The sequence below is a fragment of the Actinocorallia aurea genome (assembly GCF_054783995.1).
Map to the genome: position 1 here is coordinate 959,072 of NZ_BAAGPQ010000002.1, position 225,948 is coordinate 1,185,019.

Below are 225,948 nucleotides of genomic sequence, written 5' to 3' on the forward strand. Positions count from 1 at the left end.
GGGCTGCTGCTCCAGGACGTGGCCGACGCGCCGAGCCCGAACGGCGCGTTCTGGTCGATCGCGATCGAGGCCCAGCTGTACGCGGTCTTCCCGCTGCTGCTCCTGCTGGTGCGCCGCTGGGGGGTCGCCGCGATGCTCGGGTCGGCCGCCGCGGTCGTCGGCGCGGTCGGGCTGCTCGCGCCCCGCTCCGACCAGGTGGCCCGGCTGATGCACCTCGGCCCGCAGTTCGCCGTCCTGTTCGCGGTGGGCGCGGCCGCTGCCGTGGTCCTCGCCGCACCGCCTTCGGGCAGGACGGCGAGGGCGCTGCCGTGGCTGGCCGCCCTCGCGGTGCTGCCGGTGTGCGCGGTGATCGCGGCGCGCGGCACCCCGTGGACCGTCGCGCACTTCTTCTGGGTCGACGTGGCGCTGGCGCCGGCGGCGGGCCTGCTGCTCGCCGCGCTCGCCGCCGGACGGCCCGGACCGCTGGTCCGCCTCCTGGACTCCCGTCCGCTGCGGTCCCTCGGCTCCTACTCCTACAGCCTCTACCTGGTGCACGCCCCGATCGTCGTGGCCGTCGGCGCGATGCTGGTGAACCCGCGCCTCCCCGAGGGGATCGGCAGGTTCACCGTGGTCCTGCTCGTGGCCGTCCCGCTGAGCCTCGCCGCGGCATGGCTCTTCGCGTCGGTCTTCGAAGGCCCGTTCGTCCGCCACCGGAGCCTGCCGGAACTGCGGGCCGCGGCGGCGCTCCGGCTCCGCGCGGCGACGCGGCCAGGGACGTCAGCGCACCGCGCGGACGAGCCTGCGCCGGAGGCGGGCGACGGCCCCGCGCTGTCGGCCTAGGAACAGCCCGGCGACGGCCCTGCGCGCCTTGCGGGCAGCCGCGGGCGGCAGATCCGCCTCGGGCAGGCGGCGCAGCAGCTCCCGGCACTCCAAGGTGGTGGCGAAGTACGCCTGCCATGCGGGCACCCCCAGCCGCCGGGCGACCTGCCGGGTGCCCTCAGGCCGCCAGTTCCGGTGGCCGAGGACCTCCGGCACGTGCGCCCACGGGCCGGCGAGGGCGAGGCGGGCGGCGAACACCTCGTCCTCCCGGAGCAGGTTGCGGCGCGGCAGGCGCAGCAGCACGTCCCGCCGGATCAGCCCGTAGAGCGGGTCGATGAGCAGATGGCTCTCGCCCAGCAGGTGGAGCCACGCGGTGAACCGGGTGAGGGCGTCGTCCGAGCGGAGGTCGGTACCGGTGTAGGCCGCGGTGGCCGTGGCGCCGTCCGTCGTGTAGCTGATCGCGGTCGTCACCAGCACCAGCCGCGGATCCGCGGCGAACTCGGCGGCGGCCCGGGAGACGCCGGCGGGCTCCAGCCTGTCGTCGTCGCTGATCCAGCGCAGGTACTCGCCCCGGGCCAGCGCGGGCGCGGAGCCGAAGTTGCCGAGGATCCCCAGGTTCTCCGGGTGGCGGTGGTAGCGGACCCGGGCGTCGGCGGCGGCGAGCTCCCGGCAGTAGTCCTCGGTGCCGTCGGTCGAGGCGTTGTCGAGGACGAGGAGCTCAAGGTCCGCGTGGTCCTGGGCGAGGACCGAGGTCACGGCCTCCTCCATGCGGCCGATCCCGTTGCGGGTCGGCAGCGCCACGGTGACCAGCGTCATCTCTTCAACTCCTTCAGCAGGGGGCGGACCAGCACGGCGTACAGGGCGGTGCCCGCGCCGCCCGCGGCGACGAGTTCCACCAGGGGCGGGGCGTCCAGCAACCGGTCGGCCCCGGCGATGGCCAGGCCCGCGGCGACCGCCGCGAGCACCGGCCGGGCCAGCGGGCGGGCCAGCGCCGCCACCCGCACCCCGGCCCGCGACAGCGCCCACCCCGCCAGCGGCAGCGTCACGCCGAGCGCGACGACCGCCTGGGCGGCCGCGGCGGGGCCGAGACCCCTGCCCGCCGCCAGGAACAGCGCGGGCACGAGCGCGACGCACCATCCGGCGTTCAGCAGGATCGTCCAGCGGGTGGCGCCGAGCGCGGTCAGGATGTCGAAGGCCAGCGGCAGCAGCAGCCGCACCAGCATCACCACGGCGAGGAAGCGCAGCGCCTCCCCCGCGGGCTCCCACCGCTGCCCGTAGAGCACGGTCACGACCTGCGGCGCCAGCAGCCCCAGCACCAGCGTGACGGGCAGCGTCACCGCCGTCACCGTCACCAGCGCGGTGCGCACGCCGGCGGCGACGGCCGCCTCGCCCTCCTCGGCGAGGCGCGAGAAGCTCGGCAGCGCCACCCACCGGACCGCGGTGCCGATCAGGCCGGGCACCCACGACGACACGTTGAACGCGATGAGGTAGAAGCCGAGCGCCGCCGCGCCGAGCGCGTTGCCGATGACCATCTTGTCGACATTGAGGATCAGGCCTTCCAGGCCGAGGCTGAGCGCCAGCGGCAGCCCGAACACCGCGAGGTGGCGGACGGCGGCCCTGTCGAGCCGCACCGAGAAGGGCATGCGCCCGAACCACAGCACGAACGCCCCGGCGACGGCCGAGCCCGCGAGCTGGCCCCACGCGAAGCTGTAGGCCCCCGCGCCGAGCAGCGCGAGCCCGATGGTGAGCGCCGAGGTGACCACGAAGCCGGCGAGGTTGGCGATGATCAGCCGGTCCTGCCGGAAGTCGCGCAGCAGCCGCGCCGCCCGCACCGCGGTGATCCCGTCGACGAGGACCGTGGCGGTGAGGATCCGGACCACCCCGGTCGCGCTCGCGTCACCGGACGTCGCGGCGTACCAGGGCGCGGCGGCGAAGAAGACCAGGTAGACGCCGGTGCTGCTGAGGAAGGCCAGCACGGTCGCGGTCGGCGCGAGATCGGCCAGCCTCCCCCGCCACTGCACGATCGCCGCGACGATCCCCGCGTCGTTGACGTGCATGAGGAACTGGCTCGCCGCGAACGCGATGGCGAACTCGCCGTAGTCCTCGGGCAGCAGGATCCGGGCGAGGACGAGACCGACGACGAAGGTGCCCGCCCGGGTGGCCAGGTTGCCGAGCAGGCCCCAGCGCAGGCCGCGGGCCGCACCCGCCCCCACGTCGACGGACGCGCCCGGCGCCTCCTCGGCGGCGCGCTCGTCCTCAGCCTGCGTCATCGACCCGTTCGAGCCAGATCTCCCGCCAGAACGGGACATAGGCGCGGGGGCAGTTCGCGCCGTAGGCGCCCTCGCAGGTCAGGCCCTCCAGGATCACGGCGGGCGTCTTCATCTCCATCATCTGGCCCGTGCGCTCGTCGAGGCAGCGGGCGACGCGGGACCGGACGCGGGCCGTCCTGCCGCAGAAGCGCGCCATCTCCTCGTCGAAGCCCAGGCCGCGGTTGAGCTTGCCCGCGTTCAGCGTCGCGTTGATCTCCTCGATCGGCCTGACGCGGACCAGTTCCCCCGGCTTGAGGTCGAGGACCAGGGCGGGGGTGGTGCGGCCCGCCGTGCCCTCGACCCAGCCCCACTCCAGGCCGCCGCGGATGCGCAGGCGGCGCGGCAGGCGGCGGCTGAGCTTCTGGAAGCGGTTGAACAGGCCGAAGAACAGGCCGCGCAGCACGTCGAGGACGCCCGCGTTGCCCGTCCGGACATCCTGGACGTACTGATCGAGGTCCTTCAGCTTGACGATCCCGGGAGCCGCGCGCAGGATCTCGGTGGCCTGGCAGCGGTAGCGGACGCCGTCGGGCGTCTCCCGGAAGGTGCCGGAGATCTCCACGATCGGCAGGGCCGCCGGGGCGGCGGGCGCGGCGGAGGGCGCGGGCTCCCCGGCCGGGCGGAGCCACGCCGAGCGCCAGAACAGGGTGCAGGCGGTCTCGCAGCCGCCGTGCGCGGACCCGTCGCAGCGGGCCCCGGCGAGGATGTAGGCGTCGTCCAGGCGGCGCAGCCCCGCCTGCTCGATCACGTCGCAGATCTTGTGGGCGACCTTCTGCACGGTCATCCGCCTGCCGCAGAACGCCAGCATCTCCGGCATGAACGGCATGTTGTCGAGTTCGCCGTCCGCGTCGAGCGTGGCCATGATCTCGGCGGCGGTCAGGACCTCCACCTCGTCCCCGACCCTGAAGGCGGCGTTCGTCATCGGTCCCCCTTGATCAGGCCGGCCGTCTCAAGGCGGGCCGCCGCGTCCGCCACCGCCTCGAAGGGCAGACCGGACCGCGCGGCGACGGCGAGCAGGTCGTGGTCTCCGTCGGACAGGTTCAGCACCCACAGCATGGCCATCTGCGCCTGCTCGGCGTCGCTGCGTCCGCCCAATGACCCGTACAGGCCACGGCGCCCCAGTTGCGGCTCCCCGTACGGGCTGAGGTTGACGTACCTGCGGTTGGCCTCCAGGGCCGACAGCACCCGGGTCAGGGCGGCCAGCGTGCCGGCCATGGCCTCGGCCGTGACGAAGCCCGGGTCGTCGCCGGAGGTGTGGTACTCGGGATAGCCCGCGTACGGGGTGCGGGTGAGGCTGCCGACGGGCAGGTCGAAGCCGGGCGAGCAGTACTGGCGCTCGTCGTAGCCGTAGGGCGAGAAGTCCAGCAGCGTCGCGTCGGTGAGCAGCGCGAACGCCCGGTCGATCTCGGTGTCGCCGCGGCGGCTGCGCTTGTAGTGCAGGCCGCCGGGGTCGCCCGCGCACGCGAGGGTGAGGCCGTGCCTGATCCGGCCGACCGCCTCGGGACTGCGGGCGAGCCAGGTGATCGCGCCGATCGTGCCGGGCGCGAACACGAACCGGTAGGTGAAGCGCGGCCTGCGCGGGGCCCGCGCGAGGGTCCGGGCGAACGCCACGGCGACGGCGATCCCGGCGAGGTTGTCGTTGGCCAGGGACGGATGGCAGGTGTGGCAGGAGACCAGCACCTCCTCGTCCGTCTCACCCGGGACGACGTGCTCGGCGTAGGAGAGATGGCCGTCCGCGAGCGTCGAGTCGACGCAGACCTCGTACCGGCCCTCGGGCAGCGCGTCCAGGGCTTCCTGGGCGAGGCAGAAGCCCCACGTCTCCTTGTAGTACGACGTCCGGTACGGCACGAGGTCCGGCCGGTCGGGCAGCGTGTGCAGGTGCTCCCGCAGGTCGGCGAGCGGCATCACCGCGCGCACCGGGACGCTGTACCCGACGACGTGGAGGTTGAGGTCCGCGAAGTCGACGACCTTGCGGCCGGACGGGTCCCTGACCCAGGCCTCGCGGATGTTCCACTCGCGCGGCACCGTCCAGTCCAGGACCGGTGTGCCGGTGGGGACCTCGTGGCGGTCCAGCGCCAGATGCTCCCCGATCACGTCGAGGGTGGCGCGGACGCCGTCGCCGGTGATGCTCCGGCAGATCGGATACAGGCGGCGCAGGAGGTCGTGCATGTCCTGCGGGGTCACGGGCGGAAGTCCTCGCCGAGGGTGCCGTCGGCGCGCCGGTCGGCGAGGCGGGCCAGGCGGGTGAAGCGGCGGTCGAACGCCTCCTTGGTCAGGCCGTGATCGCGGTAGGCGGCGGCGAGCTCGGCCGCGCCGTCGGGGACGCTCCAGGCGCAGTCGAAGCCGGGCAGCGCGGCCCGGACGCGGGAGAAGTCGACCCGGTAGGAGCGCGGGTCGCCTCCGGTCTCCCCCGTGACGAGCAGCTCCGAGCCGGGGACCGCCTCGGCGACGTGCGCGGCGATCTCCGCGACGCGCAGGTTGTTGCGTTCGGTGCCGACGTTGAGCGCGCGGGCGTGGATGTTCTCGCGCGGCGCCTCCAGCGCGGCGAGGAAGGCGCGGGCGATGTCGGCGGCGTGGACGAGCGGCCGCCACGGGGTGCCGTCGGACATCACCCGGACGACCCCGGTGAGCAGGGCGTGCCCCACGAGGTTGTTGACGACGATGTCGGCCCGCAGCCGGGGCGAGAACCCGAACGCCGTGGCGTTGCGGAGCGCGACGGGGCTGAAGCCGTCGTCGGCGAGGGCGAAGATGTCCTCCTCGACGCGCACCTTCGACTCCGCGTAGGGGGTGACGGGGCGCAGCGGCGCGTCCTCGTCGACCAGGTCGTCGCCGCCGGCGCCGTAGACCGAGCAGGTCGAGGCGTACAGGAACCGGCTCGCCCCCGCGTCGCGGGCCAGGCGGGCGAGGCGGCTTGCGGCGCGGTGGTTGATGTCGTAGGTGATGTCGGGCTTGAGCGAGCCGAGCGGGTCGTTCGACAGGGCCGCCAGGTGGATGACCGCGTCGATTCCGTCGAGGTGCGCGGGCTGGACGTCGCGCACGTCGACGGCGAAGCCCTCCGGGTCGGGGGCCGCCGGGCCCAGGACGCAGTCGGCGTACAGCCCGGAGTCGAGACCGACGACGGTGTGGCCCGCGGCGGCGAGGGCGGGGGCCATCACCGTGCCGAGATAGCCCTGGTGTCCGGTGAGCAGCACGCGCAAGAAGAACTCCTTCGGTGGGTCTCGATCAGAGGGTGAGCGTCGCCTTCGCGGCGTGGAACGCCTCGGCGTAACGCGAGTTGCACTGGACGCCGCGGATCCTGGCGAGTCCGCGGAAGGTCTCGTCGTCGAACCAGGTCCGGCCGGTCTGCGAGGGGTAGCACCGGTGCAGCAGGTCGATCTTCTCCGCGACGGTCTCGGCCGTGAGCGGCACGAACAGGCCAGGCTGCGCCAGGTCGGACTCCCATTTCACGATCTCGTAGCCGAGGCTCTGGTGGCTGCGGAAGGCCGTCGGCACGAGGGCGGCCAGGCCCCGGTGGTCCTGGTGCGCGTCGTGCGGGGAGGGGCCGATGACCAGATCGGGCTCGGTGCGCCGGCGGACCTCCTCCAGCGCCTCCTTGGCCCGCTCCCAGTGCGCGGGCAGCCGCCCGTCGGGCAGGTCGAGCACTGTTACGTCGAGTTCGGCGCCGGGGCAGAACGCGGCGAGCGCCTTGCGCTCCTCGTCCTCACGCGCGGTCCCGCCGCCGGACAGGACCAGCGCGCTCACCCGTACCCCGGGAGTCGCCCGGCACAGCTCCAGCAGCGTGCCGCCCGCCCCGATCGGAAGGTCGTCGCAGTGCGCCGCCACCAGCAGCACCCACGACGCGCTCAGCCGAATCACCGGCCCCCCGCACTCAACTCCACGCGCCCCACTCCCTCACTCCTGCCGACTCCCCACTGTCCGCCCACCTCGGGCACCACCTCGCACAGGCCGCCCCGTAGGGCCCACCTCGCACGGGTCACTTCTCGTACTCGGTGGCGAGGTCTTCGGGCATGGGGGCGAGGTCGGTGGCGCGGACGAAGTCGCGCAGGGTGGTGCCGGTGCAGGCGGCGTCCACGTTGGGCGCGCCGCGGTGGGCGCGGACGTCGTCGATGTGGACGGTGCGGAAGTCGATGCTGAAGCGGGTGCGGCCCGAGGTGTTGGGCACCGTGGAGTGGAGCTGGGCACCGGAGAACATCAGGACCCCTCCCGGATCGGGCACGATCCGGATCTGCGGGTCGAGGTCGACGGGCTCCTCCGGCTTCGGCTGCTCGCGGGTGTCGGAGCGGACGTGCGCGGCAGCGGTCCTGCGGCTCGTCCGGTTCCATTCGGCGTAGTCGTAGCGCGCGCTTCCGTTGCGCACCGCGCGGTCGAAGTAGCCGGGGTGGAAGGCCATCACGTTGGCCGGGCTCACCGCGTACACCGGGATCCACCAGTTGAGCTGGCAGAACGGCGCCGAGTACCAGCAGTCGCGGTGCGGATGGAACGCGTAGGAGATCCCGGAGGTGAGGTACTCGCCCGACGTGGACGTGCGCAGGCGCGGCACGTCGAAATAGGTCTTCTCCGGATCGGCGCCCAGCTCGGAAATGATCTTCGGTAGCAGCTCCTTGCAGCGGGGGTGGTGGATGAAGGCGGGCTTGAGCTTCGCGAGCAGGCCGGCGAAGTCCTCCACCTCCATCTCGAACTGTGCGAGTTCCGGGTCCCGTTCGCCGAATGCCTCGGCGACCAATTCCCGGGCGAATGCGGCGAGTTCGGCCGACGCAGGAGTCGGCCCATAAGTGAACAGTTCGCCGCCGTAGAGCAGACTTCTGCGCTCCTCATCACCGATGCCCGAATCGGTGAAAATCGCGGTCATCCCGCCTCCCCGGATATACCCGCACATACCCCGCTACGAGTTATACGCCGGGGGCGCGGAAATGAGTAGCCACGATGCGGTCACGACCACGCGCGGAAAGTCACCGAGAAGTCCCCGGCCGACCATACGGCCGGATCTTCAGGGGTAGAAGCGCCGGTCGGTTGGCCGGTCCTGGCCTCCGTCCACGCAGACGTTCGCCCCGTTGAAGCCCGAGCCGCGCGGCGAGAGCACGAAGCACGCGGCGTCGGCCACCTCGGCGAGGTTCACCAGCCGGCCCGATGGCAGATGGGACCTGGTGAACTCGGCGAACTCCGCCGGGCGCTCGTCGCGCAGCCAGCCCCACCGGCCGCCGTCGAACTCGACCGAGCCCGGGCTCAGCGCGTTCACCCGGATCCGCCGGGTGGCCAGCTCCTCCGACAGCGAGCGGGCGAGCTGGATCTCCGCGGCCTTGGCGATCGAGTAGGAGGTCCGGCTGCCCGGCTTCCAGCCGCTGATCGAGGCGATGACGAGCACGGAGGCCGCGGGGCTGGCCTCCAGGTGGGGCAGCGCCGCCCGCACCGCCTGGGCGGCGTGGCCCGCGTTCAGCGCGAAGGTCGCGGTGAACTCCTCGGCTGTGGAGGACGCCAGATCCCCGCCGACCGAGCCGCCCGCGTTGGCCACCACGAGGTCGAGCCCGCCGAAGGCCGCGGCGGCGGCCTCCACCGCCTCGGCGAGCCGGTCCGGATCCGCGACGTCCGCCGCGGTTCCGTGCGCCTCGGGGCCGAGTTCGGCAACGGCGTTGGCCAGCCGCTCGGGATCGCGGCCGCACACCGAGACCCGCGCCCCCTCCCGTGTCAGAGCGCGGGCGATCGCCAGCCCGATCCCGCGCGTCCCGCCCGTCACGAAGGCCCGCAGGCCCGCAAGTCCAAGATCCATGCAGCCCAGGCTAGGAGCCGCAGCCCCGCCCCACATCCCTCGCGTGAGGGAGGCTCACCTGCCCTGGCTCCCTCACGTGAGGGACCGGTTCATCTCTCCCAGAGCGCCCAGGGACGCTCTCCGCGCGAGTAGGCCTCGTCAAGCGCCATGCGCTCCTTCACCGTGTCGGTCGGCTTCCAGTAGCCGCGGTAGGGGTAGGCCAGGAGCCTCCCCGACTTGGCGAGCCCCGCGCAGCCGTCCGCGACCAGGTCGCCGCCCTCGGGGATGTGGTCGAAGACCTCCTGCCGGAGCACGAAGTAGCCGCCGTTGACCCACAGCGGCATCTCCGAGACCGGGGTGATCCCGCCGACCCGCCGGTCCTCGCCCAGTTCGATGCAGTGGAACGTCTCGGCGGGCGGCACCACCATCATCGACGCGCCCGCGTCGCTGGCCGCGAAGTTCTCGATCAGCTCCGGGAGCGGGGCGTCGGTGAGCACGTCGGCGTAGTTGGCGAGGAACATCTCGTCGCCGTCGAGGTGTTCGCGCACGCGCCGCAGCCGCTCCCCGATGGGCGACTCCAGGCCGGTCTGGATGAAGGAGATCGACCAGTCGCTGATGTCGGTGGACATCAGCTCGACCTTCCCGCCGCGCAGGACGAAGTCGTTGGAGGTCGTCTCCTGGTAGTTGAGGAAGAAGTCCTTCAGGTGGTGCGCGCCGAAGCCCAGGCAGAGGATGAACTCGGTGTGCCCGAAGTGCGCGTAGTAGCGCATGACGTGCCAGATGAGCGGGCGGGGGCCCACGAGCTGCATCGGCTTGGGCGCGTCGCCGGGCGTGCCGGTGCGCATGCGGGTGCCGAACCCGCCGCAGAACAGGACGACCTTCACACGATCTCCAAGGAGGGTATGGGGAACACGAGACGCCCGCCCCACTCCCGGACGTACGCGAGCTGCTCCGTCAGCTCCTCGCGCAGGTTCCACGGCAGGACCAGGACGTAGTCGGGCCGGTCGGCCGCGATCCGCTCGGGCGCCAGCACCGGGATGCGGGTGCCCGGCGTGTAGCGGCCGTGCTTGTAGGGGTTGCGGTCGACGGTGTAGGCCAGCAGGTCGGGGCGGACGCCGCAGTGGTTGAGCAGGGTGTTGCCCTTGCCGGGCGCCCCGTACCCGACGACGGTCTTGCCCTCGTCGGCGGCTTGGACGAGGAAGCGCAGCAGGTCGCGCCGCACCCGGGCGACCCGCTCGGCGAACGCCGTGTAGCCGCTGAGCTCGTGCAGCCCCGCGGCCTTCTCCCGTGCCAGCGCCTCGGCGACGCGCGGTCCGGGCTCGCCCTCGGGCCGCGCCCACAGCCGCAGCGACCCGCCGTGCGTGGGCAGCAGTTCGACGTCGACGAGGACGAGGCCTCCCGAGGCCAGCGCCCGCTGCGCGGAGGCGACGGTGTAGTACTGGAAGTGCTCGTGGTAGATCGTGTCGAATTGGTTGAGCTCGATGAGCGTGAGCAGGTGCTGCACCTCGATCGAGACCCATCCGTCGTCGGCGACGAGGGCGCGCAGCCCCTTGGTGAAGCCGATGACGTCCGGGATGTGCGCGTACACGTTGTTGGCCACGACGAGCCCGGCGGGCCCGTGCTCGGCGCGGACGGAAAGGCCGGTCTCCTCGCTGAGGAACTCCGTCACCGTCGGCACACCCCTGTCGCGCGCGGCCTGGCCGACGTTGGCCGACGGCTCCACGCCCAGGCACCGCACGCCCCGTCCGACGACGTGCTGGAGCAGGTAGCCGTCGTTGCTGGCCACCTCCACCACGAACTCCGCGCCCGTGCGTTCCAGCGCCGCGTCCACGAACCTCCGCGCGTGCTCCACCCACGAGGTGGAGAAGGACGAGAAGTAGGCGTACTCGGTGAACGTGTCCTCGGGGGTGATGAGCGGCGGGATCTGGGCGAGCAGGCATTGCGCGCACAGGCGCAGGTGCAGGGGGTAGGTCGGTTCGGGTGCGTCGAGCGCCTCGCGGGTGAGGAACAGCTCGCAGGGCGGCGTGGCGCCGAGGTCGACCACGCTCTCCAACCGGGATGATCCGCACAGGCGGCAGTTCACGTCTCGTACTCCAGGGCCGGTTTCACGGATGCCGGATCGTCCGCGCGCGGTGCGTCGCCGCGGCGGGAGGAGGGGAATTCCAAGAAGTCAAGGATTGGCCGAAAATGGCCATATGCAGAAATAGACAAGATCATCGCTAAAACCGCGACCACCCCCGGTTCGCCCCCTGTGAAGCGACTATAGGAGTTATACGCTGGCCGCCGGAAAATAAATAGTCTTCGTGGCATTCGCACGCAGGGGGGCGGATTGAAGGCGCTTGTACTCGCCGGGGGCTCGGGGTCGCGGCTGCGTCCCATCACCCATACCTCGGCCAAGCAGCTCGTGCCCGTCGCCAACAAACCCGTCCTCTTCTACGGGCTCGAGGCGATCGCCGCGGCGGGCATCACCGAGGCCGGGATCATCGTCGGGGAGACCGAGGCGGAGATCAGGGAGGCCGTCGGCGACGGCTCCGCGTTCGGACTCGACGTCACCTACCTGCGGCAGGAGGCGCCGCTCGGGCTCGCGCACGGCGTCCTGATCGCCCGCGGCTACCTCGGCGACGAAGACTTCGCCATGTACCTCGGCGACAACTTCGTCGTCGGCGGGATCGAGGGCCCGATCGAGCGGTTCCGGCGGGAGCGCCCGGCCGCCCAGGTGATGCTCACCAAGGTCGCCGACCCGTCCGCGTTCGGGGTGGCCGAACTTGACGCCGCGGGCCGGCTCGTCCGCCTGGAGGAGAAGCCCGCCGTGCCGCGCAGCGACCTCGCGCTCGTCGGCGTGTACCTGTTCAGCCCGGCCGTCCACGACGTGGTCGCGGCGCTCAGGCCGTCGGCGCGCGGCGAGCTGGAGATCACCGACGCCCTCCAGGGCCTCATCGACGCGGGCCTGCCGGTCGGGTCGGAGATCATCTCCGGCTACTGGAAGGACACCGGGAACGTCACGGATATGCTGGAGGTGAACCGGCTGGTGCTGGAGTCGCTGCGGCCTCAGGTCGAGGGGGCGGTCCAGGACAGCGAGCTCATCGGCCGCGTCGCCGTCGGGCCCGGCGCCCGCGTCACCGGCTCCCGGATCGTCGGCCCCGCCGTGATCGGCGCGGGCACGCTCGTCGAGAACTCCTATGTCGGCCCCTTCACCTCGATCGACCGCGACTGCGTGCTGGCCGACTGCGAGATCGAGTACTCCATCGTGCTGCGCGGCGCGTCGGTGCGCGGGGTGCGGCGGGTCGAGGCCTCGCTGATCGGCCGGCACGCCGAGGTGACGCCCGCGCCGCGCGTGCCGAGCGCGCACCGCCTCGTCCTGGGCGACCACAGCCGCGTCCAGATCAGCTCCTGACACCAGCGACCACTCGGAAGGGGCCGGATGGCACGGCTACTCGTCACCGGAGGGGCCGGGTTCATCGGCTCGCACTATGTCCGCGCGCACGCGGCTGAGCACGACATCACGGTCCTCGACCGGCTCACCTACGCGGGCAATCTCGCCAACCTCGCCGACGTCGCCTCCCTGATCCGGTTCGTGCACGGCGACGTCTGCGACGCCCGGCTCCTCGCCGACCTCGTGCCGGGGCACGACGCGGTGCTGAACTTCGCCGCGGAATCGCACGTGGACCGCTCGATCACCGATGGGTCCGCGTTCGTCCACACCAACGTGCTGGGCGTCCAGGCGCTCATGCGGGCCTGCCTCGACGCGGGCGTGCCGCGCGTCGTGCAGGTGTCCACCGACGAGGTCTACGGCTCCATCGCCGAAGGCTCCTGGGACGAGGACGCGCCCCTGTCCCCCCGCTCCCCTTACTCGGCCTCCAAGGCGGGCGGCGACATGATGGCGCTCGCCTACCACCGCACCCACGGCCTGCCCGTCATCGTGACGCGCTGCGGCAACAACTACGGCCCGTACCAGTACCCGGAGAAGGTGATCCCGCTCTTCGTCACCCGCCTCCTCGACGGCCTCGACGTGCCGCTCTACGGGGACGGCGGCAACGTCCGCGACTGGATCCACGTGGCCGATCACTGCCGGGGCATAGACGTCGCCCTGGCCGAGGGCACGCCCGGCGAGGTCTACCACATCGCGGGAACCGCGGAGCTGACGAACAAGGAGCTGACCGCGCGGCTGCTGGAGGCGCTCGGCCTCGGCTGGGACCGGGTCGCGCCCGTCGCCGACCGGCCGGGCCACGACCGCAGGTACTCCCTGTCCGACGCCCGGCTCCGCGCCCTCGGCTACGCCCCGCGCGTCCCGTTCGCCGAGGGTTTGGCCGAGACGATCGCCTGGTACCGGGCGAACCGCGCCTGGTGGGAGCCGCTCAAAGCCTGATCAGCGCGCGTACCAGCGCTCGCACTCGGCGTACTCCGGGAGCAGGCCGCGCTCGCGCGCCTCGGCGAGCGTCGGCGCGGCGGCGTCCCTCGGCGACAGCAGCGGCGCCGCCTCCGGCCAGTCGATTCCCAGCGCGGGGTCGAGCGGGTGCACGCCGTGCTCGTTGACGGGGTCGTAGGGCGCCGAACACAGGTAGACGACCGTGGAGGTGTCGGTGAGCGACAGGAAGGCGTGTCCGAGCCCTTCGGCGAGGAACACGGCCTGCCGGCCCTCCCCGTCCAGCCGCACCGTCCGGGACTGCCCGAACGTGGGCGACCCGACCCGCAGATCCACCGCGACGTCGAGCACCGCCCCGCTCACGCACGTCACGTACTTGGCCTGGCCGGGCGGCACCGAGGCGAAGTGCACCCCGCGCAGGATCCCCTTGGCCGACACCGAGCAGTTCGCCTGCGCGAGCGCGAGCCGGTGCCCCGTCGGCGCGAGGACGTCCTCCCGGAACCATTCGAGGAAGATCCCGCGATCGTCCCCGTGAATCTTGGGCGTGTACAGATAAGCCCCCGCGAGCCCCAGTTCCTCCACCGCGCCAGCGTCGCACGCGCCCCCTCGGCCCACGAACCCCGGACCACTTCCGGCCGAAAACCGAACGGGCGCCCCACCGGGATCGATCCCGGTGGGGCGCCCGCCTTAGGTTCGCGCTAGAGGATCATGCCTGCGGCGACGGTGCCGTTGGTGGCCTCGTCGATGAGGATGAAGCCGCCGGTCATGCGGTTGCGGTTGTACTCGTCGACGAAGAGGGGCTGGGTCACGCGGAGGGTGATCCGGCCGATCTCGTTGAGACCGAGTTCGGTCGCCGTCTCGTCGCGGTGCAGGGTGTTGACGTCCAGCTGGTAGTGGAGGTCCTTCACCATGGCGCGCGCGGTGCGGGTGGTGTGCTTGAGGACGAGCTTGCTGCGCGGCGTCAGGGAGCGCGCCTCGCTCATCCAGCAGACCATCGCGTCGATGTCCTGGGCGACCTTCGGCTTGTTGTTCGGCCGGCAGATCATGTCGCCGCGCGAGATGTCGATCTCGTCGGCGAGCCGGATCGTCACCGACATCGGCGAGTAGGCCTCTTCGACGGGACCGTTCGGGCCCTCGATGTGGGTGATCGTGCTGGTCAGGCCCGACGGGAGGTGCATGACCTCGTCGCCCGGCTTGAGCACGCCGCCCGCGACCTGGCCCGCGTAGCCGCGGTAGTCGTGCAGCGCCGGGTCGGTCGACTTGTACGGCCGGATGACGTACTGGACCGGGAAGCGCACGTCGACCAGGTTGCGGTCGGAGGCGATGTGCACGTGCTCCAGGTGGTGCAGCAGGCTGGAGCCGTCGTACCAGGGGGTGTTCACCGACCGCTCGACGACGTTGTCGCCGTTCAGCGCCGAGATCGGGATGAAGGTGAGGTCGCCGATCTGGAGCTTGGAGGCGAACTCGGTGAACTCGTCCTTGATCTTCTCGAAGACGTCCTTCGAGTAGTCCACGAGGTCCATCTTGTTCACCGCGACGACGAGGTGCGGCACCCGCAGCAGCGTCGTGAGGAACGCGTGCCGACGGGACTGCTCCAGGATGCCCTTGCGCGCGTCCACCAGGATGATCGCGAGGTCGGCGGTCGAGGCGCCGGTGACCATGTTCCGGGTGTACTGGGTGTGCCCGGGGGTGTCGGCGATGATGAACTTGCGGCGGGGCGTCGCGAAGTAGCGGTAGGCCACGTCGATGGTGATGCCCTGCTCGCGCTCGGCGCGCAGGCCGTCGGTGAGCAGCGCGAGGTTGGTGTACTCCTCGCCGCGGTCGGCGCTGGTCTTCTCGACGGCCTCCAACTGGTCCTCGAAGATCGACTTCGAGTCGTAGAGGAGACGGCCGATGAGGGTCGACTTGCCGTCGTCGACGGAGCCCGCGGTGGCGAAGCGGAGGATGTCCATCCGCGGCTGGGTGGGAGCGGCGGACATTAGAAGTAGCCTTCCTTCTTGCGGTCTTCCATCGCGGCCTCGGACGCCCGGTCGTCGGCGCGGGTCTGGCCGCGCTCGGTGACGCGGGTCGCGGCGATCTCCTCGATGACCTCGTCCAGGCCGACGGCCGCGGACTTCACCGCGCCGGTGCAGGAGATGTCACCGACGGTCCGGTAGCGCACCATCGCCTCGAACGCGGGCTCGTCCTCGCCGCGGTTGGCCGGGGGAAGGTCGGCCAGCAGCATGCCGTCGCGCTCGAACACCGTGCGGGTGTGCGCGAAGTAGATGGACGGGAGCTCGATCTCCTCGCGCCGGATGTAGTCCCAGATGTCCAGCTCGGTCCAGTTGGACAGCGGGAAGACCCGGACGTGCTCACCACGGTGGATCTTGGTGTTGTACAGGTTCCACAGCTCGGGCCGCTGGTTCTTCGGGTCCCACTGGCCGAACTCGTCGCGGAAGGACACGACGCGCTCCTTGGCGCGGGCCTTCTCCTCGTCGCGGCGGGCGCCGCCGAACGCTGCGGTGAACTCGTGCTCCTCGATCGCCGTCAGCAGCGGCACCGTCTGGAGCTGGTTGCGGGAGGCACGCCGGCCCTTCTGCTCGACGACCAGGCCCTTGTCGATGGCGTCCTGGACGGAGGCGACGATCAGGCGGAGCCCCAGCTCCTCGACGCGCTTGTCCCGGTACTCGATGACCTCGTCGAAGTTGTGGCCGGTGTCCACGTGCATGACGGGGAACGGGATGGGGGCGGGCGCGAACGCCTTCTCGGCGAGCCTCAGCATGACGATGCTGTCCTTACCACCCGAGAACAGCAGCACCGGACGCTCGAACTCCGCAGCCACCTCCCGGATGATGTGGATCGACTCGGCTTCGAGGACGTCCAGCTGGGACATCAGGTATTGCATGTCAGCGAACTCCAGCCAAGGTCAAATCGGAGAGGGCGGGGTGGCACACAAGGATATCCGGCAAGTATGGGTCCTCTGCGTTGTACCGCAGCTCAGCGCCGTCGATCCTGCTGGCGTGGGCGCCCGCGGCGAGCGCGACGGCGGCCGGGGCCGCGTTGTCCCACTCGTACTGGCCGCCCGCGTGCACGTAGACGTCGGCGTCGCCGAGGAGCACCGCGGCGATCTTCGCGCCGGCCGAGCCCATCGGGACGAGCTCCGTGGCATATCCGTCGGCGTGCAGGTGCTCGCGCAGCTGCTCGACGACCGCGGGCGGGCGGGTGCGGCTCACCACGATGCGGACGGGGGCTGTCCTGGCCAGGATGCCGGCCGGAGCGGCGGCGAAGCGGGCCGTCAGATCGGCCAGGAGCGGCGAGCCGGGGCGGGTGCTGAGGGTGCGGCCCTGCGCGGGCAGCGCGACGGCGCCGGCCGCCAGGGCGCCCTTCTCGTAGAGCGCCACGTGGACGGCCCAGTCGTCGCGCCCTTCCTCGCTGAACTCGCGGGTGCCGTCGAGGGGGTCCACGATCCAGACGCGCTCGGCGGCGAGCCGCGCGTGGTCGTCCTTGCCCTCTTCGCTCAGCACGGCGTCGGCGGGGCGGATCGCCGCCAGCTCGGCCATGAGGAACTCGTGCGAGCCGAGGTCGCCGGCCTTCTTCAGGGCCGGCCCGTCGGCGAATCCGTGCTCGGCACGGAGCGCGAGCAGCACCTCGCCGGCACGCGTCGCGAGATCTTCGGCAACGTCGTGGTCATCAACCGTCATCGGTCCAGGGTATCCCGCCAAAATTGATCTTGTTTCGGGAATCCGGAACCTGGGCATGAGAATTGGATGGGTAAAAGCGCTTCGTCCGGCTTGGCCGGTGCTGCCCGTTACGGCGCGTGAAAGGTGTTCTGCGCTGTCGCGAGCCCCGAGGTGAGGACTGCCTCGGCGGCGTCCGCGGCTCTGTCCAGGAAGTAAGGGAGCTCTCGCCTCTCGGCGACGGCGAAGTCCTTCAGGACGAACGCCGCCGCGTCCATCCGGCCCGGAGGGCGGCCCACCCCGAACCGCAGGCGCAGGTACTCCTTCGAGCCCAGCGAGCGGGTGATCGACCGGAGCCCGTTGTGGCCATTGTCACCCCCGCCCTGCTTCAGCCGGACCGCGCCGAAATCGATGTCGAGTTCGTCGTGCACGACCAGCAGGCGCTCGTCGGGGATCTTGTAGAAGTCGCGCAGCGCCTTGACCGGGCCGCCCGACTCGTTCATGTACGAACGGGGCTTGGCCAGCACCGCGCGCACCCCCGCGAGACGGCCCTCGACCACGTCGCACCGCGACTTGTGCGCCTTGAACCTCCCACCCGTCCGCTCGGCGAGCAGATCGACTACCATGGCGCCCGCGTTGTGCCGGGTGGCCTCGTACTTCGGCCCCGGATTCCCGAGCCCGACCACCAGCCACGTCTCCTCAGCCACCGCGCTCACCCTTCTGCGAAACCACACCCGGCCATTGTGTCCTCTTCGAGACCTCCCGGGGCCCCGCGCGTCCGGTCGGCGGGCGCCGCCAGAGCCGAAGGCCCCGGGACGCACAGGGCGTTCCGGGGCCTTCGGGAAGCTCCTCTTCGAGGGGCTCGGCGCGATTACTCCGCGGCCGGGGCCTCTTCGGCGGCCTCTTCGGTGACGGCCTCTTCGGTCGCCTCGCCCTCGACCTCGACCTCCTGGACGCCGGTGATCTGGAGGACCAGGGCCTCCTCGTCGCCGGCGACGGTCGCGCCGCGGGGCAGGGTGAGGTCCTTGACCAGCACCGAGGTGCCCTCGGCCAGCGCCGACAGGTCGACGGTGATCTCGGTCGGGATGTGGGTGGCCTCGGCCTCGATCGAGATGACGGTGAGCTCCTGCGCCAGCTGGCCGCCCGGGACGACGTCACCGGTGAGGGTGACGGGGACGTCCACGGTGACCTTCTCGCCGCGCTTGACCAGCAGCAGGTCGACGTGCTCCAGGAAGCCCTTCAGCGGGTCGCGCTGCACGTCCTTCGGCAGGGCGAGCTCCTCGCCGCCGGACAGACCCGAGACGCGCAGGAGCACGTTCGGCGTCTTCAGGGCGAGCATGAGCTCGTGGCCCGGAAGGGTGATGTGCTGCGGGTCGGTGCCATGCCCGTAGAGAACGGCCGGCACCTTCCCGGCGCGACGGGTGCGCCGGGCGGCACCCTTACCGAACTCGGAGCGCGGCTCGGCGGCGATGCGTACCTCGGACACGGCGAAACTCCTTGAAGGAAACTCGTAAGAACTGAACGCTTGTAAGACCTCGGCCCTCCGTAGGGCGTCTCGGCGCATCTCCGGCACAGGCGACCCGGTCTATTCGGGCATGCCGCGCAGCATGAGGCGCACACGGTCCATAAAGAATAGCCGATCGCGGGACCTTAGCGGACCCGGGGTGGGGACTGTGCCGACCCGCCGCCTGACCGTCGGGCGCCGCGGCGCCCGACGGTCAGGTCGAGATCACGCTTCGCCGTCGAAGAGGGAGGTGACGGAGCCGTCGTGGAAGACCTCGTTGATGGCACTGGCCAGCAGGGGCGCGATCGACAGGATGGTGAGCTTGTCGAACTGCTTGTCGGCCGGGATCGGGAGGGTGTTGGTGAGCACCACTTCGGAGATCCGGGAGTTCTTCAGGCGGTCCACGGCAGGGCCGGACAGCACACCGTGGGTGGCGGTCACGACGACGCGGGCGGCGCCCTGCTCGAACAGCGCCTCGGCGGCCTTCACGATGGTGCCGCCGGTGTCGATCATGTCGTCGACGATGACGCAGGTGCGGCCCTCGACCTGGCCGACGACCTCGAAGACCTTGACCTCGTTGGCGACCAGCGGGTCGCGGCGCTTGTGGATGATCGCCAGCGGGCAGCCGAGGCGGTCGGTCCAGCGCTCGGCGACGCGGACGCGGCCCGCGTCGGGCGCGACGACCGTCACCTGCGAGGTGTCGAGGGTGTTCGCGACGTGGTCGGCCAGCAGTTCAAGGGCGAACAGGTGGTCGACGGGGCCGTCGAAGAAGCCCTGGATCTGCGCGGTGTGCAGGTCGACGGTGATGAGCCGGTCGGCGCCCGCGGTCTTGAACAGGTCGGCCATGAGGCGCGCGGAGATCGGTTCGCGGCCGCGGTGCTTCTTGTCCTGCCGGGCGTAGCCGAAGAACGGCGCGACCACGGTGATGCGCCGGGCGCTCGCGCGCTTCAGGGCGTCCACCATGATCAGCTGTTCCATGATCCACTGGTTGATCGGAGCCGTGTGGCTCTGGATCACGAACGCGTCGCTGCCCCGGACCGACTCCAGGAACCGTACGAACGTCTCGCCGTTGGCGAAGTCGTAGGCAGCCGTCGGCACCAGCTCGCAGTCGAGGTTCTCGGCGACCTCCTTGGCGAGCTCCGGGTAAGCCCGGCCCGAGAAGAGCATCAGCTTCCTCACGGACTGTGTTTTGATCCCGCTCACTTGTCGTCCCCCTCCTGGGTGTTGTTCTCACGCGCCCGTTTCGCCGCTTCCGCGGCGGGAGTCCCGGCGCGCTTGCGCTCGACCCAGCCCTCAACGTTGCGCTGCTGCCCGCGGGCCACGGCCATGGCCCCGGGCGGCACATCCTTGATGATCACCGATCCGGCCGCTGTGTAGCTGCCGTCCCCGATGGTGACGGGGGCGACGAGCATGTTGTCGCTGCCGACGCGGGCGTGGTCGCCCACGACGGTGCGGTGCTTGGCGACGCCGTCGTAGTTCACGAAGACGCAGCCGGCCCCGATGTTCGAGCCGGTGCCGATGGTCCCGTCCCCGACGTAAGCCAGGTGCGGCACCTTCGACCCCTCCCCGATCTCGGAGTTCTTGATCTCCACGAACGTCCCGGCCTTGGCCTTGTGGGCCAGGCGGGTGCCCGGGCGGAGATAGGTGAACGGTCCCACCGACGCCCCGGGGCCGATCTCGGCCCCTTCGGCCACGGTGCGGAAGACCCGCGCGTCCTCGCCGACGACGGTGTCGGTCAGCGTGGTGTCCGGGCCGACCTCGGCTCCGGCGCGGACCACGGTACCCCCGTGCAGCTGGACGTTCGGAAGGAGGGTGACGTCCTGCTCGATCCGGACCTGCACGTCCACCCAGGCGGTCTGCGGGTCGACGACCGTGACGCCCTCGCGCATGAGGCGCTCCAGGATCCGGTCGTTGAGCTGCCGGCGGGCCGCCGCGAGCTGGACCCGGTCGTTGACGCCCTGTGTCTCGATCCAATCGGCGACCTTCGAGGCGCCGACCCGGTGGCCGTCGCCGCGCAGGATGCCGAGCGTGTCGGTGAGGTACTCCTCGCCGCCCGCGTTGTCGGTGGTGAGGCGCTTCAGCGCGCCGTCCAGCAGCGCGGCGTCGAACGCGTACATGCCGACGTTGATCTCGGCGATCGCCCGCTCGGCCTCGGAGGCGTCCTTGTGCTCGACGATGCCGGTGACCGAGCCGTCCGCGCCGCGGACGATGCGGCCGTATCCGGTGGGGTCGGGCACGTCGGTGGTCATGACGGTGACGGCGTTGCCGTCCCGCTCGTGCGCGGCGACCAGGCCCTGGAGGGTCTCGCCGGTGATCAGCGGGTGGTCGCCGTTGGTGACCACCACGGTGCCCGCGAGCGGCCCCGAGGCCTCCAGAGCGGTGCGGACCGCGTGGCCGGTCCCGCCCTGCGTCTCCTGGACGACCGGTACGGCGTCGGGCGCGATCGCGGCGAGATGGGCCACCACCTGCTCGCGGCGGTGTCCGACGACGACGACCAGCCGCTCGGGAAGCAGGGTCTGGGAGGCGGCCAGGACATGCCCGAGCATGCTCCTGCCGCCGAGTTCGTGGAGGACCTTCGAGGTCCGGGACTTCATCCGGGTGCCCTCGCCCGCGGCGAGGACGATGACTGCGGCCGGGCTCACAGAGTGGCTCCTGGGCTTCGCGGACGGGACTGTGCGGTGTCTCATGGCGGACGTGTGCGGGCGGGACGACGCTCGACGTGACCGCTCCCGGACCTTGGGAGGCGGTGGAGAAGCTTCGCCAGGGCGTAACCCACCTGACATGAACAAAGAGTACCGCCCGACCGGAGGACCACCCGCACCGGCGGCCCCACAAGAGCACACAGAACCGGCTCCGGCGCCAGGACTCGAACCTGAACAGAGGGCACCAAAAACCCTAGTGCTGCCGATTACACCACGCCGGATCGCCGCGCAGACGCGGCTGAGGCACACGATACCGGTCCGAGGTGCGACCCTCGCACTCCCTTTCCCGGGCCGAGCGGCCGGGCCGCCCCGCCCCGGCGATCACCTGCGGCGCGATCGCGGGCGGAGGCGCGGTTCCGGCTCCAGGTCGGACAGGCCGTTCCAGGCGAGGTTCACCAGATGGGCGGCGACCTCCTCGCGGCGGGGTCTGCGCACCTCCAGCCACCACTGGCCCGTCATGGCCACCATCCCGACGAGCATCTGGGCGTACATCGGGGCCAGGCGGCCGTCCCTGCCGTGCTTCTCGAACTCGTCGGCGAGGAGGTACTCGACGTGGGTGGCGATGTCGCTGATCAGGCTGGCGAAGGTGCCCGTCCCGGAAGCGGCGTGGGAGTCCCGGACCAGGATGCGGAACCCGTCCGTGCTCTCCTCGATGTACTCCAGCAGCGCCAGGGCCGCCCCTTCGAGCTTGCCCCGGTAGTGGATACCGTCGGACATGCCCTGGGTGACCATGCCGAGCAGGCTGGTCATCTCCCGGTCCACGACGACGGCGTACAACCCCTCTTTGCCGCCGAAATGCTCGTACACGACGGGTTTCGACACGCCGGCCTTCGCCGCGATCTCCTCCACGGCGGTCCCGTCGAAGCCGCGCTCGGCGAACAGGGCGCGCCCGATCTCGATCAGCTGCTCCCGCCGCTCCTTGCCCGTCATCCTCTTGCGCCGCTCCGCCATCACGCCATCGTATGGTCGCGTGCGCCCTCGGCCGCGGGCCGGTCCGGAGCCGAGCCGGTGCGGGACCGGGCGGCTAGGAGGGGCCGGGGACCGGGTGTCTGCGGCGGGCCCTCTCCAGGGCCTTCTCGGCGCGGGCGCGGTCCTTCTCCTGGCGGCGTTCGGCCTTCTCGCGCTCCTTGGCCCTGCGGCGGGGGTCGAGGGTCGGCTTCGGCTCCAGGTGCGACAGGCCGTTCCAGGCGAGGTTCACCACGTGCGCGGCGACGTCCTCACGGCGCGGCCGACGGCTGTCCAGCCACCACTGGCCGGTGAGCGCGATCATCCCGACGAGCATCTGGGCGTACATCGGCGCCGACTTCTCGTCCAGCCCGTGGAGATCGAACTCGCGCGCCAGCAGGTACTCGACCTCGCCCGCGATCTCCGACAGCAGGCTGGCGTAGCCGCCCACCCCTGAGGCGGCGTGGGAGTCCCGGACCAGGATGCGGAACCCGTCCGTGCTCTCCTCGATGTACTCCAGCAGCGCCAGGGCGGCCAGCTCCAGCTTGCGCCGGTAGCCGGCCTCCGTGGTGAGCGCCGCGGTCACGAGGGACTGGAGGCGCTCCATCTCCCGGTCGACGACGACGGCGTACAGCCCTTCCTTGCCGCCGAAATGCTCGTAGACGACGGGCTTGGACACGCCGGCCTTCGCCGCGATCTCCTCGACCGACGTCCCGTCGAAGCCGCGGGCGGCGAACAGCTCCCGGCCGACGCCGAGGAGCTGCTCCCGCCGTTCGCTTCCGGACATGCGCCGTCTTCGGGAGTCGCTCATGGACTAGACCTTAGGCTCGCTTGGCGTCCAGCCGCTCGGGACTCGGCCAACGGACGTCCCGGGCGAGGCCCAGCTTCTCGAAGATCCAGATGGTCCGCGCGCTGATGTCGAACTGGCCCTTGCCGACGCCGTGGCGGGCTGCGGTGGGGTCGGCGTGGTGCAGGTTGTGCCAGGACTCGCCCAGCGACGGGATCGCCAGCCACCACACGTTCCGGGACTGGTCGCGGGACGCGAAGGGGGTGTCGCCGAAGGTGTGGCAGATGGAGTTGATCGACCAGGTGACGTGCTGGACCAGGCAGACCCGGACGAAACCGGCCCAGAAGAGGGCGGTGAAGAACCCTGCCCACGACCAGGTGACGAGGCCGCCGATCGCGCCGGGCACCAGGAAGGTCGCGGTGACGAGCAGCCCGTAGTTGTTGTGGATCCACAGGAGGTCGCGGTCGGCCTTGAGGTCCTTGGCGTACTTGTCGACGTTGGTGGCCTTGGCGGCGTACAGCCAGCCGTAGTGCGACCAGACGAGACCCTTGAAGAGGGCCGCGGCGCTGTCGCCGTACTTCCACGGCGAGTGCGGGTCGCCCTCCTTGTCGGAGAACTTGTGGTGCCTGCGGTGGTCGGCGACCCAGTTCAGCACCGGCCCCTCGATCGCCAGCCCTCCGGCGATCGCGAGGGCGATGCGCATCGGGCGGCCCACCTTGAAGGAGCCGTGCGTGAAGTAGCGGTGGTAGCCGACGGTGATCCCGCCCGCGGACAGGAAATAGAAGACCGCGGTGATCGCGACGTCCGTCCAGCCGAGGAAACTGCCCCAGGCGAGCGGCACGGCGGCCAGCAGGGCCAGGAACGGCACGCCGGTGAAGATCGCGACGAGGATCTTGTGCTTGAGACCGTTGCGGCTGTCTGACAGGTCGCTCAGCGGTGCGGCGCCGGCGATGGGAGTAGCGGTCACGTGCTCGTCTCTCGTCCGGGATGGGCGGGCGGTTGCTACGCCACCGTAACCTACGGTCTCGTAAGGCCGGAAGTCTCCGGATTGCAAAATAACGAAGACGCCAGGTGAACCCGCATTCACCGATCCCTGTGAACCCTGGTCAATCCCGAAGTCGAAACCGCCGTCGAATTTCTCTCCCCACCCCATGATCAGCACCCGGGTCCCCAAAATGACACCCAGACTCAAATAACACCCACCCCCACCGAAGCCCACCCCGGACCCACCCAGAAAGCGAGAGAGCCGGCGAGCCGCGGGAGGTTGTCCGCGCGGCTGCCGGCCGGGTCCCGGCTCTTGGTTCGGAGCCGGGGTGGGTGGCGGCGAGGTGAGCCGCCTCATCGGGTAGGTGCCGCCCGCTCTGGGAGTCGGCAGCACCGCAGGGGAACGTTTAGCCGCTTTCCTCCCACTGCGGGCGGCACCTCGTCTTCGGTTGTCAGGCCTTGCGCGCCACCGCGAAGATCCGCCGGAACGGGAAGACCGTTCCGTGGCCGGTGGGCGGGTAGGCCTCCCGCAGCCTCGCCGCGTAGGCGGCGAGGAAGTCTTCCGGGTCGTCGAGCGCGGCGAGGACGGGCCGCAGCGCGGTGCCCTTCATCCAGTCGACGACGGGGTCGGTGCCGTGCAGCACCTGGAGGTAGGTGGTCTCCCAGACGTCGGTTTCGCAGCCGAGTCCGGCGAGGGCCGCCAGGTAGCCCTCGGGTTCGAGGACTTCCTGCCATTCCTGCGGGGCGCCGTGTTCGGCGGCGAGTTCCCGCAGGATCGTGTGGCTGGGCGCGCCGGCGTTTCCGGGCACCTGGAAGGCGAGGACGCCGCCGGGTGCCAGGTGGTCCAGCAGGCGGCCGAGCAGTGCGACGTGTCCCGGCACCCATTGCAAGGCCGCGTTGGACACAATGACGTCGACAGGAAGGTCGGGCGCCCACTCCGCGAGGTCGGCCTGCGCGAAGGTGAGGCCGGGGACCTGCCGGCGCCGTGCCGCCTCGATCATCTCGGGCGAGGAGTCGACGCCTTCGACGCGGGCGGCGGGCCAGCGGTCGGCGAGAGTCGCCGTGAGGGCGCCGTCGCCGCAGCCCAGGTCGGCCACCCGGTGCGGGTCCTTCACCCGCACCCTGGCGGCCAGCTCGAAGAACGCCCTGCTCCGCTCCGCGGAGAACAGGCCGTACTGCGCCGGATCCCAGGCTTGTCTTGACATCGAGATACATAATGGCAACACATTTGTCTCGACGTCAAGACGCTCGCGGCCCCGACTCGGCACATCTCCCGGCCGCCCCGCCCGGTCGCCCAGGAACCGTGGCACTCTCGGCGGTCGGTCAGCCGATCGGCCGGAGCGGTGGTCGGCGCGTTGCCGGAAGGGCCGACCAGCTGTAGCCGATGTGCAAGGGGTCCATGAGCCTGAACATCAGTTTCTCGGTGACCTTCGCCTTGCGCGCTCCGTTGTCGAAGCCGCGGCCCTTGCAGCTCTGGAAAGTCGCGAAGACCGTGCCGATCCTCTGGCCCGCCTTGTTGCGGAAGACCAGCGCCAGATCGGGGACCACAGGCCGGCCGCCGGAGCACTGGGACGCGGGCACGTCCTTGTTCGGGCCGCGCCGCGCCTTGTTGAGCGCCGCGGCCAACCGCCGCGCCTTGGCCCCGCGCACCCGGAAGGACGCGTTGATGGCCAGCCCGTGCTTCTTGAGTTCCGCGCGGTAGTCGGGGTCGTCGTACACCCCGCCAGCGAAATAGCAGACCGCGACCGACGCCGGAGACACCGGAACGAGCTTCGCGCCCTTCACCCCTCCGGCCTTGAGCTTCTTACTCCGTGTCGCGCACCCGTTCACGTCCGTCTTCACCAGCCGGAGCCCGTCCAGGACGTGCCGGGTGCGGGTCTCGTTGAGAGTGCGCACCACGAGGACCAGCCCGAGCGACGGGATCGAGATCCGCCCCGCGTACCTGCCGTCGGGCAGCCGCTTCTCCAGCCGCTCCGCGGCCACCCCCGACACCTTCGTCGTGACCGGGTCGCCCTTGAGGGGCTCGACCTGGTCCATCCACTCGACCTCCTCCTGGTACCCGAGCAGCGCGACCTCCTTGCGCGCGCTCTCCTGGGTGAGGCAGAGGTTCACGGCACCGGGCGCGCGGACGAGCGTGGGCTTCTCGCTCATCCCGCACCCGTAGTCGTTCACCGACCATCCGCCGGGCACCGCGACCTCGGCACCCGCCGTTCCCTCGAACCGCCACCCGGTGGGCTTCGCCTCCGCGGCCCCGGCCATCCCCACCAGCAGCGCCAGCGCCGCCCCGGCCGCCCACAAGGCGCGCCCCGCTCTCCGCGATCTCATCCGACATCCCTCCACCACCGCACACCTGACGCCCAGGACCCTAGACCACAAGATCCCTCAGCAAACGATCATCTCCGACATTGCCGAACAGGCCTTACCCATACGTCGAAACCGCCTGCCGAGAGCCGTTCCTTAACGCCCCCCGAATACCGCGGGCCATCACCAACCGACGCCGGGCAGGAATGGCCGACGCCGCTCGCGATTCCCCGAATTCACCATGCCGTCACCGTAGTGCTCCTGCGGCGACGCCTTCGGAACGCCTGTGGACAACCTCGAAATCGCCGTTCCGACCGAGGGCCTCGGCCGCAATCGTCGGCCTGGGAGTTGCAGGCATGACGTAGAGGATATCTCCGAACAATAGTGACCAGACGGCGCAGCACCCCCGACACGACGCGCAATCCACGGGCTCTTGACTTTTTTCCGACATGGCTGACAGACGGGGTTTCTTACCGGGAAGATGAACCCCGCGCCCGGCTCGGCGGAAAGCCCGCACCGGCCCCGCGGCGCGGATGGCAGGCGGTCCACCGAACAGGAGGAGGCATGAGCGATCCATGGACGACGAGCGGGTGATCCCCTTCGGGCTGGCCGTCGGCCTGATGGAGGAGGCCATGCGGGAGGCGATGACCGCGGCGGGCTACCTCAAGGGCTCCGCGGAGTCGATCACGCGCGACGCCTCGTCCCGCCTTGAACGCCTTCTCGAGGAGCTCGACGGCATCGAGTGACCCGGGCCGATCCGCGCGGAAGGCGATCAACCCAGGACCGACCGGTGTCTTGATGTCGAGATACAGGTAGGGTTCACTCATGGAGGACGAGGTCGACCGGCTGGTGTCCGCATGGCGGACGGAACGCCCCGAACTGGACGTCCAGCCTTTGCACGTGCTGAGCAGGGTCTCGCGGCTCTCCCGGCACCTGGACCGCGCCCGCAGAGCCGTCTTCTCCGCCCACGAGATGGAGTCGTGGGAGTTCGACGTCCTCACCGCGCTGCGCCGCGCCGGACCCCCGTACCAGCTCAATCCCGGCCAGCTCCTGCGCGCCACCCTCGTCACCTCCGGCACGATGACGAACCGGATCGACCGCCTCACCGCCGCGGGCCTGGTCGAGCGGCACCCGGACCCGGCCGACAAGCGCGGCGTGCAGGTCCGGCTCACCGACGTCGGCAGGGCCAGGGTCGACGCCGCCTTCTCCGATCTGATCGACCGGGAACGCGAACTCCTCGCCGCCCTCAGCGACACCGAGCAGGAGCGGCTCGCCGCCCTCCTGCGCACCCTCCTCGTCCCGTTCGACCTGTAGCCGTCGACGCGGAGGGGCGGGCGGGCGTCAGCCTTCGGCCAGTTCCAGCCAGGCCATTTCGACCTCGTCCTTCTCGCTGAGGACGGCCTTCAACTTCGCGTCGAGGTCGAGAAGGCGCTCGTGGTCGGTGGCCGCGTCGGCCATCTGGCCGTGCAGTTCCGCTTCGCGTTTGGTGAGCTTGTCGAGCTGACGCTCAAGGCGGTCGAGTTCCTTCTGCGTCTTCCAGTCCAGTTTCGCCTGCTGGACCGGCTTGGCGGGCGCCGCCTGCGCGGGCGCGGCCGAAGGCGCGGCGGACCGCACCGCGGACACGGTGCCGGCCTCCACCTTGTCCAGGTACTCCTCGACGCCGCCGGTGAGCATCCGCACGGTGCCGTCGCCCAGCAGCGCGTACACGGTGTCGGTGACGCGCTCCAGGAAGTACCTGTCGTGGCTGACGACGACGAGGGTGCCGGGCCAGCCGTCGAGGATGTCCTCGACCTCGGTGAGCGTCTCGATGTCGAGGTCGTTGGTGGGCTCGTCGAGGAGCATGACGTTGGGCTCGGCCATGAGCAGCCGCAGGATCTGGAGCCTGCGCCGCTCGCCTCCGGAGAGGTCTCCGACGGGCTTCCACTGGGCGTCGGCCTTGAAACCGAGCCTTTCGAGGAGCTGGCCCGCCGTCCACTCGCGCTTGCCCACGGTGATCCGCCGGGCGATCTCCTCGACGGACTCCAGCACGCGCCGCTGGGGGTCGAGTTCGGCGAGCTCCTGCGACAGGTGCGCCAAGGCGACCGTCTTACCGCGGACGACCCTTCCGGTGTCCGGCTGGACGGTGCCCGAGAGCAGCCGCAGCATGGTCGTCTTGCCGCTGCCGTTCACGCCGACGAGCCCGATCCGGTCGCCGGGGCCGAGCCGCCAGGTGATGTGCTGGAAGACCGGGTTCCCGGCCAGCTCCACGGACACGTCCTCGACGTCGTAGACGGTCTTGCCGAGGCGTGCGGTGGCGAACTTGGTGAGCTCGACCTTGTCGCGCAGCGGGGGCACGTCGGCGATGAGCGCCTGCGCGGCGTCGACCCGGAACTTGGGCTTGGACGTGCGGGCCTGCGGGCCGCGCCGCAGCCAGGCCAGTTCCTTGCGCATGAGGTTCTGCCGCTTGGCCTCGGCCGAGTCGGCGATCCGCATCCGCTCGGCCTTCGCCAGGACGTAAGCGGAATATCCGCCTTCGTAACGCTCGACGCGACCGTCGACGACCTCCCACGTCCGGTCGGTGACCTCGTCGAGGAACCACCGGTCGTGGGTGACGACCGCGAGGGCCTCGCGCCGCCCCTTGAGGTGGCGGGCCAGCCAGGTGATCGCCTCGATGTCGAGGTGGTTGGTGGGCTCGTCCAGCATGATCACATCGGATTCCGGGACGAGCAGGGCGGCGAGGGACACCCGCCGCTTCTCGCCGCCGGACATGCCCGCCAGCGGCGTCTCCAGGTCGAGCCCGGTGAGCAGCCCGGACAGGATGTCGCGGACCGCGGCGTCGCCGGCCCACTCGTGCTCGGGCCGGTCGCCCAGCACGACCGACCTGATCGTCTCGTCCGGGCCGAACTCGTCGCGCTGGACGAGCAGGGCCAGGCGCAGCCCGCCGGTGTGGGTGACGCGCCCGGAGTCGGCCTCGGTGCGGCGCGCCATGATGTTCATGAGCGTCGACTTGCCATAGCCGTTGCGGCCGACGATCCCGATCCGCCAGCCCGACTCGATGCCCAGCGACACCCCGTCCAGCAGCGGCTTGGGCCCGTAGGCCTTGCTGACGTTCTCCAGATTGATCAGGTTCACTCGACCGTCGTCCCCCGGCGCGCCGCGCGGGCGCGCCTCATGCTCGTCTCCAGACCCGCCCAGGGTAGGCGGATCCCCGCCTTGCGCGGGAATCGGTCATCTTCCTCAGGCCCACCGGTTCCTCAGGCCCGCCGGGCGCCGCGGGGATCACAGCACCGTGGCCCCCGGCACCGGGCCGGAGGCGGCCACCGCCGCGCGGGCGACGCCCGCGCCGCGCAGGGCCGCCGCGATGTCGGCGGCGTGCTCGGCGTCGGAGGCCAGGAAGGCGCAGGTGGGGCCGGAGCCCGACACCAGGGCGCCGAGCGCGCCGAAGCCGCGGCCCGCCGCGATGGTGCGCTGGAGCGCGGGCATGAGGCTCAGGGCGGCGGGCTGGAGGTCGTTGGTGAGGGCCGCGCCCAGCGCCTTGGCGTCGCCGTCGGCGAGCGCGGCGACCAGCGCGGGCGACTCGTGCGGCCAGACCGCGTGCTCCTCGTAGGCGGCGCGCAGCCTGTCGCACTCGGCGTAGACGGCAGGGGTGGACAGGCCGCCGTCGGCGAGCGCGAAGACCCAGTGGTACTCGCCGATCGTGGTCAGCGGGGTGAGGACCTCGCCCCGGCCGACGCCCACGGCGGTGCCGCCCAGGAGCGCGAAAGGCACGTCGCTGCCCAGCTTGCCGCCCAGCTCCATCAGGGTCTTCAGCGGAAGGCCCGGGTTCCACAGCTCGGCGCAGCCCAGCAGGGCCGCCGCCGCGTCGGCGCTGCCGCCCGCCATGCCGCCCGCGACCGGGATCTCCTTGCGGATGTGGATCGAGGCCTGCGCGTCGATGCCCAGGTGCGCGGCCAGCAGCGCCGCGGCGCGGGCCGCGAGGTTGTCCGGCCCGGCCGGCACCCCCTCGATCGACGCGCCCTCGACGGTGACCGCCGCCGGCCCCTCGGTCACCGTGACCTCGTCGAAGAGCGACACGGCGTGGAAGACGTTCACCAGGTCGTGGTAGCCGTCGTCCCGCAGCGGGCCGACGCCGAGCTGGAGGTTGACTTTCGCGGGGACCCGGACGGTGACGGACATAACGGCCTCGGTTCAGACGGTGGAACGGGGACTGTCGATCATGCTGCGCGAAGCGTACGGCCCGCCGCGTCACACCATCCGGTGCTCGGCGATCCGGGCGAAAGCCGCGACGTCCAGCATCTCGCCGCGCGCCATCGGGTCGACGTTCGCCGCGCGCAGGGCCGCCTCGGCCATCGCGGGCGAGCCCGCCCAGGAGCCGAGCGCGGCCCGCAGGGTCTTGCGGCGCTGGGCGAAGGCCGCGTCGACCACCGCGAAGACCTCCTCGCGGGAGGCCACGGTCGCGGGCGGCTCGCGGCGGGTGAAGGCGACGAGCGCGGAGTCGACGTTGGGCGCGGGCCAGAAGACGTTCCGGCCGACGGACCCGGCCCGCCTGGCCTGGGCGTACCAGGCCATCTTGACCGAAGGCACCCCGTAGATCTTGCTGCCGGGCGCTGCCGCGAGCCGGTCGCCGACCTCGGCCTGGACCATGACGAGGCCCCTGCGCAGCGACGGCAGCAGCTCCAGCAGGTGCAGGACCACGGGCACGGCGACGTTGTAAGGCAGGTTCGCCACCAGCGCGGTGGGCGGCGGGCCGGGCAGCTCGGTGATCCGCATCGCGTCGCCATGGACGACCTCGAAGCGCTCCTCCAGCTTCGGCGCCCTGGCCCGGACGGTCTCCGGCAGCGCCCGCGCCAGCACGGGGTCGAGTTCGACGGCGGTCACCCGGGCGACCTCCGGCAGCAGCGCCAGGGTCAGCGAGCCGAGGCCCGGCCCGACCTCGATGACGACGTCCTCGGGGCCCGCCTCGGCGGCCCGGACGATCCGGCGTACGGTGCCGGGGTCGATCACGAAGTTCTGGCCGAGCTGCTTGGTGGGCCGCACGTCCAGCGCCGCGGCGATCTCCCGGACGTCGGCCGCGCCCAGCAGCGCCGCGCCTTCGGGCGTTCCTTCTGGCGTGCCCTCAGGCGTGTCGTTCTCCCCCACATCCCGATTCTCCCATGCAACAGCCGGGCCCCCGGTCGCGTCCGGATTCTCGACAGCACAGAGAGGAGACAGCCGTGGATCACCCCCCGTCCGGCGGCGTCCCGCGCGATCCCGTGGACTTCGAGCACTGGGTGTCCTCCCGGGCGCCCGCGCTGCTCAGGTACGGCTACGTCCTCACCGGGAGCCCGCACGACGCCGCCGACCTCGTCCAGGAGGCGCTGGTGCGGCTCAGGACGTCCTGGGCCCGCGTGGTCCGCAAGGACGACCCCGAGGGCTACGTCCGCACCACGATGGCCCGCCTGCACATCTCGATATGGCGGCGCACCCGCCGCGAGACGCTCACCGCGACCGTCCCCGACGGGGCCCACCACGACCCCGCCTTGCCCGACGACGCCCTCTGGCAGGCCCTGACGGCCCTCCCGAAGCGCCAGCGGGCGGTGATCGCCCTCCGGTACTACGAGGCCCTCTCCGACGAGGAGATCGCCACCCGGCTGGGCATCTCGCGCGGCACCGTCCGCAGCCAGGCGAGCCGCGCACTGGACAAACTGCGTGAAACCTACAAGCCGCACCTGCAAGGGAGCCCCCGATGACCGACCCGCTGGAGCAGGCCCTCACCAGGACCCTCGCCACCAAGGCCGGCGACGCTCCCCAGCCCGTTCCCGGACTCGCCGACCGTGCCGCCCGCAGGTCCCGCAAACGCCGCCGCACCCGCCTAGGCGCCGCCGCCGCGGTCGCCGTCCTCCTCGCGGGGGGCGTCGGCTGGGGGGTGCTCAACCCGAACCGCGTGGACGAGATCCGGCCTGCCGTACAGCCCTCCGACGGCGCGAGCGCCGAACCCGTCCCGGTCGAGAGGCTCTGGCCGAAAGCGGTCCACCGGGTCAAGGCGGTCCCGCCCGAGGGCGTCGAGGACGGCTGGGACCTCATCAGCGTCATCGACATGGACCGCCTGCTCATCTCCTGGTCGGGCCCCGGCGAGCCGACCCGGTACGCCGCCTACACGCCGGAGACCGGCAAGGTCGGGACGCTGCCTCCCCTGTCTTGGGGACCCGCCCTTCCCGAGATCTCCCGCGGCCATGTGCTGTGGCACCGATTCGTGATGTCGGGGTCCTCCGAGCTGACGATCGCCTCTCTTCCGGACGGCTCCGGATCCGACCCCTCCCGCAGGATCACGATCCTCAACTCGGACGGGAGCGGCGCCAGCGGCCACCGGGCCGGCTTCACCGAGGACGGGAAACGCCTGTACTGGGAGACCTCCGAGGGCGTCTTCACCCGGGCCTGGTCGCCGGACAGCCCCGTGAAGACGCCGGGTGAGCCGGAGAAGGCGGCCCCCGCAGGGAACCGGATCGTCGAGTGGCCCTGGGTCGCCCGTTTGAACGACCCGTCCTCCCCGGCCGTCTTCGCGACCATCCGCAACGTCGAGACCGGCGAGACCCGCACGGCGGTGCTCCCCGAAGGCGGCGGCACCGGCTGGATCTGCGGCGTCGTGTGGTGCCTGGGCAAGGACGAGATCCGCAAGCGCGACGGCTCGGTGACGGTCCCGAATCCGGCCTACCTGGCGCCTGGCCCTCCCAAGGACGCCGTGGGCGCGACCACCCCCGCCACCATCACGTCGCCGACCCCGACCTCGGCGTCGGACACGCCCGGCGGCCCCACGTTCAACCGGTACTCCGGGGAGTCCGCGGAGCCCGTGCTCGACCGGTTCCTGTTCCAGGGCACCTCGACCTCGCAGGTCCTCGTCAAGGACCTGGTGTCGGGCCGCACCGGCTCCTTCGCGGCCACCACCGCGGACGTCCTGCACGGCAGGGAGGACGGCCGCTTCAGCCGCTACGTCGTCGAGCGCACCGACGACGGTTATCTGTTCGTCGACTTCGCCGCCATCGAGTGACGATCGATCCGGGCCGCTCCCGAGGAGAGCGGCCCGGGGGTCAGTTCTTGGCGAAGAGCTGGTCGCCGCAGGTGGTGGTCCAGCCGTTCTGGCGCTCGTAGAGCATCTGGGCGCGCATGGTCTGCTCTTCGGCGGAGGCGTGGACGGGGAGACCGGTGCCGCCTACGGACTCCCAGGCCTCGCGGGAGAACTGGTAGAGCCCGTACAGCCCGCTGGTGGTGATCAGCTCGGGGTCGTTGTTCGACTCGCACCGGGCGACGGCGCCCCAGTTGAGGTCGGCGACGGGGAGGTTCAGCAGGTTGAGCTCGGTCGCCTCCTTGGGCAGCAGCTTGGGGAGGTTCAGCAGGGCGAGCGGGCCGCCTCCGCCGGTGTCGACCTTCGCGGGCGTCTCGGGCCGGGGGGCGTCGGCGACGCGCGGGGACGCGGCGGCCGGCCCTCCCGCGGCCTGTCCGCCGGGCAGGCCCATCGGGGGCAGCACGGGGGCGTCTTCGAACCTGGGGGCCGCGGGGGCGCCTCCGCCGGTTCCCGAGGGGGAGTACGGGGAGCGCACGTCCTTCTGCGAGGGCAGCTCCGCGCGGTCCCCTGCGAGGGCGATCGGGGCCGCCTGCGGAGGCTCGGAGAACAGGTTCCAGCCCCCGGCGGCGACACCCACCAGGAGAGCGGTTGCTAGGAGTGGCATGACGAAGGACGGAGGTCTTCCGGCCGCATGCCGAGCACTACGGGTCACAAGACCCGCAGCCTATAGGTGCGAACACGCAGAGTCACATCACGACGACGCAACGTCCGGATGTGCGGCGTGTCAACCGGTACGGGGGCGACTCGGGGGATGAACGCCCCCGCACCGGCGACTCACAGGTAAAGACGTTCCCCAATGGCCCGGGGTTTACTCTTCAGAAGCCGTAGAGTCGCGTTCCCGTGGCCGCGATGGCCGAGCACAGCTCTTCCACTGGCACATTCTTGACTTCTGCCATCAACTCGACCGTATGGGGGACCAGGTGGGAGGCGTTCGGCTTGCCGCGGTGCGGGACAGGCGTCATGAACGGAGCGTCCGTCTCGACCAGGATCAGCTCAAGCGGGGCGACGGCGAGGGCGTCCCGCAGCGGCTGGGCGTTCTTGAACGTGACATTCCCGGCGAAGCTCATGACATAGCCCTTGTCCGAGCAGACCCGGGCCATCTCCGCGTCGCCGGAGAAGCAGTGGAAGACCACCTTGTCCGGCGCGCCTTCCTCGTCGAGGACCTTCAGGACGTCCTCGTGGGCGTCCCGGTCGTGGATCATCAGGGCCTTCCCGGAGGCCTTGGCGATCGCGATGTGCGCCCGGAACGAGCGCTGCTGCTCGGCGGGGGTGGCGTTGTCCCGGTAGTAGTCGAGACCCGTCTCCCCCACCGCGACGACCTTCGGCTCCTGCGCCAGCTCGCCGATGCGGGCCAGCACGTCGTCGGTGAGGCCCTTGGTGTCGTTGGGATGGATCGCCACCCCCGCGTACACGTCCGGGTGCTCAGCGGCGGCCTTGGCGGCCCACTCCGACGACGGCAGGTCGCAGCCGATCGTCACGATCCGTGACACCCCGACGGCCTGCGCCCGCTCGACGGCCTCGGCCACGGACATGTCCAGCATGTCCAGATGGCAGTGGTCGTCGAACACCGCGACGGGCAGCCGGGGAGTCGGCGGGACCGGCTTCTTCTCACTCGCCAAGGCGGGCCAGCTCCTCGGCCACCACACTCTGGTCGAGCTTGGGGAACAGCGGGACGGGCCGCTGCAGCGGGGTGCCGGCCGCGAGCGGGCGGTGCTCCCAGCGGGCCTGCGCGACGGAGTAGTCGCCGGTGATCACCGGGTAGGTGCGGGTGCCGCCGTCAGCGAGCTCCTCGGAGACCTCGCGGACCTCGGGCATGCCCGACCACACGCCCTCGCCGCCCAGCATCTCGAAGACCTTCTGGGAGCTGTTCGGCAGGAACGGGGTGAGCAGGGTCTTGGCGTCGCTGACCACCTGGAGGGCGACGTACAGGATGGTGCCCTTGCGGACCGGGTCGTCCTTGATCTTCCAGGGCTCCTGGTCGGCCAGGTACTTGTTGGCCTCGCGGACCACGTCGAACGCGGCGGTGATGGCGTTCTTGAAGCGGGAGCGGCCCAGCTCGGCGCCGACCTTGGCGAAGGCGTCCCGGGCGCTCCGCAGCACCGCCTCGTCGGCCTCGGTGAGGTCCTTGGGCTCGGGGACGGCGCCGTACTCCTTGGCCGCCATCGACACCGACCGGTTCACCAGGTTGCCCCACTGGGCCACCAGCTCGCCGTTGTTGCGGTCGACGAACTGCTGCCAGGTGAAGTCGGTGTCCTGGTTCTCCGGGCCGGCGACCGCGATGTAGTAGCGCAGGGCGTCGACGTCGTAGCGCTCCAGGAAGTCGCTCACGTAGATCACGACCTGGCGGGAGGAGGAGAACTTCTTGCCCTCCATCGTCAGGTACTCGCTGGAGACGACCTCCGAGGGCAGGTTCAGCTTGCCGAGGGAGCCCGGCTCGCCGCCCTTGTCGCCCTCGCCGCTGTAGCCGAGCAGCATCGCGGGCCAGATCTCGGAGTGGAAGACGATGTTGTCCTTGCCCATGAAGTAGTAGGCGAGGGCCTCGGGGTTCTGCCACCACTCGCGCCAGCGCTCGGGGTCGCCGAGTCGCCGGGCCCACTCCACCGAGGCGCTGAAGTAGCCGATCACCGCGTCGAACCAGACGTACAGGCGCTTGGTGGGCTGGTCGCGCCAGCCGTCGAGCGGGATCGGCACGCCCCAGTCGAGGTCGCGGGAGATCGCGCGCGGCTTGAGGTCTTCGAGCAGATTGAGGGAGAAGCGCAGCACGTTGGGGCGCCACTGGCCCTCCTTGCCGCGCAGCCAGCGGCCGAGGACCTCGGTGAAGGCCGGGAGGTCGAGCATGAAGTGCTCGGTCTCGACGAACTCGGGGGTCTCGCCGTTGATCCGGCTGACCGGGTTGATCAGGTCGATCGGGTCGAGCTGGTTGCCGCAGTTGTCGCACTGGTCGCCGCGGGCGCCGTCGTAGCCGCAGATCGGGCAGGTGCCCTCGATGTAGCGGTCGGGCAGGGTGCGGCCGGTGGACGGGCTGATGGCGCCCTGGGTGGTCTCGGTGAAGATGTAGCCGTTGTCGTGCAGGCCCTTGAAGATCTCCTGGACCACGGCGTAGTGGTTCTCGGTGGAGGTCCTGGTGAACAGGTCGTAGGCGATGCCGAGGCCCTGCAGGTCGCCGACGATGACCTTGTTGTACCGGTCGGCCAGCTCGCGGGCGGTGACGCCCTCCTTGTCGGCCTGGACCTGGATCGGGGTCCCGTGCTCGTCCGTGCCGGACACCATGAGCACGTGGTTCCCGATCATCCGCTGGTAGCGGCTGAACATGTCGCACGGCAGCGCGAACCCGGAGACGTGCCCAATGTGGCGCGGCCCGTTGGCGTAGGGCCAAGCCGGCGCGGTGAGGATGTGACGGGACATGCCCCAAGCCTACGGTCCCCGGCCCCAGGCACCGAATCGGTCGTCCACGGCCCGGAGCACTTCACGGCATGGGCGAGTGGCGAAGCCTCATGTCACGCCGGGGCGTGGGCGGCCATGACGGGGGCGTCGTCCTCGGGGAGGGCGGGGGAATGGTCGGGGCGGTGGCGGGAGCGGTACCAGGTGTGCAGTTCGCGCAGGGCGATGGCGGCGGCGACGGAGGCGAAGGGGACGGCCGGGAGGACGTAGCGGTAGTCGAAGAGGACCGTCGCGGGCGGGATCACCAGGAGGGCCATCGCGAAGCCGAACGGGAGCAGGGCCGGGCCGCCGAAGGTCCGCCAGCGGGCGGCGACGCCGCCGAGGGCGGCGAGCAGGAGGACGCCGAGCACGGTCCCCGGCAGGTAGACGCCCTTCTGGTAGGCCCGCATGATCCCGGCGAAGGGCTCCACCACGCGGGTGGCCTCGGCCTGGGCGTCGTACCGGGACATCTGGGCGTCCCGTCCGGGCCAGTACTCCTGCGGCTCCTCGGGGAAGATGTAGTAGCCGTAGGTCTTGGGGTCCGGGTAGACGGGGCGGTCCCACCGGAACGTGCGGCCGAAGTCCTCCAGCACGGTCGCGAGGTAGTCGCCGGGCTGGGCGAGGATCGCCTCCTTGGCGAAGGTGCGGGCCAGTTCGCTCTTGTAAGGGTCGAAGATGCCTCCGGGGTACCGGAAGATCTGGCTCTCCTCCCACACGTAGAAGTGCGAGGCCCTGCGCTGCTCGGGAGGCGTGCTGTCGCACAGCGGGTAGGCGTCCACCGGGAGGCGGTCGCCGAACTCGTCGCAGTCGGCGAAGGTCATCGTGCGGCTGTAGAGGAAGACCCCGTCGGTGCCGCTCAGGGCGAACGGGCCGTTCGCCGAGGCGTACCACGTCATGTAGGCGGCGATGGGGACGACCGCCGTCACCGCCCCGGCGACCACCGTCCGCCAGCCCGCCCGGCGGATCACCAGGAAGACCAGCACGATGATGAGCAGCGGCAGCCCGATGGTCCGGGTGATGGCGGCCATGCTGAGCAGCAGGCACGCCGCCGCGACCCTGCGCGCCGAAGGCCGGGCGTCCCACAGGACGAGCGCGGCGGCCCCGGACACCAGCAGCAGGAAGTAGGTGTCCGAGAGCAGCAGGTGCTCGAGTTCGATCTGGTTGCCGTCGAAGAGCACGGGCGCGACGACGAGGGTCGCGGCCCATCCGGGCAGCGCCTTGCCGAACCGGAACAGGTGCGGCCGCCGCACCAGCCCGTACAGGATGACGGCCGAGGCGAGCCCCATGAGGTGCTGCACGACCACGACCACCGCGAAGCTGTGCAGCGGCCGGAGCAGGAAGAGCAGGAACGGGTACCCGAAGGTGCGCACCACGTCGGGGCGCGGGTTCAGCGCGATCTCGACGTACGGGTAGGAGTCGGGGAACCAGATGGCCCAGCGGTAGCCGAGCACCGTCACGAGTCGGAGCAGGACCGCGACGGCGAGGGCGCCGAGCAGGACCCGGTGCCGCCCGGCGAACGCGCGCAGCGCGGCCCGGGACGGCAGCGCCGGACGGGCCCGCAGCGCGGAAAGCGGCGAGCGCGGATTCAACGCGGCACCCTCCTTCACCGTCTCCGGCCCCGGCGCCGTGGCCTGGCCTCCCCGCCTGTGACGCTCGCGATCCCGCATCGGTTCACCGGTCCCGCTATCGCACCGGTGCCGACTGCTCGGCGTCCAGGGTAGGGCTTCCGACGGTGTCGGCGAGGGTGAGCTCCTCATGGGCGTGCTCGGCGGTGCCCGGGTGGCTGGAGCGGCGGATGCCGAGGATCGACAGGAACGCGGTGCCGAGGATGAGCTGGCAGCTCATCATCAGGGCCGTCGCCGAAGGCACGACCATGCGCAGCGTCTCGCGCGCGTTCAGCTCGCCGAACTGGGCGCCGTGCCAGTGCACGACCGAGAAGCCGACGCCGACGAGTCCGGCGAGCGCCAGGATTCCGCCGCTCACCAGGCCCTTCTCGAAGCTCCACTTCTCCAGCAGCCACGCGGCCCGCTTGTCCGGGCGCAGGAAGCCCTCGGTGACGCCGTAGGCCTTCGTCAGCAGCGAGAACAGGACGCCCTGGAACCCGATGACGACCGCGGCCGACGCGCCGACGAGCGTGTCGACGTCGAACACGACGCCGCGGATGTCGATCGGGGTGACCGACAGCGCGACCCCCGCGACGAGGCCGAGCGCCATGAGCAGGACGCCGGGGATGAGGAACAGCCAGCGCGGGCTGTACAGGAGGAGGAAGCGCAGGTGCCGCCAGCCGTCGCGCCAGGTGTTGAGGTGCGGCGGACGCGACCTGCCGTCCTTGGCGAGGGCGGTGGGCACCTCGGTGATCTTCGCCTCGCTCATCGTCATCTTGACGACGAGCTCCGAGGCGAACTCCATGCCGGAGGACTGCAGACCGAGGGCGAGCGCGGTGTCGCGGCGGAAGCCGCGCAGGCCGCAGTGGAAGTCACCGATCTTCGAGCCGAAGAACAGCCGCCCGACGAACGACAGGACGGGGTTGCCGAGGTAGCGGTGCAGCGGGGGCATCGCGCCGGGAGCGATCCCGCCCTCGAACCTGTTGCCCATCACCAGGTCGGCGCCGTCGCGCAGTTCGGTGACGAACGGCATGAGGTCGGTGAAGTCGTAGGAGTCGTCGGCGTCGCCCATGATGACGAAGGTGCCCTTGGCGGCGCGGATGCCGCCCATGAGAGCGTTGCCGTAGCCCTTGAGCGCGACCGGCACGACCCGCGCCCCCGCGCCCTCGGCGAGTGCCTGCGACCCGTCGGTCGAGCCGTTGTCGGCGACGATGACCTCGCCGTCGATCCCGTGCGCCTCAAGGAAGGCGACGGCCTTGCGGACACATGTCTCCACGGTCTCGGCCTCGTTGAGGCACGGCATGACCACGGACAACTCCATGTCGGCTCCTGATGTAGAAGGCGGCCAGGTCAGTTATGGTGCCGGTTGTCCGGTCTCTGAGCGGTGCACTTCACTGAAGCGAAACCTCCGGCTCCCGCCGGCCGCCCCCGTGACCGAAGTAGCCAACAATACGGGTGTCGGAGCCCGCTGTCAGAGGGGTGCCAGTGGCTGACGGGTATGGCCTGGTCAAGCGGTATGCCCTCCGGCACCGATGGTTCCTCGCGGTGCTCGCGCTCGGCGCTGCGGCCCGCGCGCTCGCCCAGGCGGGGTACCGGCCGGGGCTGTGGTTCAACGACTCCTTCGACTACCTGCAGATCGCGCTGGGCCCTTATCCGCACCCGATCCGGCCCGCGGGCTACGGCGTCTTCCTGTGGCTGCTCCAGCCGCTCGGCAGCGTCGGCGCGGTGGTCGCGGCGCAGCATCTGCTCGGGCTCGCGTCGGGCGCGCTGGTGTACGCGCTGCTGCGCCGGCGCGGCCTGCCGGGGTGGGGCGCGGCGCTGGCCGCGGCGGCGGTGCTGCTCGACGGCGACCTCATCGAACTGGAGACGCTGCTCCTGTCGGACACGCTGTTCCTGTTCCTGCTGCTGGCGGGGCTGGCGCTCGCGCTGTGGCCCCGCCCGTCGCCGCGCCGGCTCGTGCTCGCCGCGCTGCTGCTCGCCGCGGCGACGCTCACGCGGACGATCGGCCTGCCCGTCCTGGTGCTCGTGCTCGGCTGGCTCGCCCTGCGGTGGCTGCGCGCCGGGCGTGACGGGCGGGGCCTGCGCGCGCTCGCGGCCGCCGCCATGACGGGGGTCCTGCCGCTCGGCCTGTACGCCGTCTGGTTCCACACCGAGAACGGCAGGTACGCCATCACGGCGACCGACGGCGTGTTCCTGTGGGGACGCGCCGCGGCGTTCGCCGAGTGCACCGGGATCTCCCCGGAGCTGCGCTACCTGTGCCCGGCCGGCGACCCCGCCGACCGCAAGGCGTCCTCCTCGCAGGTGTGGGCGCCGGAGTCGCCGATCGGGTGGCGGTACGGCGAGGCGTTCGACGCCCGCGTCAACGCCGACGCGCAGCGCTTCGCCCTCCAGACGATCGCGGCGCAGCCGTGGGACTACGTCCGGACGGTCTCCTACGACCTGTTCGTCCGGACCTTCGCCTGGGACCACGGGGACCATCCGACGCCCGTCACCGCGCGCAAGTACGACTTCCCCGAGCGGACCGACCCGCTGCCGCAGTGGCCGGTGCTCGGCGGCGGGACGCCCCGGGACGTCGTCGCCGCCTACGACCCGGACGCGGCGCGCGCCCCCGAGGTGGTCGAGCCGTGGGCGGGGTTCGCGCGGACCTACCAGCACGTGATGAGCGTCCGGGGGCCGCTGCTCGCCCTGATCCTCCTGGCTCCGCTGGCGGTGGCGGCGCGCCGGAGGCGTCCGCCGGGGCCCGTGTGGGCGGTCGCGGCGCTGCTGCTCGCCTTCCCGCCGCTGACCGTCGACTTCGACCACCGCTACGTCGTCACCGCCACGCCGCTCGCCGCGCTCGCCGCGGGGTGGGCGCTCATCCGGACGCGCCGGACCGCCTCACCGCCCGACGCCGCGCCCGTTCACTTGGCGGCGAGCACCGCGTTGTAGACGACCTTCTTGGGCACGCCGTTCTCCTTCGCGATGTCCGCGATCGCGTCCTTGCGCGGCACGCCCGCGGCCTCCCGCACGAAGACCGCCTCGGCGAGCTCCACGGGATCGGTGAGCGCCGCCCGCGGGGGCGCGCCCGCCACGACGACCGTGATCTCGCCCTTGACGCCGTCGGCCGCCCACGCGGCGAGTTCGCCGAGCCCGCCCCGGCGGGTCTCCTCGTAGGTCTTGGTGAGCTCCCGGCAGACCGCGGCGCGGCGGTCCGCGCCGAACGCCTCGGTGAGCGCGCCGAGGGCGGCGGCCAGCCGGTGCGGTGCCTCGAAGAACACCATCGTGCGCGGCTCGTCGGCCAGCTCCGCGAGCCGGCCGGCCCGCTCCCCGGGCTTGCGCGGCAGGAACCCCTCGAAGCAGAACCTGTCGGTGGGCAGCCCGGACAGCACGAGCGCGGTCGTCACCGCCGACGGGCCGGGCAGCACCGTCACCGGGACCTCCGCCGCGACGGCCTCCACGACCAGCCTGTAGCCCGGATCGGACACCCCCGGCATGCCCGCGTCGGTGACGACGAGGACGTCGGAGCCGTCGAGGAGGTCGGTGAGCAGCTCGGTGGCGCGGGCCTTCTCGTTCTGGTCGTAGTAGGACACGATCCGCCCGGTCAGCGTCACCCCGAGGTCGGCGGCGAGCCTGCGGAGGCGGCGGGTGTCCTCGGCGGCGATGATCCGGACCGTGCCGAGCGCGTCGCGGAACCGGGGCGAGGCGTCGTCGGCCCGGCCGATCGGCGCCGCGGCCAGAATGAGAGTGCCCGCCATGTGCCGTCCTCCGTGTTCCGCCGGACCCCCGTGTTCCGCCGCAGGTCGGCGCCCTCGTGAAACCGTGCTCCCGATCCTAGTGCCGGGCGCGGCGGGCCCTACCGGCGGCGGGCGGCGGCAGGGCGCCGGGAGAAGCGTTGGAACCCCGCGCGCGGGGACCCCTACGATGGCGCAATGGCTGTCACCCAGATCCGACCGGTGGACAAGGGGCCGACGCTGCGCGAGAGGCTCGCGCCCGGGATACCCGGGAACCCTGTCCTGGGGTGGCTGCTCCCGCTGGTGGTCACGGCCTTCGCCGGGTTCCTGCGGTTCAACCGGCTGGGCGTACCGCACGAGGTCGTCTTCGACGAGACGTACTACGCCAAGGACGGCTGGTCCCTCTGGCAGTTCGGCTACGAGCACTCGATCATCGACAAACCCGACGAACTCGCCGACAAGCTGTTCCTCGGCGGCAAGCCCCAGCAGATGCTCACCGACGGCGGCGCGTTCATCGCGCACCCGCCGCTCGGCAAGTGGATGATCGGCGCGGGCGAGGCGATCTTCGGCGTCGACCCGTTCGGCTGGCGCTCCATGGCGGCCCTCATCGGCACGCTGTCCGTGCTCGTCCTGTGCCGGGTCGCCCGGCGGATGACCGGCAGCACCCTGCTGGGCTGCGCCGCGGGCTTCCTGCTCGCCCTCGACGGCCTTCACCTGGTGACGAGCCGGGCCGCGCTCCTCGACATCTTCCTCTCCTTCTGGGTGCTCGCCGGGTTCGCCTGCCTCGTCGCCGACCGCGACCACGCGCGCCGCCGCCTGGCCGACCGGGTGGACCGCGACTTCGACGCCTCCTACTCGTCCGGGCCGTTCCTGTGGCACCCGTGGCGGTACGCGGCGGGGATCTGCTTCGGCCTCGCCGCGGGCGTCAAGTGGTCGGCGGCGCCGTTCCTCGCGGCGTTCATCGTGCTGGCCTTCATCTGGGACATGACCGCGCGCCGCGCCGTCCAGATCCGCCACCCCTACGCGGGCGCGGCGACCCGCGACGGCGTCGCGACGGTCCTCGGCCTGATGGTCCTGCCCGTGGTGACGTATCTGTCGACCTGGCTGGGGTGGCTGCTCACCTCGGGCGGCTGGGGGCGGGGCGAGCCCGCGGCGAGCGTCTGGCTGCGCCCGTTCGAGGGGCTCCCGGACCTCTTCCGGTACCACAAGGAGATCCTCGACTTCCACGCCAACCTGTCGGCGTCGCACCCGTACCAGTCGTGGCCGTGGGACTGGCCGATCCTGCGCAAGCCGGTGGCCTTCTTCTACAGCGAGGCGTCCCCCGGCTGCGGCGCGGACAAGTGCTCGCGGGAGATCCTCGGCATCGGCACCCCGGCCATCTGGTGGATCGGCATCGCCGCGCTCGCCGTCATGGCGGTGCTGTGGCTGACGCGCCGGGACTGGCGGGCCGGGGCGATCCTCCTCGGGTACGCGGCCGGATGGCTGACGTGGTTCCCGTCGGCGTTCGGCCACCGAACGATGTTCCTGTTCTACGCGCTGCCCGGCCTGCCCTTCCTCATCCTCGCGATCGTCGTGACGCTGGGGCTGATCATGGGACCGGCGGACGGGCCCCGGCGGCGGCGGGTCGTCGGCGCGGCCATCACCGGCGCGTACCTGCTGCTGGTGCTGGTCAATTTCTGGTTCCTGTATCCGGTGCTCACCGCCCAGAACATCCCGTACGAGGCCTGGCATATGCGGATCTGGCTCGACAGCTGGGTCTGACCCGGCGGGTCCGGATCGACGGGCCTGCCTCGACAGGTCGCCATCTCCGCCTTTGCCGGAGTTTGCGGGCGGAGCACCCGGCGTTGACCCCGTGTCGCCTATGAATTGAGAGGTGACGCTCGCAACGGCCTTCCGCCTGGTGGTCACCGCCGTGGTGGCCTACATCGTCGCCGACTTCCTGCGCACGGGCCCGCCGCCGCTGCTCGCACCGCTGACCGCGCTGCTCATCGTCCAGGTGACGCTCTACCAGACGCTGACCAGCTCCATCCAGCGGATCATCAGCGTCACCTGTGGGGTGCTCCTCGCCGTCACCATCGCCTCGACGCTCGGGTTCCACTGGTGGACGCTCGGGCTGGTGATCGCGCTGGCCCTGCTCGTCGGCCGGATGTTCAACCTGGGCGACCACATCCTCGAAGTGCCGATCAGCGCGATGCTCATCCTCCAGCTCGGCACCGAGAGCGCGGCGCTCGGCCGGGTCGTGGAGACGCTCATCGGCGCGGGCGTCGGGCTGCTCAGCACGCTGGTGACGGCGCCCGTCAAGGTCAAGCCCGCCGAGGACGCGCTGCGGGGCCTGGCCATGAACCTGGGCCAGTTCCTCGAAGACCTCGCCGATGACCTGCACCTGGAGCCCGACCACGCGCACACCACCCGCTGGCAGGGCCAGGCGGCGCGGCTCGCCGAGGAGGCCCGCTCGGTGGCGGCGCGCCTCGGCGAGGCCGACGACAGCACCCGGCTGAACCCGCGCGCCTACCGGATCGGCGGCCCCTCGGCCGCGCTGCGCACCGCCATGAGCACCCTGGAGACCGCGTCGATCAGGTCCCGCGGCCTGGCCCGCTGCATGGCCGACCGCACCTACCTCGCCCTGCGCGACGACGGCGGCCTCGGCTCCGACATGTGGGCCGCCGACGTCCGCGAAGTGCTGGGCCTGACCCTGCGGACGCTGTCCCGGGCCATCCCGCTGTACGCGGCGACGGCGACGGCCTCCTCCCCGGATTCGGGCCGCCGCCTCGGGCAGACCACGCACGAGCTGCTCGTCGAGGCCCGCAGCCAGCGCGAGCGGCTCGGCCGCCTCCTGCGCGACGACCCCGGGCACTGGCCCCTGCACGGCGAGCTCCTGGTCCACATCGACCGGCTCCTGGACAGCATGGCGCCCGCGGGACTGGGGTTCCGGCCGGTGCTGCACTGAGCCCTCCCGCCCACCGAAACAGCCCCTGACCTGTGCCGGAACCGGGCGTATCGTGGAAGGGAGACGTGAAGGGAGGCGAGCCATGTTCCTTCAGATCATCGAACTCGAGACATCGAGGATGCCGGAGATCGAGTCCCTGGACGAGGAGTGGGCCGCCAAGACCGAGGGAAAGCGGACCGCCATCCGCGGCACCACCGCCCGTGACGTGAGCCGCGCCGACCACTACTTCGCCCTCATCGAGTTCCCCGACCAGATCGCCGCGAAGGACAACTCGGCGCTGCCGGAGACCGACGAGTTCGCCAAGAAGGTCGAGCGGCTGGTCCGCGGTCCCGTCACCTTCCGCGATCTGGAAGTGATCGGGACGACCGAGTACATGAAGTCCGGCCGGACCATGGTCGACTGCCGGATGTGGCCGAGCGAGGCGGCGTGCACGCTGACGATCGCCGGCAAGCCCGACGAGGTGATGGAGGCCGCCGTGGCGCACGCGGTCCAGGTCCACGGCGAGGTCGACGGTCCTGAGCTGCGCGAAGGCATCCGGGAGGCGATGCGGGACGAGCCTTTCGGCCGTTGAGCGGGGTGCGCGCCGGCCCGTCCGGTGACCGGTACCGGACGGGCCGACGTGCGTCCGGGTGCGCATCTCGGTCGCGTCTCACTCAGTGAACTGTGTATCGCCGATGTTTCCCGAAGAGCACACTGCGATACGTGAGAATGGCTCAACTCCCCCGCGCCGCCTCCCCCGCCGCGGCGGCGCTCTGCGTCGTCCCGCTGCTGTGCGTCCCCGCGGGCGCCGCCCCGTCGGCGGCCCCGCAGAGGTTCCAGAAGGCCGACAGCGGCGCCAGGATCGTCGCTGAGAAGCGGGTCGGGGGGCGGGCCCGCGACCTGACCGTCAGCACCCCGAACCTCGACACCCGGGTGAAGGTGCGGGTCCTGCTGCCGAAGGGCTGGCGCAAGGACTCCGGACGTACTTGGCCCGTCCTGTACGCCTACCACGGAGGCCGCGACAACTACCTGTCGTGGACGCGGGAGACGAAGATCGAGCAGTGGGCGGCGAAGTACGGCGTCATCGTGGTGATGCCCGAGGCCGCCAACAGCAGCTACACCGACTGGTTCAACCGCGGCGAGTGGGGCAATCCGCGCTGGGAGACCTTCCACACCGCGGACGTGGTCCAGCTCGTCGAGCGCAACTACCGGGCCGGCAAGCGCCGGGCGGCGATCGGGGTGTCGGCCGGCGGCATGGGCGCGCTCAACTACGCGGCGCGGCACCGGGGGCTGTTCGCGTTCGTGGCCTCCCTCAGCGGGCCGCTCTGGCTGACCGGGCCGGGCGTCCAGGCGTCCACGGCGGTCACCGCGGCGATCAACGGCCAGGACGCCTGGGACATCTACGGCGACCCGGTGCAGGACAAGGCGAACTGGGAGCGGCACGACCCGTACCACCTAGCGCCGAAGCTGCGCGGCACCGGGATCTTCTTCTCCGCCGGCACCACGGGCAAGCCCGGCCCCGGCGACCCGGCGGCAGGACCGCTGGACGTGGGCCTGACGGGCGAACTCGCGGTCGGCGCGACCAACAAGGCCTTCCGCAAGAGGCTGAAGGAGCTCAAGATCCCGTTCACCGCCGACCTCTACGGCGACGGCCGCCACAACTGGCCCGCCTGGCGGCGGGTGGGCAAGGACCTGTGGCCCCGGCTCATGAAGTCGATCGGGGCCCGCAAGGCCGGCTGACGTCAGCCCAGGATGCCCACATACCCGAGCACGAAGACCGCGCAGGGGATCAGGAACAGCTTGCCGACGCGCAGCATCCCCTTGCCGATGTCCTTCGGCTCGCGGGCGTGGGCCAGGCCGTGGTGGTACAGCCAGATGAAGACCGGCGCGCACGGCGCCCAGAACCAGACCATCCACTGCGGGAACACGTAGCCGACCGCGGCGAGCCCTGTGGTGACGACCCAGAACCCGGTCCAGCACACGAAGCCGAGGAGGTAGGTCCGGCGGGCTCCGATCTTGACGGCCATCGTGGTGTAGCCGCTGGCCCGGTCGCTGTCGATGTCGGGGATCATCGTCGGCGTGTAGAGCGCGATCTCGACGAGCAGGACGACACCCGCCACGATCCACGGGAAGCCCTCGAAGGACTTCACGGTGGCCCAGCCGCCCATGACGGTGAAGATGCCGAGCGGGATGCAGTTGGAGACCACGTCGAGGCCGGGCCGGTTCTTCCACTTCAGCGGCGGCACGCTGTAGATCCAGCCGCACGCGAGGAACCCGAACGTCGCCAGGGCCATCTCCGGGCGGACCGCCAAAGACAAGGCCAGCGCCAGGGCCGCCGACGCGTAGGCAGCGACCTTAGCGCCGCGCTCGGTGATCCGGCCCGCGGTGAGCGGGGTGTTCTTGCGCGGGTTGAGCAGGTCGCCCGGCAGGTCGTAGGCGTCGTTGATGGCCAGGACCGCGAGCCACACCAGCGGCCCCCACACGACGAGGCCGATGAGGCCGGTCGCCGGCCCGATCAGCTTCTCGCCCGCCAGCAGGTAGCCGAGATAGTAGGGGACGAGAGAGACGAGGAAGAGCCCGGGACGGGAGATCTCCCACAGGTCCAGGACGAGCTGCCGGGTACGGCCCAGCAACGGGCCTGCGGTGGTCACCAACGGTTACCTCGCGGAGTGCGGGAGTAATGGGGGGAATTGCTCCGATAGTGCTGGTCGAGACTACGGCAGACGGACCGCGCCGGGATTGTCGTGACGGAAGGAAAAAGCCCGACTGATTACGCACCGAGGTAAGTGTCCGACAATACGGAAGACCGACCGGCGACTTGGCGATGCCCGGAATATCGGGTGCGTGCCACCATGGCCCCATGACGAAGACACCGCCTCCCTTCGATCCCGAACTCGGCACCGCGCTCGAAGCCCTCGCGTCCGTCGTCTCCCCCACCATCACGCCCGACGACATCCCCGGACTCCGCTCGGCGCGCACCATGACCGTCCCGGGCCTCGACCTCACGCTCCGCGGCGCCATCACCGTCGAGGAGATCACCGCGCCGGGCCCGCGGGGCGAGATCCCGCTGATCGTCGGCAGGCCCGCGGACGCCGAGGGCCCGCTGCCCGCGGTGTACTACATGCACGGCGGCGGCATGATCGCCGGGGACGCCCGGGGCGGTCTCCTCGACCCCCTGAGGTGGGCCCGCGACCTCGGGCTCGTCGTCGTCTCCGTCGACTACCGGCTCGCCCCCGAAGACCCCCATCCCGCTCCCGTCGAGGACTGCTACGCGGGGCTGGCCTGGGCCGTCGAGAACGCCGCGAAGCTCGGGCTCGACCCGGCACGCGTCCTCGTCGCCGGGACCAGCGCGGGCGGCGGCCTCGCCGCGGCGGTCGCGCTGATGGCGCGCGACCGGGGCGGCCCCGCGCTGATCGGGCAGCTCCTCATGTGCCCGATGCTCGACGACCGCAACACCTCGGCGTCCGGCGCGCAGATGGACGGCATCGGCGTCTGGGACCGCACCTCCAACGAGACGGGCTGGCGCGCCCTGCTCGGCGAGGCCAAGGGCGGCCCCGACGTGTCGCCCTACGCCGCGCCCGCCCGCGCGACCGACCTCTCCGGCCTGCCACCCGCGTTCATCGACGTCGGCTCGGCCGAGACCTTCCGCGACGAGGACGTCGCCTACGCGGCGGCGATCTGGGCGGCGGGCGGCACCGCGGAACTGCACGTGTGGCCCGGCGGCTTCCACGGCTTCGACCTGCTCGTGCCCAAGGCCGCGCTGTCGGTCGAGGCCCGCGCCGCACGCGTCGCCTGGCTGCGCCGTCTCCTGTCCTGAGAACCGAGCCCTGAGAACCGAGCCCTGAGACCCGAGCCCTGGGGCCGGAGCGCGGGAAGCCGCAACGGGTGAGGACGTCCCTCCGTGTCGGACGCCCTCACCCGTGTTCGGGGGCCGCTCCAGGCGGCACGGCTCAGGCCGTGCGCCTCGCGGTCGCGGCCTTGTCGCAGGGGCCGAGGAACTCCAGCGCGCCGCCCGGCCGGTAGCGGGCGAGGTCTCCGGTGCGGTGCCAGCGGACGCCCTCGTGCACCGTGAAGGCCGCGGCGGTGCGCGCCGCGTCCCCCGCGTAGCCCTCGGCGACGCCGACGCCGCCGATCCACAGCTCTCCGGCCGCACCGTCGGGCACGTCCCGACCCATCGCGTCGACGACCCGGCAGGCGACACCGCGCAGCGGCACGCCGTACGGCACCGCCTGCGGGCCGCCGGGATACTCGCTGACGGTCGAGTACCGGGCCGTCTCGGTCGTGCCGCCGAGGCGCAGGAGACGGCAGTGCGGAAGCCGCGCGGCGGCTGCGGCGAGCAGCCGCGGCGAGGCGCCCGCGCCGGTCAGCAGCGCGGTGCGCAGCAGGTGCAGCGGCCGGTCCTGGGTGAGCAGCCCTTCCAGCACGGACGGCGCGCCGCCCAGCACCGTCACCGCCCAGCGCTCGGCGAGTTCGGCGTGACGCGCCGCCGAAGCCGACTCCTCGGGCAGCACGACGTATCCGCCGACGGTCCACGCCGCGAACAGGTCGAAGACCGACAGGTCCGACTCCAGCGGGGCGGCGCCGAACGTCACGTCGGTGTCGTCCATGGCGCAGCGCTCGACCAGGGCGTCGACGGTGTGGGCGGCGGCGCGGTGGGAGACCTCGACGGCCTTGGACGTGTCGCCGCGGCCCGCGGTGAGTACCACGTACGCCGCGTGCGCGGGCGGCACCTCCGCGGCGCGCAGCGGCACGGCGCGGCCGGCCAGGACGGGTGAGCCGGGACGGATCGCGAGGACCACGCCGAGCGCGGCCCGCAGGGCCTTGCGGCGTTGAGCCGGCAGGTGCGCGCCGAGCGGCACGTAGGCCGCGCCCAAGGCGAGCACGCCGAGGACCGCGACGGCCTGCTCGGGGCCCTTGGGCAGCTCGACCGAGACCCGGTCGCCGGGCCGCACCCCGCGGTCGGCGAGCGCGGCGGCGGTGCTCAGCGCGCGCACGGCGAGTTCGCCGTAGGTGAGGACGCCGGAGCCGCCCCAGCGCACCGCGGCGGCGTAGGGCACCCGCCGGGCGCGGCGGAAGAAGACGTCGTGGAGGGTCCGCGCGGGAAAGGCCGGAAGCGCGTTGAGCGCGCGGCGCACCCGCAGCTCGTCCGCCGACGCGGCGCGGCCCTCGCTGGCCAGCGCGCGGACGGCGCGCGACGGCACGGCGCGCGGTTCCCCAGGCGATGAGTCACTCAGCACACAGACCCCTTAATTAGGTAAGCCTAACCTAATCTAGCGAGCGTCGCCGGGTCAACGACCCAGGAACAGGTGCACCTCCGGCAATTTGCCCGGGACTCACTGCGGTGTCGCGCCAAGAACCCAGATTTCGTCGGTCCTAAACCGAAAGAATCCCTTGCCTTTCTCGGCCTTATTCGGTATAGAGCACTCGCGTGTCACGCGCCGTCGCTTCCGGACCGCTGCTTAGGGTGCAGGAAAAGCCACAAGATCACGATGCTTGTGGCGGGGGGAGGAAGCAGATATGCAGCTCAGCCGATGGTGGCGCGGTCTCGGGGTGACCACCGGTGCGGTGGCCCTCACGCTGACGGTGGCTCCGGGTGCGGTCCAAGCGGCCAAGGCCCCGGGCGACCTGGTCGGCATCTGCCACCGCAGCGATGACCCCGGACAGCCGTACACCTTCGTCCGCGTCGCGAACGACTCCGTCGAGTACGCCAGTCACCTGCTGCACAGGCGGCAGCCGCTGGACGGCGGGGAGCGCGACTACATCGAGGGCCTGGAGACCGGCCGCACGATCCTGCGGGCCGAGGACTGCCCCGGCGGCGACGCCGTGGACCTCGCCAACAGGCGCGACGACGACCGGAACGGCGACTGGGACCGGGATCGGGACCACGACCGGGACCACGACCGCGGGCACCACAAGCACTGGTGGAAGAAGTTCCCCGGCCTGCCCAGCCCCTGGGAGGAGGACTACTACGTCCACTACCACGGCAAGAGCAAGAAGCCCTGCCGCAAGCACCACCGCGTCTACAGGACGAGGTACATGAAGCTGAGGTACATGAAGGCGAGGCAGATGCAGATGAAGAAGCGGGTCAAGATGCGCTTCCACGAGAAGGGCACCCTCTGATCGCCTGCCGCGCCTGATCTTCCGGCGCTTCGAAGCTCCCAGGCCGGGTCCGTCCAAGACGGGCCCGGCTTTTCGTTTTCCCCAAGATCAGTCAAATCCCCCCGATCGGGTTTTGGTTACCGATCGTACAGGAATACCGACTTTGAGTGACGGGTCGCGTGATCAAACCCACACGCGACAGAGGGGGAAACGGAAGATGAAGATCAACCGTATCGTGCAGGGCTTCGCGGTCTCCGCGGGTGCCGCCGCCATCGGCCTGTCCACGCTGACGGGCGTCGCTTCGGCGGCCCCGGCCGCGCCGGTCAGCAGTGTCACCAGCGTGTCCGAGGCCGCGGCCATCGCGACCGGCGACTACGGCTGGCGTCCGAAGCGCCACCACTGGCGGCACCACAACCGCCACGGTTTCCGGCACTGCTGGGGCGAGTGGAAGCCGCGGCACGACCACCACCGCTGGTGGAACGACGACGACCGGTGGGACAACAACCGGTGGGACGACGACCGCTGGGACCGCGACCGTCGCGACCGCGACCGCAACCGCGGCTTCAAGTGGTTCTACACCTGCAAGTGGAAGCGCTAGTCAGAGCCTGTGACCCGGTGAAGACCGGGTCCTGACTCCGGCACCACGGGCCCGCGGCACCACGCCGCGGGCCCGTGGTCGTGTCCAGGCGTTCTCCTGGGCTGTCTCATTATTCAATATGATTTGTCTTGTTTTGTGAGACAACGGATATCGTGCGGGGCATGCGAACCCCCAACAGGTGGGCCATGCTCAGCCTGGGCATGGCGGCCAACGGCGCGGCCTGCGTCTTCATGTACGGACTCCCCTTCCTGCTCCCCGCCTTCCAGCGCGAGCACGGCCTCTCCCTGTCCCAGGCCGGCTTCCTCGTCGGCGCGCCCAGCCTCGGCATGCTGGCCACCCTCGTCCTGTGGGGCTGGATCGCCGACCGGTTCGGCGAACGCCTGGCCATGACGTCGGGCCTCCTGCTGACCGGCGCGCTGCTGCTCGGCGCGGCCTTCGCGCGGGACCCGCTGCTGCTGGGCACGTGCGCCGTGCTCGCGGGCGCCGCGGGCGCGTCCGTCAACGCCTCCAGCGGACGGGTCGTGCTGGGCTGGTTCCCCAAGGAGCAGCGCGGCGTCGCGATGGGCCTGCGGCAGACCGCGCTGCCCCTCGGCGTGGCCCTCGCGGGACCGCTGACCGGGGTGTTCCCGACCATCCGCGAAGCCCTGCTCGCCATGGCCGTGCTGTGCCTGGCCACCGGCCTGCTGGTCGGCCTGCTCGTGGTCGACCCACCACGCCCCGGCGCCGCCGCGCCGGGCGTCCGGACCTCCTCGCCCTACCGCCTGGCGGCGCTGTGGCGGGTGCACGGCGCGAGCATGCTGCTGGTCGTGCCCCAGTTCGCCACCTCGGCGTTCGCGCTGGCCTACCTCATCACCGAGCGCGGCTGGCACCCGGCCGCCGCGGGCTCGCTGGTGTCCGGCGCGCAGATCCTCGGCGCCCTCGGCAGGCTGGCCTGCGGACGGTGGTCGGACCTGGCCGGGAGCAGACTGCGGCCGATGCGGCGGCTCGCCATCGGCAACGCCGCGGTCATGCTGTTGCTGGCCGCCGGGATCGCCACCCCCGCCGGCACCCCGCTCATCATCCTGGCCACCGCCGTGGCGATGAGCGGCAACGGGCTCGCCTTCACCGCGGTGTCGGAACTGGCCGGCATGTCCTGGGCGGGCCGGGTGATGGGCGTGCAGAACACCGGCCAGAACCTGGTCTCGGCACTGACCCCCGGGATCGTCGGCGCGCTGGTCGCCGCGACCTCCTACGGCGTCGCCTTCACCGTCGCGGGCCTGTTCGCGCTGGCGGCGGCCCTCGCGACTCCCCCCGAAGCCGCCGCGGAACCCGCCGCCGCACCGGCGTAGGAGAGCGGACCTCGTCTAGGCCTGCGGGTCGAGCACGACCTTGATCGCGCCGTCCTCCTTCTTCTGGAACATGTCGTAGGCCAGCGCCGCCTGGGACAGCGGGAAGCGGTGCGTCGCGAGGTCGCGGACCCGGAGCGGGTCGGACTCGTCGAGGCAGAGCGGCATGAGGTCGGGGATCCAGCGCTTCACGTTCGCCTGGCCCATCCGCAGCGTCACGCCCTTGTCGAACATGCGCAGCATCGGCATCGGGTCGGCCATCCCGCCGTAGACGCCCGACACCGACACCGTCCCGCCGCGCTGCACCAACTCGACGGCCTGGTGCAGGGCGGCGAGCCGGTCGAGCCCGGCCCGGGTCATGACGGCGGCGGCGAGCCGGTCGGGCATGTGCGCGGTGACGGTCTGCGCCATCGACCCGAAGAACGAGCCGTGCGCCTCCATGCCCACCGCGTCGATGACGGAGTCGGGACCGCGCCCGTCGGTGATGTCGCGGACCGCCCCGACCACGTCGAGAGCACCGTCGATCACCTCCGCGCCGTGCCTGCGGGCCTCCTCCAGCCGGTCCTCGACGAGGTCGATCCCGATCACCCGGTAGCCGCGGTGCATCGCGATCCGCGCGCACATCTGGCCGATCGGGCCGAGCCCGATGACGGCGACGCTGCCCCCGTCGGGGACCTCTGCGTACTCGACGGCCTGCCAGGCCGTCGGCAGGACGTCGGACAGGAACAGGAACCGCTCGTCCGGCCCCTCGTGCGGCACCTTGATCGGCCCGAACTGGGCCTGCGGCACCCTCAGGTACTCCGCCTGCCCGCCGGGAACCTGGCCGTACAGCTTCGTGTAGCCGAACAGCGCGGCCCCCGACCCGTACTCGCGGACCTGCGTGGTCTCGCACTGCGCGAACAGCTGCCGGTCGCACATGAAACACGACCCGCACGCGATGTTGAACGGGATCACCACCCGGTCCCCCGGCTTCAGATGCCGGATGTCGGCCCCGACCTCCTCCACGATCCCCATCGCCTCGTGCCCGAGCACGTCCCCCTCGTCCATGAAGGGCCCGAACAACTCGTAGAGATGCAGATCAGACCCGCAGATCGCCGTGGACGTCACCTTGACGACGATGTCATTAGGTTCCTTGACCGCAGGATCGGCCACCTCACCCACCCTGACATCCCGCCGCCCCTGCCAAGTAACAGCCTTCACTAAAACCACCCCGAACCACCTCATACCCTCCCCCACACCCGACTACTCAGACCGCGCGTCGAGCCCCGCTCCCGAGCCGCCGACCCGACGAACAGCGCCATACCCTTCGATCACTGGTTTCTGGGGGCGAATCGGGACGCCGCTGCGTCTCACTCCTCAAGACAGTGCCCTTGGGCCGCCCACCCGGCCCGGCCCCGCGCCTGTAGACCGGCCGACCGGTCGGGCCCACACGGCCCGGCGATCCTCGCGACCCGTAAGGCAGGTGGCCCATTGCCCCACTCCCCCGGCACACGGCTGCACCGCACGATGTTCGCCGTGGACGCCGTCTCCTTCAGCCGCCACCGCGACCCCGACGTCCACCGCGAACTGCGGGAGGCGATGTACTCGATCGTCGAGACGGCGTGCGAGGAGACCGGCCTGCCCTGGCCGCGATGCCACGTCGAGGACCGGGGCGACGGGATCTTCGTCATCGCACCCGAGGACACCGACGTCGAGACCGTCCTCGACGACCTCGCGGAGATCCTCCGGAGGAGGCTGGCGTTCTACAACCATGTGCTGGCCGACCCGTTCCGGCTCAGGCTGCGCATGGCGGTCAACGACGGATACGTCCACCTGGACGGGCGCGGCGTGATCGGCGGGCCCGTCATCCACCTGTTCCGCCTGCTGGACGCCCCGTCCTTCAAACGGGAGATCGGCGACCGTCCCGGTGAGCTGTCCCTGATCGTCGCCGCCCACCTCTACGAGGATGTGGTGCAGTACGCCAAGCGCCTGGACCCCGCCTCGTTCCGCCCCGTCACGGTCTCCCTGAAGGAGACCTTCTGCACCGCCTGGATCCGCCTCGCCAGACCCGCCGGCGCCGCCCCCGACTTCGCCGAACCGACCGCGGAGGACATCGCCAAGGACCTCCTGCTCCTCCTCGGCAGAAGCATCGCGGAGGGCGCGCTCCGGAAGACCCCGGAGCCTGACGGCCTGCGATCGACGCTGACCGCGGCCATCGACCACCTGCTCGGACTCGGCTAGGCGGCTTGGGCGGAGAAGGGACGGAGCAGCGGACGGGACGCGGCGACGAAGACCCTGGGCACGGCGCGCAGGAGGTCGTCGAAACCGCTTCCGAGGTCGGTGTGGGAGCGGAACCTGCGGTACGGCTCCGAGACCCCGCTCTCCATGCGATCCACCACATCGGCGGGCGAGGGCAGCACGCTCCCGCCGAGATGGACCACGTTCGCGAGCCGGGTCAGCTCACCCTGCCGCCCGGACAGGAAAAACCCGTGCCGAACGCCGCTCTCCTCGTCCCACACGAGGGCGTAGAGCTGCGACGACACCTTGTCGCGGAAGACGATCGTGTAGTCCCGCGGTCCGCAAGGGTCCACATGGGCCCGCTCCACCACGTAGCCACGGCGCTGCAATTCCAAGATCACGAGGATGGCATGGGGCGCGGAAAGGTTGACCCAGCCGTCCGGGTGCTCTACCAGAAGAGGATGCACGGAATATCCCTTTCGACAGACTTCACGACAATTATTGCCACGAAAAAGGACTTCTGTACACCCCAGACACTGGCACTCACCGGCATCGGCGGAAGTTCACCGGTGTTTTGCCGGGAGGACCAGGGAAGCGCCCGGTCACTATTGTTACAGAAAGTACTGACGGACCATTTCAGCCCGGGTGAGTAGTCACCGGAACATCAGGAACGTCTTCCGGCACTCAGGCAGCATGCTCCTCCACTCGGACGAGATCGGCTTCGGCGGACGAGTCGTAGTACACGAGGCCGCGCTTCGGCCTCGATTCTCCGGTGCTGCGGGCACGCGCCCTTCCGCGGAAGGAGGTAGTGGCCCAGAAGGCGCCTCCCAGGCGGGCCAGGAGGAACAAGAACGCGACGAGACCGAGGAAGGCGACGAGGTAGGTGGCGGTGAGCATCACCGCTCCTTTCGGTTCGACCAGGGGTGTGAACTGCGGTGGAACTTGAACCGATCGCCCTGTGCAGAGGTCGTTCCCGTTACCGGATCTTCCGCACCTGACCATGATTCAAGTGGTACCTTGGGCGTTCTGGTCCAGTCGTCCGAGTGGTACCAACAACTAGATAACCCGGACCTCGCCTCGTCAAACCGCAAAACGGAACAATTCCTTATGTGGCAGATGAGATGACGGGTACATCCCCGCTTGGCCGACCCGTTCGCTGGATACATACTTTTCAGAGGTAGAGGTAAGGAGGCCCCCCTTGGCCGTTCCGCGCTATCGGGAGATCGCGGAGAAGCTCGCGCAGCGCATCACCGACGGCGAATTCCCCGAGGGCACCCAGCTTCCGACCGAGACTCAGCTGATGGACGAGTACGAGGGGGCCTCGCGCAACACCATCCGCGAGGCGATGAAGATCCTCGTCAGCCGCGGCCTCGTCGCGACGTCCCGGGGACGGGGCACGTTCGTCCTCAAGGAGGTGGTGCCGCTCGCGATCACGATCGCCTCGGTCCACGTCGTCGAGGACTCGGCCAAGGGCGGTGGAGAGGGCCAGCAGTACTCGTTCGAGGCGAACCTCCAGGACCGCAGGTCGTACCAGACGCCGCCGCGGGTCGAGATCGTGCGGGCCGACCCGAAGATCGCCAAGGCGCTCGGCCTTCCGGTGGGCGGCCGCGTCGTCGTGCGCCACCAGGAGCGCCGCCTCGACGACTACCGGCCCTGGTCGCTCCAGACGTCCTTCTACCCGATGAGGTTCGCCGACGGGGCCGACCGCCTCCTCGACGCCGAGGACATCGAAGAGGGCGTCATCGCCTACCTGAACGAGACCCTCGGCGTCGTCCAGTCCTCCTACCGCGACCGCATCACCGCGCGGGTGCCGGACAACAACGAGATGAACTTCTTCAACCTGCGCGAGACGGGCAGCGTGGTGATCGTCCACGACCGCTTCGCCTACGACCAGGACAAGAACCCGATCCGCGTGACGAACACCGTCTATCCCGCGGACCGCAACCAGCTGTTCCTCGACGTGGGAGACGTTCCGGGCCAACCCCAGGATCTCCTTCCGGAGGCCGACGAGGGCTCGTCCTGACCGGAAGGACCCCCCTTTTTTGCGGATCGAACCGCCCCCGAGGCGGTCCGTGGTCCAGTTCACCCCGGCCGCGCGGAACCGTTCCGCGCGGCTCAGGCATGTGCGACGGAGCCATGACCCACGACGAATTGATCATCCGTTCTGCGACGGAGCAGGACATCCCGGCCATCATCGAGCTCATCGACCGCAGGGCGGCGTGGCTGCGCACGATGGGCACCGACCAGTGGGCGCGGCCCTGGCCGGATGAGGAGGGCAGGGCGCTCCGCATCCGGGACGGCCTGAAGCTGGGCAAGACCTTCGTCGTCACCGGAGACGGGGCGGCGCTCGTGGCGACGGTGTCGATCACCCGGTGCCGCAACGGACTCCTGTGGAAGGACGATCCCGCTGACGCGGTGTACCTGCACCGCCTCGTGGTCGACCGGTCCATCGCCGGACGGAAGCTCGGCAGCCACCTCATCCACTGGGCCGGCGCCGCCTACCTGGGCGCCGGGCGGATCCGCATCGACGTCTGGAGCGACAACCCCGGGCTGCACGCCTACTACCGGGACATCCACTTCGACTTCGTGGACACCGACGAGACCGGCGCCCCCGTCCCCGCGCTCACCAAGGAGGAGTGGCCTTCAGGCGTGCTGCTGGAGAGGTCCGTGGAGCCTTATCTGTCCTGGCCCGACTCCGAGCACTTCACCCCGGTCGGCGACGACCTCGTCGCGGAGCACGCCCGGGACTGGCGGAAGCACTAGCCGGCCGCCCCGGGGCCCGAGGACCCCGGGGCGCACCCCGGGTAATCGGGTCCTCACAATGATCTGTTCATAGGTGCACGGGGACTTTGTCTGTTATTGGTATGCGAGGTTTGACCACCGCTTGGTCAGGCAACAAGAACATTCAGATGTAGGTACAACTTGACATCACGAATGTTCGGGGCGGTTGACCCCTCCGGCGGGGACCTTCCGGAGGTGCAGTGAAGGGCCGATGCCGTATGAGCGCCGACGGAGTCCAAGGAGTCGCAGCCGTCCCGCCGCACCCCCTGATCCCGGAGCCGGAGAGCGACTACCTCCAGCTGGCGGCGCTCTCCTGCACCTCGCCCGGCATCCGGGCCGGCGACGACCAGACGACCCGCGGCGTCCGCGCCCGGCTCCGAACCATCCTCGCCGCGGCGTTCGCGGACAGCGGCCTCCCCTTCGACGTCCACGACCGGGCCTTCCTACGCGACCGCGGCGACGTCCTGCTCTTCCTGCTCCCCACCGGGGTGCCCAGCCCCGTCGTGTACGACGTGTTCGCCACGGGGGTGCGCAGCCGCGTCCGCGCCTTCAACCACCGGGGCGGCGCACGCTTCGCGAGCGAGGACGCCCAGATGGAGGTGCGGGTGGCCCAGCACTTCGGCCGCGTCCACTTCGACGGCCTCGGCGTCTTCGGCCAGAGCATCGACGTCCTGCTCGCACTGCTCACCGTGGGCGCCCCCGGCGAGTACATGCACCTGCTGTCGGACCGGTACTACCAGGATCTGCGCAGCGCGACCCTCGTCGATCCCGACGACCATGAGGAGATCACCGCGATAGGCCCGGACATGGCGCCGCACCACGCCTGGCTGCGCGTCCCCGAGCCCCGCCCCTCCGTCGGCGCCGCCCGCACCGCCCTCCACACCGCCTGAACCGGCCTCCCAAGGAGGAAGCCATGCACGAGGACGAACCCCGACCCCGCCTCCCCTGGACCGACGTCGACGTCATCGGGCTCCTCCCCGACGGCTGGGCGACCCAGATGACCGGCCTCGCCACCCGCTCCGCGGACATCCGCCGCTACCCCCTCACCCCGCACCTCACCCGGGAGAGTCCGTCCTTCGAAGGAGGCGTCCACCGCGGCAGGGTGCGGGCCGACGCCGTGGAGCGGGACCTGCCCTGGCTGCTGGAGCTGTACCGCGGGGCCTTCCGCGGCCTCGCCGAGGAGATCGCGGGCGAACCCGTCCAGGCCGCGCGGGACCCGCGCTACCGCGTGGTGCTCAACGTCATGTCCTCACCGGACATGCGCTTCGAGTGCCACGTCGACTCCAACCCGCTGACCGGCCTGCTGTTCTGCACCGCCCACCCGCCGGGCACCGGAGGCGAGTTCGCGATCGCCCACGACGCCGACGCCCGCGGACCCGCCGGAATCGACCGGAACTGCACCGCCCTGAACCCCAGGGCAGGCCGCCTCGTCTTCTTCGACGGCCGCCGCAACCCCCACTACGCCCGCGCTCTCCACGCCCCCGGCCTCCGCGTCACCGCGGTCATGAACTACTACACGGCCTCCGCCCCCGAGGAGACGACCCGGCCCCCGGGCCTCAACACCCACCTGTTCGGCCACGAGTGACAGAACCGCCGTGCCGAAGGACGCACACGCACTGCTCGGGAACACGGGAGCGGTCCCGCAGGAGCGTGCCAGGACCCGTGGGCGCCGCAGCGGCTTGAACCGAGCGGTTGCTTGTGTGAGGGTCGCGGGATGGATCTGACGGATCTCGATCTGTTCGCGAGTGGGTTTCCGCACGGGGTGTTCGATGAGCTGCGGGGCGGGCCCGTCGTGTGGCATGAGGCCACGGGGCACACGCCGGACGGGGAGGGGTTCTGGGTCGTCTCCCGGTACGCCGACGTGCTGGCCGCCGCGAGCGGGCCAAAGGTGTTCTCGTCCGAGGGGGGTGGGGGGCGGGGCGGGGGCGGGACGTTGATCGAGGATCTGCCGGCGGGGTTCGCGGCGGGGGTGCTGCTCAACATGATGGACGGGTCCCGGCACGCGCGGTTCCGGCGGCTGCTCACGCCGGGTCTCTCCGCGCGGGCCTTGCGGGTGCTCAGGGAGGACCTCCTGGCGCGGGCGGACAGCGTCGTCGAGGCGGCCGTGGAGAAGGGCGCGTGCGATCTCGTCGTGGACGTCGCCGCGGAGCTTCCGCTACAGGCCGTCGCCCACCTTCTCGGCGTCCCGCAGGAGGACCGCCACCGGCTCCTCGCCTGGGCGAACGCGACCCTCGACCACACCGACCGCGACCTCGGCGAGTCCACCGAGCGCACCCGCGCCGCGGCCGCGGAGATGTCCGCCTACAGCACGGAACTCCTCGCCCGCAAACGCGCCGAACCGGGCGACGACCTGCTGTCCGCGGCCGTCCACGGCAGCGTCGACGGCGCGCCCCTGACGGAACTGGAGCAGCAGATGCTGTTCCACCTGCTCATCGCGGCGGGCAGCGAGACCACCCGCAACACCTTCGCCCTCGGCGTCCAGGCCCTCATCGACCACCCGTCCGCCTGGCACGCCCTCAAGGCCGACCCCTCCCTCCTGCCCTCCGCCATCGAGGAGATCCTCCGCTGGACCTCCACGACCCCCTACAACCGCCGTACCGCGACCCGCGAGACCACGCTGGGCGGCGCCGCGATCTCCCCCGGAGACAAGGTGACCCTCTGGTGGGCGTCAGCCAACCGCGACCCTTCCGTCTTCCCCGATCCGCACACCTTCGACATCACCCGCACCCCCAACCCCCACCTCGCCTTCGGCCGCGGCCCCCACTTCTGCCTGGGCGCCCCCCTGGCCCGCCTGGAACTCCACGCCCTCCTCACCTCCCTCCTCACCCGCACCTCCACCCTCACCCCCACCGCCCCACCCACCTACACCCGCAGCAACAAACACACCGGCCTCCGCCACCTCCCCCTCCACCTCACCCGCTGACCGAACCCGTCGGCGACCCGGCGGCGGCGGACGAGCCGGTCCTACGGGCGGGGGGTGACAGGGCGCGCGGTCGGTGGGGGTGGGCCGATGTCTTCGATGGGGATGTCGGACGCGGTGTCGGCGGTGAGGGCCGCGTACCGGATGCGGTCGAGCCGGAACCAGCGGAGGCCGTCGCGGAGGCGGCAGTGGGCGACGAGATACCAGCGTCCCTCAGCGCAGGCGAGCAGCTGCGGGTCTACCCTGCGCGAGGTCAGGTTCTCGTTCGTGTCGCGGTAGCCCAACGCGAGGACACGGCGCTGCTGGAGGGCCTGCTCGACGGGGCCGAGCACCGCCGACGCGTCGAGTCGATCGGCGTCGTCGACCCAGATGCGGCCCGCGAGGCGCTCGGTCTGGAGGCGGGTGCGCTCATCCATGACCGCCAGCAGCTTCGTCAATGCCGCCCTGCCGTGACGTGCGAACGGCTGACCCCGGCAGACGACCAGCGCGGCGGCGAGGGCCGAGGCTTCGGCGGCGGTGATGTTGACCGGCGGCAGGGTGGCCGAGGCGTCGACGACGTACCCCCCGGAGGGGCCGGGCCTGGCCCACACGGGGAAGCCGCCATGTTGCAGGGTGGAGATGTCCCGTTTGATCGTGCGGACGCTGACCTCGAACTCGTTCGCCAACCAGGCCGCGGTTCGCCCGGCCGACCCCACACGACGCAGTTCCTCACGTATGGCGTAGAGGCGGTCTGTGCGATTCATGCGTTGAATGGTGACATAGGGGTGTCATCCTGCCGGTGTTCGATGGACTCCATGAGCGAGAAGAACGTGTCCCCACTGATCCTCGTGCCCGGTCTGTGGCTGGGCGGCTGGGCGTGGGATGAGGTGTCCGATCACTTGTCCGGGGACGGCGTTCCGGCGCAGGCGGTCACGTTGCCGGGGTTGGACTCGCCCGCGACGCCGCGCGCCGGCATTCGCCTGGCCGATCACATCGCGGCGGTCGTCACGGCGATCCGCGCCGCCGGGGAACCCGTGGTGCTGGTCGCGCACAGTGGCGCGGGAATGCTCGCGACGGCCGCGCTGGACGAGGTTCCGGGAATGGTGCGGCGGGTCGTGTACGTGGACAGCGGCCCCGTCTCGGACGGGGCCGTCGCCCGGCCGGAACTCGACCCGGAGACCTTGGAGGTGCCGCTCCCCCCGACGGCGCAGTTGGCAGCCGCCGGAGTGAGCCTCGACGGGTTGGGCGAGGAGGCGTTGCGGCGTTTCCAGGACCGGGCGATCCCGCACCCCGCCGGACCGCTCCGTGAGCCGGTCCGGTTGTCCGACCCCGCACGCCATCAGGTGCCTGCGACCCTCGTGTGCTGCTCGTTCCCCAGCACTACCGTGCGCGAAATGGTGGGGTCGGAGGTCGGCATGTTCGCCCCGCTGGCGGACTTGGCCGACGTCCATTACCTCGACCTGCCGACCGGACATTGGCCCATGTGGTCCCGGCCCGCCGCACTGGCCGACCTCCTGGCGGAGGCCGCTCACGGATGAAGTGATCACCGCAGCTCAGAAGCGGAACCGACATCGCCAGACCTCAACGGCCTCTGAAGTTACCCAGCCCCTCTGAAAACGACGGAAACTATCGATGATCATTTTCCGGGTGGGTCGCGGGTTGGGGCGAGTCCGGATGCGGCTGCCCCTCCTGGGCAGTTGCGCGGACTGCGGGCGCGGCGACAGTGTGCGGTCGGTGGGATGGGCTGGCCCTGGCTGTTGGGAACAGCTGCTGCTCTGATCCCAGGGCCATCCCACGGGGGCCTGGAGGACAGGCAGTCGTGTGATCACCGGGTACCAGCGTCCATCCTGGCAGGGATCCCGTTCGCGTGAGGTGAGTCGCGGTGCTCAGTCGGATGACCGAAGCCCGTCCGGTCTGCCGGAACGCAGGCTGGGCGGCAGGGCTGCGGCGAGCGGTCCCGGAGCCGAGGCGAGGGAGCGGGCGATGGGTGGACCGGGTGGACGGGCGAAGGTGCTCGTGGTGGGAGGGGGGTTCGCGGGGGTGGCTTGCGCGTGGCGGCTGGAGCGGTTGCTGCGGCCGGACGAGGCCGAGTTGTCGGTCATCGCGCCGCACGACTATGACTTGTACCTGCCGCTGTTGCCGCAGGTGGCGGCGGGGGTGCTGACGCCGCAGTCGGTTGCGGTGTCGCTGCGGCGGATCCTGCGCCGGACCCGGATCGTGCCGGGCACCGCCACCGGGGTGGACACGAGTGCGCGGACGGTCGCCGTCCGGCTGATCACCGGGGAGGCAACGACGGAGCCTTATGACGTGGTGGTGCTGGCGGCCGGGAGTGTCACGCGGGCGTTCGCGATCCCCGGTGTGTCCGCGCAGGCGCACGGCATGAAGACGCTGGCCGAGGCGGTGGCGTTGCGCGACCACGTCCTGGCCCAGCTCGACCTGGCCGCCGCCACCGGCGACCCGGCGGAGCGCGACGCCCGTCTCCGCTTCGTCGTGGTCGGCGGCGGATACGCGGGCACCGAGACGGCCGCCCACCTCCAGCGTCTGACGTCCGCGGCCGCCCGCCGCTACCCGGGCCTGGCCGACGAGCTCGTCGAGTGGCATCTGGTTGACCTGGCGCCCAGGCTCATGCCCGAGCTGGGCGAGCGCCTGGGCCATCGGGCGCAGGAGCTGCTGCGGCGCCGCGGCGTGCTGATCTCGCTCGGCACGAGCGTGACGGCCGCTGACGCGGAGTCCGTCACGCTCACCGACGGGCGGCGGCTGCCGACCCGCACGCTCATCTGGACGGCCGGAGTCGCGCCCAGCTCGCTGGTCGGCACGCTGGGGGCCGGTCCGGGTCGGCTCGCCGTCGCCGCGGACCTGACCGTGCCCGGCCTCCCCGGCGTCCTGGCGTGTGGTGACGCGGCTGCGGTGCCCGACCTCGCGACGGGCGGCGACGCCGTCTGCCCGCCCACCGCCCAGCACGCCCACCGCCAGGGCCGGGCGGCCGCCGTCAACGTTACCGCTCTGCTGCGCGGCCGGCCCCTGCGCCCCTACCGGCACCGCGACCTCGGCCTGGTCGTGGATCTGGGCGGTCCGCAGGCCGTCGCGCGGCCGCTCGGCATCCCGCTGAACGGGCCCGTCGCGCAGCTCGTCACCCGCGGCTACCATCTGCTGGCCCTGCCCACAGCCGCGGCCAGGGCCCGGGTCGCGGCGAACTGGGCGCTGCACGCCGTCGCGGGCGACGACTTCGTCCGTACCGGCCTGCTGGACGGCCGCCCCACCACGCTGCACGCCCTCGAACCCGATGATGGCCACCTGCCGTTGGAGAAGACCGCCTGACCGTGGCTGGCCGGTGCTCTCGCCAGCGGCGCGCATCATCGGAGAGCGCGCAGCGGCGGTACAGGAAGCGGAAACGGTCAGACGGCTGCGCCGAGCTGGACAAACGAGACTGCCGTACAGCTGCTGGCGCTCAGGTTGCCTCATCGGTTGGTTCGGAGGCTGGGGCGGGTGTCGGGATCACCGCGTCGGGCTGGGGGTCGTCGCGGTGGTGTTCTTGGGCGAGGAAGTCGCCGAGCCCGTCGCCGCTGGCCTTGCACGGTTTGCGGCGCTCGACCTGCCGGCGGGCCATCTCCAGCGGGACGGTCACCGGGTCGATCAGCTCGACGCCCAGCTCCGCAGCCTGTGCGACGAACCGGTCCTCGATGGTGGCCCGTGCCGCACGCAGCTCCTCGGCCGAGCGATGGAGCGTCTCAGCGGCCGCCGGATACTTGTCGGCCAGACGCTCCACCGCGGCGATGTCGGTGTCGACGGCGCGTTGCCGTTCCCCGATCGATTCCAGCAGCGATACCCACGGGATCAGCACGGTGATCCCCCAGTCGGCGGCGCCGTGGCACAGGATCGTCCACAGCGGCCGGTCGAACGGGGCGGCGATGACGGCGTTGGCGTCCAGGAGCACGAGCACTCCGGCATTGTCCTGCCACGTGATCCTGCACGTCCCGGATTCCGCCCCAGCATCGAAAGGGCCGCCCGCAGCCGGATACCGATGCCCACCGGCAGGGCCGGGAACCGGCGCGGCCGCCGTAGGCCGGTCCCTGTGCGGGTGCATTCGAGCGGCAGCGGAATCCGCGGGGCACGCTGCTGACGGCTGGTCAGGCGCTAGGTGCTCGAGGGCCGCCCCGAGCACCTGGCGAGTGGCGGCTATCGGGTGGAGAAGCCGCCGTTGAGGAAGACGGTCTGGCCGTTCAGCCAGGCTCCGTCGGTGAGCAGGAACCGCACCCACGGGACGATGTCCTGGACCCTGGTGAGGCGGCCGTAGGGCGTCTGGTTGCTGGAGTACTCCTCCTCGCCGGGTGCGGCGGCGTCCCAGAAGAACGAGGTCTCCATCGGGCCGGGCGCCAGGTTGTTGACCGATACGTTCCGGCCCGCCAGTTCCTTGGACAGGGCGCGGGTGAAGTGCTCCACCGGGGCCTTGCTGCCGGCGTAGACGGAGTACCGGCCGGTGTAGGCGGCCAGCAGGGACGACACGAAGTTGACGATCCGGCCGCCCTCGTCGATCCGCTTGGCCGTCTCGGCCATGACGAAGAACGCGGCCTTGGCGTTGACGGCGAAGTGGGCGTCGTATTCGGCCTCGGTCACCTCGGTCATCGGGGCGCCCTTGGCCAGGCCGGCGGTGTTGACGGTGGCGTAGATCCCGCCGAACCGGTCTACCACGGTGTCGAGCACGCGGCGGATCTCCGGCACGGACGTCAGGTCGGCCTCGATCGCGAACGCGCCCCCGCCGGCCGCCACGCACGCGGCCACGGTCTCCTCCGCGAGATCCTTGTCGGACCGGCTGTGGAAGTGGACGGCGACGTTCGCCCCGGCGGCGGCCAGCTCACGGGAGACCGCCCCGCCGAGGTTCTTCGCTCCGCCCGTGACCAGCACGGTCTTTCCGGTCAGCGCATTGTCGGGCATGGTCGTGTCCTTTCCTGGTGTTCCTGGACACCGCCATCGTTGCCCGACCTGACAGGCCCGAGCATCGGTCACGTGACTGGGCCGTGATTCCGGGTCACAGCGCTGCCGCACACCCCACAAACCACTCCTGACCAGCCTAAGAACCGGCCCTTGCCTGCCGTTGACCCAAAGCGTCCCGCCGCCGGAAGGCGGGGATGGCCGGCGCAGCCCGGCTCGGCGGAGCAGGCGACGGTCCGCCTCGACCACGCGCGCGGGCGCCACCGCCTTCGGCCCGCGGGAACCGAGCCGGGGAAGGTTCGCCACCCCATCCGATGCCGACCGAGGGCGGGGATGGCGCGAGCCATGGCCGCGCCGAGCCCTTTTGGTGGAGGATCCGCCAGATTCCGCGCCGGAGCACGTGCACGTTCGCGGTCTCCGGACAGCCCGGCGCTGCGCAACCCATGGACGAAGGGCGTTCTCGCCCTCTCACAAGGCGGCCGGCCGCGAAGATCCCTGCGCCGACCCGCCGGCGGCCGCCCGGCTGGGGTCACCGGGACCTGGCATAGCTGAGTCATTTGACCCATGTGTCGGGGCGCGTGCGAGAGCCAGGATCGACCTATCCGGAATCGGACGATCGCTGCTGGTCACCGCCTTGGTGCGGGTGGCGTGCGGGTGATCCGGTTCGCAGAGTGCGGCCACGTTGCGTGGCCTGAAGGGAGTCTGTCGTGACTGTGGCAACGGTCAGTTTCACCTCGCGTGGCCTGTTGGTGGGCGGGAAGGAGATCCCGGCGGCCTCGGGGCGGGTCGCGGACACCGTGAATCCCGTTTCGGGGCAGGTCGTGGTGCGGGTTCCGGCGGCGGGCCCGGAGGATGTGACGGTGGCGGTGAACGCCGCGCAGGAGGCGTTCGCGGGCTGGGCGGCGACGGCGCCGTCCACGCGGCGGGCGCTGCTGGAGCGGGCCGCGACCGTGATGGAGCGGAGGGCGCCGGAGTTCGCGGAGATCATGCGGGCCGAGACCGGCGGCACCGTCACGTGGGCGGGGTTCAACATCAAGATGTCAGCGGATCTGATCCGGCAGGCGGCGAGCATGGCGACCCGGCCGGCCGGGTCGGTGCTGGCCAGCGACGTGCCGGGTGAATGGTCGCTGGCGGTACGGGAGCCCGCCGGCGTCGTCGCGGCGTTCGTCCCGTGGAACGGGCCGCTGATCCTGTGCACCCGCGCGATCGCCGTCGCCCTGGCCACCGGCAACCCGGTCGTCATCCGTCCGAGCGAGGCCGCGCCGATCACCTCCGGCTACTTCCTGGCCGACGTGCTCGCAGAGGCCGGCCTGCCCGACGGGGTCGTGAACGTGGTCACCAACGACCGTGCGGACGCGCCCGCGGTGGTGGAGGCGCTGATCGCCGACCCGCGGGTCCGGCGGGTGAACTTCACGGGGTCGACGGCGGTCGGCCGGATCGTGGGCAGGCTGGCGGGCGATCACCTCAAGCCCGCGATCCTGGAACTGGGCGGCAAGAACCCGATCGTCGTGCTGGACGACGCCGACTTCGGCTACGCGGCGGCCGGGATCACGTTCGCGAAGTTCCTGAACTCCGGGCAGATCTGCCTGTCGGTCGACCGCGTCATCGTCCAGGACGGCATCGCTGACGCGTTCGTCGACGCGTTCGTCGCCAAGGCCAGGACGCTGCGGCACGGCGACCCGGCCGATGAGGGCACCCTGGTCGGCCCGATGATCAGCGAGCGGGCCGCGCAGCGGGTCGCCGACCTCGTCGCCGACGCCGTCGCCAAGGGCGCCCGTGTCCTGCTGGGCGGCGGGCCCGCCCAGGGTGCCTACTACCCGGCGACGATCCTGGACCGTGTCGTTCCCGGGATGCGGATCTACCGGGAGGAGGTGTTCGGGCCGGTCGCCACGATCTACCGGGTCGCCACCGACGACGAGGCGGTCACCCTGGCCAACGACACCGAGTACGGCCTGTCCAGCGCCGTCTACACCGAGAACGGCGGCCGTGGCCTGGCCGTGGCGCGGCGGCTGCGGCACGGGAACGTGCACGTCAACGACCACTCGGTCGCCGACGAGCCGCAGGCCCCGGTGGGCGGGGTCAAGGACAGCGGGTTCGGGCACTTCGGCAGCGACTGGGGTGTGGAGTTCTTCACCGAGACCCGCTGGATCACCCTCGCCGACCATCACGCCACTTACCCGATCTGACCCTGTTTCCCGACCGCGTGCGACGGCCCGGCTCCGGCCGGCCGTCGCACGCCCGGACCTCAAGGCCGCGCTATGCCGGACGTCCTCTCCGAACTGTTCACCCTGCACCCGGCTCCTCCGCGCTACCGCAGCGCGGCGATCGCCGGAGTGTGCACCGCCGTCCCGGTCCTCCTCGGAACCGCCTTCCACCAGGCAGGTCTGGGGCTGGTCGCCTCGACCGGTGCGCTCGCCGCCCTGTACGGGGGGCACGGCACCGCCCGGCAGGACGCGACGGCCGTCGCCGGCGCCGGCACGGCCTTGGCCGCCGGGATGGCGGCCGGAAGTTCCATGGCCGGGCAGACCTGGCCGGCCGTTGCCGGCACCGCCCTGTTCACCTGCCTGGTGACCGCGGTCTTCGCGCTGGTGCACGCCCGCCCGCCGGGGATCGTGATGCCGGTGCTGGTGTGCTCGGTCGGCACCGGCCTGCCCGCCGGAGACACGGTGCCGCGCACCGCCGCCGTCGCGGTCGTCGCCGGCTGCGCCGCGGTGCTGACCGGGGCGGCGGCGTGGTCGCGGGATCACCGAAGCCCGCCCGTCGCCGCGTCCGTGCGGGTTCGGGACGCGTGGGGTGAGCTTGTGGAGTTCGCGCGATCGCCGGTCCCGTTGACGGCGGTGCGGGCCGCGACCGCGGTGGGCCTGGCGGGGTCGGTGTCGCTGCTGTGCCAGATCGGCCGCCCGTACTGGGCGATGGCCGCCGCGGGCGCGATCCTGGGGCGCGGCAGCCACGCCGCGGGAGCGAACGCCCGCGCGCTGTCGCGCGGCGCGGGAACCGCGGCCGGGTGCCTGCTCGCCGGAGGGCTGGCCGCGCTGCACCCGCACGGGGTGGTGCTGGCGGTGCTGCTGGCCGCGCTCACCTGGGTGACCGAGCTGATCGTCATCCGGAACTACGCGCTGGCGATGGTGTTCGTCACCCCGCTGGCGGTGCTGCTCGCCACCGCAGCGGCCGCCCCGCAGGCCTCGGTCACCGAGGTGACGGCCGACCGGCTGGCGGAGACCGTCCTGGGCTGCCTGGGCGCCGTCGCGGTCGGGCAGCTCGTCACCCGCCACTGGGCCGTGGCGCAGCGGCGGCACGCTATCGCGGCCGTGCTGCGGCGGACCGCGGAACTGCTGGAACGCGCGGACGGGAACCTGTGGCGGCTCCGCTACGCCCGCACCCGCCTGGCGCTGGTCACCGAGCGCACCGCAGGCGAACGGCGGAGCATCCGCGCCGCCGCCGCCGGACTGGACCCCGTGGCGGCCGCCGCGCACCAGCTCGCCGAGCAGGCCATGACCGGTGCCCTCACCGACCGTGAAGCGGCACCGGACATGCTGCGGACACTGGCGGGGTTTCTGGACGCCGACCGTGCCCGCAGCGAGGATCAGCCTCTCGCGCGGCTGCCCGAGCCGTTGTCCGACCTGGGCAGGGCGGTGCAGGTGTGGCTCACCGCCACCACCGCGCCCGCGGCCCTCTCCGACCCGGCGCCGTGACCGATGCCCGGGGCAGCACACGTCCTCACAGCGCCGTACATGACCCGATTCGATGATGTTCAGGAGTTCTCATGACCAGCACCGTTCTTCCCGCTCCCGTCCAACGCGCCGTTGACGCGGCCAACGCCGGCGACACCGATGCCTTCCTGGCCTGCTTCACCCCCGAGGGGGCCGTCGACGACTGGGGGCGCGTCTTCCGAGGCGGCCAGGCCATCCGCCGGTGGAGCGACGGAGAGTTCATCGGCGTGTCCGTCAGCCTCACCGTGACCGGTGCCCGCATCTCCGGCGACACCACCACCATCACCGCCCAAGTCGGCGGAGACGGCTTCAACGGCCCCTCCTACTTCGCGTTCACCCTCGACGGCCAGCACATCACCCTGATGCGCATCACCGGCTGAGACCCGCCAGGCGCCTCACGGTGGGGCCCGTGAGGCGCCCCAGGCTACTGTTCGTCGTGGCCGAGGGCGTCGCGTAGCGCGGCCCGCTTGGTGATTCCGAGCTTGGGGAACACCCGGTACAGGTGGCCGCTGACGGTGCGTGGCGACAGGTACAGCTGCTCGCCGATCTCCTTGTTGGTCAGCCCGGCCGCCGCCATCCGCGCGATCTGGAGTTCCTGCGCGGTGAGGGACGCCACCGCCCGCGTCGGGCCGTCGCCATGCACGGCCTGGCCCGCCGCCCGCAGCTCCCGCTCGGCCCGCTGCGCCCACGGCCGGGCACCGAGTTCGTCGAACGCGGTCAGTGCCTGCTGCAAGTGGGTGCGTGAGGCGGTCGTGGCGCGGGCACGGCGCAGGCGCTCCCCGTACACGAGCCGGATCCGGGCGGCGTCGAACGGCCACTCATGCACGGTGGGCAGCCCGAGCGCCCGCTCGAACAGCTCAGGCGCCCCCTCATCGTCGGCGATCATCGCCTGCGCCGCGGCGGCCAGGATCGCCAGGCGGGGTGAGAGCTCTGCGATCCCGGCGGCGCGGATCGCCTCGACATGCAGGGCGGCCTGCTCGTGGCGGCCGGTGCGGACGGCTGCGTCCACGAGGTCCATGGCGACCCACATGCTGTGCGGCAGGTGGGAGACGAACACGCCGGCCGGGCTGATCGCCGACGCCTGCTGGTAGGCGGTCTCCCAGTCGCTCTCCCCCAGCGCGTTCAGGACCAGGGCGTGCCGGGCGAACACCTGGGCGAGGCCGACCCCGCGCGGCCCGCCCCAGCTGATCATCTGGTCGGCGACGGTCCGGCACCGAGCCGCCTCCCCCTGGACGGCGGCCAGCAGCGCTTGGTGGTAGTGCATGTAGTAGGCGAAGAACGAGCCGCCGAGCCTCTCGCACACTTCCAGTCCCTCGGCGGCGAGGTCGCCTGCCTCTTTCCAGGCGCCGCGGTGGAAGTCCTCGACGCACAGGTCCATGAGCGCCACCAGGTGCCGGCGGCTGGCGCCGTCGGAGCGGCCCTGCTGTACCGTCCGCCACAGCGGCTCACGTACCCAGGCGAGCCGGTCCAGATAGAACGCGCACGCCGCGAGGTTCTCCACGTTGTTGGGATCAGTCGATTCATGGACGGTAGCGAGCGCCGCGTCCAGGTCGGGGAGCGCTGCCGCTCCCCTGGCGACGGGATCGATGAACAGGGCTCGCGCCAGCAGCAGATCCTCGGGTGCGTCGTCGCCCAGGTCGTCGACGCCGTGGTCGAACGGCGGCCACAGGTCGGGCCTACCGCCGGCGAAGCAGACCACGCCCAGGGCCCACAGCGCGTTCACCCGTGCGGTGGTGTCCTGCTCGCCCAGGCGCGCGCTGCTGTCCAGTGCGTTGACCAGCAGCTGGTGGGCGGTGTCGATGGGCGTGCCGGCATCCAGCATCACCAGCGCGGCGGCGGCCGCATAGTGCAGGGAGGACGGTGGCGCCGGACTGGATTGGCGTATCCCGTCCAGCAGGGCGACGGCGTTCTGCGTCTGACCCAAGTACTCCGCGCCGACCCACGCCGCCTCTGACAGCCGCCGGTCCCGCTCGGCGGGTGAGGTGCTGAGGTCGGCGGCCCGGCAGAGCATCTCGACGGCTTCCTGGGCGTCTCCTCGCCCCAGGACGCGGTGGGCCGCGGCCCTCAGCAGCCCGGCCACCTCCTCATCGGGGCCCACGCTCGCCTGCCCCAGATGCCAGGCCCTGCGTTCAAGGTCATCGGCCAGGGCCCAGGCGAGCGCCCGGTGGGCGTGGCGGAGGTCGTCGGTGGTGGCCACTTCGACGGCGGCCGCGCGGATGAGGGGGTGGCGGAAGACGAGCCGTCCGGAGAGGCTGGTGACCGTGACGAGTTCGTCCTGCTCGGCCGGTGCGAGGTCCTCGACGCCGCCGGCCGCGGCCGCGAGGAGGACAGACAGGTTTCCGGTGCCCTCCAGGGCCGCGATCAGCAGCAGGCTGCGTGTGCGGGGCGGCAGGCGGTGGATCCGGTCGGTGAACAGGCTTTGGAGGCGGCGGCCCAGCGGGAGCGGGTGAGGGAGCGGCTGCCGGGCGGCGCGTTGGGCGTCGGTGAGTGCTCGCGGCAGCTCCAGCAGGGCCAGCGGGTTGCCTTCGGCGGTGCCCAGGATGCGGTGCTCGACGCTCGCTTCCAGGTCGGGGAAGCGGTGGCGGAGGAGCAGGGCGGAGTCCTTCTCGCTGAGCGGGTCGAGGACCAGCTCGGGCAGTGAGGCGCGGTCGAAGAACGTTTCGGTGCCGGTCCGGTAGGTGGCCAGGAGGGCGGCCTGGCTCCCGCGCAGGCGGCGTGCGGCGAAGCCCAGGACGGCCGCGCTGGCCCGGTCGATCCACTGCAGGTCGTCGATGATCAGCAGCAGGGGGCGGGCCTTTGCGCGGTGGCGCAGCAGGAGCGTCACGGCGGTGGACAGGGTGAGGCGATCGGGCGGTGGGCCGGCCGCGAGCCCCAACGCCACCCGCAGCGCGTCGCCCTGCGGGGCGTCGAGGGTGTCCAGGTCGTCCAGCAGCGGAAACAGGGCCTGGTTGAGGCCGGTGAAGCTGACCTGGGCTTCGAACTGCGAGCCGACCGCCCACAGCACGGTCGTGCCCGAGGCGGCCGCGGCGGCCGCCACCTGCTCGGCCAGGGCGGTCTTGCCGACGCCGGACTCGCCCGCCAGGACCATCGCCCCGCCCTGCACGCGCGCCCGCGCGACGAAGTCATCCAGGATCTCGCGTTCATAGCGCCGTCCGAACAGATCGGCCGGGTGCGCCTCTTCCTGGATCACGTGCCTATTGTCTCCTATGTGACCTGCGGAAACGCAGCGGGCCGTGTCCTGCTCTCCCCGGGTGGGAGGGCGGGGCACGGCCGGGCCGCAGGCGGGCCGCCCTGCCCGCCTGCTGCTTCTACTGGGCGGGCGTGACGGTCAGCAGGTCGGCGAGACCGACGCGGGTGAGGAACTCGCGGCGGATCCGGTCGGCGACCTTCGAGACCTCCTCGGACCCGTCGTTGGCCGGGTCGATGTGGACGCGATAGGGGCGCTGGCCGACCGGCAGGGCGACGATGCGGGCGATCTCCTCGGAGACCAGGGAGGCGCGGGCGTCCGGCGGGGCCAGCTCGGCGAGCTTCTTGGACACCTGCTCCATGAGGCCCGGGTACCTGGTCTCATAGGCGGCGGAGACCGCGGTGTCCTGGGGCTTGCCGGAGTGGGCGAAGTGGTTGGTGCCGCTGGTGAACGAGCCGGGCACGACGATGGTCGTCTCGATCCCCCAGCGGGCGAGTTCGTCGGCGTAGGTGACGGCCAGGGAGTCCATGCCGGCCTTGGCCGCGAAGTAGGGGCCGAGGTAGGGCGGGGTGCCGCCCTTGACGCTGGTGCTCGACACCCACACCACCAGGCCCTTGCCCGCGGCCCGCAGGTGCGGCAGGACCGACCGGTTGACCCGCTGGGTCGACAGCACGTTCACGTTGTACAGCTCGGCGAGCTGCTCGGGGGTGAACGCCTCGGTGGGGCCGGTGACCATGTGGCCGGCGTTGTGGACCAGCACGTCGATCCGGCCGTGCTCGCCGATGATCTGGGCGACGGCGGCGTCCACGGACTCCTGGCTGTTGACGTCGAGTTCGATCGCCCGCAGGTCCGCGCCGTGCTCGGCGCTGTAGTCGGCGACGGCCTGCACCTGCGGTGCGTTACGGCCGGTCGTCTCCCGCATGCTCGCGTAGACGGTGTCGCCCGCGTCGGCCAGGGCGCGGGCGGTGAGGGCGCCGAAGCCGCTGGACGCACCGGTGATCAGAATGATCTTGCTCATGGCAGTGCTCTTTCCTGTGCAGTGAGGATCGTGAAGCGAGGTACGGGCCGGGGTCAGGCAAGGCCGCCGTTGGCGAAGATGATCTGGCCGTTGACCCAGCGGGCCGGCCCGGCCAGGTAGGCGACCACTTCGGCGATGTCGACGGGCATGCCGAGCCGCTCCAGCGGCGCGAGCCTGGCGAGCTTGTCGATGTCGTCCTGGTCCTTGCCGTTGAGGAACAGCGGGGTCGCGGTCGGGCCGGGGGCGACGGCGTTGACGGTGATGTCCCTGCCGTGCAGCTCCCGGGCGAGGATGAGGGTCATGCCCTCCACGGCGGCCTTGCTGGCGACGTAGGCGCTGTAGGCCGGGAACTGGGTGCGGGTGACGGAGGTGGAGAAGTTGATGAGGGCGCCGCCGGCGCGCAGGCGCCGGGCGGCGAGCTGGGAGACGACGAAGGTGCCGCGGATGTTGGTGCGGTGCATCCGGTCCAGGTCGGCCAGATCCAGGTCGACGATCGGCGACAAGAGCATGATCCCGGCGGTGTTGACGACGACGTCGATCCCGCCGAACTCCCGCTCGACGGCGTCGAACGCAGCCGCCATCTCCAGCTCGTCGGCGACGTCGGCGCCGACCACGATCGCTTTGGCGCCCAGGGCGGTGACCTCGTCGACCACCTCCTGCGCTTTGGCCTTGTTGCCGGCGTAGTGCACGGCGAGGCTGTAGCCGTCGGCGGCCAGGCGCGCGCACACCGCGCGGCCGATGCCGCCGGAACCGCCGGTGACCAGGGCGACGCGTCCACGGGTTTCAGTCATGAGAGGTGTCCTTACTGACAGTGAGCACAGGCGCGTGCTCGTGATCATTGGTGGAAGAAGCGGAAGAAGAGCGTGAGGTGCCGGTCAGCGTTCGCTGTCGAGCGTGGCCATCAGCGGGGCGGCGTACCGTTCCCCGGACACCGAGCCGGCGGGGATCGCCGCTTCGATCTCGGCGAGTGTGTCGGCGGTGAGTTTCAGGTCGGCGGCGCCGAGTGCCTCGGCCAGGCGCGCCCGGTGGCGGGCGCCGACCAGCGGCACGATGTCCTCGCCCTGGGCGGCGACCCAGGCGATGGCGACCTGCGCCGTGGTGGCGCCGAGCCGGGCGGCGATGCGGCCCAGCTCGTCCACCAGGCGGAGGTTGGCGTGCAGATGCGCCTCCTGGAAGCGGGGACTGTGCGCGCGGAAGTCGCCGCCGCTCAACTCCCGTTCGGGCGTCCAGTGGCCGCTGAGCAGGCCGCGCGACAGCACCCCATAGGCGGTCAGGCCGATCCCCAGCTCCCGCAGGGTCGGGATGATCTCGCGTTCCAGGCCGCGGGACATCAGCGAGTACTCGATCTGCACGTCGCAGACCGGCGCGACTGCGGCCGCGCGGCGGATCGTGGCCGGGCCGGCCTCCGACAGGCCGATGTGCCGGATCCACCCGGCCTGCCGCATCTCCTCCAGCGCCCCGACGGTCTCCTCCACCGGGATCTGCGGGTTCAGGCGGGCGGGCCGGTAGATGTCGATGTAGTCGGTGCCCAGCCGCCGCAGCGAGTACGCCAGCCGGTCCTTCACCGCAGCCGGGGACACGTCGTACGGCACGGGCTGGAACGCTCCAGCCGGGGTGCGGCGCGACCCGAACTTGACGCTCAGCACCACATCCTCACGGCGCCGCTCCCGCAAAGCCCGGCCGATGAGCATCTCGTTGGCGCCCGACCCGTAGAAGTCGGCGGTGTCGATCAGGGTGATGCCGACGTCCAGCGCGGCCCGGAGCGTGGCGAGGCTCTCCTCCTGGTCGGCCGGCCCGTACAGATCGGACATGCCCATGGCGCCCAGGCCCAGGGCGGAGACCACAGGGCCCTCGGTCCCCAGGGTGTGCTGCGCGATGCTCATGGCGGCCTCCATCGGCGATAGACGGTTGGTGGTTGCGACGGCCCGGCGGGCGTCTCAGCCGCGCTGCCGGGACGCTGCGGGAATCGTGGTTCCGCCTGTCGGCGGATGAGCCGCCACCGTCTCCCCGGCGTGGGATCCGGTGACTGTTATCCCCTGGCGTCCCGGTAGCGGCCCCTGTACTTGGCTGCGCCGGTTCCTCAAGCTTCGCGATCCGGGATGGCCTGGGACAATGGAGGCCACACCAAGCACGGACGTGGGGAGATCCCCACACCGGTCCGGGGAGATCCACAGGATCGGCAGGTCAACCACGCCGCCCGCCGATAGAGGGCGTGTTTCGTGGGGCTGGCCCCATGGCGGGCCGGTCGATGGTGCCGGGATGCTGGGACGCATGACCGTGAATGTCGTGATCGTCGACGACGACGCCAGATTCCGCCAGTTGGCCACAGCCCTGCTGGCCCGCCACGGATGCGTCGCCGTCGCCGCCATGCCCGACGCAGAGTCCGGGCTGGCCGCGGCACGGCAGCTGAACCCGCACGGCATGCTCCTGGACGTCAACCTGCCTGACCAGGACGGCCTGGCAGTCGCCCAGGCGCTGCGTGAGGCCGGTCAGGGCGTACGCGTCGTCCTGACCTCGACGGAACCGATGCCGTGGTCGCAGGAGGAACTCGCGCAGGCGGGAGTGCGAGCCTTCGTCCCCAAGGAAAAGCTTCTCTCAGCCGACCTGTTCACCCTGTTCACCGGCTGAAAGCGGCACCGCCAGCAGGAGCCCGGGATCACGCCCGCTCGTCCAGGCCGTCCTCGTGGCGGCCGGGTGAAGCTGTGCCGTAGAGCCGATGCGGTTACTGGTCGAGATAGCGCAGGACGGCCAGGACGCGCCGGTGCTGGCCGCCCTCGGCCTGCTGCAAGCCCAGCTTGGTGAAGATGCCGGTGACGTGCCGCTCGACCGCCGGGACGGTGACGAACAGGTGGGCGGCGATGCCGCTGTTGGAATGCCCCTGCGCCATCAGGGCCAGGACCTCCCTTTCTTTGGGGGTCAGGGTCTCCAGCGGGTCGCTGTGGCGGCGGCGCTGCACGAGAGTGGCGATGACGTCGGGGTCGAGGGCCGAGCCGCCTGCGGCGACGCGGTGGACCGCGTCGATGAGCACGTCGGCGCTGGCGACTTTCTCCTTCAGTAGGTAGCCGACCCCTCCCGGGTCGTCCTGGACGAGGTCGAGGGCGTAGCCGGCCTCCAGGAACTGCGACAGCACGATCACGCCGGTTCCCGGCCACTGCCTGCGGATGCGCAGCGCGGCCCGCATCCCGTCGTCGGTGAGGTCAGGAGGCATCTGGATGTCGGTGATCACCACGTCGGGGTGGTGGGCCTCGACGGCGCGGATCAGTTCCTCGGCGTTCCCGACGCTGTCGACGACCTCGATCCCGTGGCGTCCCAGCAGCGCGGAGATGCCCTCTCGGATGATCGGATGGTCATCGCCGAGGACGACCCGCAGCGGTGCGTTCATCAGCAGTGATCCTAGTCGAAGTCGTATGCCGTTGCCCTCCGGGCCTGCCCGTGACCAGCCCTGATGCGTTCGGGACCGGGTGGGCCGTGCGCCGGTCAAGTCTCTCCGACGACCGCCTCTAGCGCAGTCGGGCGGACCCCAGGCCGCGTTGTGGGGGAAACCCCACAACGCGAGGTGCCTACGACCCCATATGGGTCAAACGACTCATGCTCGACGACTTCGCCGGGTGCCACAGTCTGCGAAAGAGCGCTGTTCCGCAACGGAGCGGCACCGTCCCGGACCGTGACGGCCGGGCGGGGGGATCAAGGCCAAAGGGGAGGGCACGATCATGAAACAGGCCGACGAGGTACTCGCCGATATTCTCAACAGCGTCCCCCAGCCCATCTGGGTCGTCGGCCCGGCCGGGGAGATCCTCTACACCAACCCCGCAGCCCTGACCACCCTCGGCTACGACGAATGCGCCGACCTGCGCGGCCGGTCCAGCCATGAGACCCTGCATCCCTACCGGCCCGACGGATCGCCGTACCCGCCGTCCGAATGCCCCATGCTGAAGCCCGCCCTGACCGGCGCGGCGGTCCGCGGCGACAGCGAATTCTTCCTGCGCCGGGACGGATCGTTCATCTCCGCCTACTGGTGGTCCTCGCCCATCGACCTGCCCATAGGCCGCGGGGCGATCTACTCGTTCGTCGACATGACCGAACGCCTGGCTCACGAGCAGGCGGCGCGGGAACGTGAACTGGCCCGCGTGCGGGCCGCGGAATTCCAGGCGACCCGGCGGCGGCTGGTGGAGAGCGCCGACGCGATCCACCGGCAGACCGCACGCGACCTGCACGACGGCGCCCAGCAGCGCCTGGTCAACCTGATGATCTGCCTGCAGCTCGCCCGCACCGAGCTCAACGACGCTCCCGCGGCGACCCTGGACCTGCTCAGCCAGGCCCTCCACGAAGCGCAGGGAGCCATCGACGATCTACGGAGCCTGGCCGCCGGAATCCACCCCACGGTCCTGACCACGCGCGGCCTCGCCGCCGCAGTCCGCGCCCTGGCCGCACGCTGCGCCATCCCCACCGAGGTCCGCGCCCGGTCCGTCGGCCGATTGCCGTCCGCGCTGGAATCGAACGCCTACTTCCTGGTCGCCGAGGCGCTGACCAACGCGACCAAGCACTCCCACGCCACCCGCATCACCATCACGATCGACCTCACCGACGCGCTGGAGGTCCGCGTCTGCGACGACGGCATCGGCGGCATCCCCGACAGCCACCCCGGCTCCGGCCTCATCGGCCTCCACGACCGCGTCAGAGCCTTCAACGGCAGGCTCCTCATCCACTCACCCCCCGGCCAGGGAACCACGATCTTCGCCTGGATCCCCGTGCCGGACGAGTCCGCCCGGTGATCGGTGACGCCGCACGAACGCTGCTCTCCGCCCGATGCCGCGCGACGCCAGGCAGGCATGGTGGACCCATGGCGGGGACCGGGGCGCTCCACCTGATGATCCAGGGACAGAGTTCTAGGGTTGGGCCTGGTTGAGCGCGTTGGACTGCAGACGGGTCGCGAGCTTGACCTGGCTGGTGTCCAGGGTGCGGAGCACGAACAGGCCGGCGAGGATGATGACGCTGGGACCCGAGAGCGACATCGGCAGCCAGGCATGTCCCTGGAGGCCGACCACCACGGCGGCGGTGACCATGCCGGAGACGATCAAGAACCCTGCGGCGAGGCCGGAGACGAACAGGGTGTGGGTCCGTTTGGCGAGCATGCTGGTGATCAGGTCAGCGAGTTGTGGGGGTGTGTCGGGCCTGACGTCGCCGAGAACGGGCGGGGGCGTGTTCACAACGTGGTACCGCGGAGGATCTTGATGGCGACTCTCCTGTTGAGGAGATGATCGTGAGCGGACCACGCCTCCCCCATGCCGCCCCTGCCGATTCGGCCCTCCAGCCGGTACCCGATGCTGCGGGTGAGCCGTGATGTCCGGTCATTGGACGGTCATTTCACCGATGCCTACCGGGTAGCACGATCTTTAGGTTGAAGAAGCGGCCGATGCCTCCAGGGGGTGGCGCGGTCGCCGTATCGCCACCAACCAGCGGTGGCGCCGCTTACCAGACCAAGGGGGATCACGGCATGTCGCACCATCTGGACACACCTCTGGCCGCGAAGACCGGCCAGCTGTTCATCGACGACCTGTACGTCTTCGACGGCGGGAACTCCACCGTCTTCGTGATGGACGTGAATTCCGATGTCAACGGCCTGCATTCGGAGCCGGGCTTCCACAACGAGGCACGGTATGAGTTCAAGGTCCATTTCGATGGGGCCGACCGGGAGGAGTTGGTCTACCGGGTGTCGTTCACCCAGGCCGACCAGGACGGGCAGCAGGGCGTCGAGCTGCACGTGCTGTCGGGGGAGCGGGCGGGCGACGACGAGGAGCCGGGAGAGCTGGTGCTCACCGGCCAGACGGGCCAGGCGGCGCAGGCGAACGGCGTCCGGCTGTGGGCGGGGAAGATCGGCGATCCGTTCTACATCGACCTGTCGCTGCTGTCACGGGTGAACGCCGCCGTCGCCGCCGGTACCGCACCCGATCTTTCCGGGTGGGATCCGGGCGCCGCGTCCAACAGCTTCGCCGGCACATCGGTCCGCACGATCGTGCTGGAGGTCCCGCATTCCCACCCCCGGCTGCGGCCCGGCGCCCGGATCGGCGTGTGGTGCGCGACGAAGCTCGCCACGGACGCGGGAGGCTGGCGGCAGATCAACCGGGCCGGCTTCCCGATGATGTGGCCGATCTTCTGGCCCACCGACGTCGAGTTCACCAACCCGGCCAACACCCGCCACCCCTCCCAGGACGTGGCCGCCGACGCTGGTCACCTCTCAGGTCAGGTCACCGCGGTCGTCGCGGCCGCGGGCACGGTGGGAGACCCCGACGGGTACGGGCGCACGGTCGCGGGGCTGCTGCTGCCCGACGTGCTCCCCTACGTGGTGGGGACGCCCGCGACGTTCGGTCCCGCGGTTCGCAACGGCCGCCCGCTGGCCGACAACGCGCCTGAGGCGATGCTGTCCCTGGTCACCGGGATGGCGGTCCCGTCCGGCCTGACCCCGGCGGTGGCCGCCCCCCAGCGCAGCAACGAGTTCCCCTACATCGTGCCCGCCTAGCATCGCCGCAGTTCCGCAACCGCAGATCGTGTGCGGCGGCCCGGCAGCACGCCCGGGCCGTCGCAGCACAGGAAGATGTGTGATGTCCGCGATCATCGAGCACCGTGGCCACGCCCGCCCGGAAGGCTCCGGGTCATCCCGGACCGGCCACGACGAGCCGCCGGACGGCCGCTCCGGCAGGCGAGAGATCGGCGCGGCCGCCGGGCTGCTGGCGCGGGAGACCGAACTGGCCGCGATCCGGTCCTTGCTCACCGGGCAGGGCGGGCCGTGGCTGGTGTTCGCTGGAGCGCCTGGGCTGGGCAAGTCCGCGCTCCTGGACGCCGCTGAGGTCCAAGCGCTTCGGCGCGGCCTGCCGGTGCTGCGGGCGAGTGGCGTGCAGTTCGAGGCCGGTATCGGGTACGCCGCCCTGCACGGGTTGCTCGCCCAGCATCTGGAGCGGTTCACCGACCTGGCGCCGCACCTGGAGGTGACCTTGTCGACGGCGCTCGGGCTGCGTGAGGAGCCTGCACCGGTCAACCTGGCACTCGTTCAGGCGGTCCTGCGGCTGCTGGAGATGATCGGCGGCTCCCGCGGGCCCGCCGTCATCATCCTCGATGACCTGCAGTGGGTCGACGAAGCGAGCGCGACCGTCCTCAGCGCGGTGATCCGGCGCACGGCACCCTCCACCGCGGTCGTCGTGGCCGCTTACCGGGCGGGAGACGCGGGCTTCTTCTCGATTCCGGCAGAAGCCGAGCGTCACCTCGCCCCCTTGAACCAGCGCGACAGCATCGAGTTCGCACGCCTGCACCGGCCCGACGTGCACGCCGCCGAGCGAACCGGGCTGGCCGCCCAGGCGGAGGGGAACCCGCTGGCGCTGTCGGTGCTGCCGCCGCCCCGCGTGGACGGGCGCCCGCCGGCGCGGTCGGCGACGTTGACGATGCGGATCACCGAGGTGTTCAACGAGCACGTCGCCCGGCTTCCCGAACGCACCCGCGACGCTCTGCTGCTGGTCGCCCTGGACGGGTCCGGTGACCTGTCCGCCGTCTCCGGCTGCGGCGGGTTCGCCGGCCTGGAGGCCGCCGAGTCAGCCGGCGTCGTCCAGGTCGACCTGACCGCGCGGCGGGTGAGCTTCCGGCACCCTTTGGTGAAGGTCGCCGTGGTGGACCGCTCCACGGCCCGGCAGCGCCAGCAGGCCCACGCCGTCCTCGCCGAGCAGCACCGCACCGACCCCATCCGGTACGCCTGGCATCTGTCGGAATCGCGCACCGGCCCCGACGAGACGATCGCCTCCGCCCTGGAGCAGGCGGCCCACCTGAGCCTGAGGCGCGGTGACGCGGGCCTGAGCGTCCGGCTCCTTACCCGGGCCGCAGCACTCAGCCCTCACCCCGGCGGCAGAGCGCGCAGGCTCGGCACCGCCGCCGTGACCAACGCCGAAGTCCTCGGAGCCATCGACAGCGCCTCCCAGCTGACTATCGACGCGCGCATGATCCACCCTGAACCAAGCGGGTTCCTGGCCGCCGCCGTAGCTCGGGCGTATGTGATGCTGAACGTCGACGGCTCCATCCTCACCGCCCAGCGTCTGCTCACCGACGCCATCGAGCAGTGCCGCGACTTCTCCGACACCAACCACGACCTGGCCGAAGCGCTCGCCGCGCTCGCCGTCGTCTGCTGGAACACCGGCAGCCCGCAAGGATGGGACCTGCTGCAGGAGTTCCTCGGCCGCATCACCCCCCGACCGCCGATGATGCTGAAGATCGCTGCCACGTTCCTGCGCGATCCCGCACGGCACGCCCCGGACTGCCTGCCCCACCTGGAGAGCCTGACCGCCGACCTCACCGACGTCCGAGACCCGCTGGTGATCATGCGGGCGGCCAAAGCCTGCGTCTACGCCGACCGCGTCGCCCGCTGCCGGCCGGCACTGCAGCACATGGCCGAGGCGGGCCGTAGCGGCGGTGCCGCGGCCGCGGCGATCCACGCTCTCACCTCGCTGTGCGTCGACCGGTGGATGTCCGGTGACTGGGACCAGGTGGAGGCCATCAGCGCCGAGGTCGGCGAGTTCTGCCGCAGCCGCGGCAACCACCGCTACTCCCAGCCCGTCTCCCAGTACCTGGAAGTACTCGTCAGGCAGGCACGCGGCCGCCTCACGCCCGACGAGGAGGCCGAGCTGGCCGCCGCGGCCGCCCTCAGCGCAGCACAGGGTTTCGGCATCGCCCGCCACTTCTGCCAGCACTCCCTGGCCCTGGGCGCGCTGGGCCGAGCGGACTTCACCACCGCCTACCAAGCCCTGACCGCCGTCATCGACCCCGGCGTCATCTCCGCCGACGTCGCCCACGAGACCTGGCTGGTCCTCGACCTTGTCGAGGCCGCGCAGCGCAGCGGCCACACCCGCCAAGCCGCGGCACACGCCCGCGCCGCCCGCAGCCGGGGCATCGCCGCGATCTCCCCACGCCTGGCCTTGCACACACACGCGGCATCCGCGCTGACCGCCGATGCCGCAGACGCCGGGCACCTCTTCGAAACCGCACTGGCTGTGCCCGGCGCGGACGAGTTCCCCTTCGACTACGCCCGCGTCCAACTGCTGTACGGCACGTTCCTGCGGCGAGAGCGGAAAATGACCCATGTCCGCGCGCTCCTGGACGCCGCGCTGTCGACCTTCCAGCGGCTCGGTGCCGGCCCGTGGGCCGAGCGGGCCGAAGCCGAGCTGCGCGCTGGTTTCCCGACCCGCAGCGCCAGAAGTTGGCCGACACTACCCGAGCTGACCCATCAGGAACGGCAGATCGCCGAGCTCGCGGCCTCCGGACTTACCAACAAGCAGATCGGCGTACAGCTGTTCCTGTCCCACCGCACCGTCGGACACCACCTCTACAACATCTTTCCCAAGCTCGGCATCACCTCACGGGCGGCTCTGCGGGACGCGCTGAAATCCTTGCCGGAGGTATCCGCCCCGAAGCCGCCAGACGACGAGCCGAAAGGCCGATGAGCTCTCCGCCACGGCGGGAGCACCTCCGATGCGGTCGCTGGGCGATCATCCAACTCGTGCGCGGCTAGCCCTGTCGGCCTACTCGTCTGCGAGGTCGATGGTGCGGAGCTGGCCGCGGGAGGTGATGCCGAGCTTGGGGAAGATGTTGTAGAGGTGGTGGCTGACGGTGCGGTGGGACAGGAACAGGTGGCCGCCGATCTCGCGGTTGGTCATGCCCTGGGCGGCGAGGCGGGCGATCTGGAGTTCCTGCGGGGTGAGGCTATCGAGCGCGTCGGGGGCGGCGTGGGTGACGGCTTCGCCGGCTGCGCGCAGTTCGGCTCGTGCGTCTTTGGCGATGGCTTTGATGCCGAGGCCGTCGAGGCCTTCCACGGCGGCCCGTAGTGGACGGCGGGCGTCGGTGAGGCGGCGCTGCCGGCGCAGCCACTGGCCGTAGGCCAGCAGCAGCCGAGCCCGGTGGGCCGGCCAGGACACCAGTCGGGTCTGCAGGGCCTGCTGGTAGAGCGGCTCGGCGTCGGTATCGGGGACGGTGAAGGGGCGCGCGTAGGCGGCCATCGCGATCAGGAAGGGCGCTTTGGTGGTGTCCGCGAGGGCTTCCAGGTCGGCCAGGTGGCGGGCGGCGTCCTGGCTGCGGCCGGACCGGGCGGCCGCCTCGATCAGGTCTGCGATCGCCCAGTATCCGACGAACGGGTGGTAGGCGAGGTCGGAGGGGTCCAGAACCCGTGCGAACTCGTCGAACGCGTCGCCGTACTGGTTACTGACCATCGCGTAGCGGCCGCGGGCGAACTGGGAGTACCCGAGCACCGACGGGGCGCCGCCGGACATCAGGCCGGCCTCGGTCTCGCGGATCAGGCGGGTCGCGGTCTCATAGTCCTCCTCCTCGCTGGCCAGCGCTGCCTTGGCCAGGTCGGCGACCAGCGCCCACAACGGCCGTCCGGTGTCCCGCGACAGGCGGCTCGACTCATCGGCCGCGGCCATCGCCAGCCGGTGCTTGCCCAGGTGCAGCGCCGACCATGCCTGGGAGCCCAGCGCCTCGCCGAGCAGGCCCAGACGGCCCTGACGGCGTAGCCCGTCAATGGCGGCCGACAGCAGCGGCCAGGCAAGATCGAATGCCCAGATCGCCGTCAGCGAGGCGCCCAGAGCATGTTGCTCCACCGGATCGTCGACGGTCCCCGGCGGCATCCGGGTCACCTCGTCGATCACCCACGCCGCTTCACTGACAGGGTCCGCGCACGCCGCGATCGACAGCACCATGGCATCGACGTCACCGCGGGCGAGCCGCCGTGCGGTGTTGACGATGAGGTCGCGGGTCTCCTGGGTCGGGTTGCCATACCAGCAGCTGATCGCCACCTGCCACAGTGCCCGCAGCGCCAAGGAGGCACCGTCGCGGTCGACACCGGCCAGCCGGTCCGCGACGTCGGCGAACGCCCGGACCCGGTCGGGGCTGAACAGGCTCTCCTCGCTGAACGCCTCCATCCACAGCGTCAGCCGCAGCCGCTGCCCCTCCTGCAGTGTCACCGAACTCGCCTCGGCGAGCTGCCGGCGCGCTGCGGCGATGTCACCAAGCTCAAAGTTGATCTCCGCAGAGCGCAGCAGAAGGCGGCCCCGATGGGTGTCCGGGTCCGAGAGCGCCGCCGCGCGTTGGAGGGCCTGGACCGCGGCGCGTGGCGCCCCCCGGTCCAGGGCTTTGGCCGCTGCCGCTTCGAGGTCGAGTGCCACCTCGTCGTCGGGCGCCGGGCTGGCCGCCGCCCGGTGCCATGCCCGGCGCTCCTGGTACCGGTCCAAGGCCGCCGCCAGGGCCGCGTGTGCGGCCAGCCGCCGGGACACCGGCGCCGCCTGGTAGATGGCCGAACGGATCAGCGGGTGCTGGAAGCGCACTTCGTGTTCGATCAGATCGACCAGGTCCGCGCTCATCGCCGGTTCCAGCGCGCCGACCGACAGGTCGGCGTCCTCCAGCACCTGGGTCGCTTTCAGGATCTCCGCGAGGTCACCACGGTCGTTGGCAGCCGCGACCAGCAGGATCGCCTGAGCAGGCTTCGGCAGTTCCAGGACGCGTGACAGAAACGCCCTCTCCAGCCGGCGGGTCGTGGGCAACCACGGCATCAGCATGCCGCCGCCACCACCGCCGCGTAGGGCCGAGGGGAGCTCCACCAAGGCCAGCGGGTTCCCGTCGGCTTCGGCCAGGACACGGTCACGCAGAGACCGGTCCAGCGCGGGCGCGTGCCTGCCGACCAGTGCTCTGGCTGCTTCGCCGTCCAGCCGTGCCACCTGCATTTCCGCCAGTCCCGCATCGTTCAGGACGGTGTCATGGCCTTCCCGCACCGCCAGCAGCATGACCGCCCGCTCCGCGTCCAGCCGCCGGGCCATGAACGCCAGCGCCTCACTGCTGGGGGCGTCGACCCACTGCGCATCGTCGATCACCATCAGGACCGGACCGTCCTCGGCCACTGCGCTGACCAGCTCCAGCGACGCCATCCCCACGGAGAACAACCCGGGCGCGGACCCCTCACCGATCCCGAACGCCGCCAGCAACTCCTGCTGCTGGCGCGCCGTCAGCGCCCCCGATCGATCCAGGACCGGCCGCAGCAGCTGATGCAGCCCCGCAAAAGGCAGCGACGCCTCCGACTGGACACCGACCGCCGACAACACCCGGCACCCCGCCCGCACCGCAGACTCCCTGGAGGCTTCCAGCAGCGCCGTCTTCCCGATCCCGGCCTCACCCCGCACCAGCAGAGCACCGCCCTCCCCACCTGCGGCACGGGAGATCAGGCCCGACAGCACCCCGAGCTCCCCATCGCGCCCGTAGAGCATGCCTTCTCCCGCCTGTCTGCCATGCCATTTGAGTGCCATCCACCGTGACCATCCGCACACCGCAGCCGCACACCCGCCGTGACAGCCGCCGCCCTGAAACACAGCCCTGGGAGCTCCGTTTCAGGGCGGCATCACGGCCAGACGACCAGCACTTCAGCGGATACATTTCTTACCTGAAGTCAGGGCACAGTTTACAGCCTTGGATCACGTCGACTGAGGCCAGGCGCCATGACCGGCACGGAACGCGCCTCAGCCCGACGGCTCGCCGCCCTCATTCCAGCGGGCGTGTGCCTGAGTCGGCCATCAGCGATGAGACCTTTGGCATGGGAGCCCTCGTCGGGGACCACGACATGAAGTTTCGCGCGTTCACGCATCGAGAAGCCGATACCGATCAGCACCAGACCGACGAGAGCACCCAGCAGACCCTGCCCCAGCCCCCCACCGGACCGCCGAAGATCTGCACCCAAACGAGCATCACCCTGGCGCCTGAGTACGGCGCCAAGCACTGGCAGCCCCTCCCGTACGGAGGTCCGGAATGGCAGCGCGTCTACTTCCGCCTCCGGAACACGGCCGACCCCGTCGGCGCGCTCGACGCCGCACAACCAAGCCGCTGGGCACCTGGACTCCCCAAGGTCACCTTCACCCCGCGTAACCCTGTCTCCGGGCAGCAGAACACCCCCTTGAGCTCCGAGTTCGGCTTCGCCGCGCCGTCCGGGCGATCGCCGAAGCACTGACCCAAAGCCGCGCAGTCTCGCAAGCGACTCCGCATGCCTTTCCGAAGCCCCCGAACACGAAAAAAGCCCCAGAGTCAGAAGCTCTGAGGCCTTTCGTCACTGCTGGGTGCCGACTTTCGTCAACACCCCCAGGTGGAGATGAGGGGATTCGAACCCCTGACCCCTTCGATGCGAAGGGTGTTTAGTTATCCACAGAGGGTGTCTAGGAAATCTCCGATCGGGGTAAAGTCGCAGGTGAGAGCCGGTTTTCCGTCCGGCCAATGTCAGTCAGTCACAAGATCTACCAGCCGGTCCTGACAACACGACGACAACATGATCTTCCCCTCGGAGGTTCCCATGGCATGGGTGATAGAGCGCGTCATCAGCACCGGAGCTACCCGGTACACCGGTATGTACAGAGACCTCAGAGGCCGACGAAGATCCGCCGGTACATACCCGACCGAAGAGAAGGCGCGGACTGCGGCTCTGGTCGCTGAGAGCAAGCTCGCCGAGCGCCGCCTGCCCGACACGGCCAAGGCCCGCCGACCGTTCCAGCACTACGTCGACGAGATCTGGTTCCCCAACCACATCGTCGAACTCAGCACCCGCCAGAACTACCGCTACGAGATCGACCGCCACATCATGCCGTGGTTCGGCAGGATGAAAATGCTCGCGATCCTCCCCATCGACGTCCGCGAATGGGTCACCCACCTGAAGAACGAGGGCGTCAAGCCTCCGACGATCCGCCACTGCATGACCATCCTCAGCGCCATCTTCACCACCGCACTCAACGACCAGGTCATCGTCCTGCACCCCTGTAAGGGAGTCCGCACCCCGCCCGTCCCCAAAAAGGGCTACACGATCATCACCCCCGAGCAGTTCGACGTCCTCCACGACAAGCTCCCCGACGCACGATCCAAGCTCCTCGTAGAGACCGCTATCGAAACCGGCCTCCGCTGGGGCGAACTCACCGAACTCCGCCCCCGAGACTTCGACCCCATCACCCGAGCCCTCCACATCAGCAGAGTCGTCGTCGAACTCGTCGCGAAACGCGACGCCGAAGGCCGCCGCTTCGTCGTCAAGCCCTACCCCAAAGACAAGGAACACCGCCGAGTCACCCTCAGCCGCCCCATGGCCAAGAAGCTCGCGGACTACATCCAGTCCCACGGCCTCAAGGACAACGAACTCCTCTTCCCTCTCCTCGACGAGGAGCGCACAACCAAGAAGGAACCCCGCGTCCTACCCGACAAGTTCCTCCTCGGCAGAACCCCCACCAACGCCAAGGGCCGCAGCTACTGGCACGGAACCACCAGCGCCTACAACGCCGCCCCCTGCCGCTGCGACCACTGCAAAACCGCCTACGCCATCTACCGAGCCACCCGCCGCTCCCAAGGCAAAGACTCCCCGCGAACCCCGAGAACCGTGAACACCGACGGCCACATCCCCCGCAGATGGTTCGGCGAAAAGATCTGGCACCCCTCCCTCAAATCCGCCAAGCTCACCATCAAAGTCCGCATGCACGACATGCGCCACGCCCATGCCTCCTGGCTCCTAGCCGGCGGCGCCGACCTCGCCGTCGTTAAGGACCGCCTAGGCCACGCCAACATCTCCACCACCTCGAAATACCTTCACAGCCTCCCCGATGACGACGACTCCGCCACCGACGCCTTCACCAAGATCCGCAACCGCTCCCGCCCCTGACCACCACAATAGAATCTCTCCCAGCCCACCGGCACCACCAAAGAGCAACAACCAGGGACCCATGACAGGAATTAGCGAAGCATCTCGGCCGAAAATGACCGAAACTCACAAAGTAATGAGAAACCGCAGTCTCGGCCGATAATCCCGCAGGTCAGCTCCTGTGCTCCCCGCGCACGCGGGGATGGTCCTCCCGCAGGCCCCACCACCACTCGGCGCGGGCGGTGCTCCCCGCGCACGCGGGGATGGTCCCACGCCTCCCTCGACGCGGCCTTTCCCGGCGAGGTGCTCCCCGCGCACGCGGGGATGGTCCCTCGATCTCGACACCGATCGCATGCATCCGCTCGTGCTCCCCGCGCACGCGGGGATGGTCCCGTCACCGACTTCCGCCGATGGGCGAGGTCCCCGTACTCCCCGCGCGCGCGGGGATGGTTTGACCGGACAACGGGGCTTATCTCGGGCGGGGAAGCGGTATGGCCGACCTCTGCGGTTGAGGTCTCTGGCTTCGCCGTCAACGGCGCACGAGCGCATCAAGGTCTTGCAGGGTTGAGAAGATGTCGGGTTAGGGCTACTGCCGCCGACATTTGAATCCGAGCTTCCAGCTGTGCGGGAACAGCAGGCTCAACTCGGGCGGAGTTCGCACAGTCTGTGGATCAGGGCGCCGTGGCCGAGGGAGAGGGCGTGGGCGTGGTTGAGGGGGAGCCAGAGGCATTCGAGACGGGTGGGAGGCTGGAGGCCGTCGTGGAGTTCGGCGCTGGGCCAGCGGGGTGGGTGGGGGCCGGGGGCTCGGAGGTGGAAGAAGTGGCGGTGTTGGATCTCGGAGCGTAGAGGGGTGATGTCGTAGGTGGTTTCGCCGAGGGAGGCGGCGAGCGAGAGGTTGACGAGGGAGGTTTCCTCCTGGGCTTCTCGGAGGGCTGCGGCTGCGGGGTCTTCGCCTGGGCGGATGGTGCCGCCGGGGACTTCCAGGCCGACCTCCTCGTAGGAGTAGTCGATGTGGCGGATCACGAGGAGTTCGCCGGCGTCGTTGGTGATGTAGGCGAGGGCCTTGGCGACGGTGGGCTTGTGGGGCATGTGGTGGGCTGGGTCCTTGGACGGTGGTCGGCTCGGGGTAAATGACGGGCGGTCGTAGGGGTGTGGGGCTACGCTCGGGGACATGTCAGAGTCCGCCGTTCGTACGCGTATCGCGCCCTCGCCGACCGGGATGTTCCATGTGGGGAACGCCCGCTCCGCCCTGTTCAACTGGGTCGCGGCGCAACAGGCGGGCGGCGTGATGGTACTGCGGATCGAGGACACGGACGCGGAGCGCAACACGCAGGCGGGGATCGACTCGATCCTCGACGCGATGGCCTGGCTGGGGATGGGGCCGGACGAGTACGAGGGTCCGTACTTCCAGTCGGCGAACGTCGCCGAGCACCGTGAAGCGATCTCCCGGCTGCTCGCGGACGGGCGCGCCTACCGGTGCCAGTGCACGCGAGACGATGTGATCGCGCGCACCGGCGATTCCAACAAGGGCTACGACGGCTTCTGCCGTGACAGGGGCCTGGCCGAAGGCGCCGTGCGATTCCGGACCCCCGACGAGGGCATGACCACGGTCGTCGATCTCGTGCGCGGGAAGCCGGCGTTCGAGAACGCCCTCCTGGAGGACTTTGTCGTCGCGCGCAGCGATGGGTCGCCGACCTTCCTGCTGGCCAACGTGGTCGATGACGTGCTGATGCGAATCACTCATGTGGTCCGGGCTGAGGAGCACCTTCCGAACACGCCCAAGCAGCAGCTGCTGTGGGAGGCGTTGGGGCATGAGCCGCCGGTCTGGGCGCATGCGCCCGTCCTGGTGAACGAGCGGCGGCAGAAGCTGTCCAAGCGGCGGGACCGGGTGGCGCTGGAGGACTTCCGTGCCGAGGGTTACCTGCCGGAAGCGATGCGGAACTACCTGATGCTGCTCGGGTGGGGGCTCGGCGAGAACAGGGAGATCGTTCCCTGGGATGAGATCGTCTCCGCGTTCCGGCTGGAGGACGTCAACCCGTCGCCGGCCTTCTTCGACGTGAAGAAGCTACGCGCCTTCAACGGCGACTACATCCGGGCGATGAGCGCGGAGGAGTTCGCTCGGGCGTGCGAGCCGTATGTCAGTGGCGACAACGTCCCATGGCGCGCTGAGGACTTCGTTCCCGCTGCCTTCCGTGTTCTCGCCGAACTGGCGCAGACGCGGGTCGCCGTGCTCGGTGAGATCGTGGAGATGGTCGACTTCGCCTTCCTCGACGAGCCTGTCTTCGACGAGGCGTCTTGGGCGAAGGCGATGAAGGACGGAAGCGCCGACGTCCTCACCGCGACGATCGCGGCCTACGAGACGGCTTCGTGGCAAGCGTCCGACCTGAAGGATCTTCTCGAAGCGGTCGGTGCCGAGCGCGGGCTGAAGCTCGGCAAGGCGCAGGCTCCGATTCGTGTCGCGGTGACGGGCCGGACGGTCGGGCTGCCGCTGTTCGAGTCGCTGGAGGTGCTCGGCAGGGAGCGGACGCTCGCCCGGATGAAGTCCGCGCTGGGAAGGCTCTGACCTCACGGCATTCGCGGCTTGGGCAGGCTCAGCCCGAAGGGCGGCGTGACCGTTCCGAAGGCCGTGCCGAAGCGCTCGTCCGCCATGCGGAAGACCGACGGGGCGAGGAGCCCGATCGGGACGCCTTCGGGCAGGTGGCGGACTTTCAGGGAGGCTCGGAGCTGCCAGCCGCGGATCCAGGGGCGTAGGACCACGGAACCCTGGGGATCGGCATCCGCGGGCACGCAGCGGATGCCGTCCCAGGTGATGTCCTGGTCGAAAGGGGCACATCCCGCGTCCGTCGAGGAGCCGAACACGTCGACCGTCTCCGACGCCAGCGCTTCGATCGCGAGGCCGGTGAGGTCGGGAAGCGGGACTTCCCGGCGGGCGAGCACGGTGGCGGCGTGCAGCAGGACCCGCAGCCGGGCGGGCGCTGACTCGAACGCGGAGGTGAGCCTCGTGGTCAGCTCCGTCGGGCGATAGCCGTCGGCGGTCAGGACGCCGTCCGAGGCGAATGGCCCGCGATACCCGAACCGGTCGCGGAGGAACAGGCCGATCCGTCGTGCGATCCCTTCGAGCCAAGGCGGGCGCAGTGCGCTTGAGAGCGGAACCGCGCCGGCCCAGAGGAAGGTCCCGGTCGACGGTCTGGGCAGCGAGAGCAGTTCCAGCGGCGGGAAGACGCTCACCTCGCTCGCCGTGACCATGCCGTGGATACGGCAGGGAAGCCCTTCGAGGAGCGGCATCAGCCTGACGCGCAGGTCGGCATCGGTCGCGGGGATGCCTTGGGGCGGGGTCGGGCCGCGCCACCACCAGATGCCTTCGGCACCCGACCGGGGCCCATGACCGCGTCTCTGGCAGCTCGCGACGATTCCCCCGCCTTCGTCAACGGCTGCGGCGAGGGACGCGAGATCCGGGCCGAGGTCGGAGGTGACCGAGACCGCCCGGGTGATACCCGCGAGATCCCACAGCGGGTCCACGAGCATCTTGTCCTCGACCAAAGCCCATGCGGGAAGGCGCGGGCCCAGTCGCGGACGGCTCCCGGTGAGCGGCGGATTCAGCGGGTCGGGCACGATCAGGACCGCGCGGCCGGACGGGTCGAAGTCGTCCAGCGGGGACGGCCCCAGGGTGAGCCGGGCGATCGTCTCGTGGTGCAGGGCGATGTGGGAGGTCGGCCCGCTGACGCGGCGGTGCGCCTGGGTCTCCTTCTCCAGGGAGATCACCAGTCGTTCCGACCCGGCGTCGGTCAGCAGCTCCTCCCAGTGGGAGGCGTCGACGTCCCGTGCGGACAGGACGATCACCGGTCGGCCCTCGGACACTTCGGCGAGGCCGTCGGCGATGGAGCGGCGCAGTTCGTTCACGGGTACTCCTCGTGCCGGAAGATCAGGTTGGACGGGGTCCGATGAATGAGCGAGTAGGCGGGTCCGAGAGCTCGCCTGATCACCGGGGTCGAACGCCCCGGGACCTTGTCGTCGTACTCGATGAGGACGATCCCCGGCTTGTGGCGCTCCGCGTCGAAGGATCGCCAGACGTCCAGCTCGGTGCCCTCGACGTCGACGCTCAACAGGTCGATGCCGACGATTTCCGCATCATCGAGCAGCGCGGTGAGGGTCCGGGCCTCGACCGCGACCGGCCGATGGTCAGGGCTCGACGCCTCAAGCCCCGAGAGCGATGCCCGAGGCCCGTACATCCAGAACGTCCGACGCCCGGGCCGGGCGGACACGGCACAGTGGACGACGCGGCAGTTCCTCGAACCGAGGGGCTGGCGGTTGCGGGGATCGGCGTCGACGCAGAGGCCGCGCCATCCGAGGTTCTCCCAGTAGAGGGTGTTGCTTCCGCGACGCCCGTCGCCCGCCCCCACATCGACGAAGGTGCCCGTCATGGGGAGCACACCGTGTTCGGCGAGCCACCGGTCCTCTCCCCACTGGGAGTGGAACGGCTCGGGCTGGGTGTAGGGGATCATCGCGCGAATCCGAGGATGAGCAGGCGGCGCGGTCTGCCGGAGGTGTTGGGGCCGCTGGCGTGGACCAGCCGGGCGTCCCATGCCAGGACGTCGCCCGCCTTCGCGGTGAGAGCGACTCCTTCGTGATCTGGGGCGGCGGCGTCGGGGATCACGGGGCCGTGGTCGACGGTCGTCTCCTCGGGAGCTTCGTGGAGGTGAGAACCGGGCCAGACACGCACCGGCCCGGAAGCTTCGGCGCAGTCATCGAGACAAACGGCGAGCGTGACGATGTCCCCGGTCAGCCCGCGCCGTCGGTAGTACGCGGCGTCGGTGTGCTTGTGGACCTCCTCCCCGAGCGTTCGAGCGGGAGCGGTGCCGGGGACCCGCTGCTTGAAGGAGATCTTGTCGTCGATCAGCGTGACGGGGCCGCCGAGCAGCACGGAGGCCACACGCCCCATCAGGTCCGCGGCCTCCCGGACGGCCGGTGAAAGAGCGACCACGGACTTGATCTTCAGCACGTAAGCCTTCCCCGACGCGAGCCGCCAGGCGGTGACCCGCTCGTCCGACAGGAGAAGGCCGTCGAGGATCCTCTGTGCCTCAGCGCACAACGCCCGCAGGTCCGCGGCGCCGACCTGGGCCGGAAGGACGAGGAATCCCGAGCTCTGGAATTCGGCGAGGTCCTGGGCCTTCATCGGATCGCCACCGGGACGACGAACTGGGCGGTCGGCTTCGTCCAACCGCGCGGCACGAGGCGCGAGGACATCTCGTAGCTCGTCTGCGACCAAGAGGTGAAGAAACGGTCGAGAACCCGCTCGCGCTCGGGTGCCAGCCTGGGACCCGAGGAGAAGAAGCTGAACCGTCCACCGGGCCTGAGTGCCTGGACGGCCACGTGCTCGACGAAGGACGCGAAGTCCGCGTCGGCGTGGCCGTCGGGCGGCCACGTGTCGTACATGATGGCGTCGTACGCCGAAGGCGCGCACTCGGTGAGCTGCCAGGGGCGTCGAAGCACCGCCACCCGGGCGGCGACCCCTTGGAGGGCCCGCTGCCATGTCATGGCGGCGACCTCGGGGTGAGGCTCGATCGCGGTGTAGGAGGCCGGGCGGTGCTTGGCCATCTGCTCGGCGAAGATCCCGAGGCCCAGGCCCACCTCAAGGACGTCGGCGTCCCGCACCCCCGACAGCAGCGCGTCGGCGTGCAGGCCCATGAGGTCGGCCTCGGCGAAGAACATCACGTAGGTGCCGCCGAGAAGCATGCCTTCGTCGTCGACGCGGACGTCGAGGCTGCGCAGATGCTTGATGTGGGCGTGGTGCGTCTCGGTGTAGATGTCCGTCATCCGTCCCCCCTCCGGTGCCGAGCGATCGGGTCGGTGGCCAGGAAGCGCTCGGTGAACGAGCGCGAGTCGGCCACCGTCTGGCGGACGATCTCCTCCGCGACGCCCCGGTCCCCGTCGTCGGTGAGGGAGACGAGGACGAAGGCCGGATCGTCGAGCGGTTCGCCGTTGCGCGCGGCGACGGTCACCTCGGCGGGTCGGCCGGTCTTCTCCCGGATCGCCTGCGCCGCAGTGGCGGCGAGGGCGCCGAAGATCTTGCCTCCGTGATGCACGGGGTTCTTCCCGGCGGGTGCGTCGCCGCTGGACGCCCGCAAGGGTTCGATCACGCCGTAGCCGCGGTTGCCCCGGCCGACCGCCCCGCAGTCGCCCTTTCCGAGCGAGGTGCCGAACGGGGCGAGGTAGCCGCGGCCCGGGATGTCCTTGGTGTTGACCCTGAGAGTCACATCCCAGGAAGGCCGCAGACGATCGGCGAGCTCACCGGCCACGTCGCGGATCAGATCGGAGTACTGCCGCCACGAGGTGACGGATTCGGGATGGACGGGAATCGCTGCGGTCGCCTCGAAGCCGGAGCCGTCGCGGACGACCATCACCTTCACGTCGGTCCCGATCTGCGGCGGAGCGAAGGCGCGGATCTCCTCCTCGATCTGGATGGCGAGCCGGCCGGCGAGCCCGGGCCCCGAGGTGCCGGTGCACAGGACCGTGTCGTTGGAGACCGATTCGGCAGCGAGGACCCGGCGCAGCGCGCTGGGCGTGCTCGGCGCGTAGAACTGCCCGTCGTGGTCCACGGCGACGCCGGAGGTGTTGTAGGTCCGGGTCACCAGGTGCGGCCAGATCTCGGGGCTGCCGAGAGCGTCGTCCATGACGCGGCGGACGACCTGGGCGAAGATCTCGTCGACCGGAATGGCGAGGTTGCCGATGCGAGCGGTCAGCTTCCCGACCAGGTGGCATTCGACCGGCTTGGCGACGCGGAAGGATCCGAAGGCGACTTCGGAGGCGGCTCCGATGAGCGTCACCTTGTCGACCCAGTGGTTGGGGATCGCGCCGAACGCGTTGAGGCACCAGGCGGAGTACTCCCGCGAGAAGGTGTCGGCGATCAGGTCGGCGAGGGTGTCCGGGTGTCCGATGCCCTTGCGCTCGGCGCAGTCGAAGCGGAGCTGATCGGGGTCGGCCAGGCCGGTACGCATGAGGATCTTCATGGCTGCCCCTCCCCGGGCTCGACCGCGTAGGCGAGGCACTGGGAGAGCACGAGAACGCGCTTCGCCGGGCACGGCTCGGGAACGTCGTGCGCCCTGAACGTCCCGTCGTAGAGGTTGCCGTACTTGGCCGGCACGGACGCGCAGCGCCTGACCTCGCCCGTCACCGTCACCTTGAACGACGAGACACCCGCGGTGCAGAGCGAGCCGGTGAAGGTGCGACCGTCCAAGTACGGCTTGTTGAACAGGTACTGCCCGGAGTGCTCCAGGATCCGCTCGCGCTCCTCCTCGGTGTAGGCGTCGGGGTATCGGCGCCCTTCGAATACGCCCTTGAAGACCTTCGCCCTGATCTCCTCGACCCCGAGGTCGCGGAGCCTGCTGAGGTCCTGGTCGAGCCGCCCGAGCAGCGGCGGGTACAGCACGTACAACGCGTCGACGTCGAACCCGGCGTCGCGGAGCAGGCCGAGATGACGGGCGAAGTCGGCGAGCCCAAGGCCCAGCCGCTCGCGCTCCGCGATGTGCAGGGCCGCGACGATCTTGACGGTCTTGCCCGGGTCGACCCTGCGGGCGAACTCGGCGACGTCCGCGGAGGCGAGGTTGGTGTTGATGCTGATGTGGTGCCTGCGGGTCAGCCCCTCGCACAGGTCGACGAAGCCGGGGAAGAGGAACGGCTCGCCGCCCGACATGTGCACCAGGCACGTCCTGCCGGTCTCGTCGAACCTCGTGACCACCAACTCGGGCGACGGCTCCGACAGGTGCCGGCGATTGAGGACGTGTTTGATCTGCGGATGGCAGTACTCGCAGTCGAAATTGCACCGGTTCGTCAGGTGCCAGTCGAACTCCCACTCCCACGGGGCGGGCTCGGACGTCATCGCGGATCTCCGCGTGAGTGTCTTTCCGGTGTGCTCCATGCGGCCAGGAAAGCGAAACGGCGAACTCGGCGGCAGCGCACACCAACCGTGCATCTGTGCAAAGAGGTGTGCATTCGGCTCTGGGCCTTATCTTCCACCGGCCGGAGAATTACGCTTCCCAACCATGGAGCGGAAGCCGAACGTTCGGTTGGCAGAGCTCATCGCCGAGGCCGGCGTCTCACATCTGGGCCTGGCGAGCCGCATCACCGAGGTGGCCGACGAGTGGAACGAACGGGTCCGTCCAGCCCACACTCAGGTGGCCCGGTGGATCGCCGGACAGCAGCCGCGCGGCGCCACCCCTGCGTTGATCGCAGAGGCGCTGAGCCGCAAGTTGCGCCGCCGCGTCACCCTGGCCGACATCGGCATGGCGGGCACCACCTTCTCACCTGAGGTAGGGCTGGCCTTCTCCGAGGACGTCGGCGATCTCGTCTTCGGCCTCGCCGATCTCTGGACAGCCGACGTCCGCCGCCGCGCGTTCCTCGCAGGCAAGGTCACGGCCGAGGCGGTGTCCCATCCGGTCTTCCAGTGGCTGCTCGCGGCACCCGCACCTCAGCCGACACGCTCGGGCAGGCGCCGGGTCGGTTTGGGAGACGTCGAGGCGATCAAAGCCACGACGGCGATGTTCGCCAACCTCGACAACCGGTTCGGCGGGGCGCACGCCCGCACCGCCGCCGCACGCTACCTCGTCGACCAGGCGGCGCCGCTGCTCAACGGGACCTACTCAGGCGAGATCGGCGTCGCCCTGTTCAGCGCCGTCGCCGAGTTCACCATGACCGTCGGCTGGATGGCCTACGACGCGGGCGAACACGGACTCGCCCGCCGCTATCTCCTGCAAGCACTGAACCTGTCCCACCACGCAGGGAACCGCCTCCTGGGCGCGAGCATCCTCTCCGCGATGTCCCACCAGGCCAACTACCTCGGAGAGCACCGGGAAGCACTCACCCTCGCCCGCGCAGCCTCACAGGCCGTCCAAGGGCATGACGCCCCGCTGCTCCAAGCTCAGTTCTCGGCCATGCAGGCAAGGGCCGCGGCCAAGATCCCCACCGAGCGAAGCGCCTGCCTCGCCGCGCTCGCCGAGGCCGAGCGCGCCTTCGAGCGCCACCGCTCAGGAGAGGAGCCGCACTGGATCTCCTACTTCGACGCGTGCGAGCTCGCCGACGAGTTCGCCCACTGCTTCCGCGACCTCGAACTCCCCACGGAGGCCCACCGCTACATCAGGCAGTGCCTGGATGCCGAGAGCGACGACTACGCGAGAAGCCGCACCTTCTCCCGCATCGTCCTGGCCACCAGCCTCCTGGCCCAAGGAGAACTCGACGAGGCTTGCAGGATCGCCGCGACCGCCCTTCCTCGTATCCGGCAGACAAGCTCGGTGCGCTGCGTGACCTACCTCCGCGACCTGCATGACCGGATGCTGCCCTATGGAGACCACTCCGCGGTTCGTGGCCTCTTCGAGCAGGCGCGCGACCTACTGGAGCCGCGCACCGCCTCCTAATACGGGTGCCAATTCCTAGGCGCATCCGGGTTCTGGAGGTCGGCGACCCGCTGCCGTATCTCCTCGGTGATCGCCGGGCTTTCGCCGTCCTTCTGTGCCAGCCAGGTGGTCATCCGCAGTTCCTGAAGGGACTTGAGGACCGGAAATCCGGCGATCTCGGAGACGTCGAAGCCGTACACCTCGCAGAACTCCGCGTACTCGTCGTCCGTGTGCCAGCCGAGGTCCCGGTAGACGGCCGTCGTCACGAGATCCCATTCCGGCGGACCCCAGCAGGCGCCGCCGAGGTCGAAGAGAACGGCGACTCCATCCGGCCGGAGAAGGATGTTGCCGATGTTCGCGTCCCCGTGGATCACCGACCTGGGCATCCGGAGATCGACTTGGGGCAGCGCTGCACTGACCCGTTCCACTTCGGCGCGCAGAACGCCGCGTTCCGCGGCGGACAAGCCCTTGGCGGCTTCGATCCCCTCCGAGATCTGCCGCAAAGGATCGAAGTCCGGCAGGTCCAGAGCCGCAGGCGGCTTCAAGCCGTGCAGCTCCCGCAGCGCCCGCGCGAGTGCGGCAGGTCTTGTCCAGTCACCCTCGACGTTCTCCCAGAGCGAGACGAAGAGTCCATGAGCGATCAGCGGCTGCTCGCCGGCCAGCGGACGAACGACTGGAAGACCTTCGGCGGTCAGCCACCGAGCGACTTCCACTTCCCGCCTTGCCATGGTTCCTGCGTCTCGCGGACGACCGACCCGCGCGACCACATGACCCCCGTCGAGTCGGTAGACGGCCCGCTCCCCTAGGCGGAGCAGTTCAAGGCCCTCGAGCTTCAGACCGGTCCGGCGAGCCGCCTCCCGCACCGCGCTGCGGGACGCCTCGCCAAAGGACTCGTAGGCCACCGGCAACCCCCCTTCGCGACGTCCCCGCCAGGGTAGGCGAAAGACCGCTTCAGGCACCGAATCCTCCCGGGCCGAGCAGCAACCGCACGGCTACGCTCCCAACCAGTCGACCGTGACCTCGATCGCTTCGTCCTCCCGCTCCCGCGAGTCGAAGCCGTGGTCAGAACCCTTGATCGTGTGGAAGACCGTCCCAGGACGCTCCTTCGCCGCACGGGCGGCGATCTCGTACGACACATACGAATCACGGTCCCCGTGAACCACCAGGGCGGGCACTCCACTGGCAGCGAAAGCCTCAGCCGGACGGTACCGGGTGAGCTCCTCGAACAGGACCCGGCCCAGCCGGAACTCGTCGTCCACGAGCAGGTAGCCACGGTCGTGCAGCGCCGCCTGCGCGTCGGGCCCGAAGTTCTCCACTCCCCAGGGAAGCTCCGGCTCGACGAAGGTCCGGACGAGATCGAGCACCGGATTCCACAAGACCAAGCGCGCAAGCCGACCCTCCAGGTAAGGCAGCGAAAGACAGCTGGAGACTGCGCCGAAGCTCGCAGCCACCAGCGACAACGGCCCCGCGAACTCCGTCCGCGCGACGGCGACCGCAGCCTGAAGGTCGAGCATCTCGCCCGCGATGGTCATGCCTTCCTGGGTCCCGCCGCTCTCGCCATGCCCCCGGTAGGAGAACCTCAGAACCCCGAATCCCACGCCCGCCAACCGCTCTGCGAGCCGCACGAACATCCCGCCCTCGTCCCGGTCGACCGTGATCCCGTGAGCCAGAACGACGCCCCCACGTGACTTCCTGTACGGGGCGTTGATGACTGCGTCGATCATGACCCCATCAACGGAGGCGAATCTCAGTGGCCTCTCCTTTTCAACGTCGGCCGAAGGCAAGACAAGATCTCGCTCCTCTGAACCGCCGACCGCGAGCACTTGAAGACTCAAAGGATCACTCTTGCACGCGGTCGGCCAGAGCGAATCCGCGGTCAGCGCGGCCTCGTGAGATCCCATGTTCCAGAGCTAGTGCCGAAACACGGTGCGCCCGAATGTCACGCGGCGGAGCGGCGAAGGCGGAGGCGCGCGCTGATCCTGGTGAGGATGCCAGGGCCACTCGTCGTGTTCGAGTGGCGGCGGTTGAGGCCGGGCCGGTAATCGGTCATGACCAGAGGGCTCGGCGGCGTGACCGGCGGGTGGCGAGGCGGGGGCGGGGCCTGGAGCGTGTGCGGTGCGGATGTGGGCTGCCGGGGAGCGGTGTGCTGGTGGTTCGGCATGGCTGGAGGAGCGGTCTTGGAGGTAGTGCGCAAGCGGGTCCACAGGGCGTGGCCGAGATGTTCCAGGTTCGCGCCCGTGACCCACTCGTCGTGTCCGGCTACGTGTACGAGTGCGCGCCACACGCGCGTGGACTCGCCCCACCACAGGGTGAGGACTTCGGGGAATGAGCGCAGAAGAACGTGCGTCGCCAGGACGTCCCTGGGCGACTCGGCGCTCCTCTCGGACGGTCTGTTGGCACCTGCGGGCGAAGGCGTCGCGGCCGGGTGGAGCGGCGACGTCTCGCCCGTGCCGGCGGCCGGGACTACGAGGTGATGCATGAATGAGGCTCCGTTCTGGGCAGGGCCCGGGGGCCTTCGTGGGCGCACCGGGGTGGTTCGTTCACGCCGTGACGTGGGATCGCGGCTCGGGAAACGTTGATTCCGCGTCGCCGAAGCCTTCGCGGCACCCGCACCGCGAGCTGCGTGTCAGGACGAGGCCGGGGTGTCGACCTCGAACCAGACGACGGTTCCTTTTCCGCCGGGGACGGGATCGTGGCCCCACGAGCGGGCGAGGGCGTCGAGAAGGAAAAGCCCGCGGCCGTCCTCGTCGTCGTCCGAGGCCTCGCGCGGTACGGGGCGCCGCCGCCTTCGTCGGTGACCTCGACGCGCAGGCCCGTCGGGCACGTCAGCAGCGCCACCCGGACGACGCCCGAGGCGCCTCCGTGCTGGAGGGCGTTGGTCGTGGTCTCGGAGGTGAGGAGCTTCAGCGTGTCGAGCACCTCTGATCCCGCGTAGGACGAACCGACGGCCGCCACCCAGTCCCTCGCCCTCGACGGCAACCTCAGGTCTGACCGAAGCCGAGCGAAACCCACGAGATCGAGTCCAGGACTTCCCATGCCCATCACGCTCCCGAATGTGGTTTTGCGAGCACTCTCCGCAGTGGAGTGAACGAGATCAGCATTGCATTGACAAGTCAACATTGCATTGAACAAGTCAATTGATCTTGGCCTGATCCGGCCAGTAACGAGGAGCGGGTCTCCCACCGCGTGGCAGACTTCCGCGCATGGCACCAGCGGAAATGGCGGATTACAAGGTCCACGAGACGGCGGGCGGGCCGACCGTCAGGCACCGTCGCCTCTCGGCGGAGCTGAAGAGACTGCGCGAGGCCGCCGAGCTCACTCCGCAGGAGGCGGCAGACCTTCTCGGCTGGAGCCGACCCAAGCTCGTCAGAATCGAGAAGAGCGGCGGCGCCCCGTCCGTGGAGGACGTTCATCGGCTCCTCGACACGTACGGAGGCACCGACCAGGGCGTCCGGCTCGCACTGGTACAGCTCACCCAGGACATCCGGGTCCGAGGATGGTGGGCGGCTTTCGGGGATGTCGTCGGCGGTTCGTACGCGCAGTGCGAGGACGTCGCAACGGACATCCGCAGCTACGAGACGTCCTTCATTCCCGGCCTGCTTCAGACCGCCGCGTACGCCCGTTCGATCATGCAAGGCGATGCCCCCGACGTGATCGAACGGCGGATCCAGGCGCGCATGACCCGCCAGGCCCTCCTCACCCGGCCGAGCGCGCCGAAGTTCTCCGTCGTGCTCGACGAGAGCGCTCTCCGCCTTCCCGTCGATTCCGAGGTGATGCGGGAACAGCTGGAAGCCCTGCTCACCGCGGCGAAACGCCCGAACATCAGCATCCGGGTCCTGGACAAGACTGCTGGGCTGCACCCTGGCCGGACCGGCGGCAGCTTCGTCATCTTCGGTTTCGAGAGCGCCATCGAACCGGACGTCGTCTACCTGGAGACCATCGCTGGCGGACTCTATTTGGAGGAGATCGCCCAGGTTAGGCGCTGTAGTGTCCTGTACGAGGGCATTGTCAGCGCCGCCCTCCCTGAAGATCAGTCGGCAGCCCTGATCGCCGCCGTCATCAAGGAGTGACCAGGCCATGTTCCACGACGACGTTCCCACCGCAACCTGGCGCAAGAGCTCGCACAGCGCACCGCAGGGAAGCAACTGCGTCGAACTCGCCGACCTCCGCGGCTATGTCGGAATCCGGGACTCCAAGAACCCCGGTAACGCCCCTTTGAGCATCACCCGCCGCCAACTCGGCCGCCTCACCTCCCGCATCCGGACCGGTGACCTCTCCTAGCCGATCAGCCGAGCGGCCCGTCTCCTTCTCCACTGGTCCGCCACCTCCTCTGGACCGCGCTCGGTCCGTCGCCTGAACCGCGCGCGGTTCAGGGGCGTAAGCCAGGTTTATCTATCTCTTGCCCCGCGAAGCGGCTGCGGTCGTTTTCCCGCATCCCCAAGGCACCACCGAGATGGCTTCGAGGTGGCGGCCGAGGAGGGAGACCGCCGTGCCCATCGCGTCGGGTGCCTGGCGAATCCCGCAGTGGTGCGTCCGCGTGGAGGGATGTCCGCTGGTGCGGGAGGGGTTTCGGGTGATCTTTGAGATCAATCTGTGCTGCCTGATGTCAGGCAGTCTTGGCAACGCGGTGGCAACACAAACGATCAAGGGCCTGATCGCTGGGTGGCGATCAGGCCCTTGAGCTGGGGCTTAGCCCCTTGTTCAGGTGGAGATGAGGGGATTCGAACCCCTGACCCCTTCGATGCGAACGAAGTGCGCTACCGGACTGCGCTACATCCCCGGATCCCTTAGGAACGGGTTAACCTTAGCAAACTTCGGGAGCGGTTGGTGCATCGGGGACCGGAGGGCGGGGGCGGGGTCAGGGGTCGTCGTGGAGTTCGGTGGCTTCCAGTTCGGTGTAGTCGGGGTGGGTTTCGACGCTGCGGTCGGCGCGGCGGGCCAGGTTGAGGACGAGGTCGCGGATGTTGGCGAGGCCCATGCCGGCGGCTGCGCCGCCCATGTCGCCGCCCATGACGACGTCGGGCACCGGGAGGTGGGCCAGGCGTTCGAGGACGCGTTCGAGCTGGACGTGCTCCTTGCCGAACAGTTCGATCAACTGGCGCTGCTCGTCGACGGAGATGCGGATCTCCTCACCGCGCAGGCGGAGCTTCTGGGCCTGGATGTCCACGATGATCTGCTCGTTGCTGAGGCGGCGCTTGAGCAGTTCGGTCTGCGCCTCCTCCTTGCGCTGCTCCTCCTCGTCCAGCGCGATCGCCCGGCGCATCCGGTTGACCTCGGGCTCGTCGCACTCGAACTCCTCCAGGGTCGTCTCCAGCGCGATCACCCCGGTCGGGCCGAGCGCCTGGCGGACGTGGTCCTTCAGTGAGAGGCCGACCTCGTTGTAGCGGGTGATGAACTCCTGGATCCGGTAGGTCGCCGCGATGCCCCGGAAGTAGCCGACGACCGCCGCGCCCAGTTCCTTCTCCACGAACTGCTGCACGGGGATCCGCCCGTACGCCTCCGCCCGCGCGCTGGCCCCTCCGCCCAGGTCCCCGAACCGGCGGACGAGCCGGGGCGCCGCCTCCGGCGGGATGCGCAGGGTCTGCTTGAGGCTCATCCGGACCGTGTGGCCCTGGACGTCGAGGACGATCTGGTCGAGTGAGGCGTCCAGGTTGTCGGCGGACTTCTGCTCGGCCGTCCACTGCAGCACCAGCACCCGCGACGGGATCTTCACCACGTGCGCGAACCACGGGTTGATCGCGTAGTTCCCGCCCTCGTGCAGGGTCTCGCTCTGGACGCCGACCTGCCCGCCGCCGTCCAGGAACCGCCAGGGCAGCTGGTAGTTCCAGTGGTCGGGCACCCGGCGGCCGGACTCGCTCCAGTCCGACGGCGGCCGCTCGCCGACGTGGGTGATCACGACCCCCGTCTCGCCGACCTTGACGTCGACCTCGCGCAGGTCGGCGGCGACGACCCCCTCCCGCTGACGCCCGCCGAGCGTCTCCACGGTGAGGACATCGAAGATGTACGGGTTGATGGCGTAGTGGCCGCTGGTGAGCACCTCCATCTGTGGACCCCGCTGCCCGCCTTCGGCCAGGAAGCGCACGCCGTCCTGGAAGCGGTCGCATTCGACGTGCGCGGCCAGTTGCAGGTGCGGGGGTCGCTGGGCCCCGGCCTTGGCGACCACCAGACCGATCGTGCCGACGGGGACGTACGTCTGGGGCACGAAGCTGACTTCGAAGAGGTAGCGCGGCAGCCACGCGCGCGTGTTCTCGCCCAGGACTCGGGCCTGGGGACCCGGGCTGTTCAGGTAGCTCACCCGGGCGTCGTCGCGGGGGGAGCGCAGCCCCACCCGGCGCACGACGAGGCCGATGTGCCCGACGGGCACCGTCCGGATCCCGGTGACGAGGGCGGCCCCGGCCGCGGCCAGGAGGACGAAGAAGAGGAACACGACGAGGAACTCGGTCACGGCGATCTCTCCCATCGGCGGAGACGTGCGTGGACGGCCAGCACATTCGTGGTCCAGACCCGGAACCAGCCCTGGTCCAGGGTCTGCGCCTCCTCGCGGCTCGGGCTGCGCAGGGTGGGAAAGAACGGCTCGGCGGCGTCGGCCCGCCGGACGAAGTCCGGATACGGCGGGTAGGGGTCCTCGCCGTCGTGGCGCCAGCCCAGCGCGAGCGCGATCTTGCGGAAGTCGGGTGAGCCGCCGAGGCCGCGCTCGGCCAGGCGGGAGAGCTGCGCCCGAAAGCCCCATGCCGGCGACGACGCCGCCCACAGGGCGTCGACCTCGTTGAGGAGTTCTGCGGAGACGTCCTTGGCGCCCGCGCCGGGCAGCCAGCCTTGGGCGGTCCGGGCCGCCGCCTCCAGGAGCACTTCGGTCGTCTGGCCGTCGGCTTCGGCGTGGCGGCCTTCGGCGAGGAGACCGCGCAGCGCGTCCAGACGGCCGCCCAGTTCGGGAGGCTCCGGGAGGGTCTCGGCCGCAGCGGTCCGGGTCGGGTCGCGGGCGGTGATCATCTCCTGGACGGGCGGGGGCCAGCCCTCGGGGACGTCGGCGGTGTCGAGGAGCACCAGCAGGTCTTCCAGCGACGGGCGCAGGCCGGGGTCCGGGGTGAGGCAGGCCGCGACGATTCCGCGCAGTTCCCGGGGGAGTCCGCCCAGTTCGGGAGGCTCATTGACGATGGCGTACTGCACCGCCGCGCGCGAGGCCCGTTCGAAAGGCGTCCGACCCGTGGCGGCGAAAGTGAGAACAGAGCCGAGTGAGAAGATATCGGAGGCGGGACCGATGTCTTCGGTATGGCCTTTCACCTGTTCCGGCGACATATACGCGGGTGTTCCCGGCTGCCTTCCGTCCTGGGTGAGGGTGCTCGCGTCGGTGAGGCGCGCGACGCCGAAATCGATGATGACGGCCCGGTCGGCGGCGAGCAGGACATTGCCCGGTTTCAGGTCCCGGTGCACCAGGTCTACCGCGTGGACGGCGGCGAGGCCGCGCACGAGATCGGCGCCGAGCCGCCGCACGTTGCCGGGGCTGAGCGGGCCGTGGTGCGTGACCGCCTCGCCCAGGGAGGGCCCCTGCACGAAGCGCGTGGCCATCCACGGCCGCCGGGCGCCGGGGTCGGCGTCGAGCACCTCGGCGGTGTGCGGCCCCTTCACGCGCCGCGCCGCCCGCACCTCGCGCTCGAACCTCCGCCGGTACTGCGGGTCGCCGCTGCGCTCCGCGGCGATCTGCTTGACCGCGTCCCAGCCGCCCGAAGACCCGACCCGCCGCCCGAGGAAGACGACCCCCATTCCGCCCTCACCGAGCCGCCCCACCAGCCGATAAGGGCCGATCACCTCCGGATCCCCCACCCACAACGGCTCCACCCCGCCTCCTCAAAAGCCCAAATTCGCTCCCATCTTAAGCAGAATCCATCGCATTCGAGTCAACACTTTGCACACCAAAACAAGATGCGCCACATTACACATTTCCCGACCCCCGGAACCGGATCCCGGGCCCGATACGGGATGACCGGGGAAAACGCGTCGGCTAGGCGACGGAAGGCTCGGCGCGGATGTGGTGGCGGCCGATGGGGAGCATCAGGGGGCGGCCGGAGACGGGGTCCTCGATGATGCGGCTGTTGAGGCCGAAGACTGTGCGGACGCAGTCTTCGGTGAGGACTTCGGCGGGGGTGCCGGAGGAGTGGAGGGCGCCGTCGGCGAGGGCGATGAGGTGGTCGGCGTAGCGCGCGGCGAGGTTGAGGTCGTGCAGGACCATGACGATGGTGGTGCCGCGGTCCTGGTTGAGGTCGGTGAGGAGGTCGAGGACCTCGACCTGGTGGCTGGCGTCGAGGAACGTCGTCGGCTCGTCCAGGAGGAGGAGGTCGGTCTCCTGGGCCAAGGCCATGGCGATCCATACGCGCTGGCGCTGCCCGCCGGAGAGCTCGTCGACGGCCCGGTCGGCGAGGTCTGTCGTCCGGGTGGCCTCCAAGGCCGCCGCGACGGCGACGTCGTCCTTGGCGTTCCACCGGGAGAAGATCCCCTGGTGGGGGTTGCGGCCACGTCCCACGAGGTCGAGCACGGTGATGCCTTCGGGGGCGACGGGCGACTGCGGAAGCAGGCCGAGCGTACGGGCGAGTTCCTTCGCGTTCATCCGGTGCACCTCCTTGCCGTCCAGGACGACGCGTCCCTTGCGGGGCGACAGCAGCCTGGACAAAGACCTGAGAAGGGTCGATTTCCCGCACGCATTCGCGCCGACGATCACCGTGATCTTCCCGGGCGGGATCGTCAGGTCGAGGGATTCCACGACGAGCCTGTCGCCGTAGCCGAGTGCGAGGCCTTCGGCGGCGAGGGTGTGGGACGTGGTCATAGCGAGCCTCCGGCCCGGTGCGAACGGATGATCAGGTAGACGAGGTAGGGGGCACCGAGGACGCCGGTGACGACGCCCACGGGGTACCGGATGCCGAACGCGTACTGGCCCACGAAGTCGGCGACGAGCACCAGGAGGGAGCCGACGAGCCCGGCCGGCACGAGCAGCGAGCCCCCCGCGCCGACGAGCCGCGCCGCGATCGGCCCGGACAGGAACGCGACGAACGCGATCGGCCCCGCCGCGGCGGTCGCGAACGCGATCAGGCAGACCGCCGCGACGATCAGCACGATCCGGGACCGTTCGACCCGGACGCCGAGGGCCGAGGCGGTGTCGTCGCCGAGCTGCAGCGAGTTCAGGTCGCGCGCCTTGGCCAGCAGCACGGGCGCGAGGACGAGGAGCGCGAGCGTGGCGGGAGCGGCCTGCTCCCAGCCGACGCCGTTGAGGCTGCCGGTCAGCCAGCGGGTCGCCTCGGCGAGGTCCCACTGGGCCGCCTCGGACAGCACGTAGTTGGTGACGCTGTCGAGCATCGCGGAGATGCCGATGCCGATGAGGATCAGCCGGGTGCCGACGACCCCGTCGCGGAACGCCAGCGTGTACACCAGCAGCGCGACGGCGAGGGCCGAGGCGATCGCGATGACCGACACCTGCGCGCCGCCGAGCGACCACGACACGATCGCGATGGCCGCCGCCGCGCTCGCGCCGGAGCTGATGCCGATGATGTCGGGGCTGGCGAGCGGGTTGCGGAGCATCGTCTGGAAGGTCACGCCCGCCATGCCGAAGCTGAACCCGGCGACGACGGCGAGGACTCCGCGCGGCAGCCTGAGCCGTCCGACGGTGAAGGTCGCGCCCGGCACCTGCTCGCCCAGGATGACCCGCCAGACGTCGCCGGGCGGGTAGAACGTCTTGCCGACCATGAGGGTCACCGCGAACCCCGCGACGACGAGCGCGGCGAGCACGCCGAGCACGGCCCTCCGCCGCGCCGCGCGCCTGCGGCGGCCCTCGGCGACTGCCTTGACGACGGCGGACGGCGCTGCCAGGGCGCTCACAGCTCACGCACCTTCTGCCGGCGGACGATGTGGATGAAGAACGGCGCGCCGATCAGCGCCGTGATGATGCCGACCTCGATGTCCTGCGGCCGGGCGACGACGCGGCCGACGACGTCGGCGGCGGTGAGCAGCGCGGCCCCGGCGACCGCGGAGAACGGCAGCAGCCACCGGTGGTCGACGCCGATGAGCATCCGGCACGCGTGCGGGACCACGAGGCCGACGAACGCGATCGGCCCGGCGACGGCCGTCGCGGCCCCGCACAGCACGACCGCGCCCAGCGCGGCGAGCGCCCGGATGACGGCGACGCGCTCACCGAGCCCGGCGGCGAGTTCGTCGCCGAGGGCGAGGGAGTTCAGCCCGCGCGCGGACAGCAGGGCGATGACGAACCCGGCGATCAGGAACGGCAGCACCTGCCCGATCCGCTCGTACGATCCGCCGCCGACCCCGCCGATCTGCCAGAGCTTGAAGCTCTCGGCGATGTCGCCGCGCGGCAGCACGACGGCGCTGACGAGGCAGGCGAAGGCCGCGGAGGTCGCCGTCCCGGCGAGCGCCAGCTTGAGCGGCGTCGCCCCGCCCCGGCCGAGCGACCCGACGACGTAGACGAACACCGCCGACGCCCCGGCTCCGGCCATCGCGACCCAGATGTAGCCGGTCGGCGATCCGAGCCCGAAGAACGCGACGGCGGTGACGACGGTGAGGGACGCCCCCATGTTGACGCCGAGGATGCCGGGGTCGGCCAGCGGGTTGCGCGTCACGCCCTGCATCACCGCGCCCGAGAGCGCGAGTGCCGCCCCGATCAGCACCGCGAGCAGCGTCCGCGGCACCCGTTTGGCGACCGCGGCCTCCTCCAGCGTGCCGCTCGCCCCGCCGAGTCCGGCCCACACGTCGCCCCACGAGACGTCCCGCGACCCGAACGCCACCGACGCGACCATGACCGCGGCGAGCACGACGAGCGCGGTGACCAGCCAGAGCACACGCACGCGCGCCGGACGCCGCACGATGGCGGTGTCCGGCGCGCGCGATGCGTCTACCGAGGTCACTGGACCTTGTCGGCGGCCGCGGCGAGGGCCTTGACGTAGTCCTCAAGGACCCAGGAGATGGAGAGGGGGGTCGGGTTGGCGGCGGTGCCGAGGGGCTCGGTGCTGGGGAGCAGGTAGGCGGAGCCGCGCTCGATGGCGGGGATCTTCGACAGGAGCGGGTCCTTCTGGAAGATGTCCAGGAGGCCGCCGTCGGCGGAGTCGTAGCCGGTGATGATGTCGACGTCGTCGAACATGTCGATCTGCTCGGCGCTGACGGTGCCGGCGAACTGGCCGTCCTTCGACGCCTGCACGGTGCTGTCGGCGATCTTCATGCCGAGGTCCTCGAAGAAGAGGGTGCGGGTGTCGGCCTTGGTGTAGAAGCCGATCTCGCTGACGTCACCCGGGTCGACATGCGTCATGAACATGATCGACTTGTCCTTGATCTGCGGGTACCTGCCCACGACCTCGGTGATCTCGCCCTCGATGGAGGTGATGAGCTTGTCGCCCTCGGCCTCCATGCCCATCGCCTTGCTGTTCAGCTTGATGCTGTCGCGCCAGGCGGTGCCCCAGGCGATCTCGGGGTAGGCGACGACGGGGGCGATGTCGCTGAGGGTGTCGTAGTCCTGCTGGGTGAGGCCGGAGTAGGCGGCGAGGATCACGTCGGGCTGCGTGTCGGCGACGGCCTCGAAGTCGATGCCGTCGGTCTCGTCGAACAGCACGGGGGTCTTCGCGCCGAGTTCGTCGAGGCGCTCCTTCACCCAGGGCAGGAGGCCGTCCTTGTCGTCGTCGCCGAAGTTCGCGGCGGCCATGCCGACCGGGACGACGCCGAGGGCCAGCGGCACCTCGTGGTTGGCCCAGTTGACGGTGGCGACCCGCTCGGGCTTCGCCGTGATGGTCGTCGTGCCGAGCGCGTGCTCGATCGTGATCGGGTAGGACGCGGCCGCGGGGGCGGCGCTCGCGTTGTCGTCCTTGGTGTCCGAGGATCCGCCGCAACCCGCGACGCCGGCCAGAAGGGCGGCGGTCACGAGGACGCGGCCGAGGGGGCGCTTCATCCGTACTCCACTTTCACAGTTCCGCTTGGTGCCGGCCCTCGCGCGTCGCGGGACTCTTCCGTCGAGCGGTGCACCGTCATCCCGGCAGACCCAAGTTAGGTAAGCCTTGCCTTGGCTGAACCTTAGGAGAAATGACCGAGTTGTCGCAATCAAGCTTATGAGACAGCCGATATCGCGATCGGGACACTCCCCTCACGACGGGAACGCCGCACCCGGTGATGCCGCCCCTTCGGGCGAAGGTCCTCGTAGACGACGAACCCGACCATGACCGAGAACAGCCCGGCCATCGCCGCGAGCGCGACGGCCCCGGCGAACCCGAACGGCGTCGCCACGACGGCCCCCAGCAGTTCGAACGGGCTCATCGCGCACCCTCGATCCGCGCCTGCGCCGCCAGCGCCTCCGCCAGCCTCTCGACGTCGTCCTCGATGAGCGTCATCGCCATCCCGGCCCCGAGCTCGTGCGCGCTCAGGTGGTACCTGTCGCCCCGCGTCGCCATGAGCGACGCCCCGGCGACCGTCGGCCGAATCATCCATCCCGGGTACTCGCCCCGCAGCTTCGCGAGGTCCACCGAATCGCTCATGCACGTGCCTTTCTCGGGTCTCCGGCGTTTCGCTGACGAGCCTGGCACGCCAGGACTACCGTCGGCTACGCAACAAGCACCCCCCGCGACGCACCCGCGCGGCCGCCGTAGGCACCCGCCCCGCAACCGGTCGGCAACCGACCGGCACCCGCCCCGCAACCACGACGCAACCGACCCGCACCGCCCGAAGGAGATGAGCGTGACGGACATGGGAGGCAGCGAGACATCGAGCCTGCAAAGGGCCTTCGCAGAGGAGCTGACGGCGCGCAGAGAAGCGGCCGACATGTCCCGGGCCAGGCTCGCCGAGCTCCTCGGCTGCACCCGCCAGTGGCTCGACAAGGTGGAGACCCTGAAGAGTTCCGCGTCCCCGGCCCTGGCCGACGACCTCGACACCTACTTCGCGACCGGCGGCAGCTTCCGCCGCCTTTGGAACCTTTTTGACGACGCCCGCAGACAGGGCCTGGTCCCGACCCGGGCCCGTCCCCTTTTCGAGGCCGAGAAGGACACCACAGAGATCGACATGTTCGAGCCGCTTCTGATCCCCGGCCTCTTCCAGACCGAGGACTACGCACGACTCGTCTTGAGCACGGGGGCGGACGTCGCTCGGCTCGAGGAGCGTCTGGCCATCCGCATGGAGCGACAAGCCCTGCTCTACAGGAGTGAGCCTCCTTGGATCTTTCTCCTGATCCGCGAAGCCGTGCTCCGAGATCTGCCGCCCTCGGTGAAGGCGGGTCAGTGCAAGCACCTGCTCAACCTGATGACCCTCCCCCGGTTCTCTCTCCAGGTGCTTCCCGTCAGTGCCCCGGTCTTCCACCCGACCGGCTTCCAGATCCTCAGCTTCGATGCCGCTCCGGATCTGGCCTTCGTCGAGGGCACAGGGCTGAACGGGCAGATGCTGACCGACGTCTCTCGCCTTAGGCTCCTTGCCCTATATTTCAAGCAGCTGAGCACCATGGCGCTGAGCGCCCGGGAATCCGAAAGCCTGGTGAACAGGCAGATGGAAGGTTCATGAACTGGCGCAAGAGCACCTACAGCGCTCCTGACGGCGACAACTGCGTCGAGGTGGCCACAAAAGGTCCGGTCATCGCGGTGCGGGACTCCAAGCATCCCGGGGAGCCGCATCTCGTGTTCGGGCGCTCCGCCTTCGAAGAGTTCGCGCGCAGGCTTCGCGGGCGTTAGGCCGGTGCGTCCGGGGGGCGGAAGGCGCCGGGGGTGAGGCCTGTGGTGCGGCGGAAGGCGGCGCCGAAGGCGCTGGCCGAGCGGTAGCCGACCTCGTCGGCGACCATCTCGACCTCCCAGCCTCGGGCCAGCAGCGCGACGGCGTGCTGGGCGCGGACGGCGGCGACCCAGCGGGCGAAACTGGTGCCCGTCTCGGTGTTGAACGCGCGGGTGAGGGTGCGGGGGCTGACGCCGAGGTGGCGGGCCCAGTCCGTCAGGGTGCGCTGGTCGCCGGGATCGTCGCGGACGGCGTCGGCGATCGGGCGCAGGAGGTCGGACGTGGGCATCTGGAGCAGCAGCTCGCGCGGCGAAGGCGCGAGGACGTCGAGGACCATCGCCTCGGTCACCGCGCGCGAGCGGTCCGGCAGCGAACCGTCGGCGAGGCGCTCCAGCAGCAGCCGCAGCAGCGGGGTGATCTCGACGGCCACGGGCGCGTCCGAAAGCGGCGTCACCGTGCCGAAGCCGAAGAAGTCGGCGCGGCAGCACGTCCCGGCGATGGCCGAGCCCGAATGCAGCACCCCGGCGGGCATCCACATCCCGAGCGTCGGCGTGATCGTCCAGACCCGCTCCCCCACCACCGCCGTGGACGCCCCCCGCTCGTTCCACAGCAGTTCGTGGAAGGGATGCGAGTGCTCGTTCCACGTCGTGTCGCACCCGATGAGCTCCCGCCATCCGCGGATCGGGAACGGCACTTCGGCGGCCCCGGCCGCCAGCGCCGGCAGCGTCCGCGTCTCCCTACCCGTGACGGTCATGCCAGGACGCTACGCGGCACAGACGACCTACCGCCAATCAGAACCCCTGCTCCGCGACGCGCACCGGCTGCTCCACCGGGGCGTCCAGCCACTCCCGGACCACAGCGACGTCCTCTTCGGAGAACACCACATCCGAGGACTCGATCCGGTTGAGGACGCTCCGCGCGAACGCCTCGCCGATCTCCTCCGCCGTCGGGGGGACCTCCCGGTAGAGCGGGCATCCGCCGTACGCGGCGCCGTTCATCACGAACCCGATGTGCCGGCGGCTCACCCTCAGGCCGTCGTCCGACAGCCTGTCCCGCGACCATGCGGTGCACTCGGTGACGCTGAACGTGTGCGAGGACGCGTAGTCCGACAGCGCCCCGTAGATGGCGGGCCACCAGTCCTGCGGCAGCCGGGGCAGGTTCATCAGCTCCGCGAGGCGCTCGATGGGCTCCGGCACCGGCAGCTTCTGCGTGCCGCCCGCCGGCGCCTCGTGCCGGGTCTCGTCCCACAACTGGTGCTGGGACATGGTCAGGCCCAGAAGGTCGAGGCTCGCCAATGCCCTGGCGAATCCGCCGAAGCCGAACCACTGCGTGCCGACGATCGCGTCGGCGCCCAGTTCGCCGCGCACCTGCTGTGCGAGGGAAGCGAGATTCAGCGGTTCGACGGCATTCTCGTATTCCCGGGTCACGATCGACTTGAACGATTCATAAGCGCCGGAACCATCAGCCGGAATCTGTCCAGAATATGCGGTGCCGCTCCTTTCCATCGGCATTTCACCGCTCAGGTCGTCGTCGAGATCAATGGATTCCCCCTGGACGAGTGCGAGCATCTGGTGGCCGTTGAGCACCTGGTCGGCGATCGAGATGAAGGCCTCGGCCGCGTCCACCGGGGACATGATGAGGGTGCGCCGGTCGGCCCGGCGCAGCCGCTGGAGGAGCGGCGTCATGTCGGAGTCTCCCGAGGCGATGATGAACTCCTCGCACACCGGCTCGGTCGACAGCGCGTCGATGGCGTCGACGACTACCCTGATGTCCGCGCCGTTCTTCGTCGCGTTGTAGCGCGGGCAGTCGACGACCTCGAAACCGGCCCGCACGAACGCGGCCCGAAAAGCGGAGAAGTACCTGCGCTCCGCGCCCATCTGCACGGTGCCGCTGGGATTCAGGTAGCAGCGCAGGACGAGCCACCGCCGCCGTGTCCCGGAATCCGACATCATGGACAGGCGGCGGAGCCAGGATCCGGGATCTGTCGCGAACCGCTCAGCGGCTTGGGGGTCCAGCTTGTACAGCCCGCTGAAGACATTGTCAAAGTCCAGATAGAGCGCGGTCCGCATGTAGTCCATGGCAGCAATTTAGCCATACGTATTCTTATTCGCCACAGAAACGGTGCGGGCGGGCGAGTGCTCAGTCGCCGACGGCCTTGGGCTGGTCGGCGAACTGATCGAAGACCTCGACGGGCTCGGGCCGGGTCGCGAAGGGGAGGATCTCGGCGGTCGGGCGGAGCGCGGCGGCGCGGGCGGCGGCGGCCTCGGCGGCGCGGCGGGCCGATGCGACGGCGCGGCGCTCGGCGGCGCGGATCGCGTCGACGCGGGTCGCGGTGCGCAGCAGGGCGAGATGGGCGGCGAAGAGCAGGACCGGCGGGAGGGCGATCCACCAGGGCGCGGGGGTGAACAGCGCGGCGAGGAGCGAGACCGCGGTGAACAGCGTGAGGGTGCTGGTGTTGCGGCGGCGCCGGGCGATGACGGCCGAGCGGCGGGCGCGGCGGGGGGCGACCGGCGGTCGGACGGGACGCCGAACGGGCTCGGGAATGTCCAGGACATCCGGTTCCGGGGTGGCGTCGACGGTCGCCGTCTCCGTCTCGGCGGCCTCGGTCTCGGCGTCGTCGAAGGCGTAGTCGTCGTATTCGGCGTCGGCGGCCTGGGGGCGGCGGCCGAGCAACCGGGTGAAACCGGACGAATCGGAGTCACGGTGCAGCCACATCGGCACGAGCACCACGGCCCAGACGGCGACGATCGCCAGGTAAAGGAGGGTGCTGCTCATCGACATCCCTCCCGAACCGGCTCTGGCCGAGCACTCCCGGGAGCGATGCGGCTCCGGGAAGTCGGCATGCTCACGTCCGTGACGGTAGGACCGGGGTCCAGTCTTGACGAGCACTGGGGGCGGTGTGTCGTGAGATCTCTCCAGTGATGACCCGTTCTTGAGCGAAGTTTTCTCGATCGTGAGGATCATCCGGGGTTTGCCGTCAGTGTCGGGCGCCTCGGGCGCGCCAGCGGGCGGCCAGGCCGTCCGGGATGTCCTCGGTCGTGAGGGCGTAGCAGATGTGGTCGCGCCAGGCGCCGTCGATGTGGAGCTGGCGGCGGCGCAGGCCCTCGTCGCGGAAGCCGAGCTTCTCCACGACGCGGCGCGAGGCGGCGTTCTCCGGGCGGATCGCCGCCTCGACGCGGTGCAGGCCGACGGTGAAGAAGGCGTGGTCGACGGCGAGGGCGACGGCCGTCGGGGTGATGCCGCGGCCGGCGTGGTCCTTGTCGATCCAGTAGCCGACCTGGGCGCTGCGGGCCGAGCCCCAGACGATCGCGCCGACGGTGATCTGCCCGACGAAGACGCCGTCGTAGGTGACGACCCACGGCAGCGAGAGCCCGCTGCGGGCCTCCCGCCGCATCGTGTGGATCATGCTGTAGTACGGGCCGAGTCCGCTCCTGAACAGCGGAGTCTCGGGGTTGGTGGGCTCCCAGGGGCGCAGCCACTCGGCGTTGCGCACCCTGACGTCCCGCCAGGTGCCCGCGTCCCGCAGCCGCAGGGGGCGCAGCCCGATCCGTCCGTCGGCCAGCGTGACCGGCCAGCCTCGCATCCGTTCCACACCACCATGATTGCGCGGCGAAGGGGTCATCCGCCATCCGTCGGGCGCGGGTGGTCTCCGCCGCGGATCTGGGAGACGGCATGGGAGAGCACCGGGCCGAGCACGTCCATGCCCTCGCGGACCCCGCCGGTCGAGCCGGGGAGGTTGACGATCAGGGTGCGCCCCGCCGTCCCGGCCAGACCCCGGGAGAGGATCGCGGTGTCCACGGAGCCGCGCTGCCGGATCTTCTCGGCCACGCCCGGGATCTCCCGTTCCAGCACGGCCCGGGTCATCTCGGGCGTCTGGTCGGTCGGGGTGAGCCCGGTGCCTCCGGAGGTCACCACGACGTCGTAGGAGTCCTCGACCGCCTGCCTGAGGACCGCGAGGACGGCCTCCCCGTCGGGGACGACGCGGGGGCCGTCCACCTGGCAGCCCCACTCGCGCAGGAGTTCGGCGAGCAGGGGCCCGGAGCGGTCCTCGTAGACGCCGCCGGCGGCACGGGTCGAGACGGTCACGGCGAGCGCGCGCAAGGTCATGTGTTCTGGTCTTCCTCGGGAGAGTCGGCCTCAGAGGGGCGGTTCCAGGTGCCGGTCTTGCCTCCGGTCTTCTCCACGACCCGCACGTCGGTGATGACGGCGGCGGGATCGACCGCCTTGACCATATCGACCAGCGCGAGGGCGGCCACGGACACGGAGGTGAGGGCCTCCATCTCTATGCCGGTCCTGTCCGCCGTCTTGGCGAACGCCTCGATGGCGACCCCTTCGTCGGTCACCACGAGCTCGACCTTCACGCCGTGGATCGGGATCGGATGGCACATCGGCACGAGGTCGGACGTCTTCTTGGCGCCCATGATCCCGGCGATGCGCGCGACGGACAGCGCGTCGCCCTTGGGCACCGCGCCGTCGCGCAGGGCGGCGACGCACTCGGCGGACAGCCTGACGAAGCCGCGGGCGGTGGCGGTGCGGACGGTGACGTCCTTGGCGGAGACGTCGACCATGCGGGCCGCGCCCGCGGAGTCGAGGTGGGAGAACTTCTTCACGAGGGCAGCCTAAGGACTTCGACCTCGGCGCCTTCGGGCACCTCCGCGACCTCGGCCGGCACGACGATGAGCCCGGACGCGGCCGCGAGCGCGCCCATCTGGTGTGAGCCCTGCTTCGAGGCGGGCCGCACCCTGTATCGGCCGCCCTGGTACGTCAGCTCGGCGCGCAGGTACTGCTGCAGCCCCGCGACCGCGTCCAGGGACGTCTCACAGACCGCCGTGACGGACGGGAGCCCTTCGGCGGGAAGGCCCTGGAGATAACGCAGCGCCGGACGGACGAACACCTGGAACGACACGTACGCGCTCACCGGGTTGCCGGGAAGGGTGAAGATGGGCACGCGCCCGCCGAGGAGGCCGAAGCCCTGCGGCTTGCCGGGCCGCATCGCCACCTTCTCGAAGTCGACCTCTCCCCCGCGCGACAGCACCTCCTTGACGACGTCGTACGCGCCCATGGAGACGCCGCCCGTCGTGATGAGGACGTCGGCGTGCGCGAGCTGCTCGTCGAGGACCGCCCTGACGGTCTCGGGGTCGTCGCCGACGAAGGATCCGCGCACCGCGGTGCCGCCCGCCTCGGTGATGGCGGCGGCCAGCATGAAGCTGTTGGAGTCCCAGATCTGGCCGTACGCCAGCGGGGTGCCCGGCTCGCGCAGTTCGTCGCCGGTGGACATGACGACGACGCGGGGGCGGGGCCGCACCCGCAGCCGGGAGCGGCCCGCCGAGGCGGCGATCCCGATCTGCGGCGCGCCGAGCAGGGTGCCTTCGGCGAGCACGGCGTCGCCCCGCCGCACATCGCCGCCGGCCCGCCGGATGTTGGTCCCGGCAGGTGCGCCCCGGTCGATCCGCACCTCGTCCACGCCGCCGTCGGTCCACTCGACCTGGATGACGGCGTCGGCCCCTTCGGGGAGCGGGGCGCCGGTCATGATGCGGGCGGCCCTGCCCGGCCCGATACCCGTCGCCGCGAGGTCCCCCGCGGGAATGTCGGCGACGACGGGTAGCGTCACGGGAAGCGTGGCGAGGTCGGACGCGCACACGGCGTAACCGTCCATCGCGGAGTTGTCGAACGGGGGGAGATCGACGGATGAGGACACCTCTTCGGCGAGCACCGTCCCGGCGGCTTCCAGCAGCGGGAGCTCCAGCGGGGGCAGCGGTGCGAGCCTGGCGATGATCGCGGCGAGGTGTTCGGAGACGCTTCTCATGCCCCCATGTATTTCACGCCCGACGGGGTGGTCACTAAGACCGGTCGGCCACGAAGTCCTTGAGCCAGCCGAGGAAGTCCGCGCCGAGGTCGTCGCGCTCGGCGGCGAACTGGACCACGGTGCGCAGGTAGTCGAGCTTGTCGCCGGTGTCGAAGCGGTTGCCGCGGAACAGCACGCCGCGCACCCCGCCGCCGTTGTCGGCGGGCATCGTCGCGAGCGTGCGCAGCGCGTCGGTGAGCTGGATCTCGCCGCCGCGGCCGGGCGCGGTCTTGGCCAGGACGTCGAAGACCTCGGGGTCCAGGACGTAGCGGCCGATGATGATCCAGTTGCTGGGGGCGTCCTCGACGGACGGCTTCTCGACGAGGTCGGTGACCTCGACGACGTCGTCCTCGACGCTTGCGGAGATGGCGGCGCAGCCGAACTTGGAGACCTGGTCGGCGGGCACCTCCATGAGCGCCACGACGCTGCCGCCGTACTGCTGGCGCACCTCGATCATGCGCTTGAGCAGCGGGTCGCTGGCGCCGATGAGGTCGTCGCCGAGCAGCACCGCGAAGGGCTCGTTGCCGACGTGCTGGGCCGCGCAGTGCACCGCGTGGCCGAGGCCCTTGGGCTCGCCCTGGCGGACGTAGTGGATCTGCGCCAGCTCGGCCGACTCCTGGATGGAGGCGAGCCGCTGGGTGTCGCCCTTGTGGCGGAGAGCCTCCTCCAGCTCGTAGGCGCGGTCGAAGTGGTCCTCGATGGAGCGTTTCGACCGACCGGTGATCATGAGGACGTCGGAGAGACCTGCCGAGACGGCCTCTTCGACGACGTATTGGATCGCGGGCTTGTCCACGATCGGCAGCATTTCCTTGGGGGTCGCCTTGGTCGCGGGCAAGAATCGGGTGCCGAGTCCTGCTGCGGGAACCACTGCCTTGGTTACGGGTGAGATGTCGGCCATAGGAAAAACCCTAGTCAACTGAAGGGAGTGTCGGGTGCAGGAAGACGTTAAGCCCTCGTTGCGAACCCATATACGTCTAGCGAGGAGTGTCATACCCAGTTCGGAACAGAACCAGGCAGCCTCCGCCATACGCGACATCCTCCTCACGGTCCCCGAGCTGGAGATGGCTTCGTCCATCGCAGCGTATGTCTCGGTGGGTAACGAGCCGGGCACGAGAAGTCTCCTGTTCGCCCTGTGGAAGCGTGGTTCGTACGTGCTCATCCCTGTCGTCCGCCCTGACGGAGAATTGGACTGGGCCTCGTACGAGGGCCCGGATTCGCTGCGCGAAGGCCCCTACGGCCTTCTGGAGCCCACCGAGCCCGTCCGTGGCGTCGACGCGGTCAAGGCCGCGGACGTCGTGCTCGTACCCGCCCTGTCCGTCGACGGGCACGGCAACCGGCTGGGGCGCGGCGGGGGCTTCTACGATCGGGCGCTGGCCCGGGTCGGCCCCGCGATCCTGACGGTCGGTGTGGTGTACGACACCGAGTTCGTGGACGAGCTGCCCGCCGAGCCGCACGACGTGCCGGTGCGGGCGGTCGCGACGCCGTCGGGTTTCCACAGGCTGGGGATCCGCTCGGGGAATCCGGGCGCCGTCCCCTAGGGTGCGGTCCATGTGGAGGATCGCGGCGCTGCCGCCGCTGCCGGTGGAACTCATCGACGTCCTGTTCGCCGACGTGAAGCGGCACGCCGAGATCGCCGTGCCGTCCACCCGGGACGCCGCGGGCCTGCACGAGGTGCTCGCCGAAGCCGACGCCGTCATCGGCGACTTCACCGGCGCGCTCGCCATGGACGCGGCAGCGGTCGCCGCCGCGCCGCGCCTGGCGTTCGTGCAGATGCCGCAGGTCGGCGTCGACAGCTGCGACATGGACGCGCTCACCCGGGCCGGCGTCGCCGTCGCCAACACCCCGGGCGCCAACACGCGGGCCGTCGCCGAGTGGGCCGTCGGCGCGGCGTTCGCGCTGTGCCGCAGGCTCGCCTGGACCGACCGGAGGATGCGCGAAGGCGGCTGGCCGCAGCTCGACATCGGCGGACGCGAACTGCACGCCCAGCGCGTCGGCATCGTCGGGTACGGGGCCATCGGAGCCGAAACCGCCCGGCTGTTCGGCGCGCTGGGCTGCCGTGTCTCCTACTGGAGTCGCACACCCAAGCCGGACACCGTCGCCGCCTACCTGCCGATGGAGGAACTGCTCGCCGTCAGCGACGTCCTCGTCGTCGCGCTGCCGCTCACGCCCGAGACCGCCGGGCTCCTCGGCCCGCGCGAACTCGGTCTCCTCCCGCACGGCGCGCTGCTGGTGAACGTCGCGCGCGGCGGCATCGTCCCGGACGCCGCCGTGCTCGCCGCACTCGCGACCGGCGCGCTCTCCGGCGCCGCACTCGACGTCTTCGAGACCGAGCCCCTGCCCGCCGACGACCCGCTGCGCGCCCACGAGAACGTGCTGCTGTCCCCGCACGCCGCGGGCGCCAGCGGGCAGGCGCAGATCGCCATCATCGGCGAGGTCGTGGCCAACCTCACCCGGCTCGTTCAGGGCGAGCCCGTGCGGCACGTCGTGAACGGGATCGGCCCCGCCATCGCACGCCGTCCCGAGGGCCGCTGACGCCCTCGTCGGCCCGGGCGTGCTGATCCGTTCGGGATAATTGCCCGACGGAGGTGATCTGTGGGGCTTGACGAGTGGCTCGCGTTCGGCGCGGTGATGGTCCTTGTGGCGATCGTGGCGGTCCGGCTGTCGTACCGGCTCGGCCTGCCGAGCCTGCTCGCCTACCTCGGCATCGGGCTCCTGCTCGGCGAATCCGGGCCGATCGGCATCCAGTTCGACGACGCGCAACTCGCCCAGACCCTCGGGCTCACCGCCCTCGTCATCATCCTCATCGAAGGCGGCCTCACCACCGACTGGCGGCATGTGCGCGGAGGCGTCCCCGCCGCCATGTCCCTCGCCATCGTCGGCACCTCGCTCAGCATCGTCATCGTCGCCGGAGCCACGCACTACCTGCTCGGCGCGGACTGGCGGATCGCGCTGCTGCTCGGCGCCGTCCTCGCCCCGACCGACTCCGCGGCCGTCTTCTCCGTGCTGCGCAGACTCCCGCTGCCACCGCGGCTCGCCGGCATGCTGGAGGCCGAGTCCGGCTTCAACGACGCGCCCGTCGTCATCCTCGTCGTCATGCTCAGCAGCGCCCAGCACGACGCGACGGGCGCGGGCGAGCTGTTCGGGACCCTCATCTACGAACTCATCGCCGGCGGGCTCGTCGGCCTCGCCATCGGCTGGGCGGGCGCACGCGTGCTGCACCGGGTCGCACTCCCGGCGTCCGGGCTCTACCCGCTCGCCGTGATGTCGCTCGGATTCGCCGCGTACGGCGGCGCGACCATGCTGCACGCCTCCGGCTTCCTCGCCTGCTACCTCGGCGCGCTCGTCCTCGGCAACTCAAGGCTGCCGCACCGGCCCGCCACCCTCGGCTTCGCCGAAGGCGTCGCCTGGCTCGCCCAGATCGGGCTGTTCATCATGCTCGGCCTCCTCGCCTCGCCCTCGGAGCTGCCCGGACAGCTCGTCTTCGGGGTCGTCGCCGGGCTGGTCCTGTCGTTCGTGGCGCGGCCCCTGTCCGTCCTCATCGCCACGACGGGCTTCGGGGTGAGCTGGCGCGAGAAGGCGTTCATGTCGTGGGCGGGCCTGCGCGGCGCCGTCCCGATCATCTTCGCGACGGTGCCGATGACCGAGCACGTCGCGGGCGCGGACGCGCTGTTCTCCGCGGTCTTCATCATCGTGGTGATCTTCACCGTGGTGCAGGGGCCGACCCTGCCGTTCCTCGCCAAGGTGCTCAAGATCACCGACGACGCGCGGCCCACCGACCTCGGCGTCGAAGCCGCCCCGCTGGAGGAACTGAAGGCCGACCTCCTCCAGGTCAAGATCCCCGACGACTCCGGGCTCTCCGGCGTGCAGATCTTCGAACTGCGGCTGCCGAAGGGCGCCCAGATCACGATGGTGCTGCGCGAGACCGTCGGCGCGGGCCACCTGGTGGAAAAGCACAGCTTCGTCCCCGGCGATCACACCATCCTCCAGGGCGGCGACCAGCTGCTGGTCGTCACCACCGCCGAGGACCGCGACGAGGCCGAACGGCGGCTGCGGGCCGTCAGCAGGCGGGGCAAGCTGGCGGGCTGGTTCGGAGAGCGCGGGGACTAGTCGTACTATTGGCAGTCGGCGATGCCGAGTGCCAATAGTGTTGCGAAGGAGTGACCGTGCCCACGTACCAGTACGCGTGCGCTGATTGCGGCGAGGGGCTGGAAGTCGTCCAGAAGTTCACCGACGACGCCCTGACCGAGTGCCCCAACTGCGGCGGCAACCTCCGCAAGGTCTTCTCCGCCGTGGGCATCGTGTTCAAGGGCTCCGGCTTCTACCGCAACGACAGCCGCGGATCCGGCAAGTCCTCGACCCCGGTGACGACCCCCGCGGAGAAGAAGACCGAGACGAAGACCGAGTCCTCGACGCCGGCGAAGACCGAGTCGTCCACGACGCCGTCGTCCACGACCTCGTCGTCCAGCGCCTCCAGCACGCCGTCCGCCTAAGGGGCGAAGGCTCAGCTCAGCAGGGAAATGCGCGCATCTCCTCGGAGGTGTGCGCATTTCGGCGTCTCCGCGGGGGCCGTCAGCCCTCTTCGGTGCCGAACTCCCAGTGCCACGGCTCGAACGGGCTGCTGTACGCCCATGACGGGTGGAACCAGCCGTAAGTGCCCGCGTTGGCCTCCAGCCAGTTGAACTGGAGCGACCCCGACGTCTGCACCCCGCCGCACAGGTCGAGCGCCTGACCGAGGCCGTGGTTGCTGTGCCCGGGGATCGCCGCGAAACCGGGCCGCTCGTAGTACAGGCGCTGCTGCTCGGCGAGATCCCGGTAGGCGTCCCTGACGCACATGTCGACACCGAACCGCTGCTTGTAGGCCGCGTTCAGCTTCACGAAGGCGAGCGCCGCGTCCGCCCGCAGGAGGTAGCCCTTCTGAGGGACCTTGCAGAGGTACTTGCCGGGGATGAGGCCGTTGGGGAACTTCGTGGAATCCTCGACGAGACTGGTGTCGCACCGCAGGGTCAGCTCGGTGTCGCGGTCCAGATCGAGGTTGTTCAGCATCTTGTTGAGCCGGCCGTTCAGATCGTCGATCCGTTTGAACAGCGCCTTCTGCTGCTTCTTGATCTTCGCCTGGTCGAGGCTGGTCTGCGACTGGAGGTCCTGGGCGTCGTCGGCGAGCCCCTCCCTGCGCTCGCGGAGTTCCCCCGCGGTGTCGATGAGGGCCTGGTCGGCGCCCGCGAGGAACGTCAGGTCGGCGGAGGCGTGCAGCGACTGGCTCGCGTCGCCCTGCCCGAAGATCGACAACGATCCCGACGCCGCGGGCGCCTGATACGACGAGTTCGCCAGTTTCGCGAGCGGCTCACGGATCTTGTCGAACTCGGCGTCGGCCACCGCCAGCTCCGCCAGCGTCTCCCGCAGCTTCTTCCGCGACTTCTTGACCTCGGTGCGCAACCCCTTCAGGTCGTCGTCGAGATCCTGCAGCTCGTTCCGCGCCTTCGTCGCCTCCTTCCGGAGGCTCTCCACCTGGTCGATCGACGGCTTCACCGCCGCCACTCCCGGCGACGCCACGACCACGATAAGCAACAACGCCGCCGTCGCCGCCCACACCAGCCTCACAAACCGAGAGGTCGGCACAGGTGCCCTCCGGACGAACGTTCTCAACTAACAGCGCTCGAACCCTACTACTCCTCCCTCCGAGCCCCGACCCCGTTCCCCCCACCGCACCCGCGGCACCCGGCCCGCCCCGAACGCGGAAGGCACAGCACGAGCGAAACCTGTAAGCTTGCCCCCGGTTGCAGTACCCACCACTGAACCGGGCCAACGCCGACCGCCCAAACCCGGACCAGTAACCCACCCTGCCACCCAGGCCCCGTAGCTCAGGGGATAGAGCAACGGTTTCCTAAACCGTGTGTCGGAGGTTCGAATCCTCTCGGGGCCGCGTTCCTGAACAGCGAAAACCCCCGTTCGACCAGCGAGAATGCTGGGAGGCGGGGGTTTTTTGTCGTTTGGCGGGCGGGGCGGCTGGTTGGGGTGCGGGGTGGACGCGCTGTGGGGAGGGGATCAGAGGTGGGCGGAAAGGAGGTCGGGGGTGGTGGCGGGGGGGTGGGAGAGGACGCAGAGGTGTTCCATGGTTTGGAGGTGGGTGTCCACGGCGGGTGGGGTGTCGTGGTGGGTGGAGGTGGTGAGGGTGTGGGTGAAGGCGGTGTCGGGGAGGTCGGGGTGGGGGAAGCGGAGGAGGGTGAAGGAGCCGGAGGTGGCGGGGTGGGCGCCGGCGGAGAAGGGGAGGATCTGCAGGACCACGCCGCGCAAGGACAAGAGGTGGCGTAGTTGGGCCCGGTGGATGTCCGGGGTGCCCACCGTGCGGAGGAGGACCGACTCGTCGAGGACCGCCCAGAGGCGGGGGCCGTCGGGGCGGAAGAAGGCCTGCTGACGGCGGCGGACGACGGTGACGCGTGCTTCGAGTTCGGTGTCGGACGCCTTCGGGTGCGAGACGCGCAGGAGGGCGCGGGCGTAGTCCTCGGTCTGGAGGAGGTCCGGGACGAACTGGGGGGCGAAGACGCGCATGAGGGACGCCGCCTCTTCGAGGCCCAGGTAGGTCGTCATCCAGGGCGGGATGAGGTCGGAGTACTCCTGCCACCATCCGGGCCGGTTCGCCTCGGCGGCGAGTTCCAGCAGGGAGAGGCGTTCCTCCTCGGAGGTGACGCCGTAGAGGGTGAGGAGGTCGGCGACGTCGCGTTCCTTGCAGCCGACCCTGCCGAGCTCCATCCGGCTGATCTTCGACTCGGAGGAGCGGATCGCGTAGCCCGCGTCGGCGCGGGTGATCCCGACGGCCTCACGGAGCCTGCGCAGCCGTCCGCCGAGCTGGATGCGACAGGTCATCGAACCGGAACTCAATGCGCCGCCCGCCCTCCGCCGCGTTCGAGGCCCGCCGGCCGTCCGCGCGCCCGACGCGGCCTTACAGGGTGCACGTGCAGATGCACGCCCGCAGCAGCCTATCGAACGCACGGTGTGACGTCCATGGAACACGGTTTTCGCATTGACCCGCCTCTCCGGACCAAGATTTTTGTCCGATACGTCATAATTTGAAGGTCTTTACCCCCTATTTGTAGGCCGAAAGTCCTCCCGGTGGTGGACTAGTGGGGAGGTGCGGCCGAAAAAGGCTCCCGGGCGAAGAGGAGGGTTGATGACGACCACTACGACAGAGAAGACCGAACGCTACGAGCGCGACGTGCTCCCGTTGGTCGATCCCCTTTACGCCAGCGCCGTGCGCATGACGCGCAACAGCGCCGACGCCGAGGACCTGGTCCAGGAGACCCTGACCAAGGCCTACGTGAACTTCCACCAGTTCCAGGAGGGCACCAACCTGAAGGCCTGGCTGCACAGGATCCTCACCAACAACTTCATCAACTCCTACCGCAAGAAGCAGCGCGAGCCGCAGCGCACGGGCTCCGACGAGCTGGAGGAGTGGCAGCTCGCGCAGACCGAGTCGTCGGTCTCCGGGCTGCGGTCGGCCGAGTACGAGGCGCTGGACCGCATCCCCGACGCCGACGTCGTCAGGGCGCTGCGCGATCTGCCCGCGGACTTCCGCAACGCCGTGTACCTCGCGGACGTGGAGGGCTACGCCTACAAGGAGATCGCCGAGATGATGGGCACGCCGATCGGAACGGTGATGTCCAGGCTCCACCGCGGGCGCAAGCAGCTGCGCACCGCCCTGGCCGACCACCAGCCCGGGATCCCGCGCGCCAGAGCCGCCTGAGAGCACGCGCACAGCGAAGGCCGGTCCGGGGGACCGGCCTCAGTACTGCCCGGGGCCTGCCGCCGGGCCCGCCGCGAGCCGTTAGGCAACGGAGATCACACAAGGTGCGCCGCGGGGGGCGGCGACGCCTAGGATGCCCTGATCTTTATGCGGGATTTTCCGGCTATATCGGTGCTCGCTCTCGCCTCTTCCCACGGAGGACCCCCCGACCATGCGCCGTCGTGCCCTGATGGCGTCCGCCTCCCTCGCGGCCGCCCTCTGCCTGGGTGCGGGATCCGCCCTCGCGGTCCCTCCCCCCGTCCCGTCCGCCGCGGCCGACGCCGCCGCCAGGCTCCCCGCACAGAAGCTCTCCTGGGCGAAGTGCTTCCCCAACGCCGCGGCCAAGTACGCCAGGCTCCAGTGCGCGAGGGTGAAGGTCCCGCGCGACTGGGCCCACCCGAACGGCAAGAAGATCACCCTGGTGGTCAGCAGGCTCAAGGCCCGCAAGCAGCCCAAGGGCGTCCTGTTCACCAATCCGGGCGGCCCCGGCGCGGCCGGCCTGCTCACCCCGCTGCTGTTCGTGGACGCCGGGCGGGCCAGGCTCATGGACTACCAGGACATCATCGGCTTCGACCCTCGCGGCACCGGGTCCAGCGCCCAGTCCCTCTGCCAGGAGCTGCCGGCGGCGCCGCCCGACGCGCGCGACAGGTCGGCCGCGGGCACCGCGAGGCTGCTGGCCTACGGCGCGAAGCTCGCCAAGGCGTGCCGGAACGGGGGCGGGCTGCCCTCCCGGTACGTGACGACCGCGCAGACGGTCCGCGACCTGGAGTACGTCCGCCGTTCCCTGCGGACGTCGAAGGGCGGCGCCGTCAAGAAGATCAACTGGCTGGGTTACTCGGCGGGCACCTGGCTCGGCGCCCACTACGCGGCCGCCTACCCCAACAAGGCCGGAAGGTTCGTCCTCGACTCGGTGGTGCGGTTCACCGGGTCCTGGCAGCAGCACAACTACCTCCAGCCGGTGGGCTTCCAGCGCAGGTTCGCCGAGGACTTCGCCCCGTGGGCCGCGAAGTACGACGGCGAGTTCGGCCTGGGCGGCACCGCGGCCGCGGTCCTCGCCCGCTACGAGGAGGTGCGCGCGGCGATCGGCGGGCTCGGCGGCATCGACGTCGAGACCGTCGACGGCTACACCTTCACGCTCTACCCCGGCGACCTCGACGACATGATCGCGTCCTCGATCTACACGAAGTACCAGTTCGCCTTTCTGGCGACCGACCTGAGCACGCTGTCCGACGCCGTCGGCGACCCGGCGGCCCGCAGGCTGCCCGTGCGGCTGCACAGCGCTGTCGATCCGACCACGAGCGAGATCGCCACGTTCTTCGCCACCCAGTGCAACGACACCGCGTTCTCCGGGACGCCCGCCCAGCACGCGGCGAAGACCGAGCGGATCGGGAAGGCGCATCCGCTGATCGGCTACAGCGTGATCAGCGACCCGTGCGCGGCGTGGCAGCGGTCCGCGGGGCCGCGGCTGAAGCGGCCGGGCAAGGGCCTGCCCCGGATGCTGATGATCCAGTCCCGCAACGACCCGGCGACGCCGTACGAGGGAGCCGTGCAGGCGCACGAACGGTTCGCGAACTCGCGGCTCGTGACGGTGCGCGACGAGGGCGACCACGGCCTGTACGCCTCCGGCAACGCCTGCGTCGACAGGGTCGTGGACGCCTACCTCATCGACGGCGCCTACCCCCGGGTCGACCGCTCGTGCGCGGGCCGCCCCATCCCGGCCCCCGAGCCCCTGCGCACCACCCCGTCGGCCAACCCCCTCCAGCACCTGAAGGAACTGGAGGACGTCCTCAAGCCCGCCTGACGGCCCAGCACAGCGCAGAAGGCCGGTCCCGGAGGTTCCGGGACCGGCCTTCGCGCGTGCTCAGTAGCTCTTGCCGAAGATCACGCGCTTGCCGTACGCGGACGGGGCGCCGCACTTCACGCAGGCGCCCTCGGCCGGCTCTCCGGCGGCGGGGATGCACCGCGGGGTGGCGGCGGTCTCGGCCTTGATGTCGTCCTCGCAGGCGGTCTGGCCGCAGTGCAGGGCGAGGGCCCAGCCACCGGAGACCTGGTCGGCGAAGGCGTCCCAGGAGTCGACGGCGGCGGTGTGCGCGTCGCGGAACTCCTCGGCGCGGCGCAGCAGGAAGGCCTGGAAGTCCTCCAGGATGCCCGGGACGCGGGCGGCGACCTCGCCGAGCGGGATCTGCTCCTTGCCCTGCCCCTCGACGGTCGGGAGCCGCCGCGCGAGGGTGACGACGCCGCCGTCGATGTCGCGCATGCCGAGCTCCAGCCGGACGGGGACGCCGCGCATCTCCCAGTCGTTGAACTTGAAGCCCGGGGAGAGCTGGGGCCGCTTGTCGTCGACGTGGACCCGGATTCCGGCGGCCTTCAGCTCGGCCGCGATCTCGTGCGCCTTCGCCGCGGTGGTCTCGGCCTGCTCCTTGCGCCCGAGCGGCACGATGACGACCTGGTAGGGGGCCAGGCGCGGGGGCAGGACGAGGCCCTTGTCGTCGCCGTGGGTCATGATCACGCCGCCGATCATGCGGGTGCTCATGCCCCAGGACGTGGTGTGCGCGAGGGTGAGCTCGCCGTCGGCGTCCTGATAGTCGATCTCGAACGCCTTGGCGAAGTTCGTGCCGAGGTAGTGGGAGGTACCGGCCTGCAGGGCCCGGCCGTCCCGCATCATGCCCTCGATCGTGTAGGTGCGGACCGCGCCGGCGAACCGCTCGCCGGGGGTCTTCTCGCCGGGCACGACGGGCATCGCGGCGAGGTCGCGGGCGACCTTCTCGTAGGCGTCGAGCGCCCAGAGGGTCTCGCGCATGGCGTCGTCCTCGTCGACGTGCGCGGTGTGGCCCTCCTGCCAGAGGAACTCGGTGGTCCGCAGGAACATGCGCGGGCGCATCTCCCACCGGACGACGTTCGCCCACTGGTTCAGCAGCAGCGGCAGGTCGCGGTGTGAGTCGATCCACTTGGCCATGTACTCGCCGATGACCGTCTCGGACGTCGGCCGGACGACCAGCGGCTCCTCGAGTTGCTTGCCGCCGGCGTGCGTGACGACGGCGAGCTCGGGCGAGAAGCCCTCGACGTGCTCGGCCTCGCGCTTGAGGTACGACTCGGGGATGAACATCGGGAAGCAGGCGTTCTCGTGCCCGGCTTCCTTGATCTTGCCGTCGAGGTCGGCCTGGATCAGCTCCCAGATCCGGTACCCGTACGGGCGGATGACCATCGTGCCGCGGACCGGCCCCCGGTCGACGAGGAGCGAACGGAGCACCACGTCGTTGTACCAGGCGGAAAAATCTTCGGATTGCGGAGTTACGCCTTCTCGACTCACGGTCCCAAAGGCTACTGGACCGGCGGGGCCCTGGGACGTCTCCGGGCGTACCCGCCCCGACCAGGCCCTCCACCCGGTCGGTTACCATGATCAAGAACACTCCTTCACACGGTGTTCACAACCCGGAGATAGCGGTCTGACCAGGCCGTCGAAGGAAAGATCTACCAGGGGTGGATCACATGTCGGCTAATGTCCCATGCGCGCCCGTACCTGCAATAGGCTCAGCGCCATGAGTCACCCGGAACGGCCCGCAAGCGGCCCCACCGGCAGTCTCACGGCACCCCCCGCATCCCAAGGGAAGTCCGGCGAGTCACTAGCCGCGTTCGCCGCTCGCCATGGCCTGACCCAGAGCGCCGCGCGCCCCTCTCTGGGTCTCTATCTGAACCGGCTCTGGGGCAGGCGGCATTTCATCTGGATGTTCGCCTCATCCAAGAGCAAGGCGATGTACACCTCGTCCAGGCTCGGGCAGCTCTGGCAGGTCCTCACGCCCATCCTCAACGCGGGCGTCTACTTTCTCATCTTCGGACTGCTGCTCGGGACCCACAAGGGCATCCCGGACTACGTCCCCTGGCTGGTCACCGGCGTCTTCCTGTTCTCCTTCTCGCAGCGCTCGGTCACTTCCGGCGCCAAGTCGGTGGGCACGAACCTGTCGCTGATCCGCGCCCTGCACTTCCCGCGGGCCACGCTCCCCCTCGCCTACACGGTGGTGGAGTTCCAGCAGGCGATGGTCGCCCTGGGCGTCCTGTTCGCCCTGGTGATGGCCTTCGGCGTCATGCCGGCCGTCAGCTGGTTGCTGATCGTCCCGATCGTGGCGCTGCAGCTGCTGTTCAACGTCGGCCTCGGCATGCTCGTCGCCAGGCTCGGCGCGTTCTCCCGCGACATCTCCCAGCTCATCCCCTTCATCAACCGGACCTGGCTGTACGCGTCCGGCGTGATCTTCTCGGTGGCGAGCCTCTCGGAGCGCTCGGACTTCATCAAGGAGAACCCCTGGATCACCGACGTCCTCGAGGCCAACCCCGGCTACGTGTACGTCGAGCTGGCACGCCAGGCCCTGCTTCCCGCCTACGTCGCGCAGACCGAGCCGCAGGTCGCGATGAGCGACCCCGGCCTGCTGTGGATCTACGCGGTCGTCTGGGCCGTCGTCGCCCTCCTGGGCGGCTTCTACTGGTTCTACCGGGCCGAGGAGAGGTACGGACGTGGGTAGGGGTGTCGACGTGGCCGACAAGGAGCAGGTGAACCACGTCCCGCCGCCGGTGGTCATCGACCGCACCCGGCAGCCGATCGTGGTCGTCGACGACCTGCACATCAAGTACAAGGTCTACGGGACCGCCAAGGAGAAGGGCACCGGCGCCAGCGCGCTGGGCCGCCTCCTGCGCGGCCGGAACCGCCCCCAGACGACCGAGATCCACGCCGTGCGCGGCGTCTCCTTCGTCGCCTACAAGGGCGACGCGATCGGCGTCATCGGCACGAACGGCTCGGGCAAGTCGACGCTGCTGAAGGCCGTCGCGGGACTCCTGCCCCCGGCGTCGGGCGGCGTCTACACCGACGGGCAGCCTTCGCTGCTGGGCGTGGGCGCGGCGCTGATGAAGGACCTCACGGGCGAGCGCAACATCATCCTCGGCTGCCTGGCGATGGGGCTCACCCCGGAGCAGACCAAGGAGCAGTACCAGGAGATCGTGCAGTTCGCCGGACTGCGCAAGGGGTTCATCAAGTACCCGATGAGCACCTACTCCTCGGGCATGGGCGCCCGGCTGCGGTTCGCCATCGCCTCCGCGCGCACCCATGACGTCCTGCTCATCGACGAGGCGCTGGCCACCGGAGACGCCAAGTTCCGGCGGCGCAGCAAGCGCAAGATCGAGCAGATGCGCAAGAACGCGGGCGCGGTCTTCCTGGTCGCCCACCAGCTCGACGTGGTCGCCGAGACCTGCAACCGGGTCCTGTGGCTGGACGACGGGCAGCTCGTCATGGACGGGACGCCCGAAGAAGTGATCGCCGCGTACACCGAGGCGATCAACAAATAGCTCACTAAAGTGGCCTCCATCACCATCGGCTGATGGAGGCCACTGCTATGCCCGCACCACTTCCGCACGACTTCCTGCCGGAGGTCCCGTCCTTCACGGTGACGAGCACCGACTTCGCCGACGGCGGCGTGCTCCCCGACGCCCAGGTCTTCGACGACTGGGGCCACTCCGGCGGGAACGTCTCGCCGCAGCTCGCCTGGTCGGGGTTCCCCGAGGGCACCCAGAGCTTCGCGATCACCTGCTACGACCCCGACGCGCCCACCGGCTCGGGCTTCTGGCACTGGCTCCTGTGGGACGTCCCCGCGCATGTGACGGAGCTGCCGTCCGGCATCGGCGCGGACGACCCGATCGGGATCCAGGGCCGCAACGACTACGGCGACAACGCCTTCGGCGGCGCCGGCCCGCCCCCCGGTCCGGCCCACCGCTATGTCTTCTCCGTCCACGCCCTCGACGTCGCGTCCCTCGGCGTCCCGGCCGACGCGCCCGCCGCCCAAGTCGGGTTCAACATCACCGCGCACACCCTGGGCCGCGCCCACATCGTCGCCACCTACGGCGTCTGACGCGGCGGAGGCAGGCGGCTCGAACACACACACAGGTGGTCGCCCCGGCCCGGTGCGGTCGAAGTCATCGCCCCGGGACGACCTCCCGTGTGCGTTCTCACTCCCCTACTCCGACCCGGCTGCAAGGTGACGAAACAGGTGATCCCACGATGCACCGGGCCGCTATCAATCGGCTATCGGCCGGGCAATGGGCCGGAAAAGATGATCGCCGCCGCGTGTGGTGACGCACCGCGAAGGTGACATCATCGAGCGTGAACAAGAAGATTCTCGCCATCGCCGTCGCCGTCGTCGCATGCGCCGGGGCTGCCGTCGCCGCCATCGTCCTGCTCACGGGCGGCGGGCACCGCTACGAGAACCAGGCCGCGTTGCTGAAGGCGATGCCCGCCGCGGCCAAGGCCGAACTCGGCACGCGGGGGCAGCCGCTCGCCGGTGAACTGGTCTGCGAGAGTATGGAAGGCGCTTCCGAGGAGAAGCTGCTGGTCAAGTGCACCGGGCAGACGACGGCCCAGAAGCCCGTCCAGGTCTTCGGGGCCGCGGTGGCGAAGTCCGAGCGCGAGTACTACACGATCCTCGTGAGCGGACGGCCTCTGGTGAAGAACGCCTCCTGCCTGGGGGCGGACTGCGCGGCCGACTAGTCCGAGGTGAAGGAGAGGCCCGTTGCTGCCGGTGGTGCTGGACTGCATGGGAGGAGACCACGCGCCCCGGGAGGTGGTGGCCGGCGCCGTCGCGGCGGCACGGGACCACGGTGTGCCGCTGATCCTCGTCGGGCCCGCGCGGCGGATCCGCGCGCTGCTCGCCGAGTACGGCTACGGCGAGCTTCGCGGGCAGGCCGCCGAACTGTCGATCGTGCACACCGACGAGTCGCTGGAGATGGGCGAGGGCGCGCTGGCGTCCTGGCGCAAGCCCCGCTCGACCATCGCGATCGCGTGCGAGCTGATCAAACACGGCAAGGCCGGCGCGCTGGTGTCGGCGGGGTCGACGGCGGGCGTGGTCGCGACCTCGGCGGTCCGACTGAAGACCCAGCACGGCATCCTGCGGCCCGCGCTGGCCGTGACGCTGCCGACGGTCCCCCGCCCGACCGTCCTGCTGGACGCGGGCGCGACCGCCGACGCGAAACCGGAGATGCTGGTGCAGTTCGCGATGCTGGGGACGGCGTTCGCGCAGATCCGGCTCGGGGTGGAGCGGCCGAGGGTGGGCCTGCTGACCATCGGCACCGAGCCCGGCAAGGGCAACAAGCTGACCAAGAAGGCCCATGAGCTGCTGGCGGCCTCCCCGCTGGAGTTCGCGGGCAACGTCGAGGGGCACGATCTGCTGCGCGGCAGTGTGGACGTCATCGTGGCCGACGGTTTCACCGGCAACGTCGCGCTGAAGACCATGGAGGGCACCTTGCGGGTGGCGGTGGGCGAACTGAGGCGGGCGCTGTCGTCGAGCCGGACCGCGAAGCTGGGGGCGGTGCTCCAGCGCCGGGAGCTGCACGCGCTCACCGACAGGTTCGACAGCGACACCTACGGCGGCGGCGTCCTGCTGGGGCTGAACGGGGCCGTGGTGATCGCGCACGGGGCGGCGACGGCCAAGGCGATCTCCTCGGCCTGCAAGCTGGCGTTCGACCTTTCCGAGGGCAGACTGATCGACCGGGTGAAGGACCAGGTGGGGGCGGCGGCCAAGCCGTCGCGGTTCCGGTTCGGGCATCACACGGAGCACAAAGGCCCAGAACAGAAGGGCACAGAGCACAAGGGCGACGGCAAAGGCGGCGAGGCCGATCCGGAGTCCAGAGGTGACGCGGTCCCTCGGGAGACACCGCGCGACCAGCCGCCCGGCGACGGCGCGTGACCCTCGCCGAGCGGTCGGCCGTCGGCCTCACCTCGGCCGAGGCCGCCGAGCGCGCGGCGGCGGGCCTGGCCAACCGGGTGCCGCGGCGCAGCAGCCGCAGCGTCGCGGAGATCGCGCGCGCGAACGTCCTCACCCGGTTCAACGCGCTGATCGGCGCCCTTTTCGTGCTGGTGCTGGTCTTCGGGGACTGGCGGGACGGCCTGTTCGGCGGGATCATCCTCGCGAACACGCTGATCGGGATCGTCCAGGAGCTGCGGGCGAAGCGGACGCTCGACCGGCTCGCGGTGCTGGGCGAGCAGCGGGTGAAGGTGGTGCGCGACGGGCGGACCGCCGAGGTCGCCCAGGGCGCCGTCGTCCAGGACGACCTCGTGGTGGTGGGGCCCGGCGACCGGATCGCCGTGGACGGGCCGGTGGTGGCCTCGCGGGCGCTGGAGGTCGACGAGTCGCTGCTGACGGGCGAGGCCGAGCCCGTCGCGAAGCGGCCGGGCGACGAGATGCTCTCGGGCAGCTTCGTGGTCGCGGGGGGCGGCTCGTTCCTCGCCGCGAAGGTGGGCGAGGAGGCTTACGCGGCCAGACTGGTGGCGGAGGCGAGCCGCTTCAAACTCGCCAGGTCCGAGCTCCAGGCGGGCATCAACAAGTTCCTCAAGTACGTGACCTGGCTTCTGGTGCCCGTGGGCGTGCTCCTCACCATCAGCCAGTTCCTGTCGACCCGGAGCCTGTCGGACGCCGTCGTGGGGGCGGTCGCCGGGGTCGTCACGATGGTGCCGGAAGGGCTGGTGCTCATGACGAGCATCGCCTTCGCCGTCGGGGTGGTGCGGTTGGGGCGGCGGCGCTGCCTCGTGCAGGAACTGCCCGCGATCGAGGGGCTCGCCCGCATCGACGTGCTCTGCCTGGACAAGACGGGGACGCTCACCGAGCCGGGCATGGACCTGGAGGAGGTCGTCCCGCTGCAGGCCGGGCTGCCTGTGGAACACGCCCTGCGCGCGCTGATCGCCGCCGATCCTTCCCCCAACCCGACGATGACGGCCATCGCGGCCTCCCTACCGGAGGCGTCCGGGACGCCGTGGCAGGCGGGCGAGGCCGTCCCGTTCTCCAGCGCCCGCAAATGGAGCGGCGCCTCCTTCGGGGAGCACGGCGACTGGGTCCTCGGCGCGCCGGACGTCGTGCTGGAGGCCGGATCGTCGGAGCTGAAGGAGGCCGGGAGGCTGGGGGCGTCCGGCAGGCGGGTCCTTGCCCTCGCGTACGGCCCCCAGAGCCGTCTGGCGGCCTTCGCGGAGGGTTCGGCCGACGGCCTTCGGGCGGCGGCCCTGGTCGTCCTGGGGCAGCGCCTCAGGCCCGAGGCGAAGGAGACCCTGGCGTACTTCGCCCGGGAAGGCGTCGCGGTGAAGGTGCTGTCGGGCGACGACCCCGTCAGCGTCGGCGCCATCGCCGCGGCCCTTGGCGTGCCGGACGCGGACCGCCCCTGCGACGCCAGGGAGATCACCGAGGCCGGTCTTGAGGACGCGGTGGAGCGGCACACCGTCTTCGGAAGGGTCTCCCCGCAGCAGAAGCGGTCGATGGTCCGGGCGCTCCAGGCACGCGGCCACACGGTGGCCATGACGGGCGACGGCGTCAACGACGTCCTCGCCCTCAAGGACGCCGACCTGGGCGTCGCCATGGGGTCGGGCAGCGGCGCGACCCGCGCGGTCGCGAAGGTGGTGCTGCTGGACGACTCCTTCGCCACGCTCCCCCACGTGGTCGCCGAAGGCAGGCGGGTGCTCGGCAACATCGAGCGGGTCGCCAACCTCTTCCTCACCAAGACCGTCTACTCGATCCTGCTGTCGGTGCTCGTCGGGATCGTGGGCGTCCGCTTCCCGTTCCTGCCCCGGCACCTGACGCTGATCAGCGCGCTGACGATCGGGATCCCCGCGTTCGTCCTCGCGCTCGCGCCGAACCTGGAGCGGGCGAGGCCCGGCTTCGTGCCGCGCGTCCTGCGCTTCGCGGTCCCCGCGGGCCTGGCCTGCGGCGCCGCCACGTTCGCCGGGTACCTCCTGGCGACCGACGACCCGAACACCGAGTTCGCCCAGGACAGCACCACCGCCACCTTCGCGCTGTTCCTGCTGTCGCTGTGGGTCCTGGCCCTCACCGCCCGCCCCTGGACGTGGTGGCGGGTCGCCCTGGTCGTGTCCATGGGCGCCGCCTTCCTCGTCGTCCTGGCGATCCCCGCCCTCCGCGAGTTCTTCGCCCTCCAGCACCAGAACGCCCACAACGACGCCATCGCCATCGGCATCGCCGCCGCCGCGGCCCTGCTGCTCTCCCACGCCCTCCACCGCGACTGGTACGACGCCGCCCTGGCCCACGTGCGCCGCCTGGCCCGCCGCTGATCCCGCAAAAGATCACCCCGCCCCTGCGGATATCCCGTCGAGCGGCCCTGCGAGGGTCGCTAACCTTGATATATGTCCGATCCACAGCTCGTTCTCGCCGCCCGGGTGCAGGCCGCGATCGTCGACGCGTACGGCGTCGAGTACGCGCACACCGACCCGGTGATCCGGCCTTCCCAGTTCGCCGACCTGCAGGCCAACGTGGCGCTGCCCCTGTCGAAGAAGCTGGGCGAGCGACCCCGGGACGTCGCGGGCGAGATCGTGAAGCGCCTGGACGTCGCGGGCATCTGCTCCGCCGTGGAGGTCTCCGGACCGGGCTTCATCAACCTCACCCTGTCGGACGAGTGGATCGCCGGGCAGGCGACGCCGCTGGTCGGCGACACCCGGGTGGGCGTCCCGGTGACCGACCGGCCGCAGGTCATCCCGGTCGACTACTCCGCGCCGAACGTGGCCAAGGAGATGCACGTCGGGCACCTGCGCACCACCGTCGTCGGCGACGCGTTCAGCCGGGCCGCGGAGTTCCGGGGCCACAAGGTCATCCGGCAGAACCACATCGGAGACTGGGGCACGCCCTTCGGCATGCTCATCGAGCACCTGCTGGAGATCGGCGAGGAGGAGGCCGCGGCCGAGCTCAGGTCCGACCCGAACGTCTTCTACCAGGCCGCCCGCGCCAAGTTCGACGCGTCCGAGAAGGGCGAGGGCCACGGCGACTTCGCCACCCGCGCCCGGCGCCGGGTCGTGCTGCTGCAGTCCGGCGACCAGGCCACGCTGACCATCTGGCGGCGCATGGTCGACATGTCCAAGGTGTACTTCAACAAGATCTACACCGAGCTGGACGTCACCCTCTCCGACGCCGACCTCGCCGGCGAGAGCAAGTACAACGACCTGCTCGGCGCCGTCTGCGACGACCTGTACGAGCAGGGCATCGCCGTCATCGACGACGGCGCCCTGTGCGTCTTCCTGGAGGGCTACACCGGCCGCGAAGGCAAGCCGGTGCCTCTGATCATCCGCAAGAGCGACGGCGGCTACGGCTACGCCACCACCGACCTCGCCGCGCTGCGCTACCGCGCCCAGACCCTGCACGCCGACCGCGTCATCTACGTGATCGGCGCCCCGCAGGCGCTGCACCTGAAGATGGTCTACGAGACCGTCCGCAAGGCGGGCTGGCTGGGCCGGACCGAGCCGTTCCACGCCGCCATCGGCAACGTGCTCGGCACCGACGGCAAGATCCTGCGCACCCGCTCGGGCAAGCCGATCAAGCTCGCCCAGCTGCTGGACGAGGCGGTCGAGCGGGCCGCCAAGGTCATCGAAGACCGCGGCTACGACGCGGCCACCCAGGCGGAGATCGCGCACGCCGTCGGCATCGGCGCGGTCAAGTACGCCGACCTGTCCGTGGCCCGCGACAGCGAGTACGTCTTCGACTTCGACCGGATGATCGCCCTCACCGGCAACACCGGCCCGTACCTCCAGTACGCGGCCGCGCGGATCAGGTCGATCTTCCGGCTCGCGGGCAGCAGCCCCGAGGCGGCCTCCGGCCCGATCGTGATCACGCACCCGGCCGAGCGCGCCCTCGCGCTGCACCTGCTGGGCTTCGGCCCGGCGATCGACGCCATGATCGACGACGTGGCGCCGCACAAGCTCGCCGCCTACCTGTACGGCGTCGCCGACGCCCTCACCGGGTTCTACGAGAACTGCCCTGTGGTGAAGGGCCCCGACGGCCCCGTCCCCGACGAGGTCCGGGCGCCGCGCCTGGCGCTGTGCTCGCTGGCCCTGAACACCCTGGTCACCGGCCTCGGCCTGCTGGGCATCACGGTTCCCGAGCGCATGTAGCGATCACGGAGGGCACCCGGGAGGTCACCGGGTGCCCTCCCGTGTTTTACTGCCCTTAGATCCCCCGTACGGCGTGCCCAGGCGACGACGGGGGGTGCACGGTGAACCGCTGGTCCATCCGGACCCGCATGACCGTCCTCGCGGCGATCGTCACCGCCCTGCTGTGCCTCGGCATGGCCATCCTGCTGACCATCGTGCTGCGCTCCCGCGTCATCGAGCTGCACCGCGAGGAGGTCGCCAGGTCGGCCCTCGGCGTCATCGAGATGATCAAGAACGGCTCGCTGCCCGAGGAGATCCCGCGCACCGGCCGCCTCGCCGGGCTGGACGCGGTCCAGGTCGTCGACGCGAACGGCAGGACCGTGGCGGGCACCGGGGACCTCGGGTCCCGGCCGCGGATCTCCACCCTGATGCCGACGGCCGCCGACCCGCACGTCGCCGAGACGGTCTGCGGGCCGCGCGAGCGGGAGTGCCGGACGATCGTGGCGGTGTACGTCTTCGAGCACCGGTGGATCATCTACCTCGTGGACGAGCCCGTCCCCTGGTACATCAGCGGCGTCTACCTCGTCCAGGTCGGCCTGGTCTCCCTGATGCTCATCGCGCTGACCGCGGCGGGCACCGCGCACACCGTCCGGGTGGCGCTGGAGCCGATCGCCGAGATCCGCGCGCAGGCGACGCGGATCGCCCGCGACATCGGCGAGGGCCGCAACCGCGGGATGCGGCTGCCGCTGCCCGAGCACGACGACGAGTTGCGCGCGATGACCAAGGCCGCGAACCTCGCCCTGGCCCGGCTTGAGGCGACGATCGAACGGGAGCGGGAGTTCACCTCGAACGCCTCGCACGACCTGCGCTCCCCGATCACGGCGATGCGCACCGAGCTGGACGAGGCGATGCTCTACCCGGACGAGGCGGACTGGCCGGTGACCGCCGAGAAGCTGTCGGCGGGGCTCGACCGGCTGTCGGCGCTGGTGGAGGACCTGCTCGTGCTGAGCAGGCTGGACTCCGGCGCCGAGGTGGGCAAGGAGCCCGTGGATCTCGCCGACCTCGTCCGCGAGGAGGTCGCGCGGCGGCCGGAGGACCCGCGGGTCAGGATCGACGCGAAGCCGGTCAAGGTGATGGGCGTGCGCATGCACCTGGCCCGGCTGTTCACGAACCTGCTCGACAACGCGGTGCGGCACGCCAAGGACGAGGTGGTCGTCAGGGTGCGCCCGGACGGGCTGGAGGCCCTCCTGGAGGTGCTCAACGACGGCGACAGCATCCCGCCGGACATGCGCGAGGCGGTCTTCGACCGGTTCACCCGCCTCGACGCCTCCCGCAGCAAGGACACCGGCGGCAGCGGGCTGGGACTCGCCATCTGCCGCCAGATCGCCCGCGCCCACAACGGCTCTGTGACGGTCGCCGACACCGACACCGGTGCCGAGCTCGTCGTCCGGCTCCCGAGGGCCGTAGGGTGACGCTCAGCGCTTCCTGACGTACACCCTGGTGCCGACGGGCGCCATGCGGTAGATGCGCTTGGCGTTGTGCATCGGGATGCGGATGCACCCGTGCGACGCGTGGCGGGCCGGCACCTCCGTCGAGCCGTGCAGGGCGACGCCGCCGACGAAGTACGCGGGGTAGTACATCGCGCCGAGGCGCCCGGTGTGCCAGCCCTTGTGCCGGCGGGTCACCCGGAAGTCGCCGATCGGGGTCCGGGCGAAGCCGCACACGCCGTGGTCGCAGTAGTACCTGTTCGCGCCGGTCGAGACATGGCTGATGAGGACGGGCCTGCGGCCCTTCCACACGACGAGGATCTGCCGCTTCAGGTAGATCTCGACCCTGCGGCCGTGCGCCCCGGGCACGAGCGAGCGCAGTCGGCGCGGATGCCAGAGCGCGCGCCGCGTCTTCGCCCCGATCGTGCCGGACGGCCTGATCCCGTTGACCTTCTGGAACGCCCAGACCGCCGAGCGGGTCTCCTTGCCGTACCTGCCGTTGACGCGGCCCGGCGAGTAGCCGAGCGCCTTCAGCCGCTGCTGGAGGATCCGCACGTCCCGCCCCGAGTCCCGGAACCCGGTCTCGGCCGACGCCGAGCTCCCCGGCACCAGTGTGAGCAGCACGGTCACAGATCCGACGGCGGCGATCCCCAGGCGCATGATCATGACGCTAGGCCGCCCTCCGGCGACCGCAACCCCGCCACGCGCCCCGCACTGATCCTTTACCCGGGCCCGGTCCGCCGCCCGGGAACGCCCGCGGCCCCCGCCCGATAGGGGCGGGGGCCGCGCAGTGTGCTGCGCCCTGCGACGCGCGGGCCGGTTCACCGGGCCCGCGCGGCGGTCGTCAGGTGCGGCTGAAAAGGCCGGAGAGACCGCGCAGGACGGTGGACTCGCCGTCGTTGCTCTCCGCCATCTCGTCCTTGATGACCGCGGGGTCGCCCGGAACGACCTCGTGCGCCTCGGTGCGGCGGGTGCCGCGGGTCCGCACGACGGGGCTGCGCGTCGTCGTGGAGGCGGAGCCGGTCCGGGTCGCGGCGGGCTTGCGCGCGGCGGCTGCCGCGGTGCGGGTCGTGCCCCGGGTGCCGGTCGCGGTGGACTTGCTCGTACCCGCCGCTTTGCGGGTCGTCGAGGCGGCCCTCGTGGCCGTCTTCGTGCCGGTGGCCTTGGTCCCGGTCGCCCGCGTGCCCGCCGCCCGGGTCGCGGACGCGCGCGTCGCGGGCTTGCGCGCGGCGGCCGTCCGGGTGGACGCCGCGCGGGTGCCGGTCGCCCGGGTCCCCGTCGCGCCGGTGCCGGTCGCCCTGGTGCCCGCCGTGCGGGTGCTCGCCGCCCTGGTCCCCGTCGCGCGGGTGCTCGCAGCCCTGGTTCCGCTCGCCCGGGTACCGCTCGCCCTGGTGCCGGTCGCTCTGGTGCCGGTCGCCCGGGTCCCTGCGGCGCGGCTCGTCGTCGTGCGCGTCGCCGGCTTGCGCGCGGCGGTGGCGCGGGTCGTGGTGCCCGCCGTGGACTTGACGGTCTTCAGCGCCTTGGCCGCGTCGGACATCGCCTTGGCGGCCGTCGCCATCGACTTCGTCGCCGACTTCATCGCGGTCATCGCGGTGTTCATCGACTTGGCGGACGTGCCCGCCCTGGTGGCCGCGGCCGTCAGCTTGGTCGTGGCCGAGGTCATCTTGGTCGCCGCGGAGTTCACCTTGGTGGCGGCCCTCGCAGGCGTCAGCGCCGCGCTCGACCGGCTCGACGCGGTGCGCGCGGTCGTCGCGCGGGTCGTCGAGGCGGAGCGGGTCGCCGGCTTGCGGGCCGCGGCCGAGGTGGTCTTGCGGGCCGTGGTGGTGCGGGCCGACGTCGAACGCGTCGCGGGCTTGCGCGCCGCGGTGCTCCGCTTCGTCGTGGTGCCACCCGCGCGGGACCCCGTGGTCCGCGCGGTCACCCGGGTTCCCGTCGTCTTCGCGGCGGCGCTCGTGCGCTTGGCCGGTGTCCTTCTCGCCGTCTTCGTCGCGGCGGACGTGCGCTTCGTCGTAGAACTACGGCGAGTGGTCGCACGCCTCGTTGTGTTGGTAGCCACTGATCCATCCCCCCGTAGTGATCAGGTACCGGGGAGATAGCCCGTGACCTGCGGCTTTAAACCGCAGAACGGCAAAATACCCACGCCGCGCCCACAACGTCGACAACCGCCATGACGCCGACACGCCACGCTGTGCAGCCGAAAACGCATGCGGGGCCGCCACTTTCGCGACGGCCCCGAAAACACACGAAAGAACTCACCCGAGAAGGCGCACGAGGACTCAGACGCCCATCGGATGCCACACGGTGCGCGTCTCCAGGAACGCGGTCATGCGCCGCGTGCCGGGGTCGGCGGTCCAGTCCTCGTCCGAGGCGCGCAGCACGCGCTTGAGGTTGCCCGCCGCCTCCCGCTCGCACGACGCGGCGAGGTCCGGCGACGCGCCCGCGAGGTCGATCGCGTTGACGTCCATGTGCCCGGCCAGCCACGGGGCGAGTTCCTCGCGCACGCCGGTGAGGATGTTGACGACGCCGCCCGGCAGGTCGGACGTCGCGAGCACCTCGGCGAACGTGACGGCCGGCAGCGGCGCGTCGGCGACGACCACCGCGGTGTTCCCCGCCGCGATGACCGGCGCGAGCACCGACACGAGGCCCAGCAGCGGCGCGCCCTGCGGCGCGAGCACGCCGACGACGCCCGTGGGCACCGGCGCGGAGACGTTGAGGAACGGCCCGGCGACCGGGTTCGTCCCGCCCGCCACCGCGGCGATCTTGTCGGTCCAGCCCGCGTACCAGACCCAGCGGTCGACGGCGGCGTCCACCTCGGCCTCGGCGGCCTCGCGGCCGAGGCCGCCGGCGCGCAGCTCGTCGACGAACTGCCCGCGCCTGCCCTCCAGCATCTCGGCGATCCGGTAGAGGATCTGGCCCCGGTTGTAGCCGGTGCGGCCCGCCCAGCCGCCGGACGCCTTGCGGGCCGCCACGACGGCGTCGCGGACGTCCTTGCGCGAGGCGTGGGAGGCATGGGCGAGGAACTCCCCGCGGGCGTCGGTCACCACGAACGACCTGCCGGACTCCGATCGCGGGAAGGCCCCGCCGATGAACAGCTTGTAGGTCTTGCGCACCGCCAGCCGCATGGGCCCGCCGGTCCCTTCTCCCGTCGGCGCGGGCGCCGTGCGGGCCTCTCGCTTGCGCTCTTCGGCACGGCGTTCCTTCGCCTGCCGCTTCTTGCCGCCCTTAGGCAAGGTAGGCCTCCAGACCGTGCCTGCCGCCCTCGCGCCCGTACCCGGACTCCTTGAAGCCGCCGAACGGCGAGGCCGGGTCGAACTGGTTGAAGGTGTTGGCCCACACGACGCCCGCCCGCAGCCTGTCGGCGACCGCGAGGATGCGGGAGCCCTTCTCCGTCCAGACGCCCGCGGACAGCCCGTACTGGGTGTTGTTGGCCTTCTCGACCGCCTCGTCGGGCGTCCGGAACGTCAGCACCGAGAGGACGGGGCCGAAGATCTCCTCGCGGGCGATCCGGTGGCTCGCGGCGACCTCGGTGAACACCGTCGGGGCGAACCAGAAGCCCCGCTCGGGCAGCTCGCACGGCGGCGCCCACACCTCGGCCCCTTCGGCGACGCCGGAGTCGACCAGCTCCCGGATCCGGGCGAGCTGCGCGGCGGAGTTGATCGCGCCGACGTCGGTGTTCTTGTCCAGGGGATCGCCGACGACGAGGGTCGCCATCCTGGCGCGCAGCCGGGCCAGCAGCTCCTCGGCGACCGACTCCTGCACGAGCAGCCGCGATCCCGCGCAGCACACGTGGCCCTGGTTGAAGAAGATCGCGTTGACGATCCCCTCGACCGCCTCGTCCAGCGGGGCGTCGTCGAAGACGATGTTGGCGCCCTTGCCGCCCAGCTCCAGGCCGAGCCGCTTGGACGTGCCCGCGACGGACCGGGCGATGAGCTTGCCGACCTCGGTGGACCCGGTGAAGGCGACCTTGTCGACCCCCGGGTGCTCCACGAGCAGCCTGCCCGTCTCCCCCGCGCCCGTGACGATGTTGACGACCCCCGCGGGCAGTTCGGCCTGGCGGCAGATCTCCGCGAAGGCCAGGGCCGTCAGCGGCGTCGTCTCGGCGGGCTTGAGGACGACGGTGTTGCCGCACGCCAGCGCCGGGGCGATCTTCCAGGCCAGCATGAGCAGCGGGAAGTTCCAGGGGATGACCTGCGCGGCGACGCCCAGCGGGGCGGTGCCGTACCCGGCGTACTCCAGCTTGTCGGCCCAGCCCGCGTGGTAGAAGAAGTGCTGCGCGACCTGCGGGAGGTCGAAGTCGCGGGTCTCCCGGATCGGCTTGCCGTTGTCGAGGGACTCCAGGACGGCCAGCTCGCGCGAGCGCTCCTGGATCAGCCGGGCGATCCGGAACAGGTATTTGGCCCGCTCCGCCCCGGGCATCGGCCCCCACACGTCGGTGAACGCCCTGCGGGCCGCGGCCACGGCCCGGTCGACGTCCTCGGCCCCGCCCAGCGCCACCTCGGCGAGCGCCTCCCCGGTGGCCGGGTTGACGGTCTGGAAGGTCTCCTTGGCGGCGGTGAACCCGCCGTCGATGAACATGCCGTAGTCCGCGCGGAGATCCACCACGGACGTGGACTCGGGCGCGGGCGCGTAGCCGTCTGCGAAAAGGCTCATCACTAGTCCAGAGAGAAGTAGTCGGGGCCGGAGTAGACGCCCGTGGCGAGCTTCTCCCGCTGCATGAGCAGGTCGTTGAGGAGGCTTGAGGCGCCGATGCGGAACAGGGCGGGGTCGAGCCAGCGCGGGCCGGCGACCTCCTTGACCTGGACGAGCATCTTGAGGGCGTCCTTGGTGGTGCGGATACCGCCCGCGGGCTTCACGCCGACGATCCTGCCGTGCTCGGCGGCGAAGTCCCGGACGGCCTCCAGCATCACCAGGACCACGGGCGCGGTGGCCGCGGGCTGGATCTTGCCGGTGGAGGTCTTGATGAAGTCGGCGCCCGCCAGCATCGCGAGCCAGGAGGCCCGCCTGACGTTGTCGTAGGTGGCCAGTTCGCCCGTCTCCAGGATGACCTTGAGGTGGGCGCCCGCGCAGGCGTCCTTCACCGCGGTGATCTCGTCGAACACCTTCGCGTAGTCGCCCGCGAGGTAGGCGCCCCGGTCGATCACCATGTCGATCTCGGTGGCGCCGTCGAGGACCGCCTGCCGGGTGTCGGCGAGCTTCACCGCGAGCGGCGCCCGCCCGGCCGGGAACGCGGTGGCGACCGAGGCGATCCCCACCCCGGTGCCGGCCAGGGCCTCGGCCGCGACCTTCACCAGGTCCGGGTAGACGCACACGGCCCCCACGGCCGGCGCGCCGGGCGCGGTGTGCACGGCCTTCGCGCACAGCGCCCGCACCTTGCCCGGGGTGTCGGCGCCCTCCAGGGTCGTCAGGTCGACCATGGAGATCGCCAGGTCGATCGCCGCGGCCTTCGAGGTGCTCTTGACCGACCGGGCGGCGAGGCGGGCGGCGCGCGCCCGCGCCCCGAACTCGTCGACACCGGGCAGCCCGTACAGGACCCGCCGGAGCTCTGCGGTCTTCGACACCGTGGTACTCGTCACCGACAAAGCATCCGCCATGCGCCCTCCCGCCACCAAACCCGCCCCCCGAACTGCGGAGGTCCGGACAACTCCCCGGAGGGCTCAGGCGCCCGGTTTGGGGGAATCAACAAAGCGGGGGTGTGTGACCATGTTCGAGGAAGCCCAGTACTTCGCACCCGTCAAGCGCGACGAGCACGGGGCGGTGACCGTCGAGCTGTCCCGCGACCATCCGGGGTTCGCCGACGAGGTGTACCGCGAGCGGCGGAACGAGATCGCGCGGCTGGCCCTGGAGTACCGCGAGGGGGATCCGCTTCCGGTGGCCTCCTACACCGAGGAGGAGCACGAGGTCTGGCGGCTGGTGTCGGCCGAGCTGGACGCCAAGCACCGGCGCTACGCCGCCGCGGAGTACCTCGCCGCCAAGGACCGGCTCGGTCTGCCCACCGGCCGCATCCCGCAGCTCCAGGAGGTCACCGACGCCCTCCGGCCGCTCACGGGCTTCGGGTACCTGCCCGCGGCGGGCCTGGTGCCTCTGCGCGAGTTCTACGGCTCCCTGGCCGACTCCCTGTTCCACGCGACGCAGTACATCCGCCACCACAGCACGCCGTTCTACACGCCGGAGCCCGACGTCCTGCACGAGGTCCTCGGCCACGGCAACGCGCTGGCGTCCGACCGGTACGCGGCCCTGTACCGGACGGCGGGGCGGGCGGCCAGGAGGGTGGAGACGCCCGAGGCGCTGGAGTTCGTGTCCAGGGTCTTCTGGTTCACCATGGAGTTCGGCGTGATCGCCGAAGGGGACGAGCTGAAGGCCTACGGCGCAGGGATCCTGTCGTCCTACGGCGAGATCGAGGAGTTCCGCGCGATGCACATCCATCCGTTGGACCTGCGGGTCATGGGATCGACCGAGTACGACATCACCAAATACCAGACCGATCTCTTCCGCGCCGAGTCGCTGGACCACCTGGAGGACGTCGCGGGCGTCTTCTGGGAGACCTGCACGGACGACTCCATCGCCGCGATCACCCGGAGCTGAGCGCTCAGCCGACTCGCTTCAGGACGCCGTCGTAGGAGGGCGCCTTCTGGGCCAGGTCGGACTCGCTGGCGTACCACTGGTGCCGCAGGCCCTTGCCCGTCAAGGTCAGCCGGACGATCCCGGTCTTGTTGGGCGAGCACTGCGGCGTCTGCTCCACCAGGCGCAGCTCCCGCTTGGCCGACCTGACGTACTGGACGATGCCGGTGCACTGGATCTCGCCGTACCGGTAGTACTGCACCGATCCGGTGCCCGCCCCGCCGGGGAGCGCGAGCTGGACCTCCCAGCCGCTGTCGTCGGTGGCGAGGGCGCCCCGCCACGTTCCGGCGAAGGCGCGGGGGAAGGCTCCCGAGGAGTGCGGGGAGGCCGCCAGCCCCTGCTTGGCCGGGCCTTCGGCCTCCGAGCGCTCGTCGTCGCCGAGCACGGCGAACAGCGTGACCCCGGCGAGCACGACGCCCGCGCCGACGGCGGCCCCCGCCGAGAAGGCCACCCGCGGGCTCCGGCGGCGGGACCGGCGGGAAGGGCCGGGGGGCGGCTGGTGCACGTTCGATCTCCCGGGGGCTGGAGCGCTTTCAGCCCAGTATGGACCCGGCGGCCGGGAAACCCCCTCCCGTCTCTCGGCCGCCGGGCCGTCGGACCACACGGGAACTTGTGGCCGGCCGCAGACGGACGATGCCCGGGGAACCCGTCCGAAGGAGGGGCGGACCCGTCTTCCGCGACCGGGACCCAGTCTGGGCTACCGAGACGGCCCCGCGCATCGGTAGAACTCCCGATACGGCCCCGGTTCTCCCCCGAGATTCCGGGCCTATCGCCCGCCGCGTCCTATCCAGGCGGCGACCTGGGCGCGCGAGCCGAAGCCGAGCTTGCTGAGGATCTGCTCGACGTGGGAGTCGACGGTCCGTTTGGCGATCGCCAGCCGCTCGCCGATCTGCCGGTTCGACAGGCCCGCCGCGACCAGCGTCGCGATCTCCCGCTGGCGCGGGGTCAGCGCGGACCTGGAAGCCTCCTCGCCGTCGCCCAGGACGTACCCGACGGTCTCGTCGGGGGTTCTGCGGGCGCCCGCGGAGAAGGCCGCCTGGAAGGCGCGCGGGCCGAGCAGCTCGCGGGTCCGCGCCTCGCACACCGCCCTGTCCCCGACGTACTCGGCGACGCCCGGCCCCATCCCGTAGTCGTCGCGCATGCGCTGGACGCCGCCGAGCAGCGCGGCCGCCCTCTCCGGGTCGCCTTGGGCGAGCGCGATCCGCGCGAGCACGTCGATGGCCATGGCCACGCCCAGGTGGTCGCACAGCCTCCGCTTCACCACGACCGCCGCGCGCAGGCGGACCGCGGCGAGGTCGGCCCGGCCCGCCGCGAGCTGGGCCATGCCCTGCATCCAGTCGCCGAACGAGCGGGCGTAGACGTCGCCGCCGCGCGCGCACAGGGCGCGCTGCTCCTCCAGCAGTTCGATCGCCTCCTCCGCCGATCCGGTGCGGACCAGGCACGCCGCGTGGCCGACCATGCAGAGGGCGACGCCGGGCAGGCTGCCGCCGGCCTCGGCGAACAGCTCGGTGCCGCGGGCGTACCAGACGAGCGACTCCGCCATGTCCCCGACGGTGAACAGCGCGTTCCCGCAGTTGTAGGCGAACCACCCGCGGTCCTCGGGCGTGGCGTGCTCGGCGGCCTCCTCCCAGAGCCCGAAGACGGACTCGGGCGGCAGGTCCCCGAGGAAGGCCGACAGCCAGTGGCGGACGGTCCTGACCCGCGTGCACGAAGGACGCCGCTCCAGCACCTTGTCGAGGTAGTAGGCGCCTTCCTGGACGAACCCGCAGGCGACCCACAGATACCGCAGCCGCACCGCGAGCTCGTACCCGATCTCCTCCTCCTCGGGCTCGGCCAGGCAGAAGTCGAGGGCGGCGCGCAGATTGGGGAACTCCGCGTTCATCCGGTCGAACCAGGCGAACTGCCCTGCGCCGCCCCAGGCGTCGTCGAACCTGCGGGCCATCGCCAGGAAGTGGTCGCGGTGGCGGCGGCGCATCTCTTGCTCTTCGCCAAGCCCGGCGAGCCAGGTCGCGCCGTACTCCCGGACCGTGTCGAGCATCCGGAACCGCTCCCCGCCCGGCTCCCGGATCACTATCGACTTGTCGATCAGCCCGGAGAGCACGTCGAGGACCTCTTCGACGGGCAGCCTCGCGTCCCCGCAGACGTGCTCGGCGCCGTCCAGGTCGAAGTCGCGGGTGAACACCGACAACCGCGCCCACAGCAGCCGCTCGCGCGGCTCGCACAGCTCGTGGCTCCACCCGACGGCGGTGCGCAGCTTGCCGTGCCTGCCGCCGCGGCCGGGCTCGTCCAGGAGCCGGAACCTGTCGTCGAGGCGGGCGGCGAGCTGCCGGACGCTGAGGGTGCGCAGCCGGACCGCCGCGAGCTCTATCGCCAGGGGCAGGCCGTCGAGGCGCTCGCACAGCGCGACGGCGAGGTCGCGGTCCCGGTCGAACCCCGGGTCGGCCTCCTCGGCCAGCGTGTGGAAGAGCGTGACCGCATGGTCGCCGGGCGGCAGCGGGGCGATCGCCAGGGTGCGCTCGCCCGGGATGCGCAGCGGCTGCCTGCTGGTGGCCAGCACGCGCAGGCCCGGCGCGGCGGCGAGGAGGCCGGAGACCAGTGCGCCGCACGCGCCGACCAGGTGCTCGCAGGTGTCGAGGACGAGCAGCGCCCGCCGCCCGGCGAGGTGATCGCGCAGGACCGCCGCGGGGGGCCGCCCGTCGCGGTCGCGCAGGCCGAGGCCCGCCCGGACCGCGTAGGCGAGCAGGCCGTCGTCGCGCAGGGCGGACAGCTCGACGAACCAGACCCCGTCCGGGGCGTCGCCGGCGAGGTCGGCGGCGGCCGCGATCGCCACCCGCGTCTTGCCCACCCCGCCGACCCCGGTCAGGGTGAGCAGTCTGCTGTCGGTGAGCAGCCTGCGGACGTCGGCCACCTCGCGGCGGCGCCCGATCAGCCGTGTGGCAGGAACGGGAAGGTGCCCGGCAGCGACGGGCGGGGATTCGTGCACCGGTCCACCTCAGAGGCCGTCTGGGGTCTTCCGCGCATCGTATCCCGCCGGAGCGCTGAGACACCGGACGATCACCTACAGTTTCCGAAATAGGCCGGTTCAGCCGTTTCGGGCGTTTCGCTGTTTCGGCCGATGAGACCGGTTCAGCCGGGAACGCGGGCCACCGCGAAGACCGTCTGCCCGAACGGAGGCCGGACCAGCCGCTCGATGAACCGCGTCGTGGGGATGACGGTCCGGTCGTAGATCTTGACCAGCCGCGGGTCGGGGTAGCCGACGCCGCCTCGGCGCACCGCGGCCCACCAGGCGATGCCGCCGAGGAAGTTGATCGGCTTCAGCACCTCGGCCTCCAGGCCCGCCCCGGCGATGGTCGCGCCGAGCGTCTTGGGGGTGTACCGGGTGACATGGCCGACCTTGCGGTCGAAGTCCCCGTAGAGCTGCATGTAGCCGGGGACCCAGATGACGATGCGGCCACCGGGCTCGACGACGGCCGCCAGGTCCTTGAGCGCCTGGACGTCCTCGGCGATGTGCTCCAGGACGTTCATCATGACGACCGTGTCGACCTTCTGGCGGATCTCGACCTTGGCCGGGAGCGCCAGCGAGAGCACCTCCACGGCCCCGTCGTCGGCGTACCGCTTGGTCAGCTGCTCGACGCAGTACGGGTCGTTGTCGCTCACGGCGAGGTAGTCGAGCCGTCCGGCGAACTGCTCGGAGAAGTGGCCGAGTCCCGACCCGATCTCCAGCAGGGACCGTCCGACGTGCGGCGCGACCATGTCGTATTCGTACTTGCGGTAGTTGCGGGCCTCGTCGCCGCCCAGGTGGTTCTCCAGGGCGCCTTCGCCCGCGGCGGGCTGTACCGGCTGGTGGTTCACCGTCTTTGAGTCATCGGACACGTCAGGAGCCTACAGTCCGGTTCGCCCCAGCGTCCCGAGTCCGGCGGATCAGGCGAGCGTGAGGGCGCGGCCGACCTGTACCGCGGCGCTGCGCAGGACGGACGGGTCCGCGGCCACCTTGCCGAGGCGGTGCGGCCGGCACGAGACGGCCAGCGCGCCGACGACGACGCCCCGGCCGTCGCTCACGGGCACCGCGGCGCAGCCCGTGCCGAGCGCGTACTCCTCGCGGTCCACCGACAGCCCGTCGCCGGTGAGGCCGAGTTCCAGCGCGGCCCGCTCGGTGATGGTGTTGCGGGTCAGCGAGACCAGGGGGTGGCGCGCGAGGTAGTCGCGGCGGCGCTCGTCGTCGAGCTGCCCGAGCAGGCACTTGCCTATCGCGGTGGCGTGCGCCGCCTCGTCGAAGCCGACCCACTCGACGACGCGGGGGGTGCGCGGGGAGTCCGCGATGTCGATGAGCCGGATGCGGTCGTCCTCGTGCACCGCGAGGTAGGCGGCGGCGCCGAGGCTCTTGCGCAGCTCGTCGAGGATCGGGCGGACCCGGCCCAGCACGACCTGGTCGCGGCCCTTGCCGTGCAGCTCGCCGACGCGCTCGCCCATCACCCAGGTGCCGTCCGCGAGCTTGACGATGTAGCCCTCGTGGGCGAGGGTGCGCAGCAGGTGGTAGGCCGTGGCGAGCGGCAGCGTGGTCTCGCGGGCGAGCTGCTTGGCGGGCGCGCCGCCCGGATGCTCGGAGATGCACTCCAGCAGGTGGAGCGCGCGCTGCACCGACGCGATCAACGTGGGCCTGCGTGCCTCATTCATCACGCAAAGCGAACACCGTCCGCGGGCGGACGGTCAAGCGGTTCCGCCAACTCCGTCCGGGGCGGCTCCTTCGGCCTCTTCCGCGACGGGCAGGATCGGCGGCACCGGCACCCGGCGGCGTACCTTGCCCGCCAGCCTACGGGGCGTCGGCGCCGCGGCACCGGGGTTCGGGGTGGTCGCTGGAGTGGTCTCGTCCGACATGGGTCACGACACTAACCGGGGGTCCTTCTCGTCCCGGTGAAGCGAAGGCACCCCGCGGACAAAGACCGCCCGAGGTGAGCACGGCCCGGTGAGCACTGGCCCTGGAAGCACGGAGGCCGGGACGGATTCCGTCCCGGCCCGCCGGATGCGCGGGGTCCCGGCGCGGTGCGCCGGGGACCTGTCGCTGCTAGAGGCGCTCGATGATGGTGGCGTTGGCCTGGCCGCCGCCCTCGCACATCGTCTGGAGGCCGTAGCGGCCGCCGGTGCGCTCCAGCTCGTGCAGGAGCTTGGCCATGAGGATGCCGCCGGTGGCGCCCAGCGGGTGGCCGAGGGCGATCGCGCCGCCGTTCGGGTTCACCTTGGACAGGTCGGCGCCGAGGTCCTTCTGCCAGCCGAGGACGACGGGGGCGAACGCCTCGTTGATCTCGGTGACGTCGATGTCGTCCATCGTCAGGCCGGACTTCTTCAGGGCCTTCTCGGTCGCCGGGATCGGGCCGGTCAGCATGTAGACCGGGTCCGAGCCCGCGAGGGCGAGGGTGTGGATGCGGGCCCGCGGGGTCAGGTTGTGGGTGCGGACCGCTTCCTCGGAGGCGATGAGCAGCGCGGAGGCGCCGACGGCGATCTGGGAGGAGACCGCGGCGGTGATGACGCCGCCCTCGCGCAGCGGCTTGAGGCCGGCCATCTTCTCGAGGGTGGTGTCGGGGCGGGCGCACTGGTCGCGCTCGACGCCCGCGATCGGGGCGATCTCACGGTCGAAGTAGCCGGCCTCGATGGCCTTGCCCGCGCGGATGTTGGACTCCAGGGCGAACGCCTCGAGGTCGTCGCGGGTGAGGCCCCACTTCTCGGCCATCAGCTCGGCGCCGCGGAACTGGGAGATCTCCTGCTGGCCGTAGCGGGACGCCCAGCCCTCGCCGTAGGGGAAGCCGGCCTTCGGGCCGTCGGCGCCGAAGGGCACGTTCGAGCCCATGGGCACGGCGGCCATGTTCTCGACGCCGGCCGCGACGACCAGGTCCTGGGTGCCGGACAGGACGCCCTGCGCGGCGAAGTGGATCGACTGCTGCGAGGAGCCGCACTGGCGGTCGATGGTGACGCCGGGCACGCTCTCGGGCAGGCCCGCCGACAGCCACGCGGTGCGGGCGACGTCGAGTGCCTGCATTCCGGCCTGGCTGACGCAGCCCATGATGACGTCCTCGACGGCGGACGGGTCGACGCCCGTGCGCTCGATGAGGGACTTCAGGACGTGCGCGCCGAGGTCCGCGGAGTGGACTCCGGCGAGCGCGCCCTTCTTGGTCCCGACGGGGGTACGGACCGCTCCGACGATGTACGCCTCGGCCACGGCAGCCTCCAAAGCTCTAGGGGTGGGTTCCGTCCCATCCGAACCGAATGGGGTTCGGTCAGAAGCAGCTTACCCGCCGGTACCCCGCAAGTCGAAGGTGACCCCGGACACGAGCCGGAAAATCCCCCGAAGCATCCGGTGAACATCGGCCGCGACCCCCGCGGGAAGCCGCCGCGACCCTATCGGGGGAGGCCGGAGCGCTCCCGGGAGAGGGCGGCGAGATCGCCCGGAGCCCCGAGGGACTCGCGGCTCATCCGGTCCAGCAGCTCACTGAGCTCGGGGTGCCTGTCCGGGTCCCACCCCTCCAGAAGATGGTCCAGGCCGCGGCGGCGCGTCTCCCAGATCCGCTCGGCGTACGCGCGGCCCGTGTTCGTGATCGCCAGGACCTCGCCCTCGCGGTCCACCAGGCCTTCGGCGACCAGCTCGTCGACGTAGGGCCGCCCCTTGGCGCGCGACACCTCCGCTCTCCCGGCCAGTTCCTTGCCGGTGACGCTGCCCGCCTGGGCGATCCGGCAGAGCGCCCAGATGCTGCCCGCCGGGAGGTCGAGGCCGCTGCGGGCCGCGAGCTGGGCGTACAGGACACGGGCGTCGGGGTCGCGGCGCAGCAGCCGGGCGAGGCACAGCTCCAGCTCCGCCCGCGACGACCGGGCCGTCGGCGCGCCCAGCGACTCCCCCATGCCCGCCTCGCGCGTGGCGGTCTTCAGGGGCACCTCGCGCAGGAACCAGCTCGCGACGAAGGCGAGCGCGGCGACGGGCACGGCGCACAGGAAGACGGTCTGGATGGACTGCGCGTAAGCGCCGAGGATCGCCTGCGACTGCTCGGGCGGCAGCCGCCGCAGGATCGCCGAGTTCTCCTGGACCTGCGCCGGATCGACCCCCGGCGGCAGGCTGATCCCGCGCAGCGCCGCCGCGACGTTGCCGGCCAGCCGGTTGCTGAAGATCGTGCCGAACACCGCGACGCCGAACGACCCGCCGATCGAGCGCAGGAACGTGTTCCCCGACGTGGCCGCGCCCAGGTCCTCGTACGGGCTGGAGTTCTGCACCGCGATGATCAGCACCTGCATGACGCAGCCGAGGCCGACGCCGAGGAGCAGGAAGTACAGGCTCTGCTCCAGCACCGACGTCTGGGTCGACAGCCGGGAGCACAGCGCCAGCGCGACCGTCATCAGGCCGGTGCCGAGGATCGGGAACGGCTTGTAGTGCCCGGTCCTGGTGATGAGCAGCCCCGAGGTGATGGACGCCGCGAGCACGCCCGCCATCTGCGGCAGCAGGCTCAGCCCCGACATCGTCGGCGACTCCCCCTTGACGACCTGGAGGTAGACCGCGAAGTAGGTGACCGAGCCGAACAGCGCGAACCCGATGACGAACGCGAGGAAGCCCGCCACCGAGAAGACGGGGTTGCGGAACAGGTGCAGCGGCAGGACCGGCTCGGCCGCCCGCCGCTCCACCCACCACCACGCGGCCAGCAGCGCCGCCGACGCGAGGAACAGGCCGATGATCACCGGGGAGCCCCACGGGTACTCGGTGCCGCCCCAGGTCGTGCCGAGCACCAGGCAGACCGCCGCGCCCGCGATGGCCGCCGTGCCCGCGTAGTCGATCCGGTGCCGGGTCCGGTCCTTCTTGCCCTTGAGCACCGCCGAGACCAGCACCAGCGCGACGATCCCGATCGGCACGTTGACGTAGAACACCCACCGCCACGTCAGGTTGTCCACGAAGAAGCCGCCGAGCAGCGGCCCGGCGACGCTCGCGACCCCGAACACGCCGCCGAAGAACCCCTGGTACCTGCCGCGTTCGCGGGGCGGCACCACGTCGCCGACGATGGCCATGCCGAGCACGATCAGCCCGCCGCCGCCCAGGCCCTGGAACGCGCGGAAGACGATGAGCGACAGCATGTTCCACGACGCGCCGCACAGCACCGAGCCGATGAGGAAGATGACGATCGCCGCGATGTACAGCCGCTTGCGCCCGTACTGGTCGCCGAGCTTGCCCCACAGCGGCGTCGAGGCGGTGCTGGCGAGCAGGTAGGCGGTGACGACCCACGACAGGTGGTTCAGCCCGCCGAACTCGCTCACGATCGTCGGCAGCGCGGTGGACACGATGGTCTGGTCGAGCGCGCCGAGCAGCATGCCGAGCATCAGCGCGCCGATCACCACCCACACGCCGCCCCGCGAGGCCTCCCCCGTGTTCCGCGCCATCGCACCCCCTGCCCGAACGCCTACCCCGCGCCGGTTCCGGGCCAATCCCCGCAACCCGTCAAACTCCCGCCTCCGGTCCCGAAGCCTCCGGGGGCCGCCGAACCCACGACGGCACGGCCGCCTGGCGCGACGACACTGCATACTGAGCGGATGGACGGGATCGTCATGCTCGCTCTGCTCGCCATCCTCGCCGCCTTCTGCGTCCGCTGGCTCGCCCTCAGGCTCCGGCTGCCGGCGCCGCTGGCGAGCTCGGTCGCCATCGTTTTCGTGCTCGTGGTCCTCGCGCTGTGGGGCGAGACACTCAACTAGTGCCGTGTCTCCAAACGTTGGTGGTGTTTGGTGATCCTCGCCGGGGCGAGCGACTCCCCATCGGGTGGTGGGGCGGGAGGCGGCGCTCCAGGTGACCTTCGAATGCTGCCGTGATGGGGGCGGCGTCTGGGGTCGCGTCGGGTCCGGCTGGTACCGGGTAGGTGCCGTCCGGCTCGACGGTGCGTGATCACGGCCCCTGTCCCGGGTGGGGTGGGTGCTGTGGATGTTCCGCCCCTGGGGTTTCGGGGGGCGATGTTGGCAGCGCCTACGAGGTCGCGATGCCCAAGGTATCCGCACTGTGGGTGCGGGCAGGTGAAACGGCGTCCTGAGGGTTTGGGGACCCGCCTGCGGCAGGCGGGGCAGGTGGAGGAGCTGCCGCGCTCATCGACCAGGACCGTGGCGATCCCGGCGATCTCGCAGTCCTCCACCAGAGTTTTGATGAGCCGGGAGAATCCCGCGTCCCGCAGGCGCCTGTTATGGCGTCGCCCGGAAGCCAGGTGCAGGACACCGCGCAGGTCGCCGATCTTCAACGTCCCGATCCGCTCCCGCACCGCCCACGCCACCACGGTCGCGGACGCCTCATGCCGGGCTTGCTGGACGCGCCGCTTGTGGCGGCCTTCGACCTTGCGCTGCCTGGCCCGGTGCTTGCGCCACCTGCGTGACCCGTGCTGCCCCGGTGTGGGGGCATGCCCGGCCATCGCCCGCTGCCGGGCTGCCTGGTCGCGGTGATGCAGGTGGTGTTCGGCGCGGATCGCCCGCCCCGACACGATCAGCCCTTGTCCTTCGGGCCCTGCCACGGCGTAGGGATGGATGACGCCGATATCGACGCCGCCGACCCGGGAAGGATCAGGCCCTTGCCCATCGGTGTGGAGGGTGAGGGGGACCTCGGCGGTCACTTCGGCCCACAGACGGCCGCCGTCGGCCAGCAAGGTCACCGACCGGATCTGCCCGGCCGGCCAGGGCGGGGTGCGGGCCAGCCGACCGTCAACGGCGGCCGGCCCTTGGCGACCGGCAGTGTCAGGCGGTGGCCGTCGAGCCGGAACGTTCCCTCATAGAAGCGGACCGGCATCAACGCCCGCTTCCGCCGCGGATACCGTGCCTTGCCCTGACCGTTCTTGCGGAGTTTGGCGGTGGTGAACCAGGCGTCGCTGTAACGCCGCAGTACCGACCGTGCCCCCACCGTGGACAGCTCCCCGAACGTGCCAGGGCCTGCTGCCGACAACTCCCGGCAGAGTGCTTGGTAGGAGGTGATGGGTTTCAGGCGGCGGTGCCGACGCCATCGGTTGAGATCCAGACAGGCCGCCCACACGTCCCCGGCGGCCAGGAGCTGGTGGAAGCAGCGGCGCCGCTGACCGGGAGTGACGCGCAGGCCGATACGGGCGGTGCGATGCACCACCCGCACACCCGAACCATCACACCGAGGCATGAGGCGACTACACCACACCGGTACGACAATTTCCCAACGAACATTAAGAGACGAGCCACTAGCCGCGAACCGCCCGGCCCCCCGGTACGTCTCATCGTGTTGACCATGCCCTGGGGAGGGAGCCGCCGTGTCGACCACCACCGCGCCAGCCGGGACCCTTTCCACCTTCCTCGTCCGGCTCGCCGATTTCGCCGAACCGTCCCCGCACGACGACGTCCTGGACGTCACGTGCGGGCCGAGCCTGATGGCGCGCGCGCTGGAGGGCAGGGTCGGGCGGGTCACCGCCGCGGGGATCGGGCCGGAGCCCTCGGGACGGGTGCGGGCCGATCCGTCGGCGCTGCCGTTCGCCGACGGGTCCTTCTCGCTCGTGACCGCGCGGTTCGCCCTGCACCGGCTCGCCGATCCGGCGGCCGCGCTGGGCGAGATGCTGCGGGTGTGCCATCCGTCGGGCCGGATCGTCGTCGCCGACCTCGCCCGCACGAACCTGTCGAGCGACCACCGGGACGCGCTGGAGCGGGTCCGCGACCCGGGATTCCGGACGATCCCCCGGATAGACGACCTCCTCGCCATGGTCGAGGGGGCAGGCGCGCGGATCACCGGCATGGACCTGCTCGGGGTGGAGCGGCCGGCGGCGCCGTGGCTGGAGACCGCGCCGAGCCCGGCGATCGCCGCCCGGCTGCGCGAGGTGCTGCTCGCCGAGGTCGACGGCGGCCCGAAGACCGGCGCGCGGCCCCGCGTCATCGGCGGCGAGCTGTGGTTCACGCAGACGTGGGCGCACCTCGCCGCCCGGCCCGTCGGCGGAGCGCTCGCGGCGGAGCCCGCCGCCTAGTCTTTCCGCACGGTCCGCCCGGTCCGGCCGGTCCGCCCGCTAATCCAGCGGCAGTTCGAACCAGACCGCCTTGCCGTTCGGCGTGGGGCGTGAGCCCCAGCGGGCCGCGATCTGGTCGACGAGGTAGAGGCCACGGCCGCCCTCGTCGGTCTCGCCCGCGTTGCGGATGCGGGGCAGCCGCAGGTCCGGGTCGAAGACCTCGACCCACAGGGCGCGGGCGCCGCGGCGCAGCCGCAGCCGGAACTCGGGTTTCACCGGCTCGGGCCTGCCGAGCCCGCCGCTGAGGTCCCAGTCGTCCTCGTCGAACGACAGCTCAGGCGCGCCGACCAGGGCGCGCTTCTGCGCGGGCACGTTGGTGGCGTGCAGGACGACGTTGGTGACGACCTCCGACACCAGCAGGCACGCGGTCTCGGCGTCGTCCTCGGCCAGGCCCCAGGCGGTGAAGGTGTCGGACGCGAGCCTGCGCGCCTCGGAGACCATGATCGGCTCGGCCGGGAAGGTCCGCTCGCGCACGGCGAGCTCCTCCGGCGCGGTCCTGATGACGACCAGCGCCACGTCGTCGTCGATCTCGCCGGGCACCGCGCCGAACACCGCGTGCGCGACGCCCTCGACGTCGCCGCGGGCCGCCTTGGCGACGGCGGCCCGGACGAGGCCGCGGGACTCCTCGCCGGTGAGGAACGAGCCGTCGGCCTTGGGCCGCCGCCGCTCGATGAGGCCGTCGGTGTAGAGCACCAGCATGCTGCCGGGCGCGAGGACGACGGTCTCCTCCTCGAAGGCGGCGTCGCCGCCGAAGCCCGCCGAGCGCATGCCGAGCATCGCACCGGTGGAGCGGCTGAAGTCGAGGTCGCCGACGACGTCGCCGACGGCCAGCAGCGGCGGGTGGTGCCCCGCGTTGGCCCAGGTCAGCTCGCGCGACCAGGCGTCGTAGACGAAGTAGCTGCAGGACACCAGCGGGGGGCGCGGGGAGTCGGGGCGGACCATGCCGCGCGTCCACTCGTCCAGCTTGCGCATGATGTCGGACGGGGACTTGTCGTCCTGGGCGAAGGCCCGCAGCGCGGCCCGCAACTGGCCCATGACCGCGGCGGCCCGGGCGCCCCTGCCCTCGACGTCGCCGACGACGATGCCGACCCGTCCGGCCGACAGCGGGATCACGTCGTACCAGTCGCCGCCGACCTGGGTCTGCACGCCCTGGCCGTGGGACTCCAGCGGCGGGGCCGGCTCGTACCGCCAGGCGATCTTGAGCCCGTCGAGGTCCGGCGGGCGCTCGCCGGGCAGGAGCTGGCGCTGGAACGCGAGCGCGGTCTGCCGCTCCTCCTCGAACAGCAGCGCGTTGTCGATCGACAGCGCCACCCGGGACGCGATCGCGCCGACGAGGGTGCGGTCGAACTCGTCGTAGTGCGGGTCGGGGCGGCGGCCCAGGTTCGACAGGGCCAGGCTCATCACGCCGAGGACCTCGCCGCGCGCCACCAGCGGCGCGGCGATCATGGAGGTGACGCCGAAGTCCGCGTCCGGGCCGGTCGATCCGGCCAGGACCGCGTCGCGGCGGCGCATCGCCTTGGCTGCGTGGTCGTCGTAGGGGTAGTCGACCTGCTCTCCGGGCTCGGCCCACACGCCGGGCGGGGGCGTCCAGCCGCGCGCGTGCTCGGCCACCCGGCGCACCAGCTTGTCGCCGGACACCAGGTCGATGAAGAGGTGGTCGGCGAACTGCGGGACCAGGGTGCCGGCGACGGCGCGCAGGGTCACGTCGAGTTCCAGCGACGCCGCCAGGCGGGTGCCGATGCGGTCGAGCAGGCCGTACCTGTCCTGTTCGCGCTGGTTGCTGCGCAGCGCCTCGCGGGCGAAGATCGCGACCCCGTCGATCGCCCCGGACGGGTGGCGCAGCGGGACGGCCTGGGCCCGCGTGTAGACCGGCGTGCCGTCATCGCGCAGATTGCAGAACGTGCCCTCCCAGACGCCGCCCTTGAGGACCTGCCGCGCCAGATCGATGGCCTGGTCGTGGTCCTCCTCGGCGATGCCCAGCGAGAGCACGCTCTGCCCGATGACCTCGTCGCCGCCGAAGCCGAACAGCTTCTTGGCGAACGCGTTGATCGAGATGATGTTGCTGAAGCGGTCGGTGACGATGACCGCCATCTCCATCTGGGCGAAGACCGTCTCCGGCGGCAGCTCCGCGAGATACGCGGGCGCGTCGTACTCGGCCCGCCCTTCGTCCTCGGCGGCACCCCACTGGCTCATCCGCTCACCTCCGGCGCCCATTCAACGATGAACGCCGAGCATGCGGCGGTGAAAATATGGAGATCGTCGGCCAAGATGTCAGAGCTTCGCGACGAAGACGTGCTCGGCGATACGCCGAGGCAGCTCTGTCTCAGGACCATCCCCGGAGTCGTCACAGATAACTCGCACACCATCGTCGTCGCCTACCGCGAGGGTAACCTCACGTCCGGGTTGTATCCCGATCTGCTTGAGTTTAAGCATTTGATCGTGATCTGCCTGGACTTGTTCGCCGATCCGGCGAATCACTGCGGCTTGTCCGTCTCGCGTCGCGGCGGTGGTCATGGCCGTGACCGGCTCCGCGGCGGTGGCCGTGCGACCGCCCAGCTCCTCCAGCCCGGGGATCGGGTTGCCGTGCGGGCAGGCCGTCGGGTTGTCCAGCAGGGCGACCAACCTGGCCTCCACCTGCTCGGACATGACGTGCTCCCAGCGGCACGCCTCGGCGTGCACGTCCTCCCAGGGCAGCCCGATGACGTTCACCAGAAGGCACTCGGCGAGACGGTGCTTGCGCATCACCCGGACAGCGAGCTCGCGGCCGGATTCGGTCAGCACCAGATGCCGGTCGCCCTCGACCCGAAGCAGGCCGTCGCGCTCCATGCGGGCCACCGTCTGGCTCACCGTCGGGCCGCTCTGCGAGAGCCGCTCGGCGATCCGGGCCCGGAGCGGGACGATGCCCTCTTCCTCAAGCTCGTACACCGTGCGGAGATACATCTCCGTAGTGTCGATCAGTCCGTGTGAGCTCAAGGTCCCTCCACTCTCCAGCTGGCAGTCTACTTCTCGGTCACCCTCCGGAAGTCCGAGTCTCCGGCGTTTGTTCAGCGTTTTCCGGCCACGGGGTTATTCCGTGTCGCCCGGAAGGCCCGCGATGCCACGGATCGGACGGCCGGGGTCCCTGCCGCGGCGGTCCTCCGGAAGGCCGCCGGGCCGATCGGCACCCCCGCGTGCCCGGCGTGTCCGACCGGGGATGAGAGGCTTGACGACCGTGGATCGTTCACTCGCGGACCCCGCGCACCTCAGGATCTCCTACGACAGGGGCGAACTGGCCGAGGACTCCGCTCCCGCCGAGCCCTTCGCGCTGTTCACGAGCTGGTTCGCGGACGCGGTGAGCGCGGGCCTGCCCGAACCCAACGCGATGGTCCTCGCCACCGCCTCGGCCGACGGGGAGCCCCGCGCCCGGACGGTCCTGCTCAAGGGCTTCAAGACCGACGGGTTCCGGTTCTTCACCAACCACACCTCCCGCAAGGGCCGCGATCTCGCGGCCAACCCGCGGGCGAGCCTCCTGTTCCCTTGGCACCCGATCCACCGGCAGGTGATCATCGGCGGGTCGTGCGCCCCGCTGCCGCAGGAGGAGTCCGCCGCGTACTTCCGGTCCCGACCGCACGGCTCTCAGCTCGGCGCCTGGGCGTCGCACCAGTCGGCGGTGATCGCCGACCGGGCCGAGTTGGAGAATCGGTTCGCCGAATCGGCCCGCCGGTGGCCGGAACCGGACGACGTGCCCGTGCCCGACTTCTGGGGCGGCTACCTCGTCGTGCCCGCGTACGTCGAGTTCTGGCAGGGGCGGCCCGACCGGCTGCACGACAGGCTCCGCTACACCCGCGACGGGCAGGACTGGATCCGGGAGCGCCTCGCCCCGTGAGACTCCTGCTCGACGTCACCCCCCTGCGCAACCCGGCCTACCGGCGGCTGTGGATCGGCCACGGCGTCTCCTTCATCGGCTTCCAGGTCACCGCGGTCGCCGTGCCCGTCCAGGTCTGGCACCTCACGGAGTCGTCCTTCTGGGTCGGCGTGCTCAGCATGATCACCCTGGTGCCGCTCATCGTCTTCGGCCTGTGGGGCGGCGCGGTCGCCGACCACATGGACCGGCGGCGGCTGCTGATGTGGTCGTCGGTCCTCACCTGGACCGCCACCCTCGCGCTGCTCGCCCAGGCCGTGCTCGGGCTGGACCAGTTGTGGATCATCATGGCGGTCACCGCGCTCCAGTCGACCGGCTTCGCCGTCTCCTCGCCGACCCGCGGCGCGATCATCCCCCGGCTGTTCGACGCCGCCGAGATCCCCGCCGCGAACACGCTCACCTACACGTTCACGCAGGCCGCGACGCTCGGCGGGCCGCTGCTCGCGGGCGCCATCCTCGCCGCGGGCTCCTACGCGTGGGCCTACGCCCTGGACGCGGTGCTCTTCACCGTCATGCTGTGGGCGGCCTTCCGGCTGCCGCCCATGCCGCCGCAGGCCGGCGCCGCCCTCGGCACCCCGGGACTGCGCGCCGTCCTCGACGGGCTGCGGTTCCTGTGGACCCAGCCGGTGCTGCTCCTGTCCTTCGTGGTGGACATCATCGCGATGGGCGTGGCGATGCCGCGGGCATTGTTCCCCGAGCTCGCCGAGGTCAGGTTCGGCGACAGCCCGGACGGCGGGCCCGCGGTCGGCTGGCTGTACGCGGCGATCGGCATCGGAGCGGTGCTCGGCGGGCTGTTCTCCGGCTGGATCGGCCGGGTCCGCCGCCAGGGGCTCGCGCTCATCATCGCGATCGCGGCCTGGGGCGTCGCGGTCGCGCTCGCCGGGCTCCAGCAGTCCCTGTGGCTCGCGGTGCTGTTCCTCGCCCTCGGCGGCGTCGCGGACCTCATCTCGGCGGTCTTCCGGCAGACGATCCTGCAGACGTACGCGCCGGACGAGATGCGCGGCCGCGTCCAGGGCATCTTCACCGTCGTCGTCGCGGGCGGGCCGCGCCTCGGCGACCTGCGGGCCGGGCTCATGGCCGTGGCCTTCGGCGCGGGCGTCTCCTGGGTCGTCGGCGGCCTCGCCTGCGCCGTCCTGGTGCTCGTCGTCGGCGCCGCCTTCCCCGCGCTGGCCAGGTATCGCGCGCCGGGCGGCGGACCGGAGGAGCGATCTTCGGCGCAGGTCACGTAGGCTCTTGCGACGTGAGCGACATCGTCATCCCCGCTGAGATCAAGCCCGCCGACGGCCGATTCGGCTGCGGCCCGTCCAAGGTACGGCCCGAGCAGCTCAAGGCGCTGTACGAGTCCGGCAGCACGTACTTCGGCACCTCGCACCGCCAGAAGCCGGTCAAGTCGATCTTCGGCCGGATCCGCTCCGGCCTGAGCGACCTCTTCCAGCTCCCCGAGGGCTACGAGGTGCTGATCAGCAACGGCGGCACGACCGCGTTCTGGGACGCCGCCGCGTTCGGCCTGGTGCGATCCAAGTCCCAGCACCTGAGCTTCGGCGAGTTCTCCTCGAAGTTCGGCAAGGTCGTCGCGGGCGCCCCCTGGCTGGGCGACCCGACGGTGATCTCCTCCGAGCCGGGCACGCACCCGCTGCCCCGGCCCGAGGAGGGCGTGGACGTCTACGCGCTCACCCACAACGAGACCTCGACCGGCGTCGCGATGCCGATCATGCGGGTCGTCGACGACGAGTCCCTGGTGATGGTCGACGCCACCTCCGGCGCGGGCGGCCTGCCCGTCGACGTCTCGGAGACCGACGTCTACTACTTCGCCCCGCAGAAGTGCTTCGCCGCCGACGGCGGCCTGTGGGTGGCGCTCGCCTCGCCCAAGGCGCTCGCCCGGATCGAGGAGATCGCCTCCTCCGGCCGGTACATCCCCGAGTTCTTCAACCTGAAGACCGTCGTGGACAACTCCGCCAAGGACCAGACCTACAACACCCCGGCCGTCGGCACCGCGCTGCTCTTCGCCGAGCAGATCGAGTGGATGAACACCAACGGCGGGCTCTCCTGGACCACCGGCCGGACCGAGGACTCGTCCTCGCGGCTGTACGGCTGGGCCGAGAAGTCCGAGTTCGCGACCCCGTTCGTCACCGACCCGGCGCACCGCTCCCAGGTCGTCGGCACGATCGACTTCGCCGAGGGCATCGACGCCGCCGCGATCGCCAAGACGCTGCGCGCCAACGGCATCGTGGACACCGAGCCGTACCGCAAGCTGGGCAAGAACCAGCTGCGCGTCGGCATGTTCCCGGCGATCGACCCCGCCGACGTCGAGGCCCTCACCGCCTGCGTCGACTACGTGGTCGAGCGCCTCTAGCCGGTGTCCGCCCCTTCAGGCGAACCCCAGGCCAGGGCATCCCGGACTCGGCAATAGGCTCGATGGCGTGTACCGCCCGACTCGCTGGCTCCTGCCGACCATCCTGATCCTGCTCGTCCTGGCGGTGGTCTTGGGTACGTTCCTGAGGTGAGCCCTTTCACCAGCGCGCTGCTCGCCGCCGTTCTCCCGCTGGGGAGCGGCGGCGACGCGCGAGTGGAGTTCTCCTTCACCGACGACCGGATCACCGAGTCCTCCGGGCTCGCCGCCTCGATCCTCCACCCCGGGATCGTCTACACCCACAACGACTCCGGGGGCGAGGCCCGCGTCTACGCCGTCGACTCCGCGACCGGGCGGACCAAGGCGGTCCTGACCTTCGAGGGCCTCACCGCCCGCGACTGGGAGGGGATGGCCATCGGCGAGGACGAGAAGGGCCGGCCCGCCCTCTACCTGGCCGACATCGGCGACAACCTCCACGGCGCCTGGCCGCACGTCGCGGTCTTCCGGATCCCCGAGCCCGCGCGACTGCGCGACGCGACGCTGCCCGTGACGGCCTTCCGGTTCACCTACGAGGACGGGCCCCGCGACGCCGAGTCCCTGCTCATCGACCCCCGGGACAACCGCCTCTACATCGCCTCCAAGCGTCTCGGAGGCGGCACCCTGTACCGCGCGCCCAAGAAGCCCCGAACGACCGGCCTGAACGTCCTCAAGCCCGTCGGCGACGCCCCCTCGTTCGCCACCGACGGCGCGTACGCCCCCGACGGGTCCACGTTCGTGATCCGCGGCTACGGGTCGGCGACCGTCTACAAGGCGCCCGGCGAGCAGGTCGAGCGGATCTCCCTGCCCAACCAGGAGCAGGGCGAAGGCATCACCTACACCCCCGACGGCAAGGCCCTGCTGATCAGTTCCGAGGGCGAGGACCGCAAGGTGTGGCGGGTTCCCCTTCCCGAAGAGGCCCTCCCCCAACCCTCCCCGACACCCGAAGCGGCGAATAAGGAAACCTCAGGAACTAATAAGGGCCTCGGATTGTTCGTTCTGGTTGGCGTCACGTTGGCAGCGGTGTTCCTCGGGCGCAGACGAAAGTGAGTGGAGCGTGTCACTATCTCTTCTGTGGACCACGAGCTCGTCGGCCTGAGGGCCGAGGGCCGTCGCCCGCCCGGCGGCGCGCCCTTCGCCCTGCTGGCCTTCGCCGTCGCGCTGATCCCGCTCCAGCCCTCCTGGCTGTGGGCGGCCCTCGTCCTCGGCTTCGCCGCGCTGCCCCTCGTGCTGCCCGGCGCACGCCCCGGACCCCGCTGGCGGCTGTCGCCCGCCGGACTCCAGCTCGTCGGACGGGACGGCCAGATCGTCCAGTCCTATGAGCCGGGACGCGTCCAGGAGCTGTCGATCAGCGCCGACGAGCAGGTGCTCACCGTGCACCACAAGTTCGGCACGACCCAGCTCGGCACGCTCCCGGAGATGGGCTTCGAGCCGCACGCCTTCTTCGTGACCGCCCGGCGCGCCGGCATCCCCGTGCACGTCGTGGACAACGACTTCGCTCCGGACCCCGACGAGGAGCAGGACTACCTCGACGTCGAGGCGGCCCTGATGTCGGCGGTCGTCGAGCCCGCGAAGCCGTCCGGCGGGGCCGTGACGCTCGTCTCGCAGGGCGACGGGGCCTCCCGGCTGCGCGCGGCGCTGCTCGGCGGCACCGCGGTCTGCCTGGCCTGGCTGATGGTGGTCGTCTCGGCCGTCCAGGGCATGGAGTCGGTCTCGGCCCGCTTCGGCGCGGGCCTGTGGGCGCTCGGCGGCACCCTGGCCGCCCTCGCCGTGCGGCGGCGGCTGCGCCGGACCGCCCCGGTGCGCTGGGACATCTCCGACCAGGCGGTCCAGGGGATTCCCGCGGAGTCGATCGGCGCGCTGCTGCTCGGCCCCGGCCCGGAACTGAACCCGCTCAGCGGCGAGCCCGAGTACGCGCCGCTCACCGCGGTCGTCTTCGACCACGGGCTGCGGGTGATCGGCCAGCTCAACGCGCGCGGTATGGACGAGTTCCAGCTCGCGCACACCCTCGACGAGCACGGCTACCCCCTCGTGTCCACCGCGCCCGCGTCGATCCGGCCGTCGGAGTACGGGCTCGACGGGCTCCCGGAGATCTTCTCCCAGGTGCCCGGAGGCCGCCTCGTCGTCGGCGAGGACGGACTCGGCTGGGCCGACATGGCCGGGGACGTCATGCTGAAGATGCCCGCCGACAAGATCGGCGTGGTCGAGCTGCTCACCGTGGACGGCCACGCGTGGCTGCGGGTCTACGACACCGACGGCGAGGAGTTCCTCGCCGCCCCGCTCAAGGCGCTGCGGATCGCCCGGACCGACCTGCGGGAGAAGGCGCGGGCTGTGGGCCTGCCCGTCACCGACGCCGAGTACGACGCCTACCTGAGCGCCGCGTTCCACGGCGCGGTCTCCACGATCGCCGCCGAGGACCCCGCCCCGCTCCCGGCCCCCGAGAGCGGGCCCGGAGCACTGCTGGACGTCACGCCGCGGGCCCGCGTGTGGACCTACGGGGTGACGGCCGCGATCGCGCTCCTGGTGACGGTGACCATCGCCTGGGTGTTCCTCGGGTTCAGCCCGGTCATGGCCTGGTCGGTGCCGCTCGGGCTGCTGATCGGCTTCGTCGGGGCCTGGTTCTACGACCGCAACCGCTCCCAGCTGCGGGTGTCGATGCACGGGATCGCCTCGGTGACCCGGCTCGGCCGCACCGACTGGAGCCTGCGCCGCGAGACCGTCGGCGGGGTCGGCATCGACCACTCCGGCGAGGGCGTTCCCCGGCTCGTCGTCTGGAGCCCGGCGGGGCGCGTGCTGCGGCGGGTGTCGTTCGCGCCCGACCTGGCCGAGCTGCGCCGCGCCTGCGAGCGCTACGGGCTGCCCTGGGGGCCGCCCGACGGCGCCGGGTCCGCCGCGCCGCCCCCGGAGATCTGACGGCCGCTCGGGCGAATCTGACGGCCCCTCAGGCGAACGGCAGCGCCCGCAGGAGGGTGTGGCCCGGCCTGGGGAAGTGGCTCTGCATCACGTCGAGGGCCGCGGGCGTCCACGGGCGGCCCGCGAAGCCGTCCAGGAGGGCGGTGGGGCCGCGCAGGTCGCGGGGCTCCCGGCTGCGGGCGAGGGTGAGGTGCGGGCGGAACCCGCGGTCGTGCTCCGGGGGCTTCAGGCCCGCGCGCGCCCCCGCGTCGGCGCAGCGCCCGGCCAGCTCCTCCAGCTCCGCGAGGTCGCCGTCGACGCCCGTCCACAGGACCTTGGCGCGGCCGGGCGAGCGCGCGGGGAACGCGCCGGCCCCGGCGAGCCGCAGGCACGGCGCGGGACCTGCCGCGACGGCCTCGGCGAGCAGCTCGGGCAGGGCCTCGGCGGCCTCCTCGTCGACCTCGCCGTAGAACGCCAAGGTCAGGTGCCACTGGGCCCGCGCGGCCCAGCGCAGCCCGGGATGGGCGCGCCGGACCTCGGCGACGGCGTCGGCCAGGGCGTCCAGGACGTCGGCCGGCGGATGGATCGCGGCGAACAGGCGCACTCCGGCCCCTCTCAGCCGAACACCCGGGCGTGGGCGTTCAGGACGTGGCTGAGCAGCGCGGGGGGCCGGTCGAAGGCGCCGTCGGTGAGCAGGTCGGGGGTGAGGGTCCAGGAGCCGCCCACCCACGGGTCGGCGAGGGTGCCGCCGGACGGCGGAAGGGTGCTTCCGGCCATCTTGACCCGCATGGCCCGCACGGACTCCTCGGTGGGCGTGTCGGTCTCCACGCAGATCACCGGGACCGCCAACGGCGGGCCCTCCTTGGCCAGCCGGATCAGCTTGTCGCCGTGCTCCTCCAGAGCCGCCCCCACGTCGAAGACCACCACGAGGCGGACCGGCGGCGCGCCGTCGAGGAACATCTGCTCCTCGCCGCCGACCGCGCGCAGGTCGACGAGGTCGAGCAGGCGGTCGAGCCGCTGCCCGGCCTGCGGCCCGACCGCGACGCCGCCGCCGCACAGCAGCTCGCGGCTCGGGTCGGGCAGCCCGTTGAGCCAGCCCGCGCCCGCCAGGCCCGTCGGGTCGATGACGTCGAGGCCGACCGCGCCGGGCGGCACCGCGGCGAGGAACCGGGTGACCAGCGACCAGGCGAAGGCCGCCGAGTCGCCGGGGCCGGTGCCGCGGTCGATCCACACCGGGCGGCCGAAGGGCACCCGCAGGATCAGCGGAATGCGCAAGGTGGAGACCTCGTCGGCGTCCAGGTGGCCGAGCAGGAGCCCCTCGCCGACCTTGTCCGACGGCTGCCAGGTGAGCCAGGACGGCCCGGAGAACGGCGACACCTCCGCGCCGACCGCCCCCTCGTGCGTGGCGAGCTCGCCCGCGAGCTGGGCCATGTCGGCGGTCAGCCGCTCCATCCCGGCGTCCATCAGCTGCTGGGCCCTGCCGCGCGGAGCCTGCCCGGTGACCTCCTGGTCGCGGACGCCGAGGGCGTACTCCAGCGAGCCGCGGTAGGAGTCGAGGGAGCGGCTGGCGTCCTCCCAGACCATCCAGACGCGGTCGACGAACGGAACGCCCTGCTGCTGGGCTCCCTGATGCTTGGCCCCTTGCTGCTGGTCCCCCGGCCGGCCGGGCGGGGGCGGCGGCGGGCCCGGATCGGGCATCACGCGCGGCGGCGGGGCGGTCCGCGGGCCGGGGTCGTCGACCTCGACGCCGTGGTCGGCGAGCAGGGCGGCCAGGCCCGCGGCGTAGCCCTGGCCGACGGCCCTGACCTTCCACTCCCCGGCCCGGCGGTACAGCTCAAGGGCGACGAGGGCGGTCTCCTCGCCGAGCCCGCCCATGGCGAAGGTGTGGCCGTCCACCAGGACGGTCGGGGCGGGGACCGTCGAGAACGGGGAGCCGTCGCCGAGGCTGAGCGCGACGAGCACGGCGTGCACTTCCGGCGGAAGGGCGGTGAGGTCGATCTCCAGGGCCTCCTGGCTCCAGCGCACACCGGGACCCGCCGGAGCGTTGAAGAACACCAGGTCGTCGTCGGAGCGGACCCGCAGATCCCGGCCGACGAGCAGCGCGCTCAGGTCGGCCGGGACGGCGCAGGTGTGCGTGATGGTGACCCGGGAGGCTCGCAGGGGGGCGTTGGCCCCGCGGACGAGTGCTGTCACCGTCAGGCGTGCGCCGCGATCGCCGGGAGCATGTCCTGGAAGGTCCGGCCCTGGCTTGGTTCGCCGATCGCGCCGAGCTTCCACTCCTGGCCGTGCCGGTACAGGCGGGCCATCACCATGCCGGTGTGCGCGCCGCCCCCGGTGAGCGTGTAGCGGGCCAGCTCGGTGTTGCTGGTCTCGTCGACCAGGCGGCAGAAGGCGTTCTCCACCTGGTTGAAGTTCTGGCCCTGGAAGGAGCTGACGGTGAAGACCAGGGAGGTGACGTGGACCGGGAGCCGGGACAGGTCGACGATGATCGACTCGTCGTCGCCGTCGCCCGCGCCGGTGAGGTTGTCGCCGGTGTGCCGGATGGAGCCGTCACGGCTGGTGAGCTGCCCGAAGTAGACGACGTCGGCCACCTGCCGCTCGGCGAAGACCACGACCGAGGCGTCGAGGTCGATGTCCTGCTCGCGCGAGCCGAAGAACCCCTTCTTCTTGACGGCGTCCCAGCCGAGGCCCATCCGGACCAGCGTGAGGCCGCCCCCGCCCGGCTTGCTCAGCGAGATCCGCTGGCCCTTCTGCAAGGAAACAGTCACTGCTCCGCCCCTTCGTCGTGTGCACCGGGCCCCAGCTTTTCAAGCGGCACCGCTGGTTGTCATCTGACCACCTGAGACTATGCGGCGGCACTGACGGTTCCCGCGTCGTCCGCGCCGCCCTCCAGCGCCCTGGCCCGGCGCAGCGCGATCATCGCCGCGCCGGCGAGGACGGCGACGATGCCGCCGAAGACGATCGAGACCCGGCCGCCGAAGCGCTCGGCCATCCAGCCGACGAACGGGGAGGTGATCGGGTTCACACCCATGAAGACCAGCATGTACAGGCCCATCACCCGGCCGCGCATGTCGGCGGAGACGCCGAGCTGCATCGTCGCGTTCGCGGCGGTGGTGAACGTCATGAGCAGCACGCCGGTCGGCACCAGCATGATCAGGAACAGCGGCCAGGTCGGCATGATCCCGACGAGGACCGCGGCGACGCCGAACAGCAGGACCGAGCCGTAGAGCAGCCGGTCGTCGGGGCGCACGCGGCGGGCCGCGAGCAGCGCGCCGGTGACCGAGCCGACCGCCATCGCGGTGCTGGCCAGGCCGAACTGGGACGCGCCCATGCCGAAGTCCTTGGTGGCGACCAGGGCCGTGGTGATCTGGAAGTTCATCGCGAACCCGGCGACCAGCGCGATGGTGACGAGGATCATCACCAGATCCGGCCGGTTGCGGACATAGCGCAGCCCCTCGCGCAGCTGGCCCTTCTGGCGCGGGACCGGCGGGTGGGTGTGCAGCTCGCTCTCGCGCATCCGCCACAGCCCGAACAGGACCGCGCCGAACGACGCGAAGTTGACGAGGAAGACCGGGCCGGTGCCGATGAGGGCGATGAGCACGCCCGCGACCGCCGGGCCGACGACCCGGGCGCCGTTGAACGTGGCGCTGTTCAGGGCGACGGCGTTGGGCAGGTCTTCCTTGCCGACGAGTTCGCTCACGAACGCCTGGCGGGCGGGGTTGTCGAACACCGTCGCGACGCCGAGGGCGAAGGCCAGCACGTAGACGTGCCAGACCTGGGCGAGGCCGCCCACGTCGAGCAGGCCGAGGGCCAGCGCGGGCAGCGCGAGGCCGATCTGGGTGAGCGCGATGAGTTTGCGGCGCGGGAAGCGGTCGGCGACCACGCCGCCCCACAGCCCGAACAGCAGCATCGGCAGGAACTGGAGCGCGGTCGTGATGCCCAGGGCGGTGCCGCTGCCGTGGGTGAGCTGGAGGACCAGCCAGTCCTGGGCGATGCGCTGCATCCAGGTGCCCGTGTTGGAGATCACCTGGCCGGACAGGAAGTACCGGTAGTTGCGGTTGCGCAGGCTCCGGAACATCCCGGCGCGCGGGGCCTTCGCCGACTCCGGGAATGTCTGCTCTAGCTCCTGCTGTGTCCTTCTCAGCTCCTGCTGTGTCCTTCTCAGCTCCTGCTGAGCTTGTCCAGGATGGGCGCGGCGCTCTCCAGCACCGTCCGCTCCTCCGGCGTCAGCTCCGCCAGGCGCTGCGCCAGCCACGCCTCCTTCAGCCTCCGGTGCTCGACGAGCAAGGAGCGTCCGGAATCGGTGAGGGCGAGCACCACCTGGCGTCCGTCGGTCGGATGCGCCCGCCGCGCGACGAGCCCGGCGGACTCCAGCGACGCGACGGTCCGCGTCATCGACGGCGGTTTCACATGTTCGTGCTCGGCCAGCGCGCGCGGGGTCATCTCCCCGTGCTTGTCCAAACTCGCGAGCGTCGAGAACTGGGTGAGCGACATCTCGCTCACGGCCTGCCGGCGCAGTCGCCTGGACAGCCGTGCCACCGAGATCCGCAGCTCGGCGGCCATCCCGGCGAAGTCGGTCGTCTTCGTGGGTTCCATCGTCAAAATCATTAGCAAAAGTCATTACCCTTGCTAACGATACTCCTTCCCCGGTCATTCCCCCAAGAGGGGGTGCGCGGCTTTCCCGGATAGTCTGACCGCATGTCACGCCCGCACCCGCCGCAACCGGAACCGATCAAGACGGACAACGTCCGGATCGCCGTCACCGGAACGGTCGCCTGGGTCGTCGCGTTCGTGGTGCTGCTGATCGTCAGGCTGCCCGAGGCCGACCGCTGGTGGCTGTGGGTGTGCTTCATGGGCACCGTCATCGGCCTGTTCGCCTGCTTCTACCTGCCGCGGTTCGAGCGCAAGCGCTCCGCGCCCCCCGACACGCCCGAAGACTGACCGGCGCTCCGGCACTTCAGGACAGATCGGCCTCGGCGAGCAGCGCGCCGGCCTCGTCCGGCGCGGCGAGCAGCGCGGCCAGCAGGAGCCGGTCGTCCCAGCGGCCCATCTCCCAGGCGATCGCGCGGGCCAGGCCCTGCGGGGTCGCCGCGTGCGGCTCGCCGTCGTACCACCACGCGACCTCGCGCCCGTCGACGACCAGCGCGTCATGGTGGAAGTAGGTCTCCGGCGCCTCGGGGAACAGCGCCCGAACATGCTCGGGCACCTCCCGCTCCACGCCCTCGTCCGCCATCTCCCCGGGGATCTCCTCGGACGCCACGGACAGCTCCAGGAGGTCCGCCAGGGCGGCGGCCCTGTCCAGCGGCAGCAGGATGAGCGGCTGGCCCTCCAGCAGCGGAAGCGCGTACGGCACGTCGACCACGATCGCGTCCTCGGCCGGAACGACCTCGGGCGTTCCCCCCGAAAGCGCCCGGACCCGCGACGGCGGCGCCGCCCCTGACGTCCCGGCGAGCCACGCCCACAACGCGCGCAGCTGCGGCCGGGTGACGGGCAGGGCCGGATCGGCGAGCCGGTCGAGCAGCTCGTCCGGGGGCACGTCGGCGAGAGCGGCCCGGACGCCCAGCGCGCGGGCGAACCCGGCGTCGAGGCCCTCGGGCGCGGGCGCGTACAGGCCGTCCAGGAGGGGATCGGCGTCCTCGGTCCGGCGCGGCCCGCCCAGCACCTCGTGCTCGGCGAGCCACCAGGCGGTGTAGGACGGCGCGGTGCGCCCGTCCATGAACCGCACCGGCTCGATGATCGCCTCGCGGTAGGGCGGGCGGGACAGCAGCGTGAGAGCCGCCTCCCAGTCCTTGACGAGTTCGAGGTCGCGGACCGCCACCAGCTCGGGAATGTGCCCGGCAGGCAGGTCCCAGTCTTCGACGGCGTCGAGATCGAGGTCCTCGGGATCGGCGTCCTGGGCGCGCAGGAGGGCGAAGCCCCGCAGCACGCCGACGGCGGCCAAGGCGTCCTCGCCGTACTCCTCGATCAGCCCTGCCGACACGACCCCGAAGGGCGAGTCCTCGCCCATGACGGCGCGGAGCGGGGCGTCGGGGAACATCAGCTCCCCCGCCGGGTACAGCTCGCCGTCTTCGGCGGGCAGCGCCAGCTCGGCGAGCCACGGCTCGCCCGGCGTGATCAGGCCCCTGGCCAGGGACAGGACGGCGTCGGCGACCGTCTCGGGGTCCTCGGCGTCCAGCGAGCCCTCGACGGCGGCGCGCACGGCCGGGTCGGCGAGGACCTGCCGCGGGCCCGCCTCGACGGCGCCCAGGCGCAGCAGGAGCGGGTGTTCGGCCTCCAGGTCGACGACGCGCAGGCCCAGCACCTCAAGGTGCTCCGGCGAGGGCAGGTCCCGGCCGAGCAGCACGCCCCGGGGCCCGCGGACCAGCCGACCGTCGGTGAGCGGCACCGGCAGCGCGCCCAGCTCCCCGGCGTCGGCCGAGGCCAGCGCGGTGTAGATCCGCTGCCACCAGGACGGCTCCCGCTCGACCGAGGCGAGCGCGTCGGCCACGTCGGCGAGGCCCATGCGGCGCACCCCGAGCGCGCGCAACGCCCGGTGCCCGGCGGGCCAGCCCGTCGGCAGCAGCCCGGGAACCACGCCCGTCAGCGCCTCGACGACGGCCGGGGGCGCGTCCACCACGACGGCGTCACGGCCCCGCACGCGGGCCCTCGGGTCCTCGGCGAGCGGCAGCAGCGGCCGGTCGGGCAGCGCCGCCAGCACCGCCGTGCGCAGCGCCCCGTCCAGCGCCGACGTGCCGACGGGGCCGGGCACGAGGTCGAGCGCCTCGGGGCCGGTGGCGCCCGCGACGAGCTCGGCGTAGGCCTCGGCGGCGCGGGCCACGAGGAAGTCGGTGAGCGGCCCCGGCTGGACGTGCCTGCGGTCGGGCGCGAGGGGGAAGCCCGCGATGAGCAGGGCGGGCAGGTCGAGGCCCTCGTCGCTCGGTGTGGGCGCGTACAGCACGCCGGGGCCCTTGGGCGGCCCGTCGAGCGGACCGCGCGGCTCGGCGCGCACCGCCCAGCGCACCGACCAGTAGGGCCGGGCCCGCTCTTCCGTGGGCCGGTCGGCCAGCAGCTCGGGCGGCACGTCCCCGTGGCGCGCGACCGTGCGCCACTCGGTGACCGAAGAGCCGTCCCCGCCCGTCTCCACGATCACCACGAGGCCGTCGCCCGCCTCGGACGCCTGCAGGACGCGGCTGCGCCCGTCGACGGTCACCGTGACCATGCCGAGCGCGGGCAGGCCCAGCATCAGCTCGGGGCCGAACTCCTCAAGCCGGGCGCGCACGATGCGCTCGGCGGCCTCGTCGCGCAGCGGCAGCGTCACCTGGGTCGTGTGGCCCTCGGGCGGCGGGGCAGACGAGGCGAACGGCAGCCGCAGCACCGGCACGTGGTCCCCGCGCCGGGCGATCTCCTCGGCCAGCTCGGGGATCACCTCGACGAGCTGGAGCGTCTCCTCGGCCGACCAGGCCACCGAGCCCGTCAGCGAGGCGATCGAGGGCCGGTCGCAGACCGACACGACGGCGGCGAAGCCGACCCCGAACCGGCCCGCGGTCGCGCGCGGGGTCCCGTCGCCTTCAGCCGTCTTGGTGGACGCGCGCAGCGTCGACAGGGACTCGACGGCCTCGGGCGTGAGCGGCGCGCCGGTGTTGGCCGCGGTGAGGACGCCCGCGTTCAAGGTCAGGTGCAGCTCGCCGGGCACATCCGCGCGCACCGCGGCGTCGGCGGCGTTCTGCGCGAGTTCGATCACCACGCGGTCGCGGTAGCCGCCGAGCGCGTGGTCCTCCTCGGTGTTGGCGTCCTCCCGGAAGCGCGCGGGAGAGGCCGTCCAGGCGGCGAGGACGCGCGCGCGGATGCCCGCGGTACCGAACGGGTCCAGCGGGTCTGCCGGTGCCGTGGCGCCGGACTCGGGATCGGTCATCCCGGCCTCAGCCGTCGCCGTCCCGGTCCGCCGCTTCCGCGGCGGGCTCGTCGTCGGCGGGCTCGCCCCCGGCCTCCGCCTCGGCGGACGCGTCCTGCGGGGCGGCTTCGGCCGAGGAGTAGGAGGGCAGGGCGTCGAAGCTCAGCTCGTCCAGGATCAGCGGCGGCGCCTCGGCGGCCGACGGCACGTGCACGGCCTCGGAGTGGCCGCCGCAGCCGTGGTCGGCGGCGACGACGCGGCCGTCGTCGGGGACGTAGGCGTTGGCGCAGACCCCGAACAGCAGGCGCAGGTCGCCCGAGAGCGGGATGAAGAAGCCGCAGGTGCTGCACGGCGCCGGCGCGGCGACCGCGATCGGCGCGGCGGGCCCCGCGGTGCCCTCGTACCAGCGCTCGGCGGCCTGGTCGCGGCCCTCGGCCGACAGGACGCGGGCCCTGCCGAGACCCAGCTCCCACTGCGCCTCGACGTCGCCGTCGGTCTCGTCGGCCTCGGTGAATCCGGGCGCCAGCCGCGCGTCGTCCTCGGCGGTGGGCAGGAGGTCGCCGGGGCCCATGTCGCCGGGCCGCAGGCGGTCCAGCCAGGGCACCCACGGCGGCGGCATGATCGCCGTCTCGCCCGGTACCAGCGCCGTCTCGGAGATCGTGACGTTCTTGGCCCGCGACGCGCGGGTGACCGTCACCGCCCAGCGCCAGCCCCGGTATCCGGGGTCGGTGGAGGCGAAGTAGTGCGTGACCACACGGTCACCCTCCACCGCCCAGCCGAGGTGCTCCCCGACCTCCGAGGGCTTGGCCGTTTCCCTCGCCGCCTCTAGAGCTGGCTCTACGGCCTGCACGCAGGCCGTGTCGGCGGCCGGCGTGCGGCTTCGGCGGGAAGCGACGGGGTGGAGAGAGGTCACACACCGATTGTCGCTCATCCCGAGGTATGGCCGTGCACGCGCCCGGCGTCGGAGTCCGCCGCGCCGCCTATGCTGACGCGTTATGAAGGCCGAGTTCGGTGGGATCTCCACGGCAATGGTGGGGTTCGATCTAGACATGACCCTGGCGGACACCCGCCGAGGCATCGGAGCCGTCTACAGCGCCCTCGCCATCGAGACCGGCGTCGCCATCGACGTCGCCGCGGTGACCGCCCGGCTCGGGCCGCCCCTGGACGTCGAACTCGCCCACTGGTTCGCGGCCGAGCACATCCCCGAGATGGTCGAACGCTTCCGCGCCCTTTACCCCGACCTCGCCATCCCCGCCACCGATCCCATGGCCGGCGCCGCCGCGGCGGTCCGGGCGGTGCGCGCCGCCGGGGCGGGCGTGCTGGTCGTCACGGCCAAGAACCGGCCGCACGCCGTCGCCACACTGGCCCATCTCGGCCTTGAGGCCGACCTCGTCGTCGGCGGCCTGTGGTCGTCCGCCAAGGGCGCGGCCCTGCGCGAGCACGGCGCGCACACCTACGTCGGCGACCACACCGGAGACGTCGACGCGGCCCGCACGGCGGGCGCGTTCAGCCTGGGCGTCGCCACCGGACCCTTCTCCGCCGAAGCCCTGACGGCCTACGGGGCCGACCACGTCCTGCCCGACCTCACCGCCTTCCCCGAATGGTTCGCCGCGCGGTAGGAACGCGCGGTAGGAAACCGCCGGTAGAGGAGCCGGGGAAGGGAAGGATCGGCCGATAAGGTGTATCGCCCTTCCTCTGTAAGGCACTAATCTTGGAGATCCCAAGCACACCGGAGCCAAGACACAGAGGTCAACCGTGCCCACTGGCAAGGTCAAGTGGTATGACGCCGACAAGGGGTTCGGCTTCCTCACCCGCGACGACGGGGGCGAGGTGTTCGTCCACTCCTCCGCCCTCCCCTCGGGATCGACGCTCCTGAAGCAGGGCCAGCGGGTCGAGTTCGGCGTCGTCGAAGGCCGCAGGGGGCAGCAGGCCTTGTCGGTCCGCGTGCTGGACACGCCGCCGTCCGTCGAGAAGACGATCGCCAAGGCCAAGCGCAAGAAGCCCGACGACATGGTGAACATCACCGAGGACCTCATCAAGCTCCTCGACCATGTCTCAGAGACCTACCGGCGGGGCAAGCACCCGTCCAGCGCCGAGGCGAAGAAGATCGCGACGGTGCTGCGCGCCGTGGCCGACGACATCGATGCCTGACCTGCCCTAGGCTTTTGGGGGAGGATCTAAGGCATGAGCACATCTACGCGCGAGCGGATCGTGGCCGAGGCGCTGCGTCTCTTCGCCGAGCGCGGATACGCGGCGACCTCGGTGGCCGAGATCGAGGCCGCGGCGGGCCTGTCACCGGGCGCGGGAGGGCTGTACCGGCACTTCCCGTCCAAGCAGGAGGTGCTGACGGCCGCCGTCCGGGAGCACATCGAGCGCACCCGGCACCAGGTGATCACGGTCCTCGCCGAGTCCGAGCAGTACAAGGCGCTGCCGCTGGAGCTGCGGCTGCGCATGACGTGCGTGGCGGGCCTGGAGAAGATGCGCGAGGAGAAGGAACTGGTGCGGGTCCTGTTCCGCGACCTCGACCAGTTCCCCCACCTCGTCGCCGATATGCGTGACGGCGTCGTCAACCCGCTCTACGAGGGCATCGCGCAGTGGATCGCCGAGCAGCCCGAGTTCGCCGGGGTCGAGGAGGACTGGGAGGCCATCGCCGCCATCCTCGGCGGCTCGGTCGTCAACTACTGGCTGGCCAACGAGTCGCTGTACGAGGCGCCGGTCAAGACCGACGAGAAGCGCTTCACCTCAGCGTGGGCGCGGCTGGCCCTGGGCCTGCTGCCGCGGCCCTGACGGCACGGCGCGGAGGCGGGGCACGGGGGACCGCGAAGAACGTGGACAGCTACGGGGACTGGCTGCGCGGGCGCACCGACGAGGAGTTGGCGGCGCTCGTGCGAGCGCGCCCTGAGCTGATCTCCCCGGTCCCCGCCGACCTCGGCGCGCTCGCCGCCCGCGCCGCGGCGCCCACGGCGGTCTCCCGCGCGCTGGACCGGCTGGACCGGGGCGCGCTGGCCACCCTCGAAGCGGTGATCGTGCTGCCGTCGGCGACGATGACCGCGCTGCGCAAGGCGCTCGGGGCGCGTGCCCCCGAGACCGTCGAGCGGCTGACCGCGCTCGGGCTGCTGTGGCCGGGGCGGCGCAGGTCGCACCAGGTCGCGCCCGGGGTGCGGGCCGCGCTGCGCGAGCCCGCCGGACTCGGCCCGCCCGCCCGCGAGGCCTTCGCCGCGCTGCCGCTGGAGCGGCTCGTCCCGCTGGCCGTCGACCTCGGCCTGTCGACCTCTTTCGCCAACGCCGCGGGCCTCGCCGAGGTCGTCGCCGAGCGGCTCGCCGACCCCGCCGAACTCGTCGAGGACGCCGGGCCCGACGCGCGCACCGCCCTGGACCGGCTCGCCTGGGGGCCGCCCTCGGGGCGGATCGAGAACGCGCGCCGCGAAGTGCGGCTCGACACCGCGGCGAGCCCCATCGAAAAGCTCCTCGCCCGGGGCCTCCTCGTCGCCACCGACGAGCGGACCGTCACCCTCCCCCGCGAGATCGGCCTGTACCTTCGCGGCGGCGTCCTGTTCCGCACCGACGTCCTCGCCGAGCCGCCCGTCCAGGGCCCGGAGCGGCCGCGGCGGCTCACCGACCAGATCGCCTCCGGCCAGGCCTTCACCGCGCTGCGCCTCATGGAGGAGCTCCTTGAGGCGTGGGGGCTGAACCCTCCCCCGGTGCTGCGCAGCGGCGGCCTCGCGGTGCGCGACCTCAAGGCCGCCGCCGCCCTGCTCGACGTCTCCGAACAGGACGCCGCCCTGCTCGCCGAGATCGCCCTGGCCGCGGGCCTGCTCGCCCGGGACGCCGACTGGACCCCGACCCGCTCCTACGACCTGTGGCTGCTGCGCGGCGCCGCCGAGCGCTGGGCCGACCTCGCGGGCGCCTGGCTGGACACCGACCGCGTCCCCGGCCTCGCGGGCGGCAAGGACGAACGGGACAAGACCGTCAACGCGCTCGCCGACGACTCCATCCGCACCCACGCGCCGCGCATCCGCCGCGAAGTCCTCGCCGCCCTGTCCGACAAGGTCGCGGCCACCGAGGAGTCCGTCCTGGAACGGCTCGCGTGGCGCACCCCCCGCCGCACCGGCGGCCTGCACTCCCGGCTCGTCACCTGGACCCTGCACGAGGCGGCCTTCCTCGGCGTCACCGGATTCGGCGCGAAAGCCTCCTACACCGACGCGCTCCTCGCCGGCGACGACATCACCGCGGCCCTCGACGCGCTGCTGCCGGAACCCGTCGACCACGTGCTGCTCCAGGCCGACCTCACCGCGGTCGCACCCGGCCCGCTCGTGCCCGACCTGGCCCGCGACCTCGCCCTCACCGCCGACGTGGAGTCGACGGGCGGCGCCACCGTCTACCGGTTCACCCCCGAATCCGTCCGCCGGGCCATGGACGCCGGCCGGACCGTCTCGGAACTGCTCGACCTCCTCACCCGGCACAGCACCACACCCGTCCCGCAGCCGCTCGCCTACCTGATCGAGGACGTCGGGCGCAGGCACGGAAGGCTCCGGGTCGGCACCGCCCTGTCGTACGTGCGGTGCGACGACCCGGCCGTCCTCGACGAGATCCTCGCCGACCGCCGGGCCGGGACGCTCCGGCTGTACCGGCTGGCCCCCACCGTCCTGGCCTCCCGGCTCTCCCGGCAGGAACTCCTGGAGGCGCTGCGCTCGGTCGGGTTCTCGCCCGTCCCCGAATCGGCCGAAGGCGGCCTCGTCGTCACCCGCGCGGACGCGCACCGCACCGAGACCCCGGCCCGGCCGCCCGCCGAGCACGAGCGGACCGTCGACGGCGGGATCGCCACCGCGGCCGTGCGCGCGATGCGCGCGGGCGAGGAGGCCGCGGCCATCGGCCCGCCCTCCGGCGAGGTGCCCAGGACCCCGTCGATGGCGACGATCGAACGGCTGCGCGGCGCCATCGGCGGCCGCGTGTGGATCGGCTACCTCGACCAGCAGGGCCAGGCCACGAGCCGGATCGTCGAACCCGTCCGGGTGGACGGCGGCTACCTCACCGCCTACGACCGGACCAAGGCGTCCGTGCAGCGGTTCACGCTCCACCGGATCACCGGGATAAAGGACGTGTGAGACTTCCCGAACCAGGCGCTACGCTGCACAGTCAAACCCCCCGAACCACCATTCTGCGAGCGGACCGGAGTGCCCTCGCCGGATTTCGCGAGAAGGTGCTGCTCCCGTGAGCTACGGCCAACCCCCCTACGACCCGGGCTCCTTCCACAGCGCCCCCGGGTACCAGAACCAGTACGGCTACGGCATTCCCGGGCACCCGAACCAGTACGGCGGCTGGGGCCCGCCGCCTCCCCCGCCGAGCAACGGCTCGGCGATCGGCGCGCTGATCGCCAACATCATCCTCACCGTGACCTGCTGCGGCCTCTTCGCCATCCCCGGCATCGTCACCGCGGCGATCGCGATGGGCAGGTACCAGACCGACCCCGTCTCGGCCCGCAAGCTCACGAACGCCAGCTGGATCATCTTCGGCGTCGCCATCTTCCTGGGCATCGTCCTCGTCCTGCTCTACATCTTCTTCTTCGCCGCCATGGGCTCCGGCGAATTCGGCGAGGAAACGGGCGTGGGCGTCTAGCCCCGCGGAACACCACGCCGCCCCCGAATGTTGCATGATGAATGCCCTTGGCTTCCTCCGCTTCCCCGGAAGGCGCGGACTCCTTCCCTCACGGGTCGGGTCTCCTGCTTCACCGCCGGTTGCCCGCGGGGTTCGCGCCCCTGAGGTCTTACACCGGCTCCACAGGCGTTTCAGCTCTCCGCCGGCCCGGCGGCGAGCAGATTCCTTGCTGCGTTGACATCTCGATCATGGAGGGTCTGGAGGGCGTCGGGCGGCAGGACATTGATATTGATGAGGTCTTCGCACAGCAGGGACACCCAGCGGCCCGCCGCGTCCCTCGGCACCGTCACCGTCGACGGTTCGGCTTCCGCCGGCAGAGGCCGCGACCACACGATCTCCAGTGGTCCGTCCACTTTCGCCAACGTGAGCCTCCCCTCACGGAGCCGGATGGCACGGGTCCGCTGGGCGAGGGCCCGGTTGCAGACCAGGCGGACGCAGCCGAACGTGCGCGACAGTTCCGCCGCCTGTGCGTCGGATGAAAGCGGTAGCGGAAGGCCCGCTTCACCTGTCGTCACATGCCACGAACATTACCAAGAGATAAAAGACGAGCACGATCCGTGAAGGGGGGAGCGGCGTTTCCACCTGCCCGGCAGGGGCGTTCACGCCGCGAAGCAGATGAACGATGGTCCGTTGATCGTGCAGTCCGACAAGACGCTTCTGCTTGAGGTCGATCATGAGCGGGCGGCGGACTGCCGGCGCGCGATCGCGCCGTTCTGCGAGCTGGAGCGGGCGCCTGAGCACGTGCACACGTACCGGGTGACGCCGCTCGCGCTGTGGAACGCCCGGGCGGCGGGACACGACGCCGAGCAGGTCGTCAACGCGCTGCTCGAGTTCTCGCGCTACCCCGTGCCGCACGCGCTGCTGGTCGACGTGGCCGACACGATGGGACGGTACGGGCGGCTCCGTCTGGAGAAGCACCCTTCCTACGGGCTGATCATGATCTCGACCGATCGGGCCGTCATGGAGGAGGTCCTGCGCTCCCGCAAGATCATCCCGATGCTGGGCGACAGGGTGGCCGAGGACACCGTGGTCGTCCACCCGTCCGAGCGCGGGTCGCTCAAGCAGGCGCTGCTCAAGATCGGCTGGCCCGCCGAGGACCTCGCCGGATACGTCGACGGCGAAGCGCACAAGATCGACCTCGCCGAGGACGGCTGGGAGCTGCGCACCTACCAGAAGGACGCCGCCGAGGCGTTCTGGCAGGGCGGGTCCGGAGTCGTCGTGCTGCCCTGCGGGGCCGGGAAGACCACCGTGGGGGCCGCTGCGATGGCCCACGCGGGCGCGACCACCCTGATCCTGGTGACGAACACCGTCAGCGTGCACCAGTGGAAGCAGGAGCTGATGCGCCGGACGTCCCTCACCGAGGACGAGATCGGCGAGTACTCGGGCTCGAAGAAGGAGATCAGGCCCGTCACCATCGCGACGTACCAGATCATGACGTCGCGGCGGAAGGGCGTCTACGGGCACCTGGAGCTGTTCGACGCGCGCGACTGGGGCCTGGTGATCTACGACGAGGTGCACCTGCTGCCCGCGCCGATCTTCCGGATGACCGCCGACCTCCAGGCGCGCCGCCGGCTCGGCCTGACCGCGACCCTCGTGCGCGAGGACGGCCGCGAAGGCGACGTCTTCTCCCTCATCGGCCCGAAGCGGTACGACGCGCCGTGGAAGGAGATGGAGCAGCAGGGCTGGATCGCGCCCGCCGACTGCGTCGAGGTCCGGGTGACCCTGACCGACTCCGAGCGCCTTGCCTACGCGACGGCCGAGCCGGAGGAGCGCTACCGCTTCTGCGCGACGACCGAGTCCAAGACCCGGGTCGTCGAGCGCCTCGTGGAGACCCACCGCGACGAGCAGGTGCTGGTGATCGGCCAGTACATCGACCAGCTCGACGAACTGGGCGAGCGCCTCGGCGCCCCCGTCATCAAGGGCGAGACGAAGATCAAGGAGCGGGAGAAGCTGTTCCAGCAGTTCCGCACCGGCGAGATCTCCTGCCTGGTCGTCTCCAAGGTCGCCAACTTCTCCATCGACCTCCCCGAGGCCTCCGTCGCCATCCAGGTCTCCGGCTCCTTCGGCTCCCGCCAGGAGGAGGCCCAGCGCCTCGGCCGAGTCCTCCGCCCCAAGGCCTCCGGCAAGACCGCCCGCTTCTACTCCGTCGTCGCCCGCGACACCCTCGACCAGGACTTCGCCGCCCACCGCCAGCGCTTCCTGGCCGAACAGGGCTACGCCTACCGCATCACCGACGCCGACGACATCTGACCGCTCCCGCCCACCGCACGCTTTCGCCACCGGCCTCCTCAACGGCCGCTCGCACATCCAAATGTAGGCCGAGCCGCTGCCGGAAGAATTCGTCGATGCCATCGATGCTGTTCAATCCGGCCAGCCCCGAGGCCGGGAGCAGGATGTGCGTGGCGAATCCCCTTTCGGTCCGGGACAGTGCCAGGGCGTCCGGCCTTGCGCGGTGCTTTCGGCGTGGCCGCGGCAGCGCCTGAAGAACGACAGCGGCGCCAGTGAACTGCACCAGGTAGCGGTGGGCGGCCACCGCCGTCACGACGACGCGACGGTCGGGCACACCGCGCTGCGTGAACTTGAGGAGGAGCTCACGGACTTCAGCTTCGAGGAGGGCTCCGACACCCTGACCGAACTCGCCGTGATCGAGGACACCGCGGTCTCCCGCACCTACGGCTCACTCACGCTCTACGTGCTCACGGTCCACCACCTCCGCACCCAGCGGAACCGCGTCCTTCCGGGACCGGGAGACCGATGGGTGACCGAGGCCGAGCTGCTCCGCGGCCGCACCCGCGACGGGGAGAGCATCCGGTCACCGGCCGCCCGGGTCGACGCTGCGATCCCGGGTGGCCTGGCCAGGCTCGACGCGACGGTACCCGCGCTCCGCCGGACCGGCATCGCCGACGTGGTCCGGACGCACCCGTGGGAGGTGACGGGGACCGTTTTCGGGGTGCTCGGGCTGGTCAGCTCGGTCGTCTTCGCGTTCCTGTGACCGGGCGGCTCCGGCTAGTGGCTCGTCTCCTGACGTTCGGGGACACGGCACTAGTGGCGGAAGGAGTGGCGGTAGGTGAGGGGGGAGAGGCCTACGGCGGTGTGGAGGTGGTGGCGGAGGGTGACGGGGGTGGTGAAGCCGCTGCGGCGGGCCACCTCGTCGATGGGGAGGTCGGTGGATTCGAGGAGGGCGCGGGCGTGGGCGAGGCGCTGCTGGGTGAGCCAGCGGGCGGGGCTCATGCCGGTCTCGTCGCGGAAGCGGCGGGTGAAGGTGCGGGGGCCCATGCCGGCGCGGGCGGCGAGGTCGGGGACGGAGACGGGCTCGGCGAGGTGGCTGAGGGCCCAGGCGCGGGCCGGGGCCGTGGACGTGCCCGAGGGCTCGGGGATGGGGCGTTCGATGAACTGGGCCTGGCCGCCGTCGCGCATCGGCGAGGTGACGCAGCGGCGGGCCGTCCGGTTGGCGACCTCGGCGCCGTGGTCGCGCCGGATGACGTGCAGGCACAGGTCGATCCCGGAGGCGACCCCCGCGGAGGTGAGGATGTCGCCCTCGTCGACGAACAGGACGTCCGGATCGACCTCCACCTCGGGGAACAGCGCGGCGAGGGCCGCCGCGTTGCGCCAGTGGGTGGTGGCCCGGCGACCGTCGAGGAGGCCCGCCGCGCCGAGCACGAACGCACCGGTGCAGATCGACATGATCCGGGCGGAAGTGCCGCGCAGGGCGTCGCGGACGCCGTCGGAGATGACGCCGTCCATGGCCGCACCGCCGTGCACGCCCGGGACGACGACGGTGTCGGCGCCCGCGAGGAGGGACAGGTCGTGGTCGGGCGTGATGCTGTACCCGGCCTGGCAGCGGACGGGGCGGCCGCCGTCGGTGCAGGTGAGGACCTCGTAGTCGGCGGGTTCCCGCGCCGCCCAGAAAACCTGGCCGGGCACGCCGACGTCGAGGGTGGCGAAGTCGTCCATGACGAGTACGGCGACGCGGTGGGGCATGCCGCTCAGCCTACTGTCCGGAATCTTTCGTTAGTTGTCCTTTGGGACACTCACGGGCATCCGGCGGCGTCGGCGAGACTTCTCGGCATGAAGCTGCACAGAGCGTGGGTCGTCAGCGGCGTCGCCCTCATCGCGATCATGGGCGCCGCCGGGTTCCGCGCCACCCCCGGCACGATGATCAACCCCCTGCGCGAGGAGTTCGGCTGGTCCAGCGGCACCGTCTCGCTGGCAGTCTCGGTCAACCTCGTCCTGTACGGCGTCACCGCGCCGTTCGCCGCCGCGCTCATGGACCGCTTCGGGATGCGCCGGGTCGTCTCGGCCGCGCTCGTGCTCATCGCCGCGGGCAGCGGCCTCACCGTCTGGATGACCGCGAGCTGGCAGCTCGTCGCCCTGTGGGGCGTCCTGGTCGGCCTCGGCACGGGGTCGATGGCGCTGGTGTTCGCCGCGACGCTCGCCGAGCGCTGGTTCACCCGGCGCAGGGGCCTGGTGATGGGCGTGCTCACCGCGGGCGGCGCGACCGGCCAGCTGGTCTTCCTGCCGGTCCTCGCGGCGCTGGCGGAGGGCCCCGGCTGGCGGACCGCCTCGGTCGCGGTGTCGCTCTGCGCCCTCGCGGTGGTCCCCTTCGTCTGGTTCCTCCTGCGGGACTCCCCCGAGGAGGTCGGGCTCACCGCCTACGGCGCCGACGCCCCCGTCGTCCGCGCGAGGCGCGAGGGCGCGGCGGGCCACGCCCTGCGCACGCTGCGCGAGGCGGCCCGCCACCGCGCCTTCTGGTACCTCGCGATCGGGTTCTTCGTGTGCGGGGCGAGCACGAACGGCCTGGTCGGCACCCACTTCATCCCCGCCGCGCACGACCACGGCATGCCCGAGCAGGCCGCGGCGGGCCTGCTGGCCGTCATCGGGATCTTCGACGTGGCGGGCACCATCTTCAGCGGCTGGCTCACCGACAGGTTCGATCCGGCGAAGCTCCTGCTGGTCTACTACGGGCTGCGCGGGCTGTCCCTGCTCGTCCTGCCGACCCTGCTGGCGTCCGGGAACCCGCCGAGCGCGACGTCGCCGGAGATCATCCTGTTCATCGTGCTGTACGGGCTCGACTGGGTGGCCACGGTGCCGCCCACGGTCGCCCTGTGCGCCAGGATCTTCGGATCCGACGGCGCGATCGTCTTCGGCTGGGTGTTCGCCTCGCACATGATCGGCGCGGCCGCCGCCGCGATCGCCGCGGGCCTCGTGCGGGACGAACTCGGCGCCTACGACGCGGCCTGGTACGGCTCGGCGATCCTCTGCCTGGTCGCGGCGGCCGTCTCGGCGGCGCTGCGGGCCCGGCGCGCGGCGCCCGAGGCCGAGGAGGCGGCGCCCGAAGCCGACGAGCCCGAAGGCAAGCAGCTCACTGACGCGTGAGCGGGCGGGACGCCGCGAGGCGTCCCGCCCGGGGACATCAGAAGATTCCCTGTCCTGGGGCGAGGATCTTCGACGGGTCGTACTTCGTCTTCGCGGCCTTGAACGCCGGCCAGGCGGGACCGAAGTGGGCCTGCCAGTCGGCCTTGCTCAGCGGGTTCGAGCCGATCGGGTACCAGCCGCCGCCGCGGGCCCGGGTCTGCTCGTAGAACGCCTTGTTGAGGGCGATCATGGCGGCCGGGTCCGCGGAGCCGGGCGAGGAGGTGCGCAGCAGGGAGAACAGGAACGCATGGTCCTCGCCGGCCGAGCCCAGCCGCAGGAGCGGGGCCTTCACCTTGGCGGTCGGGATGGGGTACAGCAGCAGCACGGCGCTCAGCCCGATGTTGGCGGGGGTGAGTCCGGGCAGCGCCCCGGTGACGAGTTCGTCGACGGCGGAGGCGGCCACGATGCTGTCCAGCCACGGGTGCGGCCGCTGCCACTCGCCGATGGACTCCAGGATCGCGACGACGGGGCCGATCCGGTCGGCGAAGTCCCAATAGGTGAGGTCGTCGATGGTGACGGACGTGTGGGTGAGGTCGCCGATGAGGGCGTCGTCGTCGGCGGGGGTCGCGTCGAAGGCGACGGCCTCCATCATGAAGGTGTGGCCGCCTTCGACGACGGCGAGGGAGCCTTCGAGGTAGCCGAACCTGCCGTCCTCGGCCATGGCGATCTGCGCGGCGGTGAGGTCGGCGACGGAGTCGTAGTAGAGGTTGTAGCGGCGGACGGTGGCGGGCGCCGGGACGAGCCGGACGACCGCCTCGGTGATGATCCCGACCTGGCCGAGGCCGCCGCGGACGGCGTCGAAGAGGTCCTTGCGCAGGGTCGGCGAGCACCGCAGCACGTCGCCCTTGCCGGTGACGACCTCGAGTTCGAGGACGTTGTCGACCTGGGCCCCGTGGTGGATGATCGCGCCGCCGACGCCGCCGGCCGAGAGGGTGCCGCCGACGGACAGCCCGAGGTAGTCGGTGAGGGTCGGCGGGGTGAGGCCCTGGGAGACCGCGGCCCGCACGAGCGCGCTCCACAGGACGCCGCCTCCGACGACGGCCCTGTCTCCCAGGATCCGGACGGAGTCCAGCGGCGCGGTCTCGATGACGAGCCCGCCCGCGACTTGGGACTGCCCGTGGGTGGTGTGGCCCTGGCCACGTGCGGCCACCTTGATCCCGCGGGCGCGGCAGAACTTCACCATCTTGGCGATGTCGCGCACGGAGCCCGGTTCGAGGACGGCGAGGGGGGTCCTGCTGACGATGTGTCCGAAGTCGTCGGCGGCGGCGGCCAAAGACGCGGCGTCGGTGCGCAGCGTGCCGTCGAGCGAGGGGCATGCGTCGAAGGGTCCGGCGGCGCTGGCCGCGGTCACCCAGGTCCGGCTGACGGGGTCGAGCCCTACGACGAGGGCGCCCGCGACCAGCCCGGTCATGATCGAGCGGCGGCTGACGGCGTGCGGTACGGGTTCCTGCATTGGAGAAGCCTCCCTAGGAAGATCCACTTTGGGAATCTTCGCAAGAAAGCCACATCACACGCGGTCAATTCGGGAACTTCCCCACATTGACTACAAAGCCCTCTAAAGTGGCCAACCGAGTCAACAGTCACCTTCGACCCCAGGGGCCCTGCGCAGTGACCAAGTGGGCTGAACGAGAAAGACGCCACGCCGCGGCGTTCGATGTGATCGGCGCCCGATACGACGAGGCCTTCCCGCACAAGGAGGGGCAGACCGCGGCCGGCGCCTGGCTCCTGGACCGCCTCGCCCCCGGTTCCCACGTCCTCGACCTCGGCTGCGGCACCGGCCTGCCGACGGCCGCCCAGCTCACCGGAGGCGGGCACCGGGTCACCGGCGTGGACCTCAGCGCCGAGATGGTGCGGATCGCCGCGCAGAACGTCCCCGAAGGCGAGTTCCGCCAGGCCGACCTGCGCGACGTCACCGGCGAGTACGACGCCGTCGTCGCCTTCTTCGTCCTGCTCATGCTGCCGGTGCCCGGCATCCCCGAGGCGCTGGCGCAGATCCACAAGCTGCTCAGACCTGGCGGATTCTTCTGCCTGTCGATGGTCGAGGCCGACCTTGAGGAGTTCCCGATCTCGTTCCTCGGCCAGGACCTGCTCGTCTCCGGGCTGCTGCGCGACGAGTTGCGCGAGGCCGTGGAGGCCGCCGGGTTCGCCGTCGAGGAAGAGCACGTGCTGAGCTACGCGCCCGCCACGACCCAGGCGGTCCCGGAGATCCAGCTCTTCTACAACTGCCGCCGGGTCTGATGTGAGCGAGTCCGCCGAGAGCCTCAAGGAGCGCCTGGCCTTCCTCGGTGACGCCGCCGCGCGCATCGGCACCCGCCTCGACGCCGCCGAGAGCGCCCGGTCCCTGGTCAGCGCGCTGGTGCCGCGCCTCGCGGGCAGCGCCAGCGTCTACCTCGCCGAGAGCCTGTTCGGCCACCGCGCCGACTTCGGCGACGACCTGCGCCTGGTCGCCGGCCCCAAGCAGCCCGAGGAGGCCGCTCAGCGGGCCGTGGCGTCCGGCGCGGCCCTGCGCGAGGGCGATCTGCTGGCCCTGCCGATGCGGGTCCGCGGCAGGACGCTCGGGGCCGTCCTGCTCGACGGCCCCGAAGGCGACGAGGTCGACGCGCTCATGGCCGAGCAGCTCGTCGCCCAGGCCGCCCTGGCCGCCGACAACGCGCACCGGTACCGGCAGGAGGCCGCCGCCGCCGACACGCTCCAGCGCAGCATGCTGCCCAACCGGCTGCCGCGCTTCGCCGGGGTCGAGATCACCCACCGCTACCTGCCCGCCAGCGACCACGCCCGCGTCGGTGGCGACTGGTTCGACGCGATCGGGCTGCCCGGCAGCCGGGTCGCGCTCGTCGTCGGCGACGTCATGGGCCACGGGATGCGGTCGGCGGCGATCATGGGCCAGCTCCGCACGTCCGTGCAGACCCTCGCCGCCCTCGACCTGCCGCCCGACCAGGTGCTGCGCCAGCTCGACGGGCTCGCCCAGGGCCTCGGCGAGAACCACCTCGCCACCTGCATGTACGCCGTCTACGACCCGGTGGCGCGGCGCTGCACGTTCGCCAACGCCGGGCACCTGCCGCCGATCCTCGTCCGCTCCGACGGCCGCGCCGAACTCCTCGACGTGCCCGAGGGCGTGCCGATCGGCGTCGGCGGGGTCGCGTTCGAGCCGATCGAGGTGCCCGTGCACGACGGCGACCGGCTCGTCCTGTGCACCGACGGCCTCGTCGAGGTGCGCGGCCGGGACATCACCGAGGGCCTGGAGCATCTGCGCGCCGCCCTCGACGGCCGCCGCCTCACCCTCGACGCCCAGTGCGACGACGTCCTGCGCCATCTCCAGATCGACGACCGCAGCGACGACGTGGCCGTGCTCATGGCCGACCTCACCGGCATCCCCGCCGCGAACGTCGCCCGCTGGATGCTGGAGCCGCGCCGCACCACGCCCTCGCGGATCCGCCGCCTGATCCGCGCGACCCTGCGCAGCTGGGGCCTCACCGACCAGATCGAGATCACCGAACTGCTCGCCACCGAGGTCGTCACCAACGCCGTCCGCTTCGCCACCCGCCCGATCGAACTGCGCCTCGTCCAGACCGAGCACCTGCTCGTCGAGGTCATGGACGACGAGTACACCCTCCCCGTCCTCCGCGACGCCCACGAGGACGACGAGGGCGGCCGAGGCCTCCAGCTCGTCTCCCGCCTCGCCCGCCGCTGGGGCGCCACCCGCACCGCCTCCGGCAAGATCGTCTGGTTCGAACTGACCGTCTAGCGGCGTGCGCTCCTCACTCGCAGGTCCCGTCGGCCGGGGTGCAGAGTTCGGCCTCGGGGTGGTCCGGTGACGGTCCGTCCAGCAGGCGGCGGCGCTCGGCCCGCAGGTGCTGGTCGAGGAAGGCCGTCACGTAAGTGCGGGTGAGCTCGGTGGCGCGTGCCGCAGAGAGAACGCCGAAGGCGGAGGTGATGCCGAGGGAGGCTTCCAGCAGGGGGGTGTCGGTGAAGGACTGGTGTTCGGCGCCCGACAGGACGATCCAGCGCTTCCACCCGGTCAGCAGCTTCCAGTCGCGGTCCCATGAGGCGTCGCCGCCGCCGGGGACGTGCTGCGGTGAGCCCAGGAACATGAACGGCCGGGAGAGCCCTTCCTGGGGAATCCTGGCGTAGGTGGTGCCGTCCATGTCGATCCCGGCGCGCACGCGTGAGTCCTTCACCATGGCCGCCAACGCGCTCGCGCCGCCGATCGACTGGCCCGCCATCGCGATCCGGGAGCGGTCGATCAGACCGGCGCCGTGCCACGCGGACGGCAACCGGTCGAGGACGAAGGAGACGTCGTCCGCCCGGCCCTGGACGACGCCCGTGCCGAAGCCCGGGTCGGCGTCGCTGTCGCACGCGATGCATGCGGCGATCCGCCCGCCCGGGAGGGTCGTGGCGTGGCTCTCGTAGGGGTGGTCGATCCCGGCGACGACATACCCCTGGCTGGCCAGTTCCTCGGCGAGGGACGTGAGCGTGCTCACAGGCTTGGTGAAGCCGGGTGAGAGCACCACCAGCGGAAGCCTTCGCCCCGCGGGTTCGGCGTCCGCGACGGCGTTCGTGTGCGTCTTGCTCAGCGTGTCGTAAGGCACGCCGGTGACCTTCGCGCCATTCAGGTTGAGTTCGGATTCCTTCGCCGTCATGTACGGGGCCCGCTGCCCGTCCCTCTGCTCGGTCGGATACCACAGGGTGACCTTGAGCTCCCTGGCGTCGACGTCGAGGTTCCAGGGGTCGGGGCGGGAGGCGTCCTTCAGGTACAGGGCGGTGGTGCCGACCGGATGGGCGCCGGTGGGCGCGGGCAGGGTGGCGGGGCCGGCCGGCGGCGGCGCTGTGGCGGCGGTCCTGGGCGGGGCGGGGGCGCTGCAGGCGGCCGCGGCGAGGACGGCCAGTGCCGCGGCGATCGCCGGGATCTGTCTCATCGAAGTGTCCTCACTCGTGCAGCAGGGTCAAGGCCTTGGCGAGGGCGGGATCGCGCCCGGCGGCCGCGTCCTCGGGTGTCAGGGGCACGTGGTGGTCGGGCGGGACGCCGATCCGGTCGAGCACCTCCCGGTCGGGCCCCAGATGGTGTGCGGCGGGAAAGCTCAGCCTGGTGTTGTCGCTGAGCAGGTACGACCGCGCCGGGCCGGAGATGACCCCGGCGGTCCTGGTCCCCACCAGCAGACCGGCGCGCAGGTCCTTGACGGCGGAGCCGAAGTGCTCGCACGCCGAGGCGCAGCCGCGGTCGGTGAGCACCACGAGCGGCAGGTCGAGCAGAGCGACGGTGTCGTCGGTCCGTGACGCCTCGCACGCCCCGTCGACGGTGCAGAAGTAGGCGGTGACCTTCCCGTGGACGAACGCGCTCACCAGCCGGGTCGCCTCCTTGGGAAGACCGCCGCCGTTGCCGCGCAGGTCCAGCACGACGCCGGTGAGGGAACGGCCGGTGCGCTGCCTGGCGATCTCCTTGAAAACCCTGTCGGCGGAGTCGGGGGTGAACCCGGTCAGGCGCACATAGGCGGTGTCGTCCTCCAGCAGCTTCGACCGCACGACGCGCAGGTCGGCCGGATCCCGCTGGTAGAGGCCGGGCCGCAGCGTGACGCTCCAGCGGCGGCCGGTCGTCTGGCGCAGGAGCCGGAGCCGCACGGGGCGGGCCTGCGGATAGCGCGGGTAGAGGGCGGCGATCGCGGGGGTGGCCTTCCCGTCGATGAACGGCGCCGATCCGTCGATCGACTCGATGACGTCGCCTGGGCGCAGTCCGGCGGCCCGCGCCGCGCCGCCCTCCACGGCGGTGACGAACAGCGGGGCCACGGCGGCTCCGGGATCGGTCCGCGCCTGCGGGCCGGCGACGTTCGCCCGGAGGCCCAGGCCGTAGCCGTCACCGTCGTAGTAGCCGGGAGGCCGCTCGACGCCGTGCTCCCAGTGGGCGTGGTCGTCGCCGAGGGCGGCCACGATGGCTTCGAGGGTGACGACGGCCAGCGCGTCGCGCTGGTCGGGGAAGTGGTCGGTGGTCTTGCGGTAGACGCCTTCGAAGGCCGCCCAGTCGGCTTTCCGGTCGCCGGTCAACGCGGGCATGGTCGCTTCGGGCAGATCGTGTCCGTTGCGGCCGAGCTCCTGGATCAGGGCGATCCATCCGGCGGTCAGCAGTGCGCGGGCGTCCAGCGTGGCGCCGCTGTAGTAGTCGCCGAGGATGCAGAAGTACGCCTGCTCGATCACGTCGATCGTGGTGGCCGTCTCCGGCCCGGGGGCTCCTTGGGGCGGCGCGCAGACCGTGCCGGCCGCTGTGCCGGCCCGGTCGCGCGGCGGTGCCGGTGCCGCGCAGGCCGCCGCCAGGAGGAGGGCGAGCCCGGCCGCCACGGTCCGGGCCGTCATGACAGGCGCCTGCGGATCCACCGGAAGGAGAGCAGGGTGAGGCCGAGGGCGAGCAGGGCGTAGATCCCGGTCTCGATCCACTGCAGGGGCCAGAACCGCTCAAGGGGCTGGTAGGTGGCCTTCTGCCGGTAGCCGAGCCGGTTGATCTCGGCCAGGCACCCCGGCCCGGCCTGCGCCGGCGAGCAGGGCCCCGAGGTGACCGAGACCGGGACCACGCCCTGCTCTCCTGCGTCGGCGATCGTGCGTCCCGACGGATCGACGAGGGCACTGGACAGGACCCAGGCGCCCGTGTGCCCGGGGATCGCCGTCCCCAAGCTCACGGCGAAGACCCCGTCGCGGCCGACGTTGAGGTGGTCGACGTTCTCCTGGACCAGTTCGAAGGTCGAGGTGACGGGCGGGATCAGGTGCGGTCTGGCCAGCAGGGGCATGCCGATCTGGACGACGGCGAAGACGGCCAGGGTGAGGGCCATGGCGGGCAGGGTGCGGCGGACGAGCATCCCCACGGTCACCCCCAGGACGAAGGCGAAGGCCGCATATCCCAGGGGGGCGATCCCCCGCCCGCTGAACACCAGGGGGTCCATGAGCGCGTAGCCCTGCGGCGCGGACCGGTCCAGGGGGCCGGACCACCAGGTCACCGCGACGCCGCTCACTCCCGCGGCGGCGGTGGCGACCAGCCCGGTGAACCCGAGCTTGACCGCCAGCCACCGGGTCCTGGTGATGCTCTGGCTCCACACCAGCAGGTGCGTGCCCGCCTCCAGCTCCCGGGTGATCAGCGGCGCTCCCCAGAAGAGCCCGATCAGGGCGGGCAGGATCAGCACGACGAGGGTGGCGGCCAGGAAGGGGAGCTGGTAGTCGTCGAAGAACCGGTCGTAGAAGTCCGCGCACTCCTCGCCGGGTAGGCAGGAGGCGATCCCGTCGGAGTAGTCGGCGGCCATGCGGGGGCCGGTCAGCAGCAGGACGGCGGCGAGCGCCGCCAGCAGGACGGCCATCGCCACTGCCGCGCCGCGGAACTGGCGCCAGGTCAGCCAGATCATCCCAGGACCTCCAGGTCGGCCCGCCTGCCGACGGTGGTGGACTTGTCCATGTAGGCCAGGACGAGGTCTTCCAGGCTGAGCTCGCTGACGGTCCAGGCGGGATCGAGGATCGGGGCGCGCGTCTGGACGACGAAGGTGCTCTGCCGGTCGGTGTGCCGTGCGGAGACGACGCGCTGGTCGGCGGGCAGGGTGGCGGAGTCGCGGCGCGGGCCGGTGAGCCGGTGGTGCCCGGCCAGGAGGTCGTCGGATCTTCCGGCGACCTGGACCTGCGAGTCGACGAGGACGATCAGGTAGTCGCAGGTCCTTTCCACGTCGGAGACCAGGTGCGAGGACAGCACCACGCTGAGCTCGTGCTCGGCGGTGGCCTCCATCAGGCCCCGCAGGAACTCCCGCCGGGCGAGCGGGTCGAGCGAGGCGACGGGCTCGTCGAGGAGCAGCAGTTCGGGCCGTTTGGCCAGGCCGAGGGTCAGGGCGAGCTGGGCGCGCTGCCCGCCGGACAGCTTGCCCGCCCGGCTCGCGGGATCCAGGCCGAGCCGGGCGATCCGCTCCCGCGCCACCACCTGGTCCCAGCCGGGGTTGAGCCGCTCGCCCAGCCGCAGGTGCTCGGCGATGGTGAGCCCGGAGTAGACGGGGGTGTCCTGGGCGACGAATCCGACCTTGGCCAGCTGCGCCGGGTCGTCGGCAGGGGGGCCGCCGAGGACGGTGATGGTGCCCACCGTCGGTTCCAGCCGGCCTGCGGCCAGTTTCAGCAGGGTCGTCTTGCCGGCTCCGTTGGGGCCGACCAGCCCGACGACGTGCCCCGCCGGTATGTCGATGGTGCAGTCCCGCAGCGCCCATCGTTTCCGGTACTTCTTGCCCAGCCCTCGGGCCTGTAGAACAGCGGTCACGCTATGTCCTCCTGAGCGGCGGTCCGAAACGTGGTCATGAACAGGGCCTCGATGCTCTCGTCGTCGAGGCCGGCCAGGCGGGCCTCGGCCAGCCAGCGCCGCAGGTCCCGGCGCAGCGGGCCGTGCGCCGCCAGGGAGGCGTCGGTGAGCGTCCTCGTCACGAACGTCCCGACCCCCTGCCGGGCGGACACCAGGCCCTCGTGTTCGAGCTCCCGGTAGGCCTTGAGCACCGTGTTGGGGTTGATCGCCAGGTGCGCCACGACCTCCTTGACGGTCGGCAGCTGGTCGCCCTCGCGCAGCAGACCGAGCCGCAGAGCCCGCCGTACCTGCTGGACCAGCTGCAGGTACGGCGAGACGCCTGATCTGCCGTCCAGATGGAACTCGATCACCGGTTCTCCATTTATCTAGTCTCATAGCACTATAGGTATTTAGATGTTAAGTGATCATAAGGATCCTGCGATGATCCGCGCCGCTACAGCACCGCGACAGAAAAAGGCCCGGCCGCGGTCATGAGACCGCGGCCGGGCACCGAGTGGAACGTGGGACAGGGGTCAGAGGCGGACCGTCGTCACCGGGAGGGAGGAGTCGGCCGGGATGTCCAGGCGGGAGTCCTCCAGGCCGGAGGCGACGAGTTCGGCGCCCAGGGCCGCGACCATGGCGCCGTTGTCGGTGCAGAGGCCCGGCCTCGGGACGCGGAGGCGGATGCCCGCCTTCTCGCAGCGTTGGGCGGCCATCTCGCGGAGGCGGGAGTTCGCGGCCACGCCGCCGCCGATCTGCAGGTGGTCGACGCCGTTGTCCTTGCAGACCGCGATGGCCTTCCGGGTGAGGACGTCGACGACGGCCTCCTGGAAGGACGCGGCGACGTCGGCCACCGGCACGGACTCGCCGGCCCGCTCCTTGGCCTCCACCCAGCGCGCGACGGCCGACTTCAGGCCGGAGAAGGAGAAGTCGTAGGTGCCGTCGTCGATCTTGCCGCGCGGGAAGGCGATCGAGCGCGGGTCGCCCTCCCGGGCCCTGCGGTCGATGATCGGGCCGCCGGGGAAGCCCAGGTCGAGGACCCGGGCCACCTTGTCGAACGCCTCGCCCGCCGCGTCGTCGACGGTCGAGCCGAGCGAGCGGACGTCGCGGGCCACGTCGGGCACCAGCAGCAGCGAGGAGTGGCCGCCGGAGACCAGCAGCGACACGCACGGCTTGGGCAGCGGCCCGTGCTCCAACTGGTCGACCGCCACATGGGCGGCCAGGTGGTTCACGCCGTACAGCGGCTTGCCGAGCGCGAGGGCGTAGGCCTTGGCGGCGGCGACGCCGACCATCAGCGCGCCCGCGAGCCCGGGACCCGCGGTGACGGCGATCGCGTCGAGATCGGCCAGGGACACCCCGGCCTCGGCCAGCGCCCGGTCGATCGTCGGGGTCATCGCCTCCAGGTGGGCGCGGCTGGCGACCTCCGGCACGACCCCGCCGAAGCGGACGTGCTCGTCGACGCTGGAGGCCACGGTGTCGGCCAGAAGGGTGTGCCCGCGGACGATGCCGATACCGGTCTCGTCGCAGGAGGTCTCGATGCCCAGCACCAGGGGTTCGGTCACGGCTCGTCCCTCCGCATCATGATCGCGTCCACTCCGGACGGCTGGTAGTAGCGCTTGCGCACGCCGATCCGGACGAAGCCAAACTTCTCGTACATCTTCTGGGCCGGCTCGTTGTCGGCGCGGACCTCCAGGAAGACCCGGCGGCAGCCGCGCCGGGCCGCCTCGGCCAGCAGCTCGGTGAGCAGCGCGGCGCCCAGGCCGCGGCCCTGGCTGGCGGCGGACACGCCGATCGTCTGCACGTCGCCGTCCCCGGCCACGGCGGCCAGGCCCGCGTAGCCGACGACCCGGCCCGCCTCCTCCAGCACGATGTAGTGCCGGGTGTCGGGCATCGCGGCGAGCTCTTCGAGGAGCATGCCCTCGGTCCAGGACTCGTCGCCGAACAGCTCGTGCTCCAGCACCATCGCCGCGGGCAGGTCCGCGGTCGACATGGGCCGGATCTTCGCGTCGGTCACTGGCTCGCCTTCTTCCGTGCGCCGATCTCCTGGGCGTCGGGGCGGCGCAGGTAGAGCGGCTCGGGCGCCAGCAGCGGCAGCCCTGGGCGGCCCGACAGCCGCGCGATGGCGATCTCCGCTATCGCGCCCGCCGAGGGCAGCACCGGATCGTTTTCGCCGGGGCTCCCCGAGAACGCCGCGGCGTACAGCGCGGCGCCTTCGCCGATCACGGGCAGGTCCCAGAGCGCGGCGTCGGCGGCGGGGCCGACCGACGGTTCGCTCACCCGTCTGTCGAAGGAGTCGTAGCGCGCCCAGTAGACCTCTTTGCGGCGCGCGTCGGAGGCCACCACGAACGGCTGGGTGCGGCGGCTCTCCCACGCGATCGCGTCCAGCGTGCAGACCCCGTGGACGGGGATGCGCAGCGCGTTGCCCAGGGCGTCGGCCGTCGCGAGGCCCACCCGCAGGCCCGTGTAGGGCCCTGGGCCGACTCCGACGGCGATCGCGTCGAGATCACCGGGCGACGCCCCGGCCTCGGCGAGGACGCGGGAGATCGACGGGGAGAGGACCTCGGCGTGGCGCTGCCGGTCCACCCCGGTGACGGCCGCGACGGAGCGGGCCGCGCCGCCGGGGAACCACTCGTAGAGCGCGGCGGTGACCGCCGAGGTCGCGGTGTCGAAAGCCAGTACCAGCACGACCGTCAAGCCTATACGGCGGTCGGGTCAGGCCGATCCCATCTTCTTGATCGCCTCGACCGCCTTGGCGGCGACGTCGGTGGCCCCGTCCACGCAGTCGTCCTGCGCGAGCGGCGTGTCGTCGTCCTTGCTGCCGCCGTAGGTGACGGTCACGAGGACGTTGCCGACCCGGGCGTTGACGACGGCCTGGGAGAAGGCGCTCTCGGTGAGGTACAGCACATAGGCCTGGTCGCCGACTTCGTCCAGGTCGTCGAAGGAGCGCTGGCGCTGGCCGGGCAGGAGGTTGTCGCCCGCCTTGTCGGCGTCGTGCTCGGTGCCGAAGGTCTCCTCGGCGCCGGCGATCGGGTCGGCGCCGGAGACGGAGCGCAGCTCCAGCGTCAGCTCGCGGGGGTCATCGCCGAGCCCGACGTCGCCCCAGGCGCAGCGGACCGAGGTGGCGGTGTCCGTGGCGGTCGCCGGGGTCGGCTCGCTGCCGGGGACGAGCCGCGCGGGGGCGTCGGCGAGGATGCCGCACGGGTCCGGCGGGCCTTCGAGGGGGACGAACCCACCCTTCTCGCCCCCCGACGGGTCGGCCTGCTGGCCGATGCCGGGCGCCAGCCGCGTCTCGTCGCTCTTCGCGTTACGCAGGATGAACAGACCGGCTATCGCACAGACCACGAGCACGCCTGTGAGCGCCCCGGCGAGCAGGATCGCCATGCTCCGCTCAGACCCGGTGCTTCTTCGCCTCTGACCACCCACTGGAGGACTCCTATACCCGTCTCGTCCCGGGAAAGTGCGCTCTTACCAAAGATGTTCGCTAGAGGTTACGGCACACAAACGAGAAACTGCGAGTACCAGGGCATATCTATCTAATCTGGAACGATCCCGTTCAAGTCGGACCCCGCCCAGCGGGCCCCCACGCCCGTGATCTCCACGACGCGGGACTCGGTGTCGCCGAGGCGGCTCATCCGCACCTCCAGGCGGTCCTCCGACAGCCCCTCGACCAGTCCCTCACCCCACTCCACGACGGTGACCGCGTCGGCGAGCTCGGCGTCCAGGTCGAGATCGTCGACCTCCGCGAACCCGCCGAGCCGGTAGGCGTCCACGTGGACCAGCGGCGGCCCCTCCGCGAGCGACGGGTGCACCCGCGCGATGACGAACGTGGGCGAAGTCACCGGGCCGCGCACGCGCAGCCCCTCGCCGATGCCCCGCGTGAGCGTGGTCTTGCCCGCGCCCAGGCCGCCCGTCAGCACCACGAGGTCGCCCGCGCGCAGCAGCCCGCCCAGGGCCAGCCCCAGGGCGTGCATCCGCTCGGCAGTCTCGATCTCCACCGCTCCTCCTTCTGCGCTCACGCCGTCCGCTCCTCCTGCGCGGGGCCCTCGGCGGCCCTGAGGGCGAGCGCCCGGACCGCCGCGGTGACCCGCGCGTGGTGCTCCATCGGCAGCAGGTGCCCCGCGGGCTCGACGGCCAGGTACTCCACGTCCGAAAGGCCCGCCGCGATCTCCGCGCCGTGCTGGGCCGGGGTCAGCAGATCGGCGCTGCCCGTCATCACCAGCGCCGGGATCCCGTCCAGGACGGCCAGGGCGGCGCGCTTGTCGTGCCCGATCAGGGTCGGGTAGAACTCCGCGATCACCTCGAACGGCGTCGCCCTGATCATCCGCTCCACGAAGTCCACCACCGTCGGGCTGATCGTCCGGTCCGCGAAGCCCATCCGGCGGATCACCCAGAACGCGAGGTCGGCGCCGATCTTGCGGGAGGAGTCCACCAGCGCCCCGCGGCGGCCGAGCCCCCGGATCACCCGCGGCGCGATCGGGCGCGCCGCCTTGGCCAGGACCAGCGGCAGCCCGAGCGTCATCTGCTGGATGTCGCCCATCGAGGTGTTGATCAGCGCGACGCCGCGCACCCGGACGCCGAACTCCTCGGGATGGCGCTCGGCGAACGCCATCACCGTCATGCCGCCCATGGAGTGGCCGACGAGCACCACGGGCTCGTCCGGGCGGACCGTCGCGCGCAGCACCGCGGCGAGGTCGGCGCCGGTCTGGTCGATGGTCGCGCGGCGCGGATCGCTGCGCCCCGACCTGCCGTGGCTGCGCTGGTCCCAGGCGACCCGGCGGAACCCCGTGAGGTCGCGCCGCTGGTAGTGCCAGGTGTGCAGGTCGAGGCAGTAACCGTGGCAGAAGACCAGGGTCGGCGTGCCGGGAGGCGGCGGGATCTCCGGCTCCTCGATCTCTACGTACAAGGGCAGGCCGTCGTCGGCCAGGACGGTCAGCGCGTCGCCGCGCGGCCGTCCGAACGGCTCGGCGGCCTCCGGGTCCGGCTGGGCGCCGACCCGGCCGACCGCGTACTGGCGGACCGCCACGGCCGCGCCCAGCCCTGCCGCGCCCAACCCGGCGACGGCTCCGGCGATGCCGAGCCTTCTCTTGCTCCGTCCGTCCAAGTCGTCCTCCCAGCGGGGATCGGGGTGCGGCGGTTCAGGTGGTGTGGACGCGCGGGACCCGGCCGCCGAGACGGGTCACTATCTCGTAGGACACCGTGCCGACCGCGTCCGCCCAGTCGATCGCGGTCGCCTCGCCGCGGTCGCCGGGGCCGAACAGGACGACCTCGTCTCCTTCGGCGACCGGATCGTCGCCGACGTCCAGGACGAACTGGTCCATGCAGACCCGTCCGGCGATCTTGCGGCGACGGCCCGCGGCCAGCACCTCCAGCACGTTGCTGCCCGCGCGCGGGACCCCGTCGGCGTACCCGGCGGGGACCAGGGCGACGGTCGTCTCCCTGTCGGTCGTGTACAGGTGGCCGTAGGAGACGCCCGAGCCCGCCGGGACGCGCTTGGCGACCGTCACCGTGGAGACGAGGGTCATCGCGGGCCGCAGGCCCGGGTCGGGCAGGGCCGGCGCGGGGTTCAGGCCGTAGATCGCGATGCCCGGCCGGACGAGGTCCCACCGGGTCTCCGGCAGGTGCAGGGCCGCCGAGGAGTTCGCCAGGTGCCGCAGCTCGGGCCGCACTCCGGCGCGCTCGGCGTAGCCGACCATCTCCGCGAAGGCCGCGGTCTGCCGCGCCACCGACGGGTGCTCCGGCTCGTCGGAGCAGGCCATGTGCGACCAGATCCCGATGATCCGGACGGCGCCCTCGGCCTCCGCCTTCAGCGCGGCCTCCACCAGGGCGGGCCAGCCCTCCCGGGTCTGCCCGCCGCGCGACATCCCCGTGTCGGCCTTCAGATGGACGCGCGCGGGCTCGCCGACCGCCGCTGCCGCCGCGGCGACCTCGCCGACCAGCCGGACCGAGCCGACGCCCAGGTCCACCCGGCCCGCGATCGCCGCGGCCAGATCGGTGCCGGGCGGGACGACCCCGGCCAGCACCGGGGCGGTGATCCCCGCCGCGCGCAGCGCCAGCGCCTCGTGCGCGAACGCCACACCGAGCCAGGACGCGCCGGCCTCCAGCGCCGCCATCGCCACCGGGACGGCCCCGTGCCCGTAGGCGTCGGCCTTGACCATCGCCATCACGGGCCGGCCCGCGACCTCGGCGAGCAGCCGCACATTGTCCCCGATGGCCGAGAGGTCGACCAGCGCGCGCGTCGGATGCGTCATGGTCCCCCAGTCTGCCGCACCCGGCGGCCCGCTCGGACAAGACCGCGCGGGGGTCGGCGCAGCTCAGGGCAGTTGCGCGAACGCCTCGGGCAGCGCGGCCAGGACGTCCTCGGCGGTGATCGGGGCGGGCGCGAGCCCGCGCCGGGGGGCGGCGGCGATGCGCGCGGCGAGTCCGTGCAGGTGGGCGGCCCACGCGCCCGCGTCGGCCGCCGCGACGCCCTGGGCGAGCAGCGCCCCGGCCAGGCCCGACAGAACGTCTCCGGAGCCCGCCGTCGCCAGCCAGGGCGTCCCTGTGAGATTCGCCCGCACCGGCCCGTCCGGGTCGGCGACGAGCGTCGTGGAGCCCTTGAGCAGGACCGTGACGCCGAGCTCGGCCGCCGCGGCGCGCACGTGGCCGAGCCTGCCCGCCTCGATCTCGGCGCGGTCGGCGCCCGTCAGCCGGGACAACTCGCCCGCGTGCGGGGTGAGGAGGGTCGGGGCCGGGCGGTCCAGGAGGGCGCGGCGCTCCGCTGCCGGGAGGCGGGCGAGGACGGTGAGCCCGTCGGCGTCCACCAGAACCGGGACGCCGGTGCGCAGGACCGCCTCGACCAGGCGTTCCCCGCGCTCGTCCACGCCGAGGCCGGGCCCGACGACCCACGCCTGGACGCGCCCGACGGCCTCCAGGTCGGGCTCGGCGTCGTCCGGCAGGACCGTCGTGACGGTCTCCGGCCAGCGGGCGTCCACCAGGCCGACCACCCGCTCGGCGGACGCGAAGCGGACCATGCCCGCGCCGCCGCGCAGCGCCGCGCCGACCGACAGCAGCGCGGCCCCGGTGAACCGCGCGCCGCCCGCGATCACGCCGACGACGCCGCGCCGGTACTTGTCGGTCTCCGCGGCAGGGCGCGGCGGCCGCACGTCGAACGTGGACGGGGCCACGACCGACGGCTCGGGGAGATCGGCGAGCCCGATGTCGATCAGTTCGACGACCCCCGCGTGCTCGGCCCCGGGGTCGATGAGCAGACCTGGCTTGAGCGTGCCGAACGTGACCGTCACGTCCGCCCGCACCGCCTCTCCCGCCACCTCGCCGGTGTCGGCGTCCACGCCGCTCGGGATGTCGCACGCCACCACGGCGGCGTCCTCGGGCAGGGCGGCTACGAGCGCCCCGTACAGGCCGCGCAGGGCGCCCCGTCCGCCGATGCCGGTAAGGCCGTCGATCACCAGGTCGGTGCCTTCGAACTCGTCCTCGGCTCCCGAAGCCAGCAGGGATTCCAGGGCGGCGTGCTCCAGTACGCGGCCTCCGGCGGCCCGTAGATCGGCGAGCCCTTCGGGATGTGCCTTCGGGGCGGCCAGCGCGGCCGTAACGCGGGCTCCCCTGCGGGCCAGCCTCGCGCCCGCGTACAGCGCGTCGCCCCCGTTGTCGCCGCTGCCGACGAGCAGCAGCACCCGGGAGCCGTAGAGGCGGCCGAGGAGCTGCGCGCACACGGCGGCGAGCCCCGCCGCGGCCCGCTGCATCAGCGTCCCCTCCGGCAGCCTCGCCATGAGCGCCGCCTCAGCGGCCCTGACCTCGTCCACCGCGTGCGCGTGCCGCACCGCCGCCTCCTCGCTAAGGGTCTCCCGGGCGTCCTACCCGCTCAGCCCGCCTCCGCGATCACCATGGCGGTCGCGATTCCACCGTCGTGGCTCAACGACACATGCCACGCGGTGATCCCCAGCGGATCGGCGACCGCCGAGATCGTGCCCTCGACGTGCAGCGACGGCCTGCCGGAGGCGTCCCGGCGGATCTCCGCGTCGGTCCACAGCAGCCCGCCCGGCGCCCCCAGCGCCTTGGCCAGCGCCTCCTTGGCCGCGAACCGCGCCGCCAGCGACCGCACCGGCAGCCCCCGCTCGGCCTCGGTGAACAGCCGCTCGGCCAGCTTCGGCGTCCGCTCCAGCGCCGCCCCAAACCGCGCCACGTCCACCACGTCGATCCCCACGCCCACGATCACCCGGCGAGCTTATCGGCGGAGGCACTGGCTCATCGGGGAGACACTGGGCCTACCGAGGGCTAACGCCGGTCTGCGGCGGGACGGGCCGCCGTGCCGAGGCGCCGTGCGAGGCGCCGTGCGGTCAGTGATGGTGGAAGCGGCGAATGGGTCGCCGGGCCTCCGGCTACGCGGCCCGGCGGCGCCGTCGGGCGGTGAGCGTGAGCGCGCCGGCGGCGAGGACGAGGTCGAAGGCGAGGCCGTAGGGCCAGACCGCCGTCAGGCCCTCTCCGCCCGGCGTCCCCTCGTCGAGGGCGGCCGCCTCGTTGTACTCGTCGTAGGCCACAGGGACGGACTTCACGTCGCGGACGGCGAAACTGAGAACGGTCAGCAGGTCGAGGTCCGGTTCCCGCTGGTGGCAGCGCTCGAAGGCCAGGCCGGGCCCGGACGGCTCGCACAGCATCAGGTTGTCCTCCCTCGGCACCGCGTCGGCGAGGACGACGACCGGGTTCGGCGCGAGCAGCCACCAGGCTCGCGGGCCGTACAGGTCGTCCGGCAGGGCCAGCAGGCTCACCGCGTAGGCGATCCACGTGCCGAAGACGAGGCCGAAGACCGTCAACGATGACACCACGACCGTCCAGACGGCCCGTCCCGCCACCGCCGCGCAGTACGTGACGAGCGCGCAGACCACGCCGAGGAGCAGGAGCGCCACCGCCAGGGCGACCAGGACCCGGACCGGGTCGGCGCCCCCCGCGAACGCGGGGTAGGCCACGAACGGGAGGGCGAGCGCCAGCAGCAGCGCCCCGACGCCCCAGTCGGCCAGGAACCCGCCGAGCACGCTCCCGGCCGGCCGCCCCGCCGCTCGCGCGCTGAGCGCGGGCGTCACGAGCATGATCAGCGGAGGGACCAGGACCATCAGGCCCCCGAACGCCGCGCGATCCGGGTTGAGGATCCCTCCCTCGAACAGTTCGTAGAGGGCGACGGTGAGCAGCCCGACGACCAGGGTCCAGGCGGCGAACAGCGCCCGCCAGCGCCAGGTGCGCGCCCTCGCGCGGAACTCCTGCCCGGCCACCGAAAGCACGGTCTCCACGCGCGGTCTCCCTTCGCGGGGCCCGTCCCGGCCGCCGAAGCCCCTTGACAGCGGTAGACGCCAACGGAACGGGAGAAGTTGCCGCACTCCGGCCGAACCGGGCTCAGGGGGCCGGAACTCCCGGCTCGACGGCCTTCGCGGACCGTCGCGCCCGCCGGATCGTCACCGCGACGGCCGCGGCGGCCAGGACCAGGTGGAAGCCGAACCCGTAGGGCCAGACGGGGCCGGGCCGCGGCGGTTCCTGCCCCCGGACGAAGGGCTCATACGACCGGTGCCCGTCGCTCACCCTGTCCCGGGCCCATTCGCCGACCTCTCCGAGCACGTCGAACGGGGCCATCTCGCGCTGGCAGAGCGGCTCGTCGAACTTCCCCGGGGGATAGCAGTACAAAGAGGAGCTGAGGCGAGGGGTCGCGTCGGCGACCACCACGAGCGGACTGGCGGTGAGCACCCACCAGCCGCGGCGCTCGTTCTCCCCCGGCCCGAGCGTCGACACGCTCGAGTAGCCGACCACGGTGCCGAAGAGCAGCCCGAGCACCGCCAGGCAGGACGCCGCCGCCCCGGGCAGGGCCTGGGACACCGTGCAGACCACGCCGATGAGCAGGGCCGTCACCGACAGCGCGACCAGGGCGGCGGGCGCCCCGACGTCGCCGGTGAACACGGGCGACGCCGCGAAGGGCACCGCTACGGCGAGGACCACCAGGCCCGCGCCCCAGGCGGCCAGCAGCTCGCCCAGGGCGTTCTCAGCCGGGGTGAGGGAGGGCGTGTCCACGCGATCGCCGGGCCGCGCCGTCCCCAAGGGTGCGATCAGCAGTGTCCCCACGAGGACGACGCACATCAGCGTCCCGAAGACGCCGACGCCCGCGCCCTCCCGTCCCGCGAAGCCCCACCAGGCCGCGGCCGCGGCGAGCCCCATGAACACGGCCCAGCCGAGGAGCAGCCGCCTCCAGCGGCGGGTGCGCACCCTGGAGCGGACGTCGCTCCCCGCGACCAGCAGTACGCCCCGGACGCCCGACATGAAGGCCCGCCCTCCCGTGGAGATCACCACCGTAGCGGGTCATCTCCCGGGAGAGCGAGATGAGTTGCGACTTATTCGACCGTGACGGACTTGGCCAGGTTGCGGGGCTGGTCGACGTCGTGGCCCTTGGCCGTGGCCAGCTCGCAGGAGAACACCTGGAGCGGGATCGTGGTGACCAGCGGCTGGAGCAGCGTCGGCACCGCCGGGACCTCGATCAGCGTGTCCGAGTACGGCGCGACGGTCTCGTCGCCCTCCTCGGCGATGACGATCGTGCGGGCGCCCCGGGCCCGGATCTCCTGGATGTTGGAGACGATCTTGTCGTGCAGCACGGCGCGGGCGCGCGGCGGCACCACCACGATCACCGGCAGGCCGTTCTCGATGAGCGCGATCGGCCCGTGCTTCAGCTCGCCCGCCGCGAAGCCCTCGGCGTGCATGTAGGCGAGCTCCTTGAGCTTCAGCGCGCCCTCCAGCGCCACCGGGTAGCCCACGTGGCGGCCGAGGAACAGCACCGACTTCTCGTCGGCGAGGGAGCGGGCCAGCTCGCGCACCGGCTCCATGGTCTCCAGGACCTTCTCCACCTTCTCCGGCATGGAGCCGAGGAGCTGGACCATGGCGAAGACCTCGTCGCCCCACTTGGTGCCGCGCACCTGCGCGATGTACAGGGCGATCAGGTAGACCGCGACGAGCTGGGTCAGGAACGTCTTGGTGGCCGCGACGCCGACCTCGGGACCGGCGTGGGTGTACAGGACGCCGTCGCACTCGCGCGGCATCGTCGAGCCGTTGACGTTGCAGATGCACAGCACGCGGGCCTTCTGCTCGCGCGCGTGCCGGACCGCCATGAGCGTGTCCATCGACTCGCCCGACTGGGAGATCGCGATCACCAGGGTGGTCTTGGTGAGGATCGGGTCGCGGTAGCGGAACTCGCTGGCCAGCTCCACCTCGCACGGCACCCCGGCCCAGTGCTCGATCGCGTACTTGGCGATCATGCCCGCGTGGTAGGACGTGCCGCACGCGATGATGATGATCTTGTCGATCTCGCGGAGCTGCTCGTCGGTGATGTGCATCTCGTCGAGGTGCAGGCGGCCGTCCGCGCCGACCCGGCCCAGCAGGGTGTCGGCGACGGCGCGCGGCTGCTCGGCGATCTCCTTGAGCATGAACGCGTCGTAGCCGCCCTTCTCGGCGGCCGACACGTCCCAGTCGACGTGGTACTCGCGGACGTCGGCGGGCCGCCCGTCGTAGTCGGTGACGGTGACGCCCTCGCGGCGCAGCTCCACCACCTGGTCCTGGCCCAGCTCGATCGCGTCGCGGGTGTGCTCGATGAACGCCGCGACGTCGGAGGCCAGGAAGTTCTCGCCCACGCCCTTGCCGACGACCAGGGGCGAGTTCCGGCGCGCCCCGACGACCACGTCCGGGTCCTGGGCGTCGACGGCGACGAGGGTGTAGGCGCCCTCCAGGCGGCGGCAGACGCGGCGCATGGCCTCGGCCAGCCCGTGCTCGGCCACTTCGTCTTCCAGGAGGTGCGCGACGACCTCGGTGTCGGTCTCCGAGAGGAAAGCGTGCCCGCGCTCGGTCAGCTCGGCGCGCAGCGTGGCGAAGTTCTCGATGATTCCGTTGTGGATCACCGCGACCCGGCCGACGCAGTCGACGTGCGGGTGCGCGTTCGCGTCGGTCGGCGCGCCGTGGGTGGCCCACCGGGTGTGCCCGAGCCCGACCGTGGAGGCGGGCGGGGGCTCCTCCTCCAGCACCTTGCGGAGGTTGATCAGCTTGCCGGCCTTCTTGGCCGTCGCGAGCCGCCCCTCCACGACGAGCGCGATGCCCGCCGAGTCGTATCCCCGGTACTCAAGCCGCGCCAGTCCGTCAACGACGACCTGTTCGGCCTGCTGACCACCGACGTAACCCACGATTCCGCACATGAAGGCCACACTATCTGTCGATCCGACAAAGACTGGAGCCCGCCGACCCGCGTCGGCGACCCCCCTCGTTACCCTCGTCACCCATGAACGCGCCCTGGGAACCGATCCCGAGCCCCTACGTCGAGTTCTCCCGGGAGGCATGGAGGCAACTCAGGGCGAACACGCCGCTCACCCTCACCGAAGCCGACCTCGACGAGGTGCGGGGCCTGCGCGACCCCATCGGCATCGACGAGGTCGAGGACGTCTACCTGCCGATGACCCGGCTCCTGAACCTCTTCTTCACCGGGGACAGCGGCCTGCGCGACGCCCTCAGCACCTTCCTCAACGAGTCGGTGCGGCCCACCCCGTTCATCATCGGCGTGGCGGGAAGCGTCGCCGTAGGCAAGTCGACCGTGGCGCGGCTCCTCCAGGCGCTGCTCGCGCGCTGGCCCGAGCACCCCCGGGTCGAACTCGTCACGACCGACAACTTCCTCTACCCGAACGCCGAACTGCTGCGGCGCGGGCTGATGACCCGCAAAGGCTTCCCCGAGTCTTACGACCGGCGGGCCCTGCTGCGGTTCATCTCCCGGATCAAGGCAGGGGCCAAGGAGCAGACGATCCCCGTCTACTCCCATCTGGAATACGACATCGTCAAGGACCAGAGGCAGACCGTCCGGACCCCCGACATCCTGATCTTCGAGGGCATCAACGTCCTCCAGGTGCCGCCGACGGGGTCGCTCAGCGTCTCGGACTACTTCGACTTCTCGATCTACGTCGACGCCAAGGTCGAGCACATCCGCGAGTGGTACGTGGAGCGCTTCCTCGCGCTGCGCCGCACCCGCTTCTCCGACCCGCGCTCCTACTTCCACGCGCAGGCCCGGGCGCAGAGCGATCCGGAGGCCGTCGCGTTCGCCCGGGAGATCTGGCGCGAGACCAACGAGCGGAACCTCACCGAGAACATCCTCCCCACCCGCGCCCGCGCGACCCTGGTCATGCACAAGGGGCCCGACCACGCCGTCCAGCGCATCCGCCTGCGGCGGATCTAGCCCGTCTCCCACCCCTGGGACGGCTCCCGCGGACGGCCCTTGGCCGGGCCCTTCCCCCTCTGCCTTCTACGACGCGACCAGCCGGAAAAAGGTTGGCGTCCTGCGCTGCCGTCTTGCTACGAAGGACGGATGGCCGAGGCAGTCGAGGGCGTCGAGAAGATCACGGAACCGCAGGACAGGGCAGGTGTCCGGCGTGCCCTGTCCCCGCTGCGGACCCCCGCGTACCGGCCGCTGATCGCCTCGGTGGCCCTGTCGCTCGGCGCGGCGGGCATGTGGGCGGTCGTGCTGGTCTTCCAGGTGATCGCGATCAGCGACAGCGCGCTGGCGCTGTCGGCGGTCGCGCCGGGGCTGACCGCGGGCATGCTGGTGTTCTCGCTGGCCGGGGGCATCGCCGCCGACCGGCTGTCCAAGCGCGTGGTGCTCGTGGCGGTGCAGGCCCTCAACACGGCGGCCACCGCGGCGATCGCCGTACTGTCGGCCGCGGGCATGATCCAGCTCTGGCACCTCGGCGTGGCGTCGGTCGTGCTCGGCGCGGCCTCGGCGTTCTACTACCCGGCTTACACGGCCTACCTTCCGTCGATCCTGCGCGAAGGCGACCTCCTGGCCGCCAACGGCCTCGAAGGCGCCCTGCGCCCGGCCCTCCAGCAGGCGGGCGGCCCCGCCCTGGCCGGAATCCTGGTCGGCGCCCACTCCCCGACCGCCGGAGCCGTGATCGTCACCGCCCTGTACGCGGCGGCCTTCGCCCTGGTCCTCTTCCTCCCGAAGGAGGCTCCGCCGAAGCCCGCGGAAGCGGAGACCGGAAAACCGAGCGTCTTCGGCGAACTGCGCGAGGGCTTCACCTTCACCCGCCGCACCCCCTGGCTCCTGTGGACGCTGCTCTTCGCGTGCCTGACGGTCATGGTCGTCATGGGCCCGGTGGACGTCCTGCTCCCGTTCCTCGCCCGCGACTCCTTCGCCGACGGCGAGCGCGTGTACGGCCTCCTCCTGACGGCCTTCGGCACCGGCGCCGTCCTGGGCTCCCTGGCGGTGTCCTCCTGGCGCCTCCCCCGCCGCTACCTGACGACGATGATCCTCGGCTGGGGCCTCGGCAACCTCCCCCTCGCCGTCCTCGGCTACACCGACTCCTTCTGGCTCATGGCCGCCGGCCTCTTCATCGCGGGCCTGACCGACGGAGCCTGCATGGTCATCTGGGGCACCCTCCTCCAACGCCGGGTCCCCCCGCACATGCTCGGCCGCATAGCCAGCCTCGACTTCTTCGTCTCCCTGGCCTTCCTCCCCTTGTCCATCGCCCTGACCGGCCCCCTCTCCGAAGTCGTCCCCGTCCCCACGATCTTCCTCTTCGCGGGCCTACTGCCCCCCGTCTTCGCAGTGATCTCCGTCATCGCCGGCCGCCTCCCCACCGACGAAAAGACCCACCCCCTGACCTGACAGCCCAGGCGACCTTCCATGGTCTTCGAGCCGGTTCACCTCGGACGCCGCGCGCCAGCCGCCGCTCCTTCGCTGCACCGCCACATCCCCTCGGAAAGGGGACCCCTCCCGTCGCTTCGGCAGCGCCCGCTCGGTCGCCGGGTGCTGCGGGACGCTGCCTGGCGGTCAGGTGAGGGAGCGGCCGGTGTCGGGGGCGAACAGGTGCAGGGAGTCGGGTGTGTAGACGAGTTCCAGGGGCTCGGCCTCGCGGGCCGGGGAACTCGCGTCCAGTCTGGCGACGAGTTGTGGGGGGCCGCCCTCGGCGGGCCCGGTCGGTGCGCCCGGAAGATCCAGGTAGGCGAACTTCTCCGCGCCGAGTGACTCCACGATGTCGGTGCGGGCCGTGAAGGACAGGGTCGGTCCGCCCGTCGTCGTGTGCGCCACCCGGGCGTCCTCGAAGGCCTCGGGGCGCAGCCCGAGGATTACCTCGCGGGGGGTGCCGTGCGCGTCCAACCCGTCGCGGATCCTTGGCGTCAGGGGGACCTCGCCGAGCACGCTGCGCAAGGAGCCTTCCGACACCTCGGCCGGAAAGAAGTTCATCGCGGGCGAGCCGATGAAGCCTGCGGTGAAGAGGTTCGCGGGGGTCCGGTACAGGGCGTCGGGAGTGCCGATCTGCTGGACCTCTCCCTCGCGGAGCAGGACGATGCGGTCGGCCAGGGTCATCGCCTCGGTCTGGTCGTGGGTGACGTAGACGGTGGTGGTGCCGAGCCGGTTCTGGAGCCGGGAGATCATAGTGCGCATCTGGACGCGGAGCGCCGCGTCGAGGTTGGACAGGGGCTCGTCCATGAGGAACGCCTTCGGGTCGCGGACGATCGCGCGGCCCATCGCGACGCGCTGGCGCTGGCCGCCCGACAGGTTCGCGGGGCGGCGGTCGAGGAGCCCTTCGAGGTCGAGGACGCGGGCCGCCTCCGCCACGCGCCTCGCCGCCTCCTCCTTGGGCGTCTTGGCGAGCCGCAGCGGGAAGCCGATGTTCTCCGCGACGGTCATGTGCGGATACAGCGCATAAGACTGGAAGACCATCGCGATGTCGCGGTCGCGCGGAGCCCGCTCGTTGACCCGCTGCCCGTCGATGCGCAGTTCGCCGGCGGAGATCGGCTCCAGGCCCGCGATCATGTTCAGCGTCGTCGACTTCCCGCACCCCGACGGCCCGACCAGGACGACGAACTCGCCGTCGCCGATCTCCAGGTCGAGTGCCTGGACCGCCACGGTGCCGTCCGGGAACCGCTTCGTGACCCCGTCGAGGACGATCTCCGCCATTCCTACCCTTTCACCGCGCCGGAGGTCAGCCCGGAGACGATCCGGCGCTGGAAGAACAGAACGAAGACCACGATCGGGATGGTGATGACGACGGCCGCCGCGGCGATCGACCCCGTCGGATCCTCGAACTGCGACGCCCCCGTGAAGAACGAGATCGTCGCGGGCGCGGTGCGGGCCCGGCTGGAGGACGTGAGCGAGATCGCGAACAGGAAGTCGTTCCAGCACACGATGAACGCGAGGATCGCGGTCGTCACCACCCCCGGCATCGCCAGCGGCGCGATGACCAGCCGGAACGCCTGGAGCGGGGTCGCGCCGTCCATTCGGGCGGCCTTCTCCAGGTCCCAGGGGATCTCGCGGAAGAAGTTCGCGAGCGTGAAGATCGTCAGCGGCAGCGCGAAGGTGATGTAGGGCAGGATGAGGCCCGGCCAGGTGTCGAACAGGCCGAGCGCCCGTTCGATCTGGAACAGCGGCGTCACCAGCGAGATCTGTGGGAACATCGCGACGAGCAGGCTGACGCCGAGAACGGCCGCCCGCCCCGGGAACTCCAGCCGGGCGACGGCGTAGGCGGCCATCGTGCCTATGGCGATCGCGATGGCCGTCGAGATGAGCCCGATGCCGATCGAGTTGACGAGGCCGCGGGTGAACTCGTCGTCGGCGAAGATGCCCCGGTAGTTGGCCAAGGTCCACTTCGTCGGCCAGAAGGACCCGTCGGTGATCGTCGCCGGGTCCTTGACCGACAGCGAGGCGATCCAGGCGACCGGGACGAGCGCGTAGAGCAGCACGACGACGTCCAGCAGCGCCCATCTGCCGCGCCCGCCCATCAGCGCCGCCCCGTGGGCGCGCTCGCGCCGAGGCCCTTGACGAACACGAACGCGATCACCGCCACGATCGCGAAGATGAGCACCGACATGGTGGAGCCGATGCCGAGGTTCAGCCCGCCGATGAGATTGTGGTAAGCGATCACTGACACCGAGCTCGTGTCCTGCGCGCCGTTCGTGAGCACGTAGATGTTGTCGAAGATGCGGAACGCGTCCAGCAGCCGGAACAGCAGCGCCGCGACGATCGCGGGCCGCATCAGCGGCAGCGTGACGAGCCGGAACCGCTGCCACGGGCCCGCGCCGTCCATCGCGGCGGCGCGCAACGCGTCCTCGGGCACGAGCGCGAGACCCGCCATGAGCAGCAGCGCCATGAACGGGGTCGTCTTCCACACCTCGGCGAGGACGATGACGCCGATCGCCGGCCAGTGCTGGGTGAGCGGCGCGCTCCCCTCGGGCAGGAGGCCCGCGAGCCAGCCGGTGCCGGGCGTCCACGCGTACTTCCAGCCGTAGGCCGCCGCGACGGTGACGATCCCGTACGGGATGAGCACCACGGTACGGACAAGGCCGCGCCCGAAGAGCGTCCGGTACATGACGACGGCGATCGCCATGCCGAGGACGAGTTCCAAGGCGACGCTCACTACGGTGATGAGAAGGGTGACGCCCAAGGCGTTCCACCAGAACGGGCTGGACAGTACCGTCGCGTAGTTGTCGAGCCCCGTCCATGCCTTCTCCTTGGGGAAGCGCAGGTCGTAGCGCTGGAACGACAGCAGTACCGAGTACACGACAGGCCACGCGGCCACGAGGAGCATCACCAGGGCGGCGGGGGCGCACAGCCATAGGCCGAGCCTTCGCTCCGCGCGCTGCCCGTCGTCCCGTACCGCGCTCACGGGAGAACCCCCTTGCTCTGCAGCGCGTCCCCGATGAGCTCTCTGAGGGTCGCCAAGGTGCGCGGCGGGTCGATCACGGCGGGCGGCGAGAGCGTCACCGCGGTCACCGTGGAGACGTTCTGGTAGGTCGGGGTCTTCGGGCGCGGAGCCGCAGTCCGCAGCGCTCGCAGGATCGCGTCGCGCATCGGGTAGGCCTCGGCCATGCCCTCGGCGTCGTAGACGGACTCGATCGTCGGCGGGAGGCCGTCCTTCGTCGCGGCGATCCGCTGGCTCTCCGGATCGCGCAGGCACAGCGCCGCCGCGAACGCCGCCTCCGGATGCGCCGAGTACCGGCTGACGGCGAAGTTGGCCCCGCCCAGCGGCGCCCTTCCCGGCCCGTCGATGCCCGGGTAGGGCGCCCACTTGAAGTGCCGCACCAGATCGGGGCGGCCGGAAGCCATCGCGGCGTACACGAACGGCCAGTTCACCTCATAGGCGGCGCGTCCCGCTTCGACGGCGAGTCGCGCGTCGTCCTCCTTCGTGTTGGACAGCGAAGGGTCGGCGGCCTGGGAGCGGGCGTAAGCGCGCATCACCCTTAGCGCCCGTTCGGCGGGCGGACCCAACGCGACGTGTTCGCCGTCCGGAGTGAGGATGCTGCCTCCGGCGGACTCCACAAGGCTGTTGAACCAGACGACGAGGCCCTCGTACTGCGCTCCCGTCACCTCGCCGTAGTGCGGCTTGCCTTCACGTGCCAACCTTGCGGACTCCTGCATGAGCCCGTCCCAAGTGCCGGGAGGCTCCGGCATGAGGTCGGACCGGTACCAGAGCAGTTGGACGTTCGTCGTGTACGGCGCCGCGTAGAGCCTGCCGTGCCAGGTCGCCGTGTCCAGCGGCTGCTTCAGCGTGCCCTTCACGGCGGCCTCCGCGTGGGCGCCCTTCCACTCCCTGATCCAGCCCGCCTCCGCCAGCTCGGCGGTCCACGTCACGTCGAGGCCGAGCACGTCGAGCCCGGGATCACCGGCGGCCAAACGCCGCACCAGCTGCTCCCGCTGGTCGTCCGCCCCGCGCGGCAGCGTGTTCAGCGCGATCCGGTACGCCCCGCCCGCCTGCTGCTCGCACCGCTCCACGATCCCCGCGAGGTTCTCCTGCGGCGCGTTGTACAGGTTCACCACAGGTGGCCCGCCGTCGCCGCCCCCGCAGCCCGCGCCCGCGACCGCGAGCACCGCGCACGCGGCGGCGTGAAGGCCGCGGCCCCCCTTTCCCCGACGCATCCCACCCCCGCAGTCACCGAGCGTGCCGTGCGGGTTACCCTGACCGCTCGGAGCCGCGCGCAAACCTCCCCGAACGGCGCGGAGCCCCTCGCGCCATCGCGCGAGGGGCTCCGGAACGGCGTCCGCTAGTACGGCGGGCGGGCGGAGAGCGCCGAGGACTCGGGGCTGGTCGAGGCGCCTTCGATGGCGAGTTCCATCAGGGAGATGAGGACCTCCTTGACGGACTCGCGGCGGCGCACGTCGCAGAGGACGACGGGCACGTGGGCGTCGATGTCCAGCGCGTCGCGCAGTTCGTCGGGCGAGTGCCGGACCGCGCCGTCGAAGCAGTTCACGGCGAGGACGAACGGGATGCGGCGGTGTTCGAAGAAGTCGATCGCGCCGAAGCAGTCCTCCAGCCGCCGGGTGTCGGCGAGGACCACCGCGCCGACCGCGCCGTAGGCGATCTCGTCCCACATGAACCAGAAGCGCTCCTGGCCGGGGGTGCCGAACAGGTACAGCCGGAGGCCGTCGGCGAAGGTGAGGCGGCCGAAGTCCATCGCGACGGTGGTGGTCGTCTTGCGCTCGACGCCGGTGAGGTCGTCGACGCCCGCGCCGACGTCGGTGAGGTCCTCCTCGGTGCGCAGCGGACGGATCTCGCTGACCGCGCCGACGAGGGTGGTCTTGCCGACGCCGAAGCCTCCCGCCACGAGGATCTTCAACGCCACGCGCGGGTCGTCGGGGCCGACCGCGTCAGAGTTCTCGTAGGCCATTCAGGACTCTCATCAGTAGCCGGGCGTCGTGCCGCCCGGTGGGGGTCTGCTGCGCTTGCGGCACCTCCTGGAGGAGGCCGTGCTCGCACAGGTCGCCGAGCAGCACGTGCACGACCTTCAGAGGGAGGTCGATCTCGGACGCGAGGTCGGCGATGGTGATGGGCTTGCGGCACATCGCGAGGAGCCTGTGCTGCTCGCTGGTGAGGCGCATGTGGTCGCGGACGGGGTTCCAGGTCGCCACGAGGATGGTCACCAGGTCCAGCCTGACGCCCGACGTCCGGGTCCGTCCCCGGGTGATGGTGTACGGGCGCACGAGCGGGCCGGCGTCCCTGCCGACCCAGCGCTCCTTCGGGCCGCGTTCTCTCGGACCGTCCATGGGGGCTCCTACCTGTAGCCCGCGGCCGGGCGGTGCTCTTGCGGGCGCGGTGCCGCCGCGAGGTGCTGGCGGACCCGCTTGATGAGCATGGCCATCTCGTAGGCCACGAGGCCCGCGTTCTGGCCCGCTCCGGCGAGGACGGCGAGGCAGCTTCCGCTGCCGGCCGGGACGACGAAGAAGAGCTTGTCGTCGATCTCGATGACGGCCTGGCGGACCTGGCGCGCCTTGAAGTGCTCGCGGGCGCCGTTGGCGAGGCTGTTGAAGCCCGCCGAGAGTGCGGAGAGGAACTCCGCGTCGGCCCTGGAGACGCCGCGGGACGCGCCCATCATGAGGCCGTCACGGGAGAGCAGGACCGCCTGGTGCACCTGCTCGACGCGCTCCACCAGATCGTCGAGGAGCCAGTTGAGCTTGGCGGTGGATTCGGGGTGGGTCATGGTTCCTGCCCGTCGTAGTGCTCGGTCGCCGGAGGGCGTCGCTCACTCCCTGCCGCTCGCCTTGGGTCGTCCGCGCCGCACCCGGCCGTCGTGGGCGTGGACCAGCGAGGCACCGCGGACAACTCTGGCTCAGGGTGTTACAGACGCATCTCGCCACGCCATGATTGCCACCCTTAGCGTAGATATCAACGCTTACGCCCCACTCGATGGGTACTTTTCGGAAATACTCCCCAGTAACCGGGACTTGCCACGTTCCAGGGCCCAGATCCGGCCGGCGACCCACGCGGTGCCGAGCCCGTCCGCGTCAGCGCCTGAACCAGACGTCCATCCTGACGGTGACGCCCCCGCTCTTCTGGGAGAGGGACTGGTGGAGCGCCCTCTTCGAGCAGGTGAACGCGCCCTTGACCGGGACGAGGGGCTCCAGGCCTCCGAACTTCAGGGAGGACGCCAGGTTGTAGGTCTCGACCGGGTCGGGGTCGCCGACCTCCCACGCCTTCACCGTCGCCGGACCCTTGGCGGTCTTGCGTTCGACCGCGAAGGTGCCCTTCTTCCCTCCCTTGAAGACACCGCTCAAGGTGAGGGTCTTGCTGTACCTGGCCCAGGTGTCCGTCGTCTGGCCGCCGGACTCCTCGACGGTCGCGGTCAGCCGGGCCGCGTTGGCGAAGTCGTACTTGAGGCTCTTCGCCTTGACGGTGAGCTTCGCGCCCTTGCCGCCCCCTCCGCGCGACGAGAAGCCTGCCCCGGAGAAACGGAACGTGTGCTTGGTGACCGTCCATGTGCCGAGGGCGCACTTTCCTGCCGCGGCCGAAGCCGCGAGGGGAGCCGCGACGACGCCGCTCGCGACGAGCAGTGCCGCGAGTCCTGCCTGACCTAGTCTTGCGAACAAGATCCACCTCTGCTGTCCGGGGAACGACGCGGGCGACCTGCACCGCCCGGTACGAGAAGGTCGCAAGTCTCACCGGAGCGGCAGGGGCCGGGCGGAAGGGACGGGGCCCGCCGAAAACGGGCCCCGTGCAGCTCAGCGCTGGTGCGCGGAGGTCAGCGCTTGTACCAGATGTCGGTCTTGAGCTGGCTGTCGCCGTCCTTCAGCGTGTACCAGAGGTGCAGCGACTTCTTGCCGCAGGTGAACTTGCCCGCGAGCGGCGCGATCGGCTCGTCCTGGTTCTTCTTGTAGGCCGAAACGAGCTTGTAGCTGTCGGTCGGGGTGCCCGGCGTGCCGCTGGAAGCGGTGGCGGTGCCCTTGGCCGAGGAGCCCTTGTACTTGAAGCTGCCGCTCTTGCCGCCCTTGAAGGCGCCGCTCAGCGTGAGGGACTTCTTGTACTGCGCCCAGATCGCGACGTCGACACCGTCGACGGTCGCCTTGGCGTTCACCTTCGCCGACTTGTTGAAGTCGTAGGCCACCGAGCCGGCCTTGACCGTCAGCTTCACGCCCTTGCCGCCGGAGCCCTTGATGGCGATGCCCTCGTCGGTCATGGAGAAGGTGTGCTTGGTGAGCGTCCAAGTGCCGAGCGTGCACGCCTTCGCCTTGGGCGCCGCCGAGGCGACGCCGGGAGCCGCGACGGCTCCGCCCGCGACGAGCAGCGCCGCGAGTCCTACCTGACCGAGTTTCATGGACAAGGCCGACCTCCAGTTGGGGGGAAATGTACTGGAGAGAACCTACTGCCGATGTATGTCAGAAAACGCACTTTTCACAGCTGAACATTACGTAACTTCCGCCCCGCGGGGCCCTGGGAGCACAGAGCGGCACCTCGCGTCGCGCATGGCGACGGCCGCCCCGTGCCGGGGCGGCCGTCGGGTGGTCCGCGCCGGTCAGGAGCGGCGGAACCAGGTGTCGAAGCGCGAGGCGTCCGTCGCGGACTTCGTCTCCAGGACGAGGTGGAGGGACTTGCCGGAGCAGGTGAAGCTGCCGGAACCGAGGGCGATGGTCTCGGGCTTGCCCTTGCGGTAGTTCGGGGCCAGCGGGTACGACGCGTCGGCCCTCGACGAGCCGGCCTTGCCCGTGCGGGCGCTCGCGTCACCGGAGGCCTTGCGCACGTCGGCCCTCAGCAGGCCCTTCTTGCCGCCCTTGATGCCCACCGGGACCGTCAGCCGGCCGGAGTAGGCGCTCCACATCGCGACCGTCGCGGTGCCCCGGGTGCCCTTGCTCACCAGCCGGTGTGAACCCCGGAAGTCCCACGCCAGGGACTTCTTGGCGATGGTCAGCCGCACCCCCTTGCCGCCCGAACCGGTGAAGTCGTAGCCCTCGCCCTTCGCGCGGAAGGCGTGCTTCACCATCGTCCATGAGCCCATGACGCACGATTTCGGAGCCGCCGAAGCACTCCCCTGCACCCCGGCGACGGCCCCCGCCGCCATAGCCGCAATGACCGCCCCGCGCACAACATGTCCGAACAAAACGTCCCCCTCCGTCGGATGGCATGCCCGCAGAAACCTAGTGCCAGGCCGTCCGCCGTGATCGCTGATTTACCCGACCATGAGAAAAGCCGTGCACTGCGGGAGTGGCAGGTGCGGACCATTCACCGCATGCCCGGCAGGGCCCGCCTCCAGCGACGACGCGGCACTTTCCGGTTGTCAAGGGGATGTGGCGCGAACCGGCCACGTTCCCGGCGAGTCGGAGGGTTCGTTATAAGTTGCGAACCTGCGCAGGGGAGAACGGGGGATGTGCAATGGCCGATGACTCGGTGGATGAGGAACGGGCCGCACGTGACCTCGATCGGGCGACGGCGAACATCGCCCGAATGAACGACTATTTCCTCGGCGGTAAGGACAACTTCGCCGTTGACCGGGAAACCGCCGACGCGCTGCTCGCCCTCGCCCCCGAGATCAAACCGATGGCCGAGGAGATGCAGGACTTCCGGCGCCGCCTCGTGCGCCACCTGCTCGCCGCGGGCGTGCGCCGCTTCCTCGACCTGGGATCCGGGCTGCCCACCCGCGACGCCACCCACCAGATCGCCCACGCGGTCGACCCGTCGGCCCGCGTCGTCTACGTCAACGACGACCTCGTCGTCCTCGCCCACGCCCGCGCCCTGCTCGGCGGCGCGGCGGGCACCGCGGTCGTGGACGGCTCCGTCGTCCGGCCGCTGGAACTGCTCGCCGAACCGGCCGTCGGCCGCCTCCTGGAAGACGGCGAACCCGTCGGGGTGCTCGCACTCGGCACCCTCCAGTTCATCCCCGAAGTCGACGGCCCCCGCGAGGGCGTCAGCGCGCTGATGGAGGCCATGCCTTCCGGCAGCCACCTCGGCCTGTCCCATGTCGTCTTCGACGGACGGCCCGACCTCGCCGGACCGATCGTGGAGATCTACCAGGCCGTCCTGTCGACCGAGGAGCCCGGCGCCCGCACCACCGCGGACGTCCTCGGGTACTTCGACGGGCTCGAACCCGTCGCGCCCGGCCTCGTCCACCTGCCGCGCTGGCGGCCGGACAACCCGCTGGCCGCGCGGGCCGCCGACACCGGGTTCATGGTCGGCGGGGCGGCCCGCAAGCCCTGACGGCTAGGCCGGCGCGAGCAGCCTGGTCAGCAGGTCGTCCAGGCTGATCATGCCGGTGATCTCGCCCGACTCGTCCCGCACCAGCGCGAGCTGGCTGCGGTGCAGCCGCAGATCCGCGACGGCGTCCGTCACCGTGACGTCGTGGCGCACCACCGGGATCGGATGCGCCATCGTCTCGGCCTCCGGCGACTCGCCCTTCGCCCTGGCCAGGTACGCCTCCCGCGCGTGGACGACCCCGGCCACCTCGCCGTCCGCGGTGCGCAGCAGGAGCCGGGTGACGCCCGCGCGGGTCGACACGTCGATCACCTCAGGCGGAAGGGCGTGCGACGGGACCGCCACCGCGTCCGCCAGCGGGATCACCAGCTCGCCCAGACCCGTCCGGGGGGCGTCCAAGGCTCGGCTGAGAAGGCTGCGGTCGGCCTCCTCGATGAGGCCGAGCCGACGGGACTCCTCGACGAGATGCCTGATCTGCTCGGGGGTCCGGGACACCTCCAGCTGATCGCGGGGCTCCACCCGGACCAGCCGCAGCAGCCCGTTCGTCAGCCGGTTCAGCACGGTCAGCAGCGGCCGGAACAGCGCCGCGAAACCGCGGAACGGCACCGCGAGCAGCAGCGCCGAGCGCTCCGGCCGGGCGATCGCCCACGACTTCGGCGCCATCTCCCCGACGACCATGTGCAGGAACGTCACCAGTGCCAGCGCGATCACGAACGAGATCGCGTGCGAGACCGCGTCGGCCAGGCCCGCCTCGTGGAACAGCGGGTTCAGCACCGAGGCGATCACCGGCTCGGAGACCACGCCGAGACCGAGCGAGCAGATCGTGATCCCGAGCTGCGCACCGGCCAGCATCAGCGACAGCTCCCGGATGCCCGCGACGGCCTGCGCCGCGGCCCGGCTGCCGCCCTCGGCCATCTGCTCCAGCCGGGGCCGCTTCGCCGCCACCAGCGCGAACTCCGCGGCGACGAAGAAGCCGTTGCCCGCCAGCAGCAGGACGGTGAGGATCAGGCCCGTGGTGAAGCTCATCGCGCGCCCTCCCGCACCGGCTCGGCGGCGGCCTGCACAGGCGCCGACCGCAGCCTGATCTTCTCCGCGACGTGGTGGTCGACCGAGATGACCTCGATCACCAGGCCGTCGGCCTCGATCAGGTCGCCCGTGCCGGCGATCCGGCCGAGCCGCTGCTGGAGCAGGCCCGCCACGGTGTCGTAGTCGCCCTCGGGCAGGTGCAGCCCGGTGAGCTGCGCGATCTCGTCGATCCGCAGCCCCGCGTCGGTGTGCCACCAGCCGTTGATCACGCGGGCGAGCGGCTCGTCCTCGTCGTCCTCGTCGGAGATCTCGCCGACGAGCTCCTCGGCGACGTCCTCCAGCGTGATCAGCCCGGCGAAGCCGCCGTACTCGTCGATCACGCAGGCGAGCTCGTCGCCGCGGGCCTGCATCTGGGCGAAGACCGCGGGCAGCGCCAGCGAGGTCGGCACCACCACGGCCGGCCGGGCCAGATCGCCCGCGAGCCTCGGGTCGCCGTCCGCCACCGGCATCAGCTCGGGCAGGCCGATCACGCCGACGATGTCGTCGACGCGTTCGCCGACGACCGGGTAGTGGGTGTGGCCCTGGCGGGCGATCACCTCGTTGATCTCCGCGATCGTCGCCGACGCCTCGATCACCGTGACGTCGACGCGCGGGACCATCGCGTTGCTCGCGGTCCGGTCGGAGAACACCAGCGCCCGCTCCAGTAGATCCACATGGTCGTGCGCGAGATGCTTCTCCGACTCGCCGATGATGTGGCCCAGCTCCTCCAGCGTCGCGCCGTGGTGCAGCTCCTCGACGGGCTCGATGCCGACGCCGCGCAGCAGCCGGTTCGCCGCCGAGTCGAACAGCACGATCACCGGGCGGGCCAGCTTCAGGTACACCAGCGTCGACGGCGCGAGGAACCGCGCCAGCGTCTCGGGCTTGGCGAGGGAGAGGTTCTTGGGGAAGAGCTCGCCGAGCACCATCTGGATCACGATCGCGAGCACGAACGCCAGACCGAGGGAGATCCCCGCGACCATCGCCGCGGGCACCCCGAGCGGGCCGAGCAGCGGCTCGATCACCCCGGCGATCGCGGGCTTGGCGATGAATCCGACGACCAGCGTGGTCACCGTGATGCCGAGCTGGGCGCCCGACAGCATGAACGACAGGTGCTCCAGCACCCTGACGGCTCTCGCCGCCTTCTTGTCACCCTCTTCGGCGGCCTCTTGCAGGGCCAGCCTGTCGGCGGTGACGTAAGCGAACTCCTGGGCCACGAAGTACCCCGTGGCTGCGGTCAGCAGGACGACCGCGAGAAGACCGAGCGCGACCGTCACCGGCCCACCTCCCGAGCCTTCGGTCGCCCCCGTCTATGACCGGGGTCCGAGTCCACGGACACCAGCCCTCCTCTCCATGTTGTCTCGCCGCCCAGGATAAACGGACACCCGTCCCTCGTGGTGACGACTGATCGCCCGTCTTCTGCAACGCCCGAACAGCCCGATTCCGTCCCAGGGGTGGGAGGTGATCGCCATGGCGGCGTGGAACCGGCGGACGCGGGTCCCCGAAGGGGCGGAGACCACCGCGAGAGCGCGGATCGGAAGGCCGCGGTGGCGGTGGGCCGCGGCGGCGGTCGCGGTGCCTCTGGCGGCCGCCGCGGGGTTCGCGGGGGCCGTTCGCACCGATCTCGTCCCGCGGCCCCCGCAGTGGCCGGAGGCGCTCGGGCCGCCGTACACCGACGAGCGGGGCTGCCCGACGGGCGAGGGCGACGCGATCATCGACTGGGTGCCGTTCCTGCGGTTCGGCGGGCGGCGGTACTCGGCGCAGAGTCCTGACGGGGCGCCGTTCGAGACCGTCGGTGCGAGCCGGATCTCGGAGGTTCTCGGCGAGATCACCTGCAGCGTGCCGTCCACGGGCGCGGGCGGTCTTGAGCGGCCGTCCTACCCCGACGGAACCGCCCCGTTCGTCCCGGTCGGCACTCCCGTGCATAGGCTGCGGGGCCTTCCCGTGGAATGCGCCGTGGTGATGGAACTGCACGGGAAGATGACGGTCTATTACGCGATGGCCCCGAACGCGGACCGGCCTACGAGGGCCTGCCCCGATACACGTCTCACAGAGTGATACGGACTGTCCGCAAAACGGAAGCTTGACATAAGGCGACAACCTGTCAAACGAACCGCGTCGTAATAGTGCGAAATTTATCATTAACGTAGCTATCGCTTGTTCGTGATTCGAGATTTGATGATCATGACGCGAGATCTCCTTGCGCACTCTCCGTGTGCCCGCACCACACATCCGGAGGTCGACATGATCATCTTCGTCAGCGGGTTCAACCGCAGCGGCACGACGGTACTGCTCGAGGCGGTGGCTGCGGCGACCGGAGGCGCTCCCTTCACCGTCGGCGACCTGATCCGGCACGGCTCCCCCGGCATGGCCGCACGGCTGCGCGCGCTCGTCGAGGCGCCCGTGCCCGTCGACCGGGGCGTCGACGCCCGGCCCGTCACGGACGCCACGCCCGAGGAGTACGGCTGGCTCCTGGTCGACCGGAAGGTCTCCGCCCGCGTCACCTCCCGCTTCCACCCGCGCGGCGCCGGCCTGCTGCGCCGGATCGCCACCGAGATCGAGGACCGCGCCGGGGTCGCGGTGCTGAAGAACCCCTCCGACACCGGGCGCGAGGCGCTGCTGCTGGAGAGCTTCCCCGACGCCAGGATCATCCTGTCCCGCCGCCCCGTCGCCGGGATCTGCGGCAGCGCCGACCGCGCCCTCGCCCGCGGCGCCCGCAGCACCGACTACGGCATGGCGCTCACCGACCGCAGCCTCATCGTCCGGCTCGCCATCCGCGCCCAGCTCACCCGCCCGGGCGCCGCCTTCCTCTCCTTCCTCGGCCGCTGGAACCTCCGCCTCCGCGTCTTCGGCATGCTGCGCGCCACCGCCCGCCTCCCCCTCGACCGCGTCGCCTTCCTCGACTACGAGGAACTCGTCCGCGACCCCGCCGAGGCCACCCGCTGGGCCTCCCACATCCTCGACCCGGACCGCCTCGCCAAGGAGTTCTCCCGCTCCCACTCCTTCCCCCGCAACCCCAAACCGCCCTCCTCCCGCATCGACCGCTACCTCGACTCCCGCTGGTCCCGCCTCTGGACGGCCTCCCGCGCCAGCCAGCAGGCCCAGGGCGTCCTCCCCGCCCGGGACCTCTGACCGCCCCGGGCGGCCGTTGGTCTCGTTCGGCCTCCCCGCCCGGCCCCGGGCTGTCGTTAGCCTCGTTCGGGCACGGAAGCCGCATCATAGGCCGCGGCCTCCCCGCCAGCCGGGGACGGATCAGGACTGGTAGCGGTAGCCCATGCCCTGCTCGGTGAGGAGATGGCGAGGGTGGGCCGGGTCTGGTTCCAGTTTGCGGCGCAGCTGGGCCATGTACTGGCGCAGGTAGTGGGTCTCCTTGAGGTAGGAGGGACCCCAGACCGTCTTGAGCAGGTGCTGCTGGGTGACCAGCTTGCCGGGATTGCGCAGCAGGAGCTCCAGCAGGTGCCACTCGGTGGGGGTGAGCCGCACCGGCCCGTCCGGCCCCGTCGCGGTCTTGCCCGCGAGATCTATCTCCACGTCGCCGATGCGGGCGCGCGCCGGCGCCTCCCCTGGCCCGGACCGCCGCGTCACCGCGCGGATCCGCGCGATCAGCTCCTCGATGTTGAACGGCTTCGTCACGTAGTCGTCGGCACCCGCCTCCAGCGCGTGGACCTTGTCGCGGCTCTCGGCCCTGCCCGACAGCACGATCACCGGCACGTCGGTCCAGCCGCGCAGGCCGTGGATCACCTCGACGCCGTCGAGATCCGGCAGCCCCAGATCCAGCACCACGAGATCCGGCTCGAACGTGCCCGCCAGCCGCAGCGCCCCCGTCCCGTCCTCCGCCGTCGCCACCTCGAACCCCCGCGCCCGCAGATTGATCCGCAGCGCCCGCACCAGCTGCGGCTCGTCGTCCACCACGAGAACCCGCGTCATGACCCCTCCGCCCCCACACCCCCCGGGATCGCCCCGGGCCCACGCCGAAATGCTATGCCGAACCCCGCAACACCCGTCCGCACGCCTGTGGACAACTCACGTCACCCCTGCTCCGAGGCGCGTTCCGCCGCCCCACGCCGCCGGCGGAATCGCTTTCGGCGCGGTCCGGATTCAGGCGGTGAAGGCTCGCGCGCCCCGGCGGGCCGCCCACAGCGCCGCGGCCGCGGTGCAGGACGCCAGCCAGGCCGCGCCGACCAGGCCGCCGGACGCCGAGACGAGGGCGACGAACGTGAGGGCGACCGGACCCGCGCCGTGCCAGAGGGCGATCTGGAAAGGGACGCTGCTCCCGAAGGGGGTGTCGACGCCCGTCATGGCGGTCTGCGGAAGGAATCCGCGGTAGGCGCCGGCCAGAGCCGTCGCGACCGCCGCGGGCAGGAGCAGGGCGACGCGCGCCAGGCCGCCCGGATCCGCGCCGAGCCCCGCGAGAACGGCCGCCGCGACCGCGGTCAGCGCCCCGGTGACGGCCAGCGGGGTCACGCCGAAGGCCAGCGCCAGCACTTGCGGGCGCAGCGGGAGATACCGGGTGCGGCCGGGGTCCGCCGCGCAGGACCGCGCCCCTTCCGTCAGCGACGACGCGGCGAGGTAGAGCAGCCCGCAGGACACGGCGAGGGCCAACGCACCGGACGCCTGGGCGGCCAGGAGCGCGAGCACGGTCAGGACCGCGGCCCGCAGCAGCCTGTCGCCGTCGCGCAGCAGGGTGACGAGGTCGCGCCACGCCGGGGCGAGCAGCGGACGGGCGGGCAGCGGAACCCTGACCGAGGCCGCGAAATCGGCGCGGGCCGCCTCCCCGTTCCCCGCGGCCCAGCCGGGATCGACCAGCCACAGCCCTGCCTTGAGACCGCCCGTCACCTCCGCACCGCGCCGGAGTTCGCCGAAGCCGGGCGACGTGAGGCGCCGCGCAGCGCGGACGAGCGCGACCGCCGTCACGACGGCGAGGGCCGCGAGCGCCGCCCAGGCCGAGGACCCCGGCGCGAAGGCGTGGGCGGCCCAGCCCCACGGCCCCGACCACAGCACGGCCACCGCTCCCGGCACGCCTTCCCGGGCGAGGGCGGCGGCCCCGGCCAGGAGCAGGAGCAGCGCCGCGTACCAGGAGCGCCGCACTCGGGTGAGCCCCGACGCCCTGAGGGCCGCGCTCAACACGCCGAGCAGCGCGCCCGCCAGCGCGCTGGTCGCCATGGTGACGCCAGGCGAAGGGGGCAGCGGCGCGGCCGTCCGCCACAGGGCGACGAGCAGGACGACGCACAACGCCGCGCCCGCGGCGGCGCGAAGGGCGGCCCCGCGGGCGAACGCCGACCCGAGCACGCTCCCCCATCTGACGGGCGACGGCAGGACCCAGTCGATCACCGCGGCGTCCACCGAGACCGGCCCCCGCAGCACGCCCTCGCGCACCGAGCCCCAGAGGACGGACAGCGCCGTGACCGCGAGGGCGAAGGGCACCAGCGCCGAGGCCGCCCCAGGGCTCCCCGCGCCCTCCACCACGTCCCGAACCGACGCCCACACGGTCGGCCCCAGCACACCCGCCACGAGAAGCGTCACGTACACCTGGTAGCCGACGCCGTCCCGGCGCCCCCGCCTGCGCGCGCTCCGCACCAGCCCGAGCACCGCAGCCGTCTCATCCCGCCCGCTCACTGAAGCCAAGCCCCACCCCTCACCGCTGGAACCGGCGAAAATCCGCCCGAGCCACGACGCGTCCGCGCACGGGCCGCGCACGCACCTCCAGGGCCCTGCCGGGACCGCACGAATCGTCCGCGCAGGGGCCGCGCGGGCGGAGCCGCTGCGGCGGGCTCCTGGATCGGGCCGGGCCTGCGGGCTGGACGGCGGGTCATGGTACCGGGTCCATGTCGATCGTGGTGGTGGCCGCGGCGAGGAGTTCGGGGCTGTGGGTGGCGGCCAGGATGGCGGTGCCGGAGGCGCGGCGGGCGGTGAGGGCGTCGACCAGCCAGGCGCGGGCGCGGGCGTCGAGGTGCCTTTCCGGCTCGTCCAGCAGGAGCAGGCGGGTGTCTTCGGGGATCAGGACCGCGGCGATGCCGAGGAGCTGGCGCAGACCCCGGCTGAGCTTGTAGGGGCTGACGTCGGCGTGGGTGGTGAGGCGGCAGGCGTCCAGCGCCCAGGCGACCCGCGCCGCGGCGCGGCCGCGCAGCCCGTGGCCCACCGCGACGAGCATCAGGTGCTCGGCGACCGTCAGGTCGGGGAAGGCGCTGACGTCGTCGAGAACCCCGACGCGGGCGCGGAACCACCGCTCGGACCTGCGCGGGCCGCGTCCCCAGACCGCGACCTCGCCTCCGTCGGGGAGTTCCTCACCGCACACGAGCCGCAGAACCGTCGACTTGCCTGAGCCGTTGCCGCCGCGCAGCACGACGAGCTCCCCCTCGCCGACCTCGAAGTCCACCGGACCGACCCGCCGCCCGCCGCCGAAGTCCCGGACCAGCCCGCCGGCCGTCACCACGCCCATGCGTCCATCCCATCACGCGCCCGCGCCGCGCGGAACGGCGTCGCACGGCCCGGGAAATATCCCGGGAGCCGTCCTCGTTAAGGCCCACTGAGAGGAGTCGTGATGAGGATCGTGCCCGTTTTCCCCGGTACGGGGACGGAGGCCGAGCGCTGGGACCAGGCGAACCTGCTCTTCGAGGCCAAGGACTACCGCACGGCGATCGACCTGCTGAAGCCCCTGGTCGAGGAGTTCCCCTCCCAGACCGGGACCAGGCTGCTGCTGGCGCGCGCCTACTTCCATTCCGCCCAACTGGGGCGTGCGGAGGCAGAGCTGCGCCGCGTCCTTGAACTCGATCCCGCCGAGGCGTACGCGCACCTCATGCTGGGCCGGACCCTTGAGCGGCAGAGCCGGGACGCGGAGGCTGCCCCGCACATGAGGATCGCCGAACTCTGGGGCCTGTGACGCCCTCCCGTCAGACGCACTGATGGCCCGCCTTCCTCCGGGAAGGCGGGCCATCAGGCTTGCGGGTGTCTCAGAGGCGGTCCCCCGGTACCGAGAGCGGCACCGAGATCTTCGCCTCCAGCTCGACGGTCCCGGCCGAGCGCTGCCAGTCGAACAGCCCGGTGATCGGCACGATCTGGAGCACCAGGTCGGAGCCGGGCGTCAGGGAGTGCGCGATCGCTTCGAGGTCCCGCGTGACCGAGCGCCGCTTCCCGTCGAGCACGACGGGGAGCGGGGTCGCCTGGTTGCCCACGACCTTCCCGGTCCTCCGGTCGACGATCTGCGCGAACAGCGCGGTCTCCGTCTTCTTGGCCTTTCCCTGGTAGTGCAGGGTGAGCCGAGGAGAGCCGACGGTCTGGGAGGCCCCGGAGGGAGCCGGGATGGGCACGTTCACCGCTTTGTCCGCGGGCTCGGCGGCCATGACGTAGGACGGGAACGGCAGTCCGCTCTCCGACTTCTCTTCCTTGCGCGTCAGGTACGGGTAGATGTCGGCCCGGGAGAACTCCAGGGAGCCCGACCCGCGCGCGTCCAGGGATCCCGCCGAAGCGAGGGGATAAGACGACGCGCCCCGGTAGACCCCGTCCTGGTCGATGTATTCGAAGCCGGGCCCGGTGTCGGTGTCGCGGTCGCCGTTCAGGTACCTGTCGAACCAGGCGAGGGTGGCGTTCTCCAGGTGGTCGTCAGGGCCGTCGTCGGTGGTGCAGCGGCCGTGGCCGCCACAGAACCAGATCATCTTGGCGGGCGCCCCGTTGCCCTTGACGGCCCGGTAGGTCGCTATCCCCTCCCGGAGGGTGAACAGGGTGTCCACGGTGCCCTGGAGGACGAGGGTGGGGATCTCGATCCGCTCGACGAGGTGGGCGGGGCCGTGCGCGCGGAACCAGCGCTCGACGTCGTCGGGGATCTTCCCGCTGGCCAGTCCGGTGACGCAGCCCTTCTGGACCTGCCAGGAGAGCTTGTTCCCGTTCAGGAACCCTCCGCTGCACAGCAGGGTTCCCCAGCCGGCGCGGAAGATGCCGTCCGTGTACAGGGTGTCGACGAGGCTGTGGAAGGCGATGCTCGGAACGATCGCGTCCACGCGCCCGTCCAGGCCCGCCGTCACGAGCTGGATGGCGCCGCCGTACGAGCCGCCGGCCATGCCGAGCCTGGGGTCGCCCTTCTTGTCGAGGCGCACCTCTGGCTGCTTGGCGATCCAGGTGATGAGCCGCTTCATGTCGCGGCCTTCGACGCGCGGGTCGTCGACGTTCGCGCTGCCTTCGGAGCCGAACCCTCGGGCGTTCCAGGTGACGACGTTGTAGCCGGCCTTCAGAAGGTAGCCGAGCTGCCCTTCCTTGCGGTCGGTCTCTCCGCGGCCCGCCCACCCATGGCCCAGAAGGACCACAGGGCGGCGCTCGCCCTTCTTCAGCCCCGGCGCGCGGAAGAAGTGCGTGGTGATGCGGACTCCGTCGAAGCTGCGCACCTTCACCGTCCGCTGCGCGGGCGCAGCCGACGCCGGAGCGGACGGGATAAGGGAGGCGGCGGTGAGCATGGCCGCGAAAGCGGCGGTAAGGCGACGTGCCATAGGTGACTCCTGGGGGGTGGGTGAGCCGGACCGGCCCCCCGACCCGATCAT

At 71.4% G+C, this 225,948-nt stretch carries 212 protein-coding genes, 3 tRNA genes, 1 pseudogene and 1 CRISPR repeat array (1 of these 217 running past the window's edge); of the genes and pseudogenes, 80 read left to right on the forward strand and 136 right to left on the reverse strand.

All coding sequences use genetic code 11. The annotated features are described in order from the left end of the window. Positions 1-819, forward strand: the 3' portion of a protein-coding gene (locus ACYVOM_RS04615) for an acyltransferase family protein (RefSeq protein ID WP_460301941.1). It extends 384 nt beyond the left edge of the window; 819 of the gene's 1,203 nt are visible here — the last part of the coding sequence; the start codon falls outside the window, past its left edge; it ends in the stop codon at positions 817-819. Here the strand turns inward: ACYVOM_RS04615 and ACYVOM_RS04620 are convergent. From ACYVOM_RS04620 to ACYVOM_RS04665, 10 genes are all read right to left on the reverse strand, one after another. Next, complete coding sequence (locus ACYVOM_RS04620; RefSeq protein ID WP_460301942.1) at positions 757-1,614, reverse strand: glycosyltransferase family 2 protein; 858 nt, start codon at positions 1,612-1,614, stop codon at positions 757-759. The genes ACYVOM_RS04615 and ACYVOM_RS04620 overlap by 63 nt on opposite strands. After that, entirely contained in the window at positions 1,611-3,068 is a 1,458-nt protein-coding gene (locus ACYVOM_RS04625; RefSeq protein ID WP_460301943.1) for an oligosaccharide flippase family protein, read from the reverse strand. Before ACYVOM_RS04625 ends, ACYVOM_RS04620 begins: the two co-directional genes overlap by 4 nt. Further along, positions 3,055-4,026 carry a hypothetical protein gene (locus ACYVOM_RS04630; protein WP_460301944.1) on the reverse strand — a complete coding sequence of 324 codons (972 nt, stop codon included), beginning with the start codon at positions 4,024-4,026 and terminating at the stop codon, positions 3,055-3,057. The genes ACYVOM_RS04625 and ACYVOM_RS04630 overlap by 14 nt, the downstream gene beginning before the upstream one ends. Next, positions 4,023-5,288 carry a DUF4910 domain-containing protein gene (locus ACYVOM_RS04635; RefSeq protein ID WP_460301945.1) on the reverse strand — a complete coding sequence of 422 codons (1,266 nt, stop codon included), beginning with the start codon at positions 5,286-5,288 and terminating at the stop codon, positions 4,023-4,025. The genes ACYVOM_RS04630 and ACYVOM_RS04635 overlap by 4 nt, the downstream gene beginning before the upstream one ends. Continuing rightward, positions 5,285-6,295, reverse strand: coding sequence for an NAD-dependent epimerase/dehydratase family protein (locus tag ACYVOM_RS04640; RefSeq protein ID WP_460302349.1), 1,011 nt, complete (start codon positions 6,293-6,295; stop codon positions 5,285-5,287). Before ACYVOM_RS04640 ends, ACYVOM_RS04635 begins: the two co-directional genes overlap by 4 nt. Before the next feature lie 31 nt (positions 6,296-6,326). Then, positions 6,327-6,959 carry a PIG-L deacetylase family protein gene (locus ACYVOM_RS04645; RefSeq protein ID WP_460301946.1) on the reverse strand — a complete coding sequence of 211 codons (633 nt, stop codon included), beginning with the start codon at positions 6,957-6,959 and terminating at the stop codon, positions 6,327-6,329. 118 nt (positions 6,960-7,077) lie between these two features. Beyond that, entirely contained in the window at positions 7,078-7,953 is an 876-nt protein-coding gene (locus tag ACYVOM_RS04650) for a phytanoyl-CoA dioxygenase family protein (protein WP_460301947.1), read from the reverse strand. A gap of 138 nt (positions 7,954-8,091) precedes the next feature. After that, positions 8,092-8,868 carry an SDR family NAD(P)-dependent oxidoreductase gene (locus ACYVOM_RS04655; protein ID WP_460301948.1) on the reverse strand — a complete coding sequence of 259 codons (777 nt, stop codon included), beginning with the start codon at positions 8,866-8,868 and terminating at the stop codon, positions 8,092-8,094. An 89-nt stretch (positions 8,869-8,957) separates the two neighbouring features. Continuing rightward, positions 8,958-9,731, reverse strand: a complete 774-nt coding sequence (locus ACYVOM_RS04660; protein ID WP_460301949.1) for a sugar phosphate nucleotidyltransferase — start codon at positions 9,729-9,731, stop codon at positions 8,958-8,960. Further along, positions 9,728-10,930 (reverse strand): class I SAM-dependent methyltransferase, encoded by a 1,203-nt coding sequence (locus tag ACYVOM_RS04665; RefSeq protein WP_460301950.1) that lies wholly within the window; start codon positions 10,928-10,930, stop codon positions 9,728-9,730. The genes ACYVOM_RS04660 and ACYVOM_RS04665 overlap by 4 nt, the downstream gene beginning before the upstream one ends. A 246-nt stretch (positions 10,931-11,176) precedes the next feature. Between ACYVOM_RS04665 and ACYVOM_RS04670 the strand changes: the two genes are divergently transcribed. After that, entirely contained in the window at positions 11,177-12,241 is a 1,065-nt protein-coding gene (locus ACYVOM_RS04670; protein WP_460301951.1) for a glucose-1-phosphate thymidylyltransferase, read from the forward strand. 27 nt (positions 12,242-12,268) lie between these two features. After that, on the forward strand, positions 12,269-13,213 hold the full coding sequence (rfbB, locus tag ACYVOM_RS04675; protein WP_460301952.1) for a dTDP-glucose 4,6-dehydratase: 945 nt from the start codon (positions 12,269-12,271) through the stop codon (positions 13,211-13,213). On the opposite strand, the gene ACYVOM_RS04680 is transcribed toward rfbB, so the two are convergent. The 14 genes from ACYVOM_RS04680 to ACYVOM_RS04745 all read right to left on the reverse strand — a co-directional run bounded on the left by ACYVOM_RS04680 (position 13,214) and on the right by ACYVOM_RS04745 (position 26,113). After that, complete coding sequence (locus ACYVOM_RS04680; RefSeq protein ID WP_460301953.1) at positions 13,214-13,792, reverse strand: dTDP-4-dehydrorhamnose 3,5-epimerase family protein; 579 nt, start codon at positions 13,790-13,792, stop codon at positions 13,214-13,216. 116 nt (positions 13,793-13,908) lie between these two features. After that, positions 13,909-15,162, reverse strand: coding sequence for a sulfate adenylyltransferase subunit 1 (locus ACYVOM_RS04685; protein ID WP_460302350.1), 1,254 nt, complete (start codon positions 15,160-15,162; stop codon positions 13,909-13,911). Between the two features lie 26 nt (positions 15,163-15,188). Next, a complete protein-coding gene (gene cysD / locus ACYVOM_RS04690; protein ID WP_460301954.1) occupies positions 15,189-16,094 on the reverse strand; it encodes a sulfate adenylyltransferase subunit CysD in 906 nt (301 codons plus the stop codon). Position 16,095: 1 nt separating this feature from the next. Continuing rightward, entirely contained in the window at positions 16,096-16,890 is a 795-nt protein-coding gene (locus ACYVOM_RS04695) for an inositol monophosphatase family protein (protein ID WP_460301955.1), read from the reverse strand. Between the two features lie 107 nt (positions 16,891-16,997). After that, on the reverse strand, positions 16,998-17,573 hold the full coding sequence (gene pth / locus ACYVOM_RS04700; RefSeq protein WP_460301956.1) for an aminoacyl-tRNA hydrolase: 576 nt from the start codon (positions 17,571-17,573) through the stop codon (positions 16,998-17,000). Between the two features lie 164 nt (positions 17,574-17,737). Beyond that, complete coding sequence (locus ACYVOM_RS04705) at positions 17,738-18,352, reverse strand: 50S ribosomal protein L25/general stress protein Ctc (RefSeq protein WP_460301957.1); 615 nt, start codon at positions 18,350-18,352, stop codon at positions 17,738-17,740. A gap of 243 nt (positions 18,353-18,595) precedes the next feature. Next, positions 18,596-19,573 carry a ribose-phosphate diphosphokinase gene (locus ACYVOM_RS04710; protein ID WP_460301958.1) on the reverse strand — a complete coding sequence of 326 codons (978 nt, stop codon included), beginning with the start codon at positions 19,571-19,573 and terminating at the stop codon, positions 18,596-18,598. Then, positions 19,570-21,057 (reverse strand): bifunctional UDP-N-acetylglucosamine diphosphorylase/glucosamine-1-phosphate N-acetyltransferase GlmU, encoded by a 1,488-nt coding sequence (gene glmU / locus ACYVOM_RS04715; RefSeq protein WP_460301959.1) that lies wholly within the window; start codon positions 21,055-21,057, stop codon positions 19,570-19,572. The genes ACYVOM_RS04710 and glmU overlap by 4 nt, the downstream gene beginning before the upstream one ends. Before the next feature lie 164 nt (positions 21,058-21,221). Further along, positions 21,222-21,293 (reverse strand) — tRNA-Gln (locus ACYVOM_RS04720). 100 nt (positions 21,294-21,393) lie between these two features. Next, positions 21,394-22,023: a TetR family transcriptional regulator gene (locus tag ACYVOM_RS04725; protein ID WP_460301960.1), complete on the reverse strand. Its 630-nt coding sequence runs from the start codon at positions 22,021-22,023 to the stop codon at positions 21,394-21,396. 73 nt (positions 22,024-22,096) lie between these two features. Beyond that, complete coding sequence (locus ACYVOM_RS04730; protein WP_460301961.1) at positions 22,097-22,828, reverse strand: TetR/AcrR family transcriptional regulator; 732 nt, start codon at positions 22,826-22,828, stop codon at positions 22,097-22,099. 10 nt (positions 22,829-22,838) lie between these two features. Beyond that, entirely contained in the window at positions 22,839-23,771 is a 933-nt protein-coding gene (locus ACYVOM_RS04735; RefSeq protein WP_460301962.1) for an acyl-CoA desaturase, read from the reverse strand. Positions 23,772-24,240: 469 nt separating this feature from the next. Beyond that, positions 24,241-24,993, reverse strand: coding sequence for a methyltransferase domain-containing protein (locus tag ACYVOM_RS04740; RefSeq protein ID WP_460301963.1), 753 nt, complete (start codon positions 24,991-24,993; stop codon positions 24,241-24,243). Between the two features lie 118 nt (positions 24,994-25,111). Continuing rightward, entirely contained in the window at positions 25,112-26,113 is a 1,002-nt protein-coding gene (locus ACYVOM_RS04745) for a hypothetical protein (RefSeq protein ID WP_460301964.1), read from the reverse strand. Between the two features lie 551 nt (positions 26,114-26,664). On the opposite strand from ACYVOM_RS04745, the gene ACYVOM_RS04750 reads away from it, so the two are divergent. Together ACYVOM_RS04750 and ACYVOM_RS04755 are read left to right on the forward strand one after the other, a co-directional pair. Continuing rightward, positions 26,665-26,835 carry a hypothetical protein gene (locus tag ACYVOM_RS04750; protein WP_460301965.1) on the forward strand — a complete coding sequence of 57 codons (171 nt, stop codon included), beginning with the start codon at positions 26,665-26,667 and terminating at the stop codon, positions 26,833-26,835. Positions 26,836-26,914: 79 nt separating this feature from the next. Beyond that, the gene (locus ACYVOM_RS04755; protein ID WP_460301966.1) at positions 26,915-27,403 is read left to right on the forward strand and encodes a MarR family winged helix-turn-helix transcriptional regulator; all 489 of its coding nucleotides are present in this window, start codon (positions 26,915-26,917) and stop codon (positions 27,401-27,403) included. Between the two features lie 27 nt (positions 27,404-27,430). Here the strand turns inward: ACYVOM_RS04755 and ACYVOM_RS04760 are convergent, their stop codons facing one another. The 3 genes from ACYVOM_RS04760 to rsmA all read right to left on the reverse strand — a co-directional run bounded on the left by ACYVOM_RS04760 (position 27,431) and on the right by rsmA (position 31,207). Then, positions 27,431-29,200: an ABC-F family ATP-binding cassette domain-containing protein gene (locus ACYVOM_RS04760; protein WP_460301967.1), complete on the reverse strand. Its 1,770-nt coding sequence runs from the start codon at positions 29,198-29,200 to the stop codon at positions 27,431-27,433. A 147-nt stretch (positions 29,201-29,347) separates the two neighbouring features. Next, on the reverse strand, positions 29,348-30,244 hold the full coding sequence (locus ACYVOM_RS04765; protein WP_460301968.1) for a 4-(cytidine 5'-diphospho)-2-C-methyl-D-erythritol kinase: 897 nt from the start codon (positions 30,242-30,244) through the stop codon (positions 29,348-29,350). 69 nt (positions 30,245-30,313) lie between these two features. Continuing rightward, a complete protein-coding gene (gene rsmA / locus ACYVOM_RS04770; protein ID WP_460301969.1) occupies positions 30,314-31,207 on the reverse strand; it encodes a 16S rRNA (adenine(1518)-N(6)/adenine(1519)-N(6))-dimethyltransferase RsmA in 894 nt (297 codons plus the stop codon). Between the two features lie 74 nt (positions 31,208-31,281). Here rsmA and ACYVOM_RS04775 point away from each other — a divergent pair, with 74 nt between their 5' ends. Both ACYVOM_RS04775 and ACYVOM_RS04780 read left to right on the forward strand, forming a co-directional pair. Further along, the gene (locus ACYVOM_RS04775) at positions 31,282-31,797 is read left to right on the forward strand and encodes a SigE family RNA polymerase sigma factor (protein WP_460301970.1); all 516 of its coding nucleotides are present in this window, start codon (positions 31,282-31,284) and stop codon (positions 31,795-31,797) included. Further along, positions 31,794-33,092 (forward strand): hypothetical protein, encoded by a 1,299-nt coding sequence (locus ACYVOM_RS04780; RefSeq protein WP_460301971.1) that lies wholly within the window; start codon positions 31,794-31,796, stop codon positions 33,090-33,092. The genes ACYVOM_RS04775 and ACYVOM_RS04780 overlap by 4 nt, the downstream gene beginning before the upstream one ends. A 40-nt stretch (positions 33,093-33,132) precedes the next feature. Here ACYVOM_RS04780 and ACYVOM_RS04785 read toward each other — a convergent pair whose 3' ends face one another. From ACYVOM_RS04785 to ACYVOM_RS04805, 5 genes are all read right to left on the reverse strand, one after another. Further along, a complete protein-coding gene (locus tag ACYVOM_RS04785; protein ID WP_460301972.1) occupies positions 33,133-33,771 on the reverse strand; it encodes a transglycosylase family protein in 639 nt (212 codons plus the stop codon). A 211-nt stretch (positions 33,772-33,982) separates the two neighbouring features. Then, positions 33,983-34,786 (reverse strand): TatD family hydrolase, encoded by an 804-nt coding sequence (locus ACYVOM_RS04790; protein ID WP_460301973.1) that lies wholly within the window; start codon positions 34,784-34,786, stop codon positions 33,983-33,985. Further along, positions 34,776-36,572: a methionine--tRNA ligase gene (gene metG / locus ACYVOM_RS04795; RefSeq protein WP_460301974.1), complete on the reverse strand. Its 1,797-nt coding sequence runs from the start codon at positions 36,570-36,572 to the stop codon at positions 34,776-34,778. The genes ACYVOM_RS04790 and metG overlap by 11 nt, the downstream gene beginning before the upstream one ends. Positions 36,573-36,664: 92 nt before the next feature. Further along, positions 36,665-38,176, reverse strand: a complete 1,512-nt coding sequence (locus ACYVOM_RS04800) for a hypothetical protein (protein ID WP_460301975.1) — start codon at positions 38,174-38,176, stop codon at positions 36,665-36,667. A 94-nt stretch (positions 38,177-38,270) separates the two neighbouring features. Further along, positions 38,271-39,512, reverse strand: a complete 1,242-nt coding sequence (locus tag ACYVOM_RS04805) for a glycosyltransferase family 2 protein (RefSeq protein ID WP_460301976.1) — start codon at positions 39,510-39,512, stop codon at positions 38,271-38,273. A gap of 164 nt (positions 39,513-39,676) precedes the next feature. On the opposite strand from ACYVOM_RS04805, the gene ACYVOM_RS04810 reads away from it, so the two are divergent. Beyond that, complete coding sequence (locus ACYVOM_RS04810) at positions 39,677-41,119, forward strand: phospholipid carrier-dependent glycosyltransferase (protein ID WP_460301977.1); 1,443 nt, start codon at positions 39,677-39,679, stop codon at positions 41,117-41,119. Here the strand turns inward: ACYVOM_RS04810 and rsmI are convergent. Next, positions 41,092-41,925 (reverse strand): 16S rRNA (cytidine(1402)-2'-O)-methyltransferase, encoded by an 834-nt coding sequence (gene rsmI / locus ACYVOM_RS04815; protein WP_460301978.1) that lies wholly within the window; start codon positions 41,923-41,925, stop codon positions 41,092-41,094. The two genes, ACYVOM_RS04810 and rsmI, sit on opposite strands and share 28 nt — an antisense overlap. Before the next feature lie 174 nt (positions 41,926-42,099). On the opposite strand from rsmI, the gene ACYVOM_RS04820 reads away from it, so the two are divergent. From ACYVOM_RS04820 to ACYVOM_RS04835, 4 genes are all read left to right on the forward strand, one after another. Next, positions 42,100-43,662: a dolichyl-phosphate-mannose--protein mannosyltransferase gene (locus ACYVOM_RS04820; RefSeq protein ID WP_460301979.1), complete on the forward strand. Its 1,563-nt coding sequence runs from the start codon at positions 42,100-42,102 to the stop codon at positions 43,660-43,662. Between the two features lie 112 nt (positions 43,663-43,774). Continuing rightward, positions 43,775-44,848 carry an FUSC family protein gene (locus tag ACYVOM_RS04825; RefSeq protein WP_460301980.1) on the forward strand — a complete coding sequence of 358 codons (1,074 nt, stop codon included), beginning with the start codon at positions 43,775-43,777 and terminating at the stop codon, positions 44,846-44,848. Positions 44,849-44,930: 82 nt separating this feature from the next. Then, complete coding sequence (locus ACYVOM_RS04830; protein WP_460301981.1) at positions 44,931-45,419, forward strand: DUF1059 domain-containing protein; 489 nt, start codon at positions 44,931-44,933, stop codon at positions 45,417-45,419. Positions 45,420-45,556: 137 nt separating this feature from the next. Beyond that, positions 45,557-46,567, forward strand: a complete 1,011-nt coding sequence (locus tag ACYVOM_RS04835) for an alpha/beta hydrolase (protein WP_460302351.1) — start codon at positions 45,557-45,559, stop codon at positions 46,565-46,567. 2 nt (positions 46,568-46,569) lie between these two features. Here the strand turns inward: ACYVOM_RS04835 and ACYVOM_RS04840 are convergent, their stop codons facing one another. Further along, positions 46,570-47,478 carry a UbiA family prenyltransferase gene (locus tag ACYVOM_RS04840; RefSeq protein ID WP_460301982.1) on the reverse strand — a complete coding sequence of 303 codons (909 nt, stop codon included), beginning with the start codon at positions 47,476-47,478 and terminating at the stop codon, positions 46,570-46,572. 209 nt (positions 47,479-47,687) lie between these two features. Between ACYVOM_RS04840 and ACYVOM_RS04845 the strand changes: the two genes are divergently transcribed. Beyond that, a complete protein-coding gene (locus ACYVOM_RS04845) occupies positions 47,688-48,644 on the forward strand; it encodes an alpha/beta hydrolase (RefSeq protein WP_460301983.1) in 957 nt (318 codons plus the stop codon). A gap of 133 nt (positions 48,645-48,777) precedes the next feature. On the opposite strand, the gene ACYVOM_RS04850 is transcribed toward ACYVOM_RS04845, so the two are convergent. Beyond that, positions 48,778-50,064 (reverse strand): AMP-binding protein, encoded by a 1,287-nt coding sequence (locus tag ACYVOM_RS04850; RefSeq protein WP_460301984.1) that lies wholly within the window; start codon positions 50,062-50,064, stop codon positions 48,778-48,780. Positions 50,065-50,344: 280 nt separating this feature from the next. On the opposite strand from ACYVOM_RS04850, the gene ACYVOM_RS04855 reads away from it, so the two are divergent. The 3 genes from ACYVOM_RS04855 (at position 50,345) to ACYVOM_RS04865 (ending at position 52,852) form a co-directional block, all read left to right on the forward strand. Then, on the forward strand, positions 50,345-50,947 hold the full coding sequence (locus ACYVOM_RS04855) for a hypothetical protein (protein WP_460301985.1): 603 nt from the start codon (positions 50,345-50,347) through the stop codon (positions 50,945-50,947). A gap of 196 nt (positions 50,948-51,143) precedes the next feature. Beyond that, complete coding sequence (locus tag ACYVOM_RS04860) at positions 51,144-51,524, forward strand: hypothetical protein (protein WP_460301986.1); 381 nt, start codon at positions 51,144-51,146, stop codon at positions 51,522-51,524. A 161-nt stretch (positions 51,525-51,685) separates the two neighbouring features. Continuing rightward, a complete protein-coding gene (locus tag ACYVOM_RS04865; protein WP_460301987.1) occupies positions 51,686-52,852 on the forward strand; it encodes an MFS transporter in 1,167 nt (388 codons plus the stop codon). A 15-nt stretch (positions 52,853-52,867) separates the two neighbouring features. Here the strand turns inward: ACYVOM_RS04865 and ACYVOM_RS04870 are convergent, their stop codons facing one another. After that, positions 52,868-54,049 carry a zinc-dependent alcohol dehydrogenase gene (locus ACYVOM_RS04870; RefSeq protein WP_460301988.1) on the reverse strand — a complete coding sequence of 394 codons (1,182 nt, stop codon included), beginning with the start codon at positions 54,047-54,049 and terminating at the stop codon, positions 52,868-52,870. A 270-nt stretch (positions 54,050-54,319) separates the two neighbouring features. Between ACYVOM_RS04870 and ACYVOM_RS04875 the strand changes: the two genes are divergently transcribed. Further along, positions 54,320-55,069, forward strand: coding sequence for a hypothetical protein (locus ACYVOM_RS04875; RefSeq protein WP_460301989.1), 750 nt, complete (start codon positions 54,320-54,322; stop codon positions 55,067-55,069). Here ACYVOM_RS04875 and ACYVOM_RS04880 read toward each other — a convergent pair. Continuing rightward, on the reverse strand, positions 55,066-55,461 hold the full coding sequence (locus tag ACYVOM_RS04880) for a DUF6292 family protein (RefSeq protein ID WP_460301990.1): 396 nt from the start codon (positions 55,459-55,461) through the stop codon (positions 55,066-55,068). The genes ACYVOM_RS04875 and ACYVOM_RS04880 overlap by 4 nt on opposite strands. 289 nt (positions 55,462-55,750) lie before the next feature. Further along, positions 55,751-55,963 (reverse strand): hypothetical protein, encoded by a 213-nt coding sequence (locus ACYVOM_RS04885; protein WP_460301991.1) that lies wholly within the window; start codon positions 55,961-55,963, stop codon positions 55,751-55,753. A gap of 301 nt (positions 55,964-56,264) precedes the next feature. On the opposite strand from ACYVOM_RS04885, the gene ACYVOM_RS04890 reads away from it, so the two are divergent. The 5 genes from ACYVOM_RS04890 to ACYVOM_RS04910 all read left to right on the forward strand — a co-directional run bounded on the left by ACYVOM_RS04890 (position 56,265) and on the right by ACYVOM_RS04910 (position 60,770). Then, positions 56,265-57,089, forward strand: coding sequence for a GntR family transcriptional regulator (locus tag ACYVOM_RS04890; RefSeq protein WP_460301992.1), 825 nt, complete (start codon positions 56,265-56,267; stop codon positions 57,087-57,089). Positions 57,090-57,202: 113 nt separating this feature from the next. Continuing rightward, on the forward strand, positions 57,203-57,829 hold the full coding sequence (locus ACYVOM_RS04895; protein ID WP_460301993.1) for a GNAT family N-acetyltransferase: 627 nt from the start codon (positions 57,203-57,205) through the stop codon (positions 57,827-57,829). 236 nt (positions 57,830-58,065) lie between these two features. Continuing rightward, a complete protein-coding gene (locus ACYVOM_RS04900) occupies positions 58,066-58,737 on the forward strand; it encodes a hypothetical protein (protein WP_460301994.1) in 672 nt (223 codons plus the stop codon). A 23-nt stretch (positions 58,738-58,760) separates the two neighbouring features. Next, positions 58,761-59,432 (forward strand): hypothetical protein, encoded by a 672-nt coding sequence (locus ACYVOM_RS04905; RefSeq protein WP_460301995.1) that lies wholly within the window; start codon positions 58,761-58,763, stop codon positions 59,430-59,432. A gap of 129 nt (positions 59,433-59,561) precedes the next feature. After that, positions 59,562-60,770 carry a cytochrome P450 gene (locus tag ACYVOM_RS04910; RefSeq protein WP_460301996.1) on the forward strand — a complete coding sequence of 403 codons (1,209 nt, stop codon included), beginning with the start codon at positions 59,562-59,564 and terminating at the stop codon, positions 60,768-60,770. Positions 60,771-60,811: 41 nt separating this feature from the next. On the opposite strand, the gene ACYVOM_RS04915 is transcribed toward ACYVOM_RS04910, so the two are convergent. After that, a complete protein-coding gene (locus ACYVOM_RS04915) occupies positions 60,812-61,510 on the reverse strand; it encodes a helix-turn-helix transcriptional regulator (protein WP_460301997.1) in 699 nt (232 codons plus the stop codon). Positions 61,511-61,561: 51 nt separating this feature from the next. Between ACYVOM_RS04915 and ACYVOM_RS04920 the strand changes: the two genes are divergently transcribed. Next, positions 61,562-62,284 carry an alpha/beta fold hydrolase gene (locus tag ACYVOM_RS04920; RefSeq protein WP_460301998.1) on the forward strand — a complete coding sequence of 241 codons (723 nt, stop codon included), beginning with the start codon at positions 61,562-61,564 and terminating at the stop codon, positions 62,282-62,284. 445 nt (positions 62,285-62,729) lie between these two features. Continuing rightward, on the forward strand, positions 62,730-64,064 hold the full coding sequence (locus ACYVOM_RS04925) for an NAD(P)/FAD-dependent oxidoreductase (RefSeq protein WP_460301999.1): 1,335 nt from the start codon (positions 62,730-62,732) through the stop codon (positions 64,062-64,064). A gap of 130 nt (positions 64,065-64,194) precedes the next feature. Here the strand turns inward: ACYVOM_RS04925 and ACYVOM_RS04930 are convergent, their stop codons facing one another. Then, a complete protein-coding gene (locus tag ACYVOM_RS04930; protein ID WP_460302000.1) occupies positions 64,195-64,686 on the reverse strand; it encodes a hypothetical protein in 492 nt (163 codons plus the stop codon). A 236-nt stretch (positions 64,687-64,922) separates the two neighbouring features. Further along, positions 64,923-65,678: an SDR family oxidoreductase gene (locus tag ACYVOM_RS04935; RefSeq protein ID WP_460302001.1), complete on the reverse strand. Its 756-nt coding sequence runs from the start codon at positions 65,676-65,678 to the stop codon at positions 64,923-64,925. A 704-nt stretch (positions 65,679-66,382) separates the two neighbouring features. Here ACYVOM_RS04935 and ACYVOM_RS04940 point away from each other — a divergent pair. The 3 genes from ACYVOM_RS04940 (at position 66,383) to ACYVOM_RS04950 (ending at position 69,765) form a co-directional block, all read left to right on the forward strand. Continuing rightward, positions 66,383-67,861 (forward strand): aldehyde dehydrogenase family protein, encoded by a 1,479-nt coding sequence (locus ACYVOM_RS04940; RefSeq protein WP_460302002.1) that lies wholly within the window; start codon positions 66,383-66,385, stop codon positions 67,859-67,861. A 72-nt stretch (positions 67,862-67,933) separates the two neighbouring features. Then, positions 67,934-69,367, forward strand: a complete 1,434-nt coding sequence (locus ACYVOM_RS04945; protein ID WP_460302003.1) for an FUSC family protein — start codon at positions 67,934-67,936, stop codon at positions 69,365-69,367. A gap of 71 nt (positions 69,368-69,438) precedes the next feature. Continuing rightward, positions 69,439-69,765 carry a nuclear transport factor 2 family protein gene (locus ACYVOM_RS04950; protein WP_460302004.1) on the forward strand — a complete coding sequence of 109 codons (327 nt, stop codon included), beginning with the start codon at positions 69,439-69,441 and terminating at the stop codon, positions 69,763-69,765. A gap of 44 nt (positions 69,766-69,809) precedes the next feature. Here ACYVOM_RS04950 and ACYVOM_RS04955 read toward each other — a convergent pair whose 3' ends face one another. From ACYVOM_RS04955 to ACYVOM_RS04970, 4 genes are all read right to left on the reverse strand, one after another. After that, positions 69,810-72,575 carry a helix-turn-helix transcriptional regulator gene (locus tag ACYVOM_RS04955; protein WP_460302005.1) on the reverse strand — a complete coding sequence of 922 codons (2,766 nt, stop codon included), beginning with the start codon at positions 72,573-72,575 and terminating at the stop codon, positions 69,810-69,812. 118 nt (positions 72,576-72,693) lie between these two features. Continuing rightward, positions 72,694-73,590, reverse strand: a complete 897-nt coding sequence (locus ACYVOM_RS04960) for an SDR family oxidoreductase (protein ID WP_460302006.1) — start codon at positions 73,588-73,590, stop codon at positions 72,694-72,696. Positions 73,591-73,643: 53 nt separating this feature from the next. Next, the gene (locus ACYVOM_RS04965) at positions 73,644-74,381 is read right to left on the reverse strand and encodes an SDR family oxidoreductase (RefSeq protein ID WP_460302007.1); all 738 of its coding nucleotides are present in this window, start codon (positions 74,379-74,381) and stop codon (positions 73,644-73,646) included. Between the two features lie 84 nt (positions 74,382-74,465). Beyond that, positions 74,466-75,473: an aldo/keto reductase gene (locus ACYVOM_RS04970; RefSeq protein WP_460302008.1), complete on the reverse strand. Its 1,008-nt coding sequence runs from the start codon at positions 75,471-75,473 to the stop codon at positions 74,466-74,468. 388 nt (positions 75,474-75,861) lie between these two features. On the opposite strand from ACYVOM_RS04970, the gene ACYVOM_RS04975 reads away from it, so the two are divergent. Next, positions 75,862-76,218: a response regulator gene (locus ACYVOM_RS04975; RefSeq protein ID WP_460302009.1), complete on the forward strand. Its 357-nt coding sequence runs from the start codon at positions 75,862-75,864 to the stop codon at positions 76,216-76,218. Positions 76,219-76,312: 94 nt separating this feature from the next. Here the strand turns inward: ACYVOM_RS04975 and ACYVOM_RS04980 are convergent, their stop codons facing one another. After that, the gene (locus ACYVOM_RS04980) at positions 76,313-76,972 is read right to left on the reverse strand and encodes a response regulator transcription factor (RefSeq protein WP_460302010.1); all 660 of its coding nucleotides are present in this window, start codon (positions 76,970-76,972) and stop codon (positions 76,313-76,315) included. A 328-nt stretch (positions 76,973-77,300) separates the two neighbouring features. On the opposite strand from ACYVOM_RS04980, the gene ACYVOM_RS04985 reads away from it, so the two are divergent. Next, positions 77,301-78,362, forward strand: a complete 1,062-nt coding sequence (locus ACYVOM_RS04985; protein ID WP_460302011.1) for a PAS domain-containing sensor histidine kinase — start codon at positions 77,301-77,303, stop codon at positions 78,360-78,362. Between the two features lie 114 nt (positions 78,363-78,476). Here ACYVOM_RS04985 and ACYVOM_RS04990 read toward each other — a convergent pair whose 3' ends face one another. Continuing rightward, on the reverse strand, positions 78,477-78,722 hold the full coding sequence (locus tag ACYVOM_RS04990) for a hypothetical protein (RefSeq protein WP_460302012.1): 246 nt from the start codon (positions 78,720-78,722) through the stop codon (positions 78,477-78,479). A 362-nt stretch (positions 78,723-79,084) separates the two neighbouring features. On the opposite strand from ACYVOM_RS04990, the gene ACYVOM_RS04995 reads away from it, so the two are divergent. Together ACYVOM_RS04995 and ACYVOM_RS05000 are read left to right on the forward strand one after the other, a co-directional pair. Next, positions 79,085-80,107 carry a DUF4331 family protein gene (locus tag ACYVOM_RS04995; RefSeq protein WP_460302013.1) on the forward strand — a complete coding sequence of 341 codons (1,023 nt, stop codon included), beginning with the start codon at positions 79,085-79,087 and terminating at the stop codon, positions 80,105-80,107. Positions 80,108-80,189: 82 nt separating this feature from the next. Next, positions 80,190-83,066, forward strand: coding sequence for an AAA family ATPase (locus ACYVOM_RS05000; protein WP_460302014.1), 2,877 nt, complete (start codon positions 80,190-80,192; stop codon positions 83,064-83,066). Between the two features lie 78 nt (positions 83,067-83,144). Here ACYVOM_RS05000 and ACYVOM_RS05005 read toward each other — a convergent pair whose 3' ends face one another. Then, the gene (locus tag ACYVOM_RS05005) at positions 83,145-85,874 is read right to left on the reverse strand and encodes an ATP-binding protein (protein WP_460302015.1); all 2,730 of its coding nucleotides are present in this window, start codon (positions 85,872-85,874) and stop codon (positions 83,145-83,147) included. 350 nt (positions 85,875-86,224) lie between these two features. On the opposite strand from ACYVOM_RS05005, the gene ACYVOM_RS05010 reads away from it, so the two are divergent. Together ACYVOM_RS05010 and ACYVOM_RS05015 are read left to right on the forward strand one after the other, a co-directional pair. After that, entirely contained in the window at positions 86,225-86,608 is a 384-nt protein-coding gene (locus tag ACYVOM_RS05010) for a hypothetical protein (RefSeq protein WP_460302016.1), read from the forward strand. A gap of 336 nt (positions 86,609-86,944) precedes the next feature. Next, the gene (locus tag ACYVOM_RS05015; RefSeq protein ID WP_460302017.1) at positions 86,945-88,288 is read left to right on the forward strand and encodes a tyrosine-type recombinase/integrase; all 1,344 of its coding nucleotides are present in this window, start codon (positions 86,945-86,947) and stop codon (positions 88,286-88,288) included. 160 nt (positions 88,289-88,448) lie between these two features. After that, positions 88,449-88,720: direct repeats of the CRISPR family, unit length 28 nt; unit sequence GTGCTCCCCGCGCACGCGGGGATGGTCC. Positions 88,721-88,906: 186 nt separating this feature from the next. Here the strand turns inward: ACYVOM_RS05015 and ACYVOM_RS05020 are convergent. After that, a complete protein-coding gene (locus ACYVOM_RS05020) occupies positions 88,907-89,356 on the reverse strand; it encodes an NUDIX hydrolase (protein ID WP_460302018.1) in 450 nt (149 codons plus the stop codon). Positions 89,357-89,438: 82 nt separating this feature from the next. Here ACYVOM_RS05020 and gltX point away from each other — a divergent pair, with 82 nt between their 5' ends. Beyond that, entirely contained in the window at positions 89,439-90,830 is a 1,392-nt protein-coding gene (gltX, locus tag ACYVOM_RS05025) for a glutamate--tRNA ligase (RefSeq protein ID WP_460302019.1), read from the forward strand. Between the two features lie 2 nt (positions 90,831-90,832). On the opposite strand, the gene ACYVOM_RS05030 is transcribed toward gltX, so the two are convergent. The 6 genes from ACYVOM_RS05030 to ACYVOM_RS05055 are packed head-to-tail and all read right to left on the reverse strand — an operon-like array spanning position 90,833 to position 96,143. Continuing rightward, a complete protein-coding gene (locus ACYVOM_RS05030) occupies positions 90,833-92,167 on the reverse strand; it encodes a hypothetical protein (protein WP_460302020.1) in 1,335 nt (444 codons plus the stop codon). Next, positions 92,164-92,769: an FkbM family methyltransferase gene (locus tag ACYVOM_RS05035; protein ID WP_460302021.1), complete on the reverse strand. Its 606-nt coding sequence runs from the start codon at positions 92,767-92,769 to the stop codon at positions 92,164-92,166. The genes ACYVOM_RS05030 and ACYVOM_RS05035 overlap by 4 nt, the downstream gene beginning before the upstream one ends. Then, positions 92,766-93,440, reverse strand: a complete 675-nt coding sequence (locus ACYVOM_RS05040; protein ID WP_460302022.1) for a phytanoyl-CoA dioxygenase family protein — start codon at positions 93,438-93,440, stop codon at positions 92,766-92,768. Before ACYVOM_RS05040 ends, ACYVOM_RS05035 begins: the two co-directional genes overlap by 4 nt. Then, the gene (locus ACYVOM_RS05045) at positions 93,437-94,081 is read right to left on the reverse strand and encodes a class I SAM-dependent methyltransferase (protein ID WP_460302023.1); all 645 of its coding nucleotides are present in this window, start codon (positions 94,079-94,081) and stop codon (positions 93,437-93,439) included. The genes ACYVOM_RS05040 and ACYVOM_RS05045 overlap by 4 nt, the downstream gene beginning before the upstream one ends. Beyond that, on the reverse strand, positions 94,078-95,274 hold the full coding sequence (locus ACYVOM_RS05050) for a methionine adenosyltransferase (RefSeq protein WP_460302024.1): 1,197 nt from the start codon (positions 95,272-95,274) through the stop codon (positions 94,078-94,080). The genes ACYVOM_RS05045 and ACYVOM_RS05050 overlap by 4 nt, the downstream gene beginning before the upstream one ends. Beyond that, positions 95,271-96,143, reverse strand: a complete 873-nt coding sequence (locus ACYVOM_RS05055; protein WP_460302025.1) for a radical SAM protein — start codon at positions 96,141-96,143, stop codon at positions 95,271-95,273. Before ACYVOM_RS05055 ends, ACYVOM_RS05050 begins: the two co-directional genes overlap by 4 nt. Before the next feature lie 163 nt (positions 96,144-96,306). Between ACYVOM_RS05055 and ACYVOM_RS05060 the strand changes: the two genes are divergently transcribed. Then, positions 96,307-97,674, forward strand: a complete 1,368-nt coding sequence (locus tag ACYVOM_RS05060) for a hypothetical protein (protein WP_460302026.1) — start codon at positions 96,307-96,309, stop codon at positions 97,672-97,674. Here the strand turns inward: ACYVOM_RS05060 and ACYVOM_RS05065 are convergent. The 3 genes from ACYVOM_RS05065 to ACYVOM_RS05075 all read right to left on the reverse strand — a co-directional run bounded on the left by ACYVOM_RS05065 (position 97,671) and on the right by ACYVOM_RS05075 (position 100,773). After that, entirely contained in the window at positions 97,671-98,555 is an 885-nt protein-coding gene (locus ACYVOM_RS05065) for a phosphotransferase enzyme family protein (protein ID WP_460302027.1), read from the reverse strand. The two genes, ACYVOM_RS05060 and ACYVOM_RS05065, sit on opposite strands and share 4 nt — an antisense overlap. A gap of 90 nt (positions 98,556-98,645) precedes the next feature. Further along, positions 98,646-99,554, reverse strand: coding sequence for an alpha/beta hydrolase (locus ACYVOM_RS05070; RefSeq protein ID WP_460302028.1), 909 nt, complete (start codon positions 99,552-99,554; stop codon positions 98,646-98,648). A 562-nt stretch (positions 99,555-100,116) separates the two neighbouring features. After that, positions 100,117-100,773 carry an ATP-binding protein gene (locus tag ACYVOM_RS05075; RefSeq protein WP_460302352.1) on the reverse strand — a complete coding sequence of 219 codons (657 nt, stop codon included), beginning with the start codon at positions 100,771-100,773 and terminating at the stop codon, positions 100,117-100,119. Positions 100,774-100,856: 83 nt separating this feature from the next. On the opposite strand from ACYVOM_RS05075, the gene ACYVOM_RS05080 reads away from it, so the two are divergent. Together ACYVOM_RS05080 and ACYVOM_RS05085 are read left to right on the forward strand one after the other, a co-directional pair. Further along, positions 100,857-101,723 (forward strand): helix-turn-helix domain-containing protein, encoded by an 867-nt coding sequence (locus ACYVOM_RS05080; protein ID WP_460302029.1) that lies wholly within the window; start codon positions 100,857-100,859, stop codon positions 101,721-101,723. 7 nt (positions 101,724-101,730) lie between these two features. Continuing rightward, complete coding sequence (locus ACYVOM_RS05085; protein ID WP_460302030.1) at positions 101,731-101,934, forward strand: DUF397 domain-containing protein; 204 nt, start codon at positions 101,731-101,733, stop codon at positions 101,932-101,934. Between the two features lie 425 nt (positions 101,935-102,359). Here the strand turns inward: ACYVOM_RS05085 and ACYVOM_RS05090 are convergent. The 9 genes from ACYVOM_RS05090 to ACYVOM_RS05130 form a co-directional block, all read right to left on the reverse strand. Next, a tRNA-Ala gene (locus tag ACYVOM_RS05090) sits at positions 102,360-102,433 on the reverse strand. A 78-nt stretch (positions 102,434-102,511) separates the two neighbouring features. Further along, positions 102,512-104,098 (reverse strand): SPFH domain-containing protein, encoded by a 1,587-nt coding sequence (locus ACYVOM_RS05095; protein WP_460302031.1) that lies wholly within the window; start codon positions 104,096-104,098, stop codon positions 102,512-102,514. Next, positions 104,095-105,489: a protein kinase domain-containing protein gene (locus ACYVOM_RS05100; RefSeq protein WP_460302032.1), complete on the reverse strand. Its 1,395-nt coding sequence runs from the start codon at positions 105,487-105,489 to the stop codon at positions 104,095-104,097. The genes ACYVOM_RS05095 and ACYVOM_RS05100 overlap by 4 nt, the downstream gene beginning before the upstream one ends. Before the next feature lie 163 nt (positions 105,490-105,652). Continuing rightward, positions 105,653-106,471, reverse strand: a complete 819-nt coding sequence (locus ACYVOM_RS05105; protein WP_460302033.1) for an ABC transporter ATP-binding protein — start codon at positions 106,469-106,471, stop codon at positions 105,653-105,655. Further along, the gene (locus ACYVOM_RS05110) at positions 106,468-107,517 is read right to left on the reverse strand and encodes a FecCD family ABC transporter permease (protein ID WP_460302034.1); all 1,050 of its coding nucleotides are present in this window, start codon (positions 107,515-107,517) and stop codon (positions 106,468-106,470) included. Before ACYVOM_RS05110 ends, ACYVOM_RS05105 begins: the two co-directional genes overlap by 4 nt. Further along, positions 107,514-108,557, reverse strand: coding sequence for a FecCD family ABC transporter permease (locus ACYVOM_RS05115; protein WP_460302035.1), 1,044 nt, complete (start codon positions 108,555-108,557; stop codon positions 107,514-107,516). Before ACYVOM_RS05115 ends, ACYVOM_RS05110 begins: the two co-directional genes overlap by 4 nt. After that, positions 108,554-109,588 carry an iron-siderophore ABC transporter substrate-binding protein gene (locus tag ACYVOM_RS05120; protein WP_460302036.1) on the reverse strand — a complete coding sequence of 345 codons (1,035 nt, stop codon included), beginning with the start codon at positions 109,586-109,588 and terminating at the stop codon, positions 108,554-108,556. The genes ACYVOM_RS05115 and ACYVOM_RS05120 overlap by 4 nt, the downstream gene beginning before the upstream one ends. A gap of 155 nt (positions 109,589-109,743) precedes the next feature. After that, positions 109,744-109,950, reverse strand: coding sequence for a hypothetical protein (locus tag ACYVOM_RS05125; protein WP_460302037.1), 207 nt, complete (start codon positions 109,948-109,950; stop codon positions 109,744-109,746). Continuing rightward, positions 109,947-110,168: a hypothetical protein gene (locus tag ACYVOM_RS05130; protein WP_460302038.1), complete on the reverse strand. Its 222-nt coding sequence runs from the start codon at positions 110,166-110,168 to the stop codon at positions 109,947-109,949. Before ACYVOM_RS05130 ends, ACYVOM_RS05125 begins: the two co-directional genes overlap by 4 nt. Positions 110,169-110,361: 193 nt before the next feature. Here ACYVOM_RS05130 and ACYVOM_RS05135 point away from each other — a divergent pair, with 193 nt between their 5' ends. Together ACYVOM_RS05135 and ACYVOM_RS05140 are read left to right on the forward strand one after the other, a co-directional pair. After that, positions 110,362-111,180, forward strand: a complete 819-nt coding sequence (locus ACYVOM_RS05135; protein WP_460302039.1) for a helix-turn-helix domain-containing protein — start codon at positions 110,362-110,364, stop codon at positions 111,178-111,180. Then, entirely contained in the window at positions 111,177-111,347 is a 171-nt protein-coding gene (locus tag ACYVOM_RS05140; RefSeq protein WP_460302040.1) for a DUF397 domain-containing protein, read from the forward strand. Before ACYVOM_RS05135 ends, ACYVOM_RS05140 begins: the two co-directional genes overlap by 4 nt. Here the strand turns inward: ACYVOM_RS05140 and ACYVOM_RS05145 are convergent. From ACYVOM_RS05145 to galU, 8 genes are all read right to left on the reverse strand, one after another. Continuing rightward, positions 111,344-112,138 carry a helix-turn-helix transcriptional regulator gene (locus ACYVOM_RS05145; RefSeq protein ID WP_460302041.1) on the reverse strand — a complete coding sequence of 265 codons (795 nt, stop codon included), beginning with the start codon at positions 112,136-112,138 and terminating at the stop codon, positions 111,344-111,346. The two genes, ACYVOM_RS05140 and ACYVOM_RS05145, sit on opposite strands and share 4 nt — an antisense overlap. A gap of 37 nt (positions 112,139-112,175) precedes the next feature. Next, the gene (locus tag ACYVOM_RS05150; RefSeq protein ID WP_460302042.1) at positions 112,176-113,462 is read right to left on the reverse strand and encodes an NYN domain-containing protein; all 1,287 of its coding nucleotides are present in this window, start codon (positions 113,460-113,462) and stop codon (positions 112,176-112,178) included. Between the two features lie 61 nt (positions 113,463-113,523). Then, complete coding sequence (sepX, locus tag ACYVOM_RS05155) at positions 113,524-114,159, reverse strand: divisome protein SepX/GlpR (protein WP_460302043.1); 636 nt, start codon at positions 114,157-114,159, stop codon at positions 113,524-113,526. Positions 114,160-114,361: 202 nt separating this feature from the next. Continuing rightward, positions 114,362-114,967 (reverse strand): GNAT family N-acetyltransferase, encoded by a 606-nt coding sequence (locus ACYVOM_RS05160; RefSeq protein ID WP_460302353.1) that lies wholly within the window; start codon positions 114,965-114,967, stop codon positions 114,362-114,364. A gap of 35 nt (positions 114,968-115,002) precedes the next feature. Continuing rightward, positions 115,003-115,491 (reverse strand): MogA/MoaB family molybdenum cofactor biosynthesis protein, encoded by a 489-nt coding sequence (locus tag ACYVOM_RS05165; RefSeq protein WP_460302044.1) that lies wholly within the window; start codon positions 115,489-115,491, stop codon positions 115,003-115,005. Then, positions 115,488-115,994 carry a cyclic pyranopterin monophosphate synthase MoaC gene (gene moaC / locus ACYVOM_RS05170; RefSeq protein WP_460302045.1) on the reverse strand — a complete coding sequence of 169 codons (507 nt, stop codon included), beginning with the start codon at positions 115,992-115,994 and terminating at the stop codon, positions 115,488-115,490. Before moaC ends, ACYVOM_RS05165 begins: the two co-directional genes overlap by 4 nt. Continuing rightward, positions 115,991-117,190: a molybdotransferase-like divisome protein Glp gene (gene glp / locus ACYVOM_RS05175; RefSeq protein ID WP_460302046.1), complete on the reverse strand. Its 1,200-nt coding sequence runs from the start codon at positions 117,188-117,190 to the stop codon at positions 115,991-115,993. The genes moaC and glp overlap by 4 nt, the downstream gene beginning before the upstream one ends. Positions 117,191-117,224: 34 nt before the next feature. Continuing rightward, positions 117,225-118,127: a UTP--glucose-1-phosphate uridylyltransferase GalU gene (gene galU / locus ACYVOM_RS05180; RefSeq protein WP_460302047.1), complete on the reverse strand. Its 903-nt coding sequence runs from the start codon at positions 118,125-118,127 to the stop codon at positions 117,225-117,227. Positions 118,128-118,161: 34 nt separating this feature from the next. Between galU and ACYVOM_RS05185 the strand changes: the two genes are divergently transcribed. From ACYVOM_RS05185 to ACYVOM_RS05200, 4 genes are read left to right on the forward strand one after another with little or no spacing between them, the layout of a single operon-like run. After that, positions 118,162-118,767 carry a 5-formyltetrahydrofolate cyclo-ligase gene (locus ACYVOM_RS05185; RefSeq protein ID WP_460302048.1) on the forward strand — a complete coding sequence of 202 codons (606 nt, stop codon included), beginning with the start codon at positions 118,162-118,164 and terminating at the stop codon, positions 118,765-118,767. Positions 118,768-118,777: 10 nt separating this feature from the next. Continuing rightward, positions 118,778-119,761, forward strand: coding sequence for an NAD(P)-dependent oxidoreductase (locus ACYVOM_RS05190; RefSeq protein ID WP_460302049.1), 984 nt, complete (start codon positions 118,778-118,780; stop codon positions 119,759-119,761). A 60-nt stretch (positions 119,762-119,821) separates the two neighbouring features. Further along, positions 119,822-121,336, forward strand: coding sequence for a potassium/proton antiporter (locus ACYVOM_RS05195; RefSeq protein WP_460302050.1), 1,515 nt, complete (start codon positions 119,822-119,824; stop codon positions 121,334-121,336). 56 nt (positions 121,337-121,392) lie between these two features. Then, on the forward strand, positions 121,393-121,719 hold the full coding sequence (locus ACYVOM_RS05200; RefSeq protein WP_460302051.1) for an FmdB family zinc ribbon protein: 327 nt from the start codon (positions 121,393-121,395) through the stop codon (positions 121,717-121,719). Positions 121,720-121,798: 79 nt separating this feature from the next. Here the strand turns inward: ACYVOM_RS05200 and ACYVOM_RS05205 are convergent, their stop codons facing one another. Then, positions 121,799-122,779, reverse strand: coding sequence for a D-alanyl-D-alanine carboxypeptidase family protein (locus tag ACYVOM_RS05205; RefSeq protein ID WP_460302052.1), 981 nt, complete (start codon positions 122,777-122,779; stop codon positions 121,799-121,801). 297 nt (positions 122,780-123,076) lie between these two features. On the opposite strand from ACYVOM_RS05205, the gene ACYVOM_RS05210 reads away from it, so the two are divergent. Then, a tRNA-Arg gene (locus ACYVOM_RS05210) sits at positions 123,077-123,149 on the forward strand. A 122-nt stretch (positions 123,150-123,271) separates the two neighbouring features. Here ACYVOM_RS05210 and ACYVOM_RS05215 read toward each other — a convergent pair. Continuing rightward, positions 123,272-124,090 carry a helix-turn-helix domain-containing protein gene (locus ACYVOM_RS05215; protein WP_460302053.1) on the reverse strand — a complete coding sequence of 273 codons (819 nt, stop codon included), beginning with the start codon at positions 124,088-124,090 and terminating at the stop codon, positions 123,272-123,274. Positions 124,091-124,394: 304 nt separating this feature from the next. Here ACYVOM_RS05215 and ACYVOM_RS05220 point away from each other — a divergent pair, with 304 nt between their 5' ends. Together ACYVOM_RS05220 and ACYVOM_RS05225 are read left to right on the forward strand one after the other, a co-directional pair. Beyond that, a complete protein-coding gene (locus tag ACYVOM_RS05220) occupies positions 124,395-124,967 on the forward strand; it encodes a sigma-70 family RNA polymerase sigma factor (protein ID WP_460302054.1) in 573 nt (190 codons plus the stop codon). 211 nt (positions 124,968-125,178) lie between these two features. Further along, on the forward strand, positions 125,179-126,807 hold the full coding sequence (locus ACYVOM_RS05225; RefSeq protein WP_460302055.1) for an alpha/beta hydrolase: 1,629 nt from the start codon (positions 125,179-125,181) through the stop codon (positions 126,805-126,807). A gap of 60 nt (positions 126,808-126,867) precedes the next feature. Here the strand turns inward: ACYVOM_RS05225 and proS are convergent, their stop codons facing one another. Further along, positions 126,868-128,316, reverse strand: coding sequence for a proline--tRNA ligase (proS, locus tag ACYVOM_RS05230; protein WP_460302056.1), 1,449 nt, complete (start codon positions 128,314-128,316; stop codon positions 126,868-126,870). 367 nt (positions 128,317-128,683) lie between these two features. On the opposite strand from proS, the gene ACYVOM_RS05235 reads away from it, so the two are divergent. The 8 genes from ACYVOM_RS05235 to ACYVOM_RS05270 all read left to right on the forward strand — a co-directional run bounded on the left by ACYVOM_RS05235 (position 128,684) and on the right by ACYVOM_RS05270 (position 138,368). Continuing rightward, positions 128,684-129,520 (forward strand): ABC transporter permease, encoded by an 837-nt coding sequence (locus tag ACYVOM_RS05235; RefSeq protein WP_460302354.1) that lies wholly within the window; start codon positions 128,684-128,686, stop codon positions 129,518-129,520. A gap of 28 nt (positions 129,521-129,548) precedes the next feature. Further along, positions 129,549-130,337, forward strand: coding sequence for an ABC transporter ATP-binding protein (locus ACYVOM_RS05240; RefSeq protein ID WP_460302355.1), 789 nt, complete (start codon positions 129,549-129,551; stop codon positions 130,335-130,337). Positions 130,338-130,369: 32 nt separating this feature from the next. After that, on the forward strand, positions 130,370-130,897 hold the full coding sequence (locus ACYVOM_RS05245) for a YbhB/YbcL family Raf kinase inhibitor-like protein (RefSeq protein WP_460302057.1): 528 nt from the start codon (positions 130,370-130,372) through the stop codon (positions 130,895-130,897). 251 nt (positions 130,898-131,148) lie between these two features. Beyond that, positions 131,149-131,532: a hypothetical protein gene (locus ACYVOM_RS05250; RefSeq protein WP_460302058.1), complete on the forward strand. Its 384-nt coding sequence runs from the start codon at positions 131,149-131,151 to the stop codon at positions 131,530-131,532. 46 nt (positions 131,533-131,578) lie between these two features. Next, positions 131,579-132,727: a phosphate acyltransferase PlsX gene (plsX, locus tag ACYVOM_RS05255; RefSeq protein ID WP_460302356.1), complete on the forward strand. Its 1,149-nt coding sequence runs from the start codon at positions 131,579-131,581 to the stop codon at positions 132,725-132,727. Then, positions 132,724-135,090: an HAD-IC family P-type ATPase gene (locus ACYVOM_RS05260; protein WP_460302059.1), complete on the forward strand. Its 2,367-nt coding sequence runs from the start codon at positions 132,724-132,726 to the stop codon at positions 135,088-135,090. Before plsX ends, ACYVOM_RS05260 begins: the two co-directional genes overlap by 4 nt. A gap of 72 nt (positions 135,091-135,162) precedes the next feature. Next, positions 135,163-136,917: an arginine--tRNA ligase gene (argS, locus tag ACYVOM_RS05265; protein ID WP_460302060.1), complete on the forward strand. Its 1,755-nt coding sequence runs from the start codon at positions 135,163-135,165 to the stop codon at positions 136,915-136,917. 101 nt (positions 136,918-137,018) lie between these two features. Beyond that, positions 137,019-138,368: a sensor histidine kinase gene (locus tag ACYVOM_RS05270; protein ID WP_460302061.1), complete on the forward strand. Its 1,350-nt coding sequence runs from the start codon at positions 137,019-137,021 to the stop codon at positions 138,366-138,368. 3 nt (positions 138,369-138,371) lie between these two features. On the opposite strand, the gene ACYVOM_RS05275 is transcribed toward ACYVOM_RS05270, so the two are convergent. Then, entirely contained in the window at positions 138,372-139,043 is a 672-nt protein-coding gene (locus ACYVOM_RS05275) for a L,D-transpeptidase family protein (RefSeq protein ID WP_460302062.1), read from the reverse strand. Positions 139,044-139,227: 184 nt separating this feature from the next. Further along, entirely contained in the window at positions 139,228-139,371 is a 144-nt protein-coding gene (locus ACYVOM_RS05280; RefSeq protein WP_460302063.1) for a hypothetical protein, read from the reverse strand. On the opposite strand from ACYVOM_RS05280, the gene ACYVOM_RS05285 reads away from it, so the two are divergent. Further along, the gene (locus ACYVOM_RS05285) at positions 139,355-140,479 is read left to right on the forward strand and encodes a hypothetical protein (RefSeq protein ID WP_460302064.1); all 1,125 of its coding nucleotides are present in this window, start codon (positions 139,355-139,357) and stop codon (positions 140,477-140,479) included. The two genes, ACYVOM_RS05280 and ACYVOM_RS05285, sit on opposite strands and share 17 nt — an antisense overlap. 180 nt (positions 140,480-140,659) lie before the next feature. On the opposite strand, the gene ACYVOM_RS05290 is transcribed toward ACYVOM_RS05285, so the two are convergent. The 3 genes from ACYVOM_RS05290 to deoC form a co-directional block, all read right to left on the reverse strand. Further along, positions 140,660-141,505 (reverse strand): aldehyde dehydrogenase family protein, encoded by an 846-nt coding sequence (locus ACYVOM_RS05290; RefSeq protein ID WP_460302065.1) that lies wholly within the window; start codon positions 141,503-141,505, stop codon positions 140,660-140,662. Positions 141,506-141,605: 100 nt separating this feature from the next. Further along, positions 141,606-143,033, reverse strand: a complete 1,428-nt coding sequence (locus ACYVOM_RS05295; protein WP_460302066.1) for an aldehyde dehydrogenase family protein — start codon at positions 143,031-143,033, stop codon at positions 141,606-141,608. Positions 143,034-143,035: 2 nt separating this feature from the next. Next, positions 143,036-143,956, reverse strand: a complete 921-nt coding sequence (gene deoC / locus ACYVOM_RS05300; protein ID WP_460302067.1) for a deoxyribose-phosphate aldolase — start codon at positions 143,954-143,956, stop codon at positions 143,036-143,038. A gap of 127 nt (positions 143,957-144,083) precedes the next feature. Between deoC and ACYVOM_RS05305 the strand changes: the two genes are divergently transcribed. After that, entirely contained in the window at positions 144,084-144,965 is an 882-nt protein-coding gene (locus ACYVOM_RS05305; protein WP_460302068.1) for a phenylalanine 4-monooxygenase, read from the forward strand. A 4-nt stretch (positions 144,966-144,969) separates the two neighbouring features. Here ACYVOM_RS05305 and ACYVOM_RS05310 read toward each other — a convergent pair whose 3' ends face one another. The 6 genes from ACYVOM_RS05310 to ACYVOM_RS05335 all read right to left on the reverse strand — a co-directional run bounded on the left by ACYVOM_RS05310 (position 144,970) and on the right by ACYVOM_RS05335 (position 153,407). Continuing rightward, the gene (locus ACYVOM_RS05310; protein WP_460302069.1) at positions 144,970-145,452 is read right to left on the reverse strand and encodes a hypothetical protein; all 483 of its coding nucleotides are present in this window, start codon (positions 145,450-145,452) and stop codon (positions 144,970-144,972) included. A gap of 315 nt (positions 145,453-145,767) precedes the next feature. Beyond that, the gene (locus ACYVOM_RS05315; RefSeq protein WP_460302070.1) at positions 145,768-147,984 is read right to left on the reverse strand and encodes an ATP-binding protein; all 2,217 of its coding nucleotides are present in this window, start codon (positions 147,982-147,984) and stop codon (positions 145,768-145,770) included. Between the two features lie 143 nt (positions 147,985-148,127). Further along, positions 148,128-148,874 (reverse strand): class I SAM-dependent methyltransferase, encoded by a 747-nt coding sequence (locus ACYVOM_RS05320; protein ID WP_460302071.1) that lies wholly within the window; start codon positions 148,872-148,874, stop codon positions 148,128-148,130. 48 nt (positions 148,875-148,922) lie between these two features. Beyond that, on the reverse strand, positions 148,923-149,675 hold the full coding sequence (locus tag ACYVOM_RS05325; RefSeq protein ID WP_460302072.1) for an IclR family transcriptional regulator: 753 nt from the start codon (positions 149,673-149,675) through the stop codon (positions 148,923-148,925). A 388-nt stretch (positions 149,676-150,063) separates the two neighbouring features. Further along, positions 150,064-151,212, reverse strand: a complete 1,149-nt coding sequence (locus tag ACYVOM_RS05330) for an acetyl-CoA C-acetyltransferase (RefSeq protein ID WP_460302073.1) — start codon at positions 151,210-151,212, stop codon at positions 150,064-150,066. 179 nt (positions 151,213-151,391) lie between these two features. Continuing rightward, positions 151,392-153,407, reverse strand: a complete 2,016-nt coding sequence (locus tag ACYVOM_RS05335; protein ID WP_460302074.1) for an MFS transporter — start codon at positions 153,405-153,407, stop codon at positions 151,392-151,394. 150 nt (positions 153,408-153,557) lie between these two features. Here ACYVOM_RS05335 and ACYVOM_RS05340 point away from each other — a divergent pair, with 150 nt between their 5' ends. Next, positions 153,558-153,716 (forward strand): hypothetical protein, encoded by a 159-nt coding sequence (locus tag ACYVOM_RS05340; protein WP_460302075.1) that lies wholly within the window; start codon positions 153,558-153,560, stop codon positions 153,714-153,716. Here the strand turns inward: ACYVOM_RS05340 and ACYVOM_RS05345 are convergent. Further along, positions 153,713-154,651 carry an RNA-guided endonuclease InsQ/TnpB family protein gene (locus ACYVOM_RS05345; RefSeq protein WP_460302076.1) on the reverse strand — a complete coding sequence of 313 codons (939 nt, stop codon included), beginning with the start codon at positions 154,649-154,651 and terminating at the stop codon, positions 153,713-153,715. The two genes, ACYVOM_RS05340 and ACYVOM_RS05345, sit on opposite strands and share 4 nt — an antisense overlap. Then, complete coding sequence (locus ACYVOM_RS05350; RefSeq protein WP_460302077.1) at positions 154,648-155,118, reverse strand: hypothetical protein; 471 nt, start codon at positions 155,116-155,118, stop codon at positions 154,648-154,650. Before ACYVOM_RS05350 ends, ACYVOM_RS05345 begins: the two co-directional genes overlap by 4 nt. A gap of 151 nt (positions 155,119-155,269) precedes the next feature. On the opposite strand from ACYVOM_RS05350, the gene ACYVOM_RS05355 reads away from it, so the two are divergent. Next, positions 155,270-155,971 (forward strand): class I SAM-dependent methyltransferase, encoded by a 702-nt coding sequence (locus ACYVOM_RS05355; RefSeq protein ID WP_460302078.1) that lies wholly within the window; start codon positions 155,270-155,272, stop codon positions 155,969-155,971. 39 nt (positions 155,972-156,010) lie between these two features. Here the strand turns inward: ACYVOM_RS05355 and ACYVOM_RS05360 are convergent, their stop codons facing one another. Together ACYVOM_RS05360 and ACYVOM_RS05365 are read right to left on the reverse strand one after the other, a co-directional pair. Next, positions 156,011-158,203: an ATP-binding SpoIIE family protein phosphatase gene (locus ACYVOM_RS05360; RefSeq protein ID WP_460302079.1), complete on the reverse strand. Its 2,193-nt coding sequence runs from the start codon at positions 158,201-158,203 to the stop codon at positions 156,011-156,013. A gap of 78 nt (positions 158,204-158,281) precedes the next feature. Continuing rightward, entirely contained in the window at positions 158,282-158,983 is a 702-nt protein-coding gene (locus tag ACYVOM_RS05365; protein ID WP_460302080.1) for a metal-dependent transcriptional regulator, read from the reverse strand. Positions 158,984-159,203: 220 nt separating this feature from the next. Between ACYVOM_RS05365 and pdxH the strand changes: the two genes are divergently transcribed. From pdxH to ACYVOM_RS05390, 5 genes are all read left to right on the forward strand, one after another. Continuing rightward, positions 159,204-159,875, forward strand: a complete 672-nt coding sequence (pdxH, locus tag ACYVOM_RS05370) for a pyridoxamine 5'-phosphate oxidase (protein ID WP_460302081.1) — start codon at positions 159,204-159,206, stop codon at positions 159,873-159,875. Then, the gene (locus tag ACYVOM_RS05375; RefSeq protein WP_460302082.1) at positions 159,872-161,140 is read left to right on the forward strand and encodes an MFS transporter; all 1,269 of its coding nucleotides are present in this window, start codon (positions 159,872-159,874) and stop codon (positions 161,138-161,140) included. Before pdxH ends, ACYVOM_RS05375 begins: the two co-directional genes overlap by 4 nt. 11 nt (positions 161,141-161,151) lie before the next feature. Further along, positions 161,152-162,264, forward strand: a complete 1,113-nt coding sequence (gene serC, locus ACYVOM_RS05380) for a phosphoserine transaminase (RefSeq protein ID WP_460302083.1) — start codon at positions 161,152-161,154, stop codon at positions 162,262-162,264. Between the two features lie 147 nt (positions 162,265-162,411). Continuing rightward, positions 162,412-163,347, forward strand: a complete 936-nt coding sequence (locus tag ACYVOM_RS05385) for a hypothetical protein (RefSeq protein WP_460302084.1) — start codon at positions 162,412-162,414, stop codon at positions 163,345-163,347. Between the two features lie 24 nt (positions 163,348-163,371). Further along, positions 163,372-165,210, forward strand: a complete 1,839-nt coding sequence (locus ACYVOM_RS05390; protein ID WP_460302085.1) for a hypothetical protein — start codon at positions 163,372-163,374, stop codon at positions 165,208-165,210. A 28-nt stretch (positions 165,211-165,238) separates the two neighbouring features. Here ACYVOM_RS05390 and thpR read toward each other — a convergent pair whose 3' ends face one another. From thpR to ACYVOM_RS05415, 5 genes are all read right to left on the reverse strand, one after another. Beyond that, positions 165,239-165,793 carry an RNA 2',3'-cyclic phosphodiesterase gene (gene thpR, locus ACYVOM_RS05395; RefSeq protein ID WP_460302086.1) on the reverse strand — a complete coding sequence of 185 codons (555 nt, stop codon included), beginning with the start codon at positions 165,791-165,793 and terminating at the stop codon, positions 165,239-165,241. Between the two features lie 11 nt (positions 165,794-165,804). After that, positions 165,805-167,382: a TerD family protein gene (locus tag ACYVOM_RS05400; RefSeq protein ID WP_460302087.1), complete on the reverse strand. Its 1,578-nt coding sequence runs from the start codon at positions 167,380-167,382 to the stop codon at positions 165,805-165,807. Positions 167,383-167,384: 2 nt separating this feature from the next. After that, positions 167,385-167,957: a TerD family protein gene (locus ACYVOM_RS05405; RefSeq protein ID WP_460302088.1), complete on the reverse strand. Its 573-nt coding sequence runs from the start codon at positions 167,955-167,957 to the stop codon at positions 167,385-167,387. A 77-nt stretch (positions 167,958-168,034) separates the two neighbouring features. Then, positions 168,035-169,267, reverse strand: coding sequence for an MFS transporter (locus tag ACYVOM_RS05410; protein ID WP_460302089.1), 1,233 nt, complete (start codon positions 169,265-169,267; stop codon positions 168,035-168,037). 83 nt (positions 169,268-169,350) lie between these two features. Continuing rightward, positions 169,351-169,785: a MarR family winged helix-turn-helix transcriptional regulator gene (locus tag ACYVOM_RS05415; RefSeq protein WP_460302090.1), complete on the reverse strand. Its 435-nt coding sequence runs from the start codon at positions 169,783-169,785 to the stop codon at positions 169,351-169,353. A gap of 102 nt (positions 169,786-169,887) precedes the next feature. On the opposite strand from ACYVOM_RS05415, the gene ACYVOM_RS05420 reads away from it, so the two are divergent. Next, the gene (locus ACYVOM_RS05420) at positions 169,888-170,130 is read left to right on the forward strand and encodes a DUF2530 domain-containing protein (RefSeq protein WP_460302091.1); all 243 of its coding nucleotides are present in this window, start codon (positions 169,888-169,890) and stop codon (positions 170,128-170,130) included. A gap of 16 nt (positions 170,131-170,146) precedes the next feature. Here ACYVOM_RS05420 and ACYVOM_RS05425 read toward each other — a convergent pair whose 3' ends face one another. Both ACYVOM_RS05425 and ACYVOM_RS05430 read right to left on the reverse strand, forming a co-directional pair. After that, a complete protein-coding gene (locus ACYVOM_RS05425) occupies positions 170,147-173,080 on the reverse strand; it encodes a sacsin N-terminal ATP-binding-like domain-containing protein (RefSeq protein WP_460302092.1) in 2,934 nt (977 codons plus the stop codon). A 7-nt stretch (positions 173,081-173,087) separates the two neighbouring features. Beyond that, positions 173,088-173,972 (reverse strand): DUF3027 domain-containing protein, encoded by an 885-nt coding sequence (locus tag ACYVOM_RS05430; RefSeq protein ID WP_460302093.1) that lies wholly within the window; start codon positions 173,970-173,972, stop codon positions 173,088-173,090. Between the two features lie 115 nt (positions 173,973-174,087). Between ACYVOM_RS05430 and ACYVOM_RS05435 the strand changes: the two genes are divergently transcribed. From ACYVOM_RS05435 to ACYVOM_RS05455, 5 genes are all read left to right on the forward strand, one after another. Further along, entirely contained in the window at positions 174,088-174,678 is a 591-nt protein-coding gene (locus tag ACYVOM_RS05435) for an HAD family hydrolase (RefSeq protein WP_460302357.1), read from the forward strand. 136 nt (positions 174,679-174,814) lie between these two features. Continuing rightward, positions 174,815-175,210, forward strand: coding sequence for a cold-shock protein (locus tag ACYVOM_RS05440; protein WP_460302094.1), 396 nt, complete (start codon positions 174,815-174,817; stop codon positions 175,208-175,210). Between the two features lie 33 nt (positions 175,211-175,243). Then, entirely contained in the window at positions 175,244-175,846 is a 603-nt protein-coding gene (locus tag ACYVOM_RS05445) for a TetR/AcrR family transcriptional regulator (RefSeq protein WP_460302095.1), read from the forward strand. A 41-nt stretch (positions 175,847-175,887) separates the two neighbouring features. Next, positions 175,888-178,164 (forward strand): helicase-associated domain-containing protein, encoded by a 2,277-nt coding sequence (locus ACYVOM_RS05450; protein WP_460302096.1) that lies wholly within the window; start codon positions 175,888-175,890, stop codon positions 178,162-178,164. A 106-nt stretch (positions 178,165-178,270) separates the two neighbouring features. Continuing rightward, positions 178,271-178,675 carry a hypothetical protein gene (locus tag ACYVOM_RS05455; protein ID WP_460302097.1) on the forward strand — a complete coding sequence of 135 codons (405 nt, stop codon included), beginning with the start codon at positions 178,271-178,273 and terminating at the stop codon, positions 178,673-178,675. Positions 178,676-178,944: 269 nt separating this feature from the next. Here ACYVOM_RS05455 and ACYVOM_RS05460 read toward each other — a convergent pair. After that, positions 178,945-179,219 (reverse strand): annotated as a pseudogene (locus ACYVOM_RS05460) (helix-turn-helix domain-containing protein); the annotation flags it as partial. Positions 179,220-179,329: 110 nt separating this feature from the next. Between ACYVOM_RS05460 and ACYVOM_RS05465 the strand changes: the two are divergent. After that, on the forward strand, positions 179,330-180,964 hold the full coding sequence (locus tag ACYVOM_RS05465) for a DNA repair helicase XPB (protein ID WP_460302098.1): 1,635 nt from the start codon (positions 179,330-179,332) through the stop codon (positions 180,962-180,964). Positions 180,965-181,166: 202 nt separating this feature from the next. Then, positions 181,167-181,706 (forward strand): NUDIX domain-containing protein, encoded by a 540-nt coding sequence (locus ACYVOM_RS05470; RefSeq protein WP_460302099.1) that lies wholly within the window; start codon positions 181,167-181,169, stop codon positions 181,704-181,706. A 50-nt stretch (positions 181,707-181,756) separates the two neighbouring features. Here ACYVOM_RS05470 and ACYVOM_RS05475 read toward each other — a convergent pair whose 3' ends face one another. Further along, positions 181,757-182,695: a GlxA family transcriptional regulator gene (locus ACYVOM_RS05475; RefSeq protein WP_460302100.1), complete on the reverse strand. Its 939-nt coding sequence runs from the start codon at positions 182,693-182,695 to the stop codon at positions 181,757-181,759. 87 nt (positions 182,696-182,782) lie between these two features. Between ACYVOM_RS05475 and ACYVOM_RS05480 the strand changes: the two genes are divergently transcribed. Beyond that, complete coding sequence (locus ACYVOM_RS05480; RefSeq protein ID WP_460302101.1) at positions 182,783-184,090, forward strand: MFS transporter; 1,308 nt, start codon at positions 182,783-182,785, stop codon at positions 184,088-184,090. Between the two features lie 37 nt (positions 184,091-184,127). Here the strand turns inward: ACYVOM_RS05480 and ACYVOM_RS05485 are convergent, their stop codons facing one another. Beyond that, complete coding sequence (locus ACYVOM_RS05485) at positions 184,128-185,582, reverse strand: FAD-binding protein (RefSeq protein WP_460302102.1); 1,455 nt, start codon at positions 185,580-185,582, stop codon at positions 184,128-184,130. Positions 185,583-185,737: 155 nt separating this feature from the next. On the opposite strand from ACYVOM_RS05485, the gene ACYVOM_RS05490 reads away from it, so the two are divergent. Both ACYVOM_RS05490 and ACYVOM_RS05495 read left to right on the forward strand, forming a co-directional pair. Further along, entirely contained in the window at positions 185,738-186,367 is a 630-nt protein-coding gene (locus ACYVOM_RS05490) for a class I SAM-dependent DNA methyltransferase (RefSeq protein WP_460302103.1), read from the forward strand. Between the two features lies 1 nt (position 186,368). Continuing rightward, positions 186,369-187,874: an ATP-binding SpoIIE family protein phosphatase gene (locus ACYVOM_RS05495; protein ID WP_460302104.1), complete on the forward strand. Its 1,506-nt coding sequence runs from the start codon at positions 186,369-186,371 to the stop codon at positions 187,872-187,874. Positions 187,875-187,887: 13 nt separating this feature from the next. Here ACYVOM_RS05495 and ACYVOM_RS05500 read toward each other — a convergent pair whose 3' ends face one another. The 17 genes from ACYVOM_RS05500 to glmS form a co-directional block, all read right to left on the reverse strand. Continuing rightward, positions 187,888-189,045 carry an alpha/beta hydrolase family protein gene (locus tag ACYVOM_RS05500; protein ID WP_460302105.1) on the reverse strand — a complete coding sequence of 386 codons (1,158 nt, stop codon included), beginning with the start codon at positions 189,043-189,045 and terminating at the stop codon, positions 187,888-187,890. A gap of 10 nt (positions 189,046-189,055) precedes the next feature. Next, positions 189,056-190,471 carry a S41 family peptidase gene (locus tag ACYVOM_RS05505; RefSeq protein WP_460302106.1) on the reverse strand — a complete coding sequence of 472 codons (1,416 nt, stop codon included), beginning with the start codon at positions 190,469-190,471 and terminating at the stop codon, positions 189,056-189,058. After that, on the reverse strand, positions 190,468-191,505 hold the full coding sequence (locus ACYVOM_RS05510) for an ABC transporter permease (RefSeq protein ID WP_460302107.1): 1,038 nt from the start codon (positions 191,503-191,505) through the stop codon (positions 190,468-190,470). The genes ACYVOM_RS05505 and ACYVOM_RS05510 overlap by 4 nt, the downstream gene beginning before the upstream one ends. After that, on the reverse strand, positions 191,502-192,392 hold the full coding sequence (locus tag ACYVOM_RS05515) for an ABC transporter ATP-binding protein (protein WP_460302108.1): 891 nt from the start codon (positions 192,390-192,392) through the stop codon (positions 191,502-191,504). The genes ACYVOM_RS05510 and ACYVOM_RS05515 overlap by 4 nt, the downstream gene beginning before the upstream one ends. Beyond that, positions 192,389-192,781, reverse strand: coding sequence for a GntR family transcriptional regulator (locus ACYVOM_RS05520; protein WP_460302109.1), 393 nt, complete (start codon positions 192,779-192,781; stop codon positions 192,389-192,391). Before ACYVOM_RS05520 ends, ACYVOM_RS05515 begins: the two co-directional genes overlap by 4 nt. A 162-nt stretch (positions 192,782-192,943) precedes the next feature. Continuing rightward, positions 192,944-193,972, reverse strand: coding sequence for a tRNA (adenosine(37)-N6)-threonylcarbamoyltransferase complex transferase subunit TsaD (gene tsaD, locus ACYVOM_RS05525; RefSeq protein WP_460302110.1), 1,029 nt, complete (start codon positions 193,970-193,972; stop codon positions 192,944-192,946). Next, positions 193,969-194,424, reverse strand: coding sequence for a ribosomal protein S18-alanine N-acetyltransferase (rimI, locus tag ACYVOM_RS05530; protein WP_460302111.1), 456 nt, complete (start codon positions 194,422-194,424; stop codon positions 193,969-193,971). The genes tsaD and rimI overlap by 4 nt, the downstream gene beginning before the upstream one ends. Next, positions 194,421-195,095 carry a tRNA (adenosine(37)-N6)-threonylcarbamoyltransferase complex dimerization subunit type 1 TsaB gene (tsaB, locus tag ACYVOM_RS05535; protein ID WP_460302112.1) on the reverse strand — a complete coding sequence of 225 codons (675 nt, stop codon included), beginning with the start codon at positions 195,093-195,095 and terminating at the stop codon, positions 194,421-194,423. The genes rimI and tsaB overlap by 4 nt, the downstream gene beginning before the upstream one ends. A gap of 27 nt (positions 195,096-195,122) precedes the next feature. Continuing rightward, positions 195,123-195,791, reverse strand: a complete 669-nt coding sequence (locus ACYVOM_RS05540) for a hypothetical protein (protein ID WP_460302113.1) — start codon at positions 195,789-195,791, stop codon at positions 195,123-195,125. 152 nt (positions 195,792-195,943) lie between these two features. Then, positions 195,944-196,405: a tRNA (adenosine(37)-N6)-threonylcarbamoyltransferase complex ATPase subunit type 1 TsaE gene (gene tsaE / locus ACYVOM_RS05545; protein WP_460302114.1), complete on the reverse strand. Its 462-nt coding sequence runs from the start codon at positions 196,403-196,405 to the stop codon at positions 195,944-195,946. Positions 196,406-196,422: 17 nt separating this feature from the next. After that, positions 196,423-197,511 carry an alpha/beta fold hydrolase gene (locus tag ACYVOM_RS05550; protein ID WP_460302115.1) on the reverse strand — a complete coding sequence of 363 codons (1,089 nt, stop codon included), beginning with the start codon at positions 197,509-197,511 and terminating at the stop codon, positions 196,423-196,425. A 34-nt stretch (positions 197,512-197,545) separates the two neighbouring features. Further along, positions 197,546-198,658 carry an alanine racemase gene (alr, locus tag ACYVOM_RS05555; protein ID WP_460302116.1) on the reverse strand — a complete coding sequence of 371 codons (1,113 nt, stop codon included), beginning with the start codon at positions 198,656-198,658 and terminating at the stop codon, positions 197,546-197,548. Between the two features lie 63 nt (positions 198,659-198,721). Beyond that, positions 198,722-200,227: an NAD(P)H-hydrate dehydratase gene (locus ACYVOM_RS05560; RefSeq protein ID WP_460302117.1), complete on the reverse strand. Its 1,506-nt coding sequence runs from the start codon at positions 200,225-200,227 to the stop codon at positions 198,722-198,724. 41 nt (positions 200,228-200,268) lie between these two features. Further along, positions 200,269-200,622 carry a holo-ACP synthase gene (locus ACYVOM_RS05565; protein WP_460302118.1) on the reverse strand — a complete coding sequence of 118 codons (354 nt, stop codon included), beginning with the start codon at positions 200,620-200,622 and terminating at the stop codon, positions 200,269-200,271. Between the two features lie 163 nt (positions 200,623-200,785). Continuing rightward, positions 200,786-201,688 carry a hypothetical protein gene (locus tag ACYVOM_RS05570; RefSeq protein WP_460302119.1) on the reverse strand — a complete coding sequence of 301 codons (903 nt, stop codon included), beginning with the start codon at positions 201,686-201,688 and terminating at the stop codon, positions 200,786-200,788. A gap of 103 nt (positions 201,689-201,791) precedes the next feature. Beyond that, positions 201,792-202,730: a hypothetical protein gene (locus tag ACYVOM_RS05575; protein ID WP_460302120.1), complete on the reverse strand. Its 939-nt coding sequence runs from the start codon at positions 202,728-202,730 to the stop codon at positions 201,792-201,794. Between the two features lie 44 nt (positions 202,731-202,774). Next, a complete protein-coding gene (gene glmS / locus ACYVOM_RS05580) occupies positions 202,775-204,616 on the reverse strand; it encodes a glutamine--fructose-6-phosphate transaminase (isomerizing) (protein ID WP_460302121.1) in 1,842 nt (613 codons plus the stop codon). A gap of 83 nt (positions 204,617-204,699) precedes the next feature. On the opposite strand from glmS, the gene coaA reads away from it, so the two are divergent. Both coaA and ACYVOM_RS05590 read left to right on the forward strand, forming a co-directional pair. Beyond that, entirely contained in the window at positions 204,700-205,641 is a 942-nt protein-coding gene (gene coaA, locus ACYVOM_RS05585; protein ID WP_460302122.1) for a type I pantothenate kinase, read from the forward strand. Positions 205,642-205,800: 159 nt separating this feature from the next. Continuing rightward, complete coding sequence (locus ACYVOM_RS05590; RefSeq protein ID WP_460302358.1) at positions 205,801-207,069, forward strand: MFS transporter; 1,269 nt, start codon at positions 205,801-205,803, stop codon at positions 207,067-207,069. A 165-nt stretch (positions 207,070-207,234) separates the two neighbouring features. Here the strand turns inward: ACYVOM_RS05590 and ACYVOM_RS05595 are convergent, their stop codons facing one another. The 10 genes from ACYVOM_RS05595 to ACYVOM_RS05640 form a co-directional block, all read right to left on the reverse strand. Beyond that, the gene (locus tag ACYVOM_RS05595; protein WP_460302123.1) at positions 207,235-208,365 is read right to left on the reverse strand and encodes an ABC transporter ATP-binding protein; all 1,131 of its coding nucleotides are present in this window, start codon (positions 208,363-208,365) and stop codon (positions 207,235-207,237) included. 2 nt (positions 208,366-208,367) lie between these two features. Further along, complete coding sequence (locus ACYVOM_RS05600) at positions 208,368-209,186, reverse strand: carbohydrate ABC transporter permease (RefSeq protein WP_460302124.1); 819 nt, start codon at positions 209,184-209,186, stop codon at positions 208,368-208,370. Next, positions 209,186-210,070 (reverse strand): carbohydrate ABC transporter permease, encoded by an 885-nt coding sequence (locus ACYVOM_RS05605; RefSeq protein WP_460302125.1) that lies wholly within the window; start codon positions 210,068-210,070, stop codon positions 209,186-209,188. The genes ACYVOM_RS05600 and ACYVOM_RS05605 overlap by 1 nt, the downstream gene beginning before the upstream one ends. Then, a complete protein-coding gene (locus ACYVOM_RS05610; protein WP_460302126.1) occupies positions 210,067-211,320 on the reverse strand; it encodes an ABC transporter substrate-binding protein in 1,254 nt (417 codons plus the stop codon). Before ACYVOM_RS05610 ends, ACYVOM_RS05605 begins: the two co-directional genes overlap by 4 nt. Before the next feature lie 125 nt (positions 211,321-211,445). Continuing rightward, positions 211,446-212,069 (reverse strand): GTP-binding protein, encoded by a 624-nt coding sequence (locus ACYVOM_RS05615; protein WP_460302127.1) that lies wholly within the window; start codon positions 212,067-212,069, stop codon positions 211,446-211,448. Continuing rightward, positions 212,050-212,445 carry a DUF742 domain-containing protein gene (locus ACYVOM_RS05620; RefSeq protein ID WP_460302128.1) on the reverse strand — a complete coding sequence of 132 codons (396 nt, stop codon included), beginning with the start codon at positions 212,443-212,445 and terminating at the stop codon, positions 212,050-212,052. Before ACYVOM_RS05620 ends, ACYVOM_RS05615 begins: the two co-directional genes overlap by 20 nt. A gap of 8 nt (positions 212,446-212,453) precedes the next feature. Next, a complete protein-coding gene (locus ACYVOM_RS05625; protein ID WP_460302129.1) occupies positions 212,454-212,879 on the reverse strand; it encodes a roadblock/LC7 domain-containing protein in 426 nt (141 codons plus the stop codon). Between the two features lie 304 nt (positions 212,880-213,183). Further along, positions 213,184-213,765 (reverse strand): hypothetical protein, encoded by a 582-nt coding sequence (locus ACYVOM_RS05630; protein WP_460302130.1) that lies wholly within the window; start codon positions 213,763-213,765, stop codon positions 213,184-213,186. A gap of 152 nt (positions 213,766-213,917) precedes the next feature. After that, on the reverse strand, positions 213,918-214,490 hold the full coding sequence (locus tag ACYVOM_RS05635; RefSeq protein ID WP_460302131.1) for a hypothetical protein: 573 nt from the start codon (positions 214,488-214,490) through the stop codon (positions 213,918-213,920). Between the two features lie 198 nt (positions 214,491-214,688). After that, the gene (locus ACYVOM_RS05640; RefSeq protein WP_460302132.1) at positions 214,689-215,168 is read right to left on the reverse strand and encodes a hypothetical protein; all 480 of its coding nucleotides are present in this window, start codon (positions 215,166-215,168) and stop codon (positions 214,689-214,691) included. A gap of 374 nt (positions 215,169-215,542) precedes the next feature. Here ACYVOM_RS05640 and ACYVOM_RS05645 point away from each other — a divergent pair, with 374 nt between their 5' ends. Then, positions 215,543-216,364 carry an SAM-dependent methyltransferase gene (locus tag ACYVOM_RS05645; protein WP_460302133.1) on the forward strand — a complete coding sequence of 274 codons (822 nt, stop codon included), beginning with the start codon at positions 215,543-215,545 and terminating at the stop codon, positions 216,362-216,364. Positions 216,365-216,367: 3 nt separating this feature from the next. On the opposite strand, the gene ACYVOM_RS05650 is transcribed toward ACYVOM_RS05645, so the two are convergent. Then, a complete protein-coding gene (locus tag ACYVOM_RS05650) occupies positions 216,368-217,384 on the reverse strand; it encodes a hemolysin family protein (protein ID WP_460302134.1) in 1,017 nt (338 codons plus the stop codon). Then, positions 217,381-218,697, reverse strand: a complete 1,317-nt coding sequence (locus ACYVOM_RS05655; protein ID WP_460302135.1) for a hemolysin family protein — start codon at positions 218,695-218,697, stop codon at positions 217,381-217,383. The genes ACYVOM_RS05650 and ACYVOM_RS05655 overlap by 4 nt, the downstream gene beginning before the upstream one ends. Before the next feature lie 193 nt (positions 218,698-218,890). On the opposite strand from ACYVOM_RS05655, the gene ACYVOM_RS05660 reads away from it, so the two are divergent. Next, on the forward strand, positions 218,891-219,478 hold the full coding sequence (locus tag ACYVOM_RS05660; protein WP_460302136.1) for a hypothetical protein: 588 nt from the start codon (positions 218,891-218,893) through the stop codon (positions 219,476-219,478). Between the two features lie 186 nt (positions 219,479-219,664). Continuing rightward, positions 219,665-220,552 (forward strand): sulfotransferase, encoded by an 888-nt coding sequence (locus ACYVOM_RS05665; RefSeq protein ID WP_460302137.1) that lies wholly within the window; start codon positions 219,665-219,667, stop codon positions 220,550-220,552. 120 nt (positions 220,553-220,672) lie between these two features. Here ACYVOM_RS05665 and ACYVOM_RS05670 read toward each other — a convergent pair whose 3' ends face one another. From ACYVOM_RS05670 to ACYVOM_RS05680, 3 genes are all read right to left on the reverse strand, one after another. Beyond that, a complete protein-coding gene (locus tag ACYVOM_RS05670; protein WP_460302138.1) occupies positions 220,673-221,347 on the reverse strand; it encodes a response regulator in 675 nt (224 codons plus the stop codon). A 171-nt stretch (positions 221,348-221,518) separates the two neighbouring features. After that, on the reverse strand, positions 221,519-223,036 hold the full coding sequence (locus tag ACYVOM_RS05675) for a DUF6297 family protein (RefSeq protein WP_460302359.1): 1,518 nt from the start codon (positions 223,034-223,036) through the stop codon (positions 221,519-221,521). 193 nt (positions 223,037-223,229) lie between these two features. Continuing rightward, a complete protein-coding gene (locus ACYVOM_RS05680) occupies positions 223,230-223,859 on the reverse strand; it encodes an ABC transporter ATP-binding protein (protein ID WP_460302139.1) in 630 nt (209 codons plus the stop codon). A 102-nt stretch (positions 223,860-223,961) separates the two neighbouring features. On the opposite strand from ACYVOM_RS05680, the gene ACYVOM_RS05685 reads away from it, so the two are divergent. Then, positions 223,962-224,300 (forward strand): tetratricopeptide repeat protein, encoded by a 339-nt coding sequence (locus ACYVOM_RS05685; protein WP_460302140.1) that lies wholly within the window; start codon positions 223,962-223,964, stop codon positions 224,298-224,300. A gap of 70 nt (positions 224,301-224,370) precedes the next feature. Here ACYVOM_RS05685 and ACYVOM_RS05690 read toward each other — a convergent pair whose 3' ends face one another. After that, positions 224,371-225,897 (reverse strand): alpha/beta hydrolase family protein, encoded by a 1,527-nt coding sequence (locus tag ACYVOM_RS05690; RefSeq protein ID WP_460302141.1) that lies wholly within the window; start codon positions 225,895-225,897, stop codon positions 224,371-224,373. Positions 225,898-225,948 lie beyond the last annotated feature (51 nt).

Bases quoted from the DNA above. Each gene is read 5' to 3' on its own strand.
- ACYVOM_RS04620 (WP_460301942.1), bottom strand. From the start codon at position 1,614: ATGACGCTGGTCACCGTGGCGCTGCCGACCCGCAACGGGATCGGCCGC.
- ACYVOM_RS04625 (WP_460301943.1), bottom strand. From the start codon at position 3,068: ATGACGCAGGCTGAGGACGAGCGCGCCGCCGAGGAGGCGCCGGGCGCG.
- ACYVOM_RS04630 (WP_460301944.1), bottom strand. From the start codon at position 4,026: ATGACGAACGCCGCCTTCAGGGTCGGGGACGAGGTGGAGGTCCTGACC.
- ACYVOM_RS04650 (WP_460301947.1), bottom strand. From the start codon at position 7,953: ATGACCGCGATTTTCACCGATTCGGGCATCGGTGATGAGGAGCGCAGA.
- ACYVOM_RS04655 (WP_460301948.1), bottom strand. From the start codon at position 8,868: ATGGATCTTGGACTTGCGGGCCTGCGGGCCTTCGTGACGGGCGGGACG.
- rfbB (WP_460301952.1), top strand. From the start codon at position 12,269: ATGGCACGGCTACTCGTCACCGGAGGGGCCGGGTTCATCGGCTCGCAC.
- ACYVOM_RS04685 (WP_460302350.1), bottom strand. From the start codon at position 15,162: ATGGACATCCTCCGCTTCGCCACCGCGGGCTCCGTCGACGACGGCAAG.
- cysD (WP_460301954.1), bottom strand. From the start codon at position 16,094: ATGCAATACCTGATGTCCCAGCTGGACGTCCTCGAAGCCGAGTCGATC.
- ACYVOM_RS04695 (WP_460301955.1), bottom strand. From the start codon at position 16,890: ATGACGGTTGATGACCACGACGTTGCCGAAGATCTCGCGACGCGTGCC.
- glmU (WP_460301959.1), bottom strand. From the start codon at position 21,057: ATGAGACACCGCACAGTCCCGTCCGCGAAGCCCAGGAGCCACTCTGTG.
- ACYVOM_RS04725 (WP_460301960.1), bottom strand. From the start codon at position 22,023: ATGGCGGAGCGGCGCAAGAGGATGACGGGCAAGGAGCGGCGGGAGCAG.
- ACYVOM_RS04730 (WP_460301961.1), bottom strand. From the start codon at position 22,828: ATGAGCGACTCCCGAAGACGGCGCATGTCCGGAAGCGAACGGCGGGAG.
- ACYVOM_RS04740 (WP_460301963.1), bottom strand. From the start codon at position 24,993: ATGTCAAGACAAGCCTGGGATCCGGCGCAGTACGGCCTGTTCTCCGCG.
- ACYVOM_RS04745 (WP_460301964.1), bottom strand. From the start codon at position 26,113: ATGAGATCGCGGAGAGCGGGGCGCGCCTTGTGGGCGGCCGGGGCGGCG.
- ACYVOM_RS04750 (WP_460301965.1), top strand. From the start codon at position 26,665: ATGGACGACGAGCGGGTGATCCCCTTCGGGCTGGCCGTCGGCCTGATG.
- ACYVOM_RS04755 (WP_460301966.1), top strand. From the start codon at position 26,915: ATGGAGGACGAGGTCGACCGGCTGGTGTCCGCATGGCGGACGGAACGC.
- ACYVOM_RS04765 (WP_460301968.1), bottom strand. From the start codon at position 30,244: ATGTCCGTCACCGTCCGGGTCCCCGCGAAAGTCAACCTCCAGCTCGGC.
- ACYVOM_RS04780 (WP_460301971.1), top strand. From the start codon at position 31,794: ATGACCGACCCGCTGGAGCAGGCCCTCACCAGGACCCTCGCCACCAAG.
- ACYVOM_RS04785 (WP_460301972.1), bottom strand. From the start codon at position 33,771: ATGCCACTCCTAGCAACCGCTCTCCTGGTGGGTGTCGCCGCCGGGGGC.
- metG (WP_460301974.1), bottom strand. From the start codon at position 36,572: ATGTCCCGTCACATCCTCACCGCGCCGGCTTGGCCCTACGCCAACGGG.
- ACYVOM_RS04805 (WP_460301976.1), bottom strand. From the start codon at position 39,512: ATGGAGTTGTCCGTGGTCATGCCGTGCCTCAACGAGGCCGAGACCGTG.
- rsmI (WP_460301978.1), bottom strand. From the start codon at position 41,925: ATGGCGGGCACTCTCATTCTGGCCGCGGCGCCGATCGGCCGGGCCGAC.
- ACYVOM_RS04820 (WP_460301979.1), top strand. From the start codon at position 42,100: ATGGCTGTCACCCAGATCCGACCGGTGGACAAGGGGCCGACGCTGCGC.
- ACYVOM_RS04830 (WP_460301981.1), top strand. From the start codon at position 44,931: ATGTTCCTTCAGATCATCGAACTCGAGACATCGAGGATGCCGGAGATC.
- ACYVOM_RS04835 (WP_460302351.1), top strand. From the start codon at position 45,557: ATGGCTCAACTCCCCCGCGCCGCCTCCCCCGCCGCGGCGGCGCTCTGC.
- ACYVOM_RS04845 (WP_460301983.1), top strand. From the start codon at position 47,688: ATGACGAAGACACCGCCTCCCTTCGATCCCGAACTCGGCACCGCGCTC.
- ACYVOM_RS04855 (WP_460301985.1), top strand. From the start codon at position 50,345: ATGCAGCTCAGCCGATGGTGGCGCGGTCTCGGGGTGACCACCGGTGCG.
- ACYVOM_RS04860 (WP_460301986.1), top strand. From the start codon at position 51,144: ATGAAGATCAACCGTATCGTGCAGGGCTTCGCGGTCTCCGCGGGTGCC.
- ACYVOM_RS04865 (WP_460301987.1), top strand. From the start codon at position 51,686: ATGCGAACCCCCAACAGGTGGGCCATGCTCAGCCTGGGCATGGCGGCC.
- ACYVOM_RS04885 (WP_460301991.1), bottom strand. From the start codon at position 55,963: ATGCTCACCGCCACCTACCTCGTCGCCTTCCTCGGTCTCGTCGCGTTC.
- ACYVOM_RS04895 (WP_460301993.1), top strand. From the start codon at position 57,203: ATGACCCACGACGAATTGATCATCCGTTCTGCGACGGAGCAGGACATC.
- ACYVOM_RS04900 (WP_460301994.1), top strand. From the start codon at position 58,066: ATGAGCGCCGACGGAGTCCAAGGAGTCGCAGCCGTCCCGCCGCACCCC.
- ACYVOM_RS04905 (WP_460301995.1), top strand. From the start codon at position 58,761: ATGCACGAGGACGAACCCCGACCCCGCCTCCCCTGGACCGACGTCGAC.
- ACYVOM_RS04910 (WP_460301996.1), top strand. From the start codon at position 59,562: ATGGATCTGACGGATCTCGATCTGTTCGCGAGTGGGTTTCCGCACGGG.
- ACYVOM_RS04915 (WP_460301997.1), bottom strand. From the start codon at position 61,510: ATGAATCGCACAGACCGCCTCTACGCCATACGTGAGGAACTGCGTCGT.
- ACYVOM_RS04920 (WP_460301998.1), top strand. From the start codon at position 61,562: ATGAGCGAGAAGAACGTGTCCCCACTGATCCTCGTGCCCGGTCTGTGG.
- ACYVOM_RS04925 (WP_460301999.1), top strand. From the start codon at position 62,730: ATGGGTGGACCGGGTGGACGGGCGAAGGTGCTCGTGGTGGGAGGGGGG.
- ACYVOM_RS04935 (WP_460302001.1), bottom strand. From the start codon at position 65,678: ATGCCCGACAATGCGCTGACCGGAAAGACCGTGCTGGTCACGGGCGGA.
- ACYVOM_RS04945 (WP_460302003.1), top strand. From the start codon at position 67,934: ATGCCGGACGTCCTCTCCGAACTGTTCACCCTGCACCCGGCTCCTCCG.
- ACYVOM_RS04950 (WP_460302004.1), top strand. From the start codon at position 69,439: ATGACCAGCACCGTTCTTCCCGCTCCCGTCCAACGCGCCGTTGACGCG.
- ACYVOM_RS04960 (WP_460302006.1), bottom strand. From the start codon at position 73,590: ATGAGCAAGATCATTCTGATCACCGGTGCGTCCAGCGGCTTCGGCGCC.
- ACYVOM_RS04965 (WP_460302007.1), bottom strand. From the start codon at position 74,381: ATGACTGAAACCCGTGGACGCGTCGCCCTGGTCACCGGCGGTTCCGGC.
- ACYVOM_RS04970 (WP_460302008.1), bottom strand. From the start codon at position 75,473: ATGAGCATCGCGCAGCACACCCTGGGGACCGAGGGCCCTGTGGTCTCC.
- ACYVOM_RS04975 (WP_460302009.1), top strand. From the start codon at position 75,862: ATGACCGTGAATGTCGTGATCGTCGACGACGACGCCAGATTCCGCCAG.
- ACYVOM_RS04980 (WP_460302010.1), bottom strand. From the start codon at position 76,972: ATGAACGCACCGCTGCGGGTCGTCCTCGGCGATGACCATCCGATCATC.
- ACYVOM_RS04985 (WP_460302011.1), top strand. From the start codon at position 77,301: ATGAAACAGGCCGACGAGGTACTCGCCGATATTCTCAACAGCGTCCCC.
- ACYVOM_RS04990 (WP_460302012.1), bottom strand. From the start codon at position 78,722: ATGCTCGCCAAACGGACCCACACCCTGTTCGTCTCCGGCCTCGCCGCA.
- ACYVOM_RS04995 (WP_460302013.1), top strand. From the start codon at position 79,085: ATGTCGCACCATCTGGACACACCTCTGGCCGCGAAGACCGGCCAGCTG.
- ACYVOM_RS05000 (WP_460302014.1), top strand. From the start codon at position 80,190: ATGTCCGCGATCATCGAGCACCGTGGCCACGCCCGCCCGGAAGGCTCC.
- ACYVOM_RS05005 (WP_460302015.1), bottom strand. From the start codon at position 85,874: ATGCTCTACGGGCGCGATGGGGAGCTCGGGGTGCTGTCGGGCCTGATC.
- ACYVOM_RS05010 (WP_460302016.1), top strand. From the start codon at position 86,225: ATGAAGTTTCGCGCGTTCACGCATCGAGAAGCCGATACCGATCAGCAC.
- ACYVOM_RS05015 (WP_460302017.1), top strand. From the start codon at position 86,945: ATGGCATGGGTGATAGAGCGCGTCATCAGCACCGGAGCTACCCGGTAC.
- ACYVOM_RS05020 (WP_460302018.1), bottom strand. From the start codon at position 89,356: ATGCCCCACAAGCCCACCGTCGCCAAGGCCCTCGCCTACATCACCAAC.
- gltX (WP_460302019.1), top strand. From the start codon at position 89,439: ATGTCAGAGTCCGCCGTTCGTACGCGTATCGCGCCCTCGCCGACCGGG.
- ACYVOM_RS05035 (WP_460302021.1), bottom strand. From the start codon at position 92,769: ATGATCCCCTACACCCAGCCCGAGCCGTTCCACTCCCAGTGGGGAGAG.
- ACYVOM_RS05040 (WP_460302022.1), bottom strand. From the start codon at position 93,440: ATGAAGGCCCAGGACCTCGCCGAATTCCAGAGCTCGGGATTCCTCGTC.
- ACYVOM_RS05045 (WP_460302023.1), bottom strand. From the start codon at position 94,081: ATGACGGACATCTACACCGAGACGCACCACGCCCACATCAAGCATCTG.
- ACYVOM_RS05050 (WP_460302024.1), bottom strand. From the start codon at position 95,274: ATGAAGATCCTCATGCGTACCGGCCTGGCCGACCCCGATCAGCTCCGC.
- ACYVOM_RS05055 (WP_460302025.1), bottom strand. From the start codon at position 96,143: ATGACGTCCGAGCCCGCCCCGTGGGAGTGGGAGTTCGACTGGCACCTG.
- ACYVOM_RS05060 (WP_460302026.1), top strand. From the start codon at position 96,307: ATGGAGCGGAAGCCGAACGTTCGGTTGGCAGAGCTCATCGCCGAGGCC.
- ACYVOM_RS05070 (WP_460302028.1), bottom strand. From the start codon at position 99,554: ATGGGATCTCACGAGGCCGCGCTGACCGCGGATTCGCTCTGGCCGACC.
- ACYVOM_RS05075 (WP_460302352.1), bottom strand. From the start codon at position 100,773: ATGTTGACTTGTCAATGCAATGCTGATCTCGTTCACTCCACTGCGGAG.
- ACYVOM_RS05080 (WP_460302029.1), top strand. From the start codon at position 100,857: ATGGCACCAGCGGAAATGGCGGATTACAAGGTCCACGAGACGGCGGGC.
- ACYVOM_RS05085 (WP_460302030.1), top strand. From the start codon at position 101,731: ATGTTCCACGACGACGTTCCCACCGCAACCTGGCGCAAGAGCTCGCAC.
- ACYVOM_RS05105 (WP_460302033.1), bottom strand. From the start codon at position 106,471: ATGACCACGTCCCACACCCTCGCCGCCGAAGGCCTCGCACTCGGCTAC.
- ACYVOM_RS05120 (WP_460302036.1), bottom strand. From the start codon at position 109,588: ATGAAGCGCCCCCTCGGCCGCGTCCTCGTGACCGCCGCCCTTCTGGCC.
- ACYVOM_RS05125 (WP_460302037.1), bottom strand. From the start codon at position 109,950: ATGAGCCCGTTCGAACTGCTGGGGGCCGTCGTGGCGACGCCGTTCGGG.
- ACYVOM_RS05130 (WP_460302038.1), bottom strand. From the start codon at position 110,168: ATGAGCGATTCGGTGGACCTCGCGAAGCTGCGGGGCGAGTACCCGGGA.
- ACYVOM_RS05135 (WP_460302039.1), top strand. From the start codon at position 110,362: ATGAGCGTGACGGACATGGGAGGCAGCGAGACATCGAGCCTGCAAAGG.
- ACYVOM_RS05140 (WP_460302040.1), top strand. From the start codon at position 111,177: ATGAACTGGCGCAAGAGCACCTACAGCGCTCCTGACGGCGACAACTGC.
- ACYVOM_RS05145 (WP_460302041.1), bottom strand. From the start codon at position 112,138: ATGACCGTCACGGGTAGGGAGACGCGGACGCTGCCGGCGCTGGCGGCC.
- ACYVOM_RS05150 (WP_460302042.1), bottom strand. From the start codon at position 113,462: ATGGACTACATGCGGACCGCGCTCTATCTGGACTTTGACAATGTCTTC.
- sepX (WP_460302043.1), bottom strand. From the start codon at position 114,159: ATGAGCAGCACCCTCCTTTACCTGGCGATCGTCGCCGTCTGGGCCGTG.
- ACYVOM_RS05160 (WP_460302353.1), bottom strand. From the start codon at position 114,967: ATGCGAGGCTGGCCGGTCACGCTGGCCGACGGACGGATCGGGCTGCGC.
- ACYVOM_RS05165 (WP_460302044.1), bottom strand. From the start codon at position 115,491: ATGACCTTGCGCGCGCTCGCCGTGACCGTCTCGACCCGTGCCGCCGGC.
- glp (WP_460302046.1), bottom strand. From the start codon at position 117,190: ATGAGAAGCGTCTCCGAACACCTCGCCGCGATCATCGCCAGGCTCGCA.
- galU (WP_460302047.1), bottom strand. From the start codon at position 118,127: ATGGCCGACATCTCACCCGTAACCAAGGCAGTGGTTCCCGCAGCAGGA.
- ACYVOM_RS05190 (WP_460302049.1), top strand. From the start codon at position 118,778: ATGTGGAGGATCGCGGCGCTGCCGCCGCTGCCGGTGGAACTCATCGAC.
- ACYVOM_RS05215 (WP_460302053.1), bottom strand. From the start codon at position 124,090: ATGACCTGTCGCATCCAGCTCGGCGGACGGCTGCGCAGGCTCCGTGAG.
- ACYVOM_RS05220 (WP_460302054.1), top strand. From the start codon at position 124,395: ATGACGACCACTACGACAGAGAAGACCGAACGCTACGAGCGCGACGTG.
- ACYVOM_RS05225 (WP_460302055.1), top strand. From the start codon at position 125,179: ATGCGCCGTCGTGCCCTGATGGCGTCCGCCTCCCTCGCGGCCGCCCTC.
- ACYVOM_RS05245 (WP_460302057.1), top strand. From the start codon at position 130,370: ATGGAGGCCACTGCTATGCCCGCACCACTTCCGCACGACTTCCTGCCG.
- plsX (WP_460302356.1), top strand. From the start codon at position 131,579: ATGGGAGGAGACCACGCGCCCCGGGAGGTGGTGGCCGGCGCCGTCGCG.
- argS (WP_460302060.1), top strand. From the start codon at position 135,163: ATGTCCGATCCACAGCTCGTTCTCGCCGCCCGGGTGCAGGCCGCGATC.
- ACYVOM_RS05275 (WP_460302062.1), bottom strand. From the start codon at position 139,043: ATGCGCCTGGGGATCGCCGCCGTCGGATCTGTGACCGTGCTGCTCACA.
- ACYVOM_RS05290 (WP_460302065.1), bottom strand. From the start codon at position 141,505: ATGCGGCTGGCGGTGCGCAAGACCTACAAGCTGTTCATCGGCGGGGCC.
- ACYVOM_RS05295 (WP_460302066.1), bottom strand. From the start codon at position 143,033: ATGAGCCTTTTCGCAGACGGCTACGCGCCCGCGCCCGAGTCCACGTCC.
- ACYVOM_RS05305 (WP_460302068.1), top strand. From the start codon at position 144,084: ATGTTCGAGGAAGCCCAGTACTTCGCACCCGTCAAGCGCGACGAGCAC.
- ACYVOM_RS05325 (WP_460302072.1), bottom strand. From the start codon at position 149,675: ATGAATGAGGCACGCAGGCCCACGTTGATCGCGTCGGTGCAGCGCGCG.
- ACYVOM_RS05335 (WP_460302074.1), bottom strand. From the start codon at position 153,407: ATGGCGCGGAACACGGGGGAGGCCTCGCGGGGCGGCGTGTGGGTGGTG.
- ACYVOM_RS05340 (WP_460302075.1), top strand. From the start codon at position 153,558: ATGGACGGGATCGTCATGCTCGCTCTGCTCGCCATCCTCGCCGCCTTC.
- ACYVOM_RS05360 (WP_460302079.1), bottom strand. From the start codon at position 158,203: ATGAGCCAGTGGGGTGCCGCCGAGGACGAAGGGCGGGCCGAGTACGAC.
- pdxH (WP_460302081.1), top strand. From the start codon at position 159,204: ATGAGAGGCTTGACGACCGTGGATCGTTCACTCGCGGACCCCGCGCAC.
- ACYVOM_RS05410 (WP_460302089.1), bottom strand. From the start codon at position 169,267: ATGTTCCGGAGCCTGCGCAACCGCAACTACCGGTACTTCCTGTCCGGC.
- ACYVOM_RS05415 (WP_460302090.1), bottom strand. From the start codon at position 169,785: ATGGAACCCACGAAGACGACCGACTTCGCCGGGATGGCCGCCGAGCTG.
- ACYVOM_RS05420 (WP_460302091.1), top strand. From the start codon at position 169,888: ATGTCACGCCCGCACCCGCCGCAACCGGAACCGATCAAGACGGACAAC.
- ACYVOM_RS05425 (WP_460302092.1), bottom strand. From the start codon at position 173,080: ATGACCGATCCCGAGTCCGGCGCCACGGCACCGGCAGACCCGCTGGAC.
- ACYVOM_RS05435 (WP_460302357.1), top strand. From the start codon at position 174,088: ATGGTGGGGTTCGATCTAGACATGACCCTGGCGGACACCCGCCGAGGC.
- ACYVOM_RS05445 (WP_460302095.1), top strand. From the start codon at position 175,244: ATGAGCACATCTACGCGCGAGCGGATCGTGGCCGAGGCGCTGCGTCTC.
- ACYVOM_RS05465 (WP_460302098.1), top strand. From the start codon at position 179,330: ATGAACGATGGTCCGTTGATCGTGCAGTCCGACAAGACGCTTCTGCTT.
- ACYVOM_RS05475 (WP_460302100.1), bottom strand. From the start codon at position 182,695: ATGCCCCACCGCGTCGCCGTACTCGTCATGGACGACTTCGCCACCCTC.
- ACYVOM_RS05480 (WP_460302101.1), top strand. From the start codon at position 182,783: ATGAAGCTGCACAGAGCGTGGGTCGTCAGCGGCGTCGCCCTCATCGCG.
- ACYVOM_RS05485 (WP_460302102.1), bottom strand. From the start codon at position 185,582: ATGCAGGAACCCGTACCGCACGCCGTCAGCCGCCGCTCGATCATGACC.
- ACYVOM_RS05500 (WP_460302105.1), bottom strand. From the start codon at position 189,045: ATGAGACAGATCCCGGCGATCGCCGCGGCACTGGCCGTCCTCGCCGCG.
- ACYVOM_RS05505 (WP_460302106.1), bottom strand. From the start codon at position 190,471: ATGACGGCCCGGACCGTGGCGGCCGGGCTCGCCCTCCTCCTGGCGGCG.
- ACYVOM_RS05510 (WP_460302107.1), bottom strand. From the start codon at position 191,505: ATGATCTGGCTGACCTGGCGCCAGTTCCGCGGCGCGGCAGTGGCGATG.
- ACYVOM_RS05540 (WP_460302113.1), bottom strand. From the start codon at position 195,791: ATGGCGATCCTGCTCGCCGGGGCGCTCACAGGCGTGCTCGTGGTCTGT.
- alr (WP_460302116.1), bottom strand. From the start codon at position 198,658: ATGACGCATCCGACGCGCGCGCTGGTCGACCTCTCGGCCATCGGGGAC.
- glmS (WP_460302121.1), bottom strand. From the start codon at position 204,616: ATGTGCGGAATCGTGGGTTACGTCGGTGGTCAGCAGGCCGAACAGGTC.
- coaA (WP_460302122.1), top strand. From the start codon at position 204,700: ATGAACGCGCCCTGGGAACCGATCCCGAGCCCCTACGTCGAGTTCTCC.
- ACYVOM_RS05595 (WP_460302123.1), bottom strand. From the start codon at position 208,365: ATGGCGGAGATCGTCCTCGACGGGGTCACGAAGCGGTTCCCGGACGGC.
- ACYVOM_RS05600 (WP_460302124.1), bottom strand. From the start codon at position 209,186: ATGGGCGGGCGCGGCAGATGGGCGCTGCTGGACGTCGTCGTGCTGCTC.
- ACYVOM_RS05610 (WP_460302126.1), bottom strand. From the start codon at position 211,320: ATGCGTCGGGGAAAGGGGGGCCGCGGCCTTCACGCCGCCGCGTGCGCG.
- ACYVOM_RS05615 (WP_460302127.1), bottom strand. From the start codon at position 212,069: ATGGCCTACGAGAACTCTGACGCGGTCGGCCCCGACGACCCGCGCGTG.
- ACYVOM_RS05620 (WP_460302128.1), bottom strand. From the start codon at position 212,445: ATGGACGGTCCGAGAGAACGCGGCCCGAAGGAGCGCTGGGTCGGCAGG.
- ACYVOM_RS05625 (WP_460302129.1), bottom strand. From the start codon at position 212,879: ATGACCCACCCCGAATCCACCGCCAAGCTCAACTGGCTCCTCGACGAT.
- ACYVOM_RS05635 (WP_460302131.1), bottom strand. From the start codon at position 214,490: ATGAAACTCGGTCAGGTAGGACTCGCGGCGCTGCTCGTCGCGGGCGGA.
- ACYVOM_RS05640 (WP_460302132.1), bottom strand. From the start codon at position 215,168: ATGGGCTCATGGACGATGGTGAAGCACGCCTTCCGCGCGAAGGGCGAG.
- ACYVOM_RS05645 (WP_460302133.1), top strand. From the start codon at position 215,543: ATGGCCGATGACTCGGTGGATGAGGAACGGGCCGCACGTGACCTCGAT.
- ACYVOM_RS05650 (WP_460302134.1), bottom strand. From the start codon at position 217,384: ATGAGCTTCACCACGGGCCTGATCCTCACCGTCCTGCTGCTGGCGGGC.
- ACYVOM_RS05660 (WP_460302136.1), top strand. From the start codon at position 218,891: ATGGCGGCGTGGAACCGGCGGACGCGGGTCCCCGAAGGGGCGGAGACC.
- ACYVOM_RS05665 (WP_460302137.1), top strand. From the start codon at position 219,665: ATGATCATCTTCGTCAGCGGGTTCAACCGCAGCGGCACGACGGTACTG.
- ACYVOM_RS05670 (WP_460302138.1), bottom strand. From the start codon at position 221,347: ATGACGCGGGTTCTCGTGGTGGACGACGAGCCGCAGCTGGTGCGGGCG.
- ACYVOM_RS05680 (WP_460302139.1), bottom strand. From the start codon at position 223,859: ATGGGCGTGGTGACGGCCGGCGGGCTGGTCCGGGACTTCGGCGGCGGG.
- ACYVOM_RS05685 (WP_460302140.1), top strand. From the start codon at position 223,962: ATGAGGATCGTGCCCGTTTTCCCCGGTACGGGGACGGAGGCCGAGCGC.
- ACYVOM_RS05690 (WP_460302141.1), bottom strand. From the start codon at position 225,897: ATGGCACGTCGCCTTACCGCCGCTTTCGCGGCCATGCTCACCGCCGCC.